Below are 230,686 nucleotides of genomic sequence, written 5' to 3' on the forward strand. Positions count from 1 at the left end.
TACTGTTGCAATCCTAAAAGCTTTTAGTGTCTCACTCCAAAATTTATTATCATCTAATATATCATCAATGAAAATTCTTAAATTCTCACAAGCTTCTTTATCTTTTTTATCTCTGGCTTTAAACAACAAATTAGGTTCTTTTCCTAAAAAAAATCTTGCTTGTTTTTTTATTAATTGTTCTATTTTATTGTCAATTAATTGTGTTGGAACATAGTCTAAATCATCATTTACAACCCAACTTTGACCTAATAAAGTTTTATCCAGTTTATCCTTATCTTCTTCACTAACTGCACCTTTATAAAAAAAATAATCTTCTTTTATCGTTCTCATTTCTTTCTTTTGTTCAGATGTTAAACCAAGTAAAGTATTTTTTATACTATCCACTAGAATACGACTCCTCCTTTCTTATTATATTGATTTTGTATATTATTTTTCTTCAGTCCTAATCCTTTGTTATAAATATCATTACTATATTTTAGCTCTTTAATGTCTGATACCTCATAACCATCAAGTGCATACCATATAGCACTAAATGTGTGAGGGTCTATATTAAATTCATCATATATTAGGTTGCTATTTTTATCTGTAGCGTATGTTAGGTTCTTTAACTCTTTTATTGTGTGTTTACACTCATTTGAACAATAAATTTTTTTAAATCTCTTAACCTTCTTAGTATTTTGTAGTCTACTTCCAGCGTATTTCTTAGCACCAAATATATTAAAACCTTGTTGTCTAAAATATTTTATAGTCTTAGGTTCAGCAGCATCAGCTTTTATTAGTTCTTGAGTATCTTTAAATTCCTTAATATCTTTAACAGTCACATCATCTGTAGTTTGATTCTTATAGTACTCCCAGTAAACGTATAAATATTTATTTTCATGGTCTATAGCTAATCTTAAAAGTGCATTGTATGATTTTTCAAATCCAAAATCGAATCCAACTTTATAATACCTTTGTGGTATATTAGATATTTTATTTATAACTTCTTGATGTTCCATAACTTCAAATTGTGGTAATACTTTAGTTCCATTTATACCAAATCTTCCTTTTCTTGCTATTCTGTATAAGTCATAGTCATATTCTTTCATTTCATCAAGCTGTTCAATATAGCTTTTTGGCAGAAAAAAATTATCATCTGCAACCGAATGATGATAATAGGTATTATTCTTTGTTACTATTCTATTTTTATATAACACAGTATCATCTAATATAAATCTGTCTTTTTCTTCATCTCTAAAGAAATGTTTATAGGTCCAGTTATCTTCGCCAATTGGATTAGTTGAACAAATTATATGATTAGATAAACTAGGATGTCTCAAACGTCCTAAGAGTTCTTTAAAGCCAGTGTATTTAACTTCTGAACATTCTTCTAACCATATTATAGATACACCATTTATTGACTTTAATTTAGCTGGATTATCCATCCCTTTAAATATTATTTTACTTCCATTAGGAAAAATAACTCTCATAGGACTTGTTTTAAATGATAATATATCTCCTAAACGCATACTTTCTGCAACTTCTTCTAATAGAGAAAAACAACTATCTCTCATTGTGTCATATACTTCTCTTACCACTAAAGCTTTTCTTTTTTCTTCAAGAAGCTTAATAATTAATTTAGTTGCTACATGATAACTCTTTGAACTTCCATATCCTCCAACAAGAAAATAAAATTTGTAATCCCAATTGAATATAAAATCATAAAAGTGGTCATTTGATATAAATTTACTTTCCATTTTCTCCACTCGCTTTCATAACTCTTACAGTTATCTCTTTATCTGTATCATCTTTACTTAGGTTATAAACCTCACATTTTAACTTTTCAACTCTAGCTCTTTGCTCTTCTGTAGCCAAATTCCAATCCTTATGAATCATTTCATCATACTGCTTAATTAAACTCCTTAACTCACTCATGGCCCTACTCTGTGCATTAAGAAAAGATGCTTGCCTATCCCATGCAAATTGAAATTCATACTCTATCCTCTCACCATTTTCTGTGCTTTCATGTTTCTTGAGTTCCTTAATCATTTCTTCTTTATCTTTAACATACATTATCTTTTGTGCTCTTATTATTGCTGCATATTGAATTGTTATCTGTTCCCAAAGAATATCGAATTTATCTTTATTTTTTATCTCATTAATTAGGTCTTGGGTTTCTTCGGGTAAGTATTTTGAGAAGAAACCAAACTTTTCAGCATTCTTATTTCCAGGAGGTCCAGTAGCATTCTTATTACCTATGGGTGCACCTCTCTTTTTGGTTGCAACTTTTTTTGGTTGGTTGCAACCTTTTTGTTTCCAATATCTAGTTGCCCATGATTTTACAGTTGATAAACTTACATTATGCTTTTCAGCTATTTCCTTGTACTTAAGCCCTTTTAAGTAATCTTCATGGGCTAAATCTGCCTTTTCATTCATACCACCACCTCGTTTGTTTGTCGTTTTGGGAATAAAAAAAGAACTCTGGTTAGAGTTCTATCCCTTTTGCAAATACATTACCTTTGATGCATCTTCTTCCCAACTTTTAAGTTCACTATCCTCAATCTCAAAACTAGTTTTTATTTTTATTTCTTCTCCTATTTGTTCACTTTCTAAAGTTACTCTTTCTCTTTTGCCTGTAATGTTAGTAAAATAAATTATCTTGCTCTTATCACTATAAAAATTCCATATCTCATTCTTATCATCAATCTCAAACATTGGAAATGCAACATTATTATTAGAATTTATAAAATCTACTTTTATCCTCTGCTCTTTCTTTTCTTTTTGAGTGTTATTTACGTTACATAAAGTCCCTATGAGTATAATCTCTACATAACACATTGGATTTTTCCCAATATTTTTTATAATTAAATATCGATATTTATTAAAATAAACTAAATTATTACATATTTGCTTACAAAAAACATCATCACATGATTCACATTCTTTCTTTTCTTCATCACATTCTTTTTGCTTTCTTGATAAATATTCAGCTTTATCATATAAGTTCTCATAGCTTTTATTTAAATATAATATATCAATATTCATAGCTTTTCTATGATCTTCCAATTTAAAGTTATCCTCTATATATACATCTTGGACAATAGTTCTTAAATCATATAACAATTTATTTTCATTAAGCTCAATTAATTTATTTTGAATATTTTTATTTTCTTTTTGTATTTCTCTAGTTTCCTCTTTATTTTCTTCCTGTATTACTCTTGTTTGATTAGTTGTAATAACAACAGCCATAAGTGTTGCTAATCCTCCTAAAATACCACCTAAATAGCTTCCCCAAAAACCTAACCATCCATTACTTTCATTAAAATTAAAAATTGGATTTCTAATTGAAATAGTAAATGTAACAATAAGTGGGATAATTATAATTGCAATAATCAATACCCCAAAAATCCATCCAATAGGTTTCTTTTGAAAACTTTCTTTTATATCTTTTATGTCCATCCTCATCCCCTCCAAAGTATAAAATTCTACTTCAAAGGTCAATATCCTTCAAAAACCATTCGACAGTTACAAAATAATTCAATATATTTACTTAAAATAAAAAGAACACTTGCTAGTGTCCTTTATCTTAATTATTTTCTATTTCTTAATTCGAAGCTTTCTTTAGTAAAAACAAGTTCATCTCCAAAATCAAAACCACATTTCTTTAATAATTTACATGTAGCCTTAGAACCTTCACCCATATAACCAGCAGAAAATGATTCTGTTATTTCCATTTCATCACCTTTATTGTTTTTTAGAACTAATTTATAAGGATTACTAGTCATTTTAGCTGATGTAACTTTCCCAAAGCTTTCTAGGTATCTATATACTGCTTCCTCTGTGTACATAGTTGCCTCACGATTATTAATTATTTTTAATCCCATATGTTTTCTCCTTTTTTGAGTTTAAAGATATATTTCTATAATTTTTAACATTATCCTTCTTATTCCTTTAATAATCGTTCGACAACTACAAAATAATTCTAAATAATGCTTTTATCTTATTACTTCCCAGTCATCTGCAAATATATCTCCAGTACTAGGAACCCACATAGAATGCGAACCATCACTATTTTTTATTTGCAGATATGGATTACATTTAAACAAATCTCCTTCTTTTAAATTCCATACCTCTGCTGTTTGCTTATTGCAAGGGATTCCATCTGGATAACCCTTTTGCCTAACTACAAACATCCCTTTTCCATTCCAACCTAATCTAAATGCTTTCTCTCCATTTTTTATTAATGGTAATACTTCTTCAAATTTCATAATCTTATTCTCCTTTTTGATTTATTATATAAAAAAAGACCATCTACAAAGATAGTCTTTTAACTTATTCTATTTTTTTATATTCTTTATTCTTTTTATTTGCCAATCCTCATCAGTATTTTCCATTATGTATGTTCTAACTATTTCACCACAATCCAAACATAAATCAGAATATACGGTTGCTACTCCTAGTAAACTATATCTTAGTCCAATATTACCAGTATTTCCTTTTCCTCCCCATTTAATATTTTTTTGAATTTTCTCACTACCACAGTTAGGACATTTCATGTTTATACCTCCTAAAATTATCATATATTTTATGTACAAGTATATATATTTGAATTAATTTAATGTCTACACAATCTTTGATTTACTTATATATTACCAAAAGTTTGTGTACTGAATATGAACTTTATTAGAATAATTTTAGAATTTAAAAAGACTAAGTAGGGGTAACTTAGCCTTTTTTAGGGAATGTATATTGTTGGTAGCAAGTTCTAGGAATCGAACCTAGATTAAACACCAGCACCTGCATGGTGAGTGAGGTTACCAAGCCCCACCCGATTTTTAGACCTCTGAATTAAGATAAAATTGTATGAGATTTTAATCTCAATTCAAATGCTTAATATAGTGTATCAATAGATTTTGAACATAGTTAGAATTGAACTAACAACATCCTCATGCCCTACCTAGTCTGTTCATATAAGCTAGGGCAATCCCTTAACCCTAGCCAACTATTTAGTTTTGAGAGGGAAATTTTTCATTTCCACAATATTATTATCTCACGTTTTTGCCAATAAAAAGTCTCACGATAGTCTCCAAAAAGTCTCAAAATAGTCTCATTTTTAAGCTTTCCATGAAAAAATGGGCAATTCAAACTCTTTTATTTTCGGATATAACATATCCATAATCTTACAAACTATCCTTTTTCTTATTCTAAAGCAATGACTTCTATCTATGTGCATAGCATTAGACATATAATCCATATTTATTTTTTCATTGTTCATGTACATTTCATTGAAGAACTCTGTTTCAAAGCTATTTAGACTTGTTAATGCACATTCTATAGTTTCTTTTTCAATCTCTAATGTTTTCTTATCTTCTTTTAATCTATTTAAATCCTCTTCTCTTTTAATAACTTCATTTTCCACGCTTGAACTTATATTATAAGTAGGTCCTGTTTTTTCTTCATAACTTTGAGCTTTACATCCACAAAACTCGTTTTCTAACTTTTTAATATATATATCTTTTATTCTTATTTGACTTTCTAATTTTTTATAGTTATATAATCTTCCCTCAACTTCTTGGAATAGTGTCTTTTTATTCATGCTTTCACACTCCTATTATTTATTTATGTTATAATAATATTTGTATATAAAAGTTTTATATTTTTGACAAGTGGAGTGTGAAAGCACTCCTTTTCTCTTTTTAATTAACTATTGAAGGTTTTCCCCTTTAAAGAGGGAAAGTCTATCCCTGTCTTAACTTACTATTGATAATTGACTGTTTAATAATCTTATTTCTTCTTCAAGAACTGTAGGTAACTTATAATTATCTACTATTTCCAGTACCTTATCCAACTGGCAACGCTTTATAGCCTTGTAACTTTCTACTCCAAATTCTCTTTTAATTTGATGATATATATCACTATAAACTTTACCTCTTAGAGACTTATTTTTATAAGCCCTACTACCATGTCCTCCAAGTGATTTTGTTGCTACTCTCTTAACTTCTTTAACAATACTCTCACACTCAATATTGAATAATGGTGCATCATCCATAAAGTTTTCTAACTTCTCATTAACACTCTCTATTTTAGTCTCTAAGACTTCTTGTTTCTTATCTAGCATAAATATAGCTTGTAACTCCTTTGATGCACTTAAAAGAGGATTATTTAATTCTTTTCTCATAGAGAAGTATCCATCAACTATTTTTTCATATTGCTCCCAAGCCTTATCATCTTCTAATATCTTTAGTAGTTTTGAATAACCTCTTTCAGACAACAAGTAAATGTTATTTGCATTTGCATAAGATTGATTAGAGTAACCCATTTCTAAACTCAGTGATTTTAAATCACTCACTTTTAAATCTAATATATCTATCATATCTTTAAATCTTTTTCTATTATTATTTATATTTTTATTTATCTCCTTCAGTTCTCTATTATGTATCTCAGCTATATCCTTTACTAGCATTGCTTTCTTGCCTTTTCCAAACCCACCCTCAATATCATGAAATTTCATTCCCTCAACTTCTAAAGTTCCAAGTACTGTTATTTCTTTATTTATGTTTTCACTCATAGTCTATCTCTCCTTTTCTCTTTTGAATAATTCATTTCAATTTATTTACAGTTCTGAAAAACATGTTGTTACTATTAACATCACATAGTATGCTTAACTTACATTACTTAACGTGTAAGGGGGCAATCTATGTTATCTACAATAATCTTGCTTCTGATGTATTTAATATGTTTACTTCTAATATTTTTAATATGCTTTTCGATTGGGATTATCATGTGGAAGCTAAACAAAATATACCCTTTTAGAAACTATTTTTTTATATGGATTATTTCATTACTATTTACAACATTTATTATTTTTCATATTATTAATTTTCTTAAAATTTTTATTTGATATCGTGTATAATTAGGATAAAATAAGTTTATTTTGTCCTAATTAATATCTTCTAACATAACTTCAACTCTGGGCTTATCACTATAATATTTCTTACTCACTACTTCTACAATTTGAGAATCATCTTTATAAGCTATACCATTCAAACTATCGGCCACAGACTTGATTATATTATCTAAGTCGGGTTTTTTACTTGGTCTTATTAACCCTTCTACTTTAGCTATAGCATCCTTATACGCTTTAGTATTTATCTTGTTTTTCTTTAGTGCTTCTCTATCTTTTTTAGTAATGTCAAAGTAACAAATAACCGTCATTTTCACATTTCCCTCAAAGAAATGTTTTACTGTAGAATTATACATAAGTCTAATCCAATTTTCATAAAGTACAGTTTGTTCGGTTGTGTATGCTTTGCCAGTTTCTGTACTCATTCTAGGTCGTGCCTTTGCTTTTGGTTCTCCATCTATTGTAAAATTAATCTTCATTGCCTCTCCTTAATCCTCTATATAATAAAATTCCGCTTCTCCTACTTCACATTCATGAACTATCCAGTCGCGTGCTTTACTACTACTATAATAAATATAGTTAAATAAAAATTCCTTAATTTCATCTTTTTCAACTTCAACTTTAATCTTTGTTTTGCAATCCTCACAATCATCCCTACTGCATCTATCGCAATACATTTCAACCTTCATTAATTTACCTATTTCTTTTTTTAATAGTCTTAAATTCTCTCTATCTTTTCTTAATTCATCTAAATCTTCTAGTGCTATAGTTGCTGTTGCAGATTCTAACATTTACTATTCCTCCTTAAATTTTTATTTTATTCCTAACTCAACATAACCATTTCCCAATTTAATAAGATACTCAACCTCTTTGTTTACTTCAATTCCTGTAAATTTTTTATCTTTAAATGACTGTAATATAACTGTATCTCCTGCTCTAAAATCTGCTGTATACTCTACTTCAATTTGTTTTTTATTCTTAATTACATCTTTAAAAGTACTAGAAGCTATCTGCAATTTATGTATCATACAATCACCCTCAAAGTTTATATTTTAGTTCTCTTACTTGTATTTCTTCATCAACTGTAAACCATTCTTTAATATCTTCAATAGAACACTGTTTTAAAGCTAATTTTATTGCATTTTCTTTATTTTCAGCCTTTATACAAATACCAATATGACCTGTAATCGGTATCTCTACAACATACTCTTTCATAATTATTACTCCTTTTATAAGTCAAAGTAAGTCTATAAAGTTCTAGTTTCATTCACAAACTTACCTTGACTTTATTTTTATAAATAATTTTCTGCTTCCTTCTCTAACCAACTCTCATATGCTATATCACAATCTTCACTTTTACAATCTCTCTTAGTATTTTTGCAACTACCACAAATCTCTTTACTAAATCGCTTATAACTTTCTTTCTCTGTGATATTCTTTGACTTGCACATTTCTTTATTAGTCATATACTCACCTTCTCTGTTTGAAAGAAACTTATCTGTCTTTCATTTTCTATATCTTCATTACTAAATCGTCTTTCTAGGTCATGTACTGTTGTTCCATCAGCTCTGAAAGTTGTTGGGCTATCTTTATCCAACTTAAGCATACCCCCCCACAAATCAGGGTAATATTTTCTTAAAGTTCTAAGACTCTCCAAACTTTGTTTAGGGCATAAGTAACAACCAGTTCGTTTAAATCTGTGATGTATTTCATAATAAAACCCTTTTTCTTCTAAATACTTCAAGCAATCTTTTTCAGTCATTTTTGCTTCAAATAATGGAGCTATACAGTTTTTTTCTAATCTTTTATATCTATTAGGTTCATCAAAAGCAATTCCAATATACCTCTTATGTTCACCTAATTTATTAAAATATTTATTGGCAGGAGCACGTTTTAAACTACTGTTACACCATGCTCCTAGAGTGTATGGGAAACCTCGTATTTGCCCTTTACGCTTACCTCGCTTATTAACAGTATAAAAGTATTCTTCAAAGTTTTTTTCTGCTTTAATTCTTGTTATTTTAAAGTTTATTCTTTTCTCAAAATCATCTATTATGTTATAGATTTCATCAAACTCTATTCCTGTATCTATAAACACGATTTCATCAAGAGGTAATTTCTTTTCTAATATTAGAAGAAGCATTGCAGCTGAATCTTTTCCTCCGCTAAAACTCGCTATATATTTCACATTCTCACCCCTTATAATCTTCAAATTTATCTACACTTCTGAAAATAATCTTATTATTAACCCATCTTTGCAACCTTCTATACTCATGATGGCATTTCCATTTTTCAAATATCATTATATAAGGGTCATAATCTAACTCTTTTAATTTATAAACACGCTCTAAATCTTCCTCAAAAGTAGTATTGAAATTAGTAAGAACATAAACACCTAGTTTTTGTTTTTTAAAGTTCAATTTACTTCTAAATTCTTTCAGCTTGTCATATGTATTAAACTCATAATTGTCCCATGCAAAATGAATCCTTTTTATTTTAATTCTATTAATCATTTCTGCCTTTTTCTCTGTCATAAGCCTTATATCAAGCCCTTGAGTGAAATCAACCCAAGCTTTGCTATTTATAAGTTGCTTTAAGAGTTCTTCCCACTTACTACAAGCTAAAATATTAGGGTCTAATAGCTTAATCTCTTTTTCTCCCCTCCAAAACTGGTTTAAATCGGCTACTTTATAGCTTTTGCTACCTTCCTTTTCTTGTACAATACAAAACTCACAACCTCTAGGACATCCTCTTGTTAAGTAGCCATAAGCAATATTTTTAATATCATATAAATCATAATCGGGATACATAAATTCAATCTGTGATGGCAATTTATTCTGTAAATCATATCCTGTGCCACCCTTTATGACTTCCTTAGCATTTATAACTGTGTAATCATCATCTGAGAAAGTAAATACTTTGGTTTTATATACTTTGTCATATTTTTCAAAGAAATTTACAAATTCCACTTTATCACCTAATTCTTTGTGGTATGCTGATATTTTCATAAGTGCTAAATTAGGAAAGTTATGCCCATCAACATCTATTAACCCTACTTTCATATGAGCACCTACTTTTCATTATAAAAACTTACATTTTTAATAATTATATCTACAGTTCCATTCCCATTATGTCTAATACCATATTTCATAAAATCCTCAAAATCATCCATTTTGCCTTTTATCTCAATCCCTGTATCTGTTTTTATATGTCGATTTTTCAAATTCTTCTCAACCCATTTTTTATCAATATTAAAATTTTCAATTCCCTTTTCTTCCACATGGTCCTTAAAACTATCTTTTAAATCTTCCTTTATTGCTATTTCAGTAAACTCATTTATATCAAGTTTTTGCTTTTCTCTTAGCATGTAAAGCAAGATACTTCTTACGTCTTCGCCCTGCTTCATATCACTATATAAATTCGCTATAAAGGAATCTACCAAGCCTTTAAACACCTTAGTCTTATACTTATCATCTTTAATTTTAGTAGCATTTAAAAACTCTGTAACAAACTTAGAATTAGTTTCTTCCTTCTCTGCATCCTTGTCTAAGACTCTTAAATGGTATTCGTCATTTATTCCACTTAACCCAACCAAAGTAGCCACTTTAATTGCTTTAGTTTCTTGAATATTAACTTCATTTTTAGACATCTGTATGTTGAATTTATCATCTTCAAACTCAATAGAATGAGTATACGACTTGTTGTAATCAAGTTTTAATATAGCAATTCTCTTTTTATCCTTTTCAGTATATAAGCATATTGCTAAGTCACAAGATTCTAATGTAGCATTCACTTTCATAATCTCAAATAAATAAGCTGCTATTTCTTTAGAGTTACTTAAAAATGAATTTTCATCATATATTATCTGTTCACAACATTTCTTAATCAGATTGTTACTATAGTCATTAAATACTGCTTTTCTGATGTCATTATCTCTTAATACTTTGTTGATTTTCTTTTGAAAGAATAGGTCCATATCTTGACTAACTCTACCTTCAAAATCATTTAATATTGGAGTATCGCTATTCTTATCCAAAACATGTATTATAAATTTGTGTATTATCATAATTCCACCCTTTCTTTTTATGCAATCTCAAAATGTTTTTCAACTATTTCTTTTATCCTTTCATGAAAATGATGTTTTGAAATAGCCTTAGTCACATCTTTTTTTATGTAACCTTTATACATTCTTAGCGAATCTATTTTAAATTCTTCTGATACGCATTTTAAATAATTAGCATACTCAGAGTTAATTACATATAAATCTCCTGCATCATTTATATTGTATCTTTGTCTTATTTCATCGCTCTTGCAGTAACCAAAGTCGCCTATATTTATTTCGCTTTTATCTTCTTCATTTCTCTTATACTGATATAATTCTTCTACAAAAGCTGAAAACTTATCTATAAAATTATCTTCTTCAAATTTAACAATAAAAGTATGGTATGAATTATAATACTGAGATACTATTAACGAATATTTATACATTTTATTCCCCTCTCTTTTCGTTTTTGAGAGTCGCAAAACACTTCAACAGTAATTTATATTAAAATACATTTTGAAACTCTCTAAACTGTTTTAATTAGATATTTTCACTTATATTTTTTCCAACATTTCCTCAAGTTTATTTTTAATATTTCTAAATGCACAATACATTTCTTTTTTTATAAAGTGTTCTTCATCATCATCAGAACTTAAATTCAATCTGCATAATGGACAATCATTAAAATCAAATTTTATTTGTAATTTGTAATTATCAGAATCTAATTTTTCTAGCACTTCCTCAATAGTTTGTTTACACTTTGATATTTTTTCAAATTCTTTAGTTCTTTTTGAAGCTACCTCATATTCTTCATATTTCATAATCTATTCCTCCCTTAAATTATCTTGTTATAATAAAACCCACACACATTTTTAATCTTTCATTCAGATTTTTAATTTCATTTTTTACATACTCATTCCATGTTTTTATTGCCTGTTCTTTATCATCTGAAATTATATAAGCCCTAAAAACATTTTCTTTGCTTAATATTTTTCTTAACTCAGTTTTATCTATTTTAAAGAACTCTGTATCTCTAAAAAGCATTCTACTGTCTTTGTATAGTTCAATAAATTTATCAGTTATATTGTAAATTTCAACTTCTTCTAATCCTTGTGTACTGCATATATAAAGCATTATTCTTCTACCTCCACACATTGTTATCACAATTTTCACACTCTTTTAGATTCAATCTATACTCATAAACCCTACCAGCTATAAAACTTCCTATTATAAACATTACAACAGCTAATATATTCATTTTTCTAACATCCCCTCATACTCATACTTACTCAGTATTTTTATAGCTATATCAATAGCTTTATTTACAGAACACTTTCTCTTATTTATTATCTTTTCAGCTAATTTAATTACTTGCTCCACATTCGCTAATACCATCTGTCACCTCTTGAATATATTCAGCTTTCCAACCTTCTCTAGTTACTCTATTTTCTCTAGCTAAACAACTAGCATAATCTCCACTAATTTTTAAATATTTACTTGCATCCTTTGCACTTTTGAATATCCTAATTTCTCCAGTTTCAATATTAAAAACTTTTATAGCTTTGCTCTTTGTATCATTAATTGGTTTTTTTCTTAATTTTTTAAATTTCGATTCATTAATTTTAAGCTTTATTTTCTTACTTTCATTTGCTTCTCTTATTTTTCTTAAATTAAGCTCAAATAGGTCTTCCAAATCTATAGTTTTACTCAAAAACTCTCCTGCATCCATCCAAACTTTAGCCATCTTATTACCTCTCCCTTATTTTGAAATACCTAACATTTTATATCGCATTATTTTTGCTATAACTGCTGATAAATACAATATTTTAAGCCACAACATATCTTTTTTTAAACACTCATTTACAGATATAATCTCAAAAGTCCCTTTCCCTGTTAATGGTTCATATTTATCAGTTTTTCTATTACTTAACTTGATTTTTTCTGTTGAATTGTTCTGTATAAATTCAAATCTTTCACCATCACACTCTAAAAAGATTTTTCTATGCTCTTCTCCCATTTTCCCTCCAATATATTTTTAACTTCTAGGAAGTAATATTGTATAATTACTCCCTAGATTGTTTAACTTAACCGAATTTACTTTTTTCAAGTTGACCTCTCTTAGACATCTCACATAATTCTTTATCTGTATATTTGTCAAAAGTCTGATTAAAGTTATGAAACTTATTCTTATTATGCTTACTTGGTATAAGCTCAAAATCCCTCTCTAAAGCTGTTATAAGATAACCTGTGATACTTTTTACATTATCTGTATTTTTAACTAGCTCCAGTTTTTCTATTAGATAATTTATATCTCTCTTTGTATGTATGAATACATCAACAATTTTTTTAATGTCTTTAGTTTCTAAATCAAAATATTGTTTTATTTTATCCACAACCACCGTAACATCTTTATTGTTGTTGTTATTATTATTGTTATTGTTATTGTTATTGTTATTCCCCTCGTCACGAGCTTCGTTACGTGCACCGTTACGGAGTTCATTAAAATAATCCTCAAATATCTGTTTGAATTTCTTATTTTCTATATGTTCATAAATAAGTGATAGCAATGATTTGTCTTTAATATCTCTCAATTCTTTTCTGACACAATTCTCCATGGGAGTACCTGCTCTATTGAGGTTATACTTAGCCCAATTCTTAATTGCTATTTCCCTAGTTTCAGAATTATAGTTTATAAGTTGGTGATGATTAATAAATCTATCCATAACTGCACTTGTAGATTCTAATGTCCAACCTATTTCAAAAGCTATTTGTTTTTTAGTTATTGTATATATTCCAATTTGAGTAGTATGAGGATTAGTCAATAAATACATATAAAATAACTTATCTTCTACTGAAAATTCTTCTTGTATCTTGGGGTCAGTCCAAAAATTTGTATATACTTGCCTAAAAAGTGGCATTTTATCACCTCTAATCTATAAATAAATTTCTAGCCCTTTCTCAGCTACAACAACTGGTATTCCTAAATTCTTTTCTATCTCTTTTATAAATAAATTCTTATCACTATTATCTTCACTTAGATGTAGCAAAGTAATTGTTTTTATATTGCTTAAATCATTAGCTTTTAAAAAATTAATTACATTACTTAACTCAAAATGACTTTTAACTATTCTATTTCTCAAATAAATCTTATTTTTGTTGTTGTCTAATAAATCTTTACTATAGTTACATTCAATCATGATGTGATTTAAATTCTTAAAGTTATATTCACAATAGTAACTATCTGTGATGAAAAGTAGATTACCAATATCTTTATGATTTATTAAAAATCCAAGTGGATCTACTGCATCATGTTTGGTTGAGAAAGGCATTATATTAAAATTACTTATTTTAAATAACTTCTCGCTTTCTATAACTTTAGTTCTATGATTTTCTATTCCTAAAGCTTCTAGTGTTCCTTTGCTAGTAAATACATCTATTCCACTACTTGTAAGCTCTGCAATCGCTTTTGAGTGGTCTTTATGTTCATGTGTGACCAAACACCCCGCAACACTTTCTAAATTAAAATCTAAGCCTTTTAATATCTCTTTGTAACCGACTCCACACTCAAGTATTAATGTCTCATTTTCCAGCTGGAGCAAGTAACAATTACCTCTGCTACTGCTCCCTAATACTTTAATTTTCATCTTTAAAATGGTGGTGTATCCAATTCAGCTTGGATTGATTCTTCAAATTCAGCTAGATTCGGTTTATCTTCATCAATATTAATAGCGACTTTTTCTTTAGTCTGGGTAAAAATTGTGTCTTCTACTTGCAAAGGTATCTCTAAAGATTTAACATTAGCATTTTGAGCAATCTCTTTTTTAACTTCCTTATCTGTATTTTGAGCAATTTCTTCGCTAGTGATTACTCTGTCAGTTTCATTAAAAGCACCTATTAATAAGTCACTATCATCACTAGTATTTGCATACATCTTGCAAGCTCTATTTATTACAGTTTTCTTTGCCATTTCTTCTGTGAAATTATCATGTACTTTATTTTTAGGATTGCTATATCCAACCCCTTGCAACCATGCTCTTTCAATTTGTGTGAATGTCATTATTTCAGTATGCAATATTCCTTCATTCCCAACAATTACAGCAAAAGCACCTTTTATTTTACCTATATCTATGTTTTCAAAAGCTGGTTCGTATTCTCCAATTTCTAAAACGGCATTTTCTTTATTATATTTGACCTTAAATTTATCACCTTCATAGATGCAATATGCTTTTATATCTTTTATATTAGAAAGCCTTTTAGTAACCGCTATAGTACCCATATAACTCCTCATAAGTTGCAACTTATTCCCATATGCAACAAAGTAACATTGTTTTTTAGCTGGACTTAACCCTTGTATTACCATATTTAAAAGAGAATTAATTATACTTATAGGAGTACATGATTCAAGAACAGGTTTATAGCTTTTATCAAGAGTTTCTTGCAAAATCAAATATGCAGATTTTAAAGCATTTACTGCTGAATATGTTGGCGGAATTACTAACTCTCCACTATCTTTTAATTCATTCACTCTATTCAAAACTACATCAGTTATATTTCTTTCTGCCATTTAGTTCACCCCTTCTATTTTTAATGGATTATCATTACTTACAACCAAATTTATTATTTGACTATCAATATCAATCAAAGTATTCACGCTTTCCCTATTATCAATAAAGATTGGCATCTTAACTTCAAAATGATTAGACAAAGTATTTATTATATCTAGCCCTCCGTTTATCTGCCCCGCTGTGTTTACATTGCTGAAAGGTACACCGTTTATTAAAGCTTCACAAGTTTCCTCGATGCCTCCATTTATCTGCTCTTTGAATAACTTAAATGTTACATTCTTAAATTTACTACTTATATTAATTTCTAATAAACTAACTTTAGTCTTTATAAATAACTCGCATAAATTTAGTATTTTTTCTTGATGAGCTAATTCTATACCTAACTCCTTTTCTTTAACTAATAGGTGCTCTTTTCTATTTAATAACTCTTTGTTAATATCTCTTTTAGCCAGCTCTTTATTAAGTAACTCAATTTCAATAGCCAGTTTTTTCTTATTTTCTTTTAGTTCATCTATGTTTTTATCAGCATCTTTATTGTTTATTTTTTCTTCTAGCTCTTTTATTTCTACACTAATTTCAATTAGTCTGTTTTCTTCATCTAAAGAATATTCTTCTGTAGATTTTGTGTTTTCCAACTCTTTTTTTATCTTATCTATTAATACTGCTTTTTCTTGTATCTCTTTTAAAGCTTCCTTTTCATCTAACTGTAGTTGCTCAATCTCTGTGTTAAGCCTTTCTACTTCTTCGCCCTTAGATTTACCTAATGTTCCTATCTCTTTTAATACTTTTGCTTTATTTAAATTAAAATTATCTAGCATTTCTTTTTTCTTTTCTTCTATATCATTAGCTTCTAAAGGTCTTTTGCAAGTTGGGCACTCTGTTTGCACAGTACTTAAATTTAACATTGTTTGACTTTCTTTAGACCATTCATTTCTAAGGCTATTTGTTTCTTCAACTAATTTATCTCTCGAATTTTCTTTTAGTTTTCTATCTCTTTCTAAATACATAAGGTTATTTCTTAGCGTTTGAACATTATAATTTAGACCTTCTTTTTCATTTATTAACTCATTTCTCTTCTTATTTCCTCTTTCACTCGCTGATTGTTTAATACTTTGTATCTCTTGTTTCAGTTCAAATACTTTTTCTTTATCTTTTAAAATCTGCTCATTTGATTTTGTTCCATTTAGTAGCTCATCCTCAATAACTTCTAAATCAGATTTTTTAGCATTAAGTTGAACTTCTATTTCCTCAAAATCTATATCATAAATACGTTCATTACACTCGTTTATACGAACTGGTATTTCTTCTTTTTCTTTAGATAGATTATTCTTAGTAGCTTTTCTATTTTTAATAATCTTATCTATGTTATTTTCCTTTTCAAACTCTGTAATAAGTGGGGTTAACTCCTGCTTGGTTTCTATAATTTGTTCTGTTGTTATATCTCCACATACATTTAAAATCACTTCTCTAGCTTTTTTCCAATTAAGTTCATTTGAAAAATAATAGGGATTAGTAAGTAATTTAAACTGGTCCTCGTCTGCTATTTCTGCTATCTCTTTTACATATTCAGATTTTTTAATGGGAGTATCATTTATCATGTAAGTTGTTTCATTTTTAGTAAAAGTCGCTTCTGATTCTCCTCTTTTTCTAGTCCACTTTTCTTCATATTTTTTAGTTAATTTTATTTCTTTATTATTAACTTCTAATACTGCTATAACAGTCGTCACAAGTCCTCTAATAACCTTATTGTTACTATCTAAAGGCTTTATCTCAAACACGCTTCTATTCTTGCTATCTTTATCAAACATTACCCACGTGAAGGCATCAAATATGCTTGTTTTCCCAGTTGCATTTTCTCCAGACACATTAGTTCTATTTTCAAAATCTATATGAAGTTCTTTTACTCCTTTAAAATTCTCTATATCTAAACTTTTTAATAAAATTGCTTTCATTTTAGTTCCCCCTTGTGCTATAATATAGCTACATAAATTTGATTTACCTTTTGATTAGAGCCAATCGTAATGGCTCTTTTCTTATGCTTTATTTTCTATTTCTAAAAACTCTAGTATATTCTCACTAGCTTGTTTAACACCTTCCCACCAGCTTAGAGCGTCTTTGTCATAATCCTCTTTTGCTTTTAATTCCTTTATGTTTTTCTTTGCTTGTTTAATTTGACTTGTTGCAACTGATATAGCTAATTCCATTAAATCCACCCCCTAATTTAAAAATACAATCTCATAATCACCATATCTAACATCTTCTACTATTAGTGCTTGGTACTCCATACATCCTCTTTCTTTGTCGTAGTAAGCTAAATTCAACTCATTTTCTGTTGCTACTACTACAATGCAATCAATTTCAAAATTAAGTCTTTTACAATTTACTTTTACTGCATTTCCTACTTCAATTTTCTTTAAATCAAATTCTTTTACTAATTCAACCATTATTCAACCTCCTTATTTTTCTATTTCTTTTATGTAATCCCAAAGTATGTGCAATATAAACGAATTCATAGAACTACCTTCTGTTGATGCTATATCTTTTATTTTTTCAAGTAATGTTGCTGGTAATCTAAAAGTAAACCTTACTCTCTCGTCTTTGTCATACATTTGACGTCAACCCCTTTCTTGTTTTAATGATATCATGTCATACATTTGACGTCAAGCATTTTTATTGACTTTCTGTATTAATTATTTTATTATTAAAGTGTCATAAAGACGTCAAATTTTGTGTTGAGGAATGATAAAATATGTCCAATAAAGATATTTATACTCGTGAAGAAGATAAGAGATTTACACTAAGAATTAATAAACTTCTTTTTGAAAAAATCGAACAACTTGCTCAAAAAGATAAGCGTTCTGTAGGTAGAGAAATTGAATTTATTCTTGAGAAATATTTTGAAGATAATCCTTTAGAATAAAAACTACCATATCTTTTAATGTATATCCTTTAACTTTTGCCTGTTTTAGAAGCTTGTCTTTAAGTTCTCTAGACAGGCGTATTGTTGTTTGCTCTATTTGCATCTAATCACCTTTTTCTTTAATTATTTATGGCTCATTTTATTTTTAAATTAGCTGGTAAATATGTGTTAACTACATTTATATCTCTTGTTAATGCACTTCTTTTAACTTTTTTATCTTTATTAAACTTCTTGTTGCTTCTCTGCTCGTCATAGTATGTAATCTTATATAACTTTTTATTTCTCTCTACCTTATAAACTTTGTTTTTATAGATTGTTTTCATAGAGACTCCCTTCTATTGTTCAAATACTCCACCTGTTTTTAAAACCCAATTTTTGAATGAATTTTTATCAACTCTGTAATCTGTTCCAACTTTTGTTGTAATAAAGGCATTTGTAGTTCTTGCTTGTTTAATCATACTGTGAGCCTTTTTATCAGAACATTTAATGTAATTACAAAACTCTTTAACTGTCATAAAATCCATATCTTCTTGCTTGTTTTCTAAAATAAGTTTAGTTATTTCCTCTGCTCTTGTTAAAAGCTCTCTCATTTCTTTTACTAGGTCTTTTCTAGTTATGCAATTTTCGTTATAGTTCATTTAATCACTTCCTCTTCAAAATATTCTGTATTTAGTTTTCAAAGTGCTATTCTTTTAATCTTTTAGAAAAAACTGATTTGATTATCTTTTCTTTCAGACTTTATAATGTTTATTGATTCATCTATTAAATTCATAGATTTTGATAATACTTCTACAGGTACATCTTCCCACTTATCAGCATCTAACATAATTAAAACTCTTTCTTTTACAAGTTCATATTCTTCATTAGCTTTTTGTATTTCTAGTCTGTCTTTTATATATTTTGAAATTCTATATTTATCTACTGATAAAGGTCTTACATAGTTTGAATATGTATTGCCAAGTCTATTTATTTGTTCTGTAACTTTATTAGTTATTATCTTCTCTATGTCACATGCCGATAATTGATTAATTTGTAATGCTTTTTCTAATTCTTCAAATCTTTGCATATATTTATGTGTAAAAATAATTCCTTTTTCACCAGTTGATTTGTGAGCAATAAATTCACAACCTTTTTTAGTTATTAAAAATTCTCTTCTTGATTCTCCTTTAGCATCTTTATAAGTGCTTTCTAACCAATAATCTAACGAGCGGTTTTTTCCGTTGGTTAAAATTTCATTAATTTTATCTATTTTTCCCAATAAATCTGAATGTCTTTTTACTTCCATCATTTCTGCTACTTCTCTACTGCTTATTCTTGTTGTTTCTTCATTTGATATTGCTTGTAAGTTATTCATATTTAAAACTCCTTTCTTGATATTTAAGTTTTTTATGTTTTTATACTCATTTTGAGTATCAAGCGTTCAAAAAAATTTCTTTTAAATCTTTCCCAAAATACTCAGCTATTGCAAGTGCTTCTTTTATTGTAAACCTTCTAGCTCCATTCTCTTTACTTGCATATGTTGTTATCTTCATTCCAATGTTGTCTGCTACATCTCTCTGTCTTAAATTTTTTTCTTTTCTAAGTTCTTTTAAAGTATAATTTTTCATTTCTTATCACCTCTCAATTCCGCGTTTTGAGTATTGGTATATTTATATATTAATACGCAATTTGCGTATTGTCAATACTCTTTTACAAAAAAAATTCATTTTGCGTAATTAATACACAAAACGCGTATTTTGTAGTAAAATAACGATTAAGATTAACTATGACGGGGGAATATAAAATGTATTATGAAGAAAATGTCTTTGCTAAAAGATTAAGAGATGCTAGAGAAGAACTCGGTTTAATGCAAAAAGAAATGGCTAGCAAACTAAACATGCCAATCACAACTTACAATGGTTATGAAACAGGAAAAAGAAGCCCTTCATTGGATATTGTTAAACATATAGCTGATATGTTGGATATATCAACTGATTATTTGTTAGGAAGAACTAACATAAAAATTAATATTTCTAATTTGAGGGAAGAAGAATTAATAGAAAAATTAAATCCTACTGATGAAATGAGAGAATTATTGGAGCATTTTAATAAACTTGATGAAGATTCCAAAGATAAAGCTTTAAAAATAGTTAAACTTTTTTCTGAAGAAAACAATTCTAATAAATAAAAAAGAGGAGCTAATCCTCTTTTTTTATGTTGAGTAATAATTCTAGTTCCTTCTTGCATTTATTATACTTTATATCATCTTCCCTTTTTAAATTTTCCAAGCCTTCGTAAAAAATTAATAGCTTATAACAAATTTCTTCTTCCATAACTATTACCCCCCATTATAGAACTTACGTTCTTATTTTTAGTCAGAAATCCCCAACAAACTTTTAATAAAAATTACATAATTATATCTTTTAATTTATAGAAATATTTTCCGACTATTCAGAATTGTGTTAGATAATTATCTTACTTACATAATAATACTTTTGATTTGCTAATGCAATAAAAAAAGCGTAATTGTAATAAAAAAGTCGAATTTTGTAGACAGTTGGAAATTTTTTCCAATTAAAGGTATTATTAATCGAGCTTTTTATTATATTTTTTTAAATTTCATCATGTATATAGTATCTTTTTAAATATAATTTATTTATACATTTATTATAAAAAAATTGTATCAAAACATAATATTATTTTCTAATAAAAACATGAAAAAGATTTATACTTGATGTAAAATATAATTACAAGCATTAAGGGAGGGTTAAATATGGACTCAACAGCAGCTTTTATAAGAAAAAGAAGATGTAAATTTTTTGTATATGTGGAGTATGTGGATGAATTTACAGGAAAAAAAAGACAAAAAAGTTATGGAAGTTATGAGAAGAAAAAGGATGCTGAAAAACGTCTGATAGAGATAAAATCTACTATAAATAATAATAAGTTTATAGCTCCAAAGGAGCTAACTGTAGTTGATAGATGTTACAAGTACATAGAAGATTTAAAATTAAACTTATCTCCTGTCACAGCACAAACATATGAGTCTATAACTAAAAATCAAATACAAGTTTTTTTTAAGAATATAAAACTTTCTGAACTGACACCTCTTTTACTACAAAGTTTTATAAATCAAACTTATATTGAATATGAAAAAGGAAGTGCTAATACATATACTACATTTTTAAGAAGTGTCATAAAAGAAGCTTATAGACTACGAGAAATAAATGAAAATATAAATGATTTTATAAAAATTCCTAATGTGAGAGGAAAAGAAAAAAATATAAATATATATGATAAACAAGAAACAAAAGAATTGTTAGATAAATTGCTTGGAAATAAGATAGAAATACCAATAATTTTAATGGTTGCACTTGGCTTAAGATTTAGTGAGGTCGCTGGTCTCAGATGGAAAGACATAGATATTGATAATAATATAATTAATATTAATCAAATATTACTTTATATTAAAGGAAATTTTCAATTCAAAGAACCTAAAACATGCGGTTCTAAAAGAAGCTTAACAGTTTCTAAAGAGGTTATTGACAAATTAAAACAAGAGAAGCTAAGACAGAACAAATTAAAACTTCAAGGCTTATTAGACAATGAATATGATTTAGTGTGTTTGAATGGTCAACTTAGACCTTGGACAGAAACTAATTTAAGGTCTAATTTTATAACTTTCACCAAAAAAAATAATTTGAGACAAATTAAGTTGCATGATTTAAGACACACACATGCTACACTTTTATTACTAGCTAGAACCGATTATAAGACAATCTCAGAGCGTTTAGGTCATTCAGATATTAATATTACATTGAATACATATTCTCATGTCTTAGACGAAATGAATGAAGAAGCAAGTAATAATATAAGCAAATTACTATTTAGTTAATGTGTCAGTAGCGTGTCAGTAATGTGTCAGTAAAATACTATTTTTTGCCCTATTTTTGCACGTGGTCAGTAATTTGGCAGGGTTTTATATTCTTGCATATTCTGCCATAACCATTGAAATAGCTAACTTATTCCTTGATATTCTATTTTGTACTATCAACTTCGTATTTTATAACAAAAAACTATAAATTTATTTAAAACAAGTAAAATTAAGGCTTTCAATGTAAGAAAATTGAGTTTGGTCAGTAATTTGTCAGTAAACTTTCTTATCTATCATTTATTTACAAATGTAAAAAGGTAGCAACTATTTATATAGGCGCTACCTTTTAATCTATTTATCATTTTTCTATTAAGTTTTCATTTATTATATATTTGCTCTAAAATAATTTTTTCATATCATACCTCATTTATTTGCTACATTTTTAAAAAACAAGCACTGATTACCCTATAACCACCTTACTACTTTATTCCTGTTGAAAAAATGGTTCAGCAATTTCCAGCCATTCATTTGGAAGATAAAGAGATAAATATCCATGATTATAACCCTTAGCTTCATAAATTTGGCAAGTACTAACAAAAGACTTAAACATTTTTGCAGAGTTTTTAACACACTTCATTTCTTTTTCTCCATACCAATACATTACTTCTGCTTTGGTTGTTTTTATACTCTTTTTAAGCGTATATTTCATCATATAAGTACGATATATATTGTAAAATGTTTCTTTTCTGACATGTGGCATATCTTGCATATAATATTTTTTAATTTTATCTGGATACTGCATATTTTTAGGTAACAATTTTGGCATCATAGCAATTTGAAAACGACAAGCCTTCTCACTGAATAAAAATCCTCCAAAAAATCGAATACCAGCAATACAAAATCGTGCCATAGTAGGTCTTGGGTAGCAGATACTCCCATCAATAATTGCTTTTTTAGTAATATCAGGTTTTCGAGATAAAAGCTCCATTACAATTTGACCACCCAGTGATACCCCACACAAAGCAAAAAGATGTCCATCACACTTTTCATCTATATATGACATCAATTTATCCCCTGTATCCTCTGTAGATGTGTATATCGTTTCATATTCTTCTCCATGACCATCCAATGTAGGAAGTATAACATAATAGTTGTTAGACAAAACTTCTGCTTGTCGCAAATAGTTCCACCATGCATTTCCCCCTCCATGAATCAACATAATGTGTGGTTTGTTTTTATTTCCAAATTCATGAAATTTCATATATAACCTCTTTCTATAAAAATAAGATATATGTTATTTTTTATTACCATTATCAACTGGTGGAGAAGATATGATTGAAAGTTTTCTAAGTTTTAGATTTGATTTAGGCTTTTGTTCTATATATGGCTTCAATAAATCAGCCATATTTTTAAGAAGACTTTCATATTCATTATCACTCATATATAGTAATGCTGAAGAGAAAAATACATTATCTTTTTTATGGTCTTGGTCTTTTCTACTAAAATATTCATTCATTTCCTGCATCAATCCTACATGAAAAGCTGTAGAAAGTGCAACAAATGTTTCCCCTTCCATAGATGATGTATATTCTTTTAGTGCATAAACTTTTTCAATAGTGCCACGTACACGGTTTTCTTTTACCACTTCAATCATATTGTTCTCTTCTAAAATTTTTACATGATGATAAACTGTTGCACGAGGAATATCATTTAGATATTTTACAATATCAGATGTTCGAACACTGCCATGAAGTCGGATATACTGTAAAATACGAAGTCTAGCAGGATTTAAAACCAATTTTACTATGTCCATCTTATCATCCCTTTCTTTAGTCTATAAAAATATTATAGTCTAATTTTTTAGACTATTCAAGTATATGATATAAATAGTAATTACAACTTAATCAAATAAATTTTTTAAATCTTTTTCATAATTTTCATATGATAGTCTTTCTATCCATTCCACTGCTATTTTTAATTCAATACTTCATCTTTAATAATAATAATTTTTGGATATTTAATCAATAAAAGAAAGGCTCTTTAAAGAGCCTTTCTTTTATTGATTAAATCCTAATATAGATAATGCTTTAGCATCATAGTACTTAGGCATTTTTTTTGTTGCACTTTCTAGTTTAGAAGAATTGAATTCTAATCTAATTCCAAGATCTTTATATGCTCCAACTTCAGTCCCATCAAATTCATACCATTTACCATCAATTTGTACATAGTTCCATGAGTGTCTTAAATTAAAATCTTCCTGATATAGTGAATTCATTCCCATTAGTCTTGTCAATATATGAAAGCTTTTTGCATAACCCTCACAGACACTTTTCTTTTCAATAAGATTATTATATACATTATAATTTCCTAGAACATAGTCTGCCTCTGTAACTAATTTTCCAGCTCTAGTAGCCTTTTCAAGGTCAGAAGCATTCTTCCAATCAAAACTATTTAGAAAGTTTCTGATTACTGAGATTTCCTTTTGAACATCGTTGTAAGAAATACGTTCTCTAATTGCTATTGTATTTATAGGATCACGGTCTCCAAAGTACAGGCTATGATATTTTTCACCTGCTAATGCAGCAGCATACGAACCCAATGCTTCCATTCCTTGATTTATATAATAATATTTTCCATCTGCTCGAAGTTCAATTCCATTTTCATTTCCTCCATAATTAATATCCCACCCCTCCTTATTAGTTGTGTTAAGACCAAGCTGTACTAACATTCCTTTGAGAGGATACTTCTCATCTGTATTCTTTTTAACTACACCTGTATTAGCATCACCTACATTATTAGTTACATTTAGACATTCTTTTATTATAGAATCATAAACAGTTCCTATTGCTGTTATTTTAGTCGCACCTTTAAGTATACTTTTGTTACTTCCATGCTCAACCAATACAACTGGTTTGCTTTTAGCTAGGGTTGAACCAATTAATGGATAAACTAATTCACTACCACTAGCTATGTAAAACTCTTTAGTATTACCATAAAACTGTTGGATTATCTTCTTATTAGTCTCATATCTATCACTTCCACCCAGTCTAGTTGCACCTAGTTTTTCTACAAGTTGATTACTCATAGTATTTGTCGAACCAAATGCAAATATTTTATTTCCTTCAATTTTGAATTCAGGCATATCTGAGCCATTAGTAAGTAATACAGGTATAGCATTTTTAAATGCAACTGAGGCTGCACTTATAGCATCAGCTTCTCCTTTAAACCCATTTGCTACTAACACATCACCTGAACTACCTTTTAATTCTAAAACCTTTTCACTCACCTTATAACTTGTACTAAGTCTATCTTTTCCTTCAATTCTTTCAATATCAATATTTTTTTCTTTTAGAACGCTTTCTACCTTACTGCCTATAGAATTATTTCCTCCTATTATATACACTTTTTTAACATTATTAAGTCTTTTTAATGTTGAGTCTAGTATCGTATTTTTCTTTGTCAATAATATTGGTGCATTTTCAACTCCAGCCAATCCACTTGCTGATAGACCATCTGCTAAGCTATTATCCACATTAATAAGGATTGCTTTAGTATAATTCTGTTTATCTGCAATAATGGCTGAAGTTTCATACTTGTCTCTACCCTTTATGTTATCAATCGAACTTAGTGCATTTGATGTTATTGGGAATGCAGAAATTGCTATCGACAGTGAAATTCCCATGGTTAATAATTTTTTGTGTATTCTCATAATATAAATCCCTCCTAGATATTATTTGTTCTACTGCAAGATGCATAAACACAGCCATGAAGTTGTGTATACATCTTATTATCCTTTTCTAGTCTATAAAAATATTATAATCTAATTTTCTATACTGTCTAAATCTATGATATAGAATTGTCAAGCAATCAACAGTGATTACTTGACAATTAAAATAATTTATTGATTAAATCCTAATAAGGATAATGCCTTAGCATCATAGGACTTATGCATTTGTTTTGTCGCATTTTCTAATCTGTAAGAATCAAATGCTAATGGAAGTTCAAATTTTGAAATCTGAGACCCATCAAATTCATACCATTTACCATCAATTTGTACATAATTCCAAGCATGTGGTAAACCACCTGCATTCATACCTGTCTGATATAGTGAATTCATTCCCATTAATCTTGTTAATATATGAAAGGTACTTGCAAAACTTTGACATAATCCTTTTTTTCCAATAAGATTATCATATACATCATTTGCTCCACCACCATATTTTGCCTCTGATACCAATTTTCCAGCTCTAGTAGCTTTTTCTAAGTCAGATGCATTTTTCCAATCAAAACTATTTAAAAAATTCCTTATTACTTCTAGTTCTTTTTGGGCTTCTTTGTAAGAAATTACTTCTCTACCTGCTATTATTGTTATAGGATCTAGGTCTCCAAAGCCCAGACTATTATATTTTTCACCTGCTAATGCAGCAGCATACGCACCCATTGCTGCATCTCCTTTATTTATATAATAATATTTTCCATCTGCTCGAAGTTCAATTCCATGAGCATTTCCTCCATAGTTTATATCCCATCCATTCTTATTAGTTGTGTTAAGACCAAGCTGTACTAACATTCCTTTGAGAGGATACTTCTCATCTGTATTGTTTTTGACTACACCTGTATTAGTGTCACCTACATTATTAGTTACATTTAGACATTCTTTTATTATAGAATCATAAATATTTCCTATTGCTGTTATTTTAGTCGCACCTTTAAGTATACTTTTGTTACTTCCATTTTCGACTAATACAATTGGTTTGTTTTTAGCTAGAGTTGAACCAATTAATGGATAAACTAAGTCACTACCACTAGCTACGTAAAATTCTTTGGCATTACCATAAAACTGTTGGATTATCTTCTTATTAGTCTCATATCTATCACTTCCACCTAGTCTAGTTGCCCCTAGTTTTTCTACAAGTTGATTACTCATAGTATTTGTCGAACCAAATGCAAATATTTTATTTCCTTTAATTTTGAATTCAGGCATATCTGAGCCATTAGTAAGTAATACAGGTATCGCATTTTTAAATGCAACTGAGGCTGCACTTATAGCATCAGCTTCTCCTTTAAACCCATTTGCTACTAACACATCACCTGAACTACCTTTTAATTCTAAAACCTTTTCACTCACCTTATAACTTGTACTAAGTCTATCTTTTCCTTCAATTCTTTCAGTATCAATATTTTTCCCCTTTAGATAACGCTCTACTATACTATCTATAGAATTATTTCCTCCTATTATATACACTTTTTTAACATTATTAAGTCTTTTTAATGTTGAGTCTGGTATCGTATTTTTCTTTGTCAATAATATTGGTGCATTTTCAACTCCAGCCAATCCACTTGCTGATAGACCATCTGCTAAACTATTATCCACATTGATAAGTATGGCTTTAGTATAATTTTGTTTATCTGCAACAATAGCTGAAGTTTCATACTTGTCTTTACCCTTTATGCTATCAATCGAACTTAGTGCATTTGATGTTATTGGAAAAATAGAAATTGCTATCGCCAGTGAAATCCCCATAGTTAATAATTTTTTGCATATTTTCATAGTATAAATCCCTCCTAAATATTATAGTTCTACTTAAATGATAGACTATAAAATGAAAAAAGTCATCTTAATCAATGGAAAATTTATCATAATTAACCATATAAATTTATATTTTTATAAATTTTTTTTACTAAACGCATAAAAATGAGTAATTTCTTGTATTATCTTATAATAATTGGAAATACTATCAAAATGTATGTTAATAGTTTGTATTATCTCAAAATATTTGTTCCAAAAATGAAATATTAATTTATATATATTAAAATATTCAAAACACAAAATATACCAACCCAAAACAAGATATTGCAAATTATTTATACAAAATCCATAATCTAAAAAATCAAAATAAAAAACATTATTAAAATATATAAATAATAATCCTTGATTTTTAGATTTATTTCTGTTAAAATCTAATATGTTGACGATGAATATGATAAAAAAATACAGGGAGGTGAACACGGTGGCAAATATAAAATCAGCTAAGAAAAGAATAGGTGTTATCGAAAAGAAAACTGCTTTAAATAGAGTTAGAAAATCTCAAATAAAAACTGCAATAAGAAGATTCGAAGATGCTGTTGCAGCTGGAAACAGAGAGGATGCTGTTGCTAAGTTCCAATACGCTCAAAAAAGAATATACCAAGTAGCTTCTAAAGGAACTATACATAAGAATGCTGCAGCTAGAAAAGTAGCTAAATTAGCTCAAAAATTAAACGGTATGAACGCTTAATTACCAGTTTATATTTCTTATATATAATAACCCCTATGCAGGGGTTTTTTATTTTGGAAATTTATACAATAAAAAATAAATAGTTAGATATTCTATAGTATATAAAGTAGACTAAATTTAGTCTACTTTGTTTTAAACTACAACAATCCTGCTATTTATTTTTTATCTATTATTAATTTATATAATTTGTCTTTTACAATACTTACTAACCAACATTTCTATCGCTAAGGTATCTCTTATAAGACCAGTCTTTATTTTATAATCACTTTCTAATATATAATTTAAGATTTCTACAATTATGTCATCAGAAAAATTTTTAGTTTGCTTTAATGCTTTTCCTACAACAAATTGATGCATTTTTAATTTATCAGCTATAAGTTTAGTTGAATATCCATCAAGTTGTAACTGTCTTACCTGCATTACTATTTTAAATTGTCTTGCTATCATAGAAAATATCCCTAAAACAGACTCACCTTCTTGTATCATATCATTCAATATTTTCATTGCATTAGAAGCATTTTGTTCTCCAATATAATCGATTAATTTAAATATATCATTCTCAACTTTTTTTTGAGATAATTTATCAATTACTTCATTAGTTACATTATTACCCTTACCAACAAACGAACTTATCTTATTTATCTCGTTTTCCAAATCAGATAAAGTCTTTTCACTACTCTTATCTCTATATCCTTCTTGTTCAATAAAATACATTATTTGAGAATTTTCTATTATAACTTCATTTAGAGTAAAAGATTTTTTTATCCACTTAAATAAGTCCATATCAGAAAGCTTATCACAATCAAAGACAATTCCATTATTTCCGATTTTCTTAACTAGAGATTTTCTTTTATCAACATCTCCATACACAACAAAAACTATAGTGGTAGTATCTGGAGTATTATCTAGATGCTCTATTAAGTATTTCTCATCACTATCAGTAAAGTTCTTTTTCTTTCCTTTTAATAGTTCAAAATCTTTTATTATTACTATCTTTCTATCATCCATAAATGGAAGTGTTTCTATAGAGCTTATAAGCTGATTTAAGACGATTTCCTTTCCATCTATTATATCTAAATTAAAATCAAGCATTCCCTCGTTTAGACTATCTTTAAATGCTTTTATTGCATTCTCAATTAAATAATACTCTCTTCCATAAAAAAGATACATCTTTTCAAAATTGTTCTCTTTTACATTCCTTATAATATCCTTGTAATCCATTTTCTTGCTCCTTTATCTCTTTTCCTTCTATGTAAAATATGTAAAAAAACACTCCTATGTAATAAATCACTACAATATAAAATTTAGGATTTTCTATATTAATATATGCAAAATTTAAATTGCTGAGTTTATCTAGTAAAAAAAATATGCTTTCTATCAATGAACTATTAAAAAAGGATATAATTTTAGCTATTACTACACTTACTTTAAATACTATTAAACTTGCAATACTCAAATACATTATTACACCTACAAATGGTACTATAATCAAATTTCCTATAACTGAAAGCAGTGGTATTCCTTTAAATGTGTAATAAATTATAGGTAGAGTTAATATATTTGATGATATTGTCAATGATACCATACTTAATTTTACAATACTATTTATTTTATTGTAGAATATCAATATAGAAAGTGTAGCTAAAAAAGACAATTGAAAACTTACATTATATATAACATAGGGGTTATTCATAATTAAAACTATCCCTATTAGAGACAATGTTGATATACCATCCTTTTTTCTATCAATAAATATTGATAGATAGAAAACTATAACAAATGTTATAGACCTAATTATGGATGGAGACGCACCTACCATTATACAATATAAAGTTATAAAAATCGACAATATTAATAATTTATACAATTTATTTATACCTCTTAATAAAAAAGATATAATTACACATAGTATACCTGTATGAAGACCAGATATAGATACTACATGACTAGTTCCTGTCCTAGTGAACAATTCTTTTTGTTCATCAGTAAGGTTTTCAACCTCAGCTAACAATATAGAATTTATAAAATCTGAGTTTTTCTTATATAAATATCTGTAAGTCTTACTTATATAAAACTTTATTTTTCCAACTAAAGAATATATTTTATTTTTACCAACAACTTTATAATTATTTATATATATTATACCTCTATATCCAGTACTTTTTATGTACCTTCCATAATCAAAATCATCATACTCCATTTTATCTAAGCTCTTAAATTTTCCTGTAATATTAACTTCTTGTCCAATTTTCAAATTTTTATTTCTTGAATAATCATTTATTAAAAAAACACCTACCTTATACTGATTGTATCTTTTCTTTTCAACTTTCCCTTTAACAACACCTTGTATAGTTATTATCTTATCATTGAATTTTTCATCTTTTTTCTTATTACTTGTGGTTATAAATGATATAACAATCACAAATATCAATACAATTAATAAAGGTCTTCTTATTTTAATTATAATCACTCCTATATAAAAACATATTATTTAGATTATTTTCAAATAGTAAATTTTTAAACAAGATAAATTATTATAAACAAAAGAATACGCCAAAAGATTTTAAAAATCTTTTGGCGTATTCTTTTTATATATATTCGTTTATATAGTTATTTCTTTTAGAAAAAATACACTTAAGTATTTCTATTGTTTCTTTTGAAACCCCTTCTAGATTATTTAAGAAAAGAGCTTCTTCTACATCTATATATGAAAATGATAACTGTGTTAAGGTATTTATATCTAATTTAATATCAAAACCTTCTTGAGGCTTTTCTATACCTTTTTTATCTAATTTTTCTACAGCTATCTTACGATTCTGTATAGAAACTTTAAATAGACCATTATTTTCATCTATAAACTTGTCTTCTATTAATAAGTTAACTGAACTATTAATATCCTCATCTACATATATATCTTCTATAAATTTCTTTACATTTATAACTCTTCCCATCATAAAAGGTTTTATTTTTATCTCACAATCTTTAGGGTTGTCTAATATAAGTCTTATTTTATCTATTATAGGAGCAGATATAGTAGCTATCTTACATTGAGTATTGTGATTATATATAAATTTAAGCATTGATTTAAGAGCATCTATATTTTTATAAAATAACTCTCTAACAAACATTTTGTCTCCTTGAAGAAAATAAACTATATATCCATCTTTTCCATTACCTTCATGAATGTATAAAAGCCCATCTTCACTTTGAATTTCTTTAAATAAGTTTTCATAATAATGTTCATCTTTTAACACATTACCATTAACCTCATTTAAAAAAGCTCTATCTATTTGTATCAAATCATCAATTTGTGATATATTAGCTCTTATCATCTTTCCACTTGACTTAAAATTTTTTAAATCATCTGTATTAAGAGTATATTCAATCTGGTCATAGCAATGTTCATATCCGAATCTTCTATAAAGTCTATAGTCGATTGGCATCAATATAGAAACTAATTGACCTTTTTTATACAATTCGTTTAAAGTAAATTTAATAACTTTACTCATATATCCAGTTCCTCTGCCTTCAGGAAGTGTGGAAACCCCTACTACATACGATGTATTGTATACCTTATTGTTTAGTATTAACTTATACTGATTTAGCTGAAGAGAGGAAACAATTTTTCCTTCATCTAAAGCTATTACAGTATTTTCATATTTATACTTATCATTGAAATAGTACTTCATAAAATTTTCACTATCATTAAAACAATAACTCCAAATTTCTTTTATACTTTCTATTTCTTCTTCTTTAGCATACCTAATCTCCATATAGTATATTAAGCCTCCCTAACACTGTACTTTTCAACAAATCTACAAGGATGGTAAGAAAGTTTAGCTTTTCTCAAACCTTCAATACCTAAATCTTCTTCTCTATTTACAAATTCAACATCTTTAAATTCATTTACCAAAAACTGTTGGTTTATAAATGGATATAAACCTCTTATATCAGGATTAGCTTTTTCTATATGAATAAGTGCCATATTTTTGTTTAAAAGCTCTCCTATACTGAATGCTTCTAATTTTCCATCCACATAAACACCAAACACTTTTACTCTATCTTTTAGTACATCATAATGGTTAAATATCTTTTTGATACCTACCAATTCATCATCCATACTTTCATCAAATTCATCATTTTCTTCCTTATTACTTTCCCATTCTTTCATTAATACTAAACATTCATTGAAGTTTTCTTTATCTAATAATTTGACTTCATATCTACCTGCGTATTCTTTTAAGAAATAATTTATATGGTTTCTCTTCTTTTGATTCTTTTTACCAGCTAAAGTTCTTAAACTTTCTGCATCATAAATATAGTCAAATAAATCTCTTTCTTCTATATACTCAAATCTATTTGGATATTTTTCTTTTAAAAATTCTACTACTTCAGTAGTAATACCTCTTAGGTATATTTTTTTATTATTTTTAGAAAAATATTCAAGCACAAAATCTACAACTTCTGGAAGCTTTTCTCTTTTAGCAAGTGGTAATATTGAGAAACTATCTCCCTCATATTCACCAACTAAAACAGCAAAATCTTCTCCTATATAATATCCTGTCTTATAAACATGTTGCCACATATATAAAGTACTAAAACAGTACTCACAAGCTTCATAATCTACTAAATCAAAATATGGGTCTAATTCCTTTTTTGAATTTAGTTCAATATCTTTGAAAAACATAAAATCCTCCTACCTTTTTTTATTGCTTAATTTTTTAAAATTTTATATCTATAAAAACTCCAATTTTGTTTTGGTATTAATTTCATTTATATTGTTTAAAATATAAAATATAATAAGTCATATATATCTTATATTACCCATCATAAAATTATATAAACATGTAATGACTGGAGTGATTTTTTATTGAGAAATAAAATTTTTTTATTAATACTTATTATAATATCACTTTTAAGCGGTTGTGACAAAAAATCTCTACTATCTATACATATGATAGATGTTGGACAAGGTGATAGTATTTTAGTACAAACACCTACAAATAAAAATATATTAATTGATGGAGGTGATGAGGATAGTGGAAATATAGTTACTAGTTATTTGAAACAGAGAAAAATAAAAACTATTGATGTGATAATAGCTACACATCCAGATTCTGACCATATAGGAAGTCTTGATAATGTTGTAAAAAAATTTAATGTAAGCTCCATATATATGCCTGAACAATCAACAAATAGTGAAGCTTATCAAAATCTAATAAATTCTTGTAATGACAAAAACCTCTCTATTCAGTATCTCTATAAAGACGATATTTTAAATATCGATAACAATATAAATATATATGTATTAAGTCCATCATATATACAAGAAGAATCAAATTTAAATTCAATAGTTTTCAAACTAACTTTTAATAATAACTCTTTTTTATTTATGGGTGATGCTGAGGAATCAATTGAAAAAGAAATCTTACATTCTTTTGAATTGAACAATATTAATTTTGTAAAAATAGGGCATCATGGAAGTAATTCATCATCATCTTTAGAATTTATAAAAAGAATTAATCCAGATATAGCTGCAATATCATGTGGATATAAAAATCAATATGGTCATCCCCACAGAGAAGTTCTCAACAATTTGAAACAAAACCATGTATCAATTTATAGAACAGATAAAATAGGTGATATTGTCTTTTATAGTGATGGAGAAATGATATTTACAAAATATAAATATGAAATAGATACATAATATAGAAAATAAAACTATAACTACATAATATAATTAGGCTAAAAGTATCAATATAAAATAGTTTCACATTGATGCTTTTAGCCTTTAAAATACGTATTTAAACTTTATAAATTAAAATATTTAGACTTATTGTTCTAATAATTCATTAACTATTACAGATGCAATTATTAGTCCTCCTACAGATGGAACAAATGATACACTACCAGGTGTTACTTTTCTCCCATTCATTACTTTCTTTTTAAGTTCTATTGGTTGTTCAGTTGAGTATACTACTTTTAATTTTTTAATCCCTCTATCTCTAAGCTCTTTCCTCATAACTTTAGCTAAAGGGCAAGTACTTGTTTTGTGTATATCAGTAACGACTATTTTAGTTGGGTCTAATTTATTTCCCATCCCCATAGAACTTATTATTTTTAAGCCTTTTTTTTCACAGGTTTCAATTAGATGTATTTTAGAACTTACCATATCTATTGCATCCACAACATAATCATATCTTTCAGTCAATATTTCATCACTAGTGTCTTTATTATAAAGACTTCTTATTTTTTTTATATTGATATTAGGATTTATATCCAAGATTCTCTCTTCCATTACATCAACTTTATACTTTCCTACAGTTGAATGTAAGGCTGGTATTTGTCTATTTATATTTGTTATATCCACATCATCAAAATCCACAATAGTAAGATTACCAACTCCAGCTCTTGCTAGAGCTTCAACAGTAAAACTACCAACTCCTCCTACTCCAAATACTATTACATTTGAATTATTAAGTTTTTCTATTCCATCATCTCCAACTAGAAAACTAGTTCTCGTTGTAAAGTTATTTTCCATCTTTTCACTCTCCTAGATTTTTATCTAAACAATAATAGTATTATAAAATTTACATTATATAATACCAAAATATTATATATCATTAAAAGTAAATTATCTAAATTTAAAAAGGTATCTTTTAATATTAAAAGATACCTTTTATATACTGGCGGGAATGCGTGGGAATCGAACCCACCTAAGAGGCTCTTAACCCCTCATACTAGTTTTGAAGACTAGAGGGCACACCGGCACCCATCCACTCCCATAATGAAATGCGTCTCAACGAAATCTATAATATCATATATTTTGACTCTTTGCAACAATTTTTATAGATTTATCTGATAGTAAATTATAATTTAAATAGCTTTTATCTATACATGGTTAAAATTTACTTTTTTATTATATGCTTAAAATTAAAAACTGGAAATTATATTTTATTTATATACAAAGAGTTCCCTCTCTATATTAATCAAAATATAATTTCCAGTACAAATATAGATTATATAATTATTTTAATATACGTATATCTATAGTTTTTCTTCCCCAGTTATAAACTGTTTTTGAGTCATTCATAAATATATCAATTTTATTTCCTTTTATTGCTCCACCACAGTCTTCTGCAGTAAATACCATATCAAATTGAGGTATATAAACCTTAGTTCCATATGGTATAACCTTAGGGTCTACAGCTATTGTTCCCCACTTAGGCTTTGTTCCTGTAGCAGTTATACTATGACCACTATATGCAGTTGCTACTACTCTCATATTTTTACCATTGTTACTACTACTATTACTAGATGATGATGAAGCCATTCTTCTTGAGTTTTCTCCCCTTGACGAAGCTACTTGCATCTCTACTTTTGTTCCTTTGCTTACAACCTTGTTTACAGGCTCAGCTTTAACAACCTTTTTCACAAATTCCTTTTCTACTTTCTTTCCATTGTGATAAGTTTCTTTATATATTAATTCACTTTTTCCAGATTTTCCTTCTTCTTTAACTTCAGAGTCTCCCTTTGATAAAGAACCATCTTCAACAACTGTAACTTCAAATGGAATATCTTTAGTTTCTACAACTGTTTTTTCCTTTACATCAATTACTTCTATTTTATCTCCATTAGATAATTTTGAGTTTTCATCTAAAGTAACTATATCATTTGCATCATAACTAATGTTTTGAGATTCTAGAAGGTCTCCTACATTAGAACTAAATGTTGATATAGTTCTTTCTTCTCCCTTTACTACTAATGTTACTTGTTTATTAAGTGCAGAGTACCCCGATAATATCCCAACTGATAAAACAACCGCCATCACCGAGACTTTAGCATTACTCAATTTTTTAAAATTCATATAAACTTTCCTCCCTCAAATTTTTTACACTATATATTTTGCTTCGTAAAATTCTGCTTTGTAAATTTCTTTTTTTGTTTGTGTTTTTTGTGTAACTAAATTGTAACTATTTTTTCAAGAGTTGTCAACTTGACAAAAAAATAGAAATATGCATATATAGTATTTTCAACTATTCACACATATTTCTATTAGTTACAACAATGTCATTGTTTATTGTTGTTTTGTTATCATTTTGTTACCTTTTAATCTTATATATTTTCTATTTGCCAATTAATAGGTTCTTTTCCTAATTTTTCTAGAATTTCATTTATCTTAGAGAAGTGTTTACATCCAAAAAAACCTTTACTTGCTGATAATGGGCTTGGATGAGGTGCTTCTAAAATATAATGCTTACTTGTATCAATCAACTCTACTTTTTTACGTGCATTACTTCCCCATAATACGAAAATAACTGGGTCTTCACGTTCACTTAAAATAGAGATTACTCTATCCGTGAAAATTTCCCACCCTTTATTTTTATGAGAATTAGCTTCATGTGCTCTAACAGTAAGAGCAGTATTTAAAAGTAACACTCCTTGGTCTGCCCAAGGCATCAAATATCCATTGTTAGGTATAAAACATCCTAAATCTTCTTTTAACTCTTTATACATATTTAATAAAGATGGTGGAGTTTTCACTTGTGGTTGAACTGAAAAAGCTAAACCATGAGCTTGATTATCTCCATGATAGGGGTCTTGTCCAAGTATCAAAACTTTTGTATCTTTATATGAAGTATGTTTCAAAGCTTCATATATATTATGCATATTGGGGAATATTTGACGTGTCTTATATTCTTCTATAAGAAATTTTCTTAAATTTAAATAGTAATCTTTTTCAAATTCTTCTTTCAATAATTCATTCCAATCATTTTCTAAGTTAACCATAATTATCACCAATTCCTTTCAATTATTTTATTATTTTATTTAGAAATTATATCTTCTTGATTATCGTCCTTTTCATTTGTATTTATTTTTATACTAACTCTATTAGGTATACAAACTATACTTTGACTTGGTTTATTTATAAAACCAGTATGTACACAAACCTTATCAGGACATGAGGCATCTACTATTTCTACCCCTTTATCATGAATCTTGACTATATTATACCCCCCTCTATTCTCTATTTTAAATTCTTCTTTGGCATCTATTGGAACAGTCTTATACAATTTATTATCTACATAAATCTCAATACTTCCAGCATTTTTAGAATTTATAACATTTATTATCCCATAACATGCTGTAATAACAACTAAAATGCCTAAAATAAGAAGAATGTCTTTTTTCTTCATTTTTTGTCCTCCTATGAAATTATGTTATAATAAAATAATAACACAATTTCATAGGAGGAATATACCATGAATAAGAAAAAAATCACATTTATTTTTGTGATATTGATTTTAGCATTAATTTTATTTTCATTTTTTAGGAGTTCAAGCCAGAATACTAAATATAGTAAAACTAGCTATTACCTTGGTACAGTAAATGAAGTTACTGTATTTAATATAAAAGAATCCAAAAGTGATAAAATCTTAAATGAATGTGATTCAATTTTAAGATATATTGACAATAAAATGAGTACTCATATACCAGGAAGTGATGTTTCTAAGATAAATGATAATGCTGGAAAGAGTTTTGTCAAAGTTTCAGACGATACGTTTTTCGTTGTAAAAGAGGCAATCCAATATTCTAAATTATCAAGTGGGTATTTTGATATAACAGTTGGTCCAATATCAAACTTGTGGGCAATTGGAACAGATAAAGCCAAAGTGCCAAGTGATTCTGAAATAAAAGAGCTTTTGCCTCTAATTGATTATAAGAATATTATATTGGATGAAAAAAATAAATCTATAAAATTGACCAAAGAAAATATGAAAATTGATTTAGGTGCAATAGCTAAAGGATATGCTGCTGATAAAATTGTGGCCTATCTAAAATCAGAAGGTATACAAAAAGGTTTAGTAAATTTAGGAGGTAATATATTTACCTTAGAAAATGGTAAAAATGATAAACCTTTTAAAATAGGTATTCAAGACCCAACTAGTAAAAATGGAGAATCTATAGGAAATATAGAAACCACAAACAAATCTGTTGTTACTTCTGGAATTTATGAAAGATTTATAGAAAAGGATGGCAAAATATATCACCACATGCTAAATCCGTTTACAGGGTATCCTTTTGAAAATGGCTTAAGTAGTGTAACAATAATATCTGATAAATCTATTAATTGTGATGCTTTATCTACTTCTACCTTTGGACTTGGACTTGAAAAAGGTATGGATTTAATTAATAGTATTGATAATGTAGATGCTATATTTATAACTAAGGATAAAAAAGTATACTTGACTAAGGGTATAAAAGATAATTTTAAACTTACTGACAAAGCCTTTTCTATTAAAAAACTAAATAAATAGTAAAATTCGATAAACTATGTTATAAGAAATAAATCATACTGACAACAATAAAATTTAAGAATTTGACAGCAATAAAAAAGCACCTTATTATATTCAAGGTGCTTTTCATAACATTCTATTAGTTTTTACAAATAATTTATATTTTACTCTATAAAGCTTTCTTTATCATATTTTCAAATACATAATCACTCAAATAATATTATACTTATTGAAACAAAACTTATTTCCTTATTTTTTAAAATTATTTTATAAAGACTTTAAAAATAACTCCATTCTATTTAAAGCTTCAATTACATTTTCTTTTTGAGTTCCTAAGTTTATTCTAACATAATTCTCACCATCTTTTACAAAATGGCTCCCATCCTCCAACAATACTCCTGTATCAACAGCCAACTTATCTGTAAATTCACTTGCACTTATACCTAATCCACTTATATCCATCCAAGCTAAATAAGATGATTCCATCTTCATCAATTTAATATTATTATATTTATCTACCCAAGTTCCTAAAAGTTCATAATTTGATTTTATATATTCATTTACACCATTTAACCACTCACGACATTCATTATAAGCAGTTATCAATCCTATAATTCCAAATACATTTGGAGAAGTTATAGAGTTTTGCTTTAGTTTATCTCTAAATCTATCTCTTATGTTCTTATTTATAACTATTGAGTAAGAAGTCTTTAATCCACCAAGATTAAACCCTTTATTTGGTGATGTCAATAGAATAACATTTTCTAAAAGCTCTTTTTCAAGTTTAAGTATTGAGTTAAACTCACCATAATGAATATGTTCTGCATGTACTTCATCTGCAACCAAAATAACATTATTTTCTTTACATATAGTTGCTACTTTTGTCATTTCTTCAATTGACCATATTCTTCCAGATGGATTATGTGGTGTACAAAACATCATTAACTTAGGTTTATTTTCTTTAATTTGAGCTTCTAATTTATCAAAGTTTATATAATATCTATCATTTATAATATCTAATGTATTACAAACTATATTTACACCTTGCTTTTTTGCTGATGATTCAAAAGGGTCATAAACTGGTGTATTTAATATTATACTATCCCCCTTTTGACAAAAAGCTTGTACTACATAGTGAAGTGTTGATACAGTTCCATAAGTCAATGTAATCCATTCTCTTTCTACATTTACTTTATGCATATCATTTTGCCATCTGATAACTGAATCATAAAATTCATCATAACAGTATGTATATCCAAATACCCCCCTTTTTACAGCTTCAATAAATTTATTTTCTATTTCTGTTGGTATTTTAAAGTCCATATCAGCAATCCACATTGGTACAAAATCTTCTCTTATATCTCCAAACTTATCTCTTATAATATTTAAATCCCATTTTCTACACTTTTCACTTACTCTATCTGGTCTATCATCAAAATTATACATTTAAATTTACCTCTTCTTTTCTAATTATCTTACTTATTATAAAATATTAATCTAATTCATTTTTAACTTACAACAATTAAATCTTTAGTAGATGTAGTCAATCTCACACACCCATCTTGCGTTATAAGTACATCGTCTTCTATTCTTACGCCTCCAAGATTTGGTACATATATACCTGGCTCTATAGTTACAATCATACCCTCTTTCAATACTTCATTTGATTCAGGAGCTAATGCAGGATATTCATGTACCATGATACCTACACCATGACCTAAATTATGACCAAAATTATCAGCATATCCATATGAGCCAATTATATCTCTTGCAATTTTATCTATTTCACCAGTAGTCATGCCTGGTTTTAAAACCTTTATACACTCTTCATTAGCTTCTTTTACTATATTATATATTTCTTCTAACTCTTTATTTATAGTACCCATACATATAGTTCTAGTAATATCTGAACAATAATTATTGTATTTAGCACCAAAATCAAAAGTCACAAAATCACCATACTCTATAATTTTTTCACTGGCTTTTCCATGAGGTAATGCTCCTCTCAATCCAGATGCTACTATTGTATCAAAAGACTCTTTTTGACCACCCAACTCTTTTATAAATCTAACAATTTCATTTTCAACTTGCTTTTCAGTCATACCAACTTTTATAAAATCAATTATATGATAAAATGTAGCATCCACTATTTCACAAGCTTTTTTTATATATTTTATTTCATCTTCATCTTTTTCTTTTCTTAAAGTAGATAAATCAACCGATTTTAAAGTTACACTCAACCTTTGACTCATATTCTTGTATGAATCAAAAGATACCTCGCTTCCTTCAAATCCAATTTCTTTTATATTTTGATTTTCACAAATTTCATTTACTATATCAAAATATGTTCTGTTTTTATCCATTAAAATGACATCAAATAAATTTGATTTTCTTTTAATTTCTTCAAAATATCTAAAGTCTACTATTATATATTGTTTCCTTTTAGTTATAAAAACATAGCCTGATGAACTAAATAGATTTCCAATATAAAATTTATTGGTAGAACTATTAATAAGAATTCCATCTATATCATATTTTTCTAGATACTTTCTTATTTTTTCTATTTTACTCATATTTTTTATCCACCACCTTTAATTAATCATATAGGTAAGGCTGGTAATATTAATTAAAACAATATTACCAGCCAAAGTTATCATAAATAAACTTAAATGTTAGTCTATATAATCCACAACAAGTTTACCCTCTTTTATTAATTTATTTCTATAGAATATATTTCCTACAGCTATGAATATAGCACCAACTGCTATACCTATTATATACCCAAATAAATTGTCAACTAAAGGCCATGCCCATACTGCTGACTCTGGGAACCATTGAATTGCGCCTAGAACTATACCTGTAATAGCTCCTATTACACTTCCCACTATGTTTAAAGGTATAACAAAACCTGGTCTTTCAAGTGCAAATGGTATTGCTCCCTCAGATATACCCATAAATGATAGGAATATAGAAGTTTTTCCTGCTTGATAGAATTGTCTATCATATACTCTTCTTCCTACTAATCTTTTATCTAATAAAGTTGTTAATCCTAATCCAATTGGAGGAACAACTATAGCTATTGTTCTTGCTGTTATTGGCAGTACATTCTCTGTAGTTAAACCAAGCGCAACGAATCCTGCCGCTTTATTTATTGGTCCTCCTAAGTCAAACGCTGTAGCTGCTGCTAAAGCTGTTGCATATACATATTCTCCAGCTGCTCCTGCTGCTGTTAAGAAGTTTTTCATACTTTCATTAATTAACCCACCAAATGGAGTTATTATAAATATCATTAATATCATACAAGTTAATGATGCTATTAGTGGTATTAAAAATGTTGTCTTAAAAGCTAACCAGTTATGAGAAACCTTTATAGATTTATTTAACCATTTTACAAAATATCCTATTATAAATGCTATTAATATTGCACCTAAAAATCCTGATGCAACTGGAACAACTTCAGTCCATTGTCCATCCACAAATTGTGGAACACCTACAGGTTTATTAGCTATATATCCACCTATAAAACCTGCAATTAAAGCTGTTTTTCCACCTATAGAGTTTGCACAAAATGCTGCAAATAGTGGTATTGCAAATCCAAATAAAGTAAATCCGAAATTTGACATTAATTGTGCCATATTTAAAAGAGTAAGTTTAAATCCTGTAAAATCACCTGAGTTCATAGCATCAACTATACCTACAGATGGGTCAAGCCCTAATATAGCATATGGTATTAATTGAGATAAAGCTCCTATAAGTCCACCCATTACTAAGACTGGTATCATATATGATATACCTGTCATTATATGCTTACTTATTTCCTTCCATTTTCCATTTCCCTTTGATTGAGTTGGATTAGATGGAGTAGGCTTTCCTACATTATTTCCTCCTGTTGTAGAAGCACCTGAACTGTTTATAACTTTTTTCTTAATTGCCATTCTATTTCCTCCACAAAAATTTATTATATTCCTAAATCTTCTTCTATTTCTTTTATAACGTCTTCTGCATTTTTTATAGCTTCTTGTAATTCAACTTCATAAACTTCACAACCATCAAATCTTTCCATACCTTCTGGTGTTATTGCTACTGCATGTATTATCATAGTTGCTCCTAATATATCATCTCTTGTTAACTCATTTTGTACACCATCTGCACCTTGAGTTTCAACTTTCGCTTCATAACCTAGTGCTTTTGCAGCTTGCTCTATTGCCTCTGCTGCCATGAAAGTGTGAGCTAGTCCCATTGGACAAGCACATAATGCTACTAATTTTTTATTCATTTTAAATTCCTCCTATTTTTTAATTAATTATTTGTTTTATTTTAGCCTTAGCGTTTAATTATAAACCTAAAGCTTCATTTATTAAGTTAGATATTTCTTCAACATTATTGCTCTTTAAAAGAGAATCTTTAAAGTCTTTATTTATCAATTTTCTTGAAAGAGATGATAATAATTTAAGATGAATATTTTCTTTACTTTTTCCTGGCATAAGTAAGCTTATTGCCAATTTAACCTTATCTTCACCTTCATTCCAAACAACATCATCAGTAAATTTCAATACTACTACTGCTGGATTTTCAATCGCATCATTTTTAGTATGAGGTATTGCGATAGATTCACCTAAATTTGTAGTAAATTGTTCTTCTCTAGCCATTAAACCTTCATATACTAAATTTTCGTCTTCTGTTAAGTTTAATTCTTTAGCTTTTTTTGCTATAAATTCTAAAACCTCAACCTTAGACTTAGTATCAACATTTAAAAATACATATTCTGTGTTAAATATGTTTGTTTCCATTATTAATTTCCTCCTTAATTACCTATCAGTGCCATTAGTTTATCAAAGTCACATATTTTAATAATTCCTCTTACTCCACCTTCATCTTTTATAAAGTTATAAAGGTATTTAAATATTGAAAAATTATGTTTTTCTTTAGTATTAAAAAATACCATAAATACTAGCTGAACCTCTTGTTTATCCCAAACTATTGGATTTTCAAGTATTCCAACTCCTATTATAGATTTTTTATCTCCCTTCACTATTGTGTGAGGTATTGCTACTAGATTTCCTATTTCAGTTGATGAAATATTTTCTCTATCTATTATGCTTTCTATTGAACTTTCTTCTATAAAATCTCTTTCTTTCAGTTTGTTTGAAAGAGAAAGTATAACCTCTTCTTTAGTACTAGCCTTTATACTAAAAAAAGCTTTTTCATCAAACATATTACTTATTATCTTTCTTCTTTCTTCTTTTTCGTAAAATGCTTTGTTTACGTTTTCTATCAAGCTATCATCAAATATATTTTCGATATATAAGACAGGTTTTTCATATCCTTTTAATTCAACAGTAGATACTATTAAATCAACATCTTGACTTATAGCCATATCAAGATATCTAACCGGATAAACACCTACAACATTTAAATCACTTATATTCTGCTTTAATTTTTCAGAAATAAGTTGCCCTGTCCCTATCCCATAATGGCAAACTATGCAGATTTTCTTACTCGTATTTTTTTTCATTCTTTCATTTGAAGCCGCAAAGTGAATAGCTATATACCCAAGTTCATCTTCATCAAGTTTTAAATTAAACTCAGTTTCTAGTTTATTTGATAAAAACACAGCTAAATTAAAAGCAATTGGAAACTTCTCTTTTATTTGATGAAGTAAAGGGTTATTGGATTTTATATTAGCTTTCGCTCTATTTAAAAATCTCTTTATATGGTCAGATATTGCAACCATAAACTCCTCATCCTTTGTATAATCACTTCCTGAAATAAGTAATATATCTTGAAGTGCACTACTTATAACACTATTTATTCGCTCCTCAATTTCACTTGTGTTTTTTCTTCCTTGTGTTCCTTTATACGCTATTACACCAGAGTAATTTGAAATGTAAATTACTTCATCTTCAATAAGTTTAAACCCAATCTTATCAGAGATTTCTTTCATTAAGCTTTCTATAAAAGAGTAATTATGAAATCTATAACTTGTATCTATTAGATTTATGTTGTTACTATGTCCTCTCTTACTCCTAAATACAGAAACAATTATTTTTGAAAGCAAAAGATTAAAATCTTTATCTGAAATTATTGTATCTTTCTTTCTTAAATGTTTTTCTAAAATATTTTCTATACAGTGTATATCGTTTTCACTGATGTCATCCAAAAACACTTTGATTTTACTTTTTTCATCCAACTTTATTGCATAGTCAGTAATCAATTGTCTTATATTAATTTCTTCACCATGTATATAGCTTCCATAGTAAGGTTTAGATTTTATAACTAAGTCATACTTTTCAAGTTTTCTTTTAAGCTTACTAGACAATTTGTTTATAGCGGCTATACTCAGATTTAATTCTTCTGACATTGCTTCTATGCTCATATAATTCCTATTAATAAGCATACATATTATGTTTGACATTCTTGATTCTTCAGAGTCATCTAAAAAACCATCAATATATTTATTTGCTTCTTTAACAGCTCTTGCTATATTACTTTTAGAGCCACTTAGCTTATATCCTATACCTCTAGAAGAAGCTATTACCAAATCATACTTGCTTAAAATACTATTTAAATCTGCTATATATCTTTTAATAGTTTTTGTAGACACATCCAATTTGATAGCTAGTTCATTTGATGTCATATATCCGTCTTTATTGCTTAAACTTTTTACTATTACTGCATGTTTCTTAGTTATCATTGTATCACCTTCTCTTTGATTTCAATTATATATCAAGTAAAATTTTAATTGTATATATAATATGTCTATATAAGGGACATTTTGTATTTATATATCGTTACATAATGCAACTATTGCCTCTGCATATATAGCTATTGCAGTTATAAATCTATCTAAGCTAGCAAATTCATTTGCACTATGGACATTTCCAAAACTACCATCAGGAAATTCACAACCAAATATTACTGAATTATTCATTTCAGAAGCATAACTTCCTGCACTAGTTACTCTAACATCATTTTTTAAATCTCCAGAATACTTTATATATATCTCATGCAAACTTTTTACAAGTTTTGAATTTCTATCTATATAATTGGCTTGCTTTAAATTTTCCCCAATAATCTCGAATTTATTAATATTATTCTTCTTCATATACAAATTAAATTTTTTTATTATATCTTCAAGCGTTAATACTTCTGGATATCTAACGCTTAGAACTAATTCTAGCCTTCCATCTATTATGTTTATTATTGTTGGAACAATTGATAAAGTCCCACATTTGCCTTCAATGTCTAAACCAAATAATTTTCCATCTATATTATCTTGATTTATTAACTCATCCAAACCTTTTGTCCAATCTTCATCAATATTTTCTGATAAAAGTTTAATTGTGGCTAGTATTGGATTGATTGCTTTTTCTGGTTTAGATGAATGTCCACCTTTGCCATGTATAACATAATCTCCATTATTATAACTTATTGAAGTATTATTAAAATCACAGCATATATTATCTTTACCCAATTTGTTTGTGTTTTTTATATATACTTTATCTGGTATTGTGTTAAACTCTATTCCACCACTTATGTATAAAGACTTATCCTCTATCTCTGAAATTAACTTTATTATTGCCCCACCTTTTTCTCCGTTTAGTACAGGAAACTTGGCATCTGGAGTAAATCCACATACACCATAGGGTTCTTTGCTATAATAGTGCTTTATACATCTAAATCCACTTTCCTCATTTCCTCCAGCAATTAATCTAACCTTTCGTTTTAAATCAATATTTAAATCTTTTATCATTTTTAGTGCTAAAAAATTCGCTATCATAGGACCTTTATTGTCAGATACTCCTCTAGCAACCAATTTATCTCCTATAATATTTAGTTTAAATGGTTCACTATACCATCCTTCTCCTGGATTTACAACATCACAATGTCCAAATATATCTACAAACTCTTTTCCATCTCCATATTCAATTTGAACAGCATGATTATCTATATTCTTGACCTTGAAATTGTTTTCTCTACCTAGGTTTTCAAACCAATTTAATGCATCATAGACTCCTTTTCCAAAAGGCATATCTTTAGATACAGTTTTGTTATCATAAAATGATGGTATGCTCACCCATTCTTCCAACAGTTTTAAAAATTCCTTTTCATACTTTTTACTTTCTTCTTTAAATAATTCCATAATTATCACTCCAATTTAGAACTTTATATTATATATCATAGTTTATCTTATTTGATAACTCCTTATACTTTATGTCATTTCAAGGGACAAAACTTTTTTACTATTGATTTTATAATCTATTTATATATAATTATTTGTAGGATAAATTTAATATCATAGGAGGAACAAGATTATGGAACCATTATTTTTAAAACCTATTTTTATGGATAGAATATGGGGTGGTACTGCACTTAAAGATAAATTTAATTATGAAATAAATTCGCCAACAACTGGTGAATGTTGGGCTATAAGTTCTCATAAAAATGGAGATTGCTTAATAGAAAATGGAGAATATAAAGGTAAAAGTCTATCTGAATTGTGGGACAAAAATAGAGAATTATTTGGAAATACACCTGGGGATAAATTTCCTTTGCTTACAAAAATATTAGATGCAAATGATAATTTATCAGTTCAAGTTCATCCAAATGATGAATATGCAAAGAAAAACGAAAATGGAGAGTTAGGTAAGACAGAATGTTGGTATGTAATAGATTGTTCTGATGATGCAGAAATTATCATAGGTCATAATGCAAAATCTCATAAAGAGTTTGTAGATATGATAAATAACAATGAATGGGACAAACTACTTAGAAAGGTTAATATAAAAAAAGGTGACTTTTTCTACGTTCCTAGTGGTACTATACATGCCATATGTAGAGGAACATTAATTTTAGAAACTCAACAAAATTCAGATACCACTTATAGAGTTTATGATTATGATAGAACTGACAATTCAGGCAACAAACGTGAACTGCATGTTCAAAAATCCATAGATGTTACGAATGTTCCTCATATAAATCTTGATACTGATTATAAAACTGTATCAACATCAGACTTTAAATGCACAACATTTGTATCAAATGAATTTTTTAGTGTTTATAAATTAGATATCTTTGGAAAATGTAATTTTACACATAATACACCTTTTTCCTTATATAGTGTGTTGGAGGGAAATGGAAAACTAATACACAATTCTGTAGAATATGATTTAAAAAAGGGTATGCATTTTATATTACCAAATAACTTTGGAGATTTTAGCTTTGAAGGTAATTTGGAGATTATATGCTCTCATATCTAGATATAAAATATAACTAAAAATAGGCTATCATAATATCTTACTTTATGATAGCCTATTCTTTATAAAATACTTACTAAAACACATAGTATTTTGATTTAGGATTTTCCTATAAGAGTCTTTAATAATATATATCAGAAAATTCTATTTTTATTTTTTCTTGAATATTATATATTCTCTTATCTTCTGTATAATGTTCACTATTAAAACTCTTCATTGGAAGTGAAATTAAGAACTCTGTCCCTTTGTTCACTTCACTTATTACTTCTATATCTCCACCATGAAGACTTACTAGGTTCTTAACTATAGCAAGTCCTATTCCACTTCCTTCAGTATTTCTAGATAATGTCTTATCAACTTGTGAAAATTCTTCAAAAATCAATTCCAGTTTATCTTGAGGTATTCCAACTCCAGTATCTTTTACACTTATCATTACCTTATCTATTTTATAATAAATATTTACGTATATCCATCCTCCATTGTCAGTAAACTTAATACAATTTGACAATAGATTCAATATGATTCTCTCAATTTCAACCTTGTCTATATAGACATTAATTTCTTCAAGCTCTGTATCAAATAGAATTTTTATATCTTTCCTACTTGTATACTCTTCTATATTCATAAATAAATCTTCTATTACAGATACAATATTGTATTTTGCAAGTTTTAGTGTATAGAATCCAGACTCCATCTTTGTTAAATCTATAATATTATTTATTAGTCTTTGAAGTCTATAAGAGCTTTGTCTCACTAAATCTACATGAGACTTAATATTATTGTTGTAGTCTTTTATCTTTTCACTTCTATAGAAAGAGTCTACTAATTGATTTGAACTTGATATAACATTTAGTGGAGTTTTTAACTCATGAGACATATTTGCGAAAAACTCAGTTTTTATTTTATCTGTTTTAAATCTTTCAAGCAATTCTTTTTCTGCTTGTTCAGAATATTTTTTATGTGCTAAGTCTTTTATAATAAGCATTATGTATCTAGTATTATATATAGCAAAAGGTAATGCACTTAATTCTACTTCTACTATATCATCATAACTATTTATCAACTCATACTCTAGTAAAAATACACTTCTATTTTCATTTAAAACCTTAGCCATATTATCAGTAAATTTCATTTTTTCTTCAGTATTTGCATTCATTAATAACTTAATGTTAGAGTCTTTTATATCATCTATATTTGTAAAAGATAGCATATCTAAAAATGACTTATTTGCATAATTTATACTTAAATTATCTTTTAGTAGACATATCCCATCAGGTAATATATCTATAAATCTTGAATAAGATGATTGACTTTCTTCAAGTTTTATTTGAGATATTTTTCGAGAAGTTGTATCACGTATTACAATAATGGTTTTATCTGTTCCAGCATTAGTGTACTGGGAAAAACTCATTTCAACATACTTTACTTCCCCATTTATTAAATATCTTTTTTCTATGCTCTCTTCACTTTTGCATATTGAAGAGAAATCAATACTTTCTAAGTTACTTTTAAAAATTTCCCTACATGCATTATTCACATATATTTTATTGCTACCTTCAAGTACTACTATCCCATCACCAACACTTTCTAAAAAATCTCTGCTTCTCTTATTTGCTTCAATAAGCTTATGTTCATATTCCTTTTTCTTAGTCTTATCTTTTAATACACATAATACACCTTCTATTTGAGAAGCAATAATTAAAGGAGCAAATATGGCTTGATAAACCTTGTTATCGCTTGTATTAATAAACTTTTCCACGTTCTTTTCATTATCAAATACAGAATGAATACTTTCTATTAAATCGTGGAAATTTTTTATTTTATCACCTAATTTATCCTGTTCTTTATAATCTCCAAAAATGTTTCTAAAACTCTTGTTTGCATATGTAATTTCTCCATCTTTACTAAACACAACTATACTATTTACTGCAACATCTAAAGTAGATTGTAGTCTAGATTCTCTTCTTATAAGTATTTCTTTAAGTTCTTCTATCTTTTCTGTTTCATAGATTAATTTTTTGTTCTTTTCTTTTAGGCTTTCTGTTTTTATTGTTAATTCTTCATTTGTGTCATGTAATTCTAATGCTGTTTTCTTAATATTCTTAGACACTATGTAATTATATAAATAATATAAGGCTACATTTATTATTATCTGCGATAATATCCCCTCTACATGTCTATTAGCAATCATTATATGCAATAAATTTGGAACCCTTGATAAAATTATTATTATTATTATTCTATTAAAAAATTTTTTTTCATTATATTCCCATTTACTTTCATTTGAACTTGAATTTAATTCAATTCCACTTACAATGGAAGTAATTATCATAAACACAGATGTTACAATGCCTAAAGAATAATGTAATCTATCTTTTCCTAGAGATTCAACTATTCCAGATATTATGAATAAAGATGCTACTGTTAAAGCCACACTTGTTATGAATAAAATTACACTTGAATTAATTTGTTTATTATCCTTAACAAATTTAAAACTTAAGTATACACCAAGTATAGGAAATAAATCGGTTATTGCTGATATTGTAATATTAGTACCAATTATAGACTCTGTTCTAATTCCTAAGCAATTAAATAAATATATACATTCTAATGCTCCAGTAGCGGTAAAAATTAATCCTAAAAATGTAGAAAATGAATCTACTTTAAATTTTGTAGTATTAAATATAACCATTCCTGTGGCTATTAAAAATATGGCATATATTGCATGTAACAAAGTTTCATATTTATCTGTATCTTTTATAATAAAGAATAAAAGTACTGAGCCCATTATTATAAATAAAAGGCTCATATTTTCTCTTTCTTTTATATCTGGATTTACATCAGGTATTATATTCTTCAATACTTTACACTTCCTCTTAATTAATATTTTATACTAATTAATTTATACGATACTCGACATTATAATTCCTTCTTTATACCTCAAAGCAAAAACAGACATTTTCCGCTAAAACAAAATTCTTTTGTTTTCTACCCTCTTAGTTATCTTGTTTCTATCGAAGTTTTCCAATATAATCATGCAATTTTTTCTACTAGAATCAATCAAATCTCTGTATTCTCCTAGTGTTATCTCTTTATTTTCTTTTATATAATTTATCAAAGTATTTTTTGCATTTTCATAAATGTCTTTGTCCATTACATACAAATCATCTAATTTCTCTACCTTATTACCTATCATTGACTCTAATACTTCAGCATAGTTATTATTTCCTTCAGAAACTTCATCTATTGTCAATATAGAAGAAACTCCACATGATTTTAATCTTTTTTCTATCTTCTTTGCGATTTCTTTTTGCTTGTCATTTAAAACAACCTCAAAATCAAATAGAGATACTATATTATTTTCTATTTTTATGATATTTTCTGTAGATAATCTTTCTAATAAAATATCCATTTCTCTAGTCTTAAAATTACTTTCTATTTTAGACCTTACTTCTTCTTTTAATATTCCTTTTCTCAATCTATATTTCTTATGGTATTCATTTAAAAGATTTACTATATTTTCTTTTAATTTGTTATATTGATTTATATGCATATACATATTGCCTATAATAAATACTTTACTTTCCGATATAAGTGTTTCAAGAGCTTTTTTTACCTGCTCTTCATGGGCACCACTATAACTCATTATTTCTTTTATATTTGGATAATTTTTTAGGTTCCTCTTTAAGTATTCTTCTATTATATCTTTAAGTTCGCCTTTTTCTTTTATTTTTAATGCTTCTATAACCTTTTCATCAAATCTCTTATGTTTTTTAGGAGATGGGTCGATTATTACACCTCCACCAATAGTTTCCATTGGAGAATAGCGTCTAACTACGAAGGTATCACCTTTTTTGGATACTATACTTTCTTCAAGTCTTAACTGAACATATCCACTCTCTCCACTTTCAATTAATTCTTTATCTAGTGGAACTGCTCTACAAAGTATTTCTCTAGTACCATGATACAATCTTAATCTATCCCAATGTTTTAACCCTTTGTCCAAATGGTTTACCAATGATAATTTCACATCTAACATCATTGATTCTTCTAATGAATTTGGTGCAGCCAAAACATCTCCTCTTTTTATATCTTCCACTTTTACATTTGATATATTGATTGCTGTTCTTTGCCCTGCATAAGCTGTATCTTTATTTTCTCCATGAACCTGTATACTTCTTATCTTTGTTTTTAACACTTGTGGATATATAATCAAATCATCTTCTATACTTATCTTTCCTTCTATTAAAGTTCCTGTTATTACAGTACCAAATCCTTTTATTGAAAATACTCTGTCTATATTAAGTCTCGATGGAGAATTTTCGTTTTTATCTTCTATATCATCACTCATTTTATCTATTTTTTCAATAAGGGTATCTATACCTTTTTTAGATACAGAATCAACTTCAATTATTTCTGCGTTTTCAAGAAAAGTTCCTTTTATTTTTTCACAAATATCTTCTTTTACCAATTCTCTAAATTCTTCGTCTACAGTATCAGACTTAGTTAGAACCACTATTCCATTTTTTATATTTAAAAAGCTTAAAATATCTAAATGCTCAACTGTTTGTGGCATAACTCCTTCGTCTGCTGCTACAACAAGTAATACTATGTCAAGACCTGATGCTCCAGCTAGCATATTTTTTATAAACTTCTCATGTCCTGGTACGTCTACAATACCTGCTCTTTTATTATTTGGTAAATCAAAATAAGTAAATCCTAGATTTATTGAAATACCTCTCTTTTTTTCTTCATCTAATGTATCAGTTTCTCTTCCTGTCAATGCTTTTATAAGAGTTGTTTTTCCATGGTCAATATGACCTGCCGTTCCAATTACTACATTTTTCATTTTTTGCCCCCTATCCAAACTTCAATACTTCTACTTCTCAAATTAAATTCAATATCAATATTATCTAAAATTTATTTAATTAAATGCTTTTCTTAATTCTTCAACAATCACATCAAACTCATCATCAAATATAGTTCTTACATCTAGTACATATTTATTATCATATACTCTAGCGATTATATGTGCTTCACTAAGTCTTAACTTCTTTTCTAAAGATGACACATTTATATGCTCAGGAGTTATTGTTACTACCTTTGTACTTATAGTTTCAAGAGGCATTGACCCTCCTCCTACTTGTGAAAATCCATCTTCTATATTTATACTAGCATTTAAATTTAAAGCAGTTATTTTTTCAAATAGCTTATCTGCTTTTACTTCTAATTCTTCCATCTTATATGTTAACATTTTTAAAGTAGGTATATTTTCTATTGCCTTTGTCTCATCTAAATACATTCTCAAGGTTGCTTCAAGAGCACATATTGTAAGTTTATCAACTCTAAGAGCTCTAGTAAGCTGATTTTTCTTCATTTTTTCTATATACTCTTTTTTACCAACTATAATACCTGCTTGTGGACCTCCAAGCATCTTATCACCACTAAAAGTTACTACATCTGCACCTTGTCGTATAGAATCTAATACAGTTGGTTCATAAGATAATCCATATTTTGATAAGTCTATAAATACTCCACTTCCTAGGTCTTCTATTACAGGCAGTTTATACTTTTTGCCTAAATTAACTAGTTCTTCTATAGAAACACTCTCTGTAAATCCCATAATTCTATAGTTACTTGTATGAACTTTCATTAATACGTTTGTATCCTCTGTAATAGCCTCTTTATAATCTTTTAAATGAGTTTTATTAGTTGAACCAATTTCAACAAGCTCTGCACCACTAAGAGCCATTATACTTGGAATTCTAAACGAACCACCTACCTCAACTAGCTCTCCACGAGATACAATTGCTTCTCCACCTTTAGCCATTGTGCTAAGTACAAGAAGTACTGCTGCGGCATTATTATTTACAACTAGTACATCTTCTGCACCAGTAAGTCTTTTTATTGTACTAGTTAAATGAGAATATCTTGAACCTCTTTCTCCATTATCCAAATCGTATTCTAAGTTTGAGTACCTTGAGGCAGCACACCATAATTCATCTTTTATATCTTCACTCAGTAAAGACCTACCTAAATTTGTATGAATAACTGTACCAGTTGCATTTATAACTTTTTTTAATGATAGTGAGTAATTTAATTTAACCCTGTCTATCGCAGATTCTATTATTTCATCAAATTCTATTGTTACAGAATTTGATGCATCTTCTTTTAATCTTAATATAAACTGTCTTTTAGAATCTATTATTTCTCTAACAGATTCTAAAACTAAGCTTCTAGGATATTTATTTATTATTTCTACAATTCTATTATCACTTAATACTTCATCCACTGAAGGCAACATTGCAAACAATTCTCTTTTGCTCAAAACAATCACTCTTTCTCTATAATATTTTATAAAACGGTAATATATTTTTCCCCTTTTGGAACTACAGACCCTATAATCTTTGCTTCTATTGCTCCATTTAATTTCATATCTCTCACAAGTTCTTCTGCAAGTTCTTCTTTTACAGAAATTAATAGCCCACCTGATGTTTGTGGGTCGTATAAAATATCTTGAACTGCTACTTCCACATCTCCTACAATTTCTACATCTTTAGATACATAATGCATGTTTTTGTACATACCCGCAGGTATAATTCCCATTTGTGCCATTTCTATTGCACTTTCAATGATTGGTACATTATTTGATTCAATTTCAATACTTACTTCAGAGGCTTTAGCCATTTCTAAAGTATGACCAAGTAAACCAAATCCAGTTATATCTGTAACTGAATTTACATCAAATTTATCAAAACTCATCGCTGCATATTTATTTAAATGTATCATTATTTCTATTACTTTATCTGCTATGTATTGTTCTACCATACCTTCTTTCATAGCAGTATTTAACACACCTACTCCAATTGGTTTTGTTATAATTAACTTATCACCAGGCTTTGCAGTGGCATTTGACAAAACTTTATTTGGATTTACAATCCCAGAAACCGAAAGACCATACTTAGGCTCCTTGTCATCTACAGTATGTCCTCCAACTAAAAGTGCTCCACTTTCTTTTACTTTATCAAATCCACCCTTTAATATTTCTGCAAGCACATTCATATCATGGCATGATGGAAAACAAACAATATTCATTGCAACCAAAGGTTTGCCTCCCATAGCATATACATCTGATAGAGAATTTGATGCAGCAATCTGTCCAAATACATATGGGTCGTCTACCATTGGTGTAAAGAAGTCTAATGTCTGAATAAGTGCCATATCATCATTTAATTTATAAACAGCAGCATCATCTGCTGTATCTAATCCTACTAATAGGTTTTCTATATTATCATTTTTAGGTAATTGAGATAAAACTGATGCCAGAACCTCTGGCCCTATTTTAGCGGCTCAACCACCTGCTGTTGTCATCTCTGTAAGTTTTTTTTGTTCTTTTTTCATAAAAGTGCCTCCTTTACTAAATTTCCACATATACACACATATACATACATATTTATAATACCATATCTATAAGTAAGTTTTGTATTATATTTTAGTCTACACAAATTAAATCTTTTATATTTTCATATTTTTTATCTCCAATACCATTTACATTTTTTATATCTTCGATTGAACTAAATTGTCCATTGTCTTCTCTATGCTGTAAAATTTTATTAGCTGTAGCTTCTCCAACTCCAGGTAAAGAATCTAATTCTTCTATTGTAGCTACATTTATGTTTATCTTTGCTTCTTTAGATGTATTTTCATTATCTTTATTTTCAGATTCGCTTTTTTGATTTGATTTGTTAGAATCGTTATTGCTTGTTACAGATATCGTCTCACCTATTTTAGGTATTATGTAATGTTGCTCATCTTCTAGCTTTATGGATAAATTAACTCCATTTAAATCAGCCTCACTCGTTGTTCCTCCCAGTAATTCTACAGCATCATAAAGTCTCTTATCTGGTTCTATAGTTACAATTCCTGGTCTATTTACTGCCCCACTTATGTATATAGTAATTTTATTATTTTGAACACTTTTATCTATGTCTTTAACTACTTTATTGTGACTATTATCTTCATTTTTAATTGAGTCCTCTACATTACGATTTTTCTCACTAGGTGAATTTTTTTTACTTACAACATATACATCATCTTTAAAAATATTTGATTTATAAACGATTAGTGATGATAATATTAAAAAACAGAAAACAAAAAATGAAATAATTTTTACCTTTTTTTTCATATATTAACCACTCCTTTCTTTTAATTATTGACAAATATATGCTATACTAAAAGATGAATTTAAAATTTGGAGGTTCACAATGAAAAGAAATTTATCACTTTTATTAATCTGCTTATTGATATTCACTTCATTTTTAGGAAGTTCTAATATCTCTTTTGCAGATGATGAACCAGCTATAGTTGCTAAACATGCAGTTTTAATGGACTACGAAACTGGGAAAATATTATACAATAAAGATGGAGATTCCAAACTTTATCCAGCTTCAACAACTAAAGCATGGACAGCTTGCCTAGTTCTAAAAAAGGTTAAAGATTTAAATCAAGTAATAGAGATTAAAAATCTACCTCAAATAGATGGTTCTAGTATGTATCTAAAAGAAGGAGAATCTTTTACTGTAAAAGAGTTACTAAATGCTCTTTTAGTTCATTCTGCTAATGATGCCGCTTTTGTATTAGCCAGATATGTGGGTGGTGGAGATGTCCAAAAATTTGTTGACCTTATGAATTCTGAGGCAAAAAAAATTGGAGCTAATAATACTCACTTTAATAATCCTCATGGATTACCTGACCCTAATCATTACACTACAGCTCATGATATGGCTCTTATAGCCAGAGAAGCCATGCATAATGATATTTTTAGACAAATTGTAAAGACTAAGTCACTTAAATTTGAGGCTACAAAAGCATACCCTTATGAAAGATATTTTGTAAACACTAATAAGTTTTTGACATCACATGCTAAGATTACATATAAAGGTCAACCTATAGATATAAAATATGATATAGTTGATGGTATAAAAACTGGATTTACTGATGCGGCTGGTAAATGTCTTTTATCTAGTGCTGTAAAAGATGAAAGAAGAGTTATCTCTGCTGTCTTTAACTCAACTAATGCTGATTTATATTTAGACTCACGAATCTTAATTGATTATGGATTTGATAATTTTAAGTGTGCCACTATTGTTGATAAGAAAAAATATGCTGATACTAAAAAAGTACTATTTACAAAACAGCATGAATTAGTTTATGAACCAAAAAATAGTTATAAGATATTTTTAGGAAAAAATGAATCTCAAAGTAACTATGATGTTAAAACAGAACTAAACAAAATTGATTTACCTATAAAAAAGGGAGCTAAGGTCGGTACTTTGAATATATATAATGCTGGTAAGCTAGAAAATAGTATAGACCTAGTTGCAAAAAATAATCTTGATAGTAGTATTCCATTTATAACTAGTAATGATACTTTAATGACTTTAGTTAAGATTGTTGCAGGAATTTTAATACTTTTAATTTTATTTATAATAGCTTCAAGTATCAAGAAGAAAAATAATAGAAAAAAATCCAAAAGAAATAAGAAAAAATAGTAATTATAAGAAAAAAATCAAATCTATTTCTTCTTATAAAATAGGTACTGTTATAGTAATATGTATTTAATTTATTGAGAAAAGCTCTCAAGATTATTAAATATAAATACTATGCCAGTACCTTTAATTTATATTTATGTATTTTTCTGTTTTTGTTTATCATTAAGTTTACATTTTGAACAATTTCCAAGACATTCATCGACCATATCTAGACATTCATTAAATGCTACCTTACTACTATTTTTATGTCTTACAATTAATATATCTTGTTTTTTAGCTTGAGACTCAACCGTTCTAGACATCTTATGTGAAACTGTTGATGTGAGTATAACAACTGCATCTGGTTTTCCTATAGAGTTATTTAATTTAGAAGACATAGTGGTATATACCTTTGTCTTATAACCTTTTTTCTTGGCCATAACCATATAATCTTTTTCCATTCTTTCATGGCCACCAATCACTAATAAGTTCATTAGATTTCCTCCCATTTATTTGATATTGATTTTCATTATTATTTATATTATATATAATAGTATCTAGAAATAAATTTGTCAATACTTATTGATATTAATTATCATTTTAATAATAAAATTTTTTACTTATATTTATTTCCAATATTACTCTTTTTAAACTTACTACTTTTACATATAATAAATTTTTATACAAAAAAGCTGTAGATTTGAATGTATCACCCAAATTTACAGCTTTTTGAAATTTAATGTATTATTTTAAATTCTTTTTTATTCCTTTATTTAATATACTCTCATAGTCGATAAAATCATAAATATCTTCCTTAAATGCATCTGAAAACTTATGTAATTCTTCTAATGTTAAATCTTCTATTGCCTTTTTATTGTCTTCACAATATATAACGATACTTCCTACTATTCCATGAGCATCTCTAAAAGCAACATTATTTTTAACCAAGTAATCAGCAACTTCTGTTGCATTTAAAAATCCATTCTTTACTGCTTGTTTCATTTTATCTTCATTTACCTTTAATGTAGCTATCATTCTATCCATTATCTGTATGCACATTTCAATAGTATGTACACTATCGAAAAAGCCTTCCTTATCTTCTTGCATATCTTTATTATATGCTAATGGTATACCCTTCATTACTGTAAAAAGACCAAACAGATTTCCATATACTCTTCCAGTCTTTCCTCTTATAAGTTCTGCTCCATCAGGATTTTTCTTTTGAGGCATTATACTACTCCCTGTAGTATATAAATCATCTATCTCAACAAATCCAAATTCTTGAGAACTCCAAAGTATCAATTCTTCACTTAATCTACTTAAGTGCATCATAATAATCGAAAAATCACTCATTAACTCTAATAAATAATCTCTATCACTTACTCCATCCATAAAATTATCTACTACTTTTTTAAATCCTAATTGTTCACAAGTTATATTTCTATCTATATCGTGTGTAGTTCCTGCCAAAGCTCCACAACCTAAAGGTGATTCATCTAATATTTCTATAGCATTTTTTATTCTTTTCTCATCTCTATCAAACATACTATAATACGCCATCAAGTGATGTTTAAATGTTACTACTTGTGCTCTTTGAAGATGAGTATAACCTGGCATCATCACTGGATTTTTATCAGCAACATCTTTTATAGTTGCTTTAAACTCAGATATTAAATCCACCAAATCATTTGCCTTTTCTTTAGCATACAATCTCATGTCAACTGCAACTTGGTCATTTCTGCTACGTGCTGTATGAAGTTTCTTACCAACATCGCCAATTCTTTGAATTAAATTTATCTCAGTAAAGCTATGTATATCTTCATATTCTCCATCTAATGCTAACTTTCCATTTTCTACATCTTCAAGTATCCCTTTTAATCCTTCTGTTATCGTCTTTCCTTCTTCCTCTGTTAAAAGACCACATTTTACCTGCATATGGACATGTGCTATACTTCCTTCAATATCTTTTTTGTACAGTACACAGTCATAACCAAAAGATTTATTAAATTCTTCCATAAGTTGATTTTCGGCTTTTCTAAAGCGTCCACCCCATAATTTCATACCTTTCACCTCATATTTTAAATTTTTTTATTTTAATTATAATATTTACATCTAAGTTAAAATTAAAAAATCTCTTGGTCAAAAAGACCAAGAGACGAAATATTCCGTGTTACCACTCTAGTTGATAAACAAAGTTTACCCACTCTATTCTCTTAAGGCGAGATTACCTACTACCATACTAAATTTCAAGTAGTATTCTCCAAAGCTCTTTTCAATATAAAGTGTTATCATTAGGCTCACACCATTCCTAACTCGCTGAGATTTTCTTTATATCTACTCTCTTCTTCACTGAATCTAAGTTTTTTATGTTTTATCTATTTGTATTATAATTACTATCAATAAAATAGTCAACCTCTTTTTTCCTGTATATACCTTTTTTAAGAGCTAAGTGATTTTTTTAACTCTAAGAATTTATAAATTGCTTTTGCAACTCCACTATCTTGATTGGTATCTGTAACATAATCAGCTTCTTGTTTAATTAATTCTTCTGCATTTCCCATAGCTATTCCAAGACCAGCAAATTTTATCATCTCTATATCATTATAATTATCTCCAAATGCAATTATATCTTCCCTATCTATATTCATCTTTTCAGCTAAAAACTTAACTGCATTGCCTTTATCAACACCTTCATTCATAACTTCAATATTGTTTGGCCATGAAGAAGTTATCTTTATACCTTGAACCTTTATCAATTCTTTTCTTATCTCATCTAAAATAGAAGGATTTTTTTCTTCTATGATTACAAATTTTAGTATATCATTTTTTAAAATTTCATCTCTTAAATCGTCTTTTACAATTACTTCTGTCTCATTACCTAAAAATATACTTAACTTGTCCTCACGTCCCTCTATTTTTCTTGAAAGCATAGAATCTATACTATTACACTGATAGTAAATATCGTATTTGTCCAATACATCTAAGATATTTAAACATGTTGCTGTGTCAATTTTATTTGAATATATTATATTTCCATTTTGCTCTCTTATCAATGAACCATTACAAGCTATTATTGGCATATCTTCTTTAAGAAAATCTACATTGCATTTAGCTGAATCGAAGGCTCTTCCTGTTGCTAAAGTTACATTAATACCGCACTCTATAACTTCTTGTAGTGCAGTTTTATTTTCATCTGTAACCTTATGATTATTTCCTAATAAAGTTCCATCCATATCTGTTACAATTAATTTATATCCCATAATCCAACTCCATAACTTTTTATTGTATACCTCTATTTCCTTAATATAATCTAAAGAATTACCCTTATTAGATTATATCATAACTTTATACTTAAACTATTTCAATTTACAAAATTAATAACATCCATTTAACTCATTTTAAGAGCAAAATAAATCGTTTCTTGTAGTATTTTTCTGAATATTTTCAATTTATAGTCTTATAATGCTAGAAATTTTACAATATATGATATATAATCATATTAAATAAAGTGAGCTATTATAATATTTATATTCGTTTTTTACTATTATATATTTTCATAATATTTTAAATCTAGCGACTTTTATAACATTTACTATTGACTAAATAAGGAGTGATAAACTATGAAATTAAAAATTAACAAAGCTATTGAAATGCAGTTGAAAAAAAGTTATGCAATAGAATCTGGGCATTCAGAAAATGTATTTGAGATAGACTGTGGTGAAGGAATAAATACAGTATCTTACTCAGATAAAGCTGTAGAAGCTTTTAATGCTCTAGAATTTGATATGATAAGAGGATACCCTCATTCAATTGCCTTAAAGAACAATATAGTTGATTATTGGAAAGACTTCATAACATTAGACATTGATAGAATTTGTTTGGCAGATGGCTCTATACATGTTATTTACCTTTTAAATAGACTATTTGTTGAAAAAGGAGATAAGGTTTTAGGATATTCACCTCAATTCTCAGAATATGAGACAGACATAAAAATGCATGGGGCTATTTATGATTACGTTCTTTTAAAGAAAGAGGATAATTTCAAATTTAATGAAAAAGAATTTATTGAAAAAATAAATCCAGAATACAAAGTAATTTACATAGACAATCCAAACAATCCTACAGGACAAATTATACCTTTATCATCAATTGAAAACATAGTAAAAGAAGCATCTAAATATAATATCGCAGTTATGGTAGATGAAGCTTATGGTGAATACATGCCAAAAGAAAATTCAGCTGTAAAACTTCTAAATAATTACGATAATGTAATTGTCTTAAAAACATTTTCAAAAGGTTTTGGTCTAGCAGGACTAAGAGCAGGATATGCAGTTCTTCCAAAAGAACTTGTTGACCCTATTAAAAAGATTTCTACTCCTTACGAAGTATCTGAAATATCTCGTAGTATTGCAGCCAATTTATTAGATGATGTTCAATTTATAGAAGAATTAAAGGAAAAAACACAAGCTATAAAAAATCAGTTATTAATTCCATGGAAAAACCTTAATATAGCTGAAACTAATGATACTGTATCAATAATGACAGTTGAACATAAAAACAAAGATGTAGATTTACAACAAGAATTTGCAAAGTTAAAAATAAGAGTTATATCTGGTAGTGACTTCACTGGGCTTGATAAAAATTTTATAAGATTTAGAATGCCTGAAGAAAAAGAACTTCCTGAAGTTATAAAAGCATTCCAAATAATTGATAATATAGAGTAAATTATATAAGGGGCATATTGTTAAAACCAATATGCCCCTTTGATTTTTTAATTATTTTACTGTATTTCTATTAATTAACTTGTTAAGCTCCATTAATATTGATGAAAGTAATGCTAAACCTAAACAAATTCCTAATTGATATAGTCCAAATACTGTTGGTATAGAGAATATACCTCTTAACACTGGTATTAGTGTTAAAGAGTAAAGCCCAAAGCAAATTAAAACTGCTCCTATAACATATTTATTACTGAAAAAACCTAGCTTTATTACTGTTTGATTATTAGAACGTGCAGGTAATGTCTGCATTATTCTAGCTAATATCAATGTTGAGAATGCCATAGCTACTCCAAGTTCTGGAGACACTTGTAATCCTATATATTGTGCAATTATTGTAACTATACCTATTATACACCCTCTTATAGCTACTGCCTTCAATGTTCCTCCTGCTAGTATACTTTCATCTGGATGTCTAGGAGGTTTATTCATTATATTTTTTTCTGACTTTTCAAATCCCAATGCAATTGCTGGTAAAGAGTCATTTACTAAGTTTATAAATAAAAGTTGTAAAGCTGTAAATGGATTTGACCAACCTGCAAATACTGCAAACAATATAGCCACTATAGCTCCTAAGTTTCCTGCAAACAAATAAGTAATTGCTTTTATTATATTGCTGTATACTGTTCTACCAACTTCAACAGCATTTACTATACTTGCAAAGTTATCATCAACTAGTACCATGGCAGATGCATCTTTTGCCACATCAGTACCACTTCCCATACCTATTCCTATATCTGCTTGTTTCAATGCTGGTGCATCATTTACACCATCACCAGTCATAGCAGTTATATTATTTTTATGTTGCCATGCTTTTACTATACGAATTTTATTTTCTGGTGAAACTCTAGCATATACACTTATACTTTCTAGTTTTTTATATAATTCTTCTTCACTTAAAGCATCAAGTTCTTTTCCAGTAAGGGCTAAGTCTCCCTCTTCCATTATACCAATTTCTTTTGCAATTGCCGCTGCTGTTGTTTTATGGTCACCAGTTATCATAACAGTTTTTATACCAGCACTCTTTGCTTCTCTTACAGCATCCATTACTTCTTCTCTTGGTGGGTCTATCATTGCCATTATTCCAACTAAAGTCATATCATGTTCGTCGTCAATTGAAGGTGTAAAACCTTCTTCTGGAACATCTTTTATTGCAAATGCCAATACTCTAAGTGCCCTATTTGAAAATTCTTCATTTTTATGTTTATATTCTTCTATTATCTCATCTGTTATATCTACTTTTGAACCATTTTTTAAAGCGTATTTACATCTGCTAAATACAATATCTGGAGCTCCTTTTGTAAACATTATATAGTCTCCATATATGCTATTTACAGTAGACATAAGCTTTCTATCTGAGTCAAAGGGTATTTCATTGATTCTAATATATTTACTTCTTAATTTATCATAATCTAAATCATTTTTACTTGAATAATTTATTAATGCTACTTCTGTTGGGTCACCAACTTCTTTACCATCACTAGTTATATGAGAATCATTACATAACGTAGAAACCATAGTCAATAATTTAGCATGATAAGAATAGTTTACTTTTTCCTTATTTAACTCATCATTGTTAGTTCCATACATATAATAATCAACAACTGTCATTTTATTTTGTGTAAGAGTACCTGTTTTATCAGTACATATAACACTTGTTGAACCTAAAGTTTCTACTGCTGGTAATTTTCTTATTATAGCTTGTTTTTTCGCCATACTGTTTGTTCCAACAGCCAATACTATCGTTACTATTGATGACAAAGCTTCTGGTATAGCTGCCACTGCCACTGCTACAGAGAACATGAATGAATCGAGAATGATTTGTGTCATTTCTCCATTTCCAGCCATAAAGTAATTTCTTGCTACTTGAATTATAAATATTAAAAGAGCAAGTATTACAATACCTACACCAAGTTTTTTACTAAAATCCTCTATCTTTTGTTGTAATGGAGTAAGTTTATTTTCAGCACTTTCTAAAAGTCCTGCTATTTTACCCATCTCAGTATCCATACCTATTCCAGTTACTACAAAAGAACCTCTACCATAAACAACCACGGCACCACTAAATACCATATTCTTCTGGTCACCTAAACTTACATCTTCACTTATTTTTTCTGTATGCTTTAAAACTGGCTCTGATTCTCCAGTTAACATACCTTCTACAACCTTCAGAGATTGTGCTTCTATAAGTCTTCCATCTGCTGGTATGTAATCGCCAGCTTCTAAGAATACAATATCTCCAACTACTAAATTTTTTGCTGGAATTGTCATTTTTTTATTGTCTCTTATTACCTTTGCGTTTGGTGCAGATAAATTTTTCAAACTTTCTAATGAACTTTCTGCTTTCTTTGTTTGTACGACACCTAAAACAGAGTTTATAATAATAACTGCAAAAATTATTATAGACTCAACAGTTTCACCTAAAAATATTTGTACTAAAGCAGCTATTAATAGAATTATTACTAAAGGGTCTTTAAAACTTTCTAAGAAAAGCTTATACGTAGGAACTTTATCTGCTTCTTTTAATTCATTAGCTCCATTTTTTTCTAATAGCTCTTCTGCTCTTTCTTTACTCAAACCAGATAAGCTTGAGTCTAAATTTTTAATTACTTCTTGATAAGTACTTTTGTAAGACATTTGTTGCCCTCCTCTTTAATAAATTTATTTTATGTTTGGGGGCTCTTATGTATACTTGAAATTTAAATTTTTTTTTAATAAAAATTCCTTGAATAAAAAAAGACCCCAAAACAAACATACCTAATGCTTATTTTGAAGGTCTTGCTATCAAGGAATTCCTTGCTAATTAACCGAGTATTTCTACTGTCTTGACGATTAATTACCACTTTCGTGTAAGCTACTCCCCTTCGAGTAGTTATCTTAAATTGTATTTACATTATATCATCTTACATGATTGATAGTCCAGTTTATTTTTTTGTTTTAACCTAAATTTAACAATTTATAACTTAGTCTATATGTAAATATTCTTCTAAAGTCAAGTTATTCATTGCAAAGTTTTTGCTATGTTCAGTCCCAACATATCTATAATGCCAAGATTCATACATATATCCAGTTATATTCTCTTTACCTTTTGGATATCTAAGTATAAAACCATACTTATATGCATTTTCATACAACCACTTAGCTTCTTTTGTATTATTAAACTTCTGATTTGCCCAACTAGATTGGTCATTTCCTCCAATATCAAAAGCAAGTCCAGTTTGATGTTCACTTTCTCCAGGCTTAGCTGAAAATCTATTTGCCTCTTTCTCTCCATGTTCTTTTACATACGATTTAAATAATTTATCTTGATATTCATAACTTCTATATGTACTAAAAGCTTTTAAATTTAATCCTGACTTTTGAGCCTCTTTATTCATTTTATAAAAAGCATCTTTGGCTTCATTACTCTCTTGTGGAGAATAATCCTTCGGTAAGCTATATTTCTTATTTGCTACTATAATATTATTTATTGCTAATACATTTACGCCTCTCCTGTATTTACTTAATTCAGATATCATAATTTTCTTTCCTGCGCTAGAACTATCAATAAACATTCCTACAAAAACTATACATAGAGCAAAAATTATGGCTAGACAAGTTTTCTTTTTCATATACTACACCTCCATAATTAGTATTTGATACAGAAAAATTTCAAGACATTTTCTTTCTTAGTATAATCATACCACTAATTTATTGCAATATAGTTAAAGTATTCTTACGAAATTCTTAATTTCTTCTCTATATGACTAAAAACAACAACAAATTTCTCAAAATTCTCAGGTTAATGGTACATATATTGATTTTTTTTCCAAATAGTGTATAATATATCTATAGAAACTCATAAGTACTCTTTAGTACTTTATGTTTTTATATGAAAGGAGATAGTAAAGTGACGGATAAGCAAAGACTTATTATAACTATTGCACAAAGAATTTTTGACCAAAAAGGTTTTCAAAATACTTCGATACTGGATATTGTCAAAGAATGTAAAATGTCTAAAGCTACTTTTTATAAACATTTTGAAACTAAAGAAATTTTTATCTGTGAAATAATCAATTATTATGATGAAAAATTCTTAGAAATTATACATTCCATCAATGAAAACAATGATATTCCATCATCTGAGAAGTTAAGAAGAAAGATAATCGCTGTATGGGAAAATATTTTTTCTAGAACTACTATAAATACCTATATAAGAGAAAATTTTTCTGAAGCTCAACGTAATACTACAAGTAAATTACAAAAAAAATCTCGAGCTAACTTATTGAATGAATACAAACTCAGTTTATTCGATAACTATGGGGATAAAATAGAAAACAATATATTCGATTTAGTTTTCTTATTAGATGCACTAATTCATCAGTTTACATATATTATTCACATACAAAAGAGAGAGGTAGATGTATACTTTATTGCTGAATTCACTATACAAATTCTAGATTTAGTAGTAGAAAATATTAACAATCTAAATCCTTTAATTGAAAAATCAATGTTTTTATATGAACAAGAAGATGAAGCCTACTTTTCCATTCATAATAAATCGCTATTTTTTAAAACGATACAAGATATAGAGGAACTAATAAAAACGGATACTTCACTCCTTGAAAACCCCAAGTTACTAGAAGCAACACAAAAATTATATATCGAGGAAAAAAATCAACAATATGATTCTTTAATTATGGATGCAATGATTACATATTTAGAAAAAGAAGACATTTTGAGACCAAAGGTACTTTTATTGAACAGTATTAAAAATCAATTAAAAAAGGAGACGTTATAAATCATGGAAACCCAAAGTAATAACAAAAAAGGAAATTTAATAATAGCAATCGTAATGACTGGTGCTTTTATAAGCTCCCTTAGCCAAACATTATTATCAACTGCATTACCTAATATAATGTCAGATTTTAAAATTACTGCTGATGTTGGTCAGTGGCTAACAACAATTTATCTACTTATTGCAGGTATTATTGTACCCACAACAGCTTACTTAATAAATAGGTTTAGTACTAGAAAATTGTTTATTACATCAATGACTATATTTTCTCTAGGATGTGTCATTGCACTTTTTTCTAATAATTTTTCAACTATGTTAGTTGCTCGTGTATTACAAGCAGTAGGTTCTGGTTCTTTAATGCCACTATTACAAGTTATTATACTTTATTTATGTCCTGTAGAAAAACGTGGTGCAGCTATGGGTTTAGTCGGTATTACAGTAGGATTTGCTCCAGCTATAGGCCCAACTTTATCTGGATGGTTGGTAGATTCATTTGGTTGGCATAGTTTATTTTTACTTCTCTCACCTATTGCTATATTAGACGTTATACTTTCATTTATTCTATTAAAAAATGTTGGAGAAGCTCAAAAATTAAAATTAGATATACCTTCAATAATACTATCTTCTCTAGGGTTTGGTGGTTTGTTGATTGGATTTACTAATCAAGGTAATTATGGATGGACTAATATTGCCACATATTTACCAATAATTATAGGATTTATATCATTAATCTTATTTACATTACGCCAATTAAAATCTAAAGAACCATTTTTGGAATTGAGAGTTTTTAAAAACAAACCATTTTTAATTTCTACAATATTGATTATGATTGTATACGCTTCAATGATGTCTGCTACATTAATGATTCCTCTATATATCCAATCTGTAAGAGGTTTTTCTGCATTAGTTTCAGGTTCTTTAATGATGCCAGGTGCTATACTGATGGTTGTATTAAATCCAGTTGCAGGTCGTCATTTAGATAAATACGGACCTCAAGCTTTATCAATATTGGGAACTGGCTGTTTATTTTTAGGAACTTTGTCTTTCGCTTTTTTAGGTAAAGATACATCTTTAATTCATGTATCATTGATGTATTGTATACGTATGATTGGTATTTCACTAGTTCTAATGCCATTAACTACATGGGGACTTAAATCCCTAGATAGAGAGCTTATTTCTCATGCTACAGCAATAAATAGTACTCTTAGACAAATATCTGGTGCTATAGGTTCTGCTGTACTTATTACTATAATGACATCTGCCACTAAAAAAGCTCATATGAGTTCAGCTATTCTGTCTAACATACATGGAATGGATGTTGCATTTTCAACAGCTGCAACTCTTGCATTTATTGGTTTAGTTATTTCTATATGTTTTATAAAAGAACGTCAAATTATTAGAGGTTAACAAAAAGAAATTAATAAAAAAGGAGTTGTCATATGAACAATTTAAGTTTGCTCTATGACAACTCCTTTTTACCTATTTTAATCAGCACATTTTTAATTATGCTATATTTTCCTATATAGTCCCTATACATCAAACACTCAGTTATTTTTACCAAAATAATTGTTTCTAATCTTACATACATTTTTTGTCATTATTTTTCTAATAAGATGCACATATATGAAGTTTTTTAATTTTGATAGATGTTGTGAATGAGTAGAGAAAAATACATCTGGTGAAGAAAAAACACCATAATCATATGCTATAGCTTCTTTTTGAATAAAAGTATCTTTACCATCCCAATCAATAGATGTGTTTTTCAAATCATTTGTGGCTATTGCATACTTTTTGAATATTCCATTCTGATTAATAAATTTCTTCTGAATTGCTTCTAAATATTTTTTATCAGTTATTACTCCCTCTAAAGCAATCCATTTATCTTGATAAAATACCTCTACCCAAGTATGAAGAATATATTTTGGTGCTAATAGTGAAATCAATTTAGATGTAGCACCTCGTTGAAAGTCTTTTGTTACATTAAAAGCATGAAGCCTACAAGGTATATTCACTGAACGTAATAATGCCATTAAAAGAGTAGCTTTTGTATTACATTGTCCCATACCTTCATTTAGTACCTGTGTTGCCTTCAACATATCAGAAGCATTATAGCCAAATAAAATATCATTTTGGACAAACTCATAAATAGATTTTATTTTATGAAAATCATCTAAATCTAACCACTTCTTAAGTGATACCAAAACCTTAAGTTGTGGGTCATTATAGTTTAGCATCTTTGTTTCTTCTAAATATTCTTTATTCATAAAAAATCCCCTTTCTTAGTACAACTTCATTATATAACGAGAATATTTAATATACTTTCAAAAACTCGCTATCTTTTAAAGATAAAGAAACGGGCATTCCCATCATACGCTTAACTGTTCCTGCAAAGTGTGATGGAGTATCGAATCCAGCAATCATAGAAGCTTCAGTAACACTTTTCCCAGAAAGCAATTCTATGAAAGCACACTCCATTTGATGAAGTAAAATATAGCTTTTTAAAGGTATCCCAATTTGCTCTTTAAAAAGGTGTGATAATCTACTTGCTGATAGTCCCACTTTATCTGCAAAATTTGATATCGTATGATTATAACAATTACAAGTACGTAATAATTGAAGCAACTCGGTAATTCTATCATCATAGTATTTAATAGTTGCAGGGAAATTCAAATAGCTGTTAAGCATTTTCATAAACTTTAAATATTGTTCTTCACTGGATTGAGATATCAAAAAAGTTCCTTGTTGGCGTAATTCATCTAATCCATCTTTTTCACATATCCAATATCCAAAATCATTCATTTTTGAGGTAAGCTGTTCTGCAAATATAGATGTAGGTTCAATAAGAGCAGAATAATAAACTTTTTTTCTTGCTGAAAATGAGTGAGAGATATTTTTATCTACTACGATACAATTACATTTAACTAATTTTTCATTAACTATTATTTCAATGCTGTCTTCTATTCCTATAAATAATTGTAACATCCAATGGCTATGTTTATCTGCCTCTAAATGATTTGTAATCATACTAATTCTATCTTCTTGCCAGAAAATTTTATTTATAATGTTCATTGTATCACTCCATTCTTCTAAAAATATCACTCTTTATTTTAATAGATTGTCCTATATTTGTGAATACATTTGATAAAAGACCTGCAAAAAGGCATGAATCCTTAGGATAAAAATACCCAAGAATTCATGCCTAATCTAATAGCTACATGTTCCAAATTATATATTCTTATAATACAGCTATTACTTCTATTTCAACTTTAACGTCTTTTGGTAATCTAGCAACTTCTACACAAGCTCTTGCTGGTTTATTTTCTCCAAAATATTCAGCATAAACTTCGTTTATAGCTCCAAATTCATTCATATCTTTTATAAATACTGTAGTTTTTACTACATTTGAAAAATCAGCTCCACTTTCAGCTAATATAGCTTTAAGATTTTTTAAAGATTGAGCAGTTTGAGCTTGTACATCTCCTTCAACTACTTCCATAGTCTCTGGTACAAGAGGAACTTGTCCAGATACAAATAATAAGTTTCCAGCTTTTATAGCTTGAGAGTATGGTCCTAAAGCTGCTGGTGCATCATTAGTATGTATTACTTCATGTTTCATTTTAAAATCCTCCTAATTCGTTAATCTAATACACATAAAATGTATCTTTATACACTATTATACTATTTTTCTTGTATATTATATACACTTTTTATTATAATTCTATAATTTTAAAACCTTTTTCTTCTATAGCTTTCTTTATTTTAGCTATATGGTCATAATCTATTGTCTCTAATATAAATTCCGCACTTTGTTTTCCTAGAGCTTCCCCTGCTGATAATTTACCTTGATTAGCACTTAAAATGTTTCCACCATTCTCACTTATTATTCTAGTTAATTCAGCAAAGTTTCCTGGCTTGTCTTCCATAATTGTACTAAATGAATATCTTCTTCCTTCTTTAGCTAAAGCAACACCTATTATTCTATATAATGTATTTATGTCTATATTACCACCAGATATTATACAAACTACATTTTCATCTTTTGCTGGTACATACTTACCACTTAATATAGCAGCTGTACATACAGCTCCAGCACCTTCTGAAACTATCTTTTGACTTTCCATCATAAATAATATTGATTCTGCAATTTCTGTTTCTTCAACCACAACTATTTCATCAACTAATTCATGTATTATTTCAAAAGTTAAATCTCCTGGAGTTTTAACAGCTATACCATCAGCTATTGTAGTATCATTAAATGCAGTTGTTACTTTTCCATTTTTAACCGATTCTTTCATTGAAGGTATATTTGCAGTTTGAACACCAACTATTTTAACATTAGGATTTAATGCTTTTGCTGCAACAGCAATACCAGAGATGATTCCTCCACCACCAACTGGGCATAATATAGTATCAACTTTATTGTCTAATTGTTCGAAAATTTCAAGAGATATAGTTCCTTGTCCTGCTATAACATATTTATCATTGAATGGATGTAAGAAAGTTGCTCCTGTTTCTTTTTGTATTTCAACAGCTTTTGCATATGCATCATCATAAACCGCACCATTTAAAACTACTTCTGCTCCATACCCTTTAGTTGCACTAACTTTTGCTAAAGGTGCAGTTGCTGGCATTACTATTGTAGATTTTATACCAGTCATTTTCGCCCCTAATGCAACACCTTGAGCATGATTTCCTGCACTTGAAGCTATAACTCCACTTGCTTTTTCTTCATCTGTTAAACTTGCTATTTTGTTACAAGCTCCTCTTAATTTAAAAGAACCTGTTTTTTGAAGGTTTTCACATTTATAGAACACCTTTGCACCTGTTTTTTCGCTAAGTTTAACGCTTTCAAGTAAATCAGTTTTTTTAACTATGTCTTTAATGGTCTCTCTAGCTTCTTTTACATCTGTTAAGGTAACATTTATCATTTTATTCCACTCCCGTAAATCCAATTTTTGTTTATTACTTTATATATAATTCTATATCTTTTTTTTTTAAAAATCAACATGTAAACGATTTTTATAATTTTTTAATTAATCACAAAAAAACTAAAAATACAACAATTGAATACAATAAACACATATCTTCAATTTGTTTAAATTACATTAAATGATAATTTAAAAATATATTTTACAATTTTATCAAAATAACAATGTATTCTTTATTATTTTTATTAAAATTTGTATTTTATATTATTTTATTTACTTACAAACTATTTTTTTAGCTTTTTTTAACCTTATTAAAGTCAACAAAATAATAATAAATATATATTACTAAACAACTTCAATGTAAAAGAAAGTTTTACTTTATTTTTATTCAAAATTAGAAAACTATACATTAATAATAAAATATAATAAAAAAACTAAAATGCCAATCAAATTGAAGTTTTATTTTATATAGTAATCATTTTTTATTAAAAGGTATTTTTTATTTTAATATACATTTAATAAGGTTAAATAGAATAATCATTTTAATTTTATACTTTACTTTTTCTATAAACCTATTATAATTAAAGTATAATCATTTTGGTAACTTGTTTATTTTATTATAAAAATGTGAAACTTATTACATAAGGAGGAATTTAACATGAAAAATAATACTTATAAAGAAATCAAAAACATATATGGAAAAATAAGCCCTTTTGAATTTAAGGACAAATTAATAGATATTGCAAAATACACTGCAAAGGAAAATAACAGGGAATTACTTGATGCAGGTCGTGGTAATCCAAACTGGACTTGCTCAACTGCCAGAGAAGCTTTTTTTACTTTTGGTCATTTTGCTATTACTGAAACTCGTTCTAATTGGGATTTAGGTCACTTGGCTGGAATGCCTCAAAAGAAAGGTATACAAGAAAGATTTTTTAAATTTATAAATGAAAATATAGATATGCCTGGAGCATATTTAGCTAGAGATATTATAAACTTTGGTATAAATGAACTTGGATTTGATGGAGATGAATTTGTTCATGAATTAGCTGATGGAATCATTGGTGATAACTATCCACTTCCAGATAGAATGTTACCTCATATGGAAAAAATAGTGCATGATTACTTAGTTCAAGAAATGAAATACGATATATCAGGTAAATATGGTGATGTAGAGATTTTTGCTGTTGAAGGTGCTACAGCTGCCATGTGTTATATTTTTGATTCATTAATGGCTAATGAACTCCTAAAAAAAGGTGATACTATAGCTTTAATGACTCCAATATTTACACCTTATCTTGAAATACCTAATCTTCCTCGTTACGATTTTAAAGTTGTAAATATAAATGCTAATGAAGTTGATGAAAAAGGTGCTCATACATGGCAATACACAAAAAAAGAATTAGAAAAACTTCGTGACAAGTCTATTAAAGCTTTATTTGTTGTCAATCCAAATAATCCTGCATCTATAGCTATGGATGACACATCTTGTAATAACCTAATAGATGTGATTGAGAATTATAACAAAGATTTAATGATAATATCAGATGATGTGTATGGAACTTTTGTAGAAGACTTTTCATCATTAATGTCAAAACTTCCTTACAACACTGTTGGAGTTTATTCTTATTCAAAATATTTTGGAGTTACAGGATGGAGACTTGGTACATTTGCACTTCATAAGAAGAATGTTTTTGATAAGAAGATAAATGATTTAACTGGAGAACTAAAAAAATCAGTAGATAAGCGTTACAGTGATATGAGTCTTAATCCTTCTAGTCTTTCATTTATGGAAAGAGTTGTTGCTGATAGTAGACTTGTTGCTCTTAATCATACTGCGGGTCTTTCTACTCCTCAGCAAGTACAAATGGCATTTTTCTCTGCCTTTGCCTTAATTGACAAAGTTGATGCCTACAAAAAACTTAACATGAGTATTTGTCATAGACGTCAGAAGTTATTATTTGAAGCTTTAGAGCTTCCAATTAACGAAAGTAAAAATAATGCTGCATATTATACTCAGTTTGATATTGAAGAATGGGCTAAATTAAACTATGGAGAAGACTTATTTAAATTTATAAGTAAAAATTCCACTCCAGTAGATGTTCTTTATAAATTAGCTAATGACTATTCTGTAGTCTTACTTAGTGGAAATGGATTCTATGGCCCTGAATGGTCAATTAGAATATCTCTAGCAAATTTATATGATGAAGCTTACACTAAGATAGGAAAAGCCATAAGAGAAATACTAAATAGCTACGTTACTGAATGGCAAAAAACTATTAAATAGTTCTATTACACTGAAATATCTAAATTATATGAATAAAAGAATTTATGTAGACCTTAGCTACTTTTTTTGATATAATCCTATCGGAATTATAAATTTTATTTATGAAAGGCAGAGAATAGTATGAGTATTAAGAAAAAAGTTGCCATAGTTTTTACTGGTGGAACTATATCTATGACAGTAGATGATAAAGTGGGAGCTGCTATACCAACCTTATCAGGGGAACAAATATTATCAATGGTTACCAACATTGATAAAGTTGCAGATGTTGAGGTCTTTAACTTTGATGAAATTCCAGGACCTCATATAACGCCTTATAGAATGATGGAATTAAAAAATTATGTAAATGATTTATTAGCTAGAAAAGATATTACAGGAGTTGTAATAACACATGGTACAGATAGTTTAGAAGAAACAGCTTATTTTCTAGACCTTACAATTGATAATATCAAACCTGTAATAGTCACAGGTGCTATGAGAAGTAGCTCTGAGCTTGGATATGATGGTTCAAGTAATTTATCTGCATCAGTTTGTACTGCTGTATCTAAAGATGCTATGGGCAAAGGTGTTCTTGTAGTTTTAAACAATGAAGTATTATTGGCTTCTGAAGCTACTAAAACAAATACTCTTTCTTTAAATACATTTAAATCTTTAACTAGTGGCCCATTAGGAATAATTGACTGTAATGAACTTGTTCTTACAAGAGATATCGTAAATAGAACAATTATAGATACTGATAAAGTAGAATCTAAAGTTGCTTTATTTAAAGCATATGTAGGAGAAAATGCAGACTTTATAAGATTTGCTGTTGATAGTGGATATAAAGGTATAGTTATTGAGGCAATGGGTAGAGGTAATATTCCTCCCCAGATGCTTTCTGGAGTTGAATATGCTAGAGAAAAAGGACTTCCTGTTGTTATAGTTTCTAGATGCCACTCAGGTAGAGTGTTTGATAGCTATGGTTATTATGGCTCTGGCAGAGATTTAAAAAATCTTGGATGTATATTTGGTGGAGACCTTCCAGGTCAAAAAGCTAGAATAAAACTTATCTTGGCACTTGGAAAAACTGATAATCTTGATGAAATCAAGGATTTCTTTGAAAAAGGAATCTACTGTTAATTATAATAAATCTTAAAACAATAAACCCCTATTACAAATTTTTAATTAATTTGTAATAGGGGTATTATTTTATCTTATAGTTTTGATTTATTTCACAACTACATTAACTAACTTCTTAGGTACAGCAACAACTTTAACTATAGTTTTGCCTTCAACTAATCCTTTTATTTTTTCATCTTCTAAAGCTACTTTTTCCATTTCTTCTTTAGATATATTTGAGTTAACAGTTAATTTTCCTCTAACTTTTCCATTAACTTGTACAACAACTTCTATTTCATCTTTTACTAAAGCTTTTTCATCATACTTAGGCCAATCTATATCAAATACGCTTCCATCTTTACCTATCATAGTCCATAATTCTTCACCTAAATGAGGTGCAAATGGTGCAATTATAGTTACTATAGTTTGTACACCTTCTTTTATAACTGCTTCATTTATATTATCTAACTCTTTATATTTATACATATCATTTATTAATTCCATAAGAGCTGATATAGCAGTATTAAATCCAAATTTTTCACTTAAATCAGCTGTAACTTTTTTAAGTGTAGAATGTATAGTATATCTCATATCTTTATCTTGAGAATTTAATTCTCCAAACTCTACGTCCTTTTTAACTACATCTGCTAACTCATCAACCAATCTATAAACTCTATTTAAGAATCTAAAGCATCCATCAACACCTTGCTCTGACCAGTCTAAATCTCTTTCTGGTGGTGCTGCAAATAATACAAAAAGTCTTGCAGTATCTGCTCCATACTCATCAATTATATCCATAGGTGATACTGTATTACCTTTAGATTTACTCATTTTAGAACCATCCATAAGAACCATTCCTTGAGTAAGTAAGTTTTTAAATGGCTCATCAAAATCTACCATACCCATACTCTTAAATGCTTTTACAAACCATCTTGCATAAAGTAAGTGCATTATAGCATGTTCTACTCCGCCTATATATTGGTCTACTGGATGCCATCTATTAACTAACTCTTTACTAAATGGCTCATTTTCATTATTGCTATCCACATATCTCAAGAAATACCAAGAAGAATCTACAAATGTATCCATAGTGTCAACTTCTCTTCTAGCTGGTTTTCCACAGTGAGGACAAGTTGTTGACATAAATTGCTTTGAAGTAGTAAGTGGAGATTCCCCTTTTCCAGTAAACTCAACGTCAGTTGGTAAAAGAACTGGTAAATCTTCTTTCTTAACTGGAACTATTCCACATTCATCACAATAAACTACAGGTATAGGACAACCCCAATATCTTTGTCTTGAAACTAACCAGTCTCTTAATCTATAGTTAATAGTTCTCTTTCCTCTACCTTCTTTTTCTAATTTATCTATTATTCCTTCAAATCCTTCTGAAGCATCTAATCCATTAAACTCTTCTGAGTTTATCATTTTGTTATCTTCTGTTATTACATCTATTATATCTAAATTATATTTCTCAGCAAATTCTCTATCTCTTTCATCATGTGCAGGAACTGCCATTATAGCTCCAGTTCCATATTCAACTAACACATAATTAGCTATCCATAGAGGAACCTTCTTACCATTTAAAGGATTTATAACGTATCTACCTATAAACATTCCTTCTTTTTCTACATCAGCCGCTGTTCTTTCTATTTCTGTCATTGTATGCATTTTTTGAACAAAAGCTTCAACCTCTGCTTCATATTCAGTACCAGCAACCAATTCTTTAACTAACTCATGTTCTGGAGCAAGTACCATATAAGTAACTCCATAAGTTGTATCTGGTCTAGTTGTAAATACTGTCATAGACTTATCAGTTCCATCTATATCAAAAACTAAGTCTGCTCCTGTACTCTTACCTATCCAATTTTTTTGCATTATTTTAACCTTTTCTGGCCATCCATCTAATGTATCTAAATCATTAAGTAATTCTTCTGCAAATTCAGTAGTCTTAAAATACCATTGCTCTAAATCTTTCTTTAATACTGTTGCTTTACATCTCTCACATGCTCCTTGAACAACTTGCTCATTTGCAAGAACAGTCTCACAAGAAGGACACCAGTTAACATAAGATTTTTTCTTATATGCAAGTCCATGTTCTAAAAATTTCAAAAATATCTCTTGAGTAAATCTATAATATTCTGGAGTTGAAGTTGCTACTTCTTTATCCCAATCATAGCTAAGGCCTAATAAATTTAATTGTTCTTTCATTTCTTCTATATTTTCCATTGTCCATTTGTGTGGATGTATCCCATGCTTTATAGCAGCATTTTCAGCTGGTAAACCAAAAGAATCCCATCCCATTGGATGAAGTACATTATACCCTTCCATTTTTTTGAATCTTGCGACAACATCACCTATAGAATAGTTTCTAACATGACCCATGTGTATCTTTCCAGATGGATAAGGGAACATTTCTAATGTGTAATAATTAGGTTTTTCAGTTTGTGCTGTATCCATTTTGTATTGATTATTGTCTTTCCAAATTTTTTGCCATTTCGATTCTACTTCTTTAAAATTATATACGCTCATATTTTGCCTCCTATTTTTAGTTGTGTTCAACTACCTTATTTAATATTATTTACTTATAATTTCCAAATAATTCCTTGAAAATAAAAAATCCTCGTCACTAAACTTACGTTTAGGGACGAGGATAAATCTTCGCGGTACCACCCTAATTAGCCTACATTATATAGACCCTCTTAGATAGCTTTTAATCCAGCTACGGAAAATAGATTTCAATCTAGTAAGTTCAAAGTTATATAATATTAGTTCTCACCTACCACTAACTCTCTGAAAAAATATAGTCTTTTACTGCTCTAGTCTATTCAATTTAATATAATTTTTGAAATTTTCTAATTATAATAACATATATTATCATGTTTATGCTAATGTGTCAATATCTATATAAGGTGCATCTTTCCATAATTTTTCTAAATTATAAAATCCTCTGTTTTCCTCATTAAATACATGAACCATTACATCTCCATAATCAAGAAGTACCCAAGTTTGAGTGCTTTGTCCTTCTTTTCCTCTAGGTTCTAGTCCTAGTTTTGATAATTCATCTTCTACATTATCAGCAATAGCTTTTACCTGTCTCTGAGAAGATGCTGTAGTGATAATAAAGTAATCACACAAACTAGAAACTTTTCCTATATTTATTATAACTGTATCTTGACCCAGTTTATCTTCTATGGCATCATATGCTATTTTTGTCATTTGTTCCACTGTCATATAAAATTCCTCACTTTCCTAATTAAAGTACACTTAGTTATTGTAACATATTAATACGATTTTGTAACATAGTCAACTTTAAATTTATTAATATATTTACCTTTATGCAGGTTTTTTATAATAACTTTTCTTTAATTAGATAGTTTCTTGCCATAACTGTTCTTGGATGTATCTCTTCTTTTTTATTGATAACAAACATTAAAGTATTATTAAAAGAAGTCAAAAGTGCTTCATCAAGCTTTCCCCCATATGCTAAATCTCTTAATGTATCTACAACTGGGAATTTTCTTCCTTCTTCAATTAAATCTGCTATGTAAATTATTTTTTCTAAAAGAGACATATCTTCTCTTCCTGTTGTATGATATTTGATTGCATTTATAATATCTTCATCTTCTATTCCAAACTCATACTTACATATGTATGACCCAATTACACTATGAGATAGAGAGCGATTTCCATCCTCTATTGGGTCTAAGTATATTTCATACTTATTTACATAATCTTCTATTTCTTTATCGCTTAAATACTTTGCACAATCATGAATCATTCCTGCTAAACAAGCTTTTTCTTTGTCACACCCATAAATCTCACATAATTTTTCAGCACATTTTGCAACATTTTTTGAGTGGCTAAGCCTCCCCACTGGTAGCATTTGATTTAGTCTCTGGTTAATATTCTCTAAGTTCATTTAATCATCTCCATATTGATATAGTTTATTTTCATATAAATAATTTTCTACATTTTCGGGTACTAAGTAACGTATTGACTTGCCTTCATTTAGCTGTTCCCTTATATATGTGGACGATATATCCAGTGATGGAACATAAACTGTTATAATGTCAGCATCATACTTTTTAGTTAACTTTTCTATAGTCTCTTGTGACCTTAACAAACTAATTCCTGGTCTTGTCGCAGCTATAAAGGTAGCTAACTCAAAGTTTTTCTTTACATCTTTCCACTCTTCAACACTACAAATAGCATCTGCCCCTGTTATAAAATAAATATCTGCATCTTTGTATTTTTTCTTCAAGTATTTTAATGTGTCTATTGTATAAGTCCTTTTTTTTCTTTCGATTTCTACTTTTGAAACTAAAAAATCTTCGTTGCTTTCAGTTGCTAGAAGTGTCATATTATATCTATCATACTTGTCTGTAGTGATACATAGTTTATGTGGTGGATTTCCTGATGGTATAAAGATAATTTTGTCAATGTCATACTTGTCTCTAATAAACTCTGCTGTTGCTAAATGAGCATAGTGTATAGGGTCAAAAGTACCTCCCAATATACCTATTTTGATTTTGCCTTTATGGCGATTAAATTTCTCTAGTTTTTCAGTATTTTTCAACTCCGCCTTCTTAACTAGATTTTCGCTTTTCATATTTTGTCTCCTTTTAATGTTATAATACTATTGTACCATTATTTTTTATTTCTTAAAGCTTATAATTTATTTTTTTTGGTATATAATTATATTTATATGCTAAAAAATGCTTTAAAAAATAATTATTTAACATGTTTTTACTTTACTTTTTAATAAAAATAACTTTTTACTATTTTGTCTTAATTTTGATAAAATATAACATATAAATATAAGTTTTTTATTAAATTTTATTAGTTGCTTTTGTTAATATAATTACATACAAAAAGGGAGGATTTATGGGCACAATTACTAAGATAGAACAACAAAAAAGAAATGATGATAGAGTTAATATTTATGTAGATGATAAATTTTTTATTGCTATATTTAAAGAACTTGTTTATACATTCAATTTAAAAAAGGGTAATGAAATAAATGAAGAGGAATTAAAACCTCTTTTAGATGATGAGATGTATATAAAAGCTAAAAATAAAGCACTAAATATTTTATCTCACGCTGACCAGTCTGAAAAAAAAATAAAAGAAAAGTTATCAGCAGAATTTGATGAAAACATAATTGATAGAGTTATAGATTTTCTTAAAAATTATAATCTCGTAAATGATAGTGTATTAGCTCAAAAAATAGTTAATACAAATGTTAATTTAAATAGATGTGGTAAAAACAGAATTAAGCAAAATCTATATAATAAAGGTATCAATAGAAGTACAATTGATGAAGCTGTGTCTGAATTGGATAAGGATACTGAATTTGAAAATGCTATGTATCTAGCAAAAAAAAGGTTTGAAAGGGTAAAGAAGGAAGATAAAAAGAAAATATATCAAAAAATTTCTCAACATCTTTCCTATAAAGGCTTTGATTATGATATTATTAAAAGAGTTTTAAACAAACTTTTAAATTTCGATGAATATGATATATAAGTGTAAATACTAAGGAGGTAAATTATGAAATTAATCATTGGTGGTTTAAGCTTTTTATTAGGATTATATAATATATATCAATTATATAGAGAAGATAGTATGAGATAAATATTATTTTTTAGATGTAATATTTATTATGGAGGAGAAATAAAATGAAAAGTCAAAAAAGATTTAAAATTTTAGACATTGATGTATACCTGCAACCATTTGAGTCTGATATAAAAAAGCGAATGAAACACTATGAAGATGTGAAATCAAAAATATTAACTAACTATAAAGATTTTAATTCTTTTGCAAATGCTCACCTTTACTATGGCTTTCATCAAACAAATGATGGATGGTTTTACAGAGAATGGGCTCCAAATGCAGACAGTTTATCATTAATTGGTGACTTTAATAATTGGAATAGAAAATCTCATCTTCTCAAAAAAGTTGGTTCTGGTAATTGGGAGATATTTATTCCTGGTAAAGATAGCTTACCTCACAAATCAGAGGTAAAAGTACAAGTAACTGCAAATGGAAAAACATTTGACCGTATACCACTATATATAAAAAGAGTAATTCAAAAGGATTTTGGTGGATTTAATGGACAAATATGGCAACCAAAAACTCCATTTGTCTGGACTGATAATGAATTTGACTTAAAAAGCATAACTTCTCCACTAATCTATGAATGTCATATAGGCATGGCTACTGAAAACGAATCTATCGGAACGTATAGTGAATTTACTGAAAATATACTTCCTAAAATAAAAAAATCTGGATACAATACTATTCAGCTTATGGCTATTATGGAACATCCATACTATGCATCTTTTGGGTATCAAGTTTCAAACTTTTATGCAATCTCATCTAGGTTTGGTACTCCTGAAGACTTAAAAAATCTCATAAATACTGCTCATTCTATGGGAATTGCTGTTTTATTAGATTTAGTTCATTCTCATGCTGTAAAGAATACTTTGGAGGGAATAAATGAGTTTGATGGAAGTGAACATCAATTCTTCCACTCAGGTTCAAAAGGAAATCATCCTGCTTGGGGTACAAAGCTATTTAACTATGGTAAACCCGAAGTAATCCATTTTTTACTTTCAAACATAAAATTTTGGTTAAATGAGTACCATTTTGATGGCTTTAGGTTTGATGGTGTAACCTCAATGTTATATCATAACCATGGTCTTGGAGTTTCATTTGATAGTTATAAAAAATATTTTAGCATGAATACAGATATTGAAGCCATAACATATCTCCAATTTGCAAACGAATTAATAAAAGAGATTAAACCTAATTCAATAAGTATCGCAGAAGATATGAGCGGAATGCCTGGTATGTGTATACCTATAGAAGATGGTGGAATAGGATTTGACTACAGACTTGCAATGGGAGTACCAGATTTTTGGATAAAAACTATTTCTAACTTATCTGATGAAAACTGGGATTTAGGTAAAATGTGGTATGAGCTTACAACTAGACGTCCTGGTGAAAAAAATATAGGTTATTGTGAATCTCATGACCAAGCGTTAGTTGGTGACAAAACAATTATTTTTTGGTTGGCTGACAAGGAAATGTACTGGAATATGGAAATAGACTCAAATAACCATGTTATCAATAGAGCCATATCTCTAATTAAGCTAATTAAATTAATAACTTTTTCTTTAGCTGGTGAAGGTTACCTAAATTTTATGGGAAATGAATTTGGACATCCTGAATGGATTGATTTTCCACGAGAAGGAAATAATTGGAGTTATAAGTATGCTAGAAGACAATGGAACCTTTCAGAAAATGATACTTTAAAATATAAACAATTATTAAACTTTGATAATGCTATGCTTGAACTTACAAAATACGGTGATGTTTTTATCCAAAATAGCTATGAACTTATACATATGGATAATGATAAAAAACTTTTAGTGTACAGTAAGGGCAAATATTTATTTATATTTAATTTCCATCCTAATCTAATACAGTCAGTCGATATTTCAAAATTTCAAAATACAAACTATAAAACAATACTAAGTACTGATATGATAGAGTTTGGAGGAAATACAAAAAAAGAAAATTTACTAGACTATAATGTATACTTTAGTTCAGCCCCACCATCTTCAAAACTACCTGTTGCATCTCGTACAGCAATAGTTTTTTTAGATGATAATGTTTAAATATTAAAATATATATTAAAAGCCAAATAACAATTTTAATACAAAATGTTATTTGGCTAATTTATTTTCTTGTGGTTTAATTACTTTTTAGATTTAATACTATAATTTCCAGCTTTTAATTTGTGGCATTATGTTCATTTTAACAGTTTGACTTTTTAAGGCTTTTCTAAATTTCTCAGTTGAAGAATCCTTAAACATCTTGCTAGAAGAATTCTTAAGGTCTTCCATAGAGTCCCAATGTTGTATCATAATCCATTTTTGGCTTTTTTCATCATACAAAAGCTCTGTATCAATAAAACCAGGTTGTATAGAATGAAATTTCATTTCTAAATCATTTACAATCTCTATAAACTCGTCTTTTGACAAGTTTTCTTCCACACTAAATTCCACTATCTCTGTAATAATTTTCATATACAAAACCTCCAATTTATTTTTCTTATATCATATCAAAAACTAAATTAGAGGTATTGTAAAAAATCGACAGTGTAATTACAAGTAACTATACCTTATATTTTCTTTAATAGTCTTATTCTCACTAATAAATTTAATTGGTGATGTCCCTGAGAATTCTTTAAATTCTTTTATAAAGTGTGCTTGGTCATAGTACTCATTTTCATAAATAAAGTCAAAAATTTCATTATTTTTATAGGTGTGAATAAGCTGATTACTTGCCATTTTAAATCTGCATATTCTCTTTAGAATTTTAGGTGTATACCCAGTATACTTTAAACAGATTCTTTCCAAGGTCTTAATATTTATATTCATATTATCACAAAATGATTTTACATTATTAGAACTATTGCCATATATAAATGAATCCAAAAGCTTTACAGATTTATTTTCTATTACCCCTTCTTCTAATATGGATAATAATACTTCTTCTAAATGTAAGACTGCTTTTTCTATTGATAATATTTTATTTAATGACTCTTCCAATTTTTTTGCAAAGACCTCTGATACTTGTTCTAAATCGACAATTTGACTATTAAACTCTGAAATTGGTATCTTTAAAAATGGATAAAGACCAAATGGATAAAAAGAAATCCCCATAACACGTATATTTCCATGTTGAATAATAAATCCATGTTTATCTCTTATTCCATTAAAATGTATATTACTAGTTGTATAGTTTTGGTTTTCAATTTTATATTCTATAATATCAGAAAGATTAAGAATAATATCTATACTATCTGTGGGTAGTAACTTATTGTTTAACAATATATTTTCATCTGTCTTAAGATACCAAATAAACTTTACCCACGGCTTTAAACGAGCATTTCTAACTGAATATCTTGTAACTGATAACATATTGAGTTAGCCCCTATCCTAAAATATTTTTATTATGTACTTCACCTTAATATTATACAATATAATTTATGCTATCATAAATTTTAATCTACTTTACTATCATTTCATACATTTTTTCAATATTTTAGAAATAGGAAGTGCTATTATAAGACCTATTAATACTTGCATTAAATTACCTGGTATTGAAGTAAGAGGTACTACAAAATTGCCATAAAGTATAACCTCTGTTACATAATATCCAAATAACATCCAAATTGATGAGACAGCTACACCTATTACATTAATTAAAAAATTATTTCCATTCTTGCCATTTGCCCATACAATCTTTCCAAGTAAATAACCCATAATACCTCTAACTATAAAAGTAAATGGAGCCCATAGAGTCCATCCAGATATTAAATCAAAAAGCGACATACCAATAGCACCCGATAAGGCACCTTTCTTACTTCCAAATACTATCGCTGATATGAATAACATCGCTGTTCCTAAATGAACAAGTCCACCATTTATAGATATTGGCAACCTTATATTTATAAATTTAGTTGCAATAAATACTAAAGCTATTAATAGTGAAGTTTCCACCATGTCTTTCGTCGTAAATTTTTGTTTAGCTGTAATTTCCATGCTTCATCCCCCTTGTCTATCTATTAAAAATAATACTTATTAAATAAATCTAACAAACTTCCATTTCCTTTAAATCCTAATGCACTTAGACTCTTACCCAAAACATTTAGTATGTGCTCTATTTTATTTAGATTAGCATTTTCCCCCATGTGACCTATTCTTAAAATAGTGTCCATGTATTGATTTAACGATGTTGCAACAAGTGTATTATAATTTTTAAGCATGTAATTGGTAAGTTTTAAAGCTCCTATACTTTCAGGAATTTTTATAGCTGTGACTGTATTAGAATATCCTTCTTCTAAAAATAATTCTAGACCATATTCCTCAATAGATTTTCTGACACTATAAGCTATTTTTTCATGTCTATCTAATACTTTTTCTATTCCCTCTTCTAATATATTATCAAGAGCTTTATCAAGACCTATTATGTCACTTATTGGCATTGTATAAGGAAAGTATTTTTTTTCATAATAACCTTCCCATATATTTAAATTACAATAAAAACCTATTACATCTGTTTTCCTATTCTTTATGCAATTTTTCGCATCTTTACTTATCCCAACTATAGTAAGACCTGCTGGTGCAGAGATAGCTTTTTGCGAACCACCTAATATTATGTCTATTTTAGATTCATCTACATTTAATCTCTCTCCAACCATACCTGCTACAGAATCAACTACAGTTAATATCCCATATTCCTTAAGTAATGGGCATATTTTACTTACATCGTTTAATACACCAGTTGGAGTATCACAGTGTACAACTGTTGCATACTTAAAGTTACTATCTTTATCTAAAAATGCCTTTAATTCATCAACATCTATACTTTTTGTATATTTGCTTGAAAAAAGCACATACTCTCCACCATACATTGTTACAAAATCCTTAAAACCTTCTCCATATATACCATTATCAATTACAAGGACTCTATCTCCCTTTTCTGTAAGTGATGCACAAGCTGCTTCAAGCCCTAATATACCTTCACCACTCAATATGTAAACATCATTTTTTGTACCAACTATATTACCAAACTTTTCACACGTTTTTTTATAAAATTCAACAAAATCAACATCTATATCTGGGTTTGTTGTCTTCTCTGCTCTTGCTAACCTTACATTTTCCCTAGTTTCTGTTGGTCCTGGTGCATAATTAATTTTATTGTTCATATATATTCAGCTCCTTTTTATTTTATATACGCTTATTATACAAAATTTTCATTTTATATGGTACAATTTTATGTTTTTTTGAAATTGTACCGATACATTTGCTGATATGAATAATATCCATTTATTAGACATAGCTATTGATTGCACAAAAAATACAGAGCAAACATTATTTTAATTGTCTGCTCTGTATCTATATAATTTAATCTATTTGATTATTTTTTTGTGTGCTTATTTTTATTACTAAAAAACTATCCATTAAATATCCATACTTTATTCACTATACCTTACTCTATCAATAAGTGATTCTTTATTGAAACTTTTTCCTATTAAATAAGTTGTTATAAATTGAGCTATAATAATACATACAGCCATCAATAGGATTGGTACTATTGGTAAAGCATATGTTGCATAAGATAAGCCAGTCTTTTTTAGGAATATAACAGCAATATATCCTAATATTCCTCCAGATAAAATACTTCCTATCATCATTCTAGAAGTATAATATATAGCCTCTGAGTTAAGCATTTTTACTAATTGTTTATTAGTAAGACCAATGGCTTGAAGCATACCAAGTTCTTTCTTTCTAGTAACTATACTAGTTATCATTGTATTTACAAGATTCATAAATCCGATAACACCTATTATACCTGTTAAAGTGTATCCCATTATTTTTATAAATGAAATCACAGCTTTATTTGACTCTATTCTGCTATCTAAAAAATCAGTTTCTAGAAATCCATTAGATTTAGCTATTTTCTTTATGCTATCTTTTATTTCTTGATACTTTCCTTCTTCTGTATATATTCCTAAACTACTTGTTGAATCATTTTTCAAAGTTCTATCTATAAAATCTTTTCCTATACCAAAGCTCGGAGACCCCATAGCTATTGCTTGAACCTTAAATTCTTTTTTTATTACTTTATCTCCATCATATAGAGTTAATTTTATTTTATCTCCTGCCTTTACTCCCATTTCTTTTGCTGTATCAACATGAGTAATTATTATTTCATCTCCTGTTTGCAGTTTTTCAAAATTTATTTTCCCATCTACTAAATTATTATTTAATGATTTCACATCATTTTCATCTACACTTTGTAAAAGGTCATGTTTAAATTCAACATCATAATCATCCATTCCAACCTTTATACTACTTGCAGACTCTATTTTTTTAATTCCTTCTATATTTTTTATTTGATTTAAAAAGTCTTTACTTAAAGGATTATTCATTTGCAAAATATTCAAATTATTTTTAGGATTTTTATCACTATCCATTTCATAACCAGAAAGCCTAACTTCTATATCATAAGGAAAATTTGCTCTTGCCATCTTCTCAGCATCAAAACTTTCTAAGGCAGTTGATACTGTTATAAATATAGTTCCACTCAATATAAGAGATACCAATGTCATGTAAGTACGCTTTTTATTTCTTTCTAAATTAGCTTGTGATAATCTATTTAAATTTATATTTTTATGACCTTTTCTCTTATTTTTATTACTTATTTTATTTCCAGTATACCTTACTGCATCAACTATAGATACTTTTGATGCTACTTTCATTGGCTTTAAAAGTGATAACACAACAGACATAAAGCTTATTACTACAACCAATAATATAACTGGTAATTGTGATGATTTTACATTCATATCCATAACTAATTTTATTATAATATTTGCAAGCGCATAACCTAAAATTGTTCCTATTGGTATTGCAATCCCTGCTAAGATAAAACCTTCCTTAAATACTATATTTTTTACTTGTTTTTTAGTTGCACCAATTGCTCTAAGCTTTCCAAATTCTTGAACTTTTGTAACTATTGAAATATAGAATATATTGTATATTACTAAAATACTAGACAATACGATTACTAACCCTACAAAAACTCCACCCATAATTATTTCCATATCAGGTTTTAAAGCATTTATATAGTTTTCATTTACAACTACATTAATCGTATCCAACCCTATATCATTAGCAATCTTATTTAATCTTGATTTAGCTTGTTCTATCGATAAATTACTTTTATCGTTTAATTTTACATATATATTAAAATCTTCTTGTGACATATCTCTAGTATTTTTCATATATGTTTCTGATATAATAGCAGAATAATATTTACCTGCTTCAGATATTTCACTAGTTTTTAAAATTCCAGTTATAATGAACTCTTTTTCAATTCTATTGTCACTTTTATAGTCATTATAAGCTATTTTTATCTTTTCACCTAAATTTTTATTACTATAACCAAGTGCTTTTAAAGCCCCTCTATCCAACACAATTTCATTCTCTTTTGTTGGTAACTCACCTTTGACAAACTCAAAGTTATTTAATCTTAAAGTATCTTCATTCATGTATGCTAGAGAAATATTTGAATCATCTTCTAGCTTCTCAAAACCTACTCCATTCATTTCACCAGTTAATTCTACATCTGCATGATTACTCAATATATTAGCTTGTTTTTCGTCTACATTGGCTAATACACCATGATAATTACCTGAATACTTTATAGTATTTTCTTTTTGATATGTACCTGCATCAATAATATAAATTCCAATAGATGAAAGCATTAAAGTTGAAAGTATTATAGTGATTATTATTAAAATACTTTTTGATTTATTTTGCTTTAGATTACTTTTTGCTATTTTAGTAGTATTAATCATTTTTACCACCAACCTTTGATACCCTACCATCTTCTATAAATATAACTCTATCAGCCATTTGAGCTATACTATCATCATGCGTTATCATAACTAAAGTTTGACTGTATTTCTTAGACATAGACTTTAGAATACTCATAACTTCATCAGATGTTTTAGAATCTAGGTTTCCAGTTGGTTCATCTGCAAGTATTATAGCAGGTCTTGTAGCTAAAGCTCTTGCTATTGCTACCCTTTGTTGTTGACCACCTGATAATGTATTTGGTAAAACATCGTGTTTATTTTCAAGTCCCAATGATTTTAGAAGTTCTTTTATAAAATGTTCATCCACTTCTCTACCATCTAGACCGATTGGTAATACTACATTTTCCCACACATTAAGAGATGGGATTAGGTTATAGCTTTGAAATATAAATCCTATCTTTCTTCTTCTAAATACAGCAAGTTCTTCTTCTTTTAATGTAAATATATTTTTATTATCTATATATACATTCCCAGATGTAGGTATATCAAGTCCTCCAATCATATGTAAAAGCGTGCTTTTTCCAGAACCTGATTTTCCTATTATTGCAACAAATTCACCTTCATTTATTTCTAAGTTAACATTATCCAAAGCTCTTACTAAGCTTTCTCCTGCTCCATAATGTTTTGATAAGTTTTCAGTGTATAGTATTTTCATAAAATTTCCCTCTCATTCTAAGTTATATTACCCCATTTTTTATTACTCTTTATTTTTTGGAGCTGTCTATACTTATATAATAAATGTAGAGGCTTACATTTTCCTTTCATTTAATATTACATAGTTGTAAGAAACAAAGAAAACTTACTTCCTACTCCTACTTTAGAAGAAACCATAATATTTCCACCCTGTTCTTCTAATATTTTTCTACTTAGATACAATCCTACTCCACTACCTTCTATAGATTCGATTTCCTCAGAGATACCTCTATAAAAACGTTTAAATATATTATTAAATTCACTCTTTTTAATCCCACTACCATTATCCTCTATTATAATTTTAAAATAATTGGCAGTTTCCTCTACAGATATATTTATTTCCCCATTCATTTGTGTGTATTTTACAGCATTATCTAATACATTAAAAATACTCTCTTCAGTCCATTTTTTATCATGAGGTATAATTCTACTATTGAATTCATTTAAATTTAATGTTATATTTTTACTCTTAGCTTTTGGAAGCACACTTTTTACAGCATTTAAAATAGTATTTTTTATATCATTATCTTCTTTTTTTATGTTTATCATGCTAATCTCTAGCCTTGATATGTTAACTAAAGAATTTATTAAGCTTTCTAATTTACTTATAGAATTTTTGTTAGTTACTAAAAACTCTTGAGCTTCGTCTTCCTCTAAGTCTTCTTCTATAAGCAATGTATTATATAATTTTAATGATGCTAAAGGAGTTTTTAGTTGATGGGAAATATCTGTTACTAATGACTTTACACTTTCTTTTTCTTTCTCTAATTTAATAAACTTTATCTTTAAACTTCTATTCAACTCATATAGACAGTTATTTATCTTGCTAAATGTACCTTCTTTAAAATACTCATTGTATTCTACTAGATAACCAGTATCTTCTAACTCAGTAGAATCCTTCAAGTAATTTTCTTGTGACATCTTATCTACTATAAAATAAATTTTACTCAATCTTTTATTTATGTATCTTATAAAATAATATATTATACCTGTAACAACTATAAACATTACTACAAAAACAGAAACTGATTCTTTAAAAAAGGTTTTTAAATATAGTCCAAAATTTTTATCATTTGACATTTTATTTTCTAATCCATATCCAAATTTTTTAAATGCTTTTTCTCCAATAGCCACCTTACTATAATCAGAATTGTAAATAGATTTTACTATATCTATCTCATCATTTGGATATTTCTCAATCAATATCCCAGCAATACTTTGAGTATTTCTTATTTGATATTCATATAATTTATGTAATCTATTATATTCAAAGAGTATAAATACAAGCGTTACTATTAGTACAGATAAGATAGAGCACACAATAACTCTTCTCATTATATAATCATCTTTCATACTCAAGCTATCTTTGACATTCATACTTTTTAACATTTTTTTATACTCCTTTCCCCCCACATGTATCCAACACCCCTTACTGTCTTTATATACTTAGGCTCAGATGGATTTTTTTCTACTTTTTGTCTAAGTCTTCTTATATTTACTGCAATCGTATTATCATCTACAAAATTTCCACTATTGTCCCATAAAGATTCTAACAGTTGTTCTTTAGTTAATGTCTGCATTGAATTTTCCATCAAATATCTTAAGAGTTTAGTTTCCGTTTTGCTTAAAATTATCTCTTCTTCTTTATCATCTGTTTTTATAATCAACTTATTTTCTATATAATAAAAAAATAAATCATCACAAACCAATAAAGTATAATTTTTTACTGTATTTACCCTTTTCATAAATGCATTCACTTTTGATATTAATACCATTAAACTAAATGGCTTTGTAATATAATCATCTGCACCTAAGTCATATCCTGTAACAATATCCACTTCTTCATCAAGGGCTGTCAACATTATTATGTATACATCACTTTTATTTCTAATCTCCTCACAAAAATCAAAACCACTCCCATCAGGAAGACCTATATCGGAAATAATTAAATTTATCTCCTCTTTTACGAAAATATTTTTTGCTTCCTCTATGCTAAATGCATTAAAAACATTGTATCCTTCTTTTTTTAGTTTAAAACTAATTCCCCTATTTAAAGATTTATCATCCTCTAAAAGTAATATATTATTCATCCTTCTATCCTCCATTATCATACATACTAGCTAAATTATATCATACTAGTAAAAGCATTTTATTTATCAATTTATAAATATTTCATAAGTTATTAATTGGATTTCACTTAATTATAAATATACTTAAACACAAAAAAAACAAAGGGCATTAGTATTTATATAACTAATTACCTTTGCTCTTTTATTAGTATCTAAGATTAAATTTTTATTTGCTAACTCTTACTTATTAATTTTTATTTTGACTTTTTGCTTTTTAAATCTTTTTGATTAAAATTTAATAAGTATAGTAATGTACCAGATGCTATAAATACAATCATACTATTTGAAAAACCTAAGTCTCCTGTTTTAGGAGATTTTTCTTTAGCTTCTCTTTTATATACTCCTGTATTAGAACTCTCTATAGGTTTTCTTTTATCTATTTTTTTACTTTTCTCACTATCAGAATTTTTTATATCATTATTAGGTATACTACCTTCATTATCACTAATATTTTCTTTATTTTCCCCTACTATCAATTCACTATCTTGACTCTTACTTGCTATCTCTTTTTTAGACTTGATACTAATTCTTCCATCTACACTTTGTGATATTTCTTTTTTGTACTCTATATATTCAATTACTATACTCTCTAAATTTCCAAAATCATTTAATACTGGCTCTTTTGAAAAGCAACTAAAATCATCCCCACCTGATGCTATATAGTCATTAGTTGCAACTATATACTTTTTATTCAAATCTAATGGCTTTCCATCTTTTAAAATACCAGTTATTTTTTCTCCTTCTTTTTGCTTTGGGTCAAAATAATATGAGATTCCTCCTACTTGTAAAAAGGCTGAATTCTTTTCTGGATAGAGTTTTACTCCTTGCTCTAATACATCTTTAATTTGTGCTCCTGTAAGTTCTTTGGTAACTATTGTATTGTTAAAAGGAAATACATCTACAATATCTCTTCTTGTTATGTTCCCTTTTTCTATTGTATCTCTGATATTCCCTCCATTAAATAGAGAAATATCAGCCTTAGTCTTATCAAGTAAAATATCACTTATTAAATTACCTAAATTAGTTTCTTTTGTCCTTACATTTTCATATGAGCCATCTAGAGTGTTTTTTGTTACACCTATAACTTTATCTAATATTTTTTCTTGATGTTCTTTTATTTCATCAATCTTTTTACTTATACTATCATCCAATTCATATTTTAATGCTTCTTCCTTATCTATCAATCTAGCTGATTTATTTTCTATTTTTATATTTTCTATATCACTAGTATTAAGTGTTAGTTTTACTTCGCCAATATTTTCTAGATATTGTCCTGTACTTACAATCAATGTGTCACCAACTTGCTTGCCATTTTCAAATTTAGTATGACTATGCCCATCAATAATTAAATCGATACCTTGTACTTCATTGGCTATATCTATGCTATTTGGCTTACTCAAACTATTAGTACCAATATGGCATATTGCAACTATTACATCTGCACCGTTTCTTTTCAACTCACTTACTTGCTCTGTTGCATATTCTATAGGATTTGCAAATTCTAATCCTTCCACATTTTTAAATCCTGTTTTGCTCTTTGTTTCTTGAGTTGTAAGTCCAAAAAATCCTATTTTTATACCATCTATTTCTTTTATATCGTTACTCTCAAAGACTTTTTCACCATTTTTGAGGATATTTGATGATAAAAATTTTAAAGTGTTATCTCCTGAACTAGCAATTTGTGATAATTCAAACAATCTATCTTTTCCATAGTTAAAGTCATGATTTCCAGGAGTAATGTAGTCATAACCAGCACACTTAATCAATTCAATCGCATTTTTACCCTTGTCCATATTTACTATTGGAAGTCCATGTAAACAATCTCCTGCATCTACTAAAATTGAGTTTGGAGTTTCTTTTTTCAATGTAGCTAGGTTACCTATTTGTATTTGTTCATTACCTTCAGAATATCTTCCATGTATGTCATTAGTGTGAAAAATAGTTATTTCTTCAGATTGCTCTAGCCCACAAGAAATAAAACTCTGACTTGTTGTAATTAGAATTATAATTACCAAAATTAAATATCTTCTAATTTTCAATATAAATTATCCTCCTCAAATTAGTTTTAGCTTTAGTATAAAATTTATATTTTATATAAAACTTTTTAGGTAAATATTAAGCATACATAAGATTAATTAGTATAATTTTTAATATTTATCTATCAATTTAATTTTGTCCATATCCAATTAGTTTTAATCTAATTACATTTTTTCGTATCTATATTTTTCTTTTATTTTATATAAAATTATTTTAGAATCTTTTTAATTGGTCTCTTTTAAAGGTCCATTGAGGTATTGTTAAATCGCCTTCAAAATCTAAACTATACCAAGGGCTTAAGTTTGTATTTTTACGGTTAATAAGAAGTTGAGTTTGTTGTGCAGGCATGTAGCTTTGAGCTATCATAAATATCTTTTCTCCAGTCTTTTCATTTTCTGCCATATCCATGATTATACTTGCATGTCCTGGACTTCCACCAACTATAAACACATCTCCTATTTGCATATCTTCAATTTTTACAGGCTTCAATTCTTTTTCAAGAGATAAAGTTCCTGAATAAGCAAATACTATATCCATAAACTTCCTAAAGCTCTCATATGATGTTGAATATTCAGTCGATTTATACCAACTTGAACCACTATCTTTTACTGAAATTCTATATCCTTCTGCCCATTTTGAATACTTAGCCTTAAAACCATCGACAAAGTCAAAACTTATTTCATCATACCTCTTATTCTGATACAAGTATTCAGCTCTCATAAGCATAATTGCATCTGCACATTGATGTAAATCTCTATTACCAATATCAACATCGAATACACTATCATAAATGCCTTTTGATTCCTTAGTTTTACCATTATAATACTTTACCTTCTCACCATAATTTTTTAACTTAGTATTTCTAAGGAATGATTCGAAACTACCTTTTTCTACATCCACTCTTTTAAAACCTTTTGGTGACTCATACCTATCTTTCAATATATTTGCATCTTTATGTACTATTATTGCTTGTTCATCTTCTTTAGAGCTTTGAGTTTTCTTAGAACCTTCAATAGTTTTTTTACTTTCTCCATTACTACATCCAACCAAAGTTAATGTAATTAATGACAAAATAGTTATTTTCTTTAGTATTTTCATTAATTTATCCTCCTTTAAATGTTTCTAAAAATAAAATTCAATTTCTTCTCATAAAATTTTTATATATTGCAATACAAAAAAACTATTTGACAATATTTCTTGACTCAAATACACATCTATTGCTATATTTAATGTTAAAATAATTATAATAGGATATTATAATAAAAACAAACAACAGATTTGTGTTAATTTTAGAAAGGGGAAAAAATGATAGATTTAACTTTACTTGGATGTGGTGGAAATGTCCCTATGCCAAACAGATTTCTATCTTCTGTATTCATAAATTATAAAGGTAGAAAAATACTAATTGATTGTGGTGAGGGCACTCAGGTATCCATGAAGCTAAAAAAATGTGGCTTTAAAGATATAGACTTGATTTGTATAACCCATTTACATGGTGACCATATATTTGGACTTTTAGGACTTCTATCAACTATTGGAAATAGCGGTCGTACAAGTGATTTAACTATAATTGGCCCAGTTGGAATAGTTGATTGTATTCGTTCTATGAGAAATTTAGTAGAATATATACCATATACTTTAAAAATTATAGAGAATCCTCAAGGCAGTTTTTCTTTAGATAATGAATTTTTAAGAAATGTAGAAATTTCAACAATTGATTTAGAACACTCCATAGAGTGTTTAGGATACAGTTTTAATTTTAGAAGAAATCCTAAATTTGATATAGATAAGGCAACTAGAAATGAAGTTCCTAAAATGTTATGGAAAAAGCTACAAGAAGGTCAAAGTGTAGTTTTAGATTCAAAAAAATACACTCCAGATATGGTTTTGGGAGAATCAAGAAAGGGAGTTAAAATAAGTCTTACAACTGATACAAGACCTATAGAATCAATACCAGACTTTATAAAAGATAGTGATTTATTCATATGTGAAGCTATGTATGGCGATGATTTAGACATATCAAAAGCTGTTAGAAACAAACATATGACTTTTAGAGAAGCTGCAAATCTTGCAAAATTAGGAAATGTTAAGCAACTTTTACTAACACATTTTAGTCCATCATTAGATATGCCTAGTATGTACTTAGAAAATGCTACTAATGTTTTTGAAAATACTCTTCTTGGAGAAGATAGACTAAGTTTGCATTTAAATTTTGATGAATAATTCTGTTTATCTTTATTGACAAAAAATTAGGAATGAATTTTACCTTTATGAAATATTGCAGAGTAAATTCATTCCTTTAAGTACTTGTTAGTCACAAATTAAATGATATTATTTAGATACATTTCCAGCCACATTTAAAACATCCCATGTTCTTGCAAATGGTGGAGCATAACACAAATCTAACATTCCAAGCTGATTTGTAGTCATTTTCCCAAAAATAGCAGCAGCCAGTACATTTGTTCTTTGAACAGCATCCTTAAACCCAGCCACTTGTCCTCCTAAAATAACTTTTGTATCTGCATCATAAACAAGCTTTACATATATTTTATTTCTTCCTGGATAATAGTGTGTTTGATTATAATCAGAAATAAATTTAGATTTAACATTTATGCCTAAATCTTTAGCTTGTCTTTCTGTAATTCCAGTTGAAGCAGCTTCCATATCCATAATTTTTATACAACTTGAAGATAGTGAACCTTGATAAGAAACTTCTCTCCCTCCTAGGTTTTCTCCTACTATCCTACCTAATTTATTAGCTCCAGTTGCTAAAGGTACATATATATTTTCATTACTTACTATATTCTTTATGGTTGCACAGTCACCAGCAGAGTATATATCTTTTACAGAAGTTCTTCCGTACTCATCAACTACTATAGCTCCATTTTTTAGCATTTCTATATTAGTGTTTGACAAAAACTCTGTATTAGGTCTTACACCAGTAGCAATTATTACTACATCCGTATCTATTTCCCCTTTATTTGTTATAACTTTTTCTACTTTATCTTTTCCATACAGTTCTACAACCATTTTATCCAAGTGCAATTTAACATCATGTCGTCTTATTTCTTCCTCTAACACATCTGTAATTTCCTTATCAAATACTTGAGGTAATATTCTATCTTCCAATTGAATTACATGCACATTTTTGCCTAACTTCTTACATGCCTCAACTGCTTCTAATCCTATAAATCCAGCACCTATTATTGTAACTCTTTTATTTTCTTTATCACTTAAAATCTTTTTTAGATACTCTCCATCGTATAAACTTTTTAACATAGAAACATTCTTCAATTCTACATTTTTTATAGGAGGCATAATACTTCTTGCCCCAGTTGCTATCATCAATTTATCATAGTAATCTTCATGTATTTCACCTGTTTTTACGTTTTTTACTTTTATTTTCTTAGATTCACTATCAACCTCAACAACTTCTCTAAATATATTTAAATCAATCCCAGACTCTCTAAGTTTTTCAGGTGTTCTTGCTAATAAGTCATTAGCATCATCAAAATATCCACCAACAAAATATGGCAATCCACAAGCACCAAAAGATACTATCTCTGTTTTTTCGTAAACAACAACCTCATATTCAGGTTTTATTCTTTTTAATTTAGCTGCAGCACTCATCCCAGCTGCAACACCACCAATTATTATTACTCTCATTTTATCTCTCCTTTGATGTCTAATTAATTTCTTTACTTATTTTGAGCTTTTCATTTGATATATATTCTATGTACACATCTTTATAATAAATCAAAGTTATTTTTTTCACATTATTTTGTTTGAAATCAAATTTTATAAAAGCTATTTTATCTTTTCTTACCCCAATTCAAATTCTTTAAACATATATTATACCCTATTTTTCTGTATTTAATCACATTTCTGTAAATTAAATTAATTTATTCTATTTTAGTAAATTATGATATAATATTGACATTTTTTTAATATATTGATATTATTTAGACTTAGAAAAATTTATTTTTAGATAAAGGAGAAAAAATATTGGAAAGTTCATTCTTATCACAATTTCTTATGATTACAAATTTTAAAACGATTTTTTTTATAATCTTGCTTCTAGGTACATTCTTTATTGTTAGACAATTTGAAAAGAAAAAAATCAAATTTTCATTGAGAACAATATATGCTACAATACTCGGACTTATATTAGGAATTATAATTCAAGCTTTTGCTGGTTTTCCTAATGATACAACTCAAGTCACTTGGTTACAGGAAGTAAGTAAATGGTATAGTCTATTTGGTTCTGGATTCATGGACTTATTAAAAATGTTAGTAGTACCTTTAGTTTTCTTATCAATTATAAAGGTAATTATTAATATGAAAGATAATAATCTTGGAACACTTACATTTAGGTCTTTAGGTATGCTTCTTACTACTACTGCTATAGCTGCTATTGTTGGAATTGTAGTTGCAAATATAATGAAGTTAGGTGTAGGAGTTAATCTCCCTGCTTTAGGAGGAAATCAAGAGCTTAAAGAAATAAATTCTCTTGTAGATACTTTAAGAGGGTTACTACCATCAAATCCTGTAATGGCTATGGCAAATGGAAATATTGTAGCTACAATAATATTTGCTACATTTATAGCTACATCAATAAAGAGATTAAGTAAAAAACATTTTGAAACAATAAAACCATTTATAGATTTTATAGAAGCATCTTACAAGATAATTGTAAGTGTATCTATGACTGTTATTAAATTTATGCCTTATGCTGTGGTTGCTCTACTTGCAAATACAATAACTTCACAAGGTATTAGCTCAATAGTATCTGTTTTACATTTTATATTAGCACTTTATATATCAGTTGCAATATTATTTGTTATACATTTGATTTTTATAACTCTAAATGGACTAAATCCCATTACTTATATAAAAAATTCAACTGAAGCCCTACTTCTAGCATTTACTTCGCGTTCTAGCTTAGGAACATTGCCTGTAACAATAGAAAGCCTAGTACAAAATCATGGAGTTGATGAGGGTGTATCAAGCTTTACAGCAAGTTTAGGTGCAAATATGGGTATGAATGGTTGTGCAGGTATATATCCCGCTTTAATGGCTGTTACACTTGCAAATATGGCTGGTGTAAACATGGATATGAGTTTTTATGTTATGTTGTTAATAGTTATAACAATTAGTTCTTTTGGAATAGCAGGTCTTCCAGGAACTGCTACAATGGCAGTTTCAGTTGTTATATCTGGAGTTGGTCTTGGTTCTTATTTCCCATTAGTTGGTGGTATACTTGCAATAGACCCTATATTAGATATGGGACGTACAATGATAAATGTTAATGGTGCTATGGTATCATCAATTACTGTAGGAAAATCACTCGGAAAAGTCGATAAAGAAGTATTTAGTAAGAAAAATATTTCTTAAAATAAGTATGGAAATAGATGAGGCTGTCTAAAAATAGAGACAAGCCTCTTTTTCATTGTTGAAATAATAAAAATATATTTGATTTCATACAAAAAAGAATGCCTCATGAACTAAAAAGTTCATTTTGAGACACTCCCATTTATTTTTTATTTTATTAGAAAATTTATTTAAAAACTTACTCACAAAATGGAAAGAATTCTTTTGTAAGATTTTGAGGATATACAGATATAAAAACAAAGTCATAGTCTTGAGACTTTGCATATTCCAATATATCTCCATCATAATATCTAGGGTCTATCATATCTATAGTTGAACAAACAGAGGAAAAGAAGGCTGCTGTTGGTACAATTAAAGAGTCTTTAACAAATAGCACTTTTAATCCTTCTTGATTTTCTATATTTTTTATCTTAACTAATGGTCTATTTCCCAATAAATATGTAAAATACTTATCTGATTGACCATCCATTAAATTAAGGTCTGCATTAAAAGGATATGATAATATCAAGCTCTCTTCAAATCTGCCTTTTAATTCAAATTTTTGCGATTTAGAATCTGTATAATAAGTATAATTGGTCTTAAATTTAGGATAAATTAATGTAAAATCATCTATCCCACCATATAAAATACCTGTCTTTCTTCCCATAGAACCAAGAAATGATTTAGGGTATACAATTGAATTATAATTTTCCTTATCTCTATAATAATTATTTCTGTCTAAATTCATATTATATTTTTTATTAAGTTGCTCAACTAGTTCTCCAAATGCCCAAAAAGAAGTTTCTACTTTCCAGTGATGGTCTGTTTTAAAAAATAAATCATCTTTTGGAATACCGCTTTTTAAAATATTTTCCCTAAAATCAATATAGTCCACATTGTACTTTTTGAGTTGGCTTAAAAAATTATCTGCGGTCTCATTGCTGTAAGAATAAGGTATCCCTTTTGGAAATTTTGTCACTCCTTTTACATACTTATCTGGAGTCATTAAATAAACTAATTTCGTGTCTTGTTTTTCCATTTCTTCAGAAAATTTTCTTACCCTATCTGCTAGTACACCAACTTGATTTGGAGCTTTAGCAAAATATGTATAATGCATTTTCCCTGAAGTATCCTTTACAACACTAAACTTTGAAAACTCATTTTTACCCATTAACTTTTGTAAATATCCATAAGTTTCAATAAATGTATTTTTATATATTACTTTATCATTTACTGTATTATCAATAGATGATATTGTATCTTTTAAACTATTTCTCTTAGCAACTGAATTTTTTATTTCATGTATCATATCTTTTCCAGAATAACAAATATTAAAGATAGAGAAAGCGAATAAAACAATTAAGAACATAATTGCAGTTATTAATCTTACTTTAAAAAATCTATTCATACTTTTCCCCCCTTAACTAAAAATTAAAATAAATAAATGGATTATAGCTTCCAGTTACTAAATATGTCACAGAAATAAAGAACAATAGAATAGCTGATATTGGATAAAATACATTAAATAGCATACTGTATTTAGCTTGTTCAACAACAAACTTATTAATTTTCTTCGCAATAGGCACACTAAAAATAAACGCAAATATAAAGAAAATCCAGTATTCTTTTAAAAACATATATGTATAATCACTCCAAATAACCCCACTTCCTCCAAACATAGCTTTAAAATAGTTATATGCTTCTTTTAAATTGGGGGATCTAAATAATACCCACCCAAAATTAACTACTAATAAAGTATAAATATGTTTTATAAAATTATGATTTTCAATCTTTTCAAACATTATAAATCTCTCTATAATTAAGAAAACAAAATTTAAAATTCCCCAAATTACAAATGTCCATTCTGCTCCATGCCATATTCCAGTAAATAACCACACTATAAACATATTTCTAATCATAATATCTTTATTTGCTACTCTAGAACCACCAAGTGGAAAGTATATATAGCTCTTAAACCACATTCCTAAAGAAATATGCCATCTTCTCCAAAACTCAGTGATTGATTTTGATATATATGGATAATTAAAGTTTTCTTCAAATTTAAAACCAAACATAAGACCTAAACCTATAGCCATATCCGAGTAAGCAGAAAAATCAAAGAATATTTGCAAGGTATAAGCTATCGAACCAAGCCATGCAAGTGATGCAGCTATTTCTCCTTGACTATTCATGGTATAAATATAGTCCGCTACTATAGCCATGTTATTTGAAATTAATACCTTTTTGCCTAGACCTGTTATAAATCTACAAGTCCCAATAGAAAACTTATCCCAAGTCTCTTTTCTATTAAGAATTTGCTCTGCTACACTCTCATATCTAACTATAGGCCCTGCTATTAATTGAGGGAAAAAAGCTATATAAAGTCCCACATAAAAAGGATTTTTTTGAACTTCTCCATGCCTACGATAAACGTCTATAACGTAAGACATTCCTTGAAATGTAAAAAATGAAATTCCTATAGGTAAAACAATACTAGGTATAGTCAATTCAATACTAATAAGTTCGCTAATATTTCTTAGTGCAAAAGCTAGATATTTAAATATAAATAAAACACCTATATTATATACACACATTAAAACTAGAAAAATTTTCACTTTTATTTTACTTTCCCTGTATCTATCTACTAGTAAACCAAATATATAATTCATTATTATAGAAGCTATCATAATAACAACAAATTTTGGTTCTCCCCAAGCATAAAAAAATAAACTAACAACTAGTAATATCATATTTTGTATAGTTCGATTAAATCTAAACACATAATACAATACCAATGTTATTGGTAAAAAATAAAATAAAAAAATTAAGCTTGAAAATAACACAATCTAACCTCCTCTCTTTACTTAGTTTTTGAATGTTTTTTCCAATACAAATAAATCCCAAAGCATATTATTACTAAAGATATAAATAAAATTTGAATAAATATTATGCTATTATTCATAAAGTTTATTTTTTTCATATCTTGTACTGTTGGTGATTGTTTAGGTGATACTAATGTATATAGAACACCATCTTTATCTTTTTTATTAATACTCCAAGATTGAGTTAATGTTATTTTTTTGCCGACTTTAAATTTATCATTAACGTCAACTTGTAAAATAATTTGTCCAGGTTTGGATTTATCACTTAACGTCAACTTACCTTTTTGAGATATATTTACACTATCTTGTTTTTCTATAAGAGAATACTTAATCTTTGAATTATTTTCAAGACCTAATACATTGTACTGACTTATACTTTGACCCAATACCGGTATTTGTACTTCTTCATCTCCAGTTATTCTAATATTATGCAAAGATTCTAATTTATCCTCGACTAACAAAGATAACTTTCTTATAGTAACAACATTATGTCCTTCATCAGATGGGATAAATGTAATTCCCCAACTAACAATATTTGAAAGCATACTCGAATCCAGTAATACATTACTTTTATCATTTATAAAACTATTAAAATTTACATAAATTTTACCTTTAAATTCTCCTGGCACTTCTATACATCCATCTTTTATTTTATCTGAATATATTATATTTTTATCTTCAAAAAATACTTCACTACCTTCTTTTAATCTAAACTCAAGCATATTTTTATTTTGTATGCTTAAATTTATTCTCTGAGAGCTTTCATTTTTATTTTGAATCTCAATATAAAAATTATGGTACATACCCCAATTTTCTTTTATATTTTGATAAATATATAAATAACGTTCCTTATCACTCTTAGAATCATCTGTTTCTATTTTTATACCTGTATCTTCATGTGTAATATTAGAACTTATATTATTCTCTATCTTCTTAAAAGATAAATCTAAGGTTTTGTCACTTGTTGCTGAACTTGTAAAAGTAGCGTTTATAAAGAAAATAAACACCAAAATAAGATATTTTACAGAACAAAAAAACACTTTTAAAGTCTTCATTTCATCTCTCCTAAATATATTCCATGGGTTCAAACTCATCTTTGCTTTCTTCTTTCTTTTTACTAGGTTCTGAAACAATAATTGTCTTATTTTGTAATATCCAATCCATCATTTCATTTCTTAAAAAGAAATTTTGCATTATACTGTCAATGTTATTCACTTTATATAAAATGCCTCTTTCATCAGTTTTCCCCTCACATAAATCACATTCTAATACAATATTTTCATTAATTTCCAAAGCTATTTCTTTAGGATAAATATTTTTATTTTCAAAATTTAATAATACATATTGATAATTAAAATTTACTATTCTTAATTTACCTATATCTTTTATATCTATATGAAAATTCATATTAATTCTTGGGCTTCTTCGTGATAGTGTTCTGTTTTTTTCAATACGTTTTTTTAGGTTAATTTGCAAATCATCAAAGAAACCTAGTTGATTCGATATTGTCATTGGCAAAGTAGGTATTCTATCATGAACAATACACATCCAGTTATCTACTTCATTGTCTTCAATATGTGTAATATAAGCTGCATATTTCCATTTTGAATTCACTTCTACAACATTAACAACCTTTGCTTTCATATTAGCTATATACATTTCGTTTCCCGATTTTTCTCTAAACTCTACCTCAAACTCTTCTTCTGGAGAAATATATTCTGGGTTTTCTAACAAAAACGCAAATCCATTTTCTGATATGTCAATTGTTTTTGAAGAAAGAGCATAAGAATTTTGCTTTAACTTAAAATTAATTTCAGCAATATAACGCTCAGATTTTCTTAATTGTTGTCTTCCTGATATAAATAATGTAGCCATAACAAGATTAAAAAGATTTCCAATTAGCCAAAATAAAACAACTGAATACGTCATTGAACCCACTTTAAATATTGATGTAAACATTTTTAAAATTCCTATTATAGATAACACTATATAAATAAAATACGGTATTCCCTGTAAAAACTTATACATTCTATTATCTTCTAATTTATCCTTATTTGTCACCGAAAATTTATTTTTAGATATTGCAAACGTTTCAAGTATTACCGATGGCATTAAAGACTGAAACATTATAGTTTCATATATATTAGTCCATCTAGTGTTCCTTATATTTTGAGAAAATATTTTAAGAGACAAGCTACTTAAAATATACATTGGTAACCAAAATATCAATACTTGAAGTAATGTACATTTTACTACAATCACATTAAACACAGAAAATAAAATAGGTGCCATTATATATACAAAGCGTTTTATACTTGCATACCAATAAGTAATTGAAGAAATATAACTTATTTTCTGCCAAAATCCTAAACCTCTCCTAAACAAAATATTTAATCGTCTACCAGTTTGTATGCACCCACGTGCCCATCTTTCACGTTGCTTAATAAGACTTTTTAAGTCAGTAGGAGATAGACCTGATGCATGTACTTCCGGAATAGCATAGCATCTGTATCCCTTACTTTGAATTAATATACCTGTTGCAAAATCTTCTGTAATAGAATAAGTATAAAATCCATCAACTTCCTCCAGAGCTTCTCTTGAAATAACTGTATTACTACCACCATAAATTACAGAATTTGTCCTATTTCTAGCTAATTGAATATCTCTATAAAAATAGTCTTGCTCATTTGGAATTCTACCCTCAGAGTGCAAATTAAATTGGAACAAATCTGGATTATAAAAGCTTTGTGGAGTTTGTACAAAACCAACCTTTTCATATGTCTCTTTTTCTCCATCTTTTTTAGCCTGCTCATTTTTCAAAAAGTATGGTACTGTAGCAATCAAAAAATCATGCATTGGTATCATATCTGCGTCAAATGTAGCAATCAAAGGAGAGTTTGTATGTTGCATTGCATTATTTAAATTCCCAGCTTTAGCTCCTTCTCTTTCCGTTCTAGTTATATAATTCACACCCATTTTTTCTGCTAGAATACGCATTTCTTCACGATTACCATCATCACATATATATATATGTACCTTTTTCTTATCTGGATACTGCATATGAACACATCCATTTATGGTTTTTCTCACCAAATCAACAGATTCATTATATGTTGCAACAAATACATCCACATGAGGGTAAAGTTCTTCACTTATAATGGGCTTTTCAGGATACTCAATCTTTGACATACCATAATAATGCACAAACATTTCCATCATTCCTATTATCTCTACAAAAAGCAGTATTATGGCACATACTAAAGCAAACATACCTTCTTCTTTAGGAACTGTATAAAAAATTCTCCATAATATATATATTATATTGGTAATAATAGTTAAAGTTATAAGTATTTTTTTTGAATTTTTCTTCATAAAATCACCTCTTTTCTATTAACACATTTAATATATCTTCATCCCAAGTTCCATCATCCTGATTATATATTCCAAACCCAGAAGCAAGTTCCCAATAAGCCCATGAAAAATTTCGTTTTTCAGCTTCTTCTCTTACTGCTTTTATCCAAGCTTTTCTCGAAGCTTCTGGTGCCTCTTTTGTTATTCCAAATTCACCCAAAAAAACTTTTACTTTATTTTTATTTGCCCACTTCTCTACAGTGTCAAATCTTTTCTTTAGGTAGCTCATCTGTTCATCTGTTCCTTCCCAAGTAATATTACTCAAGTGTTCAAATCCCTCATGATAGACATTTCCTTGGAATGCAAAATCATTTGGTTCATAATAGTGAAAAGAAACTACTATATTAGAATCTTTAGGAATATTTAATTCTTTTAAATAATCAATTTGATAAAAATTGTATGGACCTACTATGATTGTTCTTTTAGGATTATTTTTTCTAATTATATTTATTGTTTCTTCAATGTATTCATTTAATAACTGTGAAGATAGATTCTCTTTAGGCTCATTTAACAGTTCAAATACCAATTTTTTATCATACTTTTGATACCTATTCGCTATCTGTTTCCATATTTTTAAAAACTTCTCTTTATTGACTTCTGGCTCTTTCATAATTTCTTCAAAATGATGTAAATCCAAAATAACTGTTAAATCTTTGTCCAATGCATAATTTATATGTCCATCAATTTTCTTGAAAAATTCTTCATCAATTTTAAAATCATTAGAACTTGATGTATAATCAGAAAACCTTATAGGTATACGTACTGTATCAAAACCAGCATTTTTTATATCATCAAAAAATTTATTTGACATTTTTACATCCCAGAGAAAATCTTTCGGCGATTCCAACGCATTACCTATATTTATTCCTCGTTGCATCATAACTGAATCACTATTTCCTTTTATTCTAAAATAAAATACCATAAAAACTATACTAAAAAAAAATATTATAACAATAGCTATTTTTTTTATTTTATTCCCCTCCTAACAATGTTATTTTACAGATAATATTATCAATACCCTATTATATCAAATTAAATTATATCATGTTATATCTAATTATTGTTATTTATAGGTTCTGTCTTGAATATAATTTGAAGATATTAAATACAACTTGAAAAACTAAAGGGGCTGTCTCAAGACAGAGATAGACCTATTTTTCATTGTTGAAATAATAAAAATATATTTGATTTCATACAAAAAAGAGTGCCTCATGAACTAAATAATTCATTTTGAGACACCCCCTTATATTTTTTATAATCCTTCTAATAAATCCAGTACTTGTTTTTTAACTTTATTGTATCCACAATTATCAAGTGAATATCCAAGTTCTATATTTCCAAAGCCTTTAATTTCAGCATTTTCTTTTTTATTTAATAGTTCTTGCATAAGTTCAACTTCTATATACTCTCTGCCCTTTTCTTTTTCTAGCATAGTAAATAACTCAAAATCCTGTATTCCAAATCTTAAATTCTCCATTCTAACACTTCTAACTGGCTTTAAATCTTTTCCAGGATAAACAAAGAACATATCTCCAGCCTTCCAAATAGGGAATTTGTAACTTGCATCTTTCCAAGGGTCTTCCGTCCATAAATTGTAGTCCCATCTTAAAAATCCATCAAGACCAAAATAATAAGTATACCATCCTATTATTCTATTTTCAACAAAAGGAGAACTTATAAAACTATTTGGCTTCTCTGGAAAACAGCATACAAACCAAGTCAATATTCCGCCCTTGTCATTAATCTTTTTCTTTAACTTATCTATATCCTTATAATTTTGAATAGTAAGCTTTAAGTTTATTGACATATCATCAACTTCGTCTTGACCTCTATCTAAAAAGTTTTGGTCATGTGTTGCTGACTTGTACTTAACTCCATGCTCTCCTATAGTGGAGTTTATAAACTCGATACACTCTTTCACTACTTCTGGATTATTTGGTTCATCAGCTATAATTCTAACTCTATCCCATAATCCATTTTCTATTAAATGATTTAAAACTAGTCCTATATATTCTTTTAAATCTTTTGTATTATTTATAAACTTAAATACTTTGTCATTTTCATCATAATATCTTACTCTTATAGGGTCTTTATATCCTTCTATAGGGTTTCCAAACTCACCAGCACACCAATTACCCAACAAACCAAATAAATCTATCTCCTGAGCCATTTTATGTTTATTAGCTATATCTATATATCTGTCCATACTTTCAAAATTGCACTTAATCTTTCCATCTAGACCTTTTGAAACACTTACCATATTGTATTCATATAAGTTTGATGGATTTTTATAAACTTTGTAACAACTTTGTCCTGCCCATGGATAATCTGAAACTATAACCGTTGTAACTTTTTCTCCTAAAGAAGCTAATTCTTTTAAATAATTATCAATTATTTCAAAATGTATATCAGACCATAGTTCAACCTTATACATTCTAGCTAAACAACTTGGATGTTGCCATAAATCTAAAAAGAATCTACTTTCATCCAAAGGCTTTAATACAACATTTTTTACTTCCACAGGAACATTAATTGTGCAAACTCTCTCTTCATCTTCATACCCAAAACTTTTGAATACATCAATACCTATATTAAAGCTATTTTCTATAAAGTCCTCAGGTGCTTGACCTTCAACCCAAAACATTTGAGGTAAATGTTGTTCTACCAATACATCTTTATCTCTCAAAATAGCATCATTTACAAATGCTTTTGTATCGTCTTGAACATACCCCATTATATTGATACTAAAATCATTTTCTAATTCATTAGGTACATTTAATCCAAGTCTTACTCTATTTCCAAGACCTTTCCATGATATAGCACTACTTGCATCAATTGTACAATTAAATTCTTCTGTTGCTTTTAGCATAATTTGAAAAGCAAACTTCTCTCCCTTAGCTACTACAATGTTTAAGTCTTTATGTTCCCAAGTATCATCCTCTATAACTGAATATTTATTGTGTTTAAATGTACAATCCTTCAATACATATGAAATCTCCATATTTTAAACTCCTCCATATCTACATAATTCTGCCCTATATTTTTTAAATTAAAGTAACTAACCCTTTATTCCAGACAAAGATACCCCTTCCACAAATTTACTCTGTAAAATCAAATAGAAAATAAATGGTGGTAAAAATGTTATTGTTGCACCTGCCATCATTTGCCCATAGTTTGTTATCTGGAAAGTCTTAAGAGTAGACAATCCAACTGTCAATGTTCTCATTGTATCTTTAGTTGTCGCTATAAGAGGCCACATAAATTCATTCCATGCTCCCATAAAAGTAAATATTGCTAGTGTAATTAATGCTGGCTTGATTAGAGGCAACACTATTTGTATTAAAATCCTAAGGTCTGAACAACCATCTATTTTTGCTGACTCCAGTAGCTCTTTTGGAACTCCTAAAATAGCTTGTCTCATTATAAATACACCAAATGCAGTTGGTATTGGCATAATAAGTGCAAGGTAACTATTTATCCACCCTAAATGTTTCATTATTATATAAAGTGGTATCATTGTAACTTGAGATGGTATAATTAAAGTCATTATCATAAATAAAAATAATTTATCACTACCTTTAAAATCCATCTTTGCAAAAGAATATCCTGCCAATGTGCTAAATACCAAATTTAATAATACACCTGAGAAGGATACTATAGCTGTATTTAAAAAGTATTGTGCAAATCCTTTTTTAGTAAATATATCTATATAGTTTTGAAGGGTTACTGTTGAAAAAGATATATCTAAATTATATGAATTATATGTTACCTTTAAGGATATTATCAACATGTATATAAAAGGTACTAAGCTTGCACATGCTATAAATAATAGCAAACCATCACTCAATAATCTTCTTGTCGTTTTCATCTTGTACCTACCTTTCTAAATATCTGAACTATCTCGTTTTACAAATTTATTCTGAAAAATAGAGACTACAGCTATCAACAAGAATAATACATTTGCTACAGTCATTGCATATCCAGAATTAAAATTTTTAAAGTTTAAATTAAAAGCATGCATAACTATACTCATAGTAGATATACCTGGTCCTCCACCAGTTACAGTATAGATTAAGTCAAATACCTGTAATGACCATATAGTACCTAAAAACACAACCATTATTGTTGTTGGTTTTAATAAAGGAACCGTTATTTTCATAAATTCTTGAAGTTTTGTGGCTCCATCGACCTTTGCCACTTCATAACAATGTTTTGGCAAATTCATTATCCCTGAAATATAAATTACCATAAAATAACCTATATTTTTCCACATAGATATAAACATAAGTGTAGGTAGTGCAGTCTTACTATCTCCTAAAAGTTTAGATGACTCTATTCCAAAAGCACCTAATACTTGATATACAATTGAACCTTCTCCATTTAGTAAAGCTCTCCATACCATACCTATCAAAACCATAGATGATAATACTGGTATAAATATCGCACCTTTAGCAAATGAAGCTATTTTACTATTTCCCTTTCCAGTAATCCAAACTGCCAAAACCAATGATAAAATAGTTTGGCAAGGTACTACAATAAGAGTAAATTTAATTGTATTTATAATAGATACTTTTAGTGTTTCATCTGTAAATAATTTTTTATAGTTTTCTAAACCTATAAAAGTAGCTGGACTAATAATGTTGTACTTTGTAAAACTAAAATATATTGACATTATTATTGGTATTACATAAAATGCTACTAGAATTATACCTAATGGCAATATATAAATATATGGTTTAATATTTAATCTTGTTTTTTTCTTTTTTGAATTTGCTTCAAAATCCCTAACTAAGTTTTCCATTTTATCCTCTCCAATATAAATATTAGCATTGTACTTATGATACAATGCTAATTTTATTCTGCAAGATACTATGAAACGTCTTACAGCCGTAAACTTTTATTGTGCTAATAAATCATTTGAATATTTTGCAGCATCATCTAATGCTTGTTTTGGCGTTTTATCTCCTGAAATCATTGTTTGAAGTTCTTTCCATAAATATTCATATATTTCAACTCCATGAGGTCCTACAACCAATGGTCTATATATATCCTTGTCATTTTCAACCATTTCTTTGAATCTTTCATCACCTTGATATGGTTCACCTTTTGTTATTGGTGCTCTTGGTATTGCTTTATGGAATTCTGTCATTGATTCAACACTTAACATGTGCTGTATTAGTTTATATGCAAGTTCTTTATTTTTTGCTGATGACATTAAAGATAGATGGTCTACTGCTCCAAAAGTCGCAGCTTTCTTATCCTCTAACCCAGTTACAAATCCCCAATTTAAATCTGGGAATGATTTATCAAATACACTTGTTGCAGCAGAAGATAGCATTACTGTAAATGCTGCTTTTCCTGGTCCAAATACACTTTCTATTATTTCATTACTATCTTTAGATAAAGAATCTTCAGGCACATATGCTTGTAATTCTTTTAAGAAATTCGCTGCTTCTAAACCATTTTTATTATTAAACTTAACTGATTTTAAATCATCATTATATATATCTCCACCAGCTTGCCATAAATAAGGGTACCAGTTCCAATTTAAGTTACCGAAAGTTTTAGCTCCCCATCCTTGAGCCAATCCCCATTGGTCTATCTTTCCATCACCATCAGTATCTTGTGTTGCTTTTTTACAGATTCTTTTAAAATCTTCCCATGTTTTAGGAGGTTTTTCTCCTATTTTTTCTAAAATATCCTTGTTATAATACAGTACACCTGGATTTGCTGCTTGGAATGGCATTCCATACATTCCACCCATCATTTCAGATGTCTTTATATAAATAGATTGTTCCTTATCTTCTTTAGTTGCATAATTAGTCAAATCTTCTACTGCTCCACTTTGTATAAACTGTGGATACATTTCCGCATACATGTATCCTACATCTGGACCTTCATCAGCACTTATAGCTGTTGCAAATTTTTCAGAATAATTCTCCCAAGGAATTATCTGCAAATCTACTTCACAGTTATTCTTTTCCTCAAATTTATCTAAAATAGGGTCCCAAACTTCCTTCATATTGTCTTCTACTGGTGGCATCCAAAGAACTAGCTTTTCTTTTTCTCCATCCTTTTTTGAATCTTTTCCATTTCCGCTTGAACACCCTGTTATAAGTGTTGTAGTCATAATTGCCACCATAGCTAGTGAACATAATTTTTTTAACATACCCACTCTTATTCCCTCCATCTTATTTTCTTTTTCATTATAATTCTACATATTTTTATTCCATTTAAAATATTATCAAAGCATGTATTTATTGTCTAATCAGTTTTTTCTATGCATTTTTTTTTATTATAGTTTTTTTCTATGACAACGTTTTCTAAAATTCCAAAAATAATATTTTACCATATCTAATCAGTCAGTAAATAAGGTTTTATCTTCATTTAATACCATTACTCAACAATAAAGGAAGTGTCTCAAAATGAATTTTTTAGTTCATGAAGCACTCTTTTTTGCATGAAATCAAATATCTTTTTATTATTTCAACAATAAAAAGAGGCTTATCTCTATTTTGAGACATCCTCTTTATTTTATACTACTTATTTATATTGTTATAATACTTTAGAATTTATTAAAACATATTCTTCACCTTAATACTCATAGTGAATTACACTTTTATACTCCTCAAAAATCTTCTTATTTAATTCATCTCCACCATCTATATTTGCACTATGAAAAATTGGTGGATTCTTTAATCCTCTATCAACTAACTCTTGTGTAATTTGAGCTATAATAGAATTCATTATAGTAGTTGCAATTACAGTAGAAGTTGGACTAACTCTTTGATTTAGACCATCTATTTCTACACAGGCATCTCCCTTTTTACCGTGATTATCTATCACCAAATCACATACTTCATAAAGATTTTTTCCTGAAGAATGCCTTGAAGATACGCTCTTTGAGTAACTTAAATTAGTTATACATATTACTATTGCATTCTTTTCTTTAGCCTCTATAGCAAATTCTATACTTACTGGATTTCTACCAGATACCGAGTGAACTATAACTACATCTCCTTCTTTAATTGGAGTCTTACTAGATAACGCTGAGCCATATCCTTCTAATCTTTCCATCTTACTAGTATGAGTTATAGGTGATGTATCTAGCATTAAGGATTTTGCAAATACCGGATTTATAAGAACACACCCACCTGCTCTGTAGAACAATTCTTCTGTTAGTATTCCTGCATGTGAAGCACCAAAAGAAAATATTGCTTTTTTATTTTCTATTGCTTCAACAAGTATTTGTACTGCTTTTTCCATATTAGCTTTTTCTTCATTTTCAATTATATTGATTAATCTTTTTATCTCATTTATGTATTTAAATTCCATATCTATAATACTCCTCCAAGTAATGAACCTATAAACTTACTGATTATTCCAAATAGAGAAAGGTCGTTACCTCCAAATATTAGTATCCAGTTTTGAATAGTCCCTGAGTAAATTACAGCAGATATTCCTACTAAAGCTACCATAAATATTGCAGCTACAGCTGTACCTATTATAGCTCCACGTATACCACCTTGAGATTCTCCTATTACAGCTGCTGCTCCACATTCAAAGAATGAAGTTATAACAAGTGGTATAAGTAACATATTAAATACATTAAAGTAGTTACATATTAAAATCATAGTTGTAGATGTTAACATAGCAACTAAGAATCCTATTAATACAGCATTAGGCTTATAGTTAAATAATATTGGACAATCAAAAGCTGGTAGTGCATTTGGTACAACTTTTTCTGATATACCTTGGAATGCTGGCATTATTTGATTTATTAACATTCTTACACCATGAAGCATTATTATAAGACCTGCCCCAAAAGAAAGACCTTGTTTTATTGCATATGTTCCAATAAACTCATTAGTATCTTTAAACGCATCTGGTATCACTATTCCAACAACTATAAACATTAGAAATACTGCCATTCCTCCACTTATAGATATTTCTCTAAAGAATGATATACTTTGAGGTATGTTTATATCTTCTGTAGATTTTTCTTTATTTCCTACTAACTTTGCAATAAATCCAGATATAAGTGCTAAACAACCCGATGGATGCCCTAGTGTAAACGATTCGTCTCCAATAACATCAAATACATACTTTCTTAATAACCATGGCATTATTGACCAATAAAGAGCTGATAATACTGCTGCAAAAGCGATTAATACTCCACCACTTAATCCCGCTTCAACTCCTGATGCTACAAATATAAATGGGAACCAGTAAAGCATGTGGCCTGTTAAAAAGATAGTCTTAATAGGTGTAAACCTCGCTATCATTAAGTGAAGAGCCAGACCTACAAACATGGCTAAACCTATAACACCTCCATAACTTGCAGTAAAAGTGACATCACTTAAACCTTTTGTTACTGCACCACCACTTATACTTTGGAAAGCTCCATTAATTGGTGCTATTGAGCTAACTAACATACCTGTTCCAGTCTCCATAATTATGATTCCAAAAGCTGCAAGTAATGACCCTTTTATAACATCCGATGCTTTCTTTTTCTGTAATATAAGACCAAATGCTGCTATCAATCCAATTAACATAGATGGATTACGTAAAATATTATTTGAAATAAAATCAAGCATTATATTTTTTTAGTGATAGGTCAACTATTTAAGTTTTCTAACACTAAATTCCTCCTCCCCTTATTACTACTTTTACTTTTAATAATCTTTTATTTTTTGTTACTTATTTTAAATTTACTTTTGAAAATTTACACTATTTCTTATCATTTAAGAAAGCTTGAACAACTTCTTTAACTTCTGATAAGTCCATATACTTCTTAACAGGATATACTGGTACATTGCAAGTTCCTTTTAATTCGTTTAATAGTTCTTGACTTGTAAATATACAGTCACAATCAGTTCCTCTAGCTGAGTTTATGTCTGTATTTTCTACTTCCCCCTCTATATCTAACTGTTTTAGAACCTTTTGTATTGTCATTTTTAATACCATTGATGAGCCTACACCAAATCCACATACTGCTAATATTTTCATTTTTCATTCCTCCTAATTTTGTCTATTTATAAGTTCTAGTATTGAACTTTTATCACTGTTAAGTATCAACTTTATATTTTCTTCTTCATACATCATCTCTGATAATGATGCCAATGCTCTAATGTGAGTAGTATTATCTATGGCAGCTAATACCATGAATATGTTTACTGGCTTTCCTAATAAGTCAACTTCCTCTTCCACTATAAGTAAAGACATTGCAAGCTTGTTTACCCCTTCTTTAGAACTTGCATGTGGTAGAGCAAATCTATCAGCTAAAACAATATAAGGTCCATATTTTTCAACTGATTTTATCATATTTTCTATATATAACTCTTCTATAGAGTTATCTTCCAATAAAGGCTTTGATGCTATTTTTATTGCCTCCTTCCAATCTTTAACGCTACTTATTATGTTGACTCTTTCTTCATTAATTAATTCCTTTAACATTGGTTGATATATCTCTCCTTCATCTATCTTGTGTATTATGTTTAATAAATCAGACTTTAGTGCTTCTTCATTATTAATAACTCCATTTTTTCTTATAGCCTGTATTATTAGTTCAAGATTGAAATATTTATCATTTTCTTTTACACTTGTTAGTTTGTTCATAAGTAATTGAATATCTGATGCTGTTAAAAGAGGATTTACAACTATTACATTACTTACATCTTGTATATCTATGGTCGTAATTATGTAATCGTAGTATACTTTTACTTCTTTTAATTGCTTAATGGACACTATTCCCACTATTTCTATAGTTGGTATATATTTGTATAACTGTATTTCCAAGCTTTTTGATACCATAAGGCCATTAGGACAAACTAGCAAGACTTTATTTCTTCTTAGACCATTATCTCTAGAACCTCTTAAGTATCCACCAAAATAGGCTGCTATAAATCCTATTTCTTCTTCCCTTATCCCCTCAAATACAGGAAACTCTTCTTCATTCTCTATAATTGATTTTATAATTTTATAAAGTGACTCATGTTTATACTTAGTCTCATCTAGCATAGGATTGCTAATAGGAAACTTAAATCTTATTCTGTTGTAAGAAGAATGTAGGTGCCTTAAAATATTTTTTTTAAATTCATGCTTACTTTCTAATTTTATTGCTGTATTTACTTCAAACTTGTCTATAAGTTTATCTACATATTCTTCAACAATATCTTCCTTAACTTCACTATTTAAACTAGGAAGTGAACTTACATAAGTACACATATAGGCCTGTTCATTTTCATTTGCTTCTTCACATAAAAGGTCTTTACAATTATTAAAGTAAGCAATCTTTTTGGCTTCATTTAGATATTTGTATGAGTATAATGTTTTCCCATCTCTTATTCTTTTATTTACAAATTCTGTAAACTTAGTTAGATTTAATAAGGAGTAATCTGTAAGGTTTATACATCCTTTTGTATCAAATCTAGTTACTTCCTTACTTACACAATTAATTTCTAGTACATTTTCTTGTGTAAGTAATAAAAATAGTTCTCTAATAACGTATTCATCACCTATAATTTTGTATTTTCCATTGTACTCTAATTTCAATCCCATTGTTTGAAGGTATTTTTTTACATCTGTTATTGTTTGCACTACTGTGTTTTTTGAAAGTAACATTTCATTTGTTAGTTTTTCTATTGATATTTTTTCACCAAGTAATATTTTGTTTAATATAAAAATTTTTCTATAGTCACTATCTAAAAATTTATCTTCTTCAGTTGAAATTATTTTTCTTGCATTAACTAAATTACCTTCAAATGTAAATTTATGTTTTACATTTTTTATATTACCATTTTTTCCTAGTTGTTTATTTATAGCTAAGATATCATAATAAATAGTTCTCTTTGATACATTAAACTTTTCTTGTAATTCTTGTGATGTTACATTATTGTTTTTAATAATAAAACCTAATATTTTTTTAGCCCTCTCTTTCATACTACCTCCTTAATTTTATTATCTATATTTTCTATATATAATTCCATACCAAATAATTGCACATGATTTAATATTATTTTATACTTTTGCACATTTTAACTCTGTTCTAAAATAAATGCTAATAAAAAAGAGCTATCGCAAATCATTTAAAATCATTTGTACGACAGCCCCATTCTATTAACTTAAAATTTATTTTTTAGGTCTAAGTTCATTCTTATCTCTTTTTACTTCTTCTAATATTTCCTTCAAATTGTACTCAACACTAGAAAGCACATCTTCTGCATACTCAATTGACCCAATTCTTATCTCATTTGCTATTCTTTCAGCTCTATCAACTATCTCCTTAGCTCTTTGGTCTGCTTGAACAACAGGTTCACTTGATTCTACGTATGCTTTTACCACATCTTCAGAATTTTTCTTTAATTCTTCTATATTCTCATGATATTCTTGTTGTATTCTTTCAGCTTCTTTTTTTGCTTGTTCAACTATATTTGCAGCATCTTGCTTAGCTTGGCTTATTATTTTATTTCTTTCTTTATTAATCCATACTGCTTGTGTTACTTCCTCTGGTATCAAAGTTCTTATATCGTTAATTATAGCCAAAACTTCGTCTTTATCTACAGTACATTTATGTGAGAAAGGAATTGTAGAGGCACTTCTAAACATCTCCTCTAACTGTTCAAATAGTTCAATCATTTCTAAATCTATCTTCATATATCAATTACCCCCAGTAGTTTTTTTCTTTAATTCTTCCAAAACAATCTTTGGAACCAAATTTTTTATATCAGCATCAAAGAGCAAAACCTCTTTTATTAAAGATGAGCTTATAAATGAGTATTTTGTACAGCTTGGTAAAATTATAGTCTCTATATCTGGATTAAGTTCTCTATTCATATGAGCCATTTGAAGTTCATAATCAACATCAGCACCACTTCTTACACCTCTAACTAATGCTCCAATCCCATTTTCTTGACAGTAATTTATTAATAAACCATTAAAAGTTACAACTTTTATATTATTTAAATGGCTTGTACTTTTTTCTATAAGCTTTACTCTCTCATCAAAGCTAAATAGACCCTTTTTATTAGGATTATTTAATACTCCTATTTGTAATTCGTCAAATAACTTCGAAGCCCTGCAAATAATATCTAAATGTCCATTAGTAATTGGGTCAAAGCTTCCTGCAAATATAGCTTTTCTAGGTTTATTTTCCATATTATGCCTCCATCTTATAAAAAGTTAATGTAGTATTTCCATATTTCTTATCTCTAGTTTTTTCTAATTTACATATTTTATCTGGAAACAAATCATTAGTATCATGTTCTACAACTATTATTCCATCTTCATTCAACAAATTAGAATTATCAATTTTTTCAATAGCTTCTATAAACATATTTTTATAATACGGAGGGTCCATAAAAATTATGTCAAATTTACTATTTTGTAACTTAAGTTTATCTACAGCAGATTTAAAATCGAGGTTTAGAATAATACTTTCATTTTCAACTCTTGCCTTTTTTATATTAGACTTAACAATATCTATACTTTCCTTACTGATATCTACAAAAGTACATGCCTTGGCACCTCTAGATAAACACTCTATTCCTAAAGAACCAGTCCCAGCAAATAAATCTAGAACTTCACTTTCCATTACATATGAATTTATTATATTAAATAGAGATTCTTTTACTCTATCTGTAGTTGGCCTTACATCTTCATTTTTTGGAGTATTTAGTTTTAATCCTCTCGCTTTTCCTGAAATTACTCTCAATATGACAATCTCCCTTCAGCACATTATTACATTAATAATATTTTAACATAATTTAAAATTAATTTAATGAAATTTCTTTCACTATATCTTTGAATTTATCTATAATTTCTTTTTTAAGTGGCATGTTTTCTTTCAATTGTAGATTATTATCTTCACCTAATATATATCGAGCTTCTTGCTGTGCTAACTTTAATATTTTTATATGCTTAAACAGGTTTGCTACCTTAAGTTCTGGAAGCCCATGTTGCCTTGTCCCAAAAAATTCTCCAGGACCTCTTATTTCTAAATCTTTCTCTGAAATCTTAAAACCATCATTTGTCTCTTCCATTATAGCCATTCGCTGTCTGCATACATCTGTTTTAGAATCATAAATTAGTACACAATAAGATTTATGACTTCCTCTTCCAACTCGACCTCTGAGCTGATGTAATTGTGCAAGCCCAAATCTCTCTGCATTTTCTATTATCATTAATGTCGCATTTGGCACATTAACACCAACTTCTATAACTGTTGTTGAAACTAAAATATCTATTTCTTTATTTTTAAAACGACCCATTACTTCGTCTTTTTCACTCGACTTCATTTTACCATGAAGCAATCCAAGCCTTAAATCTTGGAAATATTCAGCTCTTAATTCCTCTACAAGTTCAACAGCTGATTTAGCTTCTATAGCTTCACTTTCTTCCACCAGAGGACATACAATATACACCTGTCTCCCTGATTCAACCTCTCTTCTTACAAGATTGTTGTACGCTCTATCCCTCTTACTCTTCTCAATGGCAAGTGTTTCTATTGGCTGTCTTCCTGGAGGAAGTTCATCTATAATAGAAATATCTAAATCTCCATAAAGTATAAGTGCTAAGGTTCTTGGTATTGGTGTTGCTGTCATTACTAATATATCGGGATTTGCACCTTTCATGGAAAGTTTACTTCTTTGCATAACTCCAAATCTATGTTGCTCATCCGTTATAACTAAACCAATATTATTAAATTCAACCTTGTCTTCTATTAGTGCATGTGTTCCTATCAATATATCAATTTCATTGTTTTTGATTTGTTCTAAAACTGTATCCTTTTGTTTTTTTGTAAGGCTACCTATCAATAAACCTACATTTATGCCAAAATCTTTCAGGGACTCCGTAAGGGAAATATAGTGTTGTCCTGCTAATATCTCTGTTGGTGCCATCAAAGCTCCTTGATATCCATTTAAAACGCAATTTGCAAGTGCTAAAAGTGCTACTACTGTCTTACCACTCCCTACGTCACCTTGAACTAGTCTATTCATTATTTTATCAGAATTCATATCTTGTATAATTTCATCCAATGCTCTATTTTGAGCTTTAGTCAATTTAAATGGTAACGCACTCGTTATATTTTTTAAATCTTTACTGATTTCAAATTTTATTCCATCTTCTTTATTTCTTCCACTTTTAAACACAAACAAGCCTAGCTGTAGTATGAGTAATTCTTCAAATACAATTCTATATAAAGCTATTTTTAACGATTCTTTATTGCTTGGTGAATGTATATTTCTAACCGCAAAATCTATATTGCATAGCCTATATTTTTCTATAATTCTCTTTGGCATATATTCTTGTATAATTAGCTCTTTATCTTCAAGTACTGTTCTAATTATACTCATAATTTCTTTATTTGTAACACCATATGTAAGCTGGTACACAGGCATAAATCTACATGTATTCTTAGGCGAATTAGTAAGATATTCTAACTCACATGATGTAAGTTCTAAACTATTAAATTTCTTCTTAACCTTACCAAAAACTAATATCGAATCACCTGGGCGAAATGTATTTTTTATATAACTCTTATTAAAAAACACTAATTTAGCTGAGCCAGTCTCATCCTTTACATCAATTTTTGTTAAAGTCATACCTTCTTTGGGACTAAACGTATTTATACTCGATATTACTGCTTTTATTGTAACTTTCTCATCATCCTCTAATTGTGCTATTTTCTTTAGATTATTTCTATCTTCAAATTGCCTTGGAAAATAATACAATAAGTCTTTTAAGGTAAATATTCCCAACTTATTTAGCTTATCTGCCTTTTTCGGTCCTATTCCTTTAACATATTGAACATCTTTATATAAATCCAACAAATATATCACCTACTACACAAAAATCCTGTACAACCAACTTTATAAAAGCTACTTGGTCATACAGGTTCTTATAATCATTATTCAACTGAAATTAAGTAATAATAAAGAGGTTGTCCTCCATAATATAATTCTACATCTACATCTTCAAACTTTTCTTCTAAAGAAGTACGTAGTTCATTTGCTTGAGATTCTGTAACATCTTCACCAAAGAATAATGTTATTATAGCAGTATCTTCATCAAACAACTTTTCAATAAGGTTTGATGTTACTTCATCTACATAATCTCCTGCTGATAATAAATTTCCTTCTGCAATTCCAATTATATTACCTTCTTTAACATCAATTTCATTCATTACTGTATCCCTAACAGCAAAAGTTACTTGACCTGATTTAACTGAATTTAAAGCATTCATCATAGCTTCTTTATTCTCATCTTCACTTAACTCTCCATTAAATGTTACTAATGCAGCAAATCCTTGAGGTGTGTTTTTTGTAGGTATAACTATTATGTTTTTCTCACTCAATTCTTTAGCTTGATTAGCAGCCATTATTATATTACTGTTATTTGGGAAAATAAATATATTTTTGGCATTTATATTCTTTATGGCATTCATAAAGTCTTCTGTGCTTGGATTCATCGTTTGACCACCTTCTATTATATGGTCAACTCCAAAGTCTTTAAATATATTTGCCAATCCTTCACCCATAGAAGTAGCTATAAATCCAAACTCTTTTTCTTCTTCTAAAGGCTCATCTTCTTTTTCTTTCTTCTCTTCTACATCTAATAATGTGTTTTCATGTTGTAACTTCATGTTTTCTATTTTTATAGTTAATAATTGACCATACTTTAGAGCTTCCTGAATCACATTTCCTGGGTCATTAGTGTGTACATGTACCTTTATGACTCCATCGTCTCCAACTACTGCTAAGCTATCACCATAAGCCATCATTATATCTCTTATTTTAGTGTCTTCTACCTTAGAACTTTCTAGTATAAATTCTGTACAGTAACAGTATTTTATATCCTCTGTACTAGTAGTACTCTTTGCAAAGTCCATACTCGCTGAAGTATTAACATCCAAGCTAGCATTTTTTATTTCTATATTATTTCCCTTTATAGAAGCTAACATTCCTTCGTATATAAGTACAAGACCTTTTCCACCAGAGTCAACTACACCAGCATCTCTTAGATTTTTTAGAAGGTCTGGAGTTCTTTCTAATGAAGCATTAGATTCCTTTACAAGCATACTTAAAAACTTTACTATATCTTTTTCTTTTTTGGCAGCTTTTATTGCAAATTCTCCACTTTCTCTAACTACAGTAAGTATAGTACCTTCAATTGGCTTTATGACAGCTTTATATGCTGTATCTGAGCCATTTTTGAAAGCTCTTGCTAAATCATCTGTTGATAATTTACTTTTTCCTTCTATAGATTTAGCTATACCTCTTATTATTTGTGAAAGTATAACTCCTGAGTTTCCTCTAGCTCCCATTAAAGAACCTTTAGATAATGCCTTTCCTATGTCCGATATGTTATCAGTTTCCACTTTTGCTAATTCTTTTAAGGCATAAGATATAGTTAATGACATATTAGTTCCTGTATCTCCATCTGGTACAGGGAATACATTTAACTTGTCAACCAAATCTTTATTGTTTTGGAGATTGTTTGCACCTGAAATAAACATCTCTCTTAACCTTTTACCATCTATATACTGAATCATTTGTTTCCTCCTATGAAATTACTTAACTCTTATTCCTTGTACATTAATATCAATTCTAGTGACTCTTACACCAGTCATTTTTTCAACTACGTATTTTACTCTATCTATTATATTATTGGCAACAGTAGATATATTTGTACCATATTGTATTATAACATAAAGTTCTATTGCTATGGCATCTTCTTCAACTTCTTCAACTCTAACACCTTTCGTAGCATTTTCGCCTTTCAATAACTCTACTATTCCTTTAGATTTATATGCTAAACCTACTAAACCATAACTTTCCATTGCAGCTCTATATATGACTTGAGCTATTACTTGATTATCTATTTCTATACTTCCATATTGATTCGTTACCTTTGCACTCATGGTTGACCCCCTTAAGCTTATTTTTATTAAAAATATTTCTTAATTTATTTTTTACTATTTTTACTTATTTATTATATAAAATTATAATCATATCATACTATAAATATGGTATAATTTAAACCTAGAAAATTTTTTGGATAAAATTTCTTCTATAGTATATATATTGAAAGAAAAATAATAATTATTTTCCAAATATATTTACTTTATATAGAATTATATATATAATTTTATATGATAATAAGAAATTCTTCAATATGTGTAAGGCAAATATATATTTCTATTGCAAATTTTTGTTATTTATGATAATATAAATATGTTTTTAGTCTTTAAATAGTTATCATTTTAAGGAGGTGTGCGTAGATGGCAAAAGTATGTAGCGTATGTGGTAAAGGTAAGGTTTCTGGAAACCAAGTATCACACTCAAATAAACATAATAAAAGAACATGGTCAGCTAACTTAAGAAGCGTAAGAGCGATTATAGATGGAGCTCCTAAGAGAGTAAAAGTTTGTACTAGATGTTTACGTTCTGGTAAAATTGAAAGAGCTTAGTAACCACGTTTAAAAGCCTACTTCCGTAAGTAGGCTTTTTAATTTAATCATTTTTACTCTTTCTCATGAATTTTAAGATTATATTTGAAATCCATTTTGGTAACTTTATTGTTACTACTTTCATCAATACTCACCCCACACTTTATAGTTAAAATTATTTTAACAAAAAAATAATAATGCTCCACATCCAATAAGTATTAATGCGGTAAGTGCTGACCAAATCCAGCCAGGAAGCAACATTGACAAAATTACAGCCATTCCTGTTGCCAGACATAGTATTCCTAGCAATACCTTAGACTTGTTATTTCTCATGGAACACCTCCACATAGAACTTGTATCTATAAATATTTTCATATTCAAGTTTATGCGATAGTTTTCCATTTTAGACCAACAAACATAATATGTAATTTTAATTTTTTATACTAGAATTATTACTCTCTTCTGATATAGATTCTATCATATCTAAAATACCTCTTTTTCTACTTAATCTTTCAGGTCCGCTATATAAAACCACTGGTATGACTTTAGGAAGTTTAAAATTTTTATCTTCTATTTCCTCAAGGCTCTTTTTCATGATAAAGCTTTTCCAAATTTGCTCTCTATATGATTTTAATCTTGGTACAATATCGGTATCCATTTCTGTTTGAAACTCCAATACTATATAATGTGATACCTTATGTTTTTTAGAAAAGACCTTATAAATTATATCAACTTCCTTTCCTTTATATTCACATATAAAAGATGTTTCTAACTCTATATTTTTAAGAGTTAATTCTTTTGCTATTGAGACACTTGTAAAATTTTGAATCAAACTTAAAAAACTTTCTTTATCTGAATACATTTTTCTATACTCTTCTCGTTTTTCGTTGCTTCTTTTTAAATTCATACAGTTCCTCCTATTTTACGGACTCTCTATATTTTAATAGAGAAAATCTATAAATTTTATTTTTTAATTTTCACTAGTGAGTATTGACACTTGTGTGTAAAATATCCAGTAAAGATATTTTTTTATATTTTTATTAAAAGATATAAATTTTTATATTTTAATATATTGACATTGACGTTACGTAAAAGTGTATATTTAATTTATAGGAGGTACTACTCATGGAATATACAGTTCAAAAATTAAGTAAAATAGCTGGTATAAGCACTAGAACACTTAGATACTATGATGAAATTGAGCTTCTTAAACCGCTTAAAATAAATTCCTCAGGCTATCGTATATACGGTCAAAATGAAGTTAATAAACTGCAACAGATACTTTTTTATAGAGAATTAGGGATTAGCTTAGAAAATATAAAAAGCATTGTAAATTCACCAACTTTTGATAGTCTAAGTGCGTTAAAAGAACATCATACTAAGTTACTAGCTAAAAGAAAACAAATTGATTTGCTAATAGAGAATGTAACCAAAACTATAGCTCTAAAGGAGGAAAAATGTACTATGACAGATATAGAAAAATTTGAGGGTTTTAAAGAAAAATTGATTTATGAAAATGAAAAAAATTACGGAACTGAAATTAGAGAAAAATATGGTAAAGATGCTGTAGATACATCAAATAAAAAGCTTAAAAATATGTCTAAAGAAGATTATGAAGATTGGCAAAATCTAAGTATTGAAATAATTAGCAAACTTAAAAAAGCTTTTAAAACTGGTGATGCTTCCAATGAACTTTCTCAAGAAGTTGCAAGATTACATCATAAATGGCTGAGTTACACTTGGAATACATATTCTAAGGAAGCCCATGCCTCTTTAGCACAGATGTATGTATGTGATGAACGTTTTACATCATACTATGATAAAGAACAGCCAGGGCTAGCAAAGTTTTTGAGAGATGCTATAGTAATATATGCAAAAAATAAATAACATAAAATAATAAGTCTCAAGTTTAAGTAAACTTGAGACTTATTATTTAATAACTGTACATCAATATACAACAATATGCAAATCCATTACTTACGTTTATTTATACTTAATTAATAAAAAATATTTTATTGAATTTTTATAAAGCTTATGTACTATAAAAGTCTATATTATAGATTTGATTATAGAAATAAAATTCTCAAAATCATTACAGTTAGATATATTATTTCTAATATCGCTATCATTAATTATCTTTAAAAAGATGTCATAAATGGAGTTCATTTTTATATAATCATCTTTATTTATAGCTAACATTATAACTAACTTAACAGTAGAATCTTTGTTCCAATAAATTGGTTCTTCTAGTATAGAAATACAAATCTTGGTTTTTATAGAACTTAATTCCATAGGATGAGGTATTGCTAAAAAGTCATCTATATTCGTAGAGGACAAGCTTTCTCTATAAAATACGGATTCTGTAAATGATGGAAATACAATTTCATTTTTAGTTAATTGATTACACATTAAATTTATAAGTTCATCCTTGTCCTTAACTTTAGGAGCAACAATAAATAAATTTTTATCAAAAAAATTCTCCAAAAGATTACTATAAGTATGAGAATCATTAGTTATTGATTTAGATATATTCTCAATATCTTTTTTTAGTAGTTTTAAATCTACTAATACAACAGGTATACTACTATGACTTAAAGGAATAGTTGATATTATTATATCTACATTTGATAATTCACTCGCCAAAAATTGATTAAAAGATAAACACTTAAGTATATTTATTTTTTCATGGAAAACTTTATTTAGTTGAACCTCTAATAATCTACTTGAACCATATCCTGAACCACATACTAATACTACATTTTTACATTTAATATTATTTTGAAAAAATCTCTCAATTCCAGCACCTATGTGAAGGGATACATATCCTACTTCATCTTCTGTTAAAGAGTAAATACTCTTTTTAAAAACTTTTTCTATAGCATTTAAAGTTATTTCAAATGCTAAAGGATAATTGCTTTTTATTGTATTTATAAGAGGATTAACCTTATTTAAATTATATGATTTAGAATTTAAGATAGATTTAAAGTGGAGTACTAAATCATTAAATAATACATTATCATCTCTAAGATCAAAGGTGTATTGATTGTTGATTGCATCTAAAAGTTCTTCAACATATTCTATAATCTTAGTGTCTACCCCCTTGGAAACGGTATCTACAGGATAACTTTTAGATATAAAATGATTGTATAGATAAATCCTATCTGCCTTTGAAATAGTTATATTATATTTAGTCTCAATATAATCAAATATATTTTCGACAGCTATATTTAATTCAAAGTCTGTTAAAACAATATCTAATATATTATCTAAACAGTAACCATCAAGTATTCTACTTATAGTAATTGCTAAATGAATAATAAAGTTTTTTAAGTTAAAATCTAGGAAATTGATATTAAATTTATTGATTTCACGTAATACTATTTTTTGTAGCTCTATTAAATCTACATTATTAAATAATTCTATTTCTCTATCTGTAATTCCAATTATATAATTCTCAAAATCTCGATTTATTATATTATTAGAAATACATCTTCGAATATCTATTTCTTTCCCTTCAACTTTCACTCCATAGTATGGTTTTGAAACTAGTATTAAATCATATTTTGACAAAATAGGCTTTATTCTTTTTATATCATTTAATATTGTGACCTTACTTACATACAAGCTATTAGCTAAATCTTCTAGTTTTATATATGTATTGTTATAAAGAATATATTTTAAAATATATTGATTTCTTTCCATAGGAGAGTCTGGTATTTCGCTAGAATCCATAATATCATCAGATATTACTGCTAAATATTGTTGGTATAATCCTAAATTCAGAATATCTATATAATAACCTTCCCCTTTTTTTATTTTAATGATAGCACCATTTTTCTCTAAAGTTTCATTTATAGAAGTAATATCAGTTCTTATAGTTCTTTCACTCACCTTTAAATGATTACTTAAAGCTTTACAAGTGATTTTATCATCACTTTCATTTAATAATTTAAACAAAGTGAGTAATCTCTTATGCATAAGTATTCCCCTCCCCTTATAGAATTTCTTCTAAAATTATACTATTTACATTCCTATTATACAATTAGTCTAATAAAATTGTATGATAATAATTAATTTCCAGTTTAAAGTGGAAATTAGTTATTATCATAATATAAATTTCCATGTCGAAGTGGAAATTAGTTATGTTTAATTTAATCAAGATAGCGTTTACAATAGAAATATAAGTTAAGACATTAAGAAATGGAGTGGGAAAATATATGGTAATACAAGAAAAAAATATATTTATAGATAAAGACTTAAAAAGTAAAGAAGAAGTATTAAACTTTATTGCAAAGAGTGCTTATAGTTTAGGTATTACATCTAATAAAGATGCTCTTTTGGAAGACCTTTTGAAGAGAGAAAATGAATTTCCAACAGGAATACGGGATGGATTTGCAATCCCCCACACAAAAAGTGCAAATGTAAAGGAAGCGTCTATACTCTATATTAAAACAAATCAAGAATTAGAATGGAAAACCTTAGATGATAGTAAAGTTAGATATGTATTTAGCTTACTAGCTCCACAAGAAAACGAAGGAAATATACATTTGAAAACTTTATCAAAATTAGCTACATGTCTAATGGAAGATGATTTTACAAGTGAAGTTAAAAATGCTAGTGATGTAAATCATTTAGTAAAATATATAACTAATAAAATGAAGGAGGAATAATTATGAAAATAGTAGCAATAACATCATGTATAGCAGGGTTAGCACACACACCAATGGCAGCAAAAGCTTTAGAACAAGCTGCCTCAAAAATGGGTCATGAAATCAAAGTAGAACAACAAGGGGCTATGGGTCAAGTAAATGCTATAACAAAAGAAGAAGCCAAAAGTGCAGACTTCGTACTTATAGCATCTGACCAAACTATATCTGGAATGGAAAGGTTTGATGGTAAAAAAGTAATAAAAGTTAAAATAGGTGTTGCTTTAAAAAAACCAGAAGCTGTTTTAACAAAGTGTATAGAAGCTATCTCTTAATAAAAAAATCTCACCCTAATATAGAATGAGAAAAATAAAAAAATAAAAAATTGTCTAATGTAATTATAACATATTATCAAAAAATATAACAAACTTATATAGGAGGAATTAAAAATGAGTAAAAAAAATAAATCTCTTCTAAGTGAACTCAAAGGTCACTTAATGACAGGAATTTCATATATATTACCACTTATAATAGGCTCATCTTTAGTTGTGGCTATACCAAAGCTTACAGCTTTAGCAATGGGAATAACAAGTTTAGATGCTTATGCTGATGTATCAGGATTCTATCATACGCTTTATTTAATGGAACAAGTTGGTTGGACTGGCATAGATCTACTAAATACTGTATTAGCAGGATTTATAGCATTTTCAATAGGTGAAAAACCAGCTATAGGAGCAGGTTTTATTGGTGGGCTTATAGCAAGTAATACCAATGCAGGATTCTTAGGAGCAGTAATAGCAGGTTTCTTCGCTGGTTATGTTTGTAAATTTTTAAAGGAAAAAATTAAAATATCTGGTTCCGCAGCAGGAATGATGCCACTTATCATAATGCCACTTATCACAGTTGGATTAACTGGCTTCTTAATGAGTGTTATCTTAGCAGGACCTTTAGGAAATATAAATACTTCATTAAATGCTTGGGTAGCTGAAATGTGTCAAAACGGAACAAATTCGGTAGTATTAGCTTTAATTTTAGGAGCAATGATAGGATTTGATTTGGGTGGACCAGTAAACAAAGCAGCTTGGATGGCAGGAAATGCGTTAATGTTAGAAGGTATCTATTTACCAGCAATATTAGTAAACTGTGCAATAGTTATACCTCCATTAGGATATGGTTTAGCTACATTTGTAAGAAAATCAAGATTCTCTAAGACATTAGCTGAAACAGGAAAAGGTAATATAGTTATGGGTATAATCGGAATAACAGAAGGTGCAATCCCCTTCACTTTAACAAATCCCTTAAAATTAGTTCCTGTTAATATGATAGGGTGTGCTTTAGGTGTAGGATTAGCAGCTTTATTAGGTGCACATGCTATAATGCCTCCAGTTGGTGGATTATATGGATTTATATCAGTAGGTTCTGGATGGGCTTACTTAGTTGGTGCAATATTTGGTGCTTTAGTAATAGCAGTATTATCAACAACTTTAGTGGATTTTAAAGAAGAAGAAACTGATGAAGATACAGAATTTGATGAAATAGAATTGGATATAATGTAAGTCAACAGCTTAATTTTAAGTAATCGAGAATTGAGATTAACCTCAATTCTCAATTAAATTTTGGGAGGGTTTTATGAAAAAGACAAAAGTACATGTAGTTCCACATAGTCACTGGGATAGAGAGTGGTATTTTACAACATCACGATCAAAAATATATCTAATGAAAGATTTTCAAGATATCTTAGATACATTAGAAAAACAAGAAGACTTTAAATATTTTATGATGGATGCACAAGCTTCTCTCTTGGATGACTATTTAAAGTGGAGACCTCAAGATGAAGATAGAATAAGAAACTTAGTTCAAAGAAAAAAGTTAATTATAGGACCTTGGTACACTCAAACAGACCAATTAGTCATATCAGGAGAATCCATAGTTAGAAACCTTTATTATGGAATAGAGAGATGTAATGAATTTGGTAAACCTATGAAAATTGGATATGTACCAGATTCTTTTGGTCAATCAGCCCAAATGCCACAGATATATAAAGGTTTTGGAATAGATAGTTCATTATTCTGGCGTGGAGTTTCTGATGACATGGTAAAAACAACAGAATTTATGTGGAAGGGTTCAGATGGTTCAAAAGTATTAGCAGTTCAGATACCATTTGGTTATTATTATGGTGGTAATATACCAGAAGATGATTCTGATTTAAAAGAATACTTAAAAGATACAATTGGAAAACTTAAGAATAAAGCATCTACTAACAATGTGTATTTCCCAAATGGATTTGACCAAGCACCAATAAGAAAAAATCTTCCTGAGATATTGAAAAAAGCTAATAAAATAGATGTAGAAAATGACTATGAAATAAGTAGTATAGAAAACTATATTACATCAGTGAGAAATGAGAGAAATGAATTTTCAGAACTTGAAGGAGAATTTGTAAATGCTAAACATATGAGAATACACAAATCAATATTCTCATCAAGGTCAGACCTTAAGATTATGAATAACAAATTAGAAAACTATATTACAAATGTACTTGAGCCATTATTAACATTAAGTTATTCACTTGGAAATGAATACCCTCACCTTGTTCTAAAGGATATATGGAAGCTTATGTTTGAAAATGCAGCTCATGATAGTATTGGTTCTTGCAATAGTGACACAACAAATGAAGATGTATACACAAGATACAAACAAGCTAGAGATTTAAGTATAAATTTATTAGATTTGCATATGAGGCTTATAAGCACTCAAATCAAAAATAATAATGAAGAAATAACATTAACAATATTCAACGGATTGCCAGAAGTTAGAAACGAAGTTGTTGAATTTGATGCTTATATTCCAGGTGAAAACTTTGTAATAAAGAATAAAAACGGAGAAATTCTTAATTATGTAGTAAAGGAAAAAGAAGATATTACAGATTATGTACTAACTCAAACAATAAGATTAAATCCAAGCAAAAAAATATACATACCAGAAACTGTATATAGAGCAAAAATTGCTCTTTCAGTAAAAGATATACCACCAATGGGATATACTCAGTTAGTATTTGAACTAGATACTAAAAATCACTTTGAAATAAAAATAAGTAATTCCAAAGAAATAGAAAATAAATACTACAAAATAACTGCCAATGAAAATGGTTCAGTAGAAATACTAGACAAAGAATCTAATAAAATTTACAAAAACCAAGCTGTAATTGAAGATAATGGAGATGATGGAGATTCATATAACTACTCTCCACCAAGAGAAGATATTTATATATCGTCTTTAGATTCTGTATCTTTAGTAGAAGTACTAAAGTCAGATGTTCAGGAAGAAATGATACTTAAATATTCATTAATGATACCAGCTTCACTAGAAGAAAGAGCTAAAGGTAAAGTTTCTGTAAAAATGCCTATAAAAATGAAAATTACATTAGAGCCTAAAGAACAAATAATTAAGTTTAATGTTAATATAAAAAATGACAGAGCATTATCTCATAGAGTAAGAGTTTTATTTAATACTGAAATAGCGTCTAAGTTTTCTATAGCAGATCAACAGTTTGGAATAACACAAAGACCAACAGTATTAGAAGAAGATATTGCATTATGGGAAAGAGATAATCAATCATGGCAAGAAAAACCCATAACTATTGAACCAATGCAAAGTTTTGTTACTCTAGAAAATGGGCAAAGAGGGGTAGCATTATTGACTGAGAGTGTAAGAGAATATCAAATAGTTGGTGTTAACCTAGATACAATAGCATTAACATTATTCAGGTCATTTGGATATATGGGAAGAGAAAACTTACTTTATAGACCAGGCAGAGCTTCTGGCGAAAAAATAATACCAACACCAGATGCGCAATTACTTAAAGAATTAAACTTTGACTTTGGGCTTTACATTTACAATAGTCAGTTTGATGAAGCAAATGTAGCTAATACCGCCAAGAGATTCTTAACACCTATACAAATATATGAGTATGCAGACTTCTTAAATGGTAGACTTATATTTGCATTTAGAGATGAAGAACAAATATATGAAAATGAATACAGTTTGATGAATGTAGATGGTTCAGATTTTACTGTAAGTGCAATAAAGAAAGAAGAAAAGGGAGATGGAATTGTAATTAGAATCTTCAATGGTATGAAAAATAAAGATACTAAGGGAAGTTTTAATATTAATAGAAATATTACTAGTGCTTATAGTGCAATGCTGGATGAAAGCTATGATAACACTAATAAGTGTGAAGTAAATGTAAAAACTGTAGAAATAAATTCTTTAGCACATTGTAAAGTACAAACAATAGTAATTAAATAATATAAATGGCTTATATAAGATTTCATTCTTTATAAGCCTTTTTATAGATTATATAAAACACTAAAAGTTATTGATATAATCTATAATATATACAATAAAATCCGAAAATTTATATTATGAAAAATATGAATGTACACAAAATATAGGGGGAAAAATCATGAATTATTATATAGGTATTGATATAGGTGGAACCAACATAAGAGCTGCTATATTAAATGAAAACTATGGAATGGTAGATAAAATTAAGATACAAAATAATGTATCAGAAGGACCATACAAAAATATAGGTAACTTATGTAATTATATAAAAGAAAGATGGGGCAAATACAGCATAAAATCTATAGGTGTAGGGTGTCCAGGTCCACTAGATTTAAGACAAGGAAAGATTTTAAATCCACCTAATTTACTAGGTTGGGAAAATTTTGAGATAAAAAAATTTATAGAAACCGAGTTTGGTATTCCTGTAGCTGTTAACAATGATGCTAATGTAGCAGGATATGGTGAAGCTAAAGTAGGTTCTGGAAAAGATGCAGAAAGTGTGTATTATATGACTCTATCAACTGGTATTGGTGGTGGATACATATATAAAGGAGAAATTGTAAATGGGTTTAATAATGTAGCAGCAGAGTTGTGTAATATGATTATTAATGAAGATACTTACTCTCATTCTGGATTAAACAAAGGAGCTTTGGAAGGTCAATGTAGTGGAGTTAATATATCTAGAATTGCTACTGAAAAATTAAACAAACACATCTCTACAAAGGAAGTTTTTGAACAAGCTCAATTAAAAAATCCTTATTGCATGGAAATTATAAATAACTGGGTAATAAATATGTCAAAGGCAATAGCCAATATCATAGTAATAGTAGACCCAGAGGTTATAGTACTTGGAGGTTCTATAATACTACATAATAGCACTTACTTAAAAGATATAGTGTACCAAGTTGAAAAAATGGTTTTTGAAACTGTTAATGTTAATATAAAGTTAGCAGAAATAGGAGATGATGCAGGATTAATAGGAAGTGCCATATTGGCAACTTCATTGATTCATTAATAAAGTATTTTTTTATCTAGAGTAAAATTATAAAGATAAGAATACAACAGGATATACATAATATGTTTTATAAACTAAAAAAGGTGAATCCAGTATATCAGGATTCACCTTTTTATTTGTACAAATTAACATTATATTTCAAGACAACTTTTACAAAATTTTATTTTATAGAATCTATAGTTATAATCTGTGATAGAGGTCTAATCTATTTTTTATTAAAAGTAATTGTAACTTTAAATAAGTCTCCATCTACACTTATATTCATCTTACCACCCTGTAACTCTACAAAACTTTTTGCTATTGCTAGACCAAGTCCAGAGCCTTCTGTATTACGTGACTTATCCCCTCTTACAAATCTCTCCATTATATCATCTACACTAAAATCAATCTCAGTTGCAGACATATTCTTAAGCATAATAGTTACTTTATTATCTGTTTCTAAAATATCAATATACACTCTTGAACTTGGCATTGCATACTTACTTATATTTATTATAAGATTTTCAAATACTCTAAATGTACGCTGACTATCCAGTGGTAATATTATTTTTTCACTAGAAAAATTATTTTTTAATATTAGAGATGAATCTGCAATTTTGTCATCTAACTCTAAAAGTGTCTGTTTCATTAGAGATACAATATCTACATTTACTATATTCAAATGTACATCTCCACTATTTACCTTACTTACTTCAAACAAGTCTTCTATTAAGTGTTGTAATCTTTGTGATTTTCTATCCAATGTATCAATATACAATCTGCGATTTTCTTCTGTTATACTTTCATCTTTTAATAAATCTATATAAGTGATTATAGATGTTAAAGGTGTTTTTAAGTCATGTGATACATTTGATATAAGCTCTGTTTTCATCTTTTGACTCTTAACTTCTTCATCAACAGCTTTTTTAAATCCAGTTTGAATATTTCCTAGTTCATCTTTTATAGGATTAAAGAATCCTAAATCTTTTTCCATATTTACTTCTAAGTTTCCATCTGAAATTTTCTTAGTAACATCCAAAAGTTGATTATATTCACATACTGTCTTTTTAGAATAATCTGATAGTACTTTAAATAAAACTATTGAGTAAATTATTGCAAGTATTATCCCAAAGAACCACATACTACACATTATAACTATAATTACTAAGTTTACTCCCAGAATTATAGCTATAGTTTTATTTGGTTTTTCTTTTAAATTTATTGTTCTAATTTGATTAATAACCTTTTTCCATGTTTTTCTAAACCATACAAAAAACATTCCTGTTACAGTATTCTTTACAAAATACTCTCTTATTCCAACATTTAAAATATGTTTTAAAAGTGTTATAAATACAAATATTATTGAGAAGATTACAAACCAATAAGTTAGATTCATCAAGCTTACCAATATACTTGCCATTTTAGCACTTATATCATTATTTATTAGATACTCTACATAATTTCCATTCAAGGTATCACTTATTATACCAGTTGGATATAAGTCTACAATCCCCTGTACAATAGCAACGGCAATAAAAAGTATCTCCAATGGTATTCTTGATAATGTATCAAATCCTAGTAACTCCTTAGATTTTCTATATGGGAATGCTAAAGCCACAATCACGACTATAGCTAACATAATTTTTAAAATCATTCCAGAAATTTTATAATAAGAATTATTTTCTACATTGTTTATATATCCACTTATATTATCGCTGTTATAAATACTTCCATAACCATACCCTGCACTATCATCTTTGCTTATTACTTTAGGAATAGCATATACTAATGTTACATTTTTTATTGGTGTTAGTTTATATGAAATTGAATTTTCACCTAAATTTGTATTCATTAAATCTTCTCTTGCTTTAGATAATAGCATTTGATTAATAACTTTTTGATTTACTCCATAAGAATCGACAACATTTACTTTTCCATCTTTATCAAAATTCATTACAACATAAAATCTATAATTTTCTTTTATACCCTTAATCTTATTTTGTCTTTCTTCGTCACTCATTGTTGTATTTTTTGTTTGATTTTCATCAGAATTTTCTCCTGAACTATCATTCTTTGTTGTATCAAGAGCTCTTAATTCTTTATCTTCATTAAAAAGTTCGAAATTTTTTTCTTTATCAACTAAATAATATTTTAAATTTTTTCCTGAATCATTAATAAAAGACTCCCAACTTTCAAAGTTTTCATTAAAATCTGCATTAATACTATCATCTGTATAATAGCTTTCTGAACCCTCATATGAGTTTTTTTCTTTGCCCACATTTTTTATATAGTTCATAGTTTCTTCATTTATAAAAAGCTTTGATGGTTGTATCATTTTTCCTTCTTGATCTTCTTTCATATTGTGATATAAAACATAACTTCCTTTATATATATCATCTACAAAATTTTCTTGTTCAAATGGATTTTTAGCTCCACCTTTAGCACCTGCTTGTATAGTAGAATATTGACTAACCATTCCTAATGATGCTGATAACATAAGTATAAAAACTATAATAGTAACTATATATTTATCTTTAAATTTTTTCAATTTTGTATCCAACACCCCACACCACCTTCAAATATTTTGGATTTTTTGGGTCTATCTCTATTTTTTCTCTTATATTCCTAACATGTACCATAACTGTATCTGTATTTACAGCATTCTCATTCCAAACTCTTTCGTATATTTCATCAGCAGAAAAAACTCTTCCTGCATTTCTCATAAGTAAACTTAGTATTTTAAATTCTATAGGAGTTGTTTTTATATATTTTCCATCAATACTAACTTCTTTTGTATTTTCATTTAATTCTAATCCACCTATTGCAAATACGCTATCATTAGCTTCTACACTTTGCTCTTTATCTCCAACCATGTTTAGATACTTAGTATATCTTCTAAGTTGTGAATTAACCCTAGCCAATAACTCTAATGGCTTAAAAGGTTTTGTCACATAATCATCTGCTCCTATATTAAGCCCCATTATTTTATCAACTTCCTCTGATTTTGCAGATAACATTATTACTGGAAAATTATGATTTTCTCTAAGCTTCATTGTAAGTGTTATTCCATCCATCTTAGGCATCATTATATCAACTATTGCCAGATGTATCTCTTGATTTTCTATAACCTTAAGCCCTTCCAATCCATTGTATCCCTTAAAAACATTATACCCTTGATTTAATAGGTATATTTCTATAGCATCTGCTATTTCTTTTTCATCTTCTACCACCAAAATATTATATGAATTCATTTTAATCTCCTTTATATCAATTAGTTTGTAAATTTTCTTTACATCTATGATTATACAATATGATAGAAGTTTTTCCATTTTTTTATATATTTATAGCTTTTTATTTTAGTTATTTGTACTTAAATTCCCATTTTAAAGACCTCCCTCTAGTACAAGTTTAGTATTGTTTTATTTTGTTTATATACTTAATATTAAAGTTAAAAACTTAAGATATTATATATACTTTTCTAAAGATTTTCTAAAGATTTAAATATATTTAAAATTAATATGCACAAAAAAAGTAGCTCTTATTGTATCAATTAAATCAATGATTTGAAATATAATATTAATATCAATAGAATCTACTTTTTAATTTTTAACATATTTATTTTTACTTCAATTTACTTTTATAGAAATCATCATTTTTACTTTATAAATGTGCATATTTCTTCTACTGGCTTTTTAGATGGACTCTTTAGGTTATCTTCTGGTACTCCAAGAGCTAACATTGCTCCTAAAAAATACTCTCCCTTTTCAAATCCAGTTTCTGCTTCTAAAACATCTTCTATCTCATCTGCTGCATAGTTTTGACTTGTCAACCAACAAGAACCATATCCTAACTCAATTGCTGATAAGGTAAAGTTTTCAATTGCAGCACCTAAACTCTGCATACCTGGATTTCTTATAAACAACTTATCTATAGTCTCTTTAGGTGCATCTATAAGTTCTAATTCATAATATCCTGATGGATTATACACCTTTGTAAAAACTAATACTAAAACTGGGGCTTTTAAATAGAATAATGTAAAGTTTGGTACAAACTTTCTAAATCTATTAGCCTTTTCTGCTGATACTTTATCCATCTCTACAAGTATTTCTTGTTGTTTTTTAGTTATTACAGCTGCAATTTTTTCCATCAAATCACGTCGCTTTATAACTACAAAATGCCAATTTTGAATATTTTTTCCTGATGGAGCTGCTCCAGCTGCTTTTATCATTTTTAAAATATCCTCATCTGAAACATCTTGATTTTTAAACTTTCTTACACTTTGTCTTTTAAAAATAGTATCTTGTAATTCCATTTTTAAATCCCCCCATAACTTTTTTATTATTTTAATATAATCTCTAAACTCATCCTATTTTAATATATCATGTTCTAATAAATCTTTAAATGAGTCTATAGAATATTCATATCCATCTACATTCCCAAATCCATATTTTGCATATATAAAAGGTATACTTACAAACTTAGCACTATTTGCATCACCTTGCGTATCTCCAACATAAATTGGATTAATTAATTTATTTCTATCGATTATAAGTTTATTATTCTCACCTTTATGTAAGCCAGTATTTCCAGGGCATTCAAAATCTATAAAATACTGTTCTAACTTATGCGCTTTTAAAAAAGATTCTATATATCCAGCTTGGCAATTGCTTACTATAAATAATTTATACTTTTTAGATAGCAACTTAAGAGTATCTTCTATATCATCAAATAATTTAGCTCCATTTTCAGATAAATAGTCACATTCTTTTAAGGAACATTCATTCAATAAATTCATTCTTTCTTCTTCACTTAAAGTTGGAAATAAACGATTTGCTATTTCATCAAAAGAAAGACCCATGACGCTTCTAAACAACTCTCTTGTGACATTTAAGTCTATATCTTTATGCTTATTTAAAACATCCTGCCATACCTTGCATACTTCTTCAGTTGAATCCCATAAAGTTCCATCTAAATCAAAAATAATACTATCTACCACAAAAAAATCCCCCTTATGTCCAAAATTTATCATATATTTATAATTATATACTAAAAAGCAGATACAATCATAAATATATTTTACTTGATTGTATCTGCTTTGTAATATAAAATCAATTGCCAAAATAGACTTTTATAAATTTCTAACTACAAGTACACACCCTTGCTCTACTTTAATACTACAAGAATTACTCAACATAACATTTGACATTCCAATAGGTACAGAGTATTTCATATAATAGTTATCTAAAGGGTATTCTAAACCAGTAAGTGTTACACCTTTAGCATCTCCTTTTAGGGCTATTACAGAAATAGTATCACCTGCATTTCCATGTAAAGTAATTTCCTCATTCATAACTATATACATCTCTTCTTTATCAGAGAATATTCTAGAATATATACCATCTTCTTTTAGATAGTATAATAGATTTATATTGGTAATAGTATGGTCAATCCTTCCACCTAAAGCTCCAAAAAAATCAATATGATTTGCTTTAAGAGTTTTGGCTAAAAAAAGACAAAGCTCTGTATCAGTCTCATCTTTCTTAGATGGAAATTTTTCAAATTTAACACCTTGATTTCTGTAAAAATCTACCTTTCCTTCGTCTACTGAATCTAAGTCGCCTAATATATAATCTGGCATGATTTCCATTTTGTAGGCATGATTTGCCCCTCCATCTGCACATATTATACAGTCATAACATTCTTTAATTATAATATTTCTTGTAATTTCGTAATCTTCAATTTCACCATTTAAAATAATACATATTTTCATTCTTAAATTTAAACCAATTCTTCAAGAGAAGCATTCTTTCTAAATAAATTAACTGTTTCTTGAATGTCATCACTTCCAAATATTGCAGAACCTGCTACTATTACATTAGCCCCTGCCTGTACAACTTCAGCCACATTTTTAGGGCTTATACCACCATCAACTTCTATATCAATGTTTAATCCTTGATTATCTATAAGGGCTTTTAACTCTTTAATTTTATCTAAAACACAAGGTATAAATGATTGACCTCCAAATCCAGGATTAACAGACATTAATAATACCATATCTAAATCAGGTAGCACATGCTTAATAGTATCTATTGGTGTAGCTGGATTAAGCACTACACCTGCTTTTATTCCATATGATTTTATATTTTGTATAGTTCTATGTAGATGCACACAAGCTTCCTGATGAACTGTTATTATATCACATCCTGCTTTTACAAACTCTTCAATATACTGGTCTGGATTTTCTATCATAAGATGAGCATCAAATACCATATTTATATTTTCTTTTTTTAGGCTTTTAACTACAAGTGGACCTAATGTAATATTTGGTACAAAGTGTCCATCCATTACATCGATATGAAGATATTCACATCCTGCACTCTCTACCTTCTTTACATCCTCTAATAATTTTGCAAAATCTGCTGATAATATTGATGGTGCTAATTTAATCATGTTTCTAATACCTCCTACTGTTATTTTGTCTTATTTCATTTAGTAGCTGTATATAACTATCATATCTTTCTTTAGATATTTCTCCATTTGCAACAGCTTCTTTTATAGCACAATTGGGTTCATTTTCATGAATACATTTTGAACCAAACTTACAATCATTAAATTTATCAAATTCTATAAAATAATCTTTAAGCTCAACTTCTTCTATATCTTCAAGTGCAAGTGAACTAAATCCTGGTGTATCTGCAACCATTCCACCAAATTCCAACTTTAAAAGTTCTGCATGGCGAGTAGTGTGCTTTCCTCTTTTTATTTTATCACTTACCACTCCTGTTTGCAGTTTAAAGTTTTCATCTATTTCATTTAGCAAGCTTGATTTTCCAACTCCAGATGGTCCTGCAAATACTACAACATTTTCTTTTAATTCTTCTTTTACCTTCTCTATATTTAACTTAGTAATATTACTTACTGGGATGACCTTATATCCACTAAGTTCATATATATTTTTAACAGTTTCTAACGTATCATTATCATCTAAATCTGCTTTTGTAAGGATTATTACAGTTTCTAAATTTTCTTTTTCTGCCAAAACTATAAATCTATCTAAAAGAGACAAGTTTGGTTTAGGATTTTTTATTGCAAATACTATTAATGCCTTATCTACATTTGCTATAGGAGGTCTTATGAGTTCTGTATCTCTAATATCTATTTCTTCTAAGATACCTTTTTTTTCGTCTTCATCAACAACACTTATCTTCACTCTATCTCCAACTAAAGGTGTTATTTTTTTCTTTCTAAATATTCCTCTAGCTTTACATTCATAAAGACCATTGTCTGTATCTACATAATAAAATCCACTAATCCCCTTTATAATTTTTCCTTCTAGCATCAAATGCCTCCCTTTATAAAATTTATATAAACATATACTGTTTCTAAGCAGTATATCGTGTTATTGTTTCCTATTTTTATATAATACCACATTTTTTTTAAATAACAAATCCTCCGTTTGGACTAATTACTTGACCAGTGATAAAATTTGATTTATCCGATGCTAAGAAAATAGCACAATTTGCTATATCTTCTGGGGTTCCAAGCCTCATTAGAGGAGTTTCTTCTACAAGAACATTTATATCTTCTTTATTATATTCAGATAACATGTCAGTATCAATAACACCTGGAGCTATACTATTTACTCTAATATTTGATGGTCCAACTTCTTTAGCTAATGCCTTTGTCATACCTATTATACCTGCTTTTGTTATAGAGTAATGTACTTCACAAGAAGCACCTGATATTCCCCAAATCGAAGATATATTAATTATATTCCCTTTTTTTTCTGATATCATGTATTTTAAAGCAACTTGTGAACAATAAAAACTTCCTTTTAAGTTAATATTCATCATACTATCCCAGTCTTCATCAGTTATATCTGTAAATAACTTGTCTTGACTTATACCAGCATTATTTACGAGTACGTCCACCCCCCCAAATTCTTTTATGCAATAATCTATCATATTCTCTACATCTACTCTATTTGAAATATCTGCTTTAAATAGTTTTACAGAAAAATTTTTTTCACTTAATTTAGTATACAACTCTTTAGCTTCATTTTCTGACTTATTAAAGTTTATTAATACATTATATCCTTCTTTTGCAAAAGCTTCACACATAGCTTTACCAATACCTCTAGAGCCTCCTGTAATTAAAACTGTTTTATTTTCCATAAACTCTTTTCTCCTTTATTATAACCAATTCCATATTTTATACAAAACAAACTGCCCCTTTAAAGAAAATATTTTCCATAAAAGGACAGCTCTTATTTTGCTAACATTTATTCTGTTTTACCAATATTTCCGCCAGTTCCAGATGGAGTTTCTCCATTTCCTCCTGAGTTTGAGCCTCCTGGGTTATCTCCACTATTTCCTGAGTTTGAGCCTCCTGAATTATCTCCACTATTTCCTGAATTTGAACCTCCTGAATTATCTCCATTATCTCCTGAGTTACTACCGTTGTTTCCTGAGTTTCCTCCGCTATTTCCTGAGTTTGAACCTCCTGAATTACTACCGTTATTTCCTGAGTTTCCTCCACTGTTTCCTGAGTTTGAACCTCCTGAGTTACTGCCGTTATTTCCTGAGTTTGAACCAGGTGTTTTTGTATCATCATCATCAGGTGTTGTTGGTGTTTTGTCTGGTGTTGTTGGTGTCTGTGTATTTGATTTTTCTGAACCTTTACTCACATATAGGTTTATCTCATCGCCCTCTTGAACTCTTGATGAACTAGCTCCTGGACTTTGATTTAAAACTGTACCTTCTTTATATATTGAACTGTACTCATACTTAACTGTCCCCACTTTTAAGTTATTTTCCTCAATAAGTTGCTTTGCATTACTTAAAGTAAGCCCTACTACATTAGGAACAGAAGCCTGATTTGCACCTTTGCTTACAACAACATTTATAGTATCACCCTTCTTAATATTTGTGCTTCCTCCTTCAGGTGTCTGTGATATTATACAGTTTTCATCGACCTCACTACTATACTCTTCACTTTTTACACTTAAGGATAATCCTTCTTTTTCAACAGCACTTTGAGCTTCTTCCAAAGTCATGTTTACAAGATTAGGAACACTCAGAGACTTACTGCCAAACCCTCCTGCAAATAAAAATTTATATGCTAGGAATACTTGAGCACATAATATTACTATTAAAACAGCTGCAATTACTTTTAATCTTTTTCTAGACTTTGGACTTTCCTGTTTTTTCTTCTTTTTCTTAGCCCTCTTACTTGTAGTATTCTTAGGTTTCTGATTCTTTTTAGCTCTCATTATCTCTTCCTCATCTTCATCTTCTTCATCATCGTCTTCATAAAAATCATCATAGTAATCATCGTCTTCATCCAAATCAGCAACTTCAACAGGCTTAACTACTTTTTCGGGAGCTGGCTTTGCAAGTATTGGATTTACAACTTTATTAATTTCCTTTTCATCAATTTTCTTAGTTGCAAAATCATCATATTCTTTTATAAAATCTAAATCAATGTTTTTTTCTATATACTCGATATCTTCTATCAACTCTTCAGCAGTTTGGTATCTGTCTGCACTAGATTTTTCTGTAAGCTTTTTTATTGTAGTTCTTACACTTTGAGGAATTCTAACTTTTTCTTCTGATGTAAAATCTATATCATCATTAATGTGTTGAAGAGCTATAGAAATTGGACTATCTCCCCTAAATGGAACTTTTCCTATCAACATTTCATATAAAACTATACCTAAAGAATACAGGTCAGCATTATTAGTTACAAATTTACCTTTGGCTTGTTCTGGTGAAAAATAATGTACTGAACCGATTATACTACCAATATTGGTCATTGTTGAGTTTGAGACAGCTTTAGCTATACCAAAATCAGCTACTTTTACTACTCTTCCTTCATTAGATATGAGGATATTATGAGGTTTTATATCTCTATGTATAATCCCTTTTTTATGTGCAGCACTAAGTGCCATAGCTATCTGTTTTGTTATATCTAATGCAGTATATTCATCTAATATACCTTCATCTTGTATAATCTCTTTTAGATTCTTACCATCTACAAACTCCATTACAATGTAGTGAACTTTTCCATCTTCACCAACATCATAAACATTTACTATATTTGGATGAGAAAGACTAGCTACTGCCTCTGCCTCTCTTTTAAATTTTGTTAAAAATTCATCGTCATCTACAAATTCAGGTCTAAGTACCTTAAGTGCAACAGTCCTGTTTAATAACCTGTCTTTAGCCTCATATACAAAGGCCATACCTCCATCACCAATCTTTCTGATGATTTCATATCGATTTCCTAAAATTGTATCTCCCACAATATCACCGTCCTAATTATACTTTTATCACTATAACCGAAACATTATCTTTACCAGAAACATCATTGGCCATACTTATCAATTCTTCACTTATATTACTAATTCTCTCGTATTCATAATCTAATATTAAATCTCTTATATCTTCATCATCAATAAACCCAGTTAATCCATCTGTCGCAAGAAGTATTATATCACTTTTTTTAATTTCTTTCTTAAAAATATCTACAACAACCATATCATCTGTTCCAATTGCTCTAGTTATTCTATTCCTTTGTGGATGTCTTCTCGCCTCTTCTTCTGTAATAACATGAGCCATCATAAGTTCTTCAACCACGGAATGGTCTATAGTTATTTTATCAAATTTTTCATCTGTTAACAAATAACATCTGCTATCTCCAACATTTGCCACATATAAGACATTGTTATACACTATAGCTGTAACTAATGTAGTTCCCATTCCTTCAAACTCTATATCTTCCATAGATTTATTGTGCACAATTGAGTTTACATTATTATAAGCCTGTTTTAATATATCATCTATATAGTCTATTTTTACATTATCATGTTGTAATAAGTTTTCTTTTAGAAAATCAATTATATTTTCTACTGCTAATTTACTGGCGACCTCACCCTTTTTATGTCCGCCCATTCCATCAGCTATGGCAAATATTCCTATTGGACCATGTTCTGTATCTATAACTTCTCCCTCACAGTAGTCTTCATTGTTTTTTCTTATTTTACCTATATGGGAGGCACAACTATAAACCATACGACTTCCTCCTTACAAATTACTTGTATTTTCTTCTCAATTGACCACAAGCTCCACTAATATCAGAACCCATAGACATTCTAACTGTAGCAGGTATATTATTTTTCTCCAAACTATCCCTAAATTTATAAATAAATGCTTTATCAGGCTTTTCATATTCTCTTTCTTCGACTTTGTTTATTGGAATTAAATTTACATGGCAGAGCATACCTTTTAGGAGCTTAGCTAATGCCTTTGCTTCTTGTTCTGAGTCATTTACTCCTTTTATAAGAGAATATTCAAATGTGACCCTTCTATTTGTCTTTTTTATATAGTATCTACATGCATCCAATATTTCTTTAATAGAGTAAGCATTTGCTACAGGCATAATTTTTCGTCTTTCTTCATCATATGGAGAATGAAGTGATAAAGCTAAATTTATGGCTATTTTTAAATCTGCCAATTCATACATTTTAGGTACTATTCCACAAGTTGAAAGAGTTATGTGTCTATACCCTATATTAAGACCATTTTTTTCATTAATTATTTTTAAAAATTGTTTTGTATTTTCAAAATTATCAAGTGGTTCACCACTTCCCATCAATACAAGATTTGATACTCTCTTTCCAGTATCTTCTTGAATTTTAATAACTTGGTCTAAAATCTCCCATGGTTCTAAGTTTCTAATCAATCCATCCATTGTAGATGCACAGAAATTACATCCCATTCTACAACCCACTTGATTGGAAATACAGACAGTAACCCTACTATCATAATCCATCATCACAGTTTCTATTATATTTCCATCATCTAATAAAAACAAATATTTTTTTGTACTATCTACCTTAGACTCTAACTTTAATTCTATATCTATATGTCCTATACATGAAACTTCTTCTAATTTATTTCTCAAACTTTTTGGTATATTATTCATATCATCAAAAGTTTTTGCACCCTTATATATCCAAGCAAATATTTGACTTCCTCTAAAGGGCTTTTCATCTATAGTCTTCATAAATTCTTTAAGTTCATCTTCAGTAAAATTTTTTAATACTACCTTTTTCTTTTCCATTATCTTCACTACCTTATTCTCTTTAATTTTGCTATGAAAAAACCATCTATACCATGAATATTAGGATATATCTTTAAATACCCTTTGTCTTGATTATCCAAGTCTACATTTACTGTATCAATTGGAGTCAATTCAAAATTATTATTTTCTTCAATAAAAGAAGTAACTATATTTATATTTTCCATATCTTGAATTGTACATGTACTATATACTAAAGTTCCACCAATTTTAACATACTTTGATGCATTTTCTAAAATTTTCTTTTGTATAGAAGTAATATCTTTTAAGTCCTCTTCTTTCTTGTATTTAATTTCTGGCTTACGTCTTATTATACCAAGCCCAGAACAAGGAACATCTGCTAAAACATAATCAAATTCACTTATACTATTTTCATCAATTTCAGAAGCATCAAACTTTTCTACACAGACATTTTTAATGCCCAGTCTATTTACAGTAGCTTTTATAAGCTTTAATTTATGCTCAAAAATATCTCTAGCTATTACTTTACCAGTATTATTCATCAAAGTAGCTAGATGAGTAGATTTTCCACCAGGAGCACTACATACATCCAAAATAGACGAATCTTCTTTTGGGTTAATTACTTTCCCTACTATCATAGAACTTATATCTTGAATTGTAAATAAACCAGCTTTAAATAATTCATTATTTTCTATATTCTTCATTTTTTCGACTTTAATAGCTTCTTCTACCATAGGAACTTTTAAACATACAATACCCATTGCATTTAATTTTTCAATAAGTTCCTCTCTACTTATTTTAAGTGTATTGGTTCTTATATAAATACTCGGCTTTTCATCGTTTGCCTCCAATAAATCTTCAGTAAATTCTTGTCCAAAATTATCTATCCAATTTTTTATAATCCAAGAATTATAAGAATACTTTATAGATAAGTATTTTACACTATCTTCCTCAGTTATGTCCATTATAGTATCTTTACTTCTTATTTCATTTCTAAGAATAGCATTTATAAAACCAGAAGACTTTTTATCATATTTTTTAGATAATTTTACAGTTTCATTGACTGCTGCATAATCTGATATACTATCCAAAAATAAAATTTGATATGTTCCCATTCTTAAAAAGATTTTAACATAAGTTGACATTTTTTTTACTTTTATTTTTGAAAGTTTATTGATTATGTAATCTAAATAATACTTATTTTCTATTACACCATAGATTAACTCTGTTGCAAGTCCTCTATCCATATCACTTATTTCTAAGTTTTTAAAATGTTTATTTATTGCAATATTTGAGTAGTTATTATTTTTCTCTATATCACATAATACTTTAAATCCAATTTCTCTTGCATCCATATAAATTTCTCCCTTTTATTAAACATAAAAAAGGGTTGTTTCTAAACAACCCACTTTACTTTTAGTCATCTCTTCTTTGAGCTATTAGTAACAATCTAAGTAATTGAAGTATTGAAACCAATGCTGCTGCAACATATGTTAAAGCTGCTGCTGAAAGCACTTTTCTACTTTGTCTTGACTCACTCTCATCTATAATACCTAAATTTCCAAGTTGAACAATTGCTCTACTTGAAGCATTAAATTCTACAGGTAATGTTATTATCTGAAATAATACTGAAGCTGAAAACAATAGTATACCAATTTTTAAAAATGGACCAGCCATAATAAATCCTATAAATATTAAAAACCAAGATATACTTGATGCAAAATTTACTACTGGCACTAAGCTACTTCTTATTTGAAGAGGAGCATAACCTTTAGCATGTTGCATTGCATGACCACACTCATGTGCAGCTACTGCAACAGAAGTTATGGAAGTTCCATAATATACATCTTCTGATAATCTTACGACCTTTCTTCTTGGGTCATAGTGGTCACTTAAGTGTCCTCTAACCATTTCTATACTTACATCATACAGACCATTTGAATCAAGTACTCTTCTTGCTGTTTGTTCTCCAGTATATCCTCGACGTGTTCTTACTTTCAAATACTTATTTGTTGTTGAACTCACTTTAAATTGTGCATATGCAGTGAATAGTATAGCTGGAATTAATATAATCATCGTTGGGTCAAATCCCCAAAAACCGCCATATACAGGGTACATAAATAACACTCTCCTAAAATATATTTTTACACATCCTCTTAATATTCACATAGCTTAAAAACAGTTTAATTACAAGCTAATATATTTTTTCCTGTTAAAAAGTCTATAGCTTTTTCAATATCTACCATATCTACATTAGTATTTACACAGGGTCCGTTAGGTCTTTTGTTAAATACACCTAAAACAGGAATTTTTTTTATATCTTGTATTCCAGATGTTAAGTCTCTTTCACATGCAACAGCTATAACAGCTTTAGGTTTATTGTCTATTATAATCTTTCTAGCTAAAGTTCCTCCTGTAGCTACAAATATTTTTACTTTACTTCTTTTCTTCAACTTAGTCAATTCTCCTATATTGCATCTTCCACATTCTTTACAATTATCTATATCATTAGTAACTTTTAATTTACAACTATTCTCTTGAATACAATGAGGTATTAAAATTATTATATCCTCTGGATTAAAATTATATTTATTACTGTATATATATTCATTATTTAACTTTATATATATCCTTCTAATCTCACTTTTTGACATACCAAATGAGGATGCAATGAAAGATATAATGGGAAATAATCCACTGACAATCTTAAAGTTTATTTTCATTATATTTGAGTTAACATTTTTTCCTTTAATTACTCTATAAGTAACTGCTGTTGAAGATAGTATTATAAGTATTAGTGATATTATTATAACATTTATTGCTAAAGAAAATATTTGAGTTAAACTCATTATAAAAAAGTTTACAACTCCTATCAAAATCCCTAATATTAAAATTAAAATCCCAACACTTGTTAAATACTTCTTTATATCTGTCATACTTTTCACCTAACCCAATACTAAACCAGTTTCTATAGTATTCCCTTTTATATATTCACCAACCAACATTCTCTTTTTATTTGGCATCTGAATTTCTTCAATTAAAAGTACCTTATCTTTAGTACTTATTTTTATACCCTCTTTATTTACATCAATTATTGTACCTGCATCTTTTGTGCTTTCTTCATCTAACACTTTGGTTTTCCAAATTTTCATTGTAACACCATTGTAAGTAGTATAAGCACTTGGCCATGGGTTTACACCTCTAACTAAATTGTGTATTTCCATAGCATTTTTTGAAAAATCTATATTGCCTAATGATTTATTCATTATTGGAGCATAAGAAAATTCTTCATGATTTTGTACCTCTCTTGGTGCAGTTCCTTCTCCAATTAACTTTAATGTTTCTTTTAAAGTTTCTGCACCTATGTTCATCATTTTATCATGAAGTTCTCCTGCTGTTATATTATCATCAAGATTCACTTCTGTTTTTAATATCATATCTCCAGTATCTAAACCTTCGTCCATGTACATAGTTGTAACACCAGTCTTTTCTTCACCATTTATTATTACCCAATTTATAGGTGCCGCACCTCTATATTTTGGAAGTAAAGAAACATGGACATTTATACATCCAAGTTTAGGAATTTCTAATATGTCTTTTGGAAGTATCTGTCCAAAAGCTACAACCACTATTACATCTGGATTTAAAGATTTCATTGTCTCTATGAATTCTTCATCCCTAGCTTTGATTGGTTGATATACAGGTATATTATTTTCAATTGCAAGCTCTTTTACTGGACTCATGCCTAGTTTCTTACCTCTTCCTTTTGGTTTATCTGGCTGAGTTACAACACCTAATATATCATACTTCTCATCTATTATTTTTTGTAAACAAGGAACCGCTATATCAGGTGTCCCCATAAATACTATTTTCATTAAATCAACTCCTACTACTTTTCTATTCTATCAACAAATAGAATTCCATCTAAATGGTCTATCTCATGACAAAATGCTCTAGCTAAAAGTTCTTCTCCTTCTAACTCTATTGTTTCACCATTTCTATTTAAAGCTCTAACTTTTACATAATTTGGTCTTCGAACATCTCCACCCTCTCCAACAACACTTAAACATCCTTCCTCGTCTATTTGCTCTCCAGATGTTTCTATTATTTCAGGATTTATAAGTTCTATAAGTTCTTCTCCGATATCTATTACTACTACTCTTTTTAAAATTCCAACTTGAGGTGCAGCTAATCCAACACCATCTGCATCATACATAGTTTCTGCCATATCATCTAATAATTGTATTATTTTTTCATCAATTTTTTCAACCTTTTTTGATTTTTTTCTTAATACTGGTTCTCCTATTTGAACTATCTGTCTTAAAGCCATTATATTTCCTCCTAAATTTATAATACACTGTTTGGATTAATATCTATAGATACATTGATATTCTTATCAAATATCAAATCTCGTTTTGTTATACATATATATTTTATTATACCCTTTAACAGATTAATTTCAATATTTTCATCTTTAAAGAGTATCTGCCATCTATAATTTTGATTTATTTTTGATATTGAACATGGGTTTGGACCTAATATAAATCCTAAATCATTTATACCCCTTTTTTCTAATAAATAAATCAATGATACATGCATATTTTTTATGTTTTTTACTACTAATCTCTCATCTTCACCACTAACAACTACACTCAACATGTTATTAAAAGGAGAATATCCAAATGCTTTTCTTATTTTTATCTCATCTTCATAAAAACCCTCATAGTCATATTCAATAGCATGTTTAATAGCATAGTGTTCAGTATCATATGTCTGAAGTACTACTTTACCCTCTTTATCTGCTCTCCCGGCTCTTCCAGAAACTTGAGTTATCAGTTGAAATGTAGTTTCAAAACTTTTAAAATCTGGAAAATTTAATATCATATCTGCAGATAAAATCCCTACTAAAGTTACATTATCAAAATCTAATCCTTTACTTAACATCTGTGTTCCAATGAGTACATCTGCTTCTTTATCTTTAAATTTATTTAGTATTTCATCTAAAGCACCTTTTTTTGAAGTTGTATCCTTATCCATTCTCAAGGTTCTTATATCTGGAAAAATATTTTTTAATTCTTCTTCAATCTTTTGAGTTCCAACTCCAAAAGGCTTAACATAGTGACTTTTGCACTCAGGACACTCTTTTGGTATTTCTTTCTCATATCCACAATAGTGGCATCTTCCAGTATTACTTTTCTTGTGATAAGTTAAAGATATGTCACAATTTTCACACTGAAAAACGTATCCACACTTTCTACAAGATACAAAATTTGCATAACCTCTTCTATTTAAAAACAGTATGACTTGGCTATTCTCTTCAATTGCACAACTTATTTCTTTTTGGAGCTTCAAACTAAATATACTCCTATTCCCCTTGTCCAGTTCATCTTTCATGTCTACCACTTCGATGTTTGGAAGAGGTTTATCATTTGCTCTATTTTTTATATTTATAAGTTTGTATTCTCCAGATTTTGCTTTATAATATTCTTCAATTGAAGGAGTAGCTGAACCTAAAATAAGAGTTAGATTATTTTTTAGTGCCATAAATCTAGCTACTTCTATGGCATTAAATTTTGGATTCTTCTCAGACTTATATGATGACTCATGGAATTCATCAATTATTATAAGACCTAAAGAATTAAAAGGTGCAAATAGAGCTGACCTAGCTCCAATCAAAACTCTTATTCTCCCTGCTTTTACAGCTTTATAGACGTCATGTTTTTCTCCTTCAGATAGTTTACTGTGAAACACTCCAACTAAATCACCAAACCTGCTTTTTAACCTATCTATTGTTTGAGGAGTTAATGCTATTTCAGGAACTAAAAATATACTATCTAAGCCTTGATTTAATGCAAATTCTATTATTTCCATATAAACTTCAGTTTTTCCACTTCCAGTTACGCCATGAATTAAGTATGGTTTCTTCTCATTCACAAACATATCTGACTTTATCTCATCAACCGCTTGTTGTTGCTCATTGTTTAATTTTATACTTTTTGATATAGATTTGTAAATACTTTTTGGCTCTCTATAGTAATCCTTAAACTCTAATGTTATTAACTTCTTTTTATTTAAAGAATTTATACTTTGTCTTGAGGCATTTAATAAATCTAACAAATCATTTATCTCTACATTTTCATTATTTTTAAGAAAACTTAATATCTCTTTTTGCTTGCTTCCTACATTTATCTTATTTTGTTCTATATAATCATCAATTTTATCATTTTCCAAACTCAAAGATATATAACATACCTTCTTTTCATTTTTATGATTTTTGTATTCCCAACATAGCTTTATAATTCCATTTCTATTCATTGTGTACAAAGAACTATTTAGATTTGGTATATATTTTAACTTATCAACCTTAATTTTTCCTTTACCATCAATTACTTTTTCTAATATCTCTCTATTTTTATCACTCAAAGTCAATATTTTTTCCTTTAATTGAGCTTCGTTTAATCCAGCTAAACTTTCACCTAATAATATCACTTTATAATTATTTAATTTGTATCCTTTTGGATATATTAAATTTATACATTCTATATAAGTACACAAATATCTATTTTTCATCCAATAAACCAATTCTAAGTCTTCTTCTCTAAATATTGGCTTCTCATCCAATATATCAATAATTTCTTTTATCTTTATTTTTTCATCTAAACTATCTGTAAATTGAAATACAAAGGCTTCTGTTGGTCTATTACCTTTTCCAAATGGTACTAATATTCTATGTCCAAGTCTTATAGACTCTGATAAAAATACAGGAATTTGATATGTAAATAAATTATCTGTGTATATAGTATTACTTCTAACTATTACCTTTGCATATTTTTTCATTATAAAACCTCTACTTAAATTTAATCTACTGTTTATATTCTAATATATTTTACAAAATGTTAAAAATATCAGCATTTATAAAAAATTTCAAGTCATTAATAATATTAACCATATCTTAATAGTTAACTATTAATTATATTTTATACTTTATGGCAAAATAAATGCTGAAAACCACAATTTAACTGACATTTGCGAGTTTTTACTCGCTAAAATTAAATTGCAGCTTTCAGCCACTTTAGCTGTGATAAAATACACAAATATCATATTTAAAAAAGTTCTTATCTCTCAAGTAACACTTTAATTTTATTTAAAATAACATTAGCTACTTCTTCTTTTTTCATTTTAGGATACTCAGTAATATTTCCTTCTACATCTATGATTTTTACAATATTAGTATCAGTTCTAAAACCAGCACCCTCTTTAGTTAAATCATTTGCCACAATAAAATCTAGATTTTTCTTTTTTATTTTTCCTTTGGCATGTTCTATAAGGTCGTTAGTTTCAGCTGCAAATCCTACTAATATCCTATCTTCTTTTATTTTTCCTATTTCATAAGCAATATCATAATTCCTACTTAGTTCTATTGATAAATCATCATTCTTCTTTTTAATCTTTTTGTCAGAATAGGTTTTTGGCTTATAATCTGCAACTGCTGCACTTTGAATTACAATTTTATTTTCACTTAAATTTGATACTACTGCTTCATACAAATCCTGTGCTGATTCTATTTTCACAAACTTTTTAAGGTTTTGTGGAATAGAAAGGTTTGTAGGACCTGATATTAATGTTACATCAGCACCTCTAGATATAGCTTCTCTCGCTATAGAATATCCCATTTTACCAGAAGACCTATTAGTTAGGTATCTTACTGGGTCTATGCTTTCTACAGTTGGACCAGCTGTAACTATAATGCTTTGACCTTTTAAATCTTGCTCTTTAGTAAGATTAGCTAAAACTTCCTCTACTATTACATCTGGATTAGCTAATTTACCTGCTCCAATATCTCCACATGCAAGTCTTCCACTTTCTGGTTCAATAAATTTATACCCAAAATCCTTTAACGTTTGAATATTTTTTTGAACAATTGGATTTTCATACATATTAGTATTCATAGCTGGTGCCATCAAAACTTGTGCTTTTGTTGCCATAACAGTAGTTGTCAACATATCATCAGCTATACCATTTGCAATTTTTCCTATAATATTTGCACTTGCTGGCACTATTAAAAATAAATCTGCCTTTTTTGCTAATGATATATGCTCAACTTCCCAAGTTTTTGGTTCTTCAAACATATCTTCTACTACATAATTTTGACTTAGTGATTGAAGTGTAAGTGGTTTAACAAATTCTGTTGCCGATTTTGTCATTATAACATGGATATTTGCATTTAGTTTTTTTAACTTACTTACAACATCACAAGCCTTATATGCAGCTATTCCGCCGCTTATGCCAATTACAACAGTTTTATCTTTTAGCATGACCTTACTCCTCTTCTGAAATTTGTTTGTGTTGCTCAGCATGGTGTCTAGCTTCTTCTATCTCTATTTCTTCTTCTGTCAATAATCTGTATGTTATTTTTCCACTTGCAACTTCCTTAGTTGCTACACATACAGGCTTCTCTTTAGCTTTATTTGAAACGTATGGCTCTTCTCCATCAATTAATTTTCTTGCTCTCTTTGAAACAGTTCCTACTAAATAGTATCTGTTGTCTATTTTTTCTAGTACCTCATTGATAGATGGTTTTAACATAATTATAATTCCTCCTTGAATTTCTCTATTATAATATTTTTATATCTGCTAACTTTATTCTTTTCAGATGATATTATACCTTCTATTTCTTTAGCAGATGTTTTTACATCTTCATTAAATATAAAATAATCATAATCCTTAATCATTTTAATTTCTTCATATGCACAGCTAAATCTTTTCTCTATTTCAGCTTCTGTTTCTGTACCTCTTCCAACAATTCTATTTTTTAGTTCTTCAAGTGATGGTGGTAGTACAAATATAAACACTCCCTCTGGACAAACTTCCTTTATTTGTCTTGCTCCCTGCATTTCAATCTCTAATAGTACATCTTGCCCTTTTTCTAAACATTCCATTATTGCTGCTTTTGGAGTTCCATAAAAATTATCATAAATTTGAGCATACTCCAAAAACTCACCTTTTTCTATCATTGCTTCAAACTTATCCTTACTTATGAAGAAATAATTTACTCCATCAACTTCTCCAGTTCTTGGCTTTCTTGTAGTAGCTGATACAGAAAGTTTTATTGTATCATTTTCTTTAAGTAGTTCTTTGCAAATAGTACCTTTTCCTGCACCTGATGGTCCTGATACAACTAGCAATAATCCTTTTTTCACAAACATTTAAATATTCCCCTTCTAATATTGTATTCTTACTCTATATTTTGTATTTGTTCTCTTATTTTTTCTAATTCGCTTTTTATTTCTACGACTAAATTAGTTATATTTATATCAGAGGACTTTGAACCTATAGTATTAGTCTCTCTATTCATCTCTTGTATTAAGAAATCTATTTTTCTACCTATAGAATCGTCTTTAAATATAGTGTTTTTAAGTTGACCTATATGACTTTTAAATCTAACTATTTCTTCTGTTATACTGCTTTTATCTGCATATATTGCAACTTCTTGTGCCAATCTATTTTCATCCATTATACTTGGGTCATCTAACAATTCGCTTATTCTCAAATTCAATTTTTCTCTATAATCTTCTACAACACTGCTTGAATATTTTTCAATTTCTTCTATATGAGCTTTTAATAAATCACATCTCATAGTAATATCTTCTGCTAATTTTTTACCTTCTTCTCTTCTCATTTCTTTTAATTTTATTAATGCATCTTCAACAGCTTGATTCAACATTGACCATAATAAATCTTCATCGTCTTCTTTTTCTTCTATTTTTACAATATCAGGAAACCTTGCAACATTCATAACACTAATATCATCTATAATATCGAATTTATTTTTTATTTCTTTTAATATATCTATATATTGAGAAGCTAGTCCTTCATCAAAGTTTAAGTTTACATCTTCTTTGCCTAATAAGTCAAATTTTATGTATAAATCTACTCTTCCTCTTTTTACATAATTTTTCACTAAATTTCTAACTTTATCCTCTAAAAATGAAATTTTTCTTGGAAGACGTATATTTATATCTGAATACTTATGATTTATCGTTTTACATTCTACTAAAAAATAATAATTGTCATCTTTGTATTCTCCTCTTCCAAAACCAGTCATACTTATAGCCATTACTTAATCCTCCAAAACACCTTCACATATTTTTACTGCTGGACCTGTCATATAAGAGAACTCTCCTACATCTATTTTAACTGTTCCTCCTTGAGAAGTTACATTTACACTACTCTCTACCATATTAAGTAAATTACATACTATTGCTGATGCAGTCATACCAGTCCCACAGCCTAAAGTATATCCACAACCTCTTTCCCAAGTGTAGACATGTATATTATACTTATCTTCTACCTTTACAAAATTTACATTCGTTTTTTCAGGAAATATTTTATTATTTTCAATCTCTTTTCCATATTTACAAACATCATCTACATCTAGTTCATCTACTATAACTACCGTATGAGGAACCCCCATCAACATAGAAGTAAGCTTGAATTCCCTATCTAAAACTTTTATACTTTCTTGCACAAAACGTTTTTTATCTGTAGATACTGGAACATCTTTAGCTATAAAACTTCCTTCTCCCATATTGACTCTTATAGAGTTTATTTCACTATTTGTAAGATTTATTTTTATATCTTTTATACCATCTAATGTATCTACTGTAAAATTTTCTTTTTTGACTATACCATTATCATAAACAAATTTACAAAAACATCTAAGACCATTTCCACACATGGCTGCTCTTGAACCATCAGAATTGTAATATACCATTTCTATATCTGCAACTTTTGAATCTTTTACAACTAATAAGCCATCCGCTCCTACAGAAAATCTTCTATGGCATACTTTTTTTGCTAAAGAAGTATAATTCGATGAATCTATCTGGTCGAATCTTCCATCTATTGCAATAAAATCATTCCCTATTCCATGTAGTTTCCAAAATTTCATAAGTATCGCTCCTTTGTAAATTAACACTTAAACTATTATAACATAAAAAAATTCCCATAAACTTATAATTTATGGGAAAAGTTTTGTAATGACAACTATAATTTGAGGATGTGAGGGAGAGTTGCCATTACAATTAGGGTAATTATATTATGTTTTTAAGCTAGTTCTTTCTATGTTTATATAATAATATTTCTATATGAATTTTATGTATGTTTTATTTAAACTGTCTATGAATTTTATAATTAAATATCTAATAACTAGCTATAGTTCTCTTTTAGTAGCTTTCTATTAACATACACCTATTAGCTCTTTAAGTGTTTTTAAAACATAGTCTAAATCTTCTTTAGTAACATCTACATGAGTTACAAATCTATACTCACCATTTTCCATTTTGTTAATTTTTATATTTCTTTCAAAAAATTCTTTTATTAAAACATCTTCTTTTATAACGTCTTCACTCATTTTAAAGAATACCATACTTATGTCTGGATTAATGTTATTTACTTCAATACCCTCAATTTTATTTAATTCACAAGCTAAATACTTTGCATTTTCGTGGTCTTCATTTAATCTTAATGTCATTTTTTCAATGGCAATTATACCAGCAGCTGCAACTATACCAACTTGTCTCATTCCCCCACCCATAATTTTTTGCTTTCTTCTAGCTTTTGCTATGAATTCTTTACTTCCAGCAAGTATAGAACCCATTGGTGCAGCTAATCCTTTTGATACGCAGAACATAACACTATCACAACACTTTGCTATTTCTTTAGGTTCTACACCTAAAGTTAAAGCTGCATTAAATAATCTTGCTCCATCTAGATGTACTGGTAAGTTATGTTTCTCAGCTATTTTTTTAATTTCTCTTAAATTGTCAAGACTTACAACAGTTCCACCTGAATATGCATTTTCTACACATATAAGACCTGTTTGTGGTTCATGTATGTCATCTCTTCTAATTGCCTTTTCAACAAGCTCAGGATTAAGAGCTCCATTTTCATCTTCATCTATAGTTCTAAGTTGAACTCCAGCTATTACAGCAGGTGCTCCAACTTCATGAGTTACAATGTGATAACCTTTACCAATAATAATTTCTTGTCCTCTTAGACAGTGAGTAAATAAAGCTAGTTGATTTCCAAAAGTTCCACTTGGAAGAAAAATAGCATCTTCTTTTCCAACTTTAGCTGCTGCTAATTCTTCAAGTTTATTTACAGTAGGGTCATCCCTAAAGATTGAATCTCCAACAGGAGCCTTTGCCATAGCTTCTCTCATTTCATCAGTAGGCATAGTAACAGTATCACTTCTTAAATCAATAAATTTCATTTTTTCAACCTTCTTTCATATTTATATACTATGACACTTTAAAATTGATTTATTTTTTAAAGTTCATATATTGTAACAACTTATACTTTACACAATAATTATACTATATTTATTTTACATTTAATCAACTTTAAATTATTAATTTTAAAATATAGTATTTCCTTTCATAGTAAGTATAAATAATTATTCAATTTAAATATTACTCTCTTGTTTAAATTTCCCCTAGTCACAAAGCATATATTATGTGTATAATTAATTTACTGACTATTTTGGTCAAAGAAAGGGGTGCTATACATGGCATTAGATGGATTAGTTATACATTCAATAGTAGATGAATTATCAGCAAAACTTACAGGTGGAAAAATAGATAAAATACATCAACCTGAAGATGATGAGGTAATTTTTAATATAAGAAATAATAAAGAAAATTTTAGATTAGTTTTAAGTGCAAGTGCTTCAAATCCTAGGGTTTATCTTACAAGCAATTATCAAAAAGAAAACCCTCTAAAGGCACCTATGTTTTGTATGTTACTTAGAAAATACATACAAGGTGGTAACATAGTAGAAATTTCTCAAATAGGTTTTGAAAGAATAATAAAAATAAGTGTTGAATCTTTGGATGAACTAAAAGAAAAGACAATTAAAAATATTATGATTGAAATTATGGGAAGACACAGCAACATAATAATAACTCATGGTGAAGATAACAAAATTATAGATTCAATAAAAAGAGTACCTTTTAGCATCAGTAGGGTTCGTCAGGTTTTACCTGCACATAGCTATTCATTACCACCAAAACAAGATAAACTTAATCCTCTTGATAATATATCTAATGATTTGTTTATTAGTAACTTGAATGAATTTGAAGGGCCTATTTTTAAGTCCATATATTCTAAATTTCTAGGTATAAGCCCTACTATAGCCAAAGAAATTTGTTACCGAGCAAATGTAAATCAAAGTACTTCTATAAAGGATGTTTCTAACGAACAATTCAATTCTTTATACAAAGAATTTTGTAGTTTGTTCAGTGATATAAATGCTAGTAAATACTCACCTTGTATTGTTATAGATAAAAAAGTGGATAAAGTAGTCGATTTCAGTTGTGTAAATCTTACATTATTTAGTGACTTATCATATATCAATAAAGATAGTATGTCTCGTATATTAGAAGATTTCTATAGAACTAAAGATATTAAGGATAGAATCAATCAACGTTCATCTGACTTAAAGAAGAGTATATCAGTTAAGCTTGATAGACTTTATAATAAACTAAAAAAACAGGAAGAAGAATTATCAGAGTCTGAAAACGCAGATATTTACAAGGTAAAAGGTGAATTGATTACTTCATATATCTATATGGTAGAAAAAGGTATGGAAAGTATTGAGGTTGCTAATTTTTATGATGAAAATTGTAAGAATGTAACTATAGAATTAAATAAAAATTTGACACCATCTGAAAATGCTCAAAAATACTTCAAAAAGTATAATAAAATGAAACATGCTAAAGTTGAAATATCTCATCAGATTTCATTAAATAAGGAAGAAATAGATTACTTGGAAAATATAATTTTAAGTATTGAAAACTGCGAAAATTTAGCTGAATTACAAGATATAAAAGAAGAACTTGCTAAGGTTGGATATATCAAGGCTCAAAAGAAAAACAGTAAAAAGGATACTATCCCTTCTACAAAACCTCATGAGTTTACTTCTTCTGATGGATTTAAGATTTTAGTTGGTAAAAATAATAAACAGAATGACTATCTTACACTAAGACTTGCTGATAATGATGACTTGTGGATGCACACAAAGAACATTCCTGGCTCTCATGTAATAATAAAATGTGCTGGTAAAGAAGTACCTGATAACACTATATTTGAAGGGGCAATGCTAGCAGCATTTTTTAGTAAGTCAAAGCTTTCTTCTCAGGTACCTATAGACTATACTAAAAGAAAAAATGTAAAAAAACCTAGTGGTTCTAAGCCAGGTATGGTTATTTATGAGACTAACAGTACTATTTATGTTACTCCAGAAGAAGAAATGGTTGCCAAGCTTAAAGTTAAATCAGAATAAATTTTAAATTAAATACAAAATTTAATATCAAATAATTATACAATATCATGTTAAATGAAAAAAGGCTATCTCAAAATAGAGATAGACCTCTTTTTCATTTGACATGATGAACATATATTTGATTTCATACAAAAAGAGTGCCTCAAAATGGACTAAAAAGTCCATTTTGAGACACCTCATTTTATATTTAGTCACATTTAATTTTCTGACAAACTATTCTTTATTTTGCTGATTTGTTTTAACAACTCATTATATTCTAATTCATAATGTTCTTTCTTTATATTATCTTTTTCTATAGACAACATAGATATAACATTTGTAAGTCTGTTTTCTAATACCAAAAGATTTTCTTTTTTAGCTTGATCATCTCTACTAGGATTTTTTTTATTTCTATTAATTGTATATTCCTCATAATCACAGTCAAACTCTCTTATTTTAGTATTTTTTATCTCAACAATATAGTTACAAATATGAGATGTAAATACTCTATCATGAGATACTATAAGCATAGTTTTATCAGTATTTATCAGTGCCTTTTCTAATGCCTCCATAGATTTTATATCTAAGTAATTCGTTGGTTCATCAAATACTAAAAAATTATTATCTTCCAATATTATTTTACATAGTGCTATTTTTACCTTTTCTCCACCACTGAGTACTTTTACCTTTTTGTAGACATCATCACCTTTAAATCCAAATAAATTTAAATTTATCCTTATAAAAGATTCATCGAATGAACTATTAACTTTAGTGTTATACAAAACACTCTTTTCTTCATTTAATATACTTTGATGTTGGTCAAAATAGCCTATTTTTACCTTGTTGTTTATTTTTATATGTTCATTTTTATTGTTCAGTATTTCTTTTATCAAAGTACTTTTTCCACATCCATTATCACCTAACAAAGCTATTTTTTTACCTCTTTTTATTTTAAAAGAAACATTATCTAGCAAAAGTTTATTTCCTAAATTTAAAGTCATATCCTTTATCTCTACTAAATTTTTACTAATTATCTCCATACCATCTTGAATCTTAATCTTCATTTCAGCAGAAACCTTAGGTTTATTCTTTATCTCAAGCTTATCAATTCTACTTTTTATAGCTTTCACATTTGAGTCTAATTTTTTCTTATTAGTTTGCCCACCCATTTTGTGTAGTCTTGCCTCAGAGTTACCCATTCGTTTTGGAGTTTTTCTTACACCATCACTTAAAGCTTTTTTGTATAAAAGAGCTTTTTCAAGTCTTTTTTTCTCTTTAACATATTCCTGATATTCAAAATCAGCTCTTTTTACTTCTTCATCTTTTTGCATTAAATAATCAGTGTAATTGCCTTTATAAGCTTTTAATTTTCCATCCTCTAGCTCCAGTATGGTTGTACATAACTCATCCAGGAAACGTCTATCATGAGATATTAATAATAAGGCTCCCTCATATCTTTTAAACATATTTTCCAAAATCCCAATACTTTTTTTATCTAAGTTTGAAGTTGGCTCATCAGCTATTATTATATTTTTCTTATCACTTAGTGCATCTGCTATCTTTAGCTTAACTTTTTCACCTCCTGATAAGTACTCTTCAAATTTATCAGGAGCATTTAAAAGACTCTTTTCTTTACTATTACTACATATTTCAATATTATTTTCGCTTTGACTTATATATGAATAACTATCTGTAAGATAAATATTCCCTTCATCAATTTCTATTTCACCTAGTATTGCCTTTAATAATGTTGTTTTTCCTTGACCATTTGAACCAACTAGACCTATTTTGTCTCCTTCTGACACTTCAAATTTATCTATATCTAAAATTAATCTATTAGCATAATATTTCTTTAAATTTTCTACTTTTAATAAAAGCATAAAAAAATCCCTCCTTAACGCACTTAAATATAAGGAGAGATTTGCATAAATAGGCATAACAAATAAACGTATAGACTATAATCTACTCTCCTTAATTTAAGCATCATAAATAAAGCCACCAAAATAGGCTTTTCAAAAATTACAATACTTTAAATTATAAAAAATAAATTATATTCTCATTGTCCCAGTTACCTTGCCCTTTCTTTCATTTATTTTTAATCATTATATCAACATTAATTACAAATGTCTATAGAAATTTAATTATTTAAAATTATACAAGTTATTATTTACTATTCTTCAACTTTAAAATCCTTATTATTTAAAATTCTATTTAATACAATTCCGACAATTGCAGCTAAGCTAAGACCTGTTATCTTTACTGTACTTGTTATTGGTATACCTATAGAGATACCTTTATTAGACAGGTATGTTGTTCCAAGACCTATTAGTAATATAACTGCTATTATTAATATATTAATTTTACTTTCTACACAAGAACTATCTCTTATAGTCTTTAATCCTACATAAGTTATCATTGAAAATAGCATTATACTAATTCCGCCCATAACTGAACTTGGTATACTTTGAAGAAATCCTCCAAACTTGCCTACACAAGCAAGTAATATAGCAAAAACTGCTGTACGTCTAAGTATTGAAGGGTCATAGTTTTTAGTTATAGCAAGTACTGCTGTATTTTCTCCATAAGTTGTATTAGCTGGTCCACCTAAACAACCTGCAACTATAGTTGCAAATCCATCTCCAAGTAAAGTTCTGTTTAAACCTGGGTTTTCTATAAAGTTTTTACCTACTACAGCACCATTAGTAGTCATATCTCCTATATGTTCCATAAATACAGCTAAAACAACTGGAGATATAATAACAATGGCTCCTAAGCTGAATTTAGGTATTGTAAAGTTAGGTATTGCAAATAAACTTGCTTCTGTAATTGTAGTTACATCTACTAACCCTAATATCAAGCATATTATATATCCAGAAAAAACAGCTATTAATATTCCCAGTTGCTTTATAAATCCTCTACCAAACTTATTAGTTAAAATTGCTATTGCTAAAGTTATAAATGCTATTACAAAATTCGCTGAAGCCATACTAAAAGCTGTTGGCAATAAATTTAATCCTATAACTACTATCATTGCTCCTGTAACTTGTGCTGGAAAATACAATTTAATTTTATTTACTCCAACTACTTTTACTATAATTGACATTATAATATAAATTAATCCTGCTACTATTATACCTCCTTGAGCATATGCTAAATCTCCACCATATGCTTCTTTAGCTGCTAGTATAACTGGTATAAATGCAAAACTTGAACCTAAAAAGGCAGGTACTTTTCCTTCCGTACAAAAATGAAATATCAATGTACCAACACCAGCACAGAAAATCGCAACTGACGGATTAAAGCCTGTCAAAATGGGAACTAATACTGTCGCTCCAAACATGGCTAATAGATGTTGTAAAGACATTATCGTTTTTTTCATAAAAACCTCCAAAATTATTATATATAAATAAATCCTCTGTTTAATTAATATCTTTTAATTAATTATCATTCCCTAGATTCTATTTTTTAATCTTTATATATTTATTATGCAATCTATCATTATTTTACATTTTACGACATTAAAAACTCAAATAAAGGAGAATAAAGACCACATTAAGACACACATTCATAAAATCATAATATTTATTTTGTGCAATCTATGTAAGCTTTATCCTCCTCCCTGACTATTCAATGCTAAGCTTTTATACAATATTTAAAAATTATTATTCTTTGATTGTAACTGAATCTTCTCCATCAATTTCTAGTAAACTGACAGATATAATTTCATGCCTAGAAGTAGGTACATTTTTTCCTACATAATCTGCTCTTATAGGCAACTCTCTATGCCCTCTATCCACTAATACGGCTAATTGTATTGATTTAGGTCTTCCTATATCTATAATAGCATCCAGTGCTGCTCTTACAGTTCTTCCTGTATATAAAACATCATCAACTAAAACCACAGTTTTATCATTTACATTAAAATCTAAATAAGTTCCTTTAACTACAGGTTCCACATCAATTTTTTCCAAATCATCTCTATACAAGGTTATATCAATATCCCCTGTATCTACTTTTGTTCCTTCTATTTGTTCTATTCTTTTAGAAATTCTATTTGCAATTGGTACACCTCTAGTCTTTATTCCAACTAAAACTAGATTTTCTACACCTTTGTTTCTTTCAATTATTTCATGACTTATCCTAGTAATTGCTCTTGCTATTGCCTTTTCATCCATTAATTGAGCTTTTTCTACCATATCATAATTATTGTCAAATATATAATATATCTTTTTGACAAATCTACTCCTTTCTTTTAATTTTTATAACCTTACTTTTACTTAAATTTTCAATTTAAACAACAAAAAACTCCTCATCACAAGACAAGAAGCTCTTATATAAAAATATACAGTCTAATTTAGCAATTGTCTTACGATATCTCTGTATCGTTTAAAGATAATTTTTATAATTCATTAACTCAAATTATATATTTATATTTCAAATTTTTCAAGCTTTTTTAAGCAAAATACTTTAATATAAAATATTTTAGTTAAATTTCACTAAATTTATCACTTATACAAAACCAAACAAATGATTTACAGTATTGTGTAAATTCTTATTTAATTTTTCTAATAACGTCCTTAAAATACTCAGGTAATTCTGAATTAAATTCAATATACTCCTTTGTAGTGGGATGTATAAATCCCAACTTCTTAGCATGTAAGGTTTGTCCTTTTAGTTTAAATTTATTTTCTTTTGGACCATATACATTATCACCTAAAAGTGGATGATTTATAGACAAAGCATGAACTCTTATTTGATGAGTTCTACCAGTTTCAAGCCTAGCTCTCATATGAGTAAATTTATTAAATCTTTCTACCACTTCAAAATGAGTAGTTGCATTTCTGCCATCTTTTGCTACAGCCATTTTTAACCTATCTTTAGGGTTTCTTCCTATAGGTTTATCTACAGTTATTTTATCTTCTTTAACTACACCATAACATATAAATTCATACTCCCTGGTTATAGTGTGTTCTTTTAACTGTTCTGCTAGAAAATTATGTGCATAATTATTCTTGGCTACCATAAGAAGACCAGAAGTATCTTTGTCTATCCTATGAACTATACCAGGTCTAATAATACCATTTATTGATGACAATTTATCTTTGCAATGGTATAGAATTCCATTTACTAATGTATTTTCATAGTTCCCAGGAGCAGGATGAACAACCATGTCCTGAGGTTTATTTATTATCAAAACATCATCGTCTTCATATACAATATCTATTGGAATATCTTGAGCTACAACTTCTAAAACTTTAGGTTCTGGTATCTCTATAACAATCTTATCTTCTTCTTTAACTAAATACTTAGCTTTTTCTACCTTATCATTAACTTTTACTTTACCATCTTTTATAATTTTTTGTATGTAGCTTCGTGACATATCACCTAATTGCTCTGCTAAGTAAACATCCAGCCTAACTTCTTCTTCCTCTTCAAGTACTAAAAACTCTTTTACTTCATCCATCAAATCACCTACTTTTACTTTCAAAAAATAAAACATATATACATAAAAATACAGTTCCTACAACTACAAATACATCAGCTATGTTGAACACATATTCCCATATAATCCTAAAATCAAAATAATCTACTACAAAACCTAGTCTAACTCTATCAACTAAATTTCCTAATGCACCTGATATTACTAGTATAATCCCCAACTTACCAAATATATGTACTTTTCTTGTATTAATATAGTATAATCCAAATACTGTTGCAAGCAATGCAACTATTATAAATATCCATTGGTTATTTTGCAATAATCCAAATGCTGCACCTCTATTTTCTACATAAGTTAAATGAAATACATTATTTATTATTGGTATTGTTGATACATCTACCAAATTATTTAATACCCATATTTTAGACAGTTGGTCTAACCCTATAAGTAAAATTATTATTAATACATATAGCAATTATTTTTCCCCCTATAAATTATTTAAAAATCAATTTTATTTGAAATTCACTATTACCATTATACAAAAAAAATACTCTAAAGAGCAACTCTCTTAAAATATTAATGATGCTTGTAAATTTAAAATACAAACATCATTAATACTTTAATAAATATTTTTTATTTTTGTACTTGCTCATTTTTATCTAAGTGTTCTATAAGTTCCGATATTGTTACAAATTTATATCCTTTTTCTTTTAATTTAGGTATCACTACTTCTAAAGCTTGTATAGTTTGTGATTTATCATTTCTTTTGTTGTTATAATCATGTAAAAGTATTATATTTCCATTTTGAACTTTTGTAAGAATAGTATTTATAATGCTATCCACTCCAGGATTAGACCAATCTCTAGGGTCTAAGTTGGACCAAAGAATTATATTCATACGTTTAGAAACTATAATATCACACACGCTCTTACTCATAGCTCTATATGGAGGTCTAAATACTTTTGGCTCTACTCCAATTACATTTTTTACAACATTCTGTGTATCTGTTATTTCTTTTTCTACCTTATCATAACTATTCTTTGCAACATTTATATGTGTAAATGTATGATTCCCTATCTCATGTCCCTCATCATACTGTCTTTTTAATAATTTTTTATTGTATTCTACCTTTTCTCCAACTACGAAAAAAGTTGCCTTTACATCATTGTTCTTCAGTATATCAAGTACTTGTGGTGTAAAAACCTCATCTGGACCATCATCAAAAGTCAGAGCTATGACCTTTTCATTATCGTTTCCTTTTTTGATTATCACATCTTCATAATCACTTATTTTACTGTCACTCAAACTATAAGTTTCTTTTAAGTTATCTTGATTATGATTATATGTATACACACCTACTAGTGATAATAAACATATACATATACCCCATACTACCTTTTTCATGTCATTACCTCTTTTCCAATTCATTTAAACAACATGTGATGTCAGTTTTTAATCTTTCAATAATTCATTTTTATTTAAATCAGTCAAGTCTGTTAAATATTCTGAATAAAAATTAGTATTTTCAACATCAGGATTTTCACTTGCATCTCCTAATAAATCATTTTCTTTATTTGCACAATTGTTACATAAATTTGTATCAGGTAATATATCCAATCTTTCTAAATCTATTTTATTATGACATAAATCACAAATCCCATATGTTCCATTTTCTATTTTAGATAACGCTAAATCTATTTGATACATTCTTCCCTCTTCATGATTTATTAGACTATTTTGCATATTTTGCATATATACATCTGTTCCCATATCTCCTATATGATTATCATAACTAGATAGTTCTCCTGATGAATACTTTTCACTTGTATGTTTAGTTGTATCTCCAAATAAAGTATTATCTTTCATATCTACTACTAGATTAGCTAATTTTTCTTTTTCTTTTAATAATCTATCTTTATATTTTTTAGTATCCATATTCAACACCTCTATTTTAATATTTATATCATAAAAATAGTATGTGGAAAACTAAATTAAACATACAATAAAAAATAAGATTCGATAAAAAAATTGTAGGTAAATTTTAAATTCACCTACAATTTTTTGAATATAATTTAAATATAAATTTTTAATTTTTTATAGTAATTATTTTCTAACTTGCCAATTTATGGCTATTCTGTTCTTTGATATCTTTAGCTTTTTTAAAGAATAAAAGTCCAAGAATTATTGCAACAGCAACACCTATTCCATTAGATATATTAACTGGCAATCTAAAGCCTTCTTTTGCTTGCATTATATAACTAAATGTAACTACAGTCATAAAAAGTGCTGGTAATGTAGTTATATAATGATTTTTATTTGCTTTAACCAAATATGCAGAACCAGTCCACAACATTATCATAGCAAGTGTCTGATTTGCCCAAGAGAAATATCTCCAAATTATATTAAAATCTATAAATGTAAGAGCAACACCAACTGCAAACAATGGTAAAGCTATTAAAAATCTATTTTTTACTGCATCTTGATTATAATTCATTGCATCTGCTATTGTTAATCTAGCACTTCTAAATGCTGTATCTCCAGAAGTTATAGGACATGCCACAACTCCAAGTATAGCTAAAGCTCCTCCAATAGGTCCCATCAATCCAACAGATACTGTATTTACAACTGTTGCTGCTCCACCATCATTAAATATCACATTAAGTTGAGGTATACCATGGAAATATGACATGGCTGCTGCTGCCCAAACTAAAGCTATTATCCCTTCTGCAACCATTGACCCATAAAATACAGGTCTTGCTTCACTCTCTTTTTCAACACATCTTGCCATAAGAGGTGATTGTGTTGCATGGAAACCAGATATTGCTCCACATGCTATTGTTATAAATAAGTATGGAAATAAAGGTGTCCCATTTGGATTCATATTTTGTAAATTTATATTTGGTATATTATATCCTTTTATTATTAATCCTCCTGCTACTCCAACTGCCATAATTAACAAAGCAGCTCCAAATACAGGATATATTTTACCAATTAATTTGTCTATTGGTAAAACAGTAGCCATAATATAATAAAGGATTATCACTCCAACCCATATTTGTGTATTTACACCTGTTAATGTTTTTAATAATCCTGCTGGACCTGTTACAAACACAACTCCAACCAATACTAAAAGAATAACACTAAATATTCTCATTGCTATTTTTGCACCATTGCCTAAATAAAGACCTACCAACTCTGATGCAGATGTACCTTTGTTCTTCATTGATAAATATCCAGAAGCAAAATCATGTACTCCACCTGCAAAAATTGTTCCAAATACAATCCACAAAAATGCTGATGGTCCAAATAACGCTCCTTGTATAGCACCAAATATAGGTCCTAATCCTGCGATATTTAAAAATTGAATTAAAAAGATTCTCTTCCATTTCATTGGAACGTAATCTACTCCATCTCTACAAGCTATAGCTGGAGTTTGATTTTTATCATTGATTCCAAAAACCTTTTCTACAAAAGTACCATAGATAAAATACCCTGCTATAAGTACTACTATTGAACCTAAAAAACTTACCATAAATTCATCCCCTTAGTTTTTTATATAATTGCTCTATAAATTTTTATAAGTTTAAGAAAACTATTTCCAGTTCAAATGGTAATACTTTTTTATGCTAATATAAATGTTAATTACATTAAGTGCATATTTAAGTACATGAAATGACTTTATATATGCATTAATAACCTGAATTCTTTTACTTTACTTCTACTTACAGTTACTTCATAATCACTATTTTTTAATTTTAATATGTATGTATTATTAAACCATGGTATAATTTCTTTTACTTTGCTTAAATTTACGATATAAGACCTATGTGTTCTAAAAAATTTTTTATCATTTATCATAGTTTCTACTTCTGATATTCCTTCTTTTAATATAAACTTCTCTTCCTCTGTATATATAAATGTCTGCCTTTCATTAGCTTCACAATAATATATATCATCAATATCTATTACAACCAGTTTATCACCTTTCCAAAGGCTAATTTTATGTGTTATTTCTTCTATGTTTTGATTTATTATGTCTTTCTTGTCATTAGATAAATTACTACTGTCATTAGATAGTTCAACATCATTCATTTTACTTTTTTCTAACTTATTCAGCATTGAAATTATTCTCTCTTCAGAATATGGTTTAAGTACATAATCGAATACTCCCAAAGAAAAAGCATCGACTGCATAATTTTCATATGCAGTTATAAAAACAATCTTGGGTCTTGATTTAAATTGATTCAATGTTTTTGCAAGCAGCATCCCATCAAGATGAGGTATATTTATATCCAAAAAAATTACATCTATTTTATTTTCCTGAATAAAATTTAACACCTCTATACCATTAGTAAATTCACTTACTACCTCAATGCTACTTTTATTTTCAATAAAATATCTCAATTCCTTTCTTGCTGGAAACTCATCTTCCACTATTATAGCTCTCATTCTTCTACTCCTTTACATAAAATACTATCAAAGTCCCATTGTCAGTTCTTCTCATATTAAGCCCACTTCCATACATCAGTTTGAGCCTTAAATGTACATTGTAAAGCCCAATCTTATTTTCAGGCATATTATCTCGATATACATTATTTATGATTTCCTCACTTATGCCTATACCATTATCCTCAATTGATATCCTTACAGTATTTTCTAATGAATATGGTAACTTTTTTATAGATATTTTTACTGTGCCAGCTCTACCACTTTCTAAAATTCCATGTATTATTGCATTTTCCACCAACGGCTGTATAATCAAACTTGGAATCTTTATATTTACATCATCTATATCATAAGATACAGTTAGTAATTCTCCAAATCTAGCCTTTTCTATCTCTACAAAAGATTTAACCTGTTCAACCTCTTTATTTATATCTATCAAATTATCACTATATTCAAGATTATATCTTAGATAAGTTGATAAATTTATTATTAGCTCTCTTGCTTTATCTGGACTGAATCTTATAAATGATGCTATTGTGTTTAGGGAATTAAATAAAAAATGAGGATTAATCTGTCTTTGAAGTGCTTTTATTTCTGCTTTATTTCTTGCCTCTATATCTTTTTTATCCTTTTCAATCCCCTCAACTATGGATATAACAAATCCTATTCCAATCTGTCCAACAATTAAAGGCAAATATATTCCACCAATTATTTGAATCGCTAAAGAATGTGGATGCGATATTAAATATATAAGTAGTATAGTAAAACTTTCAGAAACCATACCTACCAGTATGCCATATATTACTCTATGTTGTTTTGGTATCCTCTTATATAGAAATCCTGATAATACACCTGCTAGTATACTTGATAGAAGACATGGAACAGATGTTATACCTCCAATATCCATAAAGTATCTATGAATACCTGAAAGAAGCCCTGCTGTAATACCTACCATCGGTCCAAATAAAACGCCTCCTGATACTATAGATATTATTCTGGTATTCACTATTGACCCCATATAGTTTATACCATTATAAGTACCAAATATGGCTAAAAACGTAAAAACTAATGCTATACAGACTAAATCATTAAAGCTATACTCTTCTTTTTGAAATATTTGCTTAAACATTTTTAACTTTGTTATCAAAAGAAATAGTACTACAATAAGACTTGTTTTTTCTATTAATGCTATTAAAATTGATGTTTTCATATTTTTCCTCATAAAAATAAATCTTTACTTACTTTAAATTTATTATTTTTATTGTAAGTTAGATACACAAAAATAAATTCCATAGTTATTGTATCATATCATCTATATAGAAACATAAATTCATTTAATTATATAAATTTAAAAAATGTTTTTTTGATATATTATTGACAATTTTCATTATAAGAGTTAAAATTAACTCATAAATTACATATTGGGTATAAAGTACATATTTAAAGTTAGTTCAGAAGGCTATGGTTTTCTGATTTTTTTATGCTCAGTAGTGATATGCAAAAAAGACAGAGTTAACGTTAGTTAACTTTTACCTTTATTCTACTTTCCCCAAAGTAAGAATAATCTAACCCCTTTGAGATGAGCAAAAGCTCATCTTTTTTTATGTAAAAATAAAGAGGATATTCATAAAATAATATCCTCTTTATAACATATAATTAATATCTTCTTTCTATAAAACCAACTTTTTTATAAACTTTTCTAAGAGTTTTTCTAGCTTGTTTTTCAGCTTTTTCTGCTCCCATACTATATATTTTTTCTAAATAATCTTTATTATTAAGAAGGTCAGTATATTTTTCTCTTATAGGTCTTAAAGATTCTGATACCACTTCAGCTACATCTTCTTTAAATACTCCATATCCTTTACCTTCATACATATTTACAATCTCTTCTACACTCTTTTTACTTAAATTAGAATATATATCAATTAGATTCTTAATACCAGGTTGTTCATCAGTATATTTCACAACACCTAAGGAATCAGTAACACTTCTTTTTATCTTTCTCTTTATAGAATCTGAATCATCAGCTAATAATATAAATGCATTTTCATTTGAATCAGATTTACTCATTTTCTTAGTTGGCTCCTGTAAACTCATTACTCTTGCTCCACCTTTTGGATAGTATCCTTCTGGAACTACAAAAGTAGGCGAAAATCTATTATTAAATCTATTTGCTAAATCACGAGCTAATTCTAGATGTTGTTTTTGATCATCTCCAACTGGAACCAAATCAGTTTGATACAACAATATATCAGCAGCCATAAGAACTGGATATGTGAATAAACCTGCATTTAGATTTGCTTCACTCTTTTGTGATTTATCCTTAAATTGAGTCATTCTACTTAATTCACCCATATAAGTCATAGTATTTAATACCCACATAAGTTCAACATGCTCTTTGACATGTGACTGTATAAATATAGTATTTTTTTCTGGGTCTAATCCACAAGCTATATATTGAGCAAGCAATTCTATGGCATTAGCTCTCAAAACTTTAGGGTCCTGAGGTACTGTTATTGCATGTAAATCAACTATACTATAATAGCAATCATAATTATCTTGAAGTTCAGTCCAGTTTTTTATAGCTCCTAAATAATTTCCTAAAGTCATTTTTCCTGATGGTTGTGCACCACTAAATATAACTTTTTTTTCACTCATTTTATTTGTACCTCCTTATATACTTATATTGATTTTAGCATGTTTAAAACTATATCCTTAGAATTATTGGCAGCATCATGCACAAATACATCATACGTAACATCAGCACTTCCATCTGCCTTATCAGACATTGCTCTTATTATTACAAATGGAGTATCATTTAAATAACATACATGAGCTATAGCTCCACCTTCCATTTCGCCACAGTATCCACCAAAATCATTTACTAATTCATCTTTTAATTCTTTAGAATTTATAAATTTATCTCCTGTAACGACTCTTCCTTTCAGTACTTTGTGAGTCTTTACTTCTTCTACAGAAGATTTATAAGCAGCGTCTATAAGTCTTTCATCTGCTTTAAATACAGAAGTCTTCATTCTTGGTATAACTCCCTTAGGGTCTCCAAATGCTGTAGTATCTATATCATATTGTATAGCATCAGTAGATATTACTATGTCATTAACATCAAGATTTTCGTTCAAAGCTCCTGCAACACCTGTATTAACAATAGCATCAACTTTAAATTCACTTATTAGTATCTGTGCACAAAGAGCAGAATTAACTTTACCTATACCACATTTTACTAATACTACATTTTTTCCTTCTAATGTTCCTTGATGAAACTCTAAACTAGCTTTTTTTACAGTTTCTTTAATATCCATTAAATTAACTAAGATACTTACTTCTTCATCCATTGCACCTATAATTCCTATTACGTTCATTTTTCCTCCTAAATTTTCTATATTAAAAAATCCGTCCTAAATCAATAGGACGGATATATTTTCCGTGGTACCACCTAAATTTATATATACTCAAAGTTGAATATATATATCTCAATATATGCTGTAACGTGCACACACGATATCAGATACTCTATAGTTTTAAACTACATTTCACCTTACTCCTCAAAGACCCATTCAATAAACACTTTTTATTAAGTTCTCAGCACCCTTAATTCTCTGTACAAAAGTATATTTATTTACTATTTCTTATCACAGGATTCAATTTATTAATTTCTTTATTTTATAATATTCCTTACACTATAAATTGTCAACTATATATTATAATATCCAAAAGAAATTCTTAAAATACATTTTATTTAGCTGTTTTCTTTTCATATCTATTCCACAACCATATACCAGATAGTATAACTAGAAGACCTCCACCAATCATCTCTATCTCATATATGATATTTTCAGCAAATGTAGGCATAACTGGTGCTGCAGATAACAATATACCAACTACAGTTACTGTTAAAACCATTTTCGCTAAACCTATACAAGTACTTGTTGATTTTGCCATAGTATAAGGTCTAATTTCATCTGGTCTCTCTTTTCTTAATTTAATATAAGAAGCATATAATAACACATATGGGAATAAAGCAGTTAATGCTGTCATAGTTACAAGAACATTATATATAGCGTCAACAGAAGGCATTAATGTCGTCACTAATAATATTATAGTAACTATTATTGCTTGAAGTATAACAGCTTTAGAAGGTATTTTATGTTCATTTACTTCTACTAAGCTATCTGGGAATACCCCTTTTTTGACACTACCAAATAACATTTTTATTGGTGATGCTATGTAAAGAACTATTGCTCCTAATATTGAAAAAGCTATACCAAAAGCTATTAATTGAACCAACCAAGACCCTATTCCTAAAGATTGACAAACAGCTGCAAGTGCATCTAGCACACCTTTAGAAGCAGTAATTTCGTCTGGTGGTATTATCATTGTTATTGCAATTGAACCTAATACATATAATGAAGCTACTATTCCAGCTGATATTAATATCGCCTTAGGGAAGTTCTTCTCAGGCTTATCTATCTCTGTTATAAAGTTAGCCGCAGTTTCTGCTCCTGCTAAACCAAACATTATAGCTGATATAGCAACAAACGCATCCATATTAAGTTTTGGAGTCATTGAAGCTATTGTATATGTTGAAGCTATATCATGTTTTTTTAATACAAATACTGCTACAAATGAAAATATTATAAGTATCGCACTTGGTATTGTTGAACCTAATGCACCTGTGTTAGTAAATATCTTTGTAAAACTTATTCCTTTAGTTGCTATAAGAGATAATGCCCAGAATATTACTAAAGATAATATAAGTACAAACATCTTATTATCAGCAAGTGCTGGATTTCCTATTGTATAAGAAACATTTACTGCTAAGAAAGTTAAGAATGAAGAATACCAAAATATTTTAGCTGTCCAGTTTAACCAAGAAACTAAAAATCCATATTTTTCTCCAAAGGCTTCCTTAACCCAATCATATAAACCTCCATCGCCTTTTTGATATGTAGATGCTAACTCAGCACAAATTAAAGCTCCTGGTACGAAATATATAAATGAGAATAATAACCACATAGGTATTGCACCTAATCCTAAACCAAAGCTTGATGCTGTAGATTTAGCTATCCATCTTATACCATATAAAGCCGATACATTCATAAATACCAAACTCCATAGGCCTATTTTTTTCTTTTCCATCCTAATCTAAATTCTCCTCTCTATTAATTAGTTAAAATGTTGATTTCAAAATTGATAAAATAGATTCATTGTCATTAAATCAATTATTTTCAGAATTTTCAATTTATTAATGTCGTTTATTGATGAAATCTAAATACTTCGAAATCAAATTTTGTTAAAAATGATAAATTACAAAAGCTCTACCACTTTAATTCTAATCATACTAAATTTTTAAAATTGTTTCAATATTATTTTAATATAAAATTTTATTTATTATTTTTCATGATTATATAAAAAGCTTAAATACACAACTTTATGGATTGTATTCATCATTTATATAAATTTTTCACAATAAAAAATCATTTTACCTCTACATTTAATGTGAAAATGAGGATTAAATTTAATATAAAAAATATATAACAAATTTTTTTTATATTTCTAGAAGAAAAGTATACTCTTTTTTGTTTAATAATGCTAAAATTGATTTGTATTGAATTTTGATTAGGAGGAAATTATTATGAAGACTCAAAGATTAAATGCTGTACTTGAACAAATGAAAAAAGATGATATTTCTCAAATGTTGGTAAGTGACCCTACTTCGATATTTTATCTAACAGGAACACTAATCCATCCAGGTGAAAGATTATTAGCATTATATCTAAATTTAAATGGTAATAATAAATTATTTATAAATGAATTATTCCCAGTTGCAGAAGATTTAGGTGTTGAAATGGTTTGGTTTAATGATACTCAAAATCCAGTAGAAATAATAACTGAACATATAGACAAAAATGCTACTATGGGTGTTGATAAAAACTGGCCAGCTAGATTCTTATTAAACTTAATGGAATTAGGTGGAGGAAGTAAATTTGTAAATTCATCTTATATAATAGATACTTTAAGAATGTGTAAAGATGAAGAAGAAAAAGAATTAATGAGAATAGTTTCAAGATTGAATGACAAGAGTATGGAGCAACTTAAAGCTACTGTTTCTGGTGAACTTACAGAGAAACAACTTGTTGGTAAATTATCTAAAATATATGAAGATTTAGGTGCTGACGGATTCTCATTTGACCCTATTATAGGATTTGGACCTAATGGAGCTAATCCACATGGTGAACCTGGAAATGCACTTGTAAAACCAGGAGATGCAATAATATTAGATATAGGTTGTATAAAAGATAATTATTGTGCTGATATGACAAGAACTGTATTCTATAAAGAAATACCTGAAAAAGGTAGAGAAATATTTGAAATAGTTCTTGAGGCTAATAAGAGAGCTGAAGCTATTGTAAAACCAGGAGTTAGATTCTGTGATATAGATGCTGCTGCTCGTGATTACATAACTGAAAAAGGATATGGACAATACTTCACTCATAGAACTGGTCACTCTATAGGACTTGAAGTTCATGATAAGGGAGATGTATCTTCTATAAATACAGATGTTGTACAACCAGGAATGATATTCTCTATAGAGCCAGGTATATATTTACCAGGTGAGTTTGGAGTTAGAATAGAAGATTTAGTACTTGTTACTGAAGATGGTTGCGAGATATTAAATAAATATGATAAAGAAATATGTGTAGTTGGTTAATTATAAAATTAACTCAATAGAAATAAAATAAGCCATATAAAAATGCTTTTAAGCATTTTTATATGGCTTTAATTTTCAGCTCATGACTTATATAGCTGTTATTAAAATTGCACCTTTTGAAGTATATGTACCCATAACTGAGCCAACTTCACAGATTACAACATCTTTATATTTTACATCTTTTTCCATAACTTCCCTTACTTTTTGAGCCTTCTCAGGGCAGTTTGCATGTCCTATAAATAAAACCTTTTCTTCTCTATCTTTAATTTTAGACTCTACCAAATTAATTAGTTTTTTTAAGCTATTACCTTCACCTCTTGCCTTATCTATCGGAGTTACAATTCCATCTGCAACTTGTATTATTGCCTTAAAATTCAATGTATTTATAATTTTCCCTGCTATAGGGTTTATTCTACCTCCCTTAATAGCATTTTCTAAAGTCTCTAAAGTTCCAAAAAATGGAGGATTATCTTTATATTTATCTATTATTGAAACAATTTCTTCGATTTCTTTTCCTTCTTTTATTAATATTGCTGCCTTTAACACCAGTTGTCCTATTCCAATTGAGCCACTAAGCGAGTCTATAACCTCAACTTTCTTATTGTTCCCTTCCTTTTCAAACATATCTTTTGCTAAAAGTGCACTATTATAAGTACCAGATAGACCTGAACTTATATTAATGACCAAAACACTTTCTTCTTGGCAATGATATGCTTCTAAAAATTTATCAGGTGAAGGGCATGATGTTTTTGGTAGTACCTTACTTTCACTCATTTTTCTATAGAAAGTTTCGTTATCTATTTCCTTTCCAGATATATAACTTTCTTCTCCAAAAGATACATTTAAACCAACAACTTCAATGTTGTATTTTTCTATTATATCATTAGGTAAGTCACATGCACTGTCCACTATCAATTTTATTTTATCCATATTAACCTCACTATAAGATATTGTTTTTATTTATTCAGTCGGTCGTACGACCGATTTAATTATTATTTTATATTTTGAATGGAAAAAAGTCAATAGATATAGATTCTTGCTTTATTGACAATAAATATCCATAAGCTTATAATGTTATTAATTTGTTATAAATATACATAGAAAGGTAGGTTTTATGAAAACAAACAATATGAAACAGGCTATTTTATCATCTGCAACCAATTTAATAGCCAAAAATGGAGTTCAAAATACTAGTCTTGCTGATATTGCAAAAGATGTAAATATAAGTAAGGGTACTTTGTATTATCACTATGCATCTAAAAATGATATTATATATGATATTGCGGATACTCATTTAGAAGTTATAACAAGTGCTATATTAAACTGTGTAAAAAACGTCAAATCAAAAAATTCTCAAATAGAAATGGTTAACTTAATCTTAGAGAAAATATCTACTATAGAAAGTCGTGGTAGAGTACATATGTATCTTATTTGTGAAGCAATTACTTCAAATGATGATTTGAAAGAAAGAATGAGATTAAAATATATTGAATGGAGAACTACTCTTAAATCTGAAATTGTTGAGTCATTAGAAAAATACAGTAGTAGTGAAAATGAACAGGATGCTGAGTCATTTTCTTTCTTACTTATGTCTATAGTTGATGGTTTGGTTGTTCAAAGCCTATTAAAAACAGAAAAAATACCTTATGAAAATATAGCTTCTTTTTTAGTCAATCATTGGATTTAAATTTAATTCTTAATAATTAATAAAAGTGAACTATTAAAGTTTTTGAATTTAACAGTTCACTTTCTTATTTATTAACAATAATTTTTATTTAAAATATTTAATTTTTATTTAAACCTTCATGGAATCACAAAATAAAAATCTTTTACAAGCTTTAAATATTTTTACTTATGCTCATGCGTATGTCCATCTGAATGTTCATGTCCATGTGTGTGCGTATGCTCGTGACCATGTTCATGAGTTCCTGAAAAACCATCTTCATGATTGTGGTCATGACCCACACCATTTACATGCTCATGCCCATGACTGTGAGAATGTTGATGTGAATGCTCATGGTTATCTCCTCCACAACATCCTTCTCCTCCAGTACCACAACATCCACTTGTATGTGGATTATGGTGATTTCTTACTACAAATCTCTCTCTTAACATATTATTATACCTCCTAGTATATTATTGAGTACTTCATGTACCCCATTAATTACAGTATACATCTAACTAGGTGTAATCACAATACATATGTCATTTTTTAACATTGATATTTTAAAGAAACTTATCTTTAAAACCTCCACCTTTTACTTCTTCTACATTATTAACAGAAATAAAAGCTTCACTATCCATGTCATAAATCAAATCCTTAAATTTACCTATTTCATTTGCAGATATTATACAATAAATCATCTTTTTCTTATTTTGTGTGTATGCTCCTTCTGCCTCTAAAAAAGTTACACCTCTTCCCATTTTATTCATTATTACTTTAGATATTTCATCATATTTATTAGATATTAGAAGTATAGATTTTTTTCTATCAAAGCAATCTTTTGCTATGTCCATTGTAAAAGAAATTATATACATAGCAATTAGAGTATACATTACCAACTTAGCTCCAAATAAAAACGCACCTGCACATACTACAAAGAAATTTATAAATAAAAATGTATTTTTCATAGGTATATCGTACTTTCTTTTCATTATAGCTGCTATTATGTCAAGTCCTCCAGCAGTAGCTCTTGCTTTAAAAGTCAACCCCATACCTATACCAGTTAAGGCACCACCATAAATACACTGTAGCATAGTATCATCTATTGGGAAATATTTAGCAATATCTTGTGTTAAACCAAGTGCAACAGAAAATAATAACATATTAACAAAACTTATTAACAAAAATTTATTATCAAAATACCTTTTAGCTATGATAAATATAGGTATATTCATCAAAAAACTGGATATCCCTTGATTTATACCAAATAGTTTATATAATATAACACAAATTCCAGCTACTCCTCCACTTAATAACTTGGCTGGTGCTAGATATAAATTTATTCCTAAGGTTGATAGAATCATCCCCAATATAATAAGACCATATTGCAAAAATATGTTATTATCAATACTTAGCTTTTTACTTTCACCATACATCAAAACGCACCCCTTTGCATAATAAATAAACCACCCTGCATTACACACAATAAATTTATAAATAAATTTATCAGAAGTAGTTTACTCTAAAATATTATTCATCCTCACTTAAACGTTTATTCACTAATATTCTATCATATGCTATAAATAATTTATATGATTTATACAGATTTATTTATTGTAAGTTTTGGAATATTTCAACATTTTATTGAATAGAGAATTATACTGTATTAAAAAATCCCTATAGAAATTTATAAACTAATTTCTATAGGGATTTTAATTAACTAACTATTCTTTTTATTTTTTTGTGACTTTTATACCTGTCATATGGTCATTTAAGTTTTGTTCTTCTAGAGACTTATCGTCTACTCTGTTTATTTCTAAAGCTAAAGTTTCAGACTTGATATATTCATCAAAATGGTCAACAGCCTTAGCAATTTCATCATCACCACAGTAATCTATTACTATATTATCCAATACTTCAAAGTTATTAGATTTTCTTAATTGCTGTACTTTAGATATAAATTCTCTAGCATAACCCTCATCAACCAATGCTTCTGTTAACTTAGTATCTAGTATAACAAAAAGATTGTTTTCAACAGATACATTAAATCCTTCCTTAGCAGTTATACCTATTAACACTAAATCCTTATTAAACTCAAAAGCTTCACCATCTAAATCAACTGTTAAACTTTCACCATTTTCAAGTTTATTAACAGCTTCATGTGCATTTAATTTATTTAATGCTACCACAAATAAATTCATCTTAGCCCCTAGTAATGGTCCTGCTTCCTTAAAGTTTGGTTTTAGACTAAAGTTCATGTACTCATCTAAGTCCTTAGCGAACACTACCTCTTTAACATTAAGCTCTTCTTTTATTAAATCAACTACATCGCTTATTGTATCTTCAAACTTACCATCTACTAATACTTTTTGTAATGGTTGACGAACTTTTATTCTTTCAACTTCTCTTGAAGCTCTACCTAGAGTAACTAGATTTTTAGCTAAATCCATTTTTTCTTCTAATTTAGCATCTATTAATTCTTCATTAAACTTAGGATATTCAGCTAAGTGAACAGATACTTCTCCTGTCAGATTTCTGTACATTTCTTCTGACATATATGGTGCAAATGGAGCTATAGCTCTACAAAGACCATGTAATAATTCATAAGTTGTATTGTACACTGCTTTTTTATCTTCTGTTAATTCAGTTGCCCAGAATCTTCTTCTTGAACGTCTGATATACCAGTTAGATAAATCATCATTTATGAAATCTTGTATCATTCTTAAAGTCTTATTTAATTCAAATATAGCTAAATTTTCCTCTACATCTTTCATTAAATTATTAAACTTAGATAGTATCCATCTATCAAGTTCTGGTCTATCTTTATATTCTACAAAGAATTCAGTTGGATTTATATCATCTGTATTTGCATATAAAGTGAAGAAGTTATATACATTCTTCATAGTTCCTATAAATTTACTTTGTATTTCTTTTAATCCATCCATATCAAATTTAGTTGGAGTCCATGGTGGAGAAACATATAGTAGATACCATCTTAATGCATCTGCTCCATATTGGTCAAATAACTCCATTGGATTTACTGTATTTCCCCTTGATTTACTCATTTTCTTTCCATCTTTATCAAGTACAAGGTCTGGAACTAAAACACTCTTATATGGTGCTTTTCCTAATACAAATGTTGATACTGCAAGTAATGAGTAGAACCAACCTCTAGTTTGGTCTATACCTTCTGATATATAATCAGCTGGGAATAATTGGTCAAAGTTCTCTTTATTTTCAAATGGATAGTGGTGTTGAGCAAATGGCATAGCCCCACTATCAAACCAACAGTCTATAACTTCTGTTACTCTTGTCATTGGTTTTCCACATTTTTCACATTTTAAATGTATATCATCTACATATGGTCTATGAAGTTCAACTGTCTCTGGATTTACATCTTCTATAGCTTTTTCAGCTAATTCAGCTCTTGAACCTACTGAATCTGTATGACCACATTCACATCTCCATATAGGAAGTGGAGTTCCCCAATATCTAGTTCTTGATATTGCCCAATCATTTAGATTTTCTAACCAGTTTCCAAACCTCTTTTCACCTACAAAGCTTGGGAACCATTTTACGCCATTGTTATTTTCTATTAATTTATCTTTAAGTTTAGTCATCTCTATATACCAGCTTGGTTTTGCATAGTATACTAATGGAGTTTGACATCTCCAACAATGTGGATAATTATGAACTACTTTTTCTTTACTATATAACTTATTTTCAGAAGCTAGCCATTTTATTATTTCAACATCTAGCCCATCTTCCATTACAAATTTACCTTCCCAAGGAGTAGCTGTAAATTTACCAGTTTCATCTACTGGTTGTACAACTGGTAAATCATATCTCTTACCTGTGTTATAGTCATCTTCACCAAATGCTGGTGCTGTATGAACTATTCCAGTACCATCTTCAGTAGTTACATAATCTCCTACTGTAATGAAAAATGCTTTTTTGTCAACTTCTACAAAAGGCATTAATTGCTCATATTCTAATCCTTCTAAGTCTTTACCTTTCATTTCTTCTAAAACTTCATAGTCTTCACCTAGTACTTTATTAGCTAGAGGTTTAGATACATAATATACCTCGTCACCTTTCTTAACTTTTAAGTAATCAACGTCAGCATTTACTGTTAGTGAAACATTTGATGGTAAAGTCCATGGAGTTGTTGTCCATGCTAGGAAATATTCCTCAGCATCTTTTTTCTTAAATTTAGCTATAACTGTATTAGTTTTTACTTCTTTATATCCTTGTGCAACCTCATGACTAGCAAGACCAGTTCCACATCTTGGGCAATAAGGAAGTATTTTATGCCCTTCATAGATATATCCTTCTTTGTTGAATTTATTAAGTATCCACCATACAGACTCTATATAGTTATTATCTAAAGTTATATATGGATTATCTAAATCAACTTCATAAGCCATTCTCTCAGTCATTATTCTCCATTGTTTTTCAAATGAGAAAACTGATTCTCTACATTTTTGGTTGAACTCAGCTATTCCATACTCTTCTATTTGTTGCTTACTAGTAAGACCTAATTCTTTCTCTACTTGTATTTCAACTGGTAATCCATGTGTATCCCAACCAGCTTTTCTCTTTACTTGATAACCAGACATTGTTTTATATCTACAAACTGAATCTTTAAGTGTTCTAGATAAAACGTGGTGTACTCCAGGATTTCCATTGGCTGTAGGAGGTCCCTCATAGAATACGAAACTTGGGTCATTTTCCCCTTTTTCTAAAGTTTTTTCAAGTATATTTATATCTTTCCAATAATCAAAAACTTGTGCTTCTGCTTGTTTTACTGAACTGTCCACTAATGGCTTAAATTTCGCCATGTAAATCACCCTTTCCTATAAATATTATAATTCCAAATTTTTTTATTCTTTCACATAAATTTAAATACTAAAAAACTCGCCCCCTTTAAACAAAGGGACGAGTTATAAATCGCGTTACCACCCTAATTCTATATGTGAACTTAATGCTATCCACATATAACACTCTAATAGTATAACGGTACTAACCGGCACAGCTTAATAGAATTTAATCGTTCAGCCTGCAGCTCAAGAGTGATTTTTATCTTTATAAATTCATTGGTTCTCAGCATACCCAATTCTCTGTAAAATTATCTAAAGATAATTGTCTCCATCAACGCTTTTAAAAATTTATCTGTGTTTATATGAAATTCTATAACAAATAATTTGAATAGTCAATATATTTTTGAAAAATATAATAATTTCTATTTTTCTTACATTTTTATCCTATTTTTAATTTTTGTTATAGATTTCTCAAACTTCCACAACAATTTCACCTAAAATCAAATAAATTATAGGCTTATTCTAGAGTTGTAGCAGCTTCATCATTACTATAATTATACACTGTTGTTCCTTCAAATGCATTTACACATTTTTCATCTACATCATAAAAAATCTCATCAACACTTCTTATTTCATCTTCTAATAATGACTTAAATTTATTTCTAAATATCTTAAATTCTTTAACTAAAGCATCATACTCTTTTCTTATTTCTATAACACGGTTATTGGCTTGTTCTATAATTTGTCTAGCTTTTAAATCTGCCTCTTCAACGATTATTTTAGCTTTTTTATTAGCCGCGCTACAAGTGTCTTCTGCTGCACTTTGAGCAGTTATTAGAGTAGCTTTTAATGTTTCTTCAATATTTTCATACTTATTTACTTGGTCTTGATATAATCCTAATTTTTCTTTAAGAGCTGTATTTTCTCTACATAGAGATTCATAGTCTTCTTTGATGATATCTAAAAACTCATCAACCTCTTCGTCTCTATATCCTCTTAAACCTTTTTTAAACTCTTTATTTTCTATCTCAATTGGAGTTAGCATTACATTTCCTCCCAGCTATAATTTAAATTAGTCCTTATACAATTAATCTTGCTTGAACTTTTATTTTACCTTTTTTAGTAATATCTCCTATTTGTGTTACATTAGCTCTTCCTTTGCCTCTAATAGAAATCAAATCATCATTTTTAACTATTTTAGACGTTGAAGTTATCTTTTCATAATTGACATGGACTTTTTCTCCATTTATGTATTTTGCACTATCTTGTCTAGATATATTGTAAAGACCACTTATGACACAATCTAACCTATCTGAAGATACTGTAAATGATACTTCCTTATATTTTGAAGAACTATTAACAATGTTTTCTCTGGAAATTTCCTTTACAATTACATTATTTCTTGAAACTTTCTCCAAATTCACGATTATAAAATCGCAAATATCACTACTTACAATTACTTGACAAAAGCTATCATGTATAATTATATCTCCAATTTTTTCTCTTTTTATACCTAGACTCATAATTGCTCCTAAATAATCTTTATGAGATATATTTTTAAATTTGAAATTCCCTTCTATCTGTAAAAATCTAAGAGTATCCTCTATATCTTCATATTCCATGTAAAATGGATAAATAAATACAGTGCTTCTTTCAGCTTGTTCATAACCTCCATCCACACTGTATTTTATTTCATTTGTAGAATTCAATATAGCTACAGCATTTTTCACTTCATATGGATTAAGAAACTCAGTAAACTTAACATCATAGTTTTTTATACAACTATTAGCCTTGTCTATTACTTTAAACATTTTATTTTTCAAGTCTATATCCTTTATGTGATTTGTTAATTTTAATTTATCCATTTCTATCACCTTAGAATATAACCAACACTAATTGTCTTAGGAACATCAATAATACTATCGCAATTAAAGGAGAAAAATCTATAGGTCCATTTGTATATCTATACATTATAGACCTTATTGGTCCTTCTATTGGCTCTGTAAGATTTTCTAAAATCTCGAAAATTTTGCTTTGTCTTCCATTTGGAAACCAAGTCATCAAGCTTTTTATAACTATCATCCATGCTATTATATCCAAAAGATAATAAAGTGCAATTCTTATTGTTCCCATATATTAACCGCCTTTTTACTATTTATTTTGCCAAGGGAAGAATGCTTTACTTTCTAATTCTTTTTTCATATTTGCATCTATATCCACATTGTTAGGAGCTAGTATAAATATTGATTTAGAAACCTTTTGTATACTTCCATCTAAAACATAAACCGCCCCATTCATAAAGTTAAATATAGATTTACGAACTTCAGAATTAGTCAACCCTTCCAAATTCACTATAACTGCCCTTCTTTGTTTTAGATGGTCTGCTATAGTTGCAGCTTCATCATAAACTTTAGGTTCAACTATTACAACTTTCATTTGACTCGTTGTATGTAAATTTACAATTTTATTTGCTTTTGCAGTACTAAAGCCACTATTTATTTCTTCTTCTTGAACTATATCGTCCATCCCACCTTCATATTCTTCTTCAATGTAATCTTCTTCTTCATCAACTATCCAGTTCTTAAATTTAGATATTATTCCATTTGACATTATTAACTTCCTCCTTAGAATTTATTCAGATTTGAGTAATTATTTTTTATTGTAGTTTCTTTCTCCAAAGATTGATGTTCCAACCCTAACAATGGTAGCCCCTTCCTCTATAGCAATCTCATAATCGTGACTCATTCCCATTGACAAAACGTCCATTCCTACATTAGGTATGTTTAGCTCTTTTATTCGTGTTGATAAATCTTTAAGACCTTTGAATACACCTCTTATTTCATTTTCATCTTCTATAAAAGGTGCCATTGTCATTAGACCTTTTATTTTTATATTTTTATATTTTTCTGACACTTCTTTGACAAAACCTACAACTTCTTCTTTATCAAGTCCATGCTTAGATTCTTCTTTAGATATATTCACTTGTACTAAGCAATCTATTTCTCTATTTATTTGCTCTGCACGTTTTTGAATCTCTTCACATAATGCAATTCTATCTAAAGAATGTATCATACAAACTTTATCTATTATGTACTTAACTTTATTTGTTTGCAAAGTCCCTATCAAGTGCCAGTTTAATTTGTCACCTATAATATCGTACTTTCTGGCTAATTCTTGTGGTTTATTTTCACCAACAGAAGTAATGCCTTCATTCATTGCCTCATTAACTAAATCTACATCAACAGTTTTTGTGACTGCTAAAAGGGTTATTTCTTCACTCTGTCTATTTACTTTTTTTGCAGCTTTGTCAATCTTACTTTTTATCTCAGATAAATTATCTTTAATAGAACCCATTATTATCACCTACTTTATCCTTATATTTGTGTTTATACAATTAGGTCTTAAAATTATTTTGTCATATAGATTAACACTTGTCACCCCATTTATGTCATTTTTATAATAGTCCACAAATACAGAAGATTCATTTTCATAAGTTATTCCTTCTAATATGACAAATTTTACACTTTGTGATTGTTCATCAATCACATATACACCACGTTTATTGTCTTTTGTTTTTATAGAAGTTTTAGGTATTTTTAAACATTCCATCTGATTATATATTATATCAAATTCTTCGACACTTGTATCCTGATTTGCAACAATTTGGTTACTTATTTTTAATTTTAGCATTATTTTATTATTATTTTTATATATTTTGTAAACTTTTGCATCTATTTTTTGCTCACGATATTCAATTACTACATTTTGATTTTTTTCAAAGTTCTTAGAATCTTCTTTACTTATGTATGCTGATAGATAATTACTTTGGTCATTTACATCTTTTTCTATAGTTCCTTCTACATGAATCTTTGCATCAACTTTTTCTACTTTTAACACCAAGGTATCTACATTTTTGCTAATAATCATTGCTAACATATTAAATACTAAATATATAAGAATACCAAGTATCACTAATCTGGTATATTTAATCTTTTTCAAAAACTCTCCCCCTATAAAATTTCTTTCATTAATAAATACTTCTTCTAAAAAATGTTTATTCCTTTTTTATATGCTAATATTTTATGTACTAATAATTGTTTTTTTCATATTAAATTTATTTTTTATCAATCTTCCTATACAAGACCGCATTATTTATATATAATTATATTATAAAGTATAAGTTTAATTTACATTTTATATCTTAAACTTACTTTATGTACTCTTATAGTTATTTTTATTTTTAGATGCAATATAAAACCAATTAAGCTTTAAAATAACTTTTGTCATGCTGATACTGATTTAGTTAAACATTTATCCGCAAGGATAACGTTATCACGACAAAGGTTTATGTCCTAAAAAAAATACAAGGAGGATTTTCTTATGTCAGAAATTTTATTAGGAACAGGTTTACTTTTATTGGTTCTATGTTGTTTCACAATCTTTAGTTACAAAGCTCCATATGGTATGAAAGCTATGGGAGCCTTAGCAAATGCTGCATGTGCTACTTTCTTAGTAGAGGCATTCAACCTTTCTTTACTTGGTGATGTTCTAGGTATGGAGTTTTTTAGAAGTGTTGGTGCTGCTAATGGTAGCCTTGGTGGAGTTGCTGCTGCTATACTTGTACCTTTGGCTTTAGGTGTATCTCCAGTTTATGCAGTTTTAATAGGATTATCTTGTTTAAAGTTTTCTATATTATCTGGATTTGTTGCTGGATACTTTGTTTCTTTCTTAATTAAGTTTATAGAGAAAAAAGTCCCACCTGGAGTAGATTTAGTAGTAGTAATCCTTTTATGTGCTCCACTATCTCGTTTTATAGCTTCAAATGTAGACCCATTAGTTAATAGTACACTATTACAAATTGGACAAGTTCTAATAGAAGCTACTAATATTAGCCCTATTATAATGGGAATTATATTGGGAGGTCTAATAACAGTAGTTGGAACATCTCCACTTAGTTCAATGGCTCTTACATCTATAATTGGTCTTACTGGTCTTCCTATGGCAATAGGAGCATTAGGAGCTTTTGGTTCAGCTTTTATGAACTCAACACTATTTGCAAGATTGAAGTTAGGTTCTAAGAAAGATATTATATCTGTTGCTATTGAACCCCTGACTCAATCAGACATAATTTCAGCTAATCCAATACCAATATATTCTACTAATTTCTTTGGAGGAGCTTTTTCTGGTATTATTGTAGCTTTGATGGGCCTTGTAAATATGACACCTGGTACAGCTACACCTGTGGCTGGTTTTGCCATAATGTTTGCCTATAATCCAGTTAATCAAGTTCTTATAACAGCTGCACTATGTGCTTTATTTAATGTAATTGCAGGATTTGTAGGCTCAAAAATATTCAGTACCTTTAAGGTTCTTACTGCTGACAAAATACGTGGCACTGATGTAGAAGAAGAAATTGCTTAAAATTTATAAGATTTATAAATTTATATTTTAAGTTGATATTTTAAACAGTAGAGTTTTATATTGTAGCAATTTTATTAATTGCAAGCGTTTTATTTTTTATTTATATTTATTATTATGTGTGTTGAATATTTAGATAAATTTTTATTTTTTTATTTTTATTTAGTTTTTTATTTGGTTGATATATTGAACAGAAAAATTAGTATAATTACTATTGAATAACATAACGTTTAAAATACATAAAAAATTTTATATTAATTAGATAGTATCAAAATAAAAGCGATATACAACTTTTTTACAAGGTTGTATATCGCTTTACTATTATAACAATCTTAACATATAAACTTTAAACTTATTGTTTTAATTATAATCTTATAATATCTAAATGTATTTGATTCTGTCATACAAATCTCTATCTAAATATTACTATATGTAAATATACTTAATTTTTAAATGAATGTATAGGAGCTGGAATTCTTCCTCCTCTTTGAGTAAACAACTCAGACGAATTTGTATTTATAGGCATTACTGGTGCTCGTCCTAAAAGACCACCAAACTCTACCATGTCACCTACATCACATCCTGGAGCTGGTATAATTCTAACAGCTGTAGTCTTATTATTAATCATACCTATTGCTGCCTCGTCAGCTATCATAGCTCCAAGTGTACCTGCTGTAGTACTTCCTGGCACAGCTATCATATCAAGACCTACAGAACAAATAGCAGTCATTGCCTCAAGCTTATCTATACTTAAAGCACCTTTAATAACAGCATCAATCATTCCCGCATCTTCTGATACTGGTATAAATGCACCACTAAGTCCTCCAACATGTGAACAAGCCATAACTCCACCTTTTTTAACAGCATCATTTAAAAGAGCCAACGCTGCTGTAGTACCATGAGTACCAACAACTTCAAGACCCATTTCTTCTAATATATTTGCTACTGAGTCTCCAATAGCAGGTGTAGGAGCTAGTGATAAGTCTATTATTCCAAATGGTACATCCAACCTACTAGAGGCTTCTTTTGCTACCAATTGACCAACTCTTGTGATTTTAAATGCAGTCTTCTTAACTGTCTCTGCTACAACATCAAATGGTTCTCCTTTTACTTTTTCTAAAGCTCTTTTTACAACACCAGGACCACTTACACCAACATTTATTATCCTATCAGCTTCACCAACACCATGGAAAGCCCCTGCCATAAATGGATTATCTTCAACTGCATTACAGAATACTACTAGTTTTGCACAACCAAATCCCTTTGCATCTTTCGTTAATTCTGCAGTTTCTTTTATAATTTCTCCCATTTCTTTTACTGCATCCATGTTTATACCACATCTTGTAGAACCTACATTTACTGAGGCACATACCTTGTTTGTGCTTGCCAAAGCTTTTGGAATTGATTTAATTAATATCTTATCACCTTTTGTATATCCTTTTTGAACCAATGCTGAGAATCCACCTATAAAATCTATACCTAAATCCTCTGCAGCTTTATCTAATGTCTGTGCAAACTTTACATAATCACTTTCATCTGTTGCACCTGCAATAATAGATATTGGAGTTACTGATACTCTCTTATTTACAATTGGAATACCATATTCACGCTCTATTTCTTTTCCCACTTTTACTAAATCTTTAGCAGAATTCATAATCTTGTTGTATATCTTCTCTCTAGCTTTATCTCCATCAGGGTCTATACAATCTAATAAAGAAATCCCCATAGTTATAGTTCTTATATCTAATTGTTCTTCATCTATCATTTTGATTGTCTCAAGTATATTTCCTACATTCACTATTCTCACCTCCCGATTACTGTTTTTTACAGATTATGCATTGAGTTAAATATTTCTTCTCTTTGAATTTTTACATCTACTGATAACTCTTTTCCTCTATTTATTAAATCTTCAACCGTTTGCTCAAAAGAATTTAATGATTTCTCTAAATCAACTATCATAATCATTGTAAAATACTCTTGTAATATCTTTTGTGAAATATCTACTATGTTAATATTTTGCTTGTATAACTCATCACTAATTCCTGCTACTATACCTGGTTTGTCCTTTCCAATTACTGTTAAAATTGCTCTCATAATAATATCCTCCCTTATTTTTTTATAAATCTTACATTTTCACAAATTGAACTATTTATTAGCATATATTTCATTTATTTGTTAGTAAATCACTTTTTATGTATATATTTAATATATTTTAATACCTATACCTTCATTTGTCAATTTTTTTTCAATATTCTATTATTTTTATACTATTTAATCAAATTATATATAATACTCATTTTATTGATAAAAATATATAGTTTTCATAATAATGAAAGGTATCACTTAACAAACTTATAATTTGATAAATAATACCTTTCTAAAAATTATTTTTTTATTTGTATGAATCTAATTATATTTTTTCTTGTGCTAGGATTTACAATCAAAATAGAGCAAAACATGGTCAAACTTAACACTCCAATTAAAATGAAACTATCTTTCTCAAAGCTATATTTTTTAGTTGATAATTTAGTATTAGTTTTATCTGTTTTTTCGTTATTACCATTTACTTGATTATTTAGTTTTGATTGATGATTATTATTTATATCTAAATTATCTTTATAAAAATCTTTATTATAAAAATATGACTGATTATTAGTGCTAAATACAGACTTTTGCTTTAAGCCTTTATTCCCATTTTCTAAAATAAAACTTTTGTTAGATTTATCCTCATTTTTTAACTCATTTTCATTTTTTAAAATATCGTCTTTTTCTTTGTCATTGCCTATACTACTATCATCTTTGTCCTTTGGGGGATTTTTATTTGTAGTACTGCTAGAGCCAGACTCTATATTATCATCATTTGGAGTATTAGGAGTTTTCTCATCATTATTACTATTGTTATCATCTTTATCTTTATTATCACTATTTAGATTACCATTATTATCTTCTTCTCTATCTGGGTCATCTCTTCCTCCTCCTCCACGGTCACCACCAGCATCTTCATTTTCTTGTTCATCATCTGGTGTGATTTGATTATTACCTCCTCCTAACACAAATCCAGGTTTTAAAAATATATTTGAATACCCATCTCTTAATCCACCTTCTACTTTCACTCTAAAGCATCTCAACTTAAAATCTTCAAAATCAATTACAACTTGGTCTGTGATATACTCTAATTCACTACTTATCCAGTTTATACCATCATCGGAATACTCCACAAATACTTTTTTTGCATTATATGGCATATCATAGGCTAAAGCAGCTGTATAACCATTTTCCCGATTTCTAAAATACACAATTAAATTATTTATAGGCTCTTTATTTCTAATATAGATATTTATAACTGGAAAGACATCTTGATTTAATACTATATTTTTTTCATTCAGAAGATTTTCATCAAATTTACCTCTTATAACAAACTCTAAATTTTTTTTTAAATCAGTATAGTAATTTGATAAATCCCACTCTACATTTATATCTGCAATTTTTCCACTCGAAGTTTTTAGACTTACTTCTTTTGGAAGTTCTACGTCCTCAATTTTATCATCTTTTGTTAATATCAATTCCTCTTCAAATACACTAATGCCTCTAAGATTACATCTTATAATATTATAATCTTCATCTTGTGGTATGTCTGGCATTATTACATTCCCATCACCAATGATATAAACACTCTTAGTTTTTGATACAATTGATTCGCCTTTTGTATTATTTGCTATTGTATTTTGTTGGTTATTCTTATTAACAATTACTGATGTATCCTCTATTTCCACCTCTCCATTACAGTAAATACCCACAGCATCTTTTCCATTAACTTCAATTATTTTAGATTCTACTTTGATATCATTTTCTGAATAAATTCCTATTGCATTTTCTCCACTTGCATGTATTTTACCAGTTTTTCCATAGTATGTAGCTATATCTAATTCAGCATCTTTCTCTATATATAAAGCAGTTCCATTTAAAGCAATTATATTATCTATTCCTATCTTTAACTTCCCACCTTTTTCTACATGTATTACACCTTCACTTCCACCTTCTCCAACTATATCCAATTTATTTCCTTCAATAGCAAAATAACCATTATTTTTTACAAGTAATTTGTACTGATTTGTATCTATTGTAATATTAGTTCCATATGGGATGCTGAAATCAAAATAATCATCTATTACCATATCACATGTAAGAGTATAAACTATGTCTCCCTCATTATCTTCATTTTTTACAATCCAATTTTTAAAATCCTCCAAACAATTGTCTTCTTGTGAAAAACTCTTTTTTGGTAAAATTATAAAAATAATTACTAATAAAGTTATAAGAACAAATATACTATTTTTTTTATTCATTTTTTTCTCCTATTTATTCTTCTGTTAAGTAAAATTATGTCTCTTTAAAGTATTTTATTTATTCATTTTTAATCTTATAAATTTATCTATATATTTTATAATGCCCTTATTTACTACTACCATTGAAAATAACATGGTCAAAACTATGAGTCCAACTCCAATTACAATCCCATTTTTAGAATTCTGAGTCTTATCATATGATTTTAAAACAGTTTTTAGTTTATCATTAGAATCACCTATTTCAATTCCCTCTGTTTTACTTAATATTATTTTATCTTTAGATGTGTTTTGGAAAGATTCATTATTTTCCTTATAACTTTCTTTTAAGCTTTGCTCTAAACTATTTTTAAATTTACTTTCCTCAATCAAGTTGTTATTTTTATTATTATTGACATTTTCATCATTTATTTCTTTATGTACATTTTTATCTGTTTCAGTATATTTTTCATATGACTTATCGCTTTTTTCATCTTGTTGATTACTATTTGTTTCTTCACCATTATCTTCTATGACTTTATTAGAATCTAATGGATTTTGCCCATTATCATTGTTATTTTTATTATTTCCACCTGAGGTAACCTTATTGTCATCTCTATCTGGGTCATCTCTTCCTCCTCCTCCACGGTCACCACTATCATCATCAGCCTCTTGTTCATCGTCTGGTGTAATTTGATTATTTCCTCCTCCAATTACAAATCCAGGCTTTAAAAATACATTTGAATATCCTTCTCTCAGTCCACCTTCTACTTTTATCCTAAAACATCGTAACTTAAAATCTCCAAAGTCAAGTATAACCTGATTGCTAATATTTTCTAACTCTTCACTTACCCAATTTACACCATCATCTGAATATTCTACAAACACTTTTTTAGCACTATATGGCATACTATACTCTAGTGTAGCTAGATAACCATTTTTAAAATTTAAGAAAGATACTTTTAAATCCTCTATAGGTTCTTTATTAGCAACATAAACATGTAAAATAGGAATAACATCATTGTTTACAATTATGTTATTCTCATCTAAATCGTCTTTTTTAAATTTACCTATTACAGTAAATTCTGTATTCTCATTTAAATCATTATAATAGTTTGATAAATCCCACTCTACATCTAAATCTATAGAATTCATACTAGAAGTTCTTAAACGTACTTTTTCTGGTAATATTATGTCTTCTACTTTGTCTTCTTTTGATATACTCACTTCTTTCTCAAAAGCTCTAACCCCTCTATAATTACATCTTATAATATTATAATTTTTATTCTGAGATATATCTGGAGTTATTATATTTTTTTGTCCAATAACATAAACATCAGTAGCTTCTGATACAATTGCTTCTTCCTTTTTATTTTCCAATAATATGTTTTGTTTCTTATTAACACTATTTGCAATTATTGAAGTGTTTTCTATTTCTACTTCTCCCCTGCAATAGATTCCTATTGCATTTTCTCCATTAACTTCAATTATTTTAGAATACACTCTGATATCATTTTCTGAATAAATTCCTATTGCATTTTCTCCACTTGCTTTTATATGTCCAACTTTATCATAATATGTATCTATACTCAAATTCGCATCTTTTTCAACATATAAAGCAGTTCCATTCAATGCAACTATATTATCTATTCCTATATTTAATTTTCCTCCTCGTTCTACATGTATTACACCTTCATTTCCACCTTCTCCAATTATGTTTAGCTTATTACCATTAATATTAAAATGACCTTTATCCTTTATAAGTATTTTGTATTGATTTGTATCTATTGTAATATTAGTTCCATATGGAATACTAAATTCAAAATAATTGTCTATTACCATATCACAAGGAAGAGTGTAAACTATTTCTTCTTTATTATTTTTATTTTTTATAACCCAATTTTTAAAATCTTCTAAACAATTATTATCTTGCGAAAAACTCTTGTTTGGTAAAATTACGAAAATTATAATTAACAAATTTATAAGCACAAAAACTTTACTTATTTTATTCATATTGTTCTCCAATTAACTTTTTTAATAATATTAAAATTTTTCAAACGATTTTATCTACTTTTTATATTTTATAAATTTATTTACATATTTTATGATACAAGGATTTATTGCTACTATTGAAAATAACATAGTTGAAACTACAATTCCAAATCCAATAGCAATTCCATCTTGAAAATTATGAGTTTTACTATGCGAGTTAGAAGTAGAGTTTAGTCTATTATTAAATTTACCTACTTGAAAAGTGTCTTTTTCATTTGATATTTTTTTATCATCAGTTGTGTTTTTATATGCTTGATTTTCTTCATAGTCTCTTTTTAATATTTGAATTAAACTCTTATTAGACTTATTTATAATAGTTAAATCATCATTCTTAACACCATTATCTCTGTTATTAGTGTTAGTATTATTCTTTTCTTTCTCTATAATCTCTTTGTCAGACTTATCATTTCTTTCATCTTCTTGATTAATATTGTCTTTTTGTTCATTATTAGAATCTGTTATGCTATTAGAATCTTCAGGAACTGCTTCATCAACACTATCATTTTCCTTATCACTATCTAAAGTAAGTCCATCATTTTCTCTATCTGGGTCATCTCTACCACCACCGCCACGGTCACCATCAATATCATCATTTCCCCGTTCATCATCTGGTGTCTCTTGATTGTCACCACCCCCCATTATAAATCCTGGTTTAAAAACCATATTTGAATAACCTTCTTTTAATCCGCCTTCCACTCTTACTCTAAAACAACGTAGCTTAAAATCTTCAAAGAAAAGTATAGCTTGGTCTCTAATATCTTCCTGTTCCTCAGATGTCCAATTGATTCCATCTACTGAATATTCAACAAAAACTTTATTTGCATTGTATGGCATATCAAAATACAAGACAGCTACATATCCATCTCTTGTGTTTTGATAATCTAATTCCAAATTATCTATTGGTTTTTTCTCTGCAACAGATATGTCCAAAATAGGAACAACATCATCATTTACTACAATTTTTTCTCTATTTAATGTTTCTATTTTAAACTTTCCTGTTATACTAAAAGTTTCTTCTTTTTTCAACTTTTCATAATAATCAGTAAAATCCCACTCTACATCTATATCAAGTTGATTACCACTAGATGTTTCTAATACCATATCTTTCGGAAATTTTATATCTTCTATTTTATCATCTTTACTTACTTTTATTTCTTCACTAAATACATCAATTCCCCTCTGGCAACATGTTATAATATTATAGCCAGAATCTTCAGATATAGCTGGTATAAGCTCATTAGAGTTATCAATTATATAAACTTTCTTGCTTTCTGATACAATTGATTGTACAGCCTTATTATTAGCTCTTAATAATCCATTTTCTTTGTTACTACTATAAGCTTTTATTGAAGATTCTTCTATCTCAACATCACCTTTAGAGTAAACACCTATAGCACTCTCTCCATTCACTTCAATATCCTTATTTAATATTCTAATATCATTTTCAGTATAAATTCCTATTGCATCTTTTCCATTTGCCTTTATTTTTTCAACAGATTCATAGGATGATTTAATATATAAGTCTCCTCCTTCTTCAACGTATAAGGCTGTCCCATCAGTAGCAATTATGTTATTTATACCGATACTTATACTTCCACCAGTTTCTACATGTATTACTCCTTCTTTTCCTCCTTCACCTATTATATTTAGTTCATTATCATCAATAATAAATCTCCCATGATTTTTTATCAGTATTTTATATTTGTTGGTATCTATTGTAAAATTACTGTCATAAGGAATATAAAATCTAAACTCTTCGTCTATTACCATATCACAAGGAAGAGTATAAACTATTTCTTCTTTATTATTTTTATTTTCTTGAACCCACCTTTCAAAATCTTCAAAACAATTATCCTCTTGTCCAAAGACCTTGTTTGGAGAAATTACAAAACAGAGTATTATTATGCTTACAAAAATAAATATTTCAGACTTCTTCATCTTTTACTCCTAATATTTTAATATAATAATGTTGAAAAACGTATCTTATATATTTAATTTTTCCATAATTAGAACTTATTGTCAATTTTTATAAATAAAAAGCTACTTACTAAAGTAAACAAGTGTTTAACTTTAATAAGTAGCTTATATTCTTATAATAAAATAGTTATAATATTAGAGCTTCCTTCATTTACAATTTTTTGTAGAGTCTTTTGCATCTTAACTCTTATTTCTTCTGGCATAGTATACAATTTACTTTGTAATTGCTCTTTCACTAAATCATGAAGTGACTTACCAAACATATTTGATTCCCATAAATCTGCTGGTTGCTCTTCAAACACCTCCATAAGATATTTTATCATCTCTTCACCTTGATTTTGATTACCAACTATTGGAGAGACTTCTGTAGATATATCTGCTTTTATAATATGAAGTGATGGTGCATTAGCTCTTAGCTTGATACCATATTGTTTTCCTTGCTTCATTATTTCTGGTTCCTCTAAACTAAGTTCTTCTAGTGAAGGGGCTACTACTCCATATCCTTTTATCTTAGCATCTACTAAAGCACTTTCTATTTTATCATACTCATTTTTAACTTTAGATAATCTAGTTATTAGACTAAGCAATTGATAATCTCCCTCAATTTTAAACCCACTCTTTTCTTCAAGGATATTATAGAATAAATCTTGCTTTGTCTGTAAATCAATATTTATAACTCCTTCTCCTAACTCTACATTATCAACACCTGTATCTTCCAAAAACTCTAACTCAGAAAAGCCTTGCATAATACCTTCTATATCTCTTATTTTACCTATATCTATAATACTTTGTTTTAATGTTGTTATTATGCTACTTTTTATCCAATGATTTCTCTCAAGACCTTCAACCCATTTAGGTAAATTGATTCTTATTTCTGTAAGTGGGAAATCATACAATACAGCTTCCATAACTTCCTCGATTTCATCTTCTTCCATTTCAACTACATTCATTGGAAGAACTGGAACTTCATACTTTTCTTCCAATTCATTTCTAAGCATACTTGTTTCCTCACTTTTTGGACTTAGAGTATTTAAAACCACAGCAAATGGTTTTTTAAGACTTTTTAATTCCTGTATAACTCTTTCTTCTGGCTCTACATAACTTTTTCTGTCAATACCAGTAACTGAACCATCTGTCAAAACAACTATCCCTATTGTAGAATGGTCTTTTATAACTTTTTTAGTTCCTATCTCTGCTGCCTTTTCAAACGTCATAGCTTCTTGTGACCAAGGAGTTGATACCAATCTTTGTTTTCCACCTTCCTCATGCCCTAAAGCTCCTTCAACTATGTATCCAACACAATCTACCATTCTTACTTTTAAAGATACTGTGTCTTTTATTTTAATTTCTACACCATCTGCTGGTACAAATTTTGGTTCTACTGTCATTATTGTTTTGCCTGAACCACTTTGAGGTATCTCATCTCTTGTTCTATCTTTTTTAAACTCATTGTCTATATTTGGGATAACCAACTTTTCCATGAATTTTCTTATAAATGTTGATTTTCCTGTTCTTACAGGACCCACTACTCCAATATATATATCCCCTTGAGTCCTTTTGGATATATCTTCGTATATGTTATTATTCATATTATTCCTCCTATACATCTAATCTTATTAAATTATATTTAGAGTTAGGGGTTAATATTCTTAAAATAGAAAAATAAAGACCAGCAATATTAAATTGAATTACATAGAAAAATTTGTGAATTTCAATGTAAATTAAATTAATATGCTAGCCCAAATAGTAGTGAGTTATATTAACTGACTTTAGTAATACTTTCACTTGACTTATTATTCATTTGAATAAGCTCTTTACGTCTTTCTTTGGTCATATTCATCCATACAAATGTAAACACCAATCCAATTATAGCTACTATAGTAAGAACTATAAAGTAATATTTATATCCAGTCACACCTGGAAATGTATCTAATATCTTTCCTGCTGCTAATGGACAAAGTACTTCTGGAAGATATCCTAATGTAGCAACTATACCTATAGCAGTTCCTGATATTGATAATGAATAATTACCTTCTTCAAGTAATGAATAGTGTAAGCCTTGAATTGCATACATAGATACATATATTGCAACACATCCAATCAATAATATATAAATCATAGATGCTTTTGTTGGTGTAAGTATTACACCTAAAAGACCTATAATCATAAGTATAAATCCATAAGATATAATCTTTGATGAACCAACCTTATCTCCAAGTAACCCAGAAACAGCCGATGCTACTGGTCTACAGTATTGAGCTAATATTGATATTGCAGATGCAAATACTACTGTTGCTCCAAATGCCTCAGTTGAATATGGTGTGAAGTAGTAAAATGACATATTAGCTGAATATGAACAAAACATGATTATTGTTATTACCCATGTATGAGGCATTTTTATCACCGCAAAGAAAGCTTCTTTATCAAACTTAGCTGATACTTCTTTTTCATTATCCTTTAACTTTAAAAATACTAATACTCCAACTATTACATTTATAGCTGAATACAGTACTATAATAGCTGTAAGACCAGTTTTATCACTTACTTTCGACGAAATGTAACCAAATAATACCAATACTAGGGATAAATGAATTGCATTGGTAATTCCACGACCACTTTCCATAAATCCAAAAGCCTTACCTTGTTCATTTTCAGATGCTAACATCCTAACAGCTTTTACAAGAGCTGGCCAAAAAGTAAGAATCGTCGTTATTCCCCATAAAGCATGGATTAAAAATACAACAATATATGGAGGATAGAGAGTTAATACAAGCCCTAATACTCCTGTAATAATTAAGGAACCTGAAAGTAGCTTTCTAGCTGAAATACGATCTGCTAAGAAGCCACCAAAAAGGTACGATACCATTGCAAGGAGGCCATAAATACTTCCTAGACTTCCCATTTGTGTGTTTGTAAGATTGAACGCTTGTGAAAAGGTATCATAATAATAGTTCTTTAAATACGGTAAAGCATATATAAATGCTCCTGCTACAAAGAGTATTATCAATACTTTGAAATTTTTCCAAATGCTTGGTTTGTTTGCTTCAGTTGACATATTCCCTCCTTATGTAAGTACTCATAAATTTTTATAATGACCTCCTATTAGTTATTTAAAATACAATAGAAATTATTAGTGTATTATTTTTTGGTTCGTACATATATTTTTACTTATGAGAAATTCCTGTGTTATTCAACATTTTCTTTTCATAATTCTTCCATATCATTAAACCTGTTATTATGACAAAAAGTCCTCCACCTATCATCTCAATCTCATAAACTATATTATCTTTTAAAGTTTCCATGACTGGTGCTGTTGAGAAAAGTATACCAACAACAGTCACTACAAGTACCATCCTAGCTATATTTATACAAACCAAATTACTTTTGGAAATTGAATAAGGTCTTTCTTCATTTGGTCTTGTCTTTCTCAGCCTTATATAAGATGTGAAAAGCAACACATATGGAAATAATGCGGTTAATGCTGTCATAGTAACAAGAACATTATATATATTGTCCACTGATGGCAATAAATTTGAGCCTATAAGAAGTAGACTTACGATTATAGCTTGAATCAATACTGCATTTGATGGTATATTGTGTTCATTTGTATCAGTTAATTTCTTAGGAAATACGCCTTCTTTTACATTTCCAAAAAGCATCTTTACTGGACCTGCTATATAAAGTATTAATGCTCCAAGTACTGATAAGGTTATTCCAAACGCAACCACTCTTATAAACCAGTTTCCTATACCTAAATCTTGTGCAACCTTAGCTAATGCATCGAGTATACCTGTCGATGCTGCAATTTCATTTGGAGGAAGTATCATTGTTATTGCTACTGAACCTAGAATATAGATTCCTCCTATTAACACAGCTACTGTCAATATAGCTTTGGGAAAGTTTTTCTTAGCATTATCCATTTCAGTTATAAAATTAGCAGTCGTTTCAGCTCCTGATAGAGCAAATATTATGGCAGATATAGAAACTAATGCATTTGCATCTATCTTTGGTAATATATTTTGAATTGTATATACAGATGCTGATGGAGCTTTTTTAAGAATAACTACAGACATAAATGCCATTACTATAAGTAATATCGCAGGAATTGTAGAACCTAATGCTCCTGTGTTTGTAAAGAATTTTCCAAATGCCATTCCTCGAGTACTTATTAGGGATAATATCCAGAATATTATAAGTGAAAGTACTAAAATAAATATTTTATTGTTTGATAGTTCTGGATTTCCAAGCATATAGGCAATGTTTATAGCTAAAAATGTCAAAAAAGAAGAATACCAAAATATCTTTGATGTCCAATTTAACCATGACACCATAAATCCCCACTTTTCTCCATAAGCTTGTTTAACCCACTCTCCAAGTCCACCATCTTTTGGATATGTTGCTGCCAACTCTGCACATATAAGTGATGCTGGTACAAAGAATATAAAAGCAAACAATAACCAAACTGGTATTGAACCAAGACCCAAACCAAAACTAGAAGCAGTAGATTTAGCTATCCATCTAATCCCAAATAATGCTGATATATTCATAAATACTAAATCCCAAAATCCAATTTTCTTTTTCACTATAATTCCTCCAATTTTAAATTTACTTGAATATATTCATACTCTAATTAAATATCAAGTATAAGGTCTTCAACACTTCTTGGATAATTAGTTATAATTGTAGCACCATTCTTACCCACTATTGCTGTATCAGAATGTCTAAATCCTCCAACTCCAGGTATATATATTCCTGGCTCCATAGAAAATACCATACCTTCTTCTAATATTAATTCATTGTCAAATCTTAAATATGGTTCTTCATGCTCTGATAAACCTAAGCCATGTCCAATCCTATGATTTGCATATAGTTCTAGACCATGTTTTGCAACAACAGCTCTTGCTGCTTCATCAACCATTCTTGCTGGTATACCAGCTTTTATTGTATCTAATCCCGCCTGTTGAGCCTCCACTGCTATCTTAAATACTTCTTTTTGTCTTTCCGTTGGCTTACCTATGATAAAAGTTCTCTCATTTTCTGCTCTATAATTTTCATACCAAACCTGTCTACTATGTATCACTATATCTCCTCTTTGAAGTATTCTAGTATTAGAATCTAAATGTGGTTGTGCTGTTCTATCGATACCAGAACAAGTCCAGTTTGCAAACCCTATATATGTATCAGGATAATTTTCAGATACATATTTTAACAAAGCATTGTCCCCTGCTACATCAAATTCCAACTCACTCATTCCAACTCTAACATTTTCCAAAGACCCTTTTATACCTATATCAGATAAATAACCAGCTATCTTCAAAAATTCTATCTCTTCTGCATCTTTTACATATCTCATTTCAAATATTTTACTTCCAATATCTTTAATGTCAAATGACTTATCAGTTATATATTCTGAGAAGCTTGCAGACACTATATCTTTTTCTATTCCAACAATTGTTCCTTTAGGATATCTACTTAAAATTATATCTAAATAATGCTTATGCGATATTCCATGTTCTTTCATTTCTGGTATTTCATAATATACATATACATTATCAACTTTTGCAACTTCTTTAGCATGTAATTCTTCTAATCCAGGTACTATTAGTTCTATTTTATCTTTAGTTACTACTGTTACAATTGGTCTAGAATAAGTTATTGCTTTAAATCCACTAATATAAAATTGATTATCTGGTTCAAATATTAAACCAATTTCAATGTTTTTTTCACTCATATACTTTCTTAATCTTTCTAGTCTCATGTTATTTGACATAGTACACCTCTTTCTTAATATTTAGATAATTTATTTAATACAACAATGATAAATATCTTATTTTTAAAATCTTTAATATTTTAATCCTTGTTGCATTTGTATGTAAATCAAATTTATTTGTGATTATTTTATCATAATCATGATTATTTTGTCAATCATGATTATGTTTTAAATATTTTTTATTTTAGTTTTATTTTAAATTATCTAAAAAATAACAATATATATTAGGTGTTAGAACATTATTCTTGATTTATAGTAAATTTAATGATAAAATCACGATTATATAAACTATATTGATTATTTGTAGGTGAATAAAATGACAAATAAAGAATTACAAAAAAAAAGGATATTAATGTACTTCATAGAAGCTGCTCAAAATATTATGGAAAATGAAGGTATAGAAAATATTACGCTACGTAAAGTTGCAAATATGGCTGGCTACAACAGCTCAACTCTATACAACTATTTTAAAAATTTAGACCACCTAATATCATTTGCCTCTATAAAATATTTTAAAGAGTACAATCTGAGTATTTCTAGGTGCATAGAAGGGGTTACTGATGAATATCAGAAATATATAATTATGTGGAAATTATTTTGTAAACATTCTTTTGAAAATGCTGAGGCTTTTTATAAGATATTTTTTAACTTGTCTAGCGAGGAACTCAGTTATATAACAAAACAGTATTATAATATGTTTCCAGAAGATTTAGGTACTCATGATAGTGATATCTCCCTAATGATTACAGGAAAAAGTATAAAAGAAAGAAATAAAATACTATTGAATAATCTTGTAGATGCACAATATATACCCGCAAAAGATTTAGATATAATAAATGATATAATTATCTCGTTTTATCAAAATCTCTTATTCTTAAAAAAGAACATAGAGAAAAATTCTAATGATGATGAATTAACTGTAAAAATGATTTCTTCTATTGAATACATAATAAAACATGCTAAATAAAATTAAAATAGCCCTCTTTTATATAAAAGAGGGCTAAAATATATCTATTATTTTACATTTCAATGATTTATATATCATCACCTAAAACTACTTCTTCCATTTCATGCTTTTTACTTCTCATCATTAGTTCTATTCCAACTTCCTTTGGATCTGAACCTTTATTTATTACAGAGTATATAGCATTAGTTATTGGCATGTCTATATTCAACTTTTCAGCTACATCATGTGCTACTTCAGTCGCAGTTATACCTTCTACAACCATCTTGACTTCTTTTAAAGTATCTTCTAAGCTCATACCTTTACCTATAAGTATACCAGCTCTTCTATTTCTACTATGCATACTTGTACAAGTAACAATTAAATCTCCTATGCCTGAAAGACCTGCAAATGTAGGCATGTTAGCTCCCATAGCAATTCCGAGTCTACTCATTTCACTAATACCTCTTGTCATAAGAGCAGCTTTTGCATTGTCACCATACCCTAATCCATCACATATCCCAGCTCCAAAGGCTATAATATTTTTTAATGCTCCTCCAAGTTCTACTCCAACTATATCTGGATTCGTATAAACTCTAAGTTTAGGGCTCATAAATAAATCTTGTATCCTCTGTGCTATTTTTAACTCTTTAGAAGCTACTACTACTGTGGTAGGGATATCTTTTGCTACTTCTTCAGCATGAGATGGTCCAGATAGTATTACATATGGATTTTGTGGTAATTCTTCTTCACAGACTTGAGATAATCTAAGTCCAGTACCTTTTTCGAGACCTTTTGCTACATTAACAATAATTTGTCCCTCTTTTATAAATGGTTTTATTTTTTGACAAGTACTCCTTACGGCCTGTGATGGAACTGCTAAAACTATCACCTTACAATCTTTTATAGTTTTTTCTATATCAGTACTTATAGTTATATTATTTGGAAATAATACTCCTGGTAAATAGTCTGTATTTTCTTTAGTTCTGTTTATTTTTTTGGCTTGCTCTTCTTTTCGAGTCCACATACTCACATCGTTACCTTTTTTTGCGAGACCTAAAGCTAATGCACTTCCCCAACTTCCAGTACCTAATACACATACTTTCTCCATGTTTAACACCACCTGAGTATAATATATTTACTATTCTTTCTTTTGACCAATCTTTCTCTCTGTCCCATTTAATAATCGCTTTATATTTGCTCTGTGATTATATATTACTGATGCGGTTAAAAACAAAGCTACTATTAAACCAGCTTTATTTTTTACTATAATCATAAATATTGGTGAACATCCTATTCCTACAACAGAACCTAAAGAAACATACTTTGTTATAACTACCACCAATATAAATACTGCTAGACACATTAGTGTTATTACTGGATTTACAGCGAGCATTGCTCCTAACGAAGTTGCAACACCTTTACCTCCTCTAAACCCTAAAACTGCTGGCCAATTATGACCTGCCACAACACATATAACTGCCAGATATCCAGCTAAAAGAGTATCTATACCAACTAATCTTGCTGCAAGCTCTGATATTAAAACAGCCATTACACCTTTAAGAACATCACCTAAAAATGTCATTGCTCCTGCTCTTTTTCCAAGTGTCCTAAGCACATTTGTTGAACCTGCATTACCTGAACCTTGAGTCCTTATATCAACTCCAGCAATTCGCTTTGCAACTATGTATGAAGTCGATATGTTACCTAAAAGATATGCAACTACAGCGATAATTATATAACTAAATATCTCCACTGAATTTCCCCCTTTTAGTTATATTTTAAATACTTATTTCTTATTTTTTTGTCTATACTCAAACTTTATGGATGTTCCTTCAAATCCAAAATTTTCTCTTATCTTATTTTCAAGATACCTTTGATATGAGAAGTGAGTTAAGTCCTTATCATTTATAAACAATGTAATTTTAGGAGGCCTAATATCTGTTTGAGTTCCATAGTAAATTTTTAATCTTCTACCTTTATCAGATGGTGGTTGATTTAACATTACTGCTTCTCCAATTACTTCATTTAATGATGAAGTTGATATTCTCTTAGAATGTTCATTTGATACATACTCAACTGTATCTAATATCTTATTCATTCTCTGATTAGTCTTTGCAGAAACAAACACGATTGGAGCATACATCATAAATGGAAATTTTTCTTTTATATCTTTTGTGTAATTACTCATAGTCTTATTATCTTTCTCTATTAAGTCCCATTTATTGACTACAAATATACATCCTTTACCTTCATCATGTGCTATACCTGCTACTTTTGTATCTTGTTCTGTTACACCTTCTAGGGCATCTATTACTATCAATACTACATCTGCTCTATCCACAGCACTCATAGCTCTTATTACACTGTATCTTTCTATTGTCTCATATATTTTACTTTTCCTTCTAAGTCCTGCTGTATCTATCAGAAGAAATTTCTGTCCATTCTTTTCAAAATAAGTATCAATTGCATCTCTAGTAGTTCCTGCAATTGGACTTACAATTACTCTTTCTTCTCCAAGTATTTTGTTAAGTATAGAACTTTTTCCTGCATTTGGTTTACCTGTTATAGCTACTCTTATTATATCTTCTTCATACTCTGTATCTAATCCTGCTGGAAAATTTTCAACTATCTCATCTAACAAATCTCCAAAGCCCATACTATTGGCTCCTGAAACTGCAAAAGGAGTTCCAAATCCTAATTCATAAAAATCATATATATTATCAAATTGGCTCTGGCTATCAATTTTATTGACTACTAAGATTACTGGTTTTTTTGTTTTTCTAAGCAACTGGGCAATTTCTTTATCAGCAGCTGTCATTCCAGCCTTACCATCAACTATAAAAAGTATGACATGTGACATATCCATTGCAAGCATAGCTTGATTTCTCATTTGAGATAATATTATGTCTTCACTATCAGGTTCAATTCCTCCTGTATCCACTAATGTAAAATATTTATCTAACCACTCTACTTCAGCAAATATTCTATCCCTTGTAACTCCAGGTGTATTTTCAACTATTGATATCCTTTTTCCTGCAAATTTATTAAATATTGTAGACTTACCAACGTTTGGTCTCCCAACTACAGCTACAACTGGCCTACTTATACTCATGTTGTTTCTCCTTCCATCTTTTGTTTTCTATTTTAAAATTTTATCCACAAAGTCTTTTCCTTCATTCAAACATGGGATAATTTTTATTTTCATAAGTTCTTCTAATTGATTTAATTCAATATTATCTAAGAAAATTTCTTCATCTGCTTTTAACATACTTCTTGTTATATAAAGAGCTTCTCCTAATTCTTTATTTTCAAGTTGCTCTCTTAAATCTTTAGCTGTTAAAAGACCTGATACGGTTATTGTCTCTCCAAAAAATTTATTTTTTATTTCATATACATCTACTTGAAGATTTTTAAACTTGTCCATCATAGCATCTGCCATACTTTGTATAAATTCATACGCAGAATGACCAGTAGCTATTGAAACTTTTTTCTCTCTTTTAAGAATTTTTTCTGGTAATGTATTTAAATATTCTTCAATTTCTGATTTTAATCTACGTATCATTCCGACACCATCTTCAAACTGTAAAAAACCTTCATATTCTTCATATGTAGGCAACTCTCTACTAGATAATATATAAAATTCATCTGATAAAAAGGCAAATCGAGTCCCTATTTCATTAAGATATTTTTTTTGCATCTTGTGTATCTGCTCTATAGTTCTACTTGCACCTTCACTATCAAATATGTCTAAATTTGCCAAATTTTCTCTGTGTTTTGTAATTCCAACAGGTACTATAGCAACACTATTCACATATGGATAAAGTTGAGCTAATTCTTTTATTGTTCTCTCTAATTCTTTTCCGTCATTTATACCTGGACATAAAACAATTTGACAGTTCATTTCTATATGAGCATCTGCCAATCTCTTCATTATACCATATAATTTTCCTGCAAATTTATTGCTTATCATTTTTTGTCTTAATTCTGGATTAGTCGTATGCACAGATATATTTATAGGACTTATTCTATATTTAATGATATTATTTATATCTTCTTCACTCATGTTTGTAAGTGTAACAAAATTTCCTTGCAAAAAAGATAATCTTGAATCATCATCTTTAAAATAAAGAGTTTCTCTCATTCCTTCTGGCAACTGGTCTATAAAACAAAACATACACTTATTTCTACAACTTTTAGCTTGGTCAATTATTGGATTTGTAAATTCAACACCCAAATCTTCATCATAGTCTTTTTCTATCTCGTATATGTAGACTTCGCCATCTTTTTTTTGTATCTCTACCTCTAGATATTCATCACTTAGTAAGAATCTATACTCTATTATATCATGTATTGGCTGTTCATTCACAGATATAAGTAAATCTCCTACTTCTATACCTATTTCTTCTGCAATACTATCTTTGTAAACCTTACTTATAATATTATTTATTTTTTTTACATTTACTTCCAATTTTTTCACCACTCTTTTGTTTTCATCAAAGCTTATTATAATATATTTTCATATATAGTTTGTAAGTTTATTATATTTTATAATAGCATTTTTAAGCATTTCATGTCATAATAACACATTTTAATTCTAATAGTCAATATAAGTAAATAGCTATAAAAAAGATTAAAACAAATAATATTCAAATTTAAGTATTTTAAAAATTTGAATATTATTTGTTATTAGAAACATTTTATAACTTTAATGTTTTACTATAATCAGCGTTCCATTTGTCATATCATGAACCATTCCACCTACGCACTTTGACATTAACATTGCTTTATTTTGCAAGTCTTTCTCATCATTTGCATAAAAGATTGGGCAACCTCCACCATTTTTCATATTCTTATCAAGTGTAACTATAGCTAGGGTATATTCATTTAAACCTATATCCATTCCCATCTTATGCACTTCCTTTCTTTCCTATTTTATAATTTTTTAGTGATAAGTTTTTTCCTTTAGAACTTGAAAGTATTGGACATGACTTTACAGCTTCCATCACTTTTTCTACATTCTTATCGATTGGTAAATAAGCAATCATTATACTTTCATCATCTTTATTTCTTCTAGGTAATGGTACAAATGAAGGTTCTCCATAATCTCCATATAAACCTAACCTTGAATATATATTGTATACTATTGCTTGTCTTTGACCTGAATCAAATAATATTCCCGCATTAGCATAATCTTTATTTTTAGGAATTATTTGTATTCCTACACCTCTATTAATATATACTTCTCTATCACTTTTTAGACCTATATTTGTTATACCTTTTAAATCTCCTACCTTCAATATAGACTCGTCCACAAAACTAATCTCAGCAGGCATTACATCAGCTATATCTCCAATACTTTTTCTAGTAAGTAGTTTTTTTAGTATAAAGGCTAACAATAATCCACAAATTGAACTTATTATCAAACTCATACCTTCACTTATTTTCGTTTCTGCAAGTATTACATAATACAGTCCTATTGTTAAAAAAGATGTAACTATACACATATAATTTCTTACTTCATAAGTCCTAGCTATCTCCTCTATGAATGCAGCTCCTCTCTTTACAAGCTGAATTTCCTCTAGGTTTTGTAATGTATTCCTTCTATTTGCTCTTACTTGTCTAAATTGTTCTGCTGCAAGAGATAAAAATGTTATAGATGTATAAGAACGATTTATAAGAGCTGGAACTAATAATGCTCCTAATGAAGAAGCAACGAATGCTAATATAAGTTGAGATAGCAAAACATTTGGTTGCGTTGGGTACTGTTTTTGGTCTAAGTTCAACATTATAATTCTAGATGTCATACCAATAATAACAGCGACAAAAAATACTCTATCCATTAAATCACTCCTAAAATATTTAATTTAAAATTTTACCTGTAAATCTACAAAGTTTTCCTAGAAAAATCACTCTGTTTTCCTTTTGATGTCTCTATAATAGGTGTACTCTTTACTACCTTTATCATGGTATCTATATCTTTTAGTATTGGCATATATGGTATAACTACGGTACTTTTTTCTAAATTAGTCTTAGATATAGCTACAATATCAACCTCATCTACATCTTTATCTATACCCATATGAATAAATAGATTATGTATAATAGCTTGTCTTTGCCCTACATCATTTACTATTCCAAATGCACCTAAGTTTCTTGGTATAACTTCTATAGCTAGACATTCATTTTTGTATTTTTCTCTTGTACTTTCCAAACCTATATTAGTTATTATTACACCATTAACCATTAAGATAGGTCCTTCAAAACTTATTTTAGCAGGAACTATATCTGCTATATCAGCTATACTATTTCTTCTTAAAAACCTTCTAAAAATTACACCAACAATAGCTCCTGCCACAACAGCTAATACTGTACAGTAAAAGAATCCAAGGTCATATTTTCTCGCAAAAACAATATAAACTATAGAAGATACTAATGCAGAAAATAGACTTATATAACTTCTAGATTCATAAGTAGATGCTATTTCTTCGACATAGGCATCTCCTTTTGGCACTAATTCTTCATTATCAATATTCTTTAATGTTATTCTTTCTTGCTCTGCAAGACCTTGAAATTGTTGTATTGCTACTGCAAAAAATGTCAATGCAGCAAATTCTTTATCTATAAGTGCAGGCAATGCTATCGCACCTAATGAAGCTGAAAGCCCAGATATAATTATCTGTTCTAAGTAATCTTGTGGTCTTGATGGGTACTGTTTGTCTGTAACTCTTAAAACTAATCCTCTACATAATATTCCTACAACTAATGCAACTATAAAAGAGTGTCTAAATAAATTTGCATTCAATAAACTTTCTTCCATTTTCTCAGCTCCTTCTCTTATATAGTTTGTGCAAAAAACAAAAAAAATTTCCTTCTATTTAAGGAAATTTTTTTGTAGTATCGTAACAATAAACTCACTACCAATACCAAGCTCACTTTTTACTTTTATACATCCATTTAGCGATTTAACTATATGCTTAGTTATAGCCAATCCTAAACCCGTTCCTCCTACATCTCTACTTCTTGCTTTATCTACCCTATAGAATCGTTCAAAGATGCGTTCTACATCTTCTTTTGGTATACCTACACCATTATCTATAACTTTGATTACTATTTTTTCTTCATCTTTTGAAACTACAACTTGCACAATGCCATTATCCTGAGTATATTTTATAGCATTATCAACTAAGTTTAAAAATACTTGTTTTATATAGTCTTTATTCGATAATATACTTATTGATTTATCATCACATTTATATAAAACTTCTATATTTTTTTCTTTAGCTGAATGTTGTGTTATTTCATATACTTCTTTAAACACATCATATACTACAACATTTTCCATAAGAAGGGTATCTTTATTTTCTACGAATGATAATAGTAATATATCATCAATCAATCTTTTTAATCTATCTGATTCACTCTCTATTATTTCCAAGAATCTATTTCTAGTATTTACATCTATATTTTCATTTGACTTTAGAGTTTCAACAAATCCACTTATAGATGTGAGAGGTGTTTTAAGTTCATGACTTACATTTGCAACAAAATCACTTCTCATATTTTCAAGTTTAACTTTTTTAGTAATATCTTCTATATTTACTATCGAACCTATTATTACATTATTAGTATTTTGAAGATAAACTGGGTCTACTTTTATTTTATATACTATATCATCTTTAGTAGTAATATGGGCAGTTTCATTATCTTTAGAGCCAATAAATCTAAGTATCTGTTTTAATATTTCTTCTTCTTTTATTACAACATTAATGTTGTGGCCTTCCACCAATTGATTTGGTTCACTTTTTATCATTTCTTTTGCTTCATCATTTATCAGAAGTATACTTCCATTTACATCTATAGCTAGAATTCCATGTGATATACTCTTTAGTATAGACCTTAACTGTAAATGTTTATACTGTACCTCTTCTAATGTTTTATCCATATTTTTTATCATATGATTAAAATTTCTAGCTAATTCTCCAAGTTCTCCTTTAGCTGATATATTGAGTCTAGCATGATATTCATTATTACTTACTTTTTTTGAGACGTATATAAATTCTTTTAAATATTTTCTTAATGTTATTGTATATCTTACAGACAATATCACAATAGCTATTGATAACATAACAATAAAAAAATATATGCTATTTAATTCTTCCACAAGATAACACTCCTAAAATATAACCATTTTAATCTATTTTATATCCAACACCTCTTATAGTCTCTATATATTTTTCTGACTTATCTTCATCTTCTATTTTTTTTCTTAAATATCTTATATGAACATCTACTGTTCTAGTTTCTCCATAGTATTCATACCCCCATATTTTATCTAAAAGATAATTTCTTGAAAGTACTTTACCTTTATTTTGAATTAATAATTTTAACAGTTCAAATTCTTTAAGTGTTAACTCTATCTTTTCAGAACCTTTAGTGACCTCATGCTTTGATAAATCTAATTTTAAATTACCTGTAGTAAGTATATTATTTTCTTCACCTAAGCTAGTCAAGTTATACCTTCTTAAAACAGAACTAATTCTAGCTAACAACTCCTTTATACTAAATGGCTTAGTTATATAGTCATCAGCACCTATTTCAAGCCCTTCTACCTTGTCATTTTCCATATTTTTAGCAGTAAGCATTATAACAGGAATATTTTTTAAATCTTTATCACTTCTTATTTTTCTCAAAACTTCTATTCCACTTATATTTGGTAGCATCCAATCTAAAAGTATTAAATCTGGTTTAATTTCCTTAGCTTTTATAAATCCATCAAACCCATCATACGAATAACTAACTTCGTAATTTGACACCTCCAAATTGAATTTTAATAGCTCAACTATATGCATTTCATCGTCTATAACAAGCACTTTAGTATTCATTAAAAAGCTCCTCTCTATTTTATCTGTAGTACCGTTCCTATTCGTTCTGATGCCTTATTATGTTTTCTATAAGAGTGGAATTCATTTGCTCTACAACTAGTGCATAAATTTAAATTTATTATATTCTCCTTTTTAACTCCACTACATCTCAGCATGTACTCATTAATTTTCCATAAATCTAAATAGTAACTTCCCTCTTTTATTATATAGAACTTTTCATCATTATTTGTAAGAATTGTGTTAAATTTTTCTACTAAATCCTCAGATACTTCATAACAACAAGGTCCAATTGATGGGCCAATTATACAAACTAAATCTTCAGGGACCGTTTTATAACATTCAGACATTAATTTAATTGTTTTATGACCTATATTACTAAAAGTACCTCTCCAACCTGCATGAGCCAGTCCTATGGCTTTATTTTTAGCATCTATGATTGATATAGGTACACAATCTGCTGTAAATAATAAAAGAGGTACTTTCTCTAAGTTCGTTATAAGTGCATCTCCATCTATTCTTTTTCCTATAGTATCTTTATTTACTATGTTAACTATATCTGAATGTATTTGAGAATTACTAGTTAAGTTCTCAAATGCTAAATCGCATTCTTTACATACTTTTAACATATCTTCTTTATTTTTTGCATCTACATTCTTACATGTTATAACTAGATTTACAGAATCTAATTTTTCATCAAGTTCTTTACAATCTCCATTTAAATTAACATACTCTTTAATATCTTGTACATTTTTTATATTTATATAATCTTTCATCATTTGTCTCCTTTTTCTATCAATATACTTTTAAGCTCATTTACAAAAGTATTTATATCTTTAAATTGTCTATACACAGAAGCAAACCTTACATAAGCTACTTCATCTAAGTCTTTTAGTTTATCCATTACCATCTCACCAATTCTTTTGGTTTCAATTTCTTCTATAAAACATTTATTTATTTCATTTTCAATATGTACAACTATACTTTCAATTTCTTCTATAGATACAGGTCTTTTTTCACATGCTTTTAATAACCCGTACTTTATCTTTTCTCTATCAAAATACTCTCTACTATTATCTTTTTTGATAACCATTAAAGGAGTTGTTTCTATTTTCTCATAAGTAGTGAATCTCTTTTTACATGATTCACATTCACGTCTTCTTCTGATAGATTTTAAATCTGTATGTCTAGAATCTATTACCTTTGATTCTTTATAATTACAATAAGGACATTGCATATATATTCCTCCTTTGTTTTAACTATATCTCAAATTCATCCAAGCTTAATTCTGAACCTATATTTACTATTATTGTATCACAACCTATTTTAAGTATATCATTCCAAAATATAACTTCTTCATCCCCTCCTCTTGAAAAAAAATTTCTATTTCCATCTCCAAAAATGGTAAATGAGACTACCTTTCCCTCATGAATATCCATATCTATGTCTATTATAAATCCCATCCTTTTTCCATTTTTTACATTTATAATTTCTTTTTCCATTATATCAGAAACTCTAATCATATTATACTCACCCTTTCTTTAAAAATAAATATGTATTGAGTTAAAAAAAAATGACCTATATAGGTCATTTAAATTTAAAATAATGTTTACAGTCCATGGATTACTTATACATACTTTCTCATATTTTTTAAAGCATTTTTTTCAATTCTTGATACTTGCGCTTGAGATATACCGATTTCATCAGCAACTTCTATCTGCGTTCTTCCTTTATAAAACCTTAAATCTAATACCAACTTCTCTCTACTATTTAATTTCTTAATAGCTTCTTTAAGTGATATTTCTTGCAACCAATTTTCGTCAGTATCTTTTTTGTCTTGAACCTGGTCCATAACAAATATTGCATCTCCATTATCTTGATATACTGGGTCAAATAAAGATATTGGATCTTGTATGGCATCTAGTGCCATTACAACTGACTCAACTTCTAATTCTAATTCTTTTGCTATTTCTGATACTGTAGGTTCTTTAGAATTTGTTCTAATTAGTCTTTCTCTAACTTGTAGTGCCTTATATGCTATATCTTTTAATGACCTACTTACTCTAATTGGGTTATTGTCTCTTAGATATCTTCTAATTTCTCCTATAATCATAGGAACAGCATAAGTTGAAAACCTTACATTTTGACTTAAATCAAAGTTATCTATAGCTTTTATAAGACCGATACAACCTATTTGAAATAAATCGTCTATGTTTTCTCCTCTGTTGTTAAACTTTTTTATTACACTCAAGACTAATCTTAAATTCCCTCTTACAAACTGCTGTCTAGCTTCTTCGTCACCACTTTTTATTTTTAATAAAAGTTCCTTCATTTGCTTATTTTTAAGAACTGGAAGTTCCGATGTATTAACACCACATATTTCAACCTTATTAACTTGCATACATTTTCAGTCCTCTCTCAAAAGTATTCATCTATTGAAATTATTTACATTTCCAATTTTTTTATACTTTTTAAGAAGAATTAATTTAGCATTATACAAATTTTTTCATTTCTTTCTGTAATCTTGAAATTATTTTCTTTTCAAGTCTAGATATGTAAGACTGAGATATTCCAAGCATTCCAGCAACTTCTTTTTGTGTTTTTTCGATACCTTTATCTATAAGTCCAAACCTTAATTCCATAATTTGCTTTTCTCTATCGCTTAATCTGTCGAGTGCCATAACCAATAAATCCCTATCTATTTCTTCTTCGATTATTTTGTATATTTCATCATTTTCTGTACCTAGAACATCAGATAGTAAAAGTTCATTTCCATCTAAATCTATATTTAAAGGCTCATCAAATGATACTTCTGTTTTCTTTTTATTATTTTTCCTTAAGTACATTAATATTTCATTTTCGATACATCTTGAAGCATAAGTTGCCAATTTTATATTTTTGTTTAGTTTGAAAGTATTAACTGCTTTTATCAAACCTATAGTTCCTATAGAAATTAAATCTTCTACATCTATACCTGTATTTTCAAACTTTCTAGATATGTAGACTACTAATCTCAGATTTCTTTCTATCAAAATTGATTTTACACTTTCATCTGTTTCCAGTTTTTGTAAAATTTCCATTTCTTCTTCTGGCTTTAATGGAGGAGGAAGTATATTTGCCCCTCCCATATAGTATATTCCCTTTGGCTTTATTATTTTTAATTTAATACCTAACATAGTAATAAAGCTTATAATTCTCTCTTTCAATCGTAACATATCTTGTCCCCCTTAAATTTTCACCTAAAATCCAGGCAATATATTTGGATTCATTATTGCTCCATATTCTCTATCATTAAAATTTGATATACCAAGTATTATATTTCCTATCTTCTGCTCATCTACTTCTACATAGTCAGCTTTTAGACCTATTATTATGCTTGTCTTATTACTTCCAGCATGTTTATAAGGTATTATCCTAACTCTACCTGACGTTTTATCATCTAGGCTTCCTATAATCTCTTGTGCTTTCTTCATATCTATGTCTTCATAATTAATATTTAATAGATTTTCTGGAATAAACCCTTCTAACACACTTGACTTAACTATTATTACATCACTTTGACTTATTGGGTCTTTTAATAAGTTCCCACTATCCACTAAAGCTTTACAACAAAAACTCTTTTCTAATAAGTTTATATTTATGGTCTTTGTAAGTTCCTTGATGTATTTAAGCATTTTCAAATCTTTATAAATGTACTTTAACAATTCACAACTTACATAAGTACATGCAATTAAGAAAGATATTTTTAAATGACTTATTCCTGTAAAATAAATTATAAAATAAGTGCTTCCAGAAATAAAAATGTTTACTAAGTAAAAAACTAATGCTACATGAACATAATCTTTTTTACTCTTACTTCTAAATGAAATTAAAGTTATTATACTCATAATTATTATTTTGAATGGTACTGTGAATAATATGTTCATTGATGGATACAAATAAGCAACAGAATAGGCACCTCCTAAACTAGCCCCCAATAACTTATTTTTTTTAGGATTGTATTTTTTAGTGAGAATAGAAGTACAACTTATAATAATATAATTTATTACTAGGTTTTCTATAACATAGTACTCAATATACACCATGTATCCCCCCTTAAAACCTTTAAACATATTATAAGATAGTATGTACAAAATTTTATGTCACTTTTGATGGTCGAATCCAAAACAAATTCTATTTAAAAATAACAATGATATATGTCTTATACTTTATGTCGCCAAAAGATATTTTTTTAGTATCAAACAAATAAGCTTTTTTGTAGAATCTAAGATATCTAGGTAGAAGTTATTAGTTCTTTTTGGGGTATATTTTTATAAAAAAAAGACTATGTAACCTAATAATATATCAAGTAAATTTTTTACTTGTATAAAATTAAATTACACAGCCTATAAATTTAAATTCAAATTATTGTGCTAATAATCCGTTTGCATATTTTGCAGAATCATCTAGTGCTTGTTCTGGAGTTATATCTCCAGCTATCATCATTTGAAGTTGTTTCCATAAGTATTCATATATCTCTACTCCATGAGGTCCAACAGTCAATGGTCTATACATATGTTTATCTTTTGTTACCATTTCTTCAAATCTTGGGTCTCCTTGATATTTTTCACCTTTTGCAACTGGAGCTCTTGGTATTTCTTTATGGAAAGCTTCCATTGATTCTTTGCTTAACATATATTCAAGAAGTTTAAATCCAAGCTCTTTATTTTTACATGCTGACATTAATGTTAAATCATCTACTGATGCAAAACTACCAACTGTCTTATCTTCTAATGAAGTTACATATCCCCAGTTTAAATCTGGAAATGATTTATCAAAAGTGCTTGTAGCAGCAGAAGATAACATTATAGTAAATGCAGCTTTTCCTGGCCCAAATACACTTTCAACCATTTCATTGCTATCTTTTGATAAAGCATTGTCTGGTATATATTTTTTCATATCATTTATAAAGTTTGCAGCTTTTAAACCTTCTGCATTATTAAATTTAACTGATTTTAAATCATCATTATATATATCTCCACCAGCTTGCCATAAATAAGGATACCAGTTCCAGTTTAAGCTTCCAAATACTTTAGAACCCCAACCTTGTGCAAGACCCCACTGGTCGATTTTTCCATCTCCATCAGTATCTTTTGTTGCTTTTTCACAAATTCTTTTAAAATCATCCCATGTTTTAGGAGGCTTCTCTCCTAATTTTTCTAGTATGTCTTTATTATAATACAATACACCTGGGTTAGCAGCTTCTATAGGTAATCCATAAATACCACCCATCATTTTTGCATTATCTAAGTATAGATAATTATCTGAAGTTCCTGATTTTTCTAGATAAGGTGTCAAATCTTCAACTGCACCCATTTCTATAAATTGAGGAAACATCTCTGCATACATGTATCCTATATCTGGACCTTCACCTGCACTTATTGCAGTTGCATATTTTTCTGCATAGTTATCCCAAGGTACTATCTGGAATTCAATTTCACAATTATTTTCCTTTTCAAATTTCTCCAATATTGGTTTCCATGCATCTGCATCATGTTCTGTCAATGGTGCAGACCATACAACTAATTTTTCTTTACCATCTTTACCTTTAGAATCTTCTTTTTTTGAACATCCAGCAAGAATTGATACTGATAAAACACCTACCATCACTAAAGAAAGAATTTTTTTTAGCTTAATCATGCTTAATCCCCTTTCAGACTTTAATTTGTCTTTTTCCTCAAATATTTACAATTTAATTCAGATTTAATATTAACAAATAAGACTACCCTTGTCTAATCATAAAAAACTATACTAACTCTTACAACTATCATTTTTTTCTATATGTATTGTTTTTATTCATTTATTAAAAAACTTCTTTTACATTTCAAAATATTGCAATATATTTTTATGTCTTAGGAGTTTAAATTAGGCAAAATAAAAAGAAGTCTACTGACTTCTTTATAAGCTTACATATTATCTTCTTCTTCTTAGGAATGTAGGTATCTCCATGCTCTCATCATCGTCTTCTTCAATTATACTTGCTTTTTTAGGAGCTTCTATTTTTTCCTCAACAATTACTTCTTCTTCAATTTCTTTTACAGCTTGTTTTACTGTTGTATTTAATGAAGAACGTATGCTTGACTTAGGCTTAGTATCTAAGTCTAAAATACCACTTTGTAATCCTTCAAATCCTGTTGCGATTACTGTAATCATTATTTCATCGCCTAAGTCTTCTTTTATAGAAGCACCAAATATAACATTTGCCTCTGGGTCACAGGATTCCATAACTAAAGTAGATGCTTCATTAACTTCAAATAATCCTAAGTTAGGTCCACCAGTAACGTTAAGAAGAACTCCTTTAGCTCCTTGTATTGATGTTTCTAGAAGTGGAGACTGAATAGCTTGTCTAGCAGCATCTATTGCTCTAGTCTCACCACTAGCACTACCTATACCCATATGAGCAAGACCCTTATCTTTCATTATAGTAGTAACATCTGCAAAGTCTAGGTTTATTAACCCTTCAACTGCTATAAGGTCAGAAATTGATTGTATACCTTGTTTTAATACATCATCTGCAACTGCAAAAGCATCTAACATCGAAGTATTTTTTTGTACTATCTGTAAAAGTCTATCGTTTGGTATTGTTATAAGAGTATCAACTTTTGATTTAAGTTCTGCTATTCCACCTTCAGCATTTTTCATTCTTATCTTACCTTCAAATGCAAAAGGTTTTGTAACTACACCTACTGTAAGTATACCCATTTCTTTTGCTAAGCCTGCAACTACTGGAGCAGCTCCTGTACCAGTACCACCGCCCATTCCGGCTGTAACAAAGACCATATCAGCTCCTTGAAGCAATTTCACTATTTCGTCTTTACTCTCCTCAGCAGCCCTTTTTCCTACTTCTGGATTTGCTCCTGCACCAAGTCCTCTAGTTAATTTTTCTCCTATTTGAACTTTATATTCAGCTTTTGATGTATATAAAGCTTGTTTATCTGTATTTACTGATATAAATTCAACGCCTTTTAGTTGCGCTTCTACCATTCTATTGACAGCATTGTTTCCACCGCCACCTACACCTATTACTTTAATTTGTGCACATTCTTCTAATTCTACGTCAAAGTTTAGCATCATAAACCCCCTTCTCTCATGATTCAAAGTTATCGTATGTATTAATTATATCATTTTCTTCTTTTATTTTGTTAACCTTTAAGTAACATATTCCACAAAAACGTAAATTTTCCTTTTTAATTTTCTTACTTATATTGTCAAATATTACTCTTGAGTATAAAATAATTTACGTATATATCAAATGCTCTTTAATTTTTACGTTTCTTATTCATAATATTGCTAACAACATAACGTCTAATTATGGATAAATTATTAAATAATCTCATACCAAAAACTAATACAGCAACATAGTAAAGAGAAACACCTAATTTTTCTCCTATATAAGTCAATAATATAGCCAATATAGCATTCCCTATGAAGCCAGTAACAAAAATTACATTGTCATAGTTATCTTCAAAACTGGATTTTATCGCTCCAAAAATAGAATCCATTATTGCAAGAATAGCTACTGACATATATATGGAATAATCCATAGAATATGTAAATGGAATGTAGTAACCTACTACCACACCAAATGCCAATCCTCCTAAAACCCATATCATAAATCCTCACCTCTTTATTTTACTTTGAAACGCAACTATATTACAATCCTTTTTATTAAATTTTCTTATTTTTTCTTTATTTTTTTATATTTTTCGCTTTATTTTGCGAATAAATCCACTTTATTTCCATTATTTTCCTGTATTTTTATATTGATTCCATATATATCTTTAAGAGACTTAGCATATGATTCTGGAGAATTTATAGCAGCACTCAATAAATCTATATCTCCTATGGCTTTTATTATAAATGGTTGTCCATATGTAGTATCATTTACTGTGATAGTAGCTCCTGAACATTTTATCTTGCTAGTTGATAGTACTCTTTCTCCATTTATAGAAATTGCTTTTGCACCAGCTTTTTTTAAATCATTTAAAACTCTTAAAATATCAATGTCATGTATAATCAAGTCATTTGGATTCTGGCCATCTTTTAATTCTCTGTCACTATCCTTCATAGTAATCGTTATGCCTGGCCCTGTAACAGTTGAATAACCGCTTAATTCTTTGACTTCTTCAAGCTCTTTTTTCATAAGTGTTTGTATAGATTCATTTCCATTCTCTTTTGCTTCTTTATATTCATTCAAAGTTTTTTTGTTACTTTTAAGCGCTTCTTTTAAATGTTTTATTTCTTTCTTTGTATTTTCTATCTCACTTTCAATACTTTCAGTCTGACTCAATGTTATGTACACTTTATTTGGGTCTAGTGATTTTATATAAGTTGATATGAAAACGCCTAATATGAATGCTCCTAATATAACCATTTTCTTTTTCATACTATTAGTTCCTCTCTACTTTGTTTATATCACCATGTCCATCTATTTCTACATTGTCTTCTTTAGTTACTTTTACCTTAGCATTATAATACGTTTCTATTTCCCAGACAATACCATATTTTATATTAAGTGCAGAAGATAATGTATCAGAATCACCAATTGCTTTTATTATAATTGGCTCTTTTATAACAGTGTCATTCATGTAAAGCTTATCCTCTTTTAAATACATATATGTATTAGAAACTATTCTCTGGCCATTTATAGATATAGCACTTGCTTGTGCTGAATTTAATTTATTTATCATTGATAGTAATAAATCATAGTTATATAATATACTATCGTTTTTATCAGAGCTTCCTAAGTCTTTTACAGAATTTATCTCAACTTTTATTCCTTTGCCTTCAACATCTGTATATCCAGCTAATGTTTCATATTTTTCTATTTCTGACTTAATTATATCTTGTTCTCCTTCATCATTTTTACCTCTATAAGTCTCTATATCTTTCTTCACACTATTAATTTCTGACTGTAAATCCTCTTTTTCTTTTTTTAGAGATTTAAGTTCTTCTGTAAGTTGCTCTCCTCTTTTAAAAGTTGTCATACCTCTATTTTCTATATTAATAATTTTAAGCTGTAAACTAACAAGAACACCTAATACAATGCTTCCTATGATTATACTTTTATTTATAAATCTTTTTTTCAATATATCACTTCCTTACAATTGTCTATCCTTCAGGACTATACACAGCTAATTTTCCATAATTGAGATTTATAGTCCCTCCATCGGTATTTTTATTTTGCAGGTCAATCAGAATTTTACTTACCCTAGATATATTATAATCTAAGTTATCATCATTAGAAAGTAAGATTTTTATATTACTTCTTGTAAGCATATCTATATTGCTTTCTTTTCTTAAGTTTACATAATTTATTTTTCTATAAAGTCCTTCTTCTTTTAAAGAATTTAAAGTTTTAAATACATTCTCTTTAGTTTTATAATTTTTAAATTTTATTGCTTTATCATCATCAACGCTATAATCTACATCTACTATTAAATCTTTTTTACTTTCATTAGAACCTCTAAGTTCCTCCAACAAATTACCTTTCTTATCTATATAACAATAATTATCTTCATCTTTTAATACTGCAAAGATTTCTTTTTCTTTTAAACTTATAGTTATTTTATTTGGAAATTTTCTTTTTATTTCTACATTTTCTATATATGGATTTTTCATAAGATTATCTTTCATATATTTAAAATCATATGCAAATATATTTTCATGTAAATTTATATTTAGTTCTTTCATTATATTTGATTTAGTCACTCTCTTATTTCCTACTATATCTATTTTCTTTACATCAAATAAATCACTTTTTACAATCATACATATCCCAAAAGATAGCATAAGTATAAAGACTAAAACTATCATGACATTATTCGTATTTAACTTCCTTCTCTTTTTCAAATATAATCAACCCCTTTGGTTAATAAATACACCTTTAGAGCTTATTTTTCCTACAAGAAAATTATAATATTTAAAGTCAAATTTTTTCATTTTCTTACAAAACATCTAAATAAAATGTAAATAAATAGAAATAAATCAATATTTCATCAAAATAAATACAAAAGGATATATATATTTTTATATCTTTAGACTTGTGTACATACAAATAAACCCCTAATTTATAATAATTTAGAAAATCTAATATATTATAAATTAGGGGTAAATATTGACTTACCTTTTCTTTATTCCTATTACTTTGGCTTGACCTTCTATACTTGGAGTTGCTTCTTTTTTTATTTCTTTTACTTCTTCAACAACTTTTTCTTTTTTTGTTTTTTTAGATGATGACTTCTGCGTTGAATTGTATACTTTTATTATCTCATCGTATATAAGGTCTATGGCTTCAGGTTTCCCTATAGTTTTGCTTGCATTTGCCATATCAACCAAAAGTTCTCTATCTCCTAAAAGTTTAAATACTGCTGTATTCAGGCTCTCTGGAGTTAGGTTTTTTTCTAAAATTGCAATCCCTGCCCCTTGCTTTTCTATACTTTTAGCATTATACTCTTGATGATTTTCAGCAGTATATGCTTTAGGTATTATTATAGATGGCTTTCCAAGAGCTGTTATTTCAGCTAATGAAATTGCTCCTGCACTACCTATAACTAAGTCACTTGCTGCAAGTGCATTTGCCATATCTTCCAAGTAAGGTACAACTTTTTGGTATGGCTTAAGATTTATATCGCTAATACTTTCCATAAACTCATCATAATAGCTTTTCCCTGTGGCAAATATAAAAGCTATATCTTCATTTACCATGTTCTTTATTACAAGTCTCATTGCATCATTTATTTTCCTTGAGCCTCCACTACCACCATAACAAAGAACCATTCTTTTTTCTTCACTTATTGCAAGATTCTTTCTTGCAATATTTTTTCTTGATAATAAAATTTCTTTTCTAACTGGATTTCCTGTAAAAACTAGTTTTTCTTCTGCTGCCTCTGGAAATCTTTTATGTGAATCTTCAAAACTTGTAAGTACCTTAGTAACCGTTTTAGATAAAATCTTATTGGTTACACCAGGAAAAGAATTTTGCTCATGTATTATGGCTGGTATTTTCCCCATAGACGCATTAAATAAAACGGGTCCACTAACATATCCACCAGTTCCTATAACTACATCTGGTTTAAACTTCTTAACAATCTTTCTTGATTGCTCCAAACCTTTAAAAAGCTTAAAAACTCTTTTTACATTATCAAAGTCTATTTTTCGCTTGAATCCTTGTACTGTTACAGTCTTTAATTCAAATCCATACTTAGGAACTATTTCTGATTCTATTCCTTTTTCCGTCCCAACAAAAATTATCTCAGCGTCTGGATGCTCATCTCTTATTTTGTTAGCAATAGCTATAGCTGGATACACGTGTCCTCCAGTTCCACCGCCTGATAATAAAACTTTCATCAAATCATCATCTCCTGTTAATTAATTTTGACATGCTTTGAGATGTTTAACACTATGCCTATAGCTCCCATAAAGATGGTGAGCGAGGTTCCCCCATAACTTATAAATGGTAGTGCCACACCTGTAGCTGGCATTGATGATGTTGCAACTGCTATATTTAAAGCTGCTTGTATTCCAATTTGTGCCCCTATACCTATGACAACCATACAAGCAAATACATTAGAAGTCTTCAAAGCTATTCTTACACATCTGTAGACCAAGGCTACAAATAGCATAATAACTATTATACAACCAATCAATCCTAACTCTTCTCCTATTATAGCAAATATAAAGTCATTTTGTGGCTCTGGTATATAAAAATACTTTTGTTTACTCTTTCCTAAGCCTAAACCAAACAATCCACCTGAACCAAGTGCATATAAACCTTGTATTACCTGATACCCCTTGCCAAGAGGGTCTTGAAAAGGGTCTAAAAACGATGTGACACGGCTAAGTCTATAAGGTTCAGCAATTACCAATGCAGCAAATAAAGCAGCCCCACTTCCAATCATAGCAAATACAATTTTCATATCCATTCCAGCAACAAATATCATTACAAACGTAACTAAAATTACAGTACCTGCTGTTGATAGATTTGGCTGAAGTATTATCAACGCAAAAAATATCCCTGGAACTACGAGAAGTGGTACAACACCTTTTGTCAAAGATTTTATCTTATCATAATTTTTTTCAATTAATTTTGCAGTTAATATTATTGTAGCAAACTTAGCTATTTCTGCGGGCTGAAATGTTAAGGCACCTATTCCTAACCATCTTTTTGCTCCGTTTGCTTCTATCCCTAAAGGGGTTAAAACTAACAATAATAATACTACTGCTATAGCTCCAATTGCTGTAGCATTTTTCTTCCAAAAACTATAATCTATCCTTGATGTAATAATCATAACTATAAACCCAAGTATAGCATATATTACATTCTTTTTTAGAAAATAGTACGCATCATTGTGTTTAAATGAAGATTGTATAAAACTTGCACTAAACACCATAACTATTCCTACAAATACTAAAAGCATAGTAGTATAAAATACTACTCCATCAAATTCAGTCTTCATCCTTATGTCAATTTGTTTTTTCAAATTTTCTTTAGGCATCCAACTAATATACCTCCATTCTTCCATTTAAGTAAGTTTAGAGGTAAGAGATTATTTTAAATTGTTTACATTATCTTTGAAGTCTTTTCCTCTTACTTCAAAACTTTCATACATATCCCAACTTGCACAAGCTGGTGAAAGAAGCACTATATCTCCACTTTTTGAAATCTCATGAGAAGTATTAACTGCTTCTTCCATATCTTTTACTATATGTATGTCATTAAATCCTTTATTTTTTGCACAATTTTCTATCTTTGATGCAGTTTCTCCTAACAAGACTACTGATTTAACATATGACTTTGCAGTTTCAAAAAGTTCATCAAAATTACTGCCTTTATCCATTCCTCCTGCTATAAGTATTATTGGTCTATTGTAAGACTGTACAGCTTTTATAGTAGAGTCTGGATTAGTCCCTTTTGAATCATTTACATATATTACATTGTCTAAGTTTCGTACAAACTCTTGTCTGTGTTCAACGCCTTTAAATGTCATCAATACATCTCTTATAACGTCTAAATCAACTTTACAGACATATGCTATTGCTATAGCTGCCATACAGTTTTCTAAATTATGACCTCCAGGTAAACTTACATCATCTTTATTTAGAAATTTGATTTTATCATCTATATCTATTATTATGTCATTATTTTCTAAATATACTCCTCCATTTACTTTTTGAGTTCTTGAAAAGTAAATTACTTTAGCATTACATTTGTCAGTTAGACTTTTTACTGTCTCATCATCATAGTTTAATATACAAAAATCTTCAGCAGTTTGATTCATAAATATATTTGCTTTTGCTTCTATATATTTTTCCATAGTGTGATGTCTGTTTAAATGGTCTTCTGTGATATTTAGTATAGCACTTACTTTAGGTCTAAATTCATCTATACTCTCAAGTTGAAAACTGCTTAGTTCAGTTACAAGCACAGACTCTTCATTTGAAGTTTCTATAGTATCTATTACAGGATTTCCTATATTACCAACTACATATGTATCTCTTTTTGCTCTCGAAAAAATTTCTCCTACCAGGCTAGTTGTAGTTGTCTTACCATTTGTACCTGTAATCCCTATAAAAGTTGGATTATTTGATAATTTAAAAGCTAATTCTACTTCACCAATTATATACTTACCCGAATTTTTTAATTTCAAGATAAATGGTAGGTCTAGTGGTACCCCTGGAGATACTACTACCATATCTATACTATCTACATCCTCTGGATGATGTCCTAATATGTATTCTATGTCATTTATAGATTTCAATTCATCAAGTATGTTTTTCAATTTATTTTCATCTTTAATATCATTCACTATTATACTTGCACCTAATTTATCTAAATGTTTAATTGTAGATATACCAGTTTTTGCAAGTCCTACTAATAAAACTTTTTTTCCTTTTAAGTTCATTTTTAATTCCCCCTAGGCCTAAAATACTGCTATTATACTTATCCAAGCTAAAACAACTGTGATAATCCAAAAAACGAATACAACCCTTGTCTCTGGCCAACCACATTGTTCAAAGTGATGGTGTATTGGAGCCATCTTAAAGAATCTCTTTCTTGTCGCTTTAAAATATCCAACTTGAATCAAAACCGATAGAGCTTCTGCAAAATAAATTCCTCCAATTATAGGTATTATAAGCACTGAATTAGTTAGAACTGAAAATGCTACAACTGCTCCACCTAATGCCATTGAACCCGTATCTCCCATAAATACCCTTGCTGGATATGAATTAAATCCTAAAAAGCCTAAACATGCTCCGACAGTTGCTGCTGCTAAAACTGCAACTTCTGTGTTTCCAGCAATAGAACTTGCAAATAGCATAAAAAATACAGAAACTATTAAAGTTACTCCTGACGCCAATCCATCTAAACCATCAGTTAAATTCACAGCATTTACTATTGCTACGATTATAAACATCATTATTGGTATATATAATATTCCAACATTTATTACAAAATCTGTAAATGGTATCATAAGTTGTGAAGCACTTGATGATGATGTATACTGATAAAAAGCAACATAAAAAGATAATGCAACTTGAAGGATTATTTTTTGATATGCTTTTAGTCCAAGTGATCTTTTTAACTTTATTTTTATAAAGTCGTCTAAAAAACCAATAAAACCAAAACCAGCAATACATATAAGACCTACTGCCATATCATGACTAACTTTTACTCTTGTAAGTCCAGTTATTAGAATTGCAACTATCATTATAATTCCACCCATAGTAGGTGTTCCATTTTTAGCTAGATGTGTTTGAGGTCCATCATCTCTAACTGTCTGACCAAATTTAAATTTTCTAAGCATTGGTATAAATATTGGTCCTATTATAATTACTATTAAAAACGCAATCAATGCGGTGTACGTAAGCTCTGTTATTCCTAACATCGTAAAACTCCTCTCCCTTGTCAATCAACTCATTAGTTTAAGCTTATTTATTTAGATATTCGACTATTTTTTCTAATCTCATGCCTCTTGAGCCTTTTACTAAAATAGTGTCTCCTGTTTTTACTAATTCGTCTAACTTGTTAAGTACTTCTTCTCTATTCTCAAAGTGATATATATTGGCTGGGTTGAATCCTAATTGTTTTGCCTCTTCTCCAATAAACACTGATTTTTCACCTATAGTTATTATAACATCAGTATTATTCATAGATGATTTTCCTACTAATCTATGACCATACTCTGAAATTTCACCCATTTCTAGTATATCTCCAAGTATTGCTACCCTTCTACCTTTATATCTTCCAAGTATCTTTAAAGCAGCATCCATAGAATCTGGACTAGCATTATATGAATCATTAATTATTGTTAATTTTTCATTTTTTATTATATCTAGTCTCATTTTTGTCCCTTTGAAATTTTTTAAACCTTTTTTTATATAATCTAAAGAAATATTTAGACACATTCCAACCAATATTGCAGACATAGCATTATATATATTATGTTCTCCTATTGTTGGTATAAATATTTCCTCTTTTTTTCCATCTATAACGCATATAAATGTAAGACTATCTTCTTCCATAGTGTAACTTTCACAATAAATATCATTATTTTTGTTGAATCCAAATGTTTTTAGTTTATATACATGTTCTTTTTCTTTTAATGTAGATAAAAACTTATCATCTCCATTTACAATTAAAGTATTTGTTTCATTAAAGTTAGAAGTAATTTCCATCTTTGCTTTTAAAATACCTTCTTGTGAACCTAGTTTTTCTACATGTGATAATCCTATGTTTGATATTACTGCAATTTTTGGATTTACTATATCTACTAGATATTTTATTTCATTAAATCCAGACATTCCCATCTCTATTACAGCACACTCATGTTCTTTATTTAAATTAAATAAAGTCAATGGAACTCCAAAATGATTATTTAAGTTCTTTTCATTTTTTAATATGTTTAGTTTTGCAGATATGGCAGAATATATCATATCTCTAGTCGTAGTTTTTCCTACACTACCTGTAACACCTATAAATGGAATATCAAATTTTTCTTTATAATATCTTGAGATATCTCCTAGGGCTAAAGATGTATCTTTTACCTCTATTAAATTTATATCCGAACTTTCTAATTTTATTCCATTACTTTCACTTTTTATAAAAGTTTTGCATCCATTATCATATGCAGACTTTATAAATGTATGCCCATCTAAATTTTCTCCAACTATGGCTACAAATGCATTTTGGGCATTTGCTTCCCTGCTATCTATAACTATATCACTTACACAGTCATTATAATCTCCATATATTAACTTCCCATTAGTTGCAAGTACTAACTCTTTTATTGTTAAGCACTCCATTATCAAACTCCTCCTTTAAAACCTTAGTTATATTGTCTTAGCAACAAAAGGCAATGTATACCGTTATATATACATTGCCTACGATAACTCTTAACTTTATAATTATATACTATATTTCTGTTTTTTTGAAGATGTTTATGGGTATATGTTAATTATCTGTTACTTTTTACTTTTCAAAATATAGTGTTATACTTGAATCCTCATTAACTTTTACTCCAGGTTTTGGGAAGATATCTTTTACCTTTGTATTCTCTGGAAGCTCTATATCTGTATCTAAGTCTGGTTTTAACTTCGCATCTTCTAACGCCTTTACAGCATCACCTATTTTTAAATTTCTTACATCTGGGACTTGAACTTGTTTCTTTTCATATTCAGCTTTTTCTTCTTCTTTATATACTGGTTTAACGCCTAAATATTTTAAGGAATCATTCATTATTTCCTTTACTATTGGCCCTGCTGTAGTACTACCAAATGCACTCACTCCTGTTGGCTCATCAACAATAGCAAGAACTACAATTTGAGGGTCATCACAAGGTGCTATTCCAACAAATGAACATATATATTTTCCTGGAGCATACTTACCATCTATAACTTTTTGAGCTGTACCAGTTTTTCCACCAAGTCTGTAACCTGGTATATATGCTATCTTTCCTCCACCTTCACTTACAACTGACTCTGCAATTTCTAACATTTTCTTAGATGTTTCTTTAGATATAACACTTCTTACTTTTTTTGGTTTTACTGTTTCAGTTATATTACCTTTGTTATCAGTATAAGATTTTACCACTCTTGGTTGCATTAAATCTCCACCATTTGCTATTGATGATATAGCTGTTATAAGTTGTATTGGAGTCACTGATATAGATTGACCAAACGATATTGTAGCCAGTTCAACTGGACCTACATTTTTTTCGTTATACAGTATTCCTTTAGCTTCTCCTGGTAAATCAATTCCAGTCTTATCCATAAGACCAAAAGATTCTATATAATCATACATTTTTCCAACACCTAATCTACTTCCTAACTCAACAAATACAGGGTTGCAAGAGTTTTGTACTGCTTGTTTAAACTCTTGTGTTCCATGAGGTCTATAGTGTCTCCAACATTTAATCTTTCTTCCTCCAACAGTTACACTACCTGTACAGGTGAATTTCTCACCATCTTTAATCACTCCTTCTTCAAGAGCACTAGAAGATGTGATAAGTTTAAACGTAGAACCTGGCTCATATGTATCACTTACTGCTGGATTTCTCCACATTTGATAATAACCTTTTATTTTTTCTTTATCATTATACTTTTCAAGTTCTTCTTGATAATATGGATATATTGGTGTTCTAGAATCATTAGGGTCATAGTCTGGTTTTGATGCTAGAGCAAGGATATCACCAGTTTTAGGATTCATAGCTATTGCAGTAACCTTTTTTGCATTGTTTATCTCATAAGCTTTTTGTACTGCTTTTTCAGTATAGTGTTGAATTACTTCGTCTATAGACAAAACAAGCCCATTACCTTGAACAGGTTCATAATATTTTTCCATTCCTTGTGGTATTTCTCTACCTGAAGCATCAGTACTTACTATTAATTTTCCAGGTTTTCCTTTTAATTTTTTATCATATTGCATTTCTATACCAGATATACCTGTTGCATCTGAAGAAGTATGTCCTAGTACATATGGTGCAAAATTTCCATATGGATAATATCTTTGATTATCTTCTGCTACCCATATTCCACCTAATTTAGCATCTCTTATTTGAGTTGCCTTATCATCATCTATCCATCTTTTAACTTTTACAAGAGCCATATTCTTTTTGCTTATTAAAGCATAAATATCTTTATAGTCTTCATCCAAGATATCAGCTACCTTTTGAGCTGCTTCTTTTTTGTCTTCTACTTCTACAGGTTTGCACCATACAGTGTACTTAGTTACACTTACTGCTAACTCTTTCATATTTCTATCATATATAGTTCCTCTTTTAGGTTCTATTGGTATATCTCTGGTCTGTTGTTCTAGTGCTTTTGTGCTTAACCAATTTCCTTTCATAAGTTGTAGGTATCCAGTCCTGATAACAAGACAAAAAAACAATGCACATGCTAGAATAAGAACGAGTACCAATCTTTTTTTACTTATCCTCTTTACTTTTCTCAAATCTATTCCCCCTAGTTATCCACATCTATATACTTTATTTGTCCATCTTTTGGATAGTCCATATTGAGCAATTCTTTTGCCTTTAGCTCAATTTCTTTTATCGATGTTTTTTCAGTTTCTTTTGCCTTTAGTTCCTCTAGTACTATCTCTTTTTTTCTTAAATCTTTTTGTAAATAATAAATGTCATATTTCATTTCTGAGATTTTTGAATAACCACATAGATTCAATATTATTACTATAAAGGTTGTAATCAATAAAATACATTTAGTCCCTATTTTTTTATTATTTCTCTTTTTATAATTATTCTTTTTCTTATTTTTATATTCATTTAGATTATGTATTTTATAATTTTTTTTCAAATTATCACCCCGATAATATAGATTTTAGATTTTCCTCTATACTA

The 230,686-nt window shown here is 28.5% G+C and carries 217 protein-coding genes, 1 tRNA gene and 4 other annotated features (1 of these 222 cut by a window edge); of the genes, 29 read left to right on the forward strand and 189 right to left on the reverse strand.

What is annotated here, in order from left to right; translation table 11 throughout:
- The 30 genes from ACTG44_RS13230 to ACTG44_RS13375 form a co-directional block, all read right to left on the reverse strand.
- Positions 1-384: the start of a phage portal protein gene (locus ACTG44_RS13230; RefSeq protein ID WP_479920592.1), read on the reverse strand. 1,122 nt of this gene lie to the left of the window's left edge; the window shows 384 of its 1,506 coding nt (coding positions 1-384); its start codon is at positions 382-384; its stop codon lies off the left edge, out of view.
- Entirely contained in the window at positions 384-1,736 is a 1,353-nt protein-coding gene (locus ACTG44_RS13235; RefSeq protein ID WP_167640244.1) for a PBSX family phage terminase large subunit, read from the reverse strand. Before ACTG44_RS13235 ends, ACTG44_RS13230 begins: the two co-directional genes overlap by 1 nt.
- The gene (gene terS / locus ACTG44_RS13240) at positions 1,726-2,415 is read right to left on the reverse strand and encodes a phage terminase small subunit (RefSeq protein WP_479920593.1); all 690 of its coding nucleotides are present in this window, start codon (positions 2,413-2,415) and stop codon (positions 1,726-1,728) included. The genes ACTG44_RS13235 and terS overlap by 11 nt, the downstream gene beginning before the upstream one ends.
- 57 nt (positions 2,416-2,472) lie before the next feature.
- Entirely contained in the window at positions 2,473-3,438 is a 966-nt protein-coding gene (locus ACTG44_RS13245; RefSeq protein ID WP_479920594.1) for a hypothetical protein, read from the reverse strand.
- Between the two features lie 131 nt (positions 3,439-3,569).
- Positions 3,570-3,863 (reverse strand): hypothetical protein, encoded by a 294-nt coding sequence (locus tag ACTG44_RS13250; RefSeq protein ID WP_479920595.1) that lies wholly within the window; start codon positions 3,861-3,863, stop codon positions 3,570-3,572.
- A gap of 111 nt (positions 3,864-3,974) precedes the next feature.
- Positions 3,975-4,247, reverse strand: a complete 273-nt coding sequence (locus ACTG44_RS13255; protein ID WP_407815317.1) for a DUF2829 domain-containing protein — start codon at positions 4,245-4,247, stop codon at positions 3,975-3,977.
- 69 nt (positions 4,248-4,316) lie between these two features.
- A complete protein-coding gene (locus ACTG44_RS13260; RefSeq protein WP_107578201.1) occupies positions 4,317-4,535 on the reverse strand; it encodes a hypothetical protein in 219 nt (72 codons plus the stop codon).
- A gap of 557 nt (positions 4,536-5,092) precedes the next feature.
- A complete protein-coding gene (locus ACTG44_RS13265; protein ID WP_021365848.1) occupies positions 5,093-5,575 on the reverse strand; it encodes a hypothetical protein in 483 nt (160 codons plus the stop codon).
- Positions 5,576-5,728: 153 nt separating this feature from the next.
- Positions 5,729-6,547 (reverse strand): ORF6C domain-containing protein, encoded by an 819-nt coding sequence (locus ACTG44_RS13270; protein ID WP_479920596.1) that lies wholly within the window; start codon positions 6,545-6,547, stop codon positions 5,729-5,731.
- A gap of 371 nt (positions 6,548-6,918) precedes the next feature.
- Positions 6,919-7,362 (reverse strand): RusA family crossover junction endodeoxyribonuclease, encoded by a 444-nt coding sequence (locus tag ACTG44_RS13275; protein WP_479920597.1) that lies wholly within the window; start codon positions 7,360-7,362, stop codon positions 6,919-6,921.
- A gap of 9 nt (positions 7,363-7,371) precedes the next feature.
- The gene (locus tag ACTG44_RS13280) at positions 7,372-7,674 is read right to left on the reverse strand and encodes a hypothetical protein (RefSeq protein ID WP_479920598.1); all 303 of its coding nucleotides are present in this window, start codon (positions 7,672-7,674) and stop codon (positions 7,372-7,374) included.
- 21 nt (positions 7,675-7,695) lie between these two features.
- On the reverse strand, positions 7,696-7,911 hold the full coding sequence (locus tag ACTG44_RS13285) for a DUF3850 domain-containing protein (RefSeq protein ID WP_479920599.1): 216 nt from the start codon (positions 7,909-7,911) through the stop codon (positions 7,696-7,698).
- A 10-nt stretch (positions 7,912-7,921) separates the two neighbouring features.
- Complete coding sequence (locus ACTG44_RS13290) at positions 7,922-8,098, reverse strand: hypothetical protein (protein WP_479920600.1); 177 nt, start codon at positions 8,096-8,098, stop codon at positions 7,922-7,924.
- 77 nt (positions 8,099-8,175) lie between these two features.
- A complete protein-coding gene (locus ACTG44_RS13295; protein WP_479920601.1) occupies positions 8,176-8,349 on the reverse strand; it encodes a hypothetical protein in 174 nt (57 codons plus the stop codon).
- On the reverse strand, positions 8,346-9,071 hold the full coding sequence (locus ACTG44_RS13300) for a phosphoadenosine phosphosulfate reductase domain-containing protein (RefSeq protein ID WP_479920602.1): 726 nt from the start codon (positions 9,069-9,071) through the stop codon (positions 8,346-8,348). The genes ACTG44_RS13295 and ACTG44_RS13300 overlap by 4 nt, the downstream gene beginning before the upstream one ends.
- 4 nt (positions 9,072-9,075) lie before the next feature.
- Complete coding sequence (locus ACTG44_RS13305; RefSeq protein ID WP_479920603.1) at positions 9,076-9,945, reverse strand: radical SAM protein; 870 nt, start codon at positions 9,943-9,945, stop codon at positions 9,076-9,078.
- Positions 9,946-9,953: 8 nt separating this feature from the next.
- The gene (locus ACTG44_RS13310; RefSeq protein WP_479920604.1) at positions 9,954-10,949 is read right to left on the reverse strand and encodes a nucleoid-associated protein; all 996 of its coding nucleotides are present in this window, start codon (positions 10,947-10,949) and stop codon (positions 9,954-9,956) included.
- Positions 10,950-10,966: 17 nt separating this feature from the next.
- Positions 10,967-11,371, reverse strand: coding sequence for a hypothetical protein (locus ACTG44_RS13315; protein WP_479920605.1), 405 nt, complete (start codon positions 11,369-11,371; stop codon positions 10,967-10,969).
- Positions 11,372-11,479: 108 nt separating this feature from the next.
- Positions 11,480-11,746, reverse strand: coding sequence for a hypothetical protein (locus ACTG44_RS13320; protein WP_479917180.1), 267 nt, complete (start codon positions 11,744-11,746; stop codon positions 11,480-11,482).
- Positions 11,747-11,765: 19 nt separating this feature from the next.
- Positions 11,766-12,059 carry a hypothetical protein gene (locus tag ACTG44_RS13325; RefSeq protein WP_479920606.1) on the reverse strand — a complete coding sequence of 98 codons (294 nt, stop codon included), beginning with the start codon at positions 12,057-12,059 and terminating at the stop codon, positions 11,766-11,768.
- Between the two features lie 120 nt (positions 12,060-12,179).
- On the reverse strand, positions 12,180-12,320 hold the full coding sequence (locus ACTG44_RS13330; RefSeq protein WP_479917701.1) for a hypothetical protein: 141 nt from the start codon (positions 12,318-12,320) through the stop codon (positions 12,180-12,182).
- Positions 12,289-12,669, reverse strand: a complete 381-nt coding sequence (locus ACTG44_RS13335; RefSeq protein ID WP_479920607.1) for an NUMOD1 domain-containing DNA-binding protein — start codon at positions 12,667-12,669, stop codon at positions 12,289-12,291. Before ACTG44_RS13335 ends, ACTG44_RS13330 begins: the two co-directional genes overlap by 32 nt.
- 15 nt (positions 12,670-12,684) lie before the next feature.
- Complete coding sequence (locus ACTG44_RS13340; protein WP_479920608.1) at positions 12,685-12,942, reverse strand: hypothetical protein; 258 nt, start codon at positions 12,940-12,942, stop codon at positions 12,685-12,687.
- A gap of 67 nt (positions 12,943-13,009) precedes the next feature.
- Positions 13,010-13,843 carry a hypothetical protein gene (locus ACTG44_RS13345; RefSeq protein ID WP_479920609.1) on the reverse strand — a complete coding sequence of 278 codons (834 nt, stop codon included), beginning with the start codon at positions 13,841-13,843 and terminating at the stop codon, positions 13,010-13,012.
- A gap of 15 nt (positions 13,844-13,858) precedes the next feature.
- A complete protein-coding gene (locus ACTG44_RS13350) occupies positions 13,859-14,569 on the reverse strand; it encodes an MBL fold metallo-hydrolase (RefSeq protein WP_479920610.1) in 711 nt (236 codons plus the stop codon).
- Positions 14,570-14,571: 2 nt separating this feature from the next.
- Positions 14,572-15,489: a recombinase RecT gene (locus ACTG44_RS13355; RefSeq protein ID WP_479920611.1), complete on the reverse strand. Its 918-nt coding sequence runs from the start codon at positions 15,487-15,489 to the stop codon at positions 14,572-14,574.
- Positions 15,490-17,442, reverse strand: coding sequence for an AAA family ATPase (locus ACTG44_RS13360; protein WP_479920612.1), 1,953 nt, complete (start codon positions 17,440-17,442; stop codon positions 15,490-15,492).
- Positions 17,443-17,523: 81 nt separating this feature from the next.
- Positions 17,524-17,694, reverse strand: a complete 171-nt coding sequence (locus tag ACTG44_RS13365; protein WP_479920613.1) for a hypothetical protein — start codon at positions 17,692-17,694, stop codon at positions 17,524-17,526.
- 12 nt (positions 17,695-17,706) lie between these two features.
- On the reverse strand, positions 17,707-17,934 hold the full coding sequence (locus ACTG44_RS13370) for a hypothetical protein (protein ID WP_479920614.1): 228 nt from the start codon (positions 17,932-17,934) through the stop codon (positions 17,707-17,709).
- Between the two features lie 12 nt (positions 17,935-17,946).
- Positions 17,947-18,099: an Arc family DNA-binding protein gene (locus ACTG44_RS13375; protein ID WP_227836110.1), complete on the reverse strand. Its 153-nt coding sequence runs from the start codon at positions 18,097-18,099 to the stop codon at positions 17,947-17,949.
- 140 nt (positions 18,100-18,239) lie between these two features.
- On the opposite strand from ACTG44_RS13375, the gene ACTG44_RS13380 reads away from it, so the two are divergent.
- A complete protein-coding gene (locus ACTG44_RS13380) occupies positions 18,240-18,410 on the forward strand; it encodes a hypothetical protein (protein ID WP_021401433.1) in 171 nt (56 codons plus the stop codon).
- 134 nt (positions 18,411-18,544) lie between these two features.
- On the opposite strand, the gene ACTG44_RS13385 is transcribed toward ACTG44_RS13380, so the two are convergent.
- The 4 genes from ACTG44_RS13385 to ACTG44_RS13400 all read right to left on the reverse strand — a co-directional run bounded on the left by ACTG44_RS13385 (position 18,545) and on the right by ACTG44_RS13400 (position 20,017).
- Positions 18,545-18,733, reverse strand: a complete 189-nt coding sequence (locus ACTG44_RS13385; protein ID WP_479920615.1) for a hypothetical protein — start codon at positions 18,731-18,733, stop codon at positions 18,545-18,547.
- 12 nt (positions 18,734-18,745) lie between these two features.
- On the reverse strand, positions 18,746-19,048 hold the full coding sequence (locus tag ACTG44_RS13390; protein ID WP_479920616.1) for a hypothetical protein: 303 nt from the start codon (positions 19,046-19,048) through the stop codon (positions 18,746-18,748).
- 62 nt (positions 19,049-19,110) lie between these two features.
- A complete protein-coding gene (locus ACTG44_RS13395) occupies positions 19,111-19,764 on the reverse strand; it encodes a Rha family transcriptional regulator (protein ID WP_479920617.1) in 654 nt (217 codons plus the stop codon).
- Positions 19,765-19,822: 58 nt separating this feature from the next.
- On the reverse strand, positions 19,823-20,017 hold the full coding sequence (locus ACTG44_RS13400) for a helix-turn-helix transcriptional regulator (protein WP_227831653.1): 195 nt from the start codon (positions 20,015-20,017) through the stop codon (positions 19,823-19,825).
- Between the two features lie 176 nt (positions 20,018-20,193).
- Here ACTG44_RS13400 and ACTG44_RS13405 point away from each other — a divergent pair, with 176 nt between their 5' ends.
- Entirely contained in the window at positions 20,194-20,577 is a 384-nt protein-coding gene (locus ACTG44_RS13405) for a helix-turn-helix domain-containing protein (protein ID WP_223195889.1), read from the forward strand.
- 10 nt (positions 20,578-20,587) lie between these two features.
- Here ACTG44_RS13405 and ACTG44_RS13410 read toward each other — a convergent pair whose 3' ends face one another.
- Positions 20,588-20,722 carry a hypothetical protein gene (locus tag ACTG44_RS13410; RefSeq protein ID WP_284959446.1) on the reverse strand — a complete coding sequence of 45 codons (135 nt, stop codon included), beginning with the start codon at positions 20,720-20,722 and terminating at the stop codon, positions 20,588-20,590.
- Positions 20,723-21,162: 440 nt separating this feature from the next.
- Between ACTG44_RS13410 and ACTG44_RS13415 the strand changes: the two genes are divergently transcribed.
- Positions 21,163-22,284, forward strand: a complete 1,122-nt coding sequence (locus ACTG44_RS13415) for a tyrosine-type recombinase/integrase (protein ID WP_479920618.1) — start codon at positions 21,163-21,165, stop codon at positions 22,282-22,284.
- Positions 22,285-22,747: 463 nt separating this feature from the next.
- Here ACTG44_RS13415 and ACTG44_RS13420 read toward each other — a convergent pair whose 3' ends face one another.
- From ACTG44_RS13420 to ACTG44_RS13435, 4 genes are all read right to left on the reverse strand, one after another.
- Positions 22,748-23,524, reverse strand: coding sequence for an alpha/beta hydrolase (locus tag ACTG44_RS13420; protein WP_479920619.1), 777 nt, complete (start codon positions 23,522-23,524; stop codon positions 22,748-22,750).
- Between the two features lie 33 nt (positions 23,525-23,557).
- Positions 23,558-24,076, reverse strand: a complete 519-nt coding sequence (locus ACTG44_RS13425) for a helix-turn-helix domain-containing protein (protein WP_021385313.1) — start codon at positions 24,074-24,076, stop codon at positions 23,558-23,560.
- Positions 24,077-24,319: 243 nt separating this feature from the next.
- A complete protein-coding gene (locus ACTG44_RS13430) occupies positions 24,320-25,972 on the reverse strand; it encodes a cell wall-binding repeat-containing protein (protein ID WP_479920620.1) in 1,653 nt (550 codons plus the stop codon).
- Positions 25,973-26,161: 189 nt separating this feature from the next.
- The gene (locus ACTG44_RS13435; RefSeq protein ID WP_479917202.1) at positions 26,162-27,814 is read right to left on the reverse strand and encodes a cell wall-binding repeat-containing protein; all 1,653 of its coding nucleotides are present in this window, start codon (positions 27,812-27,814) and stop codon (positions 26,162-26,164) included.
- Between the two features lie 460 nt (positions 27,815-28,274).
- Here ACTG44_RS13435 and rpsT point away from each other — a divergent pair, with 460 nt between their 5' ends.
- Positions 28,275-28,541 carry a 30S ribosomal protein S20 gene (gene rpsT, locus ACTG44_RS13440; protein ID WP_021385419.1) on the forward strand — a complete coding sequence of 89 codons (267 nt, stop codon included), beginning with the start codon at positions 28,275-28,277 and terminating at the stop codon, positions 28,539-28,541.
- A 177-nt stretch (positions 28,542-28,718) separates the two neighbouring features.
- Here rpsT and holA read toward each other — a convergent pair whose 3' ends face one another.
- The 4 genes from holA to ACTG44_RS13460 all read right to left on the reverse strand — a co-directional run bounded on the left by holA (position 28,719) and on the right by ACTG44_RS13460 (position 33,228).
- Positions 28,719-29,762, reverse strand: a complete 1,044-nt coding sequence (gene holA / locus ACTG44_RS13445; RefSeq protein WP_021385390.1) for a DNA polymerase III subunit delta — start codon at positions 29,760-29,762, stop codon at positions 28,719-28,721.
- Positions 29,716-31,017, reverse strand: coding sequence for a ComEC/Rec2 family competence protein (locus ACTG44_RS13450; protein ID WP_044213735.1), 1,302 nt, complete (start codon positions 31,015-31,017; stop codon positions 29,716-29,718). Before ACTG44_RS13450 ends, holA begins: the two co-directional genes overlap by 47 nt.
- A 112-nt stretch (positions 31,018-31,129) precedes the next feature.
- Complete coding sequence (locus ACTG44_RS13455) at positions 31,130-32,314, reverse strand: GNAT family N-acetyltransferase (RefSeq protein WP_479920621.1); 1,185 nt, start codon at positions 32,312-32,314, stop codon at positions 31,130-31,132.
- A gap of 8 nt (positions 32,315-32,322) precedes the next feature.
- Positions 32,323-33,228, reverse strand: coding sequence for a DUF2156 domain-containing protein (locus ACTG44_RS13460; protein ID WP_021385469.1), 906 nt, complete (start codon positions 33,226-33,228; stop codon positions 32,323-32,325).
- A gap of 183 nt (positions 33,229-33,411) precedes the next feature.
- Between ACTG44_RS13460 and ACTG44_RS13465 the strand changes: the two genes are divergently transcribed.
- Entirely contained in the window at positions 33,412-34,248 is an 837-nt protein-coding gene (locus ACTG44_RS13465) for a ComEC/Rec2 family competence protein (protein ID WP_044213738.1), read from the forward strand.
- A 126-nt stretch (positions 34,249-34,374) separates the two neighbouring features.
- Here ACTG44_RS13465 and ACTG44_RS13470 read toward each other — a convergent pair whose 3' ends face one another.
- The 5 genes from ACTG44_RS13470 to ACTG44_RS13490 all read right to left on the reverse strand — a co-directional run bounded on the left by ACTG44_RS13470 (position 34,375) and on the right by ACTG44_RS13490 (position 37,738).
- Entirely contained in the window at positions 34,375-35,082 is a 708-nt protein-coding gene (locus tag ACTG44_RS13470) for a tRNA threonylcarbamoyladenosine dehydratase (protein WP_021385427.1), read from the reverse strand.
- Positions 35,083-35,228: 146 nt separating this feature from the next.
- Positions 35,229-35,325 (reverse strand) — tRNA-Sec (locus ACTG44_RS13475).
- Positions 35,326-35,568: 243 nt separating this feature from the next.
- Positions 35,569-36,408, reverse strand: a complete 840-nt coding sequence (locus ACTG44_RS13480; protein ID WP_021385564.1) for a G5 domain-containing protein — start codon at positions 36,406-36,408, stop codon at positions 35,569-35,571.
- 248 nt (positions 36,409-36,656) lie between these two features.
- A complete protein-coding gene (locus ACTG44_RS13485) occupies positions 36,657-37,331 on the reverse strand; it encodes a uracil-DNA glycosylase (protein WP_021385356.1) in 675 nt (224 codons plus the stop codon).
- Between the two features lie 35 nt (positions 37,332-37,366).
- Positions 37,367-37,738 (reverse strand): NusG domain II-containing protein, encoded by a 372-nt coding sequence (locus tag ACTG44_RS13490; protein ID WP_479920622.1) that lies wholly within the window; start codon positions 37,736-37,738, stop codon positions 37,367-37,369.
- Positions 37,739-37,804: 66 nt separating this feature from the next.
- Between ACTG44_RS13490 and ACTG44_RS13495 the strand changes: the two genes are divergently transcribed.
- Complete coding sequence (locus ACTG44_RS13495) at positions 37,805-38,860, forward strand: FAD:protein FMN transferase (RefSeq protein WP_479917205.1); 1,056 nt, start codon at positions 37,805-37,807, stop codon at positions 38,858-38,860.
- Positions 38,861-39,106: 246 nt separating this feature from the next.
- Here the strand turns inward: ACTG44_RS13495 and ACTG44_RS13500 are convergent, their stop codons facing one another.
- From ACTG44_RS13500 to ACTG44_RS13530, 7 genes are all read right to left on the reverse strand, one after another.
- The gene (locus ACTG44_RS13500; protein WP_479917206.1) at positions 39,107-40,285 is read right to left on the reverse strand and encodes a MalY/PatB family protein; all 1,179 of its coding nucleotides are present in this window, start codon (positions 40,283-40,285) and stop codon (positions 39,107-39,109) included.
- A 62-nt stretch (positions 40,286-40,347) separates the two neighbouring features.
- A complete protein-coding gene (locus ACTG44_RS13505; protein WP_479917207.1) occupies positions 40,348-41,412 on the reverse strand; it encodes an aminopeptidase P family protein in 1,065 nt (354 codons plus the stop codon).
- A gap of 99 nt (positions 41,413-41,511) precedes the next feature.
- Positions 41,512-42,774: a PTS fructose transporter subunit IIC gene (locus tag ACTG44_RS13510; protein WP_479917208.1), complete on the reverse strand. Its 1,263-nt coding sequence runs from the start codon at positions 42,772-42,774 to the stop codon at positions 41,512-41,514.
- 23 nt (positions 42,775-42,797) lie between these two features.
- Complete coding sequence (locus tag ACTG44_RS13515) at positions 42,798-43,115, reverse strand: PTS fructose transporter subunit IIB (protein WP_479920623.1); 318 nt, start codon at positions 43,113-43,115, stop codon at positions 42,798-42,800.
- A 58-nt stretch (positions 43,116-43,173) separates the two neighbouring features.
- The gene (locus tag ACTG44_RS13520) at positions 43,174-43,629 is read right to left on the reverse strand and encodes a PTS sugar transporter subunit IIA (RefSeq protein ID WP_479920624.1); all 456 of its coding nucleotides are present in this window, start codon (positions 43,627-43,629) and stop codon (positions 43,174-43,176) included.
- Positions 43,630-43,643: 14 nt separating this feature from the next.
- Positions 43,644-45,533, reverse strand: coding sequence for a BglG family transcription antiterminator (locus tag ACTG44_RS13525; protein ID WP_479920625.1), 1,890 nt, complete (start codon positions 45,531-45,533; stop codon positions 43,644-43,646).
- An 87-nt stretch (positions 45,534-45,620) separates the two neighbouring features.
- Positions 45,621-46,982 (reverse strand): Sapep family Mn(2+)-dependent dipeptidase, encoded by a 1,362-nt coding sequence (locus ACTG44_RS13530; protein WP_479920626.1) that lies wholly within the window; start codon positions 46,980-46,982, stop codon positions 45,621-45,623.
- A gap of 172 nt (positions 46,983-47,154) precedes the next feature.
- Here ACTG44_RS13530 and manA point away from each other — a divergent pair, with 172 nt between their 5' ends.
- Positions 47,155-48,099, forward strand: coding sequence for a mannose-6-phosphate isomerase, class I (gene manA, locus ACTG44_RS13535; protein WP_479920627.1), 945 nt, complete (start codon positions 47,155-47,157; stop codon positions 48,097-48,099).
- Between the two features lie 118 nt (positions 48,100-48,217).
- On the opposite strand, the gene ACTG44_RS13540 is transcribed toward manA, so the two are convergent.
- The 5 genes from ACTG44_RS13540 to ACTG44_RS13560 all read right to left on the reverse strand — a co-directional run bounded on the left by ACTG44_RS13540 (position 48,218) and on the right by ACTG44_RS13560 (position 56,281).
- Positions 48,218-50,956, reverse strand: a complete 2,739-nt coding sequence (locus ACTG44_RS13540) for a PAS domain-containing sensor histidine kinase (protein WP_021385433.1) — start codon at positions 50,954-50,956, stop codon at positions 48,218-48,220.
- A 105-nt stretch (positions 50,957-51,061) separates the two neighbouring features.
- Entirely contained in the window at positions 51,062-52,945 is a 1,884-nt protein-coding gene (gene selB / locus ACTG44_RS13545) for a selenocysteine-specific translation elongation factor (protein ID WP_479917212.1), read from the reverse strand.
- A 75-nt stretch (positions 52,946-53,020) separates the two neighbouring features.
- Complete coding sequence (gene selA / locus ACTG44_RS13550; RefSeq protein WP_479920300.1) at positions 53,021-54,400, reverse strand: L-seryl-tRNA(Sec) selenium transferase; 1,380 nt, start codon at positions 54,398-54,400, stop codon at positions 53,021-53,023.
- A gap of 50 nt (positions 54,401-54,450) precedes the next feature.
- Complete coding sequence (gene selD / locus ACTG44_RS13555) at positions 54,451-55,497, reverse strand: selenide, water dikinase SelD (protein WP_079747027.1); 1,047 nt, start codon at positions 55,495-55,497, stop codon at positions 54,451-54,453.
- Between the two features lie 91 nt (positions 55,498-55,588).
- The gene (locus tag ACTG44_RS13560) at positions 55,589-56,281 is read right to left on the reverse strand and encodes a helix-hairpin-helix domain-containing protein (protein ID WP_479919207.1); all 693 of its coding nucleotides are present in this window, start codon (positions 56,279-56,281) and stop codon (positions 55,589-55,591) included.
- A 79-nt stretch (positions 56,282-56,360) separates the two neighbouring features.
- On the opposite strand from ACTG44_RS13560, the gene ACTG44_RS13565 reads away from it, so the two are divergent.
- Entirely contained in the window at positions 56,361-57,647 is a 1,287-nt protein-coding gene (locus ACTG44_RS13565; RefSeq protein ID WP_479917213.1) for a D-alanyl-D-alanine carboxypeptidase family protein, read from the forward strand.
- Between the two features lie 134 nt (positions 57,648-57,781).
- Here ACTG44_RS13565 and ACTG44_RS13570 read toward each other — a convergent pair whose 3' ends face one another.
- The 3 genes from ACTG44_RS13570 to ACTG44_RS13580 form a co-directional block, all read right to left on the reverse strand.
- Positions 57,782-58,120 (reverse strand): DUF2325 domain-containing protein, encoded by a 339-nt coding sequence (locus ACTG44_RS13570; RefSeq protein ID WP_021385441.1) that lies wholly within the window; start codon positions 58,118-58,120, stop codon positions 57,782-57,784.
- Positions 58,121-58,370: 250 nt separating this feature from the next.
- Positions 58,371-59,687 (reverse strand): argininosuccinate lyase, encoded by a 1,317-nt coding sequence (gene argH, locus ACTG44_RS13575; protein WP_021385418.1) that lies wholly within the window; start codon positions 59,685-59,687, stop codon positions 58,371-58,373.
- 87 nt (positions 59,688-59,774) lie between these two features.
- Positions 59,775-59,985: a binding site (T-box leader), on the reverse strand.
- 79 nt (positions 59,986-60,064) lie between these two features.
- Positions 60,065-60,886 (reverse strand): Cof-type HAD-IIB family hydrolase, encoded by an 822-nt coding sequence (locus ACTG44_RS13580; protein WP_021385490.1) that lies wholly within the window; start codon positions 60,884-60,886, stop codon positions 60,065-60,067.
- 360 nt (positions 60,887-61,246) lie between these two features.
- On the opposite strand from ACTG44_RS13580, the gene ACTG44_RS13585 reads away from it, so the two are divergent.
- Positions 61,247-62,350: a pyridoxal phosphate-dependent aminotransferase gene (locus ACTG44_RS13585; protein ID WP_479920628.1), complete on the forward strand. Its 1,104-nt coding sequence runs from the start codon at positions 61,247-61,249 to the stop codon at positions 62,348-62,350.
- Positions 62,351-62,401: 51 nt separating this feature from the next.
- On the opposite strand, the gene ACTG44_RS13590 is transcribed toward ACTG44_RS13585, so the two are convergent.
- Complete coding sequence (locus tag ACTG44_RS13590) at positions 62,402-65,041, reverse strand: cation-translocating P-type ATPase (protein ID WP_021385475.1); 2,640 nt, start codon at positions 65,039-65,041, stop codon at positions 62,402-62,404.
- A 326-nt stretch (positions 65,042-65,367) separates the two neighbouring features.
- The gene (locus ACTG44_RS13595) at positions 65,368-66,015 is read right to left on the reverse strand and encodes a M15 family metallopeptidase (protein WP_021385434.1); all 648 of its coding nucleotides are present in this window, start codon (positions 66,013-66,015) and stop codon (positions 65,368-65,370) included.
- 278 nt (positions 66,016-66,293) lie between these two features.
- Here ACTG44_RS13595 and ACTG44_RS13600 point away from each other — a divergent pair, with 278 nt between their 5' ends.
- Together ACTG44_RS13600 and ACTG44_RS13605 are read left to right on the forward strand one after the other, a co-directional pair.
- Positions 66,294-67,184: a TetR/AcrR family transcriptional regulator gene (locus ACTG44_RS13600; RefSeq protein ID WP_479920629.1), complete on the forward strand. Its 891-nt coding sequence runs from the start codon at positions 66,294-66,296 to the stop codon at positions 67,182-67,184.
- Between the two features lie 3 nt (positions 67,185-67,187).
- Positions 67,188-68,588, forward strand: a complete 1,401-nt coding sequence (locus ACTG44_RS13605) for an MDR family MFS transporter (protein WP_021385492.1) — start codon at positions 67,188-67,190, stop codon at positions 68,586-68,588.
- Between the two features lie 137 nt (positions 68,589-68,725).
- Here ACTG44_RS13605 and ACTG44_RS13610 read toward each other — a convergent pair whose 3' ends face one another.
- From ACTG44_RS13610 to ilvA, 4 genes are all read right to left on the reverse strand, one after another.
- Positions 68,726-69,445, reverse strand: coding sequence for a transglutaminase-like domain-containing protein (locus ACTG44_RS13610; protein WP_021385420.1), 720 nt, complete (start codon positions 69,443-69,445; stop codon positions 68,726-68,728).
- A 46-nt stretch (positions 69,446-69,491) separates the two neighbouring features.
- Positions 69,492-70,250 carry a helix-turn-helix transcriptional regulator gene (locus ACTG44_RS13615; protein ID WP_479920630.1) on the reverse strand — a complete coding sequence of 253 codons (759 nt, stop codon included), beginning with the start codon at positions 70,248-70,250 and terminating at the stop codon, positions 69,492-69,494.
- A gap of 166 nt (positions 70,251-70,416) precedes the next feature.
- Positions 70,417-70,797, reverse strand: a complete 381-nt coding sequence (locus tag ACTG44_RS13620; protein ID WP_003416451.1) for a RidA family protein — start codon at positions 70,795-70,797, stop codon at positions 70,417-70,419.
- A 94-nt stretch (positions 70,798-70,891) separates the two neighbouring features.
- The gene (ilvA, locus tag ACTG44_RS13625) at positions 70,892-72,109 is read right to left on the reverse strand and encodes a threonine ammonia-lyase (protein WP_021385388.1); all 1,218 of its coding nucleotides are present in this window, start codon (positions 72,107-72,109) and stop codon (positions 70,892-70,894) included.
- A 658-nt stretch (positions 72,110-72,767) separates the two neighbouring features.
- Here ilvA and aspD point away from each other — a divergent pair.
- Positions 72,768-74,396, forward strand: coding sequence for an aspartate 4-decarboxylase (gene aspD / locus ACTG44_RS13630; protein WP_479920631.1), 1,629 nt, complete (start codon positions 72,768-72,770; stop codon positions 74,394-74,396).
- 120 nt (positions 74,397-74,516) lie between these two features.
- Positions 74,517-75,512 carry an asparaginase gene (locus ACTG44_RS13635; RefSeq protein WP_021385532.1) on the forward strand — a complete coding sequence of 332 codons (996 nt, stop codon included), beginning with the start codon at positions 74,517-74,519 and terminating at the stop codon, positions 75,510-75,512.
- 87 nt (positions 75,513-75,599) lie between these two features.
- Here ACTG44_RS13635 and leuS read toward each other — a convergent pair whose 3' ends face one another.
- The 4 genes from leuS to nadD all read right to left on the reverse strand — a co-directional run bounded on the left by leuS (position 75,600) and on the right by nadD (position 80,100).
- The gene (gene leuS / locus ACTG44_RS13640) at positions 75,600-78,020 is read right to left on the reverse strand and encodes a leucine--tRNA ligase (RefSeq protein WP_479920632.1); all 2,421 of its coding nucleotides are present in this window, start codon (positions 78,018-78,020) and stop codon (positions 75,600-75,602) included.
- Positions 78,021-78,128: 108 nt separating this feature from the next.
- Positions 78,129-78,319, reverse strand: a binding site (T-box leader).
- Positions 78,320-78,371: 52 nt separating this feature from the next.
- A complete protein-coding gene (gene rsfS, locus ACTG44_RS13645; protein ID WP_021385550.1) occupies positions 78,372-78,722 on the reverse strand; it encodes a ribosome silencing factor in 351 nt (116 codons plus the stop codon).
- A 115-nt stretch (positions 78,723-78,837) separates the two neighbouring features.
- On the reverse strand, positions 78,838-79,410 hold the full coding sequence (gene yqeK / locus ACTG44_RS13650) for a bis(5'-nucleosyl)-tetraphosphatase (symmetrical) YqeK (protein ID WP_479920633.1): 573 nt from the start codon (positions 79,408-79,410) through the stop codon (positions 78,838-78,840).
- Positions 79,411-80,100, reverse strand: a complete 690-nt coding sequence (gene nadD, locus ACTG44_RS13655; RefSeq protein ID WP_021385558.1) for a nicotinate-nucleotide adenylyltransferase — start codon at positions 80,098-80,100, stop codon at positions 79,411-79,413.
- Positions 80,101-80,375: 275 nt separating this feature from the next.
- Between nadD and recX the strand changes: the two genes are divergently transcribed.
- Together recX and ACTG44_RS13665 are read left to right on the forward strand one after the other, a co-directional pair.
- Positions 80,376-81,014: a recombination regulator RecX gene (gene recX / locus ACTG44_RS13660; RefSeq protein ID WP_021385486.1), complete on the forward strand. Its 639-nt coding sequence runs from the start codon at positions 80,376-80,378 to the stop codon at positions 81,012-81,014.
- Between the two features lie 152 nt (positions 81,015-81,166).
- Entirely contained in the window at positions 81,167-83,170 is a 2,004-nt protein-coding gene (locus ACTG44_RS13665) for an alpha-amylase family glycosyl hydrolase (RefSeq protein WP_021385403.1), read from the forward strand.
- A 99-nt stretch (positions 83,171-83,269) separates the two neighbouring features.
- Here the strand turns inward: ACTG44_RS13665 and ACTG44_RS13670 are convergent, their stop codons facing one another.
- The 10 genes from ACTG44_RS13670 to ACTG44_RS13715 form a co-directional block, all read right to left on the reverse strand.
- Complete coding sequence (locus ACTG44_RS13670) at positions 83,270-83,581, reverse strand: antibiotic biosynthesis monooxygenase family protein (protein WP_479917224.1); 312 nt, start codon at positions 83,579-83,581, stop codon at positions 83,270-83,272.
- A 78-nt stretch (positions 83,582-83,659) separates the two neighbouring features.
- Entirely contained in the window at positions 83,660-84,478 is an 819-nt protein-coding gene (locus ACTG44_RS13675; RefSeq protein WP_479920634.1) for a DUF6597 domain-containing transcriptional factor, read from the reverse strand.
- Positions 84,479-84,577: 99 nt separating this feature from the next.
- A complete protein-coding gene (locus ACTG44_RS13680) occupies positions 84,578-85,102 on the reverse strand; it encodes an ECF transporter S component (protein WP_021385547.1) in 525 nt (174 codons plus the stop codon).
- A 23-nt stretch (positions 85,103-85,125) separates the two neighbouring features.
- On the reverse strand, positions 85,126-86,268 hold the full coding sequence (locus ACTG44_RS13685; protein WP_479920635.1) for a pyridoxal-phosphate-dependent aminotransferase family protein: 1,143 nt from the start codon (positions 86,266-86,268) through the stop codon (positions 85,126-85,128).
- A 270-nt stretch (positions 86,269-86,538) separates the two neighbouring features.
- Positions 86,539-88,926: an ABC transporter permease gene (locus ACTG44_RS13690; protein WP_479920636.1), complete on the reverse strand. Its 2,388-nt coding sequence runs from the start codon at positions 88,924-88,926 to the stop codon at positions 86,539-86,541.
- Positions 88,919-89,602: an ABC transporter ATP-binding protein gene (locus ACTG44_RS13695; RefSeq protein ID WP_021385402.1), complete on the reverse strand. Its 684-nt coding sequence runs from the start codon at positions 89,600-89,602 to the stop codon at positions 88,919-88,921. Before ACTG44_RS13695 ends, ACTG44_RS13690 begins: the two co-directional genes overlap by 8 nt.
- A gap of 116 nt (positions 89,603-89,718) precedes the next feature.
- Entirely contained in the window at positions 89,719-91,029 is a 1,311-nt protein-coding gene (locus tag ACTG44_RS13700; RefSeq protein ID WP_479919217.1) for a sensor histidine kinase, read from the reverse strand.
- Positions 91,023-91,730, reverse strand: coding sequence for a response regulator transcription factor (locus ACTG44_RS13705; RefSeq protein ID WP_021385381.1), 708 nt, complete (start codon positions 91,728-91,730; stop codon positions 91,023-91,025). The genes ACTG44_RS13700 and ACTG44_RS13705 overlap by 7 nt, the downstream gene beginning before the upstream one ends.
- Before the next feature lie 233 nt (positions 91,731-91,963).
- On the reverse strand, positions 91,964-93,808 hold the full coding sequence (locus tag ACTG44_RS13710; RefSeq protein ID WP_479920637.1) for a bifunctional metallophosphatase/5'-nucleotidase: 1,845 nt from the start codon (positions 93,806-93,808) through the stop codon (positions 91,964-91,966).
- Between the two features lie 211 nt (positions 93,809-94,019).
- Entirely contained in the window at positions 94,020-94,904 is an 885-nt protein-coding gene (locus ACTG44_RS13715; RefSeq protein ID WP_479920638.1) for a DUF4846 domain-containing protein, read from the reverse strand.
- A gap of 207 nt (positions 94,905-95,111) precedes the next feature.
- On the opposite strand from ACTG44_RS13715, the gene ACTG44_RS13720 reads away from it, so the two are divergent.
- On the forward strand, positions 95,112-96,029 hold the full coding sequence (locus ACTG44_RS13720) for a ribonuclease Z (protein WP_479919219.1): 918 nt from the start codon (positions 95,112-95,114) through the stop codon (positions 96,027-96,029).
- A gap of 108 nt (positions 96,030-96,137) precedes the next feature.
- Here ACTG44_RS13720 and ACTG44_RS13725 read toward each other — a convergent pair whose 3' ends face one another.
- The gene (locus ACTG44_RS13725; protein WP_479920639.1) at positions 96,138-97,472 is read right to left on the reverse strand and encodes a CoA-disulfide reductase; all 1,335 of its coding nucleotides are present in this window, start codon (positions 97,470-97,472) and stop codon (positions 96,138-96,140) included.
- 339 nt (positions 97,473-97,811) lie between these two features.
- On the opposite strand from ACTG44_RS13725, the gene ACTG44_RS13730 reads away from it, so the two are divergent.
- Entirely contained in the window at positions 97,812-99,200 is a 1,389-nt protein-coding gene (locus ACTG44_RS13730) for a cation:dicarboxylate symporter family transporter (protein ID WP_479917234.1), read from the forward strand.
- A gap of 175 nt (positions 99,201-99,375) precedes the next feature.
- On the opposite strand, the gene ACTG44_RS13735 is transcribed toward ACTG44_RS13730, so the two are convergent.
- From ACTG44_RS13735 to ACTG44_RS13825, 19 genes are all read right to left on the reverse strand, one after another.
- Complete coding sequence (locus ACTG44_RS13735) at positions 99,376-100,584, reverse strand: alginate O-acetyltransferase AlgX-related protein (protein WP_479919220.1); 1,209 nt, start codon at positions 100,582-100,584, stop codon at positions 99,376-99,378.
- A gap of 16 nt (positions 100,585-100,600) precedes the next feature.
- Complete coding sequence (locus tag ACTG44_RS13740; RefSeq protein ID WP_479920640.1) at positions 100,601-102,019, reverse strand: MBOAT family O-acyltransferase; 1,419 nt, start codon at positions 102,017-102,019, stop codon at positions 100,601-100,603.
- 17 nt (positions 102,020-102,036) lie between these two features.
- Entirely contained in the window at positions 102,037-103,113 is a 1,077-nt protein-coding gene (locus ACTG44_RS13745) for a hypothetical protein (RefSeq protein ID WP_479920641.1), read from the reverse strand.
- Between the two features lie 10 nt (positions 103,114-103,123).
- A complete protein-coding gene (locus ACTG44_RS13750) occupies positions 103,124-105,430 on the reverse strand; it encodes a glycosyltransferase (RefSeq protein ID WP_479917237.1) in 2,307 nt (768 codons plus the stop codon).
- 4 nt (positions 105,431-105,434) lie between these two features.
- The gene (locus ACTG44_RS13755) at positions 105,435-106,391 is read right to left on the reverse strand and encodes a glycoside hydrolase family 5 protein (protein ID WP_479917238.1); all 957 of its coding nucleotides are present in this window, start codon (positions 106,389-106,391) and stop codon (positions 105,435-105,437) included.
- A gap of 330 nt (positions 106,392-106,721) precedes the next feature.
- Positions 106,722-108,470, reverse strand: coding sequence for a DUF4091 domain-containing protein (locus tag ACTG44_RS13760; protein WP_479917239.1), 1,749 nt, complete (start codon positions 108,468-108,470; stop codon positions 106,722-106,724).
- Positions 108,471-108,527: 57 nt separating this feature from the next.
- Positions 108,528-109,337 carry a carbohydrate ABC transporter permease gene (locus ACTG44_RS13765; protein WP_021385501.1) on the reverse strand — a complete coding sequence of 270 codons (810 nt, stop codon included), beginning with the start codon at positions 109,335-109,337 and terminating at the stop codon, positions 108,528-108,530.
- A gap of 15 nt (positions 109,338-109,352) precedes the next feature.
- Entirely contained in the window at positions 109,353-110,270 is a 918-nt protein-coding gene (locus ACTG44_RS13770) for a carbohydrate ABC transporter permease (RefSeq protein ID WP_021385409.1), read from the reverse strand.
- 96 nt (positions 110,271-110,366) lie between these two features.
- On the reverse strand, positions 110,367-111,659 hold the full coding sequence (locus ACTG44_RS13775) for an ABC transporter substrate-binding protein (RefSeq protein ID WP_479917240.1): 1,293 nt from the start codon (positions 111,657-111,659) through the stop codon (positions 110,367-110,369).
- Between the two features lie 404 nt (positions 111,660-112,063).
- Positions 112,064-112,804, reverse strand: a complete 741-nt coding sequence (locus tag ACTG44_RS13780) for an SIS domain-containing protein (RefSeq protein ID WP_479920642.1) — start codon at positions 112,802-112,804, stop codon at positions 112,064-112,066.
- Positions 112,805-112,806: 2 nt separating this feature from the next.
- The gene (locus ACTG44_RS13785; protein WP_479920643.1) at positions 112,807-114,066 is read right to left on the reverse strand and encodes a PTS ascorbate transporter subunit IIC; all 1,260 of its coding nucleotides are present in this window, start codon (positions 114,064-114,066) and stop codon (positions 112,807-112,809) included.
- A gap of 133 nt (positions 114,067-114,199) precedes the next feature.
- Positions 114,200-114,478 carry a PTS sugar transporter subunit IIB gene (locus ACTG44_RS13790; protein WP_021385399.1) on the reverse strand — a complete coding sequence of 93 codons (279 nt, stop codon included), beginning with the start codon at positions 114,476-114,478 and terminating at the stop codon, positions 114,200-114,202.
- 12 nt (positions 114,479-114,490) lie between these two features.
- Complete coding sequence (locus tag ACTG44_RS13795; RefSeq protein ID WP_479920644.1) at positions 114,491-116,410, reverse strand: BglG family transcription antiterminator; 1,920 nt, start codon at positions 116,408-116,410, stop codon at positions 114,491-114,493.
- A 189-nt stretch (positions 116,411-116,599) separates the two neighbouring features.
- The gene (locus ACTG44_RS13800; protein ID WP_021385431.1) at positions 116,600-117,124 is read right to left on the reverse strand and encodes a hypothetical protein; all 525 of its coding nucleotides are present in this window, start codon (positions 117,122-117,124) and stop codon (positions 116,600-116,602) included.
- Positions 117,125-117,127: 3 nt separating this feature from the next.
- Complete coding sequence (gene coaD / locus ACTG44_RS13805; protein WP_021385493.1) at positions 117,128-117,625, reverse strand: pantetheine-phosphate adenylyltransferase; 498 nt, start codon at positions 117,623-117,625, stop codon at positions 117,128-117,130.
- Position 117,626: 1 nt separating this feature from the next.
- A complete protein-coding gene (gene rsmD / locus ACTG44_RS13810) occupies positions 117,627-118,181 on the reverse strand; it encodes a 16S rRNA (guanine(966)-N(2))-methyltransferase RsmD (RefSeq protein ID WP_021385565.1) in 555 nt (184 codons plus the stop codon).
- Between the two features lie 58 nt (positions 118,182-118,239).
- Entirely contained in the window at positions 118,240-120,297 is a 2,058-nt protein-coding gene (recG, locus tag ACTG44_RS13815; protein WP_021385455.1) for an ATP-dependent DNA helicase RecG, read from the reverse strand.
- A gap of 80 nt (positions 120,298-120,377) precedes the next feature.
- Positions 120,378-122,021 (reverse strand): DAK2 domain-containing protein, encoded by a 1,644-nt coding sequence (locus tag ACTG44_RS13820; protein ID WP_479920645.1) that lies wholly within the window; start codon positions 122,019-122,021, stop codon positions 120,378-120,380.
- Between the two features lie 18 nt (positions 122,022-122,039).
- Positions 122,040-122,390 (reverse strand): Asp23/Gls24 family envelope stress response protein, encoded by a 351-nt coding sequence (locus tag ACTG44_RS13825; protein ID WP_021385398.1) that lies wholly within the window; start codon positions 122,388-122,390, stop codon positions 122,040-122,042.
- Between the two features lie 360 nt (positions 122,391-122,750).
- Here ACTG44_RS13825 and rpmB point away from each other — a divergent pair, with 360 nt between their 5' ends.
- Positions 122,751-122,939 (forward strand): 50S ribosomal protein L28, encoded by a 189-nt coding sequence (gene rpmB, locus ACTG44_RS13830; RefSeq protein WP_003416297.1) that lies wholly within the window; start codon positions 122,751-122,753, stop codon positions 122,937-122,939.
- A gap of 159 nt (positions 122,940-123,098) precedes the next feature.
- Here the strand turns inward: rpmB and ACTG44_RS13835 are convergent, their stop codons facing one another.
- Both ACTG44_RS13835 and ACTG44_RS13840 read right to left on the reverse strand, forming a co-directional pair.
- Entirely contained in the window at positions 123,099-123,251 is a 153-nt protein-coding gene (locus tag ACTG44_RS13835) for a hypothetical protein (protein ID WP_009893656.1), read from the reverse strand.
- A gap of 97 nt (positions 123,252-123,348) precedes the next feature.
- Positions 123,349-123,825 carry an Rpn family recombination-promoting nuclease/putative transposase gene (locus ACTG44_RS13840; RefSeq protein ID WP_021385456.1) on the reverse strand — a complete coding sequence of 159 codons (477 nt, stop codon included), beginning with the start codon at positions 123,823-123,825 and terminating at the stop codon, positions 123,349-123,351.
- 218 nt (positions 123,826-124,043) lie between these two features.
- On the opposite strand from ACTG44_RS13840, the gene ACTG44_RS13845 reads away from it, so the two are divergent.
- Positions 124,044-124,805, forward strand: coding sequence for a MerR family transcriptional regulator (locus tag ACTG44_RS13845; RefSeq protein WP_479920646.1), 762 nt, complete (start codon positions 124,044-124,046; stop codon positions 124,803-124,805).
- 162 nt (positions 124,806-124,967) lie between these two features.
- On the opposite strand, the gene ACTG44_RS13850 is transcribed toward ACTG44_RS13845, so the two are convergent.
- The gene (locus tag ACTG44_RS13850; RefSeq protein WP_479920647.1) at positions 124,968-126,896 is read right to left on the reverse strand and encodes a BglG family transcription antiterminator; all 1,929 of its coding nucleotides are present in this window, start codon (positions 126,894-126,896) and stop codon (positions 124,968-124,970) included.
- A 239-nt stretch (positions 126,897-127,135) separates the two neighbouring features.
- Between ACTG44_RS13850 and ACTG44_RS13855 the strand changes: the two genes are divergently transcribed.
- The 5 genes from ACTG44_RS13855 (at position 127,136) to ACTG44_RS13875 (ending at position 132,926) form a co-directional block, all read left to right on the forward strand.
- On the forward strand, positions 127,136-127,588 hold the full coding sequence (locus ACTG44_RS13855; protein WP_479917247.1) for a PTS sugar transporter subunit IIA: 453 nt from the start codon (positions 127,136-127,138) through the stop codon (positions 127,586-127,588).
- 2 nt (positions 127,589-127,590) lie between these two features.
- The gene (locus ACTG44_RS13860; RefSeq protein ID WP_021385450.1) at positions 127,591-127,899 is read left to right on the forward strand and encodes a PTS fructose transporter subunit IIB; all 309 of its coding nucleotides are present in this window, start codon (positions 127,591-127,593) and stop codon (positions 127,897-127,899) included.
- A gap of 114 nt (positions 127,900-128,013) precedes the next feature.
- Positions 128,014-129,120, forward strand: coding sequence for a PTS fructose transporter subunit IIC (locus ACTG44_RS13865; protein ID WP_479920648.1), 1,107 nt, complete (start codon positions 128,014-128,016; stop codon positions 129,118-129,120).
- Positions 129,121-129,193: 73 nt separating this feature from the next.
- Positions 129,194-131,872, forward strand: coding sequence for a mannosylglycerate hydrolase (gene mngB / locus ACTG44_RS13870; RefSeq protein WP_479920649.1), 2,679 nt, complete (start codon positions 129,194-129,196; stop codon positions 131,870-131,872).
- A 157-nt stretch (positions 131,873-132,029) separates the two neighbouring features.
- Entirely contained in the window at positions 132,030-132,926 is an 897-nt protein-coding gene (locus ACTG44_RS13875; protein WP_479919231.1) for an ROK family protein, read from the forward strand.
- Between the two features lie 205 nt (positions 132,927-133,131).
- Here the strand turns inward: ACTG44_RS13875 and ACTG44_RS13880 are convergent, their stop codons facing one another.
- The 23 genes from ACTG44_RS13880 to ltaE form a co-directional block, all read right to left on the reverse strand.
- Complete coding sequence (locus ACTG44_RS13880; protein ID WP_479920650.1) at positions 133,132-135,468, reverse strand: sensor histidine kinase; 2,337 nt, start codon at positions 135,466-135,468, stop codon at positions 133,132-133,134.
- Entirely contained in the window at positions 135,440-136,156 is a 717-nt protein-coding gene (locus ACTG44_RS13885; RefSeq protein WP_479917250.1) for a response regulator transcription factor, read from the reverse strand. Before ACTG44_RS13885 ends, ACTG44_RS13880 begins: the two co-directional genes overlap by 29 nt.
- Before the next feature lie 404 nt (positions 136,157-136,560).
- Positions 136,561-137,217: a nitroreductase family protein gene (locus ACTG44_RS13890; protein ID WP_021385448.1), complete on the reverse strand. Its 657-nt coding sequence runs from the start codon at positions 137,215-137,217 to the stop codon at positions 136,561-136,563.
- 54 nt (positions 137,218-137,271) lie between these two features.
- The gene (locus ACTG44_RS13895) at positions 137,272-137,901 is read right to left on the reverse strand and encodes an HAD family hydrolase (RefSeq protein WP_479920651.1); all 630 of its coding nucleotides are present in this window, start codon (positions 137,899-137,901) and stop codon (positions 137,272-137,274) included.
- A gap of 132 nt (positions 137,902-138,033) precedes the next feature.
- On the reverse strand, positions 138,034-138,675 hold the full coding sequence (locus ACTG44_RS13900; protein WP_479919233.1) for a thiamine diphosphokinase: 642 nt from the start codon (positions 138,673-138,675) through the stop codon (positions 138,034-138,036).
- A gap of 8 nt (positions 138,676-138,683) precedes the next feature.
- Complete coding sequence (gene rpe, locus ACTG44_RS13905; RefSeq protein ID WP_021385379.1) at positions 138,684-139,355, reverse strand: ribulose-phosphate 3-epimerase; 672 nt, start codon at positions 139,353-139,355, stop codon at positions 138,684-138,686.
- Positions 139,356-139,359: 4 nt separating this feature from the next.
- Positions 139,360-140,244: a ribosome small subunit-dependent GTPase A gene (gene rsgA / locus ACTG44_RS13910; RefSeq protein ID WP_479917251.1), complete on the reverse strand. Its 885-nt coding sequence runs from the start codon at positions 140,242-140,244 to the stop codon at positions 139,360-139,362.
- 97 nt (positions 140,245-140,341) lie between these two features.
- Positions 140,342-141,079 carry an elongation factor P 5-aminopentanone reductase gene (ymfI, locus tag ACTG44_RS13915; protein ID WP_021385575.1) on the reverse strand — a complete coding sequence of 246 codons (738 nt, stop codon included), beginning with the start codon at positions 141,077-141,079 and terminating at the stop codon, positions 140,342-140,344.
- Positions 141,080-141,186: 107 nt separating this feature from the next.
- A complete protein-coding gene (gene prkC, locus ACTG44_RS13920) occupies positions 141,187-143,208 on the reverse strand; it encodes a PASTA domain-containing Ser/Thr kinase PrkC (protein WP_479920652.1) in 2,022 nt (673 codons plus the stop codon).
- 16 nt (positions 143,209-143,224) lie between these two features.
- Positions 143,225-143,977 carry a Stp1/IreP family PP2C-type Ser/Thr phosphatase gene (locus ACTG44_RS13925; RefSeq protein WP_021385496.1) on the reverse strand — a complete coding sequence of 251 codons (753 nt, stop codon included), beginning with the start codon at positions 143,975-143,977 and terminating at the stop codon, positions 143,225-143,227.
- Positions 143,978-143,996: 19 nt separating this feature from the next.
- A complete protein-coding gene (gene rlmN / locus ACTG44_RS13930; protein WP_021385364.1) occupies positions 143,997-145,028 on the reverse strand; it encodes a dual-specificity RNA methyltransferase RlmN in 1,032 nt (343 codons plus the stop codon).
- An 8-nt stretch (positions 145,029-145,036) separates the two neighbouring features.
- Positions 145,037-146,362, reverse strand: a complete 1,326-nt coding sequence (rsmB, locus tag ACTG44_RS13935; RefSeq protein ID WP_021385566.1) for a 16S rRNA (cytosine(967)-C(5))-methyltransferase RsmB — start codon at positions 146,360-146,362, stop codon at positions 145,037-145,039.
- Positions 146,363-146,423: 61 nt separating this feature from the next.
- Positions 146,424-147,125: a zinc metallopeptidase gene (locus ACTG44_RS13940; RefSeq protein ID WP_021385405.1), complete on the reverse strand. Its 702-nt coding sequence runs from the start codon at positions 147,123-147,125 to the stop codon at positions 146,424-146,426.
- 65 nt (positions 147,126-147,190) lie between these two features.
- Positions 147,191-147,943, reverse strand: coding sequence for a DUF116 domain-containing protein (locus tag ACTG44_RS13945; protein ID WP_021385401.1), 753 nt, complete (start codon positions 147,941-147,943; stop codon positions 147,191-147,193).
- A 9-nt stretch (positions 147,944-147,952) separates the two neighbouring features.
- Complete coding sequence (gene fmt, locus ACTG44_RS13950; RefSeq protein WP_479920653.1) at positions 147,953-148,882, reverse strand: methionyl-tRNA formyltransferase; 930 nt, start codon at positions 148,880-148,882, stop codon at positions 147,953-147,955.
- Positions 148,883-148,896: 14 nt separating this feature from the next.
- A complete protein-coding gene (gene def, locus ACTG44_RS13955; protein WP_021385382.1) occupies positions 148,897-149,337 on the reverse strand; it encodes a peptide deformylase in 441 nt (146 codons plus the stop codon).
- 17 nt (positions 149,338-149,354) lie between these two features.
- Positions 149,355-151,844 (reverse strand): primosomal protein N', encoded by a 2,490-nt coding sequence (gene priA, locus ACTG44_RS13960; protein ID WP_479920654.1) that lies wholly within the window; start codon positions 151,842-151,844, stop codon positions 149,355-149,357.
- Positions 151,845-152,122: 278 nt separating this feature from the next.
- The gene (gene coaBC / locus ACTG44_RS13965) at positions 152,123-153,322 is read right to left on the reverse strand and encodes a bifunctional phosphopantothenoylcysteine decarboxylase/phosphopantothenate--cysteine ligase CoaBC (RefSeq protein WP_021385549.1); all 1,200 of its coding nucleotides are present in this window, start codon (positions 153,320-153,322) and stop codon (positions 152,123-152,125) included.
- Between the two features lie 4 nt (positions 153,323-153,326).
- Entirely contained in the window at positions 153,327-153,593 is a 267-nt protein-coding gene (rpoZ, locus tag ACTG44_RS13970) for a DNA-directed RNA polymerase subunit omega (RefSeq protein WP_021385513.1), read from the reverse strand.
- A gap of 2 nt (positions 153,594-153,595) precedes the next feature.
- Complete coding sequence (gene gmk, locus ACTG44_RS13975; protein WP_021385567.1) at positions 153,596-154,213, reverse strand: guanylate kinase; 618 nt, start codon at positions 154,211-154,213, stop codon at positions 153,596-153,598.
- Between the two features lie 29 nt (positions 154,214-154,242).
- The gene (locus ACTG44_RS13980) at positions 154,243-155,124 is read right to left on the reverse strand and encodes a YicC/YloC family endoribonuclease (RefSeq protein ID WP_479920655.1); all 882 of its coding nucleotides are present in this window, start codon (positions 155,122-155,124) and stop codon (positions 154,243-154,245) included.
- A gap of 3 nt (positions 155,125-155,127) precedes the next feature.
- The gene (gene dapF / locus ACTG44_RS13985; protein ID WP_021385362.1) at positions 155,128-155,958 is read right to left on the reverse strand and encodes a diaminopimelate epimerase; all 831 of its coding nucleotides are present in this window, start codon (positions 155,956-155,958) and stop codon (positions 155,128-155,130) included.
- A gap of 288 nt (positions 155,959-156,246) precedes the next feature.
- Positions 156,247-157,281 carry a low-specificity L-threonine aldolase gene (gene ltaE, locus ACTG44_RS13990; protein WP_021385487.1) on the reverse strand — a complete coding sequence of 345 codons (1,035 nt, stop codon included), beginning with the start codon at positions 157,279-157,281 and terminating at the stop codon, positions 156,247-156,249.
- A 294-nt stretch (positions 157,282-157,575) separates the two neighbouring features.
- Here ltaE and ACTG44_RS13995 point away from each other — a divergent pair, with 294 nt between their 5' ends.
- Positions 157,576-159,351: an Rqc2 family fibronectin-binding protein gene (locus ACTG44_RS13995; protein WP_479917254.1), complete on the forward strand. Its 1,776-nt coding sequence runs from the start codon at positions 157,576-157,578 to the stop codon at positions 159,349-159,351.
- A gap of 197 nt (positions 159,352-159,548) precedes the next feature.
- On the opposite strand, the gene cplR is transcribed toward ACTG44_RS13995, so the two are convergent.
- The 13 genes from cplR to ACTG44_RS14060 form a co-directional block, all read right to left on the reverse strand.
- The gene (cplR, locus tag ACTG44_RS14000) at positions 159,549-161,210 is read right to left on the reverse strand and encodes an ABC-F type ribosomal protection protein CplR (protein WP_479920656.1); all 1,662 of its coding nucleotides are present in this window, start codon (positions 161,208-161,210) and stop codon (positions 159,549-159,551) included.
- 290 nt (positions 161,211-161,500) lie between these two features.
- Positions 161,501-162,709, reverse strand: coding sequence for a uracil-xanthine permease family protein (locus ACTG44_RS14005; protein ID WP_021385440.1), 1,209 nt, complete (start codon positions 162,707-162,709; stop codon positions 161,501-161,503).
- Between the two features lie 283 nt (positions 162,710-162,992).
- Positions 162,993-163,526 carry a bifunctional pyr operon transcriptional regulator/uracil phosphoribosyltransferase PyrR gene (gene pyrR / locus ACTG44_RS14010; RefSeq protein ID WP_021385574.1) on the reverse strand — a complete coding sequence of 178 codons (534 nt, stop codon included), beginning with the start codon at positions 163,524-163,526 and terminating at the stop codon, positions 162,993-162,995.
- A gap of 356 nt (positions 163,527-163,882) precedes the next feature.
- Positions 163,883-164,830 carry an RluA family pseudouridine synthase gene (locus tag ACTG44_RS14015; RefSeq protein ID WP_479920657.1) on the reverse strand — a complete coding sequence of 316 codons (948 nt, stop codon included), beginning with the start codon at positions 164,828-164,830 and terminating at the stop codon, positions 163,883-163,885.
- Positions 164,799-165,245 carry a signal peptidase II gene (gene lspA, locus ACTG44_RS14020; RefSeq protein ID WP_021385553.1) on the reverse strand — a complete coding sequence of 149 codons (447 nt, stop codon included), beginning with the start codon at positions 165,243-165,245 and terminating at the stop codon, positions 164,799-164,801. The genes ACTG44_RS14015 and lspA overlap by 32 nt, the downstream gene beginning before the upstream one ends.
- 158 nt (positions 165,246-165,403) lie before the next feature.
- Positions 165,404-166,174 (reverse strand): polysaccharide deacetylase family protein, encoded by a 771-nt coding sequence (locus ACTG44_RS14025; RefSeq protein WP_479920658.1) that lies wholly within the window; start codon positions 166,172-166,174, stop codon positions 165,404-165,406.
- A 48-nt stretch (positions 166,175-166,222) separates the two neighbouring features.
- A complete protein-coding gene (locus ACTG44_RS14030; protein WP_479917257.1) occupies positions 166,223-166,705 on the reverse strand; it encodes a TraR/DksA C4-type zinc finger protein in 483 nt (160 codons plus the stop codon).
- A 175-nt stretch (positions 166,706-166,880) separates the two neighbouring features.
- Positions 166,881-168,302 (reverse strand): carbon starvation CstA family protein, encoded by a 1,422-nt coding sequence (locus ACTG44_RS14035; protein WP_021385467.1) that lies wholly within the window; start codon positions 168,300-168,302, stop codon positions 166,881-166,883.
- A gap of 146 nt (positions 168,303-168,448) precedes the next feature.
- Complete coding sequence (locus ACTG44_RS14040) at positions 168,449-169,219, reverse strand: LytR/AlgR family response regulator transcription factor (RefSeq protein WP_021385375.1); 771 nt, start codon at positions 169,217-169,219, stop codon at positions 168,449-168,451.
- A 4-nt stretch (positions 169,220-169,223) separates the two neighbouring features.
- Positions 169,224-170,426 (reverse strand): sensor histidine kinase, encoded by a 1,203-nt coding sequence (locus ACTG44_RS14045; RefSeq protein ID WP_479917258.1) that lies wholly within the window; start codon positions 170,424-170,426, stop codon positions 169,224-169,226.
- A 446-nt stretch (positions 170,427-170,872) separates the two neighbouring features.
- Positions 170,873-171,874, reverse strand: coding sequence for a tryptophan--tRNA ligase (gene trpS, locus ACTG44_RS14050; protein WP_479917259.1), 1,002 nt, complete (start codon positions 171,872-171,874; stop codon positions 170,873-170,875).
- 23 nt (positions 171,875-171,897) lie between these two features.
- A complete protein-coding gene (locus ACTG44_RS14055) occupies positions 171,898-172,596 on the reverse strand; it encodes a 5'-methylthioadenosine/adenosylhomocysteine nucleosidase (protein ID WP_021385395.1) in 699 nt (232 codons plus the stop codon).
- Positions 172,597-172,638: 42 nt separating this feature from the next.
- Positions 172,639-172,879, reverse strand: a binding site (T-box leader).
- Positions 172,880-172,969: 90 nt separating this feature from the next.
- Positions 172,970-174,373, reverse strand: coding sequence for an APC family permease (locus ACTG44_RS14060; RefSeq protein ID WP_021385372.1), 1,404 nt, complete (start codon positions 174,371-174,373; stop codon positions 172,970-172,972).
- A 496-nt stretch (positions 174,374-174,869) separates the two neighbouring features.
- On the opposite strand from ACTG44_RS14060, the gene ACTG44_RS14065 reads away from it, so the two are divergent.
- Positions 174,870-175,946 carry a M24 family metallopeptidase gene (locus ACTG44_RS14065; protein ID WP_479920659.1) on the forward strand — a complete coding sequence of 359 codons (1,077 nt, stop codon included), beginning with the start codon at positions 174,870-174,872 and terminating at the stop codon, positions 175,944-175,946.
- Between the two features lie 87 nt (positions 175,947-176,033).
- On the opposite strand, the gene ACTG44_RS14070 is transcribed toward ACTG44_RS14065, so the two are convergent.
- Positions 176,034-176,876, reverse strand: coding sequence for a DegV family protein (locus tag ACTG44_RS14070; RefSeq protein WP_021385542.1), 843 nt, complete (start codon positions 176,874-176,876; stop codon positions 176,034-176,036).
- A gap of 184 nt (positions 176,877-177,060) precedes the next feature.
- Between ACTG44_RS14070 and ACTG44_RS14075 the strand changes: the two genes are divergently transcribed.
- A complete protein-coding gene (locus ACTG44_RS14075) occupies positions 177,061-177,633 on the forward strand; it encodes a TetR/AcrR family transcriptional regulator (RefSeq protein WP_021385499.1) in 573 nt (190 codons plus the stop codon).
- A gap of 161 nt (positions 177,634-177,794) precedes the next feature.
- Here the strand turns inward: ACTG44_RS14075 and ACTG44_RS14080 are convergent, their stop codons facing one another.
- From ACTG44_RS14080 to ACTG44_RS14120, 9 genes are all read right to left on the reverse strand, one after another.
- Positions 177,795-178,061, reverse strand: coding sequence for a hypothetical protein (locus ACTG44_RS14080; RefSeq protein WP_479920660.1), 267 nt, complete (start codon positions 178,059-178,061; stop codon positions 177,795-177,797).
- A gap of 111 nt (positions 178,062-178,172) precedes the next feature.
- Positions 178,173-179,045, reverse strand: coding sequence for a YitT family protein (locus ACTG44_RS14085; RefSeq protein ID WP_021385396.1), 873 nt, complete (start codon positions 179,043-179,045; stop codon positions 178,173-178,175).
- A gap of 297 nt (positions 179,046-179,342) precedes the next feature.
- Positions 179,343-182,450 carry an isoleucine--tRNA ligase gene (gene ileS / locus ACTG44_RS14090; RefSeq protein WP_479920661.1) on the reverse strand — a complete coding sequence of 1,036 codons (3,108 nt, stop codon included), beginning with the start codon at positions 182,448-182,450 and terminating at the stop codon, positions 179,343-179,345.
- Positions 182,451-182,540: 90 nt separating this feature from the next.
- Positions 182,541-182,773, reverse strand: a binding site (T-box leader).
- 173 nt (positions 182,774-182,946) lie between these two features.
- Positions 182,947-183,474, reverse strand: a complete 528-nt coding sequence (locus ACTG44_RS14095; protein WP_003426928.1) for a DivIVA domain-containing protein — start codon at positions 183,472-183,474, stop codon at positions 182,947-182,949.
- 34 nt (positions 183,475-183,508) lie between these two features.
- Positions 183,509-184,294 (reverse strand): YlmH family RNA-binding protein, encoded by a 786-nt coding sequence (locus tag ACTG44_RS14100; protein WP_021385503.1) that lies wholly within the window; start codon positions 184,292-184,294, stop codon positions 183,509-183,511.
- 10 nt (positions 184,295-184,304) lie between these two features.
- Entirely contained in the window at positions 184,305-184,562 is a 258-nt protein-coding gene (locus ACTG44_RS14105) for a YggT family protein (RefSeq protein ID WP_021385428.1), read from the reverse strand.
- A gap of 18 nt (positions 184,563-184,580) precedes the next feature.
- The gene (locus tag ACTG44_RS14110; RefSeq protein WP_021385412.1) at positions 184,581-185,039 is read right to left on the reverse strand and encodes a cell division protein SepF; all 459 of its coding nucleotides are present in this window, start codon (positions 185,037-185,039) and stop codon (positions 184,581-184,583) included.
- Between the two features lie 39 nt (positions 185,040-185,078).
- Positions 185,079-185,783, reverse strand: coding sequence for a YggS family pyridoxal phosphate-dependent enzyme (locus ACTG44_RS14115; protein WP_479920662.1), 705 nt, complete (start codon positions 185,781-185,783; stop codon positions 185,079-185,081).
- Between the two features lie 9 nt (positions 185,784-185,792).
- Positions 185,793-186,428 carry a biotin/lipoyl attachment domain-containing protein gene (locus ACTG44_RS14120; protein ID WP_021385552.1) on the reverse strand — a complete coding sequence of 212 codons (636 nt, stop codon included), beginning with the start codon at positions 186,426-186,428 and terminating at the stop codon, positions 185,793-185,795.
- 381 nt (positions 186,429-186,809) lie between these two features.
- Here ACTG44_RS14120 and ACTG44_RS14125 point away from each other — a divergent pair, with 381 nt between their 5' ends.
- Positions 186,810-187,850 (forward strand): PTS sugar transporter subunit IIC, encoded by a 1,041-nt coding sequence (locus ACTG44_RS14125; protein ID WP_021385442.1) that lies wholly within the window; start codon positions 186,810-186,812, stop codon positions 187,848-187,850.
- 439 nt (positions 187,851-188,289) lie between these two features.
- Here the strand turns inward: ACTG44_RS14125 and ACTG44_RS14130 are convergent, their stop codons facing one another.
- The 9 genes from ACTG44_RS14130 to ACTG44_RS14170 form a co-directional block, all read right to left on the reverse strand.
- Entirely contained in the window at positions 188,290-189,645 is a 1,356-nt protein-coding gene (locus ACTG44_RS14130; RefSeq protein ID WP_021385371.1) for a PFL family protein, read from the reverse strand.
- A 26-nt stretch (positions 189,646-189,671) separates the two neighbouring features.
- Positions 189,672-189,941, reverse strand: coding sequence for an ACT domain-containing protein (locus tag ACTG44_RS14135; RefSeq protein ID WP_021385426.1), 270 nt, complete (start codon positions 189,939-189,941; stop codon positions 189,672-189,674).
- 290 nt (positions 189,942-190,231) lie between these two features.
- Positions 190,232-192,193 carry a hypothetical protein gene (locus ACTG44_RS14140; RefSeq protein ID WP_021385545.1) on the reverse strand — a complete coding sequence of 654 codons (1,962 nt, stop codon included), beginning with the start codon at positions 192,191-192,193 and terminating at the stop codon, positions 190,232-190,234.
- A gap of 54 nt (positions 192,194-192,247) precedes the next feature.
- Positions 192,248-194,182 carry a hypothetical protein gene (locus ACTG44_RS14145; RefSeq protein ID WP_479920663.1) on the reverse strand — a complete coding sequence of 645 codons (1,935 nt, stop codon included), beginning with the start codon at positions 194,180-194,182 and terminating at the stop codon, positions 192,248-192,250.
- Between the two features lie 54 nt (positions 194,183-194,236).
- Positions 194,237-196,159, reverse strand: a complete 1,923-nt coding sequence (locus tag ACTG44_RS14150; RefSeq protein ID WP_479920664.1) for a hypothetical protein — start codon at positions 196,157-196,159, stop codon at positions 194,237-194,239.
- A gap of 152 nt (positions 196,160-196,311) precedes the next feature.
- On the reverse strand, positions 196,312-197,787 hold the full coding sequence (spoIVA, locus tag ACTG44_RS14155) for a stage IV sporulation protein A (protein WP_479920665.1): 1,476 nt from the start codon (positions 197,785-197,787) through the stop codon (positions 196,312-196,314).
- 170 nt (positions 197,788-197,957) lie between these two features.
- Complete coding sequence (locus ACTG44_RS14160) at positions 197,958-199,253, reverse strand: MFS transporter (RefSeq protein WP_479920666.1); 1,296 nt, start codon at positions 199,251-199,253, stop codon at positions 197,958-197,960.
- Positions 199,254-199,362: 109 nt separating this feature from the next.
- Positions 199,363-200,781 carry an APC family permease gene (locus ACTG44_RS14165; RefSeq protein WP_479920667.1) on the reverse strand — a complete coding sequence of 473 codons (1,419 nt, stop codon included), beginning with the start codon at positions 200,779-200,781 and terminating at the stop codon, positions 199,363-199,365.
- A 47-nt stretch (positions 200,782-200,828) separates the two neighbouring features.
- Entirely contained in the window at positions 200,829-201,968 is a 1,140-nt protein-coding gene (locus ACTG44_RS14170; RefSeq protein WP_479919256.1) for a M24 family metallopeptidase, read from the reverse strand.
- Positions 201,969-202,284: 316 nt separating this feature from the next.
- On the opposite strand from ACTG44_RS14170, the gene ACTG44_RS14175 reads away from it, so the two are divergent.
- Positions 202,285-202,935 carry a TetR family transcriptional regulator gene (locus tag ACTG44_RS14175; protein ID WP_021385457.1) on the forward strand — a complete coding sequence of 217 codons (651 nt, stop codon included), beginning with the start codon at positions 202,285-202,287 and terminating at the stop codon, positions 202,933-202,935.
- 67 nt (positions 202,936-203,002) lie between these two features.
- Here ACTG44_RS14175 and ACTG44_RS14180 read toward each other — a convergent pair whose 3' ends face one another.
- The 28 genes from ACTG44_RS14180 to ACTG44_RS14315 form a co-directional block, all read right to left on the reverse strand.
- The gene (locus ACTG44_RS14180) at positions 203,003-204,022 is read right to left on the reverse strand and encodes an NAD(P)H-dependent glycerol-3-phosphate dehydrogenase (RefSeq protein ID WP_021385389.1); all 1,020 of its coding nucleotides are present in this window, start codon (positions 204,020-204,022) and stop codon (positions 203,003-203,005) included.
- Positions 204,023-204,052: 30 nt separating this feature from the next.
- A complete protein-coding gene (gene plsY / locus ACTG44_RS14185) occupies positions 204,053-204,667 on the reverse strand; it encodes a glycerol-3-phosphate 1-O-acyltransferase PlsY (RefSeq protein WP_021385546.1) in 615 nt (204 codons plus the stop codon).
- Between the two features lie 33 nt (positions 204,668-204,700).
- Complete coding sequence (gene der, locus ACTG44_RS14190; RefSeq protein ID WP_479920668.1) at positions 204,701-206,026, reverse strand: ribosome biogenesis GTPase Der; 1,326 nt, start codon at positions 206,024-206,026, stop codon at positions 204,701-204,703.
- A 27-nt stretch (positions 206,027-206,053) separates the two neighbouring features.
- On the reverse strand, positions 206,054-207,382 hold the full coding sequence (locus ACTG44_RS14195) for a DUF512 domain-containing protein (protein WP_479921701.1): 1,329 nt from the start codon (positions 207,380-207,382) through the stop codon (positions 206,054-206,056).
- 237 nt (positions 207,383-207,619) lie between these two features.
- Positions 207,620-207,820: a capping complex subunit for YIEGIA gene (locus ACTG44_RS14200; RefSeq protein WP_021385530.1), complete on the reverse strand. Its 201-nt coding sequence runs from the start codon at positions 207,818-207,820 to the stop codon at positions 207,620-207,622.
- A 1-nt stretch (position 207,821) separates the two neighbouring features.
- Positions 207,822-208,754, reverse strand: coding sequence for a YIEGIA family protein (locus ACTG44_RS14205; protein ID WP_479920669.1), 933 nt, complete (start codon positions 208,752-208,754; stop codon positions 207,822-207,824).
- 44 nt (positions 208,755-208,798) lie between these two features.
- Entirely contained in the window at positions 208,799-209,731 is a 933-nt protein-coding gene (locus ACTG44_RS14210; protein WP_021385421.1) for a YIEGIA family protein, read from the reverse strand.
- A 54-nt stretch (positions 209,732-209,785) separates the two neighbouring features.
- Positions 209,786-211,075, reverse strand: coding sequence for a HAMP domain-containing sensor histidine kinase (locus ACTG44_RS14215; protein ID WP_021385406.1), 1,290 nt, complete (start codon positions 211,073-211,075; stop codon positions 209,786-209,788).
- A gap of 28 nt (positions 211,076-211,103) precedes the next feature.
- Positions 211,104-211,796 (reverse strand): winged helix-turn-helix domain-containing protein, encoded by a 693-nt coding sequence (locus ACTG44_RS14220; RefSeq protein ID WP_003416112.1) that lies wholly within the window; start codon positions 211,794-211,796, stop codon positions 211,104-211,106.
- Positions 211,797-211,810: 14 nt separating this feature from the next.
- Positions 211,811-212,572: a peptidoglycan editing factor PgeF gene (gene pgeF / locus ACTG44_RS14225; RefSeq protein WP_079747032.1), complete on the reverse strand. Its 762-nt coding sequence runs from the start codon at positions 212,570-212,572 to the stop codon at positions 211,811-211,813.
- Complete coding sequence (nrdR, locus tag ACTG44_RS14230; protein ID WP_021385527.1) at positions 212,569-213,030, reverse strand: transcriptional regulator NrdR; 462 nt, start codon at positions 213,028-213,030, stop codon at positions 212,569-212,571. Before nrdR ends, pgeF begins: the two co-directional genes overlap by 4 nt.
- Positions 213,031-213,052: 22 nt before the next feature.
- A complete protein-coding gene (locus ACTG44_RS14235) occupies positions 213,053-213,316 on the reverse strand; it encodes a YlmC/YmxH family sporulation protein (protein WP_021385512.1) in 264 nt (87 codons plus the stop codon).
- Between the two features lie 104 nt (positions 213,317-213,420).
- Positions 213,421-214,194, reverse strand: a complete 774-nt coding sequence (gene sigG, locus ACTG44_RS14240; RefSeq protein WP_021385524.1) for an RNA polymerase sporulation sigma factor SigG — start codon at positions 214,192-214,194, stop codon at positions 213,421-213,423.
- 91 nt (positions 214,195-214,285) lie between these two features.
- A complete protein-coding gene (gene sigE / locus ACTG44_RS14245; protein ID WP_021385541.1) occupies positions 214,286-215,008 on the reverse strand; it encodes an RNA polymerase sporulation sigma factor SigE in 723 nt (240 codons plus the stop codon).
- A 24-nt stretch (positions 215,009-215,032) separates the two neighbouring features.
- Entirely contained in the window at positions 215,033-215,878 is an 846-nt protein-coding gene (locus ACTG44_RS14250; RefSeq protein WP_079747033.1) for a sigma-E processing peptidase SpoIIGA, read from the reverse strand.
- A gap of 319 nt (positions 215,879-216,197) precedes the next feature.
- Positions 216,198-217,472: an ABC transporter substrate-binding protein gene (locus ACTG44_RS14255; RefSeq protein WP_479919257.1), complete on the reverse strand. Its 1,275-nt coding sequence runs from the start codon at positions 217,470-217,472 to the stop codon at positions 216,198-216,200.
- 273 nt (positions 217,473-217,745) lie between these two features.
- Positions 217,746-218,903, reverse strand: coding sequence for a cell division protein FtsZ (gene ftsZ / locus ACTG44_RS14260; protein WP_021385415.1), 1,158 nt, complete (start codon positions 218,901-218,903; stop codon positions 217,746-217,748).
- Between the two features lie 188 nt (positions 218,904-219,091).
- Positions 219,092-219,445 carry a small basic family protein gene (locus ACTG44_RS14265; RefSeq protein ID WP_021385508.1) on the reverse strand — a complete coding sequence of 118 codons (354 nt, stop codon included), beginning with the start codon at positions 219,443-219,445 and terminating at the stop codon, positions 219,092-219,094.
- A gap of 98 nt (positions 219,446-219,543) precedes the next feature.
- Positions 219,544-220,218, reverse strand: coding sequence for a DUF881 domain-containing protein (locus tag ACTG44_RS14270; protein ID WP_021385504.1), 675 nt, complete (start codon positions 220,216-220,218; stop codon positions 219,544-219,546).
- 4 nt (positions 220,219-220,222) lie between these two features.
- Positions 220,223-220,921 (reverse strand): DUF881 domain-containing protein, encoded by a 699-nt coding sequence (locus ACTG44_RS14275; protein ID WP_021385446.1) that lies wholly within the window; start codon positions 220,919-220,921, stop codon positions 220,223-220,225.
- A 22-nt stretch (positions 220,922-220,943) separates the two neighbouring features.
- Entirely contained in the window at positions 220,944-221,684 is a 741-nt protein-coding gene (locus ACTG44_RS14280; protein ID WP_479920670.1) for a cell division protein FtsQ/DivIB, read from the reverse strand.
- A gap of 270 nt (positions 221,685-221,954) precedes the next feature.
- A complete protein-coding gene (murG, locus tag ACTG44_RS14285) occupies positions 221,955-223,181 on the reverse strand; it encodes an undecaprenyldiphospho-muramoylpentapeptide beta-N-acetylglucosaminyltransferase (protein WP_021385369.1) in 1,227 nt (408 codons plus the stop codon).
- A gap of 17 nt (positions 223,182-223,198) precedes the next feature.
- A complete protein-coding gene (gene spoVE, locus ACTG44_RS14290) occupies positions 223,199-224,329 on the reverse strand; it encodes a stage V sporulation protein E (RefSeq protein WP_021385452.1) in 1,131 nt (376 codons plus the stop codon).
- A 51-nt stretch (positions 224,330-224,380) separates the two neighbouring features.
- Complete coding sequence (gene murD / locus ACTG44_RS14295; protein ID WP_479920671.1) at positions 224,381-225,736, reverse strand: UDP-N-acetylmuramoyl-L-alanine--D-glutamate ligase; 1,356 nt, start codon at positions 225,734-225,736, stop codon at positions 224,381-224,383.
- Between the two features lie 18 nt (positions 225,737-225,754).
- On the reverse strand, positions 225,755-226,720 hold the full coding sequence (gene mraY / locus ACTG44_RS14300; RefSeq protein ID WP_021385460.1) for a phospho-N-acetylmuramoyl-pentapeptide-transferase: 966 nt from the start codon (positions 226,718-226,720) through the stop codon (positions 225,755-225,757).
- Between the two features lie 43 nt (positions 226,721-226,763).
- On the reverse strand, positions 226,764-228,137 hold the full coding sequence (locus tag ACTG44_RS14305) for a UDP-N-acetylmuramoyl-tripeptide--D-alanyl-D-alanine ligase (RefSeq protein ID WP_479917275.1): 1,374 nt from the start codon (positions 228,135-228,137) through the stop codon (positions 226,764-226,766).
- A 166-nt stretch (positions 228,138-228,303) separates the two neighbouring features.
- Positions 228,304-230,283 carry a stage V sporulation protein D gene (locus ACTG44_RS14310; protein WP_479917276.1) on the reverse strand — a complete coding sequence of 660 codons (1,980 nt, stop codon included), beginning with the start codon at positions 230,281-230,283 and terminating at the stop codon, positions 228,304-228,306.
- A gap of 11 nt (positions 230,284-230,294) precedes the next feature.
- The gene (locus ACTG44_RS14315; RefSeq protein WP_021385411.1) at positions 230,295-230,642 is read right to left on the reverse strand and encodes a hypothetical protein; all 348 of its coding nucleotides are present in this window, start codon (positions 230,640-230,642) and stop codon (positions 230,295-230,297) included.
- Positions 230,643-230,686 lie beyond the last annotated feature (44 nt).

The sequence above is a fragment of the Clostridioides sp. LIBA-2809 genome, from assembly GCF_056688965.1.

What these genes read in the sequence shown, in the direction of transcription:
- ACTG44_RS13900 (WP_479919233.1), bottom strand. Translation starts at nt 138,675, where the DNA reads ATGAAAATATGTATTATTTTAAATGGTGAAATTGAAGATTACGAAATT.
- ACTG44_RS13690 (WP_479920636.1), bottom strand. Translation starts at nt 88,926, where the DNA reads ATGATTAATACTACTAAAATAGCAAAAAGTAATCTAAAGCAAAATAAA.
- rpmB (WP_003416297.1), top strand. Translation starts at nt 122,751, where the DNA reads ATGGCAAAAGTATGTAGCGTATGTGGTAAAGGTAAGGTTTCTGGAAAC.
- spoVE (WP_021385452.1), bottom strand. Translation starts at nt 224,329, where the DNA reads ATGCCTAAAGAAAATTTGAAAAAACAAATTGACATAAGGATGAAGACT.
- ACTG44_RS13700 (WP_479919217.1), bottom strand. Translation starts at nt 91,029, where the DNA reads ATGTTAAAAAGTATGAATGTCAAAGATAGCTTGAGTATGAAAGATGAT.
- ACTG44_RS13260 (WP_107578201.1), bottom strand. Translation starts at nt 4,535, where the DNA reads ATGAAATGTCCTAACTGTGGTAGTGAGAAAATTCAAAAAAATATTAAA.
- ACTG44_RS14305 (WP_479917275.1), bottom strand. Translation starts at nt 228,137, where the DNA reads ATGGAGTGCTTAACAATAAAAGAGTTAGTACTTGCAACTAATGGGAAG.
- ACTG44_RS13315 (WP_479920605.1), bottom strand. Translation starts at nt 11,371, where the DNA reads ATGTATAAATATTCGTTAATAGTATCTCAGTATTATAATTCATACCAT.
- ACTG44_RS13460 (WP_021385469.1), bottom strand. Translation starts at nt 33,228, where the DNA reads ATGTTTTTCAAAGATATTGAACTAAATTCAAAAAAGGAATTAGACCCA.
- ACTG44_RS13980 (WP_479920655.1), bottom strand. Translation starts at nt 155,124, where the DNA reads ATGGCTATAAGTATGACTGGTTTTGGAAGAGGAGAATACAAAGATGAC.
- ACTG44_RS13280 (WP_479920598.1), bottom strand. Translation starts at nt 7,674, where the DNA reads ATGTTAGAATCTGCAACAGCAACTATAGCACTAGAAGATTTAGATGAA.
- ACTG44_RS14105 (WP_021385428.1), bottom strand. Translation starts at nt 184,562, where the DNA reads ATGGGAACAATAAGAATTGCACTTTATTATCTTTTGGATATAATAGCA.
- ACTG44_RS14160 (WP_479920666.1), bottom strand. Translation starts at nt 199,253, where the DNA reads ATGTCAACTGAAGCAAACAAACCAAGCATTTGGAAAAATTTCAAAGTA.
- ACTG44_RS13310 (WP_479920604.1), bottom strand. Translation starts at nt 10,949, where the DNA reads ATGATAATACACAAATTTATAATACATGTTTTGGATAAGAATAGCGAT.
- ACTG44_RS13370 (WP_479920614.1), bottom strand. Translation starts at nt 17,934, where the DNA reads ATGGTTGAATTAGTAAAAGAATTTGATTTAAAGAAAATTGAAGTAGGA.
- ACTG44_RS13875 (WP_479919231.1), top strand. Translation starts at nt 132,030, where the DNA reads ATGAATTATTATATAGGTATTGATATAGGTGGAACCAACATAAGAGCT.
- ACTG44_RS13615 (WP_479920630.1), bottom strand. Translation starts at nt 70,250, where the DNA reads ATGAACATTATAAATAAAATTTTCTGGCAAGAAGATAGAATTAGTATG.
- ACTG44_RS13290 (WP_479920600.1), bottom strand. Translation starts at nt 8,098, where the DNA reads ATGAAAGAGTATGTTGTAGAGATACCGATTACAGGTCATATTGGTATT.
- yqeK (WP_479920633.1), bottom strand. Translation starts at nt 79,410, where the DNA reads ATGAACTTAGAGAATATTAACCAGAGACTAAATCAAATGCTACCAGTG.
- ACTG44_RS13840 (WP_021385456.1), bottom strand. Translation starts at nt 123,825, where the DNA reads ATGAATTTAAAAAGAAGCAACGAAAAACGAGAAGAGTATAGAAAAATG.
- ACTG44_RS13860 (WP_021385450.1), top strand. Translation starts at nt 127,591, where the DNA reads ATGAAAATAGTAGCAATAACATCATGTATAGCAGGGTTAGCACACACA.
- ACTG44_RS13725 (WP_479920639.1), bottom strand. Translation starts at nt 97,472, where the DNA reads ATGAGAGTAATAATAATTGGTGGTGTTGCAGCTGGGATGAGTGCTGCA.
- ACTG44_RS13340 (WP_479920608.1), bottom strand. Translation starts at nt 12,942, where the DNA reads ATGGGAGAAGAGCATAGAAAAATCTTTTTAGAGTGTGATGGTGAAAGA.
- ACTG44_RS13410 (WP_284959446.1), bottom strand. Translation starts at nt 20,722, where the DNA reads ATGGAAGAAGAAATTTGTTATAAGCTATTAATTTTTTACGAAGGCTTG.
- recX (WP_021385486.1), top strand. Translation starts at nt 80,376, where the DNA reads ATGGGCACAATTACTAAGATAGAACAACAAAAAAGAAATGATGATAGA.
- ACTG44_RS13635 (WP_021385532.1), top strand. Translation starts at nt 74,517, where the DNA reads ATGAGTATTAAGAAAAAAGTTGCCATAGTTTTTACTGGTGGAACTATA.
- ACTG44_RS14065 (WP_479920659.1), top strand. Translation starts at nt 174,870, where the DNA reads ATGAAGACTCAAAGATTAAATGCTGTACTTGAACAAATGAAAAAAGAT.
- ACTG44_RS13320 (WP_479917180.1), bottom strand. Translation starts at nt 11,746, where the DNA reads ATGAAATATGAAGAATATGAGGTAGCTTCAAAAAGAACTAAAGAATTT.
- ACTG44_RS13480 (WP_021385564.1), bottom strand. Translation starts at nt 36,408, where the DNA reads ATGAATTTTAAAAAATTGAGTAATGCTAAAGTCTCGGTGATGGCGGTT.
- ileS (WP_479920661.1), bottom strand. Translation starts at nt 182,450, where the DNA reads ATGGCGAAATTTAAGCCATTAGTGGACAGTTCAGTAAAACAAGCAGAA.
- ACTG44_RS13925 (WP_021385496.1), bottom strand. Translation starts at nt 143,977, where the DNA reads ATGGTTTATAGTTGTGCCTCCCATATAGGTAAAATAAGAAAAAACAAT.
- ACTG44_RS14150 (WP_479920664.1), bottom strand. Translation starts at nt 196,159, where the DNA reads ATGAAGAAGTCTGAAATATTTATTTTTGTAAGCATAATAATACTCTGT.
- pyrR (WP_021385574.1), bottom strand. Translation starts at nt 163,526, where the DNA reads ATGGTAGAAAAAGCTCAATTAATGGATGAAAAGGCAATAGCAAGAGCA.
- sigG (WP_021385524.1), bottom strand. Translation starts at nt 214,194, where the DNA reads ATGCAAGTTAATAAGGTTGAAATATGTGGTGTTAATACATCGGAACTT.
- ACTG44_RS13515 (WP_479920623.1), bottom strand. Translation starts at nt 43,115, where the DNA reads ATGAATAAAAAATTAGTAGCATTATGTGCTTGTCCAATGGGACTAGCT.
- ACTG44_RS13430 (WP_479920620.1), bottom strand. Translation starts at nt 25,972, where the DNA reads ATGAGAATACACAAAAAATTATTAACCATGGGAATTTCACTGTCGATA.
- priA (WP_479920654.1), bottom strand. Translation starts at nt 151,844, where the DNA reads ATGAAAAAATATGCAAAGGTAATAGTTAGAAGTAATACTATATACACA.
- ACTG44_RS13525 (WP_479920625.1), bottom strand. Translation starts at nt 45,533, where the DNA reads ATGATAACTAAGAAACATGCAGTAATAGTAAAAAGTTTAAGCAATAAA.
- ACTG44_RS13560 (WP_479919207.1), bottom strand. Translation starts at nt 56,281, where the DNA reads ATGAAAAAAAAGGTAAAAATTATTTCATTTTTTGTTTTCTGTTTTTTA.
- ACTG44_RS14140 (WP_021385545.1), bottom strand. Translation starts at nt 192,193, where the DNA reads ATGAATAAAAAAAATAGTATATTTGTTCTTATAACTTTATTAGTAATT.
- ACTG44_RS13675 (WP_479920634.1), bottom strand. Translation starts at nt 84,478, where the DNA reads ATGTTATCAGTTACAAGATATTCAGTTAGAAATGCTCGTTTAAAGCCG.
- ACTG44_RS13245 (WP_479920594.1), bottom strand. Translation starts at nt 3,438, where the DNA reads ATGGACATAAAAGATATAAAAGAAAGTTTTCAAAAGAAACCTATTGGA.
- rsmB (WP_021385566.1), bottom strand. Translation starts at nt 146,362, where the DNA reads ATGGATGCAAGAGAAATTGGATTTAAAGTATTATGTGATATAGAGAAA.
- ACTG44_RS13820 (WP_479920645.1), bottom strand. Translation starts at nt 122,021, where the DNA reads ATGATTCAGTATATAGATGGTAAAAGGTTAAGAGAGATGTTTATTTCA.
- ACTG44_RS13790 (WP_021385399.1), bottom strand. Translation starts at nt 114,478, where the DNA reads ATGAAAATATTAGCAGTATGTGGATTTGGTGTAGGCTCATCAATGGTA.
- pgeF (WP_079747032.1), bottom strand. Translation starts at nt 212,572, where the DNA reads ATGATGAAAGATTATATAAATATAAAAAATGTACAAGATATTAAAGAG.
- ACTG44_RS13355 (WP_479920611.1), bottom strand. Translation starts at nt 15,489, where the DNA reads ATGGCAGAAAGAAATATAACTGATGTAGTTTTGAATAGAGTGAATGAA.
- ACTG44_RS14095 (WP_003426928.1), bottom strand. Translation starts at nt 183,474, where the DNA reads ATGCTAACTCCAATTGAGATAGAAAATAAAGAGTTTAAAAAAGGTTTA.
- rpoZ (WP_021385513.1), bottom strand. Translation starts at nt 153,593, where the DNA reads ATGTTAAAACCATCTATCAATGAGGTACTAGAAAAAATAGACAACAGA.
- ACTG44_RS14115 (WP_479920662.1), bottom strand. Translation starts at nt 185,783, where the DNA reads ATGGGTTCTATTAAAGATAATTTATCTGAGATAAAAAGTAAGATTGAC.
- ACTG44_RS13610 (WP_021385420.1), bottom strand. Translation starts at nt 69,445, where the DNA reads ATGAATAAAGAATATTTAGAAGAAACAAAGATGCTAAACTATAATGAC.
- ACTG44_RS13395 (WP_479920617.1), bottom strand. Translation starts at nt 19,764, where the DNA reads ATGAATAACTTACAAGCAATATCAAATGAAGAAACAACAAGAATAAGC.
- ilvA (WP_021385388.1), bottom strand. Translation starts at nt 72,109, where the DNA reads ATGATAAATGTTACCTTAACAGATGTAAAAGAAGCTAGAGAGACCATT.
- ACTG44_RS13520 (WP_479920624.1), bottom strand. Translation starts at nt 43,629, where the DNA reads ATGGAAACAAACATATTTAACACAGAATATGTATTTTTAAATGTTGAT.
- mraY (WP_021385460.1), bottom strand. Translation starts at nt 226,720, where the DNA reads ATGTTAGGAATAACAGAGCTTACGTACACCGCATTGATTGCGTTTTTA.
- trpS (WP_479917259.1), bottom strand. Translation starts at nt 171,874, where the DNA reads ATGAGTGAAAAAAAAGTTATATTTAGTGGTGCACAACCATCAGGAAAA.
- ACTG44_RS13400 (WP_227831653.1), bottom strand. Translation starts at nt 20,017, where the DNA reads ATGAAAAATTATACTTTAAAAGAACTTAGAAAAGAAAAAAATTTAAGA.
- ACTG44_RS14270 (WP_021385504.1), bottom strand. Translation starts at nt 220,218, where the DNA reads ATGAAAAAGAAAATGGTTATATTAGGAGCATTCATATTAGGCGTTTTC.
- ACTG44_RS13390 (WP_479920616.1), bottom strand. Translation starts at nt 19,048, where the DNA reads ATGAACTATAACGAAAATTGCATAACTAGAAAAGACCTAGTAAAAGAA.
- ACTG44_RS13620 (WP_003416451.1), bottom strand. Translation starts at nt 70,797, where the DNA reads ATGAAACATGAAGTAATACATACTAATGATGCACCAGCAGCTTTAGGA.
- ACTG44_RS13800 (WP_021385431.1), bottom strand. Translation starts at nt 117,124, where the DNA reads ATGAAGATAGATTTAGAAATGATTGAACTATTTGAACAGTTAGAGGAG.
- ACTG44_RS13855 (WP_479917247.1), top strand. Translation starts at nt 127,136, where the DNA reads ATGGTAATACAAGAAAAAAATATATTTATAGATAAAGACTTAAAAAGT.
- ACTG44_RS13250 (WP_479920595.1), bottom strand. Translation starts at nt 3,863, where the DNA reads ATGGGATTAAAAATAATTAATAATCGTGAGGCAACTATGTACACAGAG.
- coaD (WP_021385493.1), bottom strand. Translation starts at nt 117,625, where the DNA reads ATGGAAAATAAACCTAGAAAAGCTATATTTGCAGGAAGCTTTGACCCA.
- ACTG44_RS13285 (WP_479920599.1), bottom strand. Translation starts at nt 7,911, where the DNA reads ATGATACATAAATTGCAGATAGCTTCTAGTACTTTTAAAGATGTAATT.
- ltaE (WP_021385487.1), bottom strand. Translation starts at nt 157,281, where the DNA reads ATGAAATTTATTGATTTAAGAAGTGATACTGTTACTATGCCTACTGAT.
- der (WP_479920668.1), bottom strand. Translation starts at nt 206,026, where the DNA reads ATGAGTATAAGTAGGCCAGTTGTAGCTGTAGTTGGGAGACCAAACGTT.
- ACTG44_RS13995 (WP_479917254.1), top strand. Translation starts at nt 157,576, where the DNA reads ATGGCATTAGATGGATTAGTTATACATTCAATAGTAGATGAATTATCA.
- ACTG44_RS14125 (WP_021385442.1), top strand. Translation starts at nt 186,810, where the DNA reads ATGTCAGAAATTTTATTAGGAACAGGTTTACTTTTATTGGTTCTATGT.
- ACTG44_RS13685 (WP_479920635.1), bottom strand. Translation starts at nt 86,268, where the DNA reads ATGAACAATAAAATTAATTATGCACCAGGACCAACAGAAACTAGGGAA.
- ACTG44_RS13775 (WP_479917240.1), bottom strand. Translation starts at nt 111,659, where the DNA reads ATGGAGGGAATAAGAGTGGGTATGTTAAAAAAATTATGTTCACTAGCT.
- ACTG44_RS13780 (WP_479920642.1), bottom strand. Translation starts at nt 112,804, where the DNA reads ATGGAATTTAAATACATAAATGAGATAAAAAGATTAATCAATATAATT.
- argH (WP_021385418.1), bottom strand. Translation starts at nt 59,687, where the DNA reads ATGAAATTATGGGGTGGACGCTTTAGAAAAGCCGAAAATCAACTTATG.
- spoIVA (WP_479920665.1), bottom strand. Translation starts at nt 197,787, where the DNA reads ATGAATAATAACATATACGAAGATATATCCAAAAGGACTCAAGGGGAT.
- rsgA (WP_479917251.1), bottom strand. Translation starts at nt 140,244, where the DNA reads ATGCTAGAAGGAAAAATTATAAAGGGGATTAGTGGATTTTATTATGTA.
- ACTG44_RS13670 (WP_479917224.1), bottom strand. Translation starts at nt 83,581, where the DNA reads ATGAAAATTATTACAGAGATAGTGGAATTTAGTGTGGAAGAAAACTTG.
- ymfI (WP_021385575.1), bottom strand. Translation starts at nt 141,079, where the DNA reads ATGGAAAATAAAACAGTTTTAATTACAGGAGGCTCTAGAGGTATTGGT.
- ACTG44_RS13385 (WP_479920615.1), bottom strand. Translation starts at nt 18,733, where the DNA reads ATGAAAACAATCTATAAAAACAAAGTTTATAAGGTAGAGAGAAATAAA.
- ACTG44_RS14030 (WP_479917257.1), bottom strand. Translation starts at nt 166,705, where the DNA reads ATGGATACTAAAAAATATAAAGATAGATTATTAAAAGAAAAAGAAAAA.
- ACTG44_RS13585 (WP_479920628.1), top strand. Translation starts at nt 61,247, where the DNA reads ATGAAATTAAAAATTAACAAAGCTATTGAAATGCAGTTGAAAAAAAGT.
- ACTG44_RS14265 (WP_021385508.1), bottom strand. Translation starts at nt 219,445, where the DNA reads ATGATATGGGTTTTAGGAGGATTGGCATTTGGTGTGGTAGTAGGTTAC.
- nrdR (WP_021385527.1), bottom strand. Translation starts at nt 213,030, where the DNA reads ATGCAATGTCCTTATTGTAATTATAAAGAATCAAAGGTAATAGATTCT.
- ACTG44_RS13695 (WP_021385402.1), bottom strand. Translation starts at nt 89,602, where the DNA reads ATGAAAATACTATACACTGAAAACTTATCAAAACATTATGGAGCAGGA.
- rlmN (WP_021385364.1), bottom strand. Translation starts at nt 145,028, where the DNA reads ATGGAAAAGAAAAAGGTAGTATTAAAAAATTTTACTGAAGATGAACTT.
- ACTG44_RS13270 (WP_479920596.1), bottom strand. Translation starts at nt 6,547, where the DNA reads ATGAGTGAAAACATAAATAAAGAAATAACAGTACTTGGAACTTTAGAA.
- ACTG44_RS14180 (WP_021385389.1), bottom strand. Translation starts at nt 204,022, where the DNA reads ATGGAGAAAGTATGTGTATTAGGTACTGGAAGTTGGGGAAGTGCATTA.
- ACTG44_RS13265 (WP_021365848.1), bottom strand. Translation starts at nt 5,575, where the DNA reads ATGAATAAAAAGACACTATTCCAAGAAGTTGAGGGAAGATTATATAAC.
- ACTG44_RS13940 (WP_021385405.1), bottom strand. Translation starts at nt 147,125, where the DNA reads ATGTACCCTGTATATGGCGGTTTTTGGGGATTTGACCCAACGATGATT.
- dapF (WP_021385362.1), bottom strand. Translation starts at nt 155,958, where the DNA reads ATGAAATTTTGGAAACTACATGGAATAGGGAATGATTTTATTGCAATA.
- ACTG44_RS13865 (WP_479920648.1), top strand. Translation starts at nt 128,014, where the DNA reads ATGAGTAAAAAAAATAAATCTCTTCTAAGTGAACTCAAAGGTCACTTA.
- ACTG44_RS14210 (WP_021385421.1), bottom strand. Translation starts at nt 209,731, where the DNA reads ATGGAAGAAAGTTTATTGAATGCAAATTTATTTAGACACTCTTTTATA.
- ACTG44_RS13415 (WP_479920618.1), top strand. Translation starts at nt 21,163, where the DNA reads ATGGACTCAACAGCAGCTTTTATAAGAAAAAGAAGATGTAAATTTTTT.
- ACTG44_RS13890 (WP_021385448.1), bottom strand. Translation starts at nt 137,217, where the DNA reads ATGGAATTACAAGATACTATTTTTAAAAGACAAAGTGTAAGAAAGTTT.
- ACTG44_RS13745 (WP_479920641.1), bottom strand. Translation starts at nt 103,113, where the DNA reads ATGAAGACTTTAAAAGTGTTTTTTTGTTCTGTAAAATATCTTATTTTG.
- ACTG44_RS14135 (WP_021385426.1), bottom strand. Translation starts at nt 189,941, where the DNA reads ATGAGAGCAATTTTAACAGTAATTGGAAAGGACAAACCAGGTATAGTA.
- ftsZ (WP_021385415.1), bottom strand. Translation starts at nt 218,903, where the DNA reads ATGCTAAACTTTGACGTAGAATTAGAAGAATGTGCACAAATTAAAGTA.
- rsfS (WP_021385550.1), bottom strand. Translation starts at nt 78,722, where the DNA reads ATGACAGTGGAACAAATGACAAAAATAGCATATGATGCCATAGAAGAT.
- ACTG44_RS13405 (WP_223195889.1), top strand. Translation starts at nt 20,194, where the DNA reads ATGTATTATGAAGAAAATGTCTTTGCTAAAAGATTAAGAGATGCTAGA.
- fmt (WP_479920653.1), bottom strand. Translation starts at nt 148,882, where the DNA reads ATGAAAATAGTATTTATGGGGACACCTGATATAGCGGTTCCTTGTTTA.
- ACTG44_RS13760 (WP_479917239.1), bottom strand. Translation starts at nt 108,470, where the DNA reads ATGGAGATTTCATATGTATTGAAGGATTGTACATTTAAACACAATAAA.
- ACTG44_RS13305 (WP_479920603.1), bottom strand. Translation starts at nt 9,945, where the DNA reads ATGAAAGTAGGGTTAATAGATGTTGATGGGCATAACTTTCCTAATTTA.
- ACTG44_RS13345 (WP_479920609.1), bottom strand. Translation starts at nt 13,843, where the DNA reads ATGCCACTTTTTAGGCAAGTATATACAAATTTTTGGACTGACCCCAAG.
- ACTG44_RS13765 (WP_021385501.1), bottom strand. Translation starts at nt 109,337, where the DNA reads ATGAAAACGACAAGAAGATTATTGAGTGATGGTTTGCTATTATTTATA.
- ACTG44_RS13590 (WP_021385475.1), bottom strand. Translation starts at nt 65,041, where the DNA reads ATGTCTTACAAAAGTACTTATCAAGAAGTAATTAAAAATTTAGACTCA.
- ACTG44_RS14145 (WP_479920663.1), bottom strand. Translation starts at nt 194,182, where the DNA reads ATGAATAAAATAAGTAAAGTTTTTGTGCTTATAAATTTGTTAATTATA.
- ACTG44_RS14235 (WP_021385512.1), bottom strand. Translation starts at nt 213,316, where the DNA reads ATGATTAGAGTTTCTGATATAATGGAAAAAGAAATTATAAATGTAAAA.
- ACTG44_RS13420 (WP_479920619.1), bottom strand. Translation starts at nt 23,524, where the DNA reads ATGAAATTTCATGAATTTGGAAATAAAAACAAACCACACATTATGTTG.
- cplR (WP_479920656.1), bottom strand. Translation starts at nt 161,210, where the DNA reads ATGCTTTTATTAAAAGTAGAAAATTTAAAGAAATATTATGCTAATAGA.
- ACTG44_RS13425 (WP_021385313.1), bottom strand. Translation starts at nt 24,076, where the DNA reads ATGGACATAGTAAAATTGGTTTTAAATCCTGCTAGACTTCGTATTTTA.
- sigE (WP_021385541.1), bottom strand. Translation starts at nt 215,008, where the DNA reads ATGTTACGATTGAAAGAGAGAATTATAAGCTTTATTACTATGTTAGGT.
- ACTG44_RS13495 (WP_479917205.1), top strand. Translation starts at nt 37,805, where the DNA reads ATGAATAAGAAAAAAATCACATTTATTTTTGTGATATTGATTTTAGCA.
- ACTG44_RS13360 (WP_479920612.1), bottom strand. Translation starts at nt 17,442, where the DNA reads ATGAAAGCAATTTTATTAAAAAGTTTAGATATAGAGAATTTTAAAGGA.
- ACTG44_RS13835 (WP_009893656.1), bottom strand. Translation starts at nt 123,251, where the DNA reads ATGAGAAATAACAAGTCTAAGGTATTGCTAGGAATACTATGTCTGGCA.
- ACTG44_RS14060 (WP_021385372.1), bottom strand. Translation starts at nt 174,373, where the DNA reads ATGGAAAAGAAAAAAATAGGCCTATGGAGTTTGGTATTTATGAATGTA.
- ACTG44_RS14015 (WP_479920657.1), bottom strand. Translation starts at nt 164,830, where the DNA reads ATGTTTTATTTTTTGAAAGTAAAAGTAGGTGATTTGATGGATGAAGTA.
- selA (WP_479920300.1), bottom strand. Translation starts at nt 54,400, where the DNA reads ATGTTGCCTTCAGTGGATGAAGTATTAAGTGATAATAGAATTGTAGAA.
- ACTG44_RS13705 (WP_021385381.1), bottom strand. Translation starts at nt 91,730, where the DNA reads ATGAATAATATATTACTTTTAGAGGATGATAAATCTTTAAATAGGGGA.
- ACTG44_RS13255 (WP_407815317.1), bottom strand. Translation starts at nt 4,247, where the DNA reads ATGAAATTTGAAGAAGTATTACCATTAATAAAAAATGGAGAGAAAGCA.
- terS (WP_479920593.1), bottom strand. Translation starts at nt 2,415, where the DNA reads ATGAATGAAAAGGCAGATTTAGCCCATGAAGATTACTTAAAAGGGCTT.
- ACTG44_RS14055 (WP_021385395.1), bottom strand. Translation starts at nt 172,596, where the DNA reads ATGAACGTAATAGGAATTATAGGTGCAATGGATGAAGAAGTAAGTATC.
- ACTG44_RS13605 (WP_021385492.1), top strand. Translation starts at nt 67,188, where the DNA reads ATGGAAACCCAAAGTAATAACAAAAAAGGAAATTTAATAATAGCAATC.
- ACTG44_RS14175 (WP_021385457.1), top strand. Translation starts at nt 202,285, where the DNA reads ATGACAAATAAAGAATTACAAAAAAAAAGGATATTAATGTACTTCATA.
- ACTG44_RS13325 (WP_479920606.1), bottom strand. Translation starts at nt 12,059, where the DNA reads ATGCTTTATATATGCAGTACACAAGGATTAGAAGAAGTTGAAATTTAC.
- ACTG44_RS14205 (WP_479920669.1), bottom strand. Translation starts at nt 208,754, where the DNA reads ATGGATAGAGTATTTTTTGTCGCTGTTATTATTGGTATGACATCTAGA.
- ACTG44_RS13755 (WP_479917238.1), bottom strand. Translation starts at nt 106,391, where the DNA reads ATGGTATTTTATTTTAGAATAAAAGGAAATAGTGATTCAGTTATGATG.
- ACTG44_RS14005 (WP_021385440.1), bottom strand. Translation starts at nt 162,709, where the DNA reads ATGAAAAAAACGATAATGTCTTTACAACATCTATTAGCCATGTTTGGA.
- ACTG44_RS13470 (WP_021385427.1), bottom strand. Translation starts at nt 35,082, where the DNA reads ATGGAAAATAACTTTACAACGAGAACTAGTTTTCTAGTTGGAGATGAT.
- leuS (WP_479920632.1), bottom strand. Translation starts at nt 78,020, where the DNA reads ATGAGCGTATATAATTTTAAAGAAGTAGAATCGAAATGGCAAAAAATT.
- ACTG44_RS13715 (WP_479920638.1), bottom strand. Translation starts at nt 94,904, where the DNA reads ATGAAAATACTAAAGAAAATAACTATTTTGTCATTAATTACATTAACT.
- ACTG44_RS13795 (WP_479920644.1), bottom strand. Translation starts at nt 116,410, where the DNA reads ATGAAAGAGAGGGCTAAAAAAATATTAGGTTTTATTATTAAAAACAAT.
- ACTG44_RS13680 (WP_021385547.1), bottom strand. Translation starts at nt 85,102, where the DNA reads ATGGAAATTACAGCTAAACAAAAATTTACGACGAAAGACATGGTGGAA.
- ACTG44_RS13825 (WP_021385398.1), bottom strand. Translation starts at nt 122,390, where the DNA reads ATGAGTGCAAAGGTAACGAATCAATATGGAAGTATAGAAATAGATAAT.
- murD (WP_479920671.1), bottom strand. Translation starts at nt 225,736, where the DNA reads ATGAACTTAAAAGGAAAAAAAGTTTTATTAGTAGGACTTGCAAAAACT.
- ACTG44_RS14250 (WP_079747033.1), bottom strand. Translation starts at nt 215,878, where the DNA reads ATGGTGTATATTGAGTACTATGTTATAGAAAACCTAGTAATAAATTAT.
- ACTG44_RS14025 (WP_479920658.1), bottom strand. Translation starts at nt 166,174, where the DNA reads ATGAAAAAGGTAGTATGGGGTATATGTATATGTTTATTATCACTAGTA.
- ACTG44_RS13435 (WP_479917202.1), bottom strand. Translation starts at nt 27,814, where the DNA reads ATGAAAATATGCAAAAAATTATTAACTATGGGGATTTCACTGGCGATA.
- ACTG44_RS13565 (WP_479917213.1), top strand. Translation starts at nt 56,361, where the DNA reads ATGAAAAGAAATTTATCACTTTTATTAATCTGCTTATTGATATTCACT.
- ACTG44_RS13530 (WP_479920626.1), bottom strand. Translation starts at nt 46,982, where the DNA reads ATGGAATTATTTAAAGAAGAAAGTAAAAAGTATGAAAAGGAATTTTTA.
- ACTG44_RS13485 (WP_021385356.1), bottom strand. Translation starts at nt 37,331, where the DNA reads ATGGTTAACTTAGAAAATGATTGGAATGAATTATTGAAAGAAGAATTT.
- selB (WP_479917212.1), bottom strand. Translation starts at nt 52,945, where the DNA reads ATGAAAAATGTAGTAATTGGAACGGCAGGTCATATTGACCATGGAAAA.
- ACTG44_RS13885 (WP_479917250.1), bottom strand. Translation starts at nt 136,156, where the DNA reads ATGAATTCATATAATATTTTGGTGGTAGAAGATGAAAAAGAAATAGCA.
- ACTG44_RS13375 (WP_227836110.1), bottom strand. Translation starts at nt 18,099, where the DNA reads ATGTATGACAAAGACGAGAGAGTAAGGTTTACTTTTAGATTACCAGCA.
- ACTG44_RS14170 (WP_479919256.1), bottom strand. Translation starts at nt 201,968, where the DNA reads ATGTCAAATAACATGAGACTAGAAAGATTAAGAAAGTATATGAGTGAA.
- ACTG44_RS13735 (WP_479919220.1), bottom strand. Translation starts at nt 100,584, where the DNA reads ATGAATAGATTTTTTAAAGTAAGATTAATAACTGCAATTATGTTCTTA.
- holA (WP_021385390.1), bottom strand. Translation starts at nt 29,762, where the DNA reads ATGGATTACAAGGATATTATAAGGAATGTAAAAGAGAACAATTTTGAA.
- ACTG44_RS13785 (WP_479920643.1), bottom strand. Translation starts at nt 114,066, where the DNA reads ATGCTTGATTTTATTTCAAATAATATTTTACGTAATCCATCTATGTTA.
- ACTG44_RS13505 (WP_479917207.1), bottom strand. Translation starts at nt 41,412, where the DNA reads ATGAGTAAAATAGAAAAAATAAGAAAGTATCTAGAAAAATATGATATA.
- ACTG44_RS14110 (WP_021385412.1), bottom strand. Translation starts at nt 185,039, where the DNA reads ATGTCAAATGGAATAATATCTAAATTTAAGAACTGGATAGTTGATGAA.
- gmk (WP_021385567.1), bottom strand. Translation starts at nt 154,213, where the DNA reads ATGTTTGTGAAAAAAGGATTATTGCTAGTTGTATCAGGACCATCAGGT.
- ACTG44_RS13945 (WP_021385401.1), bottom strand. Translation starts at nt 147,943, where the DNA reads ATGACAGATATAAAGAAGTATTTAACAAGTGTTGGGATTTTAATTTTA.
- ACTG44_RS14035 (WP_021385467.1), bottom strand. Translation starts at nt 168,302, where the DNA reads ATGGTAAGTTTTTTAGGTTCAATAGTAGTACTTATAGCAGGGTATTTT.
- ACTG44_RS13845 (WP_479920646.1), top strand. Translation starts at nt 124,044, where the DNA reads ATGGAATATACAGTTCAAAAATTAAGTAAAATAGCTGGTATAAGCACT.
- ACTG44_RS14045 (WP_479917258.1), bottom strand. Translation starts at nt 170,426, where the DNA reads ATGAAAACATCAATTTTAATAGCATTAATAGAAAAAACAAGTCTTATT.
- ACTG44_RS13350 (WP_479920610.1), bottom strand. Translation starts at nt 14,569, where the DNA reads ATGAAAATTAAAGTATTAGGGAGCAGTAGCAGAGGTAATTGTTACTTG.
- ACTG44_RS13580 (WP_021385490.1), bottom strand. Translation starts at nt 60,886, where the DNA reads ATGGGATATAAATTAATTGTAACAGATATGGATGGAACTTTATTAGGA.
- ACTG44_RS14200 (WP_021385530.1), bottom strand. Translation starts at nt 207,820, where the DNA reads ATGGGAATGGATATAGGTTTAAATGAATATACCCTAGCTATAGTTACA.
- ACTG44_RS13380 (WP_021401433.1), top strand. Translation starts at nt 18,240, where the DNA reads ATGTCCAATAAAGATATTTATACTCGTGAAGAAGATAAGAGATTTACA.
- ACTG44_RS13770 (WP_021385409.1), bottom strand. Translation starts at nt 110,270, where the DNA reads ATGGAAAACTTAGTTAGGGATTTTGAAGCAAATTCAAAAAAGAAAAAA.
- ACTG44_RS13490 (WP_479920622.1), bottom strand. Translation starts at nt 37,738, where the DNA reads ATGAAGAAAAAAGACATTCTTCTTATTTTAGGCATTTTAGTTGTTATT.
- mngB (WP_479920649.1), top strand. Translation starts at nt 129,194, where the DNA reads ATGAAAAAGACAAAAGTACATGTAGTTCCACATAGTCACTGGGATAGA.
- def (WP_021385382.1), bottom strand. Translation starts at nt 149,337, where the DNA reads ATGGCTTTAAGACAGATAGTTCAAATAGGAGAACCAGTATTAAGAAAA.
- ACTG44_RS13330 (WP_479917701.1), bottom strand. Translation starts at nt 12,320, where the DNA reads ATGGTATTAGCGAATGTGGAGCAAGTAATTAAATTAGCTGAAAAGATA.
- ACTG44_RS13850 (WP_479920647.1), bottom strand. Translation starts at nt 126,896, where the DNA reads ATGCATAAGAGATTACTCACTTTGTTTAAATTATTAAATGAAAGTGAT.
- ACTG44_RS14070 (WP_021385542.1), bottom strand. Translation starts at nt 176,876, where the DNA reads ATGGATAAAATAAAATTGATAGTGGACAGTGCATGTGACTTACCTAAT.
- ACTG44_RS14075 (WP_021385499.1), top strand. Translation starts at nt 177,061, where the DNA reads ATGAAAACAAACAATATGAAACAGGCTATTTTATCATCTGCAACCAAT.
- ACTG44_RS13665 (WP_021385403.1), top strand. Translation starts at nt 81,167, where the DNA reads ATGAAAAGTCAAAAAAGATTTAAAATTTTAGACATTGATGTATACCTG.
- ACTG44_RS13275 (WP_479920597.1), bottom strand. Translation starts at nt 7,362, where the DNA reads ATGAAGATTAATTTTACAATAGATGGAGAACCAAAAGCAAAGGCACGA.
- aspD (WP_479920631.1), top strand. Translation starts at nt 72,768, where the DNA reads ATGAAAAATAATACTTATAAAGAAATCAAAAACATATATGGAAAAATA.
- ACTG44_RS13235 (WP_167640244.1), bottom strand. Translation starts at nt 1,736, where the DNA reads ATGGAAAGTAAATTTATATCAAATGACCACTTTTATGATTTTATATTC.
- ACTG44_RS13335 (WP_479920607.1), bottom strand. Translation starts at nt 12,669, where the DNA reads ATGGCTAAAGTTTGGATGGATGCAGGAGAGTTTTTGAGTAAAACTATA.
- ACTG44_RS13570 (WP_021385441.1), bottom strand. Translation starts at nt 58,120, where the DNA reads ATGAACTTATTAGTGATTGGTGGCCATGAAAGAATGGAAAAAGATTAT.
- ACTG44_RS13720 (WP_479919219.1), top strand. Translation starts at nt 95,112, where the DNA reads ATGATAGATTTAACTTTACTTGGATGTGGTGGAAATGTCCCTATGCCA.
- rpe (WP_021385379.1), bottom strand. Translation starts at nt 139,355, where the DNA reads ATGATTAAATTAGCACCATCAATATTATCAGCAGATTTTGCAAAATTA.
- ACTG44_RS13500 (WP_479917206.1), bottom strand. Translation starts at nt 40,285, where the DNA reads ATGTATAATTTTGATGATAGACCAGATAGAGTAAGTGAAAAGTGTAGA.
- ACTG44_RS14255 (WP_479919257.1), bottom strand. Translation starts at nt 217,472, where the DNA reads ATGATTAAGCTAAAAAAAATTCTTTCTTTAGTGATGGTAGGTGTTTTA.
- nadD (WP_021385558.1), bottom strand. Translation starts at nt 80,100, where the DNA reads ATGAAAAGCGAAAATCTAGTTAAGAAGGCGGAGTTGAAAAATACTGAA.
- ACTG44_RS13595 (WP_021385434.1), bottom strand. Translation starts at nt 66,015, where the DNA reads ATGAAAAAGAAAACTTGTCTAGCCATAATTTTTGCTCTATGTATAGTT.
- ACTG44_RS14040 (WP_021385375.1), bottom strand. Translation starts at nt 169,219, where the DNA reads ATGAGAGCTATAATAGTGGAAGATGAGTTTCCAGCAAGAAAGGAATTG.
- ACTG44_RS13365 (WP_479920613.1), bottom strand. Translation starts at nt 17,694, where the DNA reads ATGGAATTAGCTATATCAGTTGCAACAAGTCAAATTAAACAAGCAAAG.
- ACTG44_RS14100 (WP_021385503.1), bottom strand. Translation starts at nt 184,294, where the DNA reads ATGGATAAATTAAAATTAACAAATCACATAAAGGATATAGACTTGAAA.
- manA (WP_479920627.1), top strand. Translation starts at nt 47,155, where the DNA reads ATGGAACCATTATTTTTAAAACCTATTTTTATGGATAGAATATGGGGT.
- ACTG44_RS14220 (WP_003416112.1), bottom strand. Translation starts at nt 211,796, where the DNA reads ATGAATACTAAAGTGCTTGTTATAGACGATGAAATGCATATAGTTGAG.
- murG (WP_021385369.1), bottom strand. Translation starts at nt 223,181, where the DNA reads ATGAAAGTTTTATTATCAGGCGGTGGAACTGGAGGACACGTGTATCCA.
- ACTG44_RS13750 (WP_479917237.1), bottom strand. Translation starts at nt 105,430, where the DNA reads ATGAAGAAAAATTCAAAAAAAATACTTATAACTTTAACTATTATTACC.
- coaBC (WP_021385549.1), bottom strand. Translation starts at nt 153,322, where the DNA reads ATGCTAAAAGATAAAACTGTTGTAATTGGCATAAGCGGCGGAATAGCT.
- ACTG44_RS14080 (WP_479920660.1), bottom strand. Translation starts at nt 178,061, where the DNA reads ATGTTAAGAGAGAGATTTGTAGTAAGAAATCACCATAATCCACATACA.
- ACTG44_RS13510 (WP_479917208.1), bottom strand. Translation starts at nt 42,774, where the DNA reads ATGGCAATTAAGAAAAAAGTTATAAACAGTTCAGGTGCTTCTACAACA.
- ACTG44_RS14085 (WP_021385396.1), bottom strand. Translation starts at nt 179,045, where the DNA reads ATGTATGGTGAAAGTAAAAAGCTAAGTATTGATAATAACATATTTTTG.
- ACTG44_RS13295 (WP_479920601.1), bottom strand. Translation starts at nt 8,349, where the DNA reads ATGACTAATAAAGAAATGTGCAAGTCAAAGAATATCACAGAGAAAGAA.
- ACTG44_RS13455 (WP_479920621.1), bottom strand. Translation starts at nt 32,314, where the DNA reads ATGGAGATTAGGTATGCTAAAGAAGAAGAAATAGAAAGTATAAAAGAA.